The following is a 227,846-nucleotide window of genomic DNA, read 5'->3' on the forward strand; positions in this document are numbered from 1 at the left end:
ACGAACATCACCGCCACCGGCATGGTCATCGGCACGGCGTCCTACCTGTCGCCGGAGCAGGTGCGCGGCCAGCCGGTCGGCCCGGCGTCCGACGTCTACGCGCTCGGCCTCGTGCTGCTCGAGTGCATCACCGCGCGCCGCGAGTACCCGGGCAACGCCCTCGAGGCGGCCGTCGCCCGGCTGCACCGCGCGCCGGAGATCCCGCCCGAGCTGCCCGCGCCGCTGGGCAACCTGCTGGCCGCGATGACGTTCGACGAGCCGATGGAGCGCCCGACCACCGAGCAGGTCGTCGGCGAGCTCCGCGCGCTGGCCCGCGAGAGCGGCATGGACGCCGAGACCGTGCTCGCCCCGGCGCCCGTCACCGGCAGCGGCGCCATGCGCACGACGGCCATGGGCACCGGCACCGGCCCCACCGCCTACGCCCCGATGGCCGGTCCGGCCACCGGTGGCGCGACGCGCCGGATGGGGACGCCGCCCGGGGGCTACGGCCCGGCGGCCGCCTACGGCACTGCGGGCTACGGCGCCGCAGACCCGACGGCCCTCGTCGGTGGCCAGCCGGCGCCGGAGCAGCCGGCGCCTCGCCGCGGTCGCCGCGCCGCGGTCGTGGCCCTGCTCGCGCTGCTGCTCGCCGGCGGTGTGGGCGGCTACTTCCTGCTCTCGAACAATGAGGAGGCGGCGCCGCCCGTGATCCCGGCCGCGCCCCCGGTCTTCAGTTCGAGCAGCACGACCACCACGCAGGAGGAGACGACCACGCGCTCGCGGCGCACCACCACCGTGGCGCCGACCACCACCGTGGCGCCGCCGCCCGTGACCACACCGCCGCCGGTGCGGACGACCACCCCCACCACCACGGCCGGAGGCGGCGGTGGTGGAGGCGGCGGCGCAGGTGGCGGCGGTGGCGGCGGAGGCGGCACCGACGACGGCGAAACGGTCGTCCCACCGGTGCCGGAACCGGCCAACTGACCCTCGAGGCCGCCGAGGCCTCAGGCTCCGACGTCGCCGAACTCGCCGGCGAGCACCCCGCGGCGGAACGCCGTCCACTCGTCGTCGCGGAAGAGCAGCAGGGCGTCCGAGGACGTCTCGCGCACCAGGCGCCCGCCGTCGTCGGCCGTGACCTCCACCGCGCCGTTCGCGGACGGGGCGTCGTGCGCGACCTCGCGCAGGAACGCCGCCCACGCCGGCCCGTCGAGGTGCAGCACGGCACCCTCGCCGTGGGACTTGGTGTCGCGCAGGTAGGTGGCGCCATCGGCCTCGAGGATCTCGACGCAGCTCGCACCGTTGGAGCTGAAGCTGGAGGTCCGCCATCCGTGCGTCATGGCCATGTGTCTCCTTGCACCGGGGGAGCGGTACGGCGAACGTCGGCGCAGGGACCGTCCACCTGGCTCAGGAGTCCAGCGCCGTACGGCGGCTGCGGACCACCTCCCGGGAGGCATCCTCCGGCAGCGCCGCGTCGCGGAGTCTGACAGCGGCGGTGCGGTATCCGCCAATCCGGTCGGGATCCTGGACGTAGACGGCCCCGTCCTGGAACTCCACGTAACCGATCGATCGCGCAGCGTCGAAATCGAGCAGCGTGAACTCGCCGTCGAGCCCGTCGTGGACGGCGACCGCCAGCGGCATCACCCGGATGGTCACGTTGTCCTGCGTCGAGAGGGTGAGCAGGTGGTCGAGCTGCTCGGCCATCACCGCGGGGCCGCCGACGAGACGGTCGAGGATCGTCTCCTCGATCACCGCCTCGTAGTGCAACGGGCGCGCCGGGTCGTGCAGACGCTGCTGGCGCGCGAGGCGCAGGCCGACGACGCGCTCGACGTCGACGACCGGGACGCGCAGGGGATCGACGAGCAGGGCCGTGGCGTAGGCGCGGGTCTGGAGCAGCCCGTGGAGCAGCAACGGCTCGTATGCGAAGGACGCCGCCGCCAGGCCCTCGAGACCCACGAAGGTGCGCAGCCAGTCGGGCACCACGTCGGCGAACGGCGCCCACCACGTGCCGCGGTCGGCGGCCGAGGCGAGCGACGCGAGGCGTTCCACGTCGCCCGGCTCGGCGCCGTAGGACCGCAGGAGCATCCCGACCTCGTCGGGGCGTTGCTGGTTCTTGCCCTGCTCCAGATAGTTGATCTTCGCGTGGGTGCAGCCGAGCACCCGGGCCGCCGCCGACTGGGTGTGCCCGGCCTGTTCACGGGCGGCCCGGAGCTCGTGACCGATCAACCAGCGCAGCGCGCTGGGATCGATCCGGTCGGGTCCGGCCCCGCTGCGGTCGACCACGCCCTCCCCCCGGGCCCCGCGACGCCACTGATCAACGCCGTTCGTCGGGGGAGGGTAGCCAGTGGAGCCGACACCAACCGGTGAACTACTCTTTGCCCTACATGTAACCCCACGGACGCGTGACGCGGAGGCCCCGGTGTCCGACCGTCGTGTGGAGCCCGCGGTGGACGCGGCACGCGCCGTGTTCCCCGGCGGGGACGCCTGGATCCTGCCCGCCGAGCCCGCCTACGGGGTCCTGACCACCACCGCCACCGGGCACCGCGCGACGCTCACGCACTGCCGCTGCGGGCTGCCGGTCAGCGGCGAGGGCTGGGACGTCGCGGTCGACCCCGAGCCCCTCGACGTCGTGGCCGTGACGGTGCTCGGCCAGGTGCCCGGCGTCGCCCGGTGGGACCGCGGCGCCGACGGGCTCTGGCACCCCGGTCGCTCGCGCTACCAGTCGGCGGGACCATCGCTTCCCTGGCGCGCGCTCGGCGTGTGCGGGGCGTCCCGGCGCCACCGGGTCATCCCGGTGGCGAGCCGCATCCGGTACTAGCGACTAGCTGTGGCGCCGGAACAGCGGCGCCCGGCCTGCCGGCTGCTCGACCTCCCCCGTGTCGGGCGCCGGTGGGACGTCGAGGGTCACCGGCGCGTCGGTCGAGAGCGTGAACTTCTCGTCGTGGTGGCTGAGGTCGAGGTCGTCGCCGTGCTCGAGGGTGTAGGTCGTCTCGGCGCCCGCCACCGCGATGTGCACCGAACGCCCCCGCCACTGGATGCGGAACCGCAGCCCGGAGAGCGCCTCGGGCAGGCGGGGCGCGAAGGTCAGCCGCCCGTCGTGGGTGCGCATCCCGCCGAGGCCCAGCACGACCGCGGTCCAGGCGCTGCTCATGGCCGCGAGGTGCACGCCGTCGCGGACGTTGTGCTCGAGGTCGGCGAGGTCCATCTGCGCCGATTCGCACAGGTAGTCGTAGGCGAGGTCGAGGTGGCCGGTCTCGGCGGCCATCACGGCGAGCGTGCCCGGCGAGAGCGAGGAGTCCCGGACGGTGATCCGCTCGTAGTAGACGAAGTTGTCGTGCTTCTGCTGCGGGGTGAACGCGTCCGGGCACTGGACCATGGCGAGGACCAGGTCGGGCTGCTTGACGACCTGCTTGCGGTAGAGGTCGAAGTACGGGTAGTTGAGCAGCAGCGGGTAGGTGTCCTCGGGCGTGTTCTCGAAGTCCCACACCGCGTGGCGGGTGAAGCCCTCGCTCTGCTGGTGCACCCCGAGCGCCTCGTCGTAGGGGATCACCATCGCGCTCGCGGCGGAGCGCCAGCTCGCGACCTCCTCGGGGGAGACGTGCAGCCGCTCGGCCTCGCGGGGCCAACGCACGGCGGCGTCGGCGGCGCCCCGCAGGTTCTTCTGCGCCATGAGGTTCGTGTAGACGTTGTTGTCGGCCACCGCGGAGTACTCGTCGGGACCGGTGACGCCGTCGATGCGGAACGCGCTGTCGCTGTCGTGGTGGCCCAGCGAGCGCCACAGCCGCGCGGTGGCCACCAGCAGGTCGACGCCGACCTCGCGCTCGAACTCCTTGTCGTCGGTCGCCGCGACGTAGCGCATGGCGGCGTCGGCGATGTCGGCGTTGACGTGGAACGCGGCGGTGCCGGCGGGCCAGTAGCCCGAACACTCCTCGCCGTTGATCGTCCGCCAGGCGAACGCCGCGCCCTTGAGGCCCAGGTGCTCGGCGTGGGCGTACGCGATGTCGAGGGTGCTGTGGCGCCAGCGCAGCGCGTCGGCCGCCGCCCGCGGCTGGGTGTACATGAAGACCGGCAGCACGAAGGTCTCGCCGTCCCAGAAGCAGTGCCCGTCGTAGCCCTGCCCGGTGAGGCCCTTGGCGCCGATCGCCCGGTGCTCGGCCCGCGCACCGGCCTGGAGGACCTGGAAGAGGCAGAACCGCAGCGCCTGCTGCAGCCGCGGGTCGCCGTCGATCTCGAGGTCGGCCTTGTCCCAGAACGCGTCGAGGTAGTCGCGCTGCGCGGCGAGGAGCCCGTCCCAGCCGGTGTAGACCGACGCGTCCAGCGCGGCCTCGACCTGGTCGACGATCGCGGGCTGCGAGCGCTGGCTCGACCAGCCGTACGCCATGTACTTGACCACGCGGAGGGTCTGGCCGGGCTTGAGCCGGGTGATCACCGTGGTGCGCCCGACGTTGTTGGAGCACGAGCTCGTGACCTGGGCGTCGTCGGGCCCGAAGACCTGGTGCTCCATGGCCGCGCCGACCCGCAGCTCGGACCGCCGCGTCTGGTGGGTCATGCGCGCGCCGTGGCTGGAGTTCGAGTGGTGCTCGGGCACCAGGACGTCGTGCAGCGCGGCCGCGACGCGCGGGTCGCCCTCGATGACCGGCATCTGCTCGTTCGCGAAGAGCTCGGACTGGACGACGAGCAGCGCGTCCGAGCCGGCGTCCTCGGGCACGCCGACCTCGTAGGAGATCGCCGCCACCGAGCGCTGCGAGAACGACACGAGCCGCTGCGACGTCACCGTCACCCGCTGGCCGTTGGGGGAGACCCAGTCGACGTGGCGGGTCAGCGTGCCCGCCCGCATGTCGAGCGTGCGGCTGTGCGCGCGCACCTGGCCGTAGCGCACGTCGAGCGGCTCGTCGTCGACGAGCACCCGGATCAGCTTGCCGTTGGGGACGTTGACCAGCGTCTGGCCCTCGTCCGGGAACCCGAAGCCGCCCTCGGCGTGCGGCAGCGGGCGGGACTCGAAGAACGAGTTGAGGTAGGTGCCCGGCATGGCGTGCGGCTCCCCCTCGTCGAGGTTGCCGCGCATCCCGACGTGGCCGTTGGCCAGGGCGAACAGCGACTCGGTCTGGGGCAGCGCGTCGAGGTCGACGTGCGCTTCGTGGATCATCCAGGGGTCGACGCGGAACGCGTTCGTGATCACGGGGTCTCCTCGTCCACTCCGGATGCGCGCGGTCCGCGCCCCACCGCCCTCGAGGAGCCGTCGTCGATCTCCTGCTCGGCTGCGCGGGAGCGTAGCCGCCGCGTGTGACGGGGGCGGGAATACGGTGGTCCGCATGGCCGCACGCGTCCGGATCCCCCGCACGGAGCTCGACGTCCACCCCCTCTGCCTCGGCGGCAACGTGTTCGGGTGGACGGCGGACGCGCCGACCTCGTTCGCGGTGCTCGACGCCTACCGGGCGGCCGGCGGGGACTTCGTGGACACCGCCGACTCCTACACCTGGCGGGTCGAGGGCAACACCGGCGGCGACTCGGAGCGGGTGCTGGGCGACTGGATGGCCGAGCGCGGGGTGCGCGACGAGGTGGTCGTCGCCACCAAGGTCGGCTCGTGGCCGGAGCGTCCGGGGCTCTCGCCGGAGAACCTGCGCGCCGCCTGCGACGACTCGCTGCGCCGCCTGCGCACCGACCACATCGACCTGTACTACGCCCACCGCGACGACCCGGACACACCGGTCGAGGACACGCTCGGGGCGTTCGACGAGCTCGTCCGCGCGGGGAAGATCCGGTACGTCGGGCTGTCGAACTACTCCGCGGAGCGCCTCTCGACGGTGCTGACGCTCTCCGAGCGGCACGGGCTCGCGCGTCCCGTGGCGCTCCAGCCGCACTACAACCTCGTCGAACGTGCGAGCTACGAGGACGAGCTGGCCGAGCTCGTCTCGTCGGCGGACCTCGGCGTCATGCCGTACTTCGCGCTGGCCAAGGGCTTCCTCACGGGGAAGTACCGGCCCGGTGACGCCCCGCCCGACACCAGCGGCCCGATGGCCTCGGCGCGCGCCGGCGGGGCGATGGCCTACCTCGACGCGCGGGGCGAGCGGGTGCTCGGGGTGCTCGACGAGGTCGCCGGCGCCCACGCCGTCCCGCTGGCCGCCGTCGCGCTGGCGTGGCTGGCCGCGCAGCCGACGGTCACCGCGCCGATCGCGAGCGCCCGCACCGTCGAGCAGCTCGGAACGATCCTGCCGATGGCGGAACTGACGCTCGCCCCCGACGAGCTGGCGGCCCTCACCGAGGCGTCGGAGGACACTCGGCTGGCGGGGTGAGCGCCGCGTGAGGTGTCATGGGTGCTGTGAGCGCGCTCTCGTCGGTGCACCGCGCCCTGCAGGTGCTCGAGGTCGTCGCGGCCGCCGGCGACGGGATCAGCGCGAAGGCCGTCGCCCGGCGCCTCGAGTACAACCTCTCGACGACCTACCACCTGCTCGAGAGCCTCGTGACCGACGGCTACCTCGTGCGGCTGGAGGCCTCGCGCGGCTTCGGTCTCGGCCCCAAGCTCCCGGCGCTGCACGACCGTCTCGTCGCCCAGCTCCCCGTGCCGCGCGGGCTCGGCGCGATCCTCGGCGAGGTGCACAGCACCGCCCAGGCGGGCGCGCTGTACGCGGCGTTCCGCGACGGGGACGTGGTGGTCGTGGCCCACGACGACTGCGCCGACCACCCGGTGCCCGTGATCTCGGCCTGGCGGGGCGCGCTGCACGCCACGGCGATCGGCAAGCTGCTGCTCGCCGAGGCCGACGAGGTGGCCCGCCGCGCGATCCTCGACCGCGACGGCCTGCCCGCGCACGCCTACCGGACGATGACCGAACGGGACGCGCTCGAGCGCGAGCTCACCGGCGTGCGGCGCAACGACCTCGCCGTCGACCGGGGCGAGTTCCGCGAGCGGCTCGCCTGCATGGCGGCACCCGTGCGGATGTCCGAGGCCGGGGTCCCGACCCTCGTCGGGGCCGTCGCCGTGGCCGTGCCCGTCGTCCCGGCCGGGGGGCCGGGCAGCATCGCCGACCGTCGGAGCCGCCTCGAGCGCGCGATCCGCGAGGGGGCCCGGCGCCTCACCGTCGCCCTGCGGGATCCCGTTTCCACTGGATGGGACGACGGGGGTCCGGGGGCCGTCCGTCGCGGATAACCTGCCGCGCATGAGTGCCCGGACCACCGCCCCGTTCCGTGCCGACCACGTCGGGAGCCTCCTGCGCCCGCCGGCCCTGAAGCAGGCCCGCACCGCCCACGCGGAGGGCAGCCTCTCCGACGACGCCCTGCGCGCGGCCGAGGACGACGCGATCCGCGAGGCCGTCGCCCTGCAGGAGTCGGTGGGCCTGCAGGCCGCCACCGACGGCGAGCTCCGCCGCAGCTCGTGGCACATGGACTTCCTCTACCAGCTCGACGGCGTGTCCTCCTCGAAGGACTCGTCGGTCGAGGTGGCCTTCCGCAACGCCTCCGGCGACCTGACGTTCGCGGCCATGTCGCTGGTGATCGACCAGCGCATCGGGCTGTCGACGACGATCTTCGGCGACGCGTTCTCGATGCTGGCGTCGACCGTCTCCACGGCCGTGCCGAAGCTGACGATCCCGTCGCCGTCGATGCTGCACTACCGGCTCGGCGGCGCCCCGGTGCACGAGGGCTCGCCGTACTCCGACCCCGACGACTTCTGGAACGACCTCGCCTCCGCCTACCGCGACGAGGTCTCCCGGCTCTACGCCGCGGGTGTGCGGTACCTCCAGCTCGACGACACCTCGCTCGCGTACCTCAACGACCCCGCCCAGCGTGAGTCGATGGCCGCGCGCGGCGAGGACGCCGACCACATGCACCAGCGCTACGTGGACACGATCAACGAGGTGCTGCGCGACCGGCCGTCGGACCTGCGCGTCACCACGCACATGTGCCGCGGCAACTACCGCTCGTCCTGGGCCGCGGAGGGCGGTTACGACCACGTCGCCGAGGCCGTCTTCGGCGGGCTGCAGGTCGACGGCTTCTTCTGCGAGTACGACGACGCCCGCTCCGGCGACTTCTCGCCCCTGCGCTTCCTGCCCCGCGGCGACCAGCAGGTGGTCCTGGGCCTCGTCACCACCAAGACCGGCGAGCTCGAGGACCCCGACACCCTCAAGCGCCGCATCGAGGAGGCGACGAAGTACGTGCCGCTCGAGCAGCTCTGCCTGTCGCCCCAGTGCGGGTTCTCCTCCACGGTCGAGGGCAACGACCTGACCCCCGAGCAGCAGCGCGCCAAGCTCGACCTCGTCGTCTCCGTCGCCCGCGACGTCTGGGGCTGAGTCGCCCGGGTTCCCCGGGTTCGCGGTGTGCAGCGAACGCGCTGTTCGCTGCTTCTATGCGCACGAACTCCGCGTTCGCGCCGGCTGGTGGGCGACGGACTCCGCCAGTCGCCCGTCCCCACCCTCCGTTCGCGTCCACAGGGTCGGCAGCGCCGCTACCTCCGGCGCGCACGGCCGGGCGACGCTCGCGGCATGCCTCGTCGTGCCCGGATCGACCCTGTCGCCATCGCGTCCGTCGGCCTGTTCGGCGTCGCGGCGGTGGCCGACCTGACGGCACTCGGCATGCCCTCGTCCACGATCGCCCGGAGGGTCCAGGCCGGTCACGCACGTCGGGTCCTGCGCGGGGTGGTCAAGGACGGACCGGACGAGCCGACGAGGGACCAGCGCGCAGCGGCCGCACTGCTGTACGCGGGGCCCTCGTCGGTGCTCAGCGGTGGCGAGGCCCTCCGCCGGTACGGGTTGACCGATCCCTCGCCCCGAGGTCGCATGCTCGTGCTCGTCGACCGGGATCGTCAGCGCACGTCGTCGGCCTTCGTGGAGATCGAGCGGACCGAACGTCTCCCCGCTGCGGTCATGGTCGACGATCTCGCACTCGCCCCTCTCGACCGCGCCATCGTCGACACCGCCCGTCGACAGGACCGGCGTGACGCCGTGCGCGGCATCCTCGCGGAGCCCCTCCAGAAGGGGCGGACCACCGTGGCCCGCCTGGTCGCCGAGCTCGCGGCGGGATCGCAGCGAGGGAGCGCGCTGCCGCGTCAGGTCCTTCACGAGGAGATGGCGGACGGCGTCCGCTCGGTGGCGGAGGCCTGGGCACGCGAGCTCCACGCGGACAGCGGTCTCCCGCCGGTGCTCTGGAACGCGCGCCTGTACGACCCGTCCGGGACGTACATCGCCCAGGCGGACGCCTACTTCCCCGACGTCGGGCTCGCGTGGGAGATCGACTCCTACAAGCACCACTTCCTGCTCGCCGACTGGGACGCGACCCTGCGCCGGCGGGCGAGGATCCAGAGCTTCGGTGTCCTGGTCGCCCACACCCGGCCGCGGCGGTTGCTGACGGAGGGACCTGCGGTCATCGAGGAGCTCTGGGGCAGCTATCGCCTGGCCGCCGCGCGGCCGTGCCCCGATCTGCGAGTGGTCGTCGGTCCTTGAGCCCGCGGCCCACCCTGCGCCTGGATCCGCCTGAGCAACGAACGCGGAGTTTGCGCGCATAGAAGCAGCGAACAGCGCGTTCGCTGCGGGCGAGGTGGTCCGCCGCCGACCTCGCCCCCGAGCGAACGGGGACTTCGCGCGCATAGAAGCAGCGAACAGCGCGTTCGCTGCCAACGAAGGACACAGCACGGCGCGCCCGCCCTCCGAGGAGGACGGGCGCGCCGGGTGGTGCTCGAGTGGGTCAGACGCCGTAGCGCGCCGCGAGCTGGCCGCGGCAGATGCTCGTGTTGGCGTCGACGCCCACCTGGTAACTGCGCGCCTTACGCAGGTGCAGGGGCAGGGCCTCGATGCCGACTCGTGCGCCGGAGGGGTCCACGACCAGGGGGTCGCCGTCGTCGGACGGGATCCCCAGCTCGCGGCGACGCTTGCGCAGCCGCGACAGATCGTCGGAGGCGGGAGCGTCGCCGAGCGTCATGGCCGCGACGTCCTCCGGCGTCGCGCCCTCCCGCATGAGGGGCCGGACGACGAGGTCCGTGCCCGCCATGAGCGCGCGCTCGGTGAACGTGCGCCGGAGGTCGTCGAGCTCGGACACGGCCTCGCCGACCTCGGTGCCCGCCATCGAGGACACGAAGCCCGCGCGCGCGGCCACGCCGGAGTTGATCGCGTCGGAGGCGAAGTGGTCGGCGAGGACCACGTCGGCCCGGGCGACCCCGTCCGCCGCCGACACCGCGTCGTGGGCGTCGGCGACCATGAGGAACGCGAAGTTCGGGGCGCAGAAGTAGGTGGGCAGGCGCAGCGACACGTGCGCGACCCCGTCGTCGGACACCGAGCAGGCCCCGACGAAGTCCAGGGAGACGACGTCGGTGTCCAGTTCGGGGTCGCGCACGGTGCGCAGCGCCTCCCACACCCGCGCCGCCGTCCCCGTGGCGGCCGACGCCTCGGCCTCGTTGGAGTCGGAGGAGCGGGCGTCGGAGAGCACCGTCATGCCTGAGCCACCGCCCGGTCCTCCACCAGCTCGGCGTCGTCCGACGACGCCGGCGCACTGGTGTCCGAGGACAGCTGGAACTCGGCCGGCACGTCGATGTCGTAGAGCTTCGCCGCGTTCAGGCCGAGGATCTTCTTCTTGCCGTCGACACCCAGGCGCGGGTAGTCGTCGAAGTCGTGGCCCTCGGGGAAGTCCCAGTCCACGAGGCCCTCGACCTGCCACTGCGGGGTCCAGATGTTGTAGTCCGACCCGAAGGTCATCTTGTCCTCGCCGACCCAGAACAGCAGCTCGCCCATGACCTTGGCGAAGAACCGCGGGCGGGCGTGCATGAGGCCGCCGGTGACCACCGAGAGCCCGGCGTAGACGTTGGGCTCCTGCGTCGCCATGAAGCAGAAGTCCTCGATGCGCGGGAGACCCACGTGCTCGATGATGAAGTTGAGGCCCTGGAAGTCGGTGGCCGCGTGGTCGACGTCGGAGACGTCGAACGCGTCCTTGTCCAGCGGCCAGATCGTCGGGCCCTTGTGCACGTGGACGTTCTTGATGCCCAGCTCCTGGGCCCGCTCCAGGAAGCGGTAGCACTCCGGGTCGGAGAGCTTGAAGCCGCGCGAGTCACCGTTCCACTCCGCGGTGTAGAGCTTGATGCCCTTGGGGTGCCACTTCTCGACCTCGGCCTCGAACTCGCGCATGCCGGCGTCGCCGTCGCGCGGGTCGAACCGGCAGTTGACGATGAACTTGTCGGGGTGCTGCTCGACGAGGTGCCCGTTCTGGGCCGCGGTGTTGAAGCCGTCCTTGTACCACTCGCGGAGGTACGTCGACTGCAGGATCGCGACGTCGACGTGGCCCTCGTCGAACTCCTCGCGCATCAGCTGCTCTTCGGAGACCTTCTGGAACTCCTCGATCGACTGGTGGGTCTCGGCCGGTCCCAGCGACTGGTAGGCGTGGAAGCACTCGATCCAGCCCTTGGCGTACTGCTCGGCACCCTGGACCCAGTTCTCGGGCGAGGCGTCCCAGAAATGCATGTGGGAGTCGACGACGAAGTACTTCTCACCGTTCTTCTCGTACACGGCGACAGCCTCCTGATGCGGACGGACCAGTGGTCCGGACGCGAAACGTGGTGGTGGACACGGCGGCCCACATCACACGTGATGGTTCGGGTGCGGGCAAGACCACGGATTCCATCCACCGCCGAAACGGACATCGGCGACACCCCCGCGGCCCGCGTTAGGGTCGGGAGATGCGCATCGTCATCGCCGGCGGACACGGCAAGATCGCCCTGCGGCTCGAGCGGCAGGCGGCCGCCCGGGGGGACGCGACGACCGCACTGATCCGCGACCCGGGCCAGGCCGACGACGTCCGCGAGGCGGGCGCCGACCCCGTGGTCGCCGACCTCGAGGCCATCGGCTCCGGGGAGCTCGCGGGCCACCTGACCGGCGCGGACGCCGTCGTCTTCGCCGCGGGCGCCGGCCCGGGCAGCACCGCCGAGCGCAAGGAGACCGTCGACCGCGACGCCGCTCTGCTCCTCGCCGACGCCGCGGCCGCCGCGGGCGTCCGGCGCTACCTGCTGGTGTCGGCCATGGGGCTCGACGCGGTGCCCACCGAGGACGAGGACGACTCGATCTGGGGCTATTACCTGCGGGCGAAGAAGGCCGCCGAGGACGCGCTGCGCGCCCGGGACGACCTCGACCTCACCATCCTGCGGCCCGGCAAGCTCACCGACGACCCGGGCACCGGTCTGGTCCGGCTCGGGCCCGCGGGCACCCAGCCGCCGGTCGGCTACGGCGAGGTGACCCGCGACGACGTCGCCGCCGTCCTCCTCGCGCTCCTCGACACCCACGCCTCCGCCGGCACCGTGCTCGAGCTCATCGGCGGCACCGTCCCGCCGGCCCAGGCCGTCGCCGCGCTGGCCGGCGCGAACGCCCCGCGCTGACTACCCGATCAGCCCCTGCTCGCGCAGGAACGACCGCGCCACCTCGTCCGGGCTGCGCCCGCCGGCGGAGACGCGTTCGTTGAGCCCGCGCATCACCTGCTCGGTGAGCGTCGGCGCCACCATGCGCCCGAGCAGGGCCAGGCGGGGGGCGCGGGCCATCACGTCGCTGCGCACGGTCAGCGCCGCGTTGTAGGGCAGGAAGTACCCGCGGTCGTCGACGAGCGTCGAGAGCCGCAGCGGGTTGAGCCGCCCGTCGGTGGCGAACACCTCGCCGAACGTGCAGGGGTTCTGGGTGGCGACGGCGCCGTAGATCTGTTCGATCTGGCGGGTGTCGAGGGCCCGGTCGCCGAGCGTGATGTCGTAGGTCGCGAGGAGTCCCTGCAGGCCGTCCTCGCGGCCCGTGAACTCCTGGTCGACGCAGAGCGTGGCCTCGGGCGAGCCGCGGCGCACGAGGGCGGCGAAGTCGGAGATGGTGCGCACCCGCAGGCGTTGCGCGACGTCCGTGCGCACGCCGACCGCGTAGGTGTTGTTGAACGGGGTGGGGTCGAGCCAGGTGATCTGGTTGCCGGCGTCGGCGGCGCGCACGGCGTCGTAGAGGACCCGGGGGTCGGCGATCGTCGACTCCTGGGAGAGGTAGGTCCGCCAGGCCGTGCCCGTGTACTCCCAGTACATGTCGATCTGGCCGGTGATCAGGGCGGCCCGCACGTTGGACGAGCCCTTCGTGTCGCACTTGTCGACCACGGTCGCCCCGGTCGACTGGAGCAGGGCGATCGTCATCTTGCAGAGCACGATCTGCTCGGCGAACTCCTTGCCACCCACCGTCAGCGTCTGCCCCGTGAGGTCGAGCTCGCGGGCGAGGCTCCCGGGCGGGGTGAGCCGCTCGCTGCTCGAGCAACCGGCGAGCGCGAGCACCGCCACGAGTGTGGTGAGCAGGACCAGGGCGGGCCGCAGTCGGGGCACGGGCGTGGGGTCCGATCGCGAGGGTGGCCGGGGGAGGGGCGGACGACGACGGCCGGCCGGGGTCGGGGACCCGCGGCCGGCCGTCGCCGTCACACCGTCAGAAACTCACCAGGGGCTCACTGGCCGCCGATGAATCCCTGCTGCTGCAGCCAACGCGTGGCGACCTGCTGGGGGTCCTGCCCCTGCGAGGACACCTGGCCGTTGAGGTCGAGCATCACCGGGTCGGTCAGACGCGGGGTGATCGCGTCGAACACCCGCTGGACGCTCGGGTTCCGGTCGAAGACCTCCTTGCGGATGGTCGGCGACGCGTTGTACTTCGGGAAGTAGTTCTTGTCGTCCTGGAGCGTCACCAGGTTCAGGCCGGGGATGCGGCCGTCGGTGGTGAAGACCTCGCCGAAGTTGCACGGGTTGCCGTTGGCGGTGGCCTGGTAGATGGCCCCCGTGTCCAGGGTGTTCAGCCCGGGCGGACCGGACGGCGGGTTGGTGACGCCGTAGGTCCGGAACAGCCCGGCCAGACCGTCGTCGCGGCCGGCGAACTCGGCCTCGACGCAGGTGGTGGCGGCCGGGTTGCCGCTGTTGACGAAGTTGCCCCAGTCGGTGAGCGTGCGCAGGTTGTTCTGCTGCGCGAACGCCTGGGTCACCGCGAGGCCGTAGGTGTTGTTGAACGGCGACGGCGGCAGCCAGACGATCTGGTTCTGCGCGAGGTCGGCGTCACGGACGGCGACGTACTGCGCCTGCGACTCCGGGATCGGGCTCGCGTTCTTGAGGTGGGTGATCCAGCCGGTACCGGTGTACTCCCAGTACATGTCGATCTGGCCGCTGGTGAGGGCGGCGCGCGTCGACGCGGTACCGGTGATGTTGCAGCGGTCGTTGACCGTGGCGCCCACCGACTGCAGCGACGCGATCGTCATCTTGCAGAGCACGAGCTGCTCGTCGAACTCCTTGCCGCCGACCGTGTAGGTCTGGCCGGCGAGGTTGATGCCGCTGGCCGCGAGGCTGCCGCCCTGCGCCTGGGGCTGGCCCGAGCCCGAGAGGCCGCCGCAGCCGGCGGCCAGCAGGGCCGTGGCGGCGAGCGTGACAGCGCCCGCCCGCCATCCGGAACGACGACCGGTGTGGTCGCCGCGGAATGTCCACCGCACAGTGATCTCCTTATCCTCCGGGGTTGGCCGGGCCTCGCGTGCGGGGCGGACGGCCGAGAAAACTCTGGGGGTCGGCCGTCAGCCGGACCGGGTGACGACGATCCGCTCGACGACGCCGGCGAGCCAGTCGATGAGCAGGGCGACCGTCGCGATGATCGCGCCGGCCACGAGCAGGACGTTGATGCGGTTGAGCCGCAGCGCCTGCTGGACGAGCTCGCCGAGACCACCCGCGCCGATGTAGCTGGCCAGGGTCGCCGTCCCGACGTTGAGCACGAGCGCCACGCGCAGCCCGGCCACGATGACCGGGACCGCCAGCGGGACCTCGACGCGGAACAGGGTCTGCCGCGACGACATGCCCATGCCGCGGGCCGCCTCGATCAGCGACTGGTCGACCTGCTGCAGACCGATCACCGTGTTGCGGAGCACGGGCAGCAGGGCGGCGAGGGTCAGACCGATCACCGCGGTGGTGACGCCGAAGTTGAACGCGAACGCCATGAGCAGCAGGACGCCGAACGGCGGCAGGGCCTGGCCGAAACCGCCGATGGCGAGCACCGGGCCCTGGATACGGCGAGCGGCCCGCCGGCTGAGCAGGATGCCCAGGGGCACGGCGATGATCAGCACGAGGATCGTCGACAGCGCGGCGAGCCAGAGGTGCTGGCCGAGCAGCGAGGCGAGGTTGTCGGGCGCGAGCACGCGCTCCTCGATGGTGTCGAGGTCGCGGGTGCCGATGTAGAGCAGCAGGGCGAGCAGCAGGACGATGATGATCCCCGGGAGGATCACCAGGTCGTAGTGCTGCAGCCACAGGGCCGCGAAGCGCCCCTGCTTCTTCTCCTCCTCCAGGACGGCGACGTCGGACTGCGTGTCGACGGTCTCGGTGGTCGCGGTGCTCATGCGTCACCCTTCCGGGTCCGCAGGCCGCCGACGAGGTCGTTCCAGTGCAGGACGCCCGCGGCGCGGCCCTCCTCGTCGACCACGGCCACCAGCGAGGCGGAGCCGTCGAGCATGACGTCGACGGCGTCGTAGACCGTGCCGGACAGCGGCACCGTCACCAGCGGGGTCCCCGAGGCCTCGGCGCCCGGCAGGTGCCGCCAGGACACCGGCTTGCCGGAGCTGTCGACCTCGGCCACCGGGGTGCCGTTCTGGTTACCGACGGCGCGCTCGTCGGTCTCGATGGGGTGCAGCTCGAGGCGGGAGAGGTCGAGGAGGCTCAGCCGCCGGACCGCCGCGCCGCCGCCGACGAAGTCCGACACGAAGTCGTTGGCCGGGCGGGTCAGGATCGTCTCGGGCTCGTCGTACTGCTCGAGCTTGCCGGTGGCGAACACCGCGATCTTGTCGCCCAGCTTCACGGCCTCCTGGAGGTCGTGGGTGACGAAGGCGATCGTCTTGCCGACGGTGCGCTGGATCTCCAGGAACTCGTCCTGGAGGCGGTCACGCGTGATCGGGTCGATGGCGCCGAACGGCTCGTCCATGAGCATGACGGGCGGGTCGGCGGCGAGGGCCCGGGCGACGCCGACACGCTGCTGCTGGCCGCCGGAGAGCTGGCGCGGGTAACGGTCGCGGAACGTCGACGGCTCGAGCCCGACGAGGTGGAGCAGCTCGTCGGCCCGCGCCCGGATCCGCTGCTTGTCCCAGCCGAGCATCTTCGGGACCACGCCGATGTTGTCGGCGATGGAGAAATGCGGGAAGAGACCGCCCTGCTGGATGACGTAGCCGATCTCGCGACGCAGGAGGTCGCCGTTGACGTGGGTGACGTCCTTGCCGTTGAGCAGGATGCGGCCCGCGGTCGGCTCGATGAGCCGGTTGATCATCTTCAGCGTCGTCGTCTTGCCGCAGCCCGAGGGGCCGATGAGCATGACGATCTCGCCCTTGGGGATCCGCATGTCGAGCTGGCTCACCGCGGGCTGGGTGCTTCCCGGATAGATCTTCTCGACGCCCTCGAGGACGATCGTGTCGGTCGCCTCGGTGCCGGGCTCCGGGACGGACGTGGTCTGGTCTGCGGTGTCAGACACGGATCCCCCTGGGGATGGTCAGGCGCTGGACGATGGCGAAGAAGATCTCGAAGACGGCGGCGACGACGAGGCACAGCAGCGTGCCGGCGAGCACCTGGTAGAAGGCGTTCGACGCACCGATGCGGGAGATCCCGTTGAGGAGCAGGATGCCCAGGCCGGGGCCCTGGACGACCGCGCCGACGACGGCGATCGAGATCGAGATCAGCGTGGTGACGCGGATGCCGTTGAGGATGACCGGCCACGCCAGCGGCAGCTGGATCGTGAGCAGCCGCCGGATGCGGCCGTAACCGAGCCCGCGGGCCGACTCGAGCACGGCCCGGTCGACGGTGGTCAGGCCGGCCACGGTGTTCCGCAGGACGGTGTAGAGGGTGTAGATGATCAGCACGATGATCGCCGTGCTCACGCCGAGCCCGGTGATCGGCAGGAACAGTGCGAACAGTGCCAGCGAGGGCACCGTGAGCAGCGCCGCCGTGAAGACCAGCCCGCCCTCGCGCACGCCGGCCGCGAACCAGTCGACCGAGTAGCGGGGCGGGTCCGGCTCGCCGGTGGACACCGCCAGACCCAGCGCGACGCTGATCAGCGATCCGACGCCGACGGCGATGAGGACCACCAGGAAGTGGGCCTGGGTCAGGAAGATGATCTGCTGGGCGTTGCCCGCCAGGTAGTTCAGGAAGTTCACGACGCTCCTCTCTCGGGAGCAGGGGGAGTGGACAGGGGGGACACGCCGTCGGTGGCCGGAGTGGGCGGTGGACCGGCCCGGGCGCCGGCGAGGCCCCCGGCACCGGCACCGAGCGCTCGGGAGAGATCGGCCGCGGCGCGCAGGACGGCGGCGCGGACCTCGTCGAACACGGGGTCCACGCGGGACTCCGGGCCGCTGACGCCCAGCGCGGCGACCACCGCCCCGCCGCTGTCCCGCACCGGGGCGCCCACGGCCAGCAGGCCCCGGTCGGTCTCGTTGCGGGCGGTGGACCATCCGCGCCGGCGTTCGTCGACCACCCGCGACACGAGCTCGTCGAGCGAGCGCGGGGCCGCCGGACCGGCCGGCCCGAGGCCCTCGGGCACGATCACGCGGGCGATGGCGGCGGTGTCCAGGTCGAACAGCAGCGCACGACCTGTCGCGGTGCACGACAACGGTGCGGTGCGGCCCACCCAGCCCGAGGCCCGCAGTTCGCTGTCCGGCGCGGCCGTGCTGATCGTCATCACGCTGCCGCCGCTGCGGATGCCGACGTCGATGCGCTCACCGAGCAGCGCGGCCTCGCGGGCGACCGCCGCGTCGGCCTCGTCGCGCAGGCGGCGGTCGACGGCGGTGGCGCCGATGGCGAACAGCCGGGTGCCGATGCGGTAGCGCAGCGAGCCCGGCTCCCGGTCGACGAAGCCGGCGTCCGCCAGGACCTTGAGCAGGCGCGAGACCTGGGACTTGTCCCGGCCGAGCTGGCGTGCGATCTCGACGACGCCGAGCGAGGACGGCCCGCCGGGCGTCCCCAGCAGGTCGAGCACGTCGAGCGCGCGGTGGACGGGCCCGCCGGCCTCGTCGCGGTTGCGGCGCCCGTGCGGGGCGCCGGAGCCTGCGGTGGCGGCGAGGGAGGTCGCGGGCGACCGCGGGGCCGGGGCGTCGGGCCCGCCGGTACGCGCGCGTGGGCTCATCGACCGCCTTCCTCCCCTCCACGCCGACCTCGGGTGACGCCCCTCACTCGGGGCGTCTGCGGCAACGGGCGTTGTCCTTGCGACAACGGCTGCGGGGACAGTAGGCGCGTCAGGCGGAGGTTGTCACCCCGTACGTCCGACATTCGAGGGATGTTTCTCGACCGTCATGGACGCACTGGGTAGCCGCGGAGGCTCCGATGGGCCGTCCACAACCGGATTCGGCCAGCTCCAGGCCACGGTGAGGCGATCCCACCCACCTGAGGGGTGCCGAGGTCACGATGCGTGATGGCGGACGCGTATCGCGATCGTGATGTGCCGGGAACACCCGGTGGTAGCCCGATCGGGCCAGTTCCGGGGCGGTTCGGGGAGTAGCGGGGCCCTCAGGAGCGGCCGGTGCCGCCGGAAATCGCGGTGCGCGTCGGGGCGCCGACGCCCCAGAGCGCGAGCAGCCGGTTCTCGATGCGGTCGAGCTCGCCGCCCACCGCGATGTGCGCGCTGCGCCGCCGCGAGCCGGGCATCTGCTCGGCGGCACGCACCGCGGACTCCAGGTCGGTGAGGCGCTGCTGGGCGTCGTCGACGAAGGACCGGACCTCGGTGGCCCGGGCGTCATCGCCGTCGCCGTAGCGCGCGCGCAGGTCCCGGGCGGAGAGCGCGAGGTTGTGGATGCGGGCGTAGAGCGCCGCGCCGCGGCCGGTGAACTCCGCGAGCTCGTCGGGGGCGACGCCGAACTGGCGGGCGCGGTGGGCGTCCCAGCGGTCCCGGGCCATGCCCACCGCCTGGTAGACGATCGGCGCCACGACGGGCACGACGATGCGGGCGATGCCGATGTAGCGCTTGATCTTCGCGCCGGTCAGCGGGTCGGCGGCGGTGCCGGTGAGGTCGTCGTCATCGTCGTCCTCGGGCTCGTTCTTGCGACGCTTCTTCGCGGCCTTGAGCGCCTTCTTGTCGCCGAGGAGCGTGGCCTCCTGGGTCTCGGCGAGCAGCCGCTCCGCCCGGGCCGCCTTGCGCCGCTCCTTCTGCGCCGAGACCGCGAGGTCGGCGGCCTTCGGGCTCACGACGAAGACGTCGTCGCTGATCTCGAGCGCGTCGGCCTCCGTCGCGGGCCGTCCGCGGCGCAGCAGTCCCATGGACCCTCCCCGTCTCGTGCCCGCGGCGCGTCGGGCGCCCGGGCGAACGCCCGCACCCTAGTGGTCCGCCCACCCGGCGCGCCCGGCGTGGATCCCGCAGCGTGACGGGGTGTCAGGGGGGCGTGGGAAGCTCGGGACATGAGTACGACGACCGCGCGGGAGGCCGACGACGGGTGCCCGCCCGCCGCCGCGCCCCGCCCGGTCCTGCTCGACGCGGCCGCCACCACCCGCTGCCGCCGCCGGGTGCACCTCGAGCACGTCCCGGTGGAGGACCTTCCGGGCGGCCCCCGCCCAGCGGTGACGACGCCGATCCCGGGGTCGCGATGCGCCGTGCGGACGCGGCGGCCCACCGTGCCGAGCTCGCCGCCCGGTGGGCGGAGCTGCTCGGTCCGCACTGGACATCGGTCCCGCCGGCGTCCGGCTCGCGGGCGCGCGCGGAGGCCACCGAGGCGCTCCTCTCGGGTCCCGCCCCGGTGCCCGACTTCGTGGGCGGGGCGGAGCTGCCCGCCGCCGAGGGCCGCCGGGGCAACGTCGAGGTGCTGGTCCGGGCCGAGCCGGGCGACCCCTCCTCGGGCTGGTGGCCCCTGGTCGTCGTGCGGCACCGCGTCACCGATCCCGGGGCGGGGCCGTCACGTCCCCGCTCGGCAGGCCGCACCCGGCGGCCGCCGCTCCCGACGACACGCGCCGCATCCGCACCGTCACCCGCGACGTGCTGCGTCTCGCCCATCTGCACCGCATGTTGCGCGCGGCGGGGCTCGCACCCCCCGAGAACCCGGGCGAGCCGGTCTGGGGCGGGGTCGTCGGCCTCGACGCCGACGTCGTCGTGTGGATCGACCTGGCGGCGCCGTCGGGCTCCGGCGGTCGCAGCGCGCTCGAGACCTACGACGGGCGGCATGCCGACCGGCTGGCGGTCGCCGAGGCCGCGCGCCGGCGGGCGCCCGCGCTCGCCGAGCCCTCCCGCATCACCGAGTGCCGCCGCTGCCCGTGGTGGCCGACGTGCGAGGCCGAGCTGCGCGCGGTCGACGACGTCAGCCTCGTCGTCCGGGGCGACGCGGCGCTGCGGCTGCGCGGCCGGGGCGTCACCACCGTGCGCGAGCTCGCGGCGCTCGACCCCGCGGTGGGGCTGCCCGGCCCGCCCCCGGACGACCCCGAGGTGGGCGACGGCGCGCTCGACGGTGCCGAGCTGCGGGAGGCGGTCGCCCTCGCCCGCGCCTGGCGTCGCGGTGTCCCGCTGGTGCGCCGTGTCCGCCGGCCCACCGTCGCGCGCGGCGACGTCGAGGTGGACGTCGACATGGAGAGCCTCGGCGAGGACGGCGCCTACCTGTGGGGCGCGCTGCTCTCCGGCGCCGACATCGGCCTCGAGCCCGGCTACCGCGGCTTCGTCACCTGGGACCCGCTGCCCACCCGCGACGAGGGCCGCTCGTTCGGGGAGTTCTGGACATGGCTCACCGACGTCCGCACCCGGTGCGCGGAGCGCGGGCTGGTGCTGCGGGCCTACTGCTACAACGAGCAGGCGGAGAACCGCTGGCTGCGCGCCTCCGCGGAGCGTTTCGCCGGCATGGCCGGTGTGCCCCCCGCGGCCGAGATCGAGGAGTTCATCGCCTCCGACGCGTGGATCGACCTCTTCCCCGTGGTCAGCGACGCCTTCCTCTGCCCGCACGGCAAGGGCCTCAAGCGGGTCGCGCCGTCGGCGGGCTTCGCCTGGCACGACCCGGAGGCCGGCGGGGAGAACTCCATGCGCTGGTACCGCGACGCGGTCGCCCTCGACGGGGGCGAGCCCGACACCGCGCAGCGCGAGCGGCTGCTCGTCTACAACGCCGACGACGTGCGGGCCACGTGGACCCTGCGCACGTGGCTCACATCCGACCGCGTCCTCGAGGTCCCGTTCCTCGAGGACCTCTGAGCCGGCACTAGCGCGGCTGCATCCGCAGCGCGCCGTCGAACCGGATGACCTCGCCGTTGAGGTAGTCGTGCTCGACGATCATCGCGACGAGCTGCGCGTACTCGTCGGGGCGCCCGAGCCGCTGGGGGAACGGGATGCCGGCTGCGAGCTGCTCGCGGAACGACTCCTCGACGCCGGCGAGCATCGGGGTGTCGATGATGCCGGGGGCGATGGTCATGACGCGGATGCCGTACTGCGCGAGGTCGCGGGCCGCGGGCACGGTCATGCCGACGACGCCGCCCTTCGACGCCGAGTAGGCGATCTGGCCGACCTGTCCCTCGAAGGCGGCGACGGACGCGGTGTTGACGACGACGCCGCGCGCGCCGTCCGCGAGCGGCTCGGTCGCGGCGATGGCCTCGGACGCCAGGCGCATGACGTTGAACGTGCCGACCAGGTTGACCCCGATGACCTGCTGGAAGACCTTCAGGTCGTGCGGGCCCTTTTTGGACAGCACGCGCCCGGCGGTGCCGATGCCCGCGCAGTTGACCACCACGCGCAGCGGCAGCCCGGTGGACGTCGCCGCCTCGACGGCGCTCGCCACCTGGTCGGGGTCGGTCACGTCGGCGCCGACGTACTCGACGTTGTCCAGCTTCTCGGCGTCCTCGACCGCGGAGGGCAGGTCGATCCCGATCACCCGGGCGCCGCCCGCGGCGAGCTTGCGGACGGTGGCGCCCCCGAGGCCGGAGGCCCCACCGGTGACGATCGCGGCGACATCGGTCGTGTCCATGGCCGCGCAGGCTATCGCCGCCCCGACCGGGCCGCCGGTCATCCCTGACCGTTCGTGCCGTGACGTCTATCGCCGCGCGATGCCCAGCTGGAAGTCGTCCAGGTACCGCGCGGCGAACCCGGCCTCGGAGTAGGCGAGGTAGAAGTCCCACATCCGCACGAAGGTCTCGTCGAACCCGATCGTCCGGACCTCCGACTCCCGGGCCAGGAACGTCGCCCGCCAGCGGCGCAGCGTCTCGGCGTAGTCGAGGCCGATCGACCGGCGCTCGACGACCTCCATCGACGTGTGCCCCGCGAGCGTCGCGTCGATCGCCTCGAGGCTGGGGATCAGGCCGCCGGGGAAGATGTACTTGTGGATCCAGGTGTAGTTGTCCTTGGTCGCCTGGAGCCGGTGGTGCGGCATCGTGATCGACTGGAGCCCGAAGCGACCGCCGGGGGCGAGCAGCCGGTCGACGGTGGCGAAGTACTCGGGCCAGAAGCGCTCGCCGACGGCCTCGATCATCTCGATGCTGATCACGGAGTCGTACTCGCCGACGGCGTCGCGGTAGTCGCGGACGTCGATGGTGATGCGGTCGGAGACACCGGCCTGCTCGGCGCGGACGCGGGCGAGCCCCGCCTGCTCGACCGAGAGCGTCAGCGTCGTCACCCGTGCACCGCGCTGCGCGGCGCGGATCGCGGCCTCGCCCCAGCCGGTCCCGATCTCGAGGACGCGGCTGCCGGCGCGCACGCCCGCGAGGTCGAGGATCCCGTCGATCTTGCGGTGCTGGGCGTCGGTGAGGGACTCGGCCGGTCGGGCCGGGTCGAACCAGGCGGCGGAGTACATCATCGACTCGTCGAGGAAGAGCCTGAACAGGTCGTTCGACAGGTCGTAGTGCCGGTGCACGTTCTCGCGCGACACCGTCGCGTCGGCCGCGACCTCCTCGTGCGGCTGGCCGCGGTCGTAGACCCGGCGCAGGTTGCGCAGCGGACGCGGCACGAGCTGCTCGACGTGGTCGGTGAGGCAGCGCAGCACGCCGACGAGGTCGTCGGAGTCCCAGTCGCCGACCATCCAGCCCTCGCCGAAGCCGATGAGGCCCTGGCGGCCGAGGCGCGTGAAGAAGGCCTCCGGGCGGATGAGGCGGAGCTCGGGACCCTGCGGGTCGCCCTCGACCGACCCGTCCGGCCACACCAGGTGCAGCGGGAGGCGGACGACGGCCGCGCGCACCAGGGCGCGGGCCACCGTCATGCGCAGCCGGTTCTCGCCCGGGTCCTGCAGGCCCGGCCACACACCCTCGGCGGGCCGCGGGACGACGCGGCGGGGCTCGGTGGTGCGCGAGGTCGATGACACGTGGCTGTCCTCTCGTCCGCGGCCGTCTTCTCGACCGCCTGTGCATCCTTCGCGGTGCGAGCCGTGTGGCCGCACTCCACGCCACCTTCGTGATCGGGCGCCCGAGTGTTCGCCGCTTTTCGCGGAGATCACGTTCGAGGTCCTCGCCGACGATCACTCCGGAGGCCCGTCGGTGGGTTACCGTGCGGAGTCCCCGAGACCGGAGGGTGACCGCGCCGTCCGCCGAGAGCCCCGGAGGAAGGTGAGATGGGCGTCCCCGAGCAGCTCCGTCGGCTCGACGAGGACCTGGCCACCGGGCGGGTCGACGCCGAGTCCTACCGGCGGCGACGTGACGAGCTCCTCGCCGAACGGCTGCCCGCACCCCCGCCGCCCGCCCCCGCGGACGATCTCGACGACAGCGAGCTCGACGCCGCGGACCGCGAGCTGGGTCTCGAGGACGACGGCGCCGCCGACCGCACCCGGGCGGCCACGACGACGCCCGACGCCCGGCACGGCGTGCGCGGCGCCCCGCCGCCTCCCGCGCGTCCGAACGGGACGCGGCCGCCGACGGACCCCGGGTCCGGTGCCGCGTCGACGTCACAGCCCCCGGGGCCCCGGACACCTCCGGCCCGCACCCCTCCGCCCGGCACCCCGCCGCCCGGCACCCCGCCGTTCTCCCGGCGCCCTCCGACGACACCGGCCGGCCCCGGTGCGGCCCGCGGCCCCCGCGCCGCCTCGCCGGCCTCCCCGCCGCCCCCTCCGCCCCGGCTCCCGGGCGGGCCGACGGCTCGTGAGCCCCGCCGCGCCGCCCCGGCGAGCGCCTCCGGGAGCGGCATGCCGGCACCGCCCTCCGCCGCGGCCGAGTCGGTCGCCACCCCCGCGACGCCGCCGCCTGCCGTCACGCCCCCGCCGTCCGAGGCGACCGATCGGCCGACGACCGATCCCGACCGTCCGGAGGCCGGGGCGCGCCCCGCTCAGCCGGTGACCGGGTCGCTCGCGGACGCCCTCGCCCCGCCGACGCCCGGCCCCGCGGAGGACCACCCAGCCGAGACCCCGGCCGAGACCGTGTCCTCAGGACACGGTTCGGCAGGGGAGGTCTCCGGAGCGCGGGAGCCGGCCGCTCCCGCCGAGACCACCCCGGAGACCGTGTCCTCAGGACACGGTTCGCGAGGGGAGGCGTCAGGAGCGCGGGAACCGGCCGCACCCGTCGGGACCGTGTCCTCGGGACACGGTGCGTTGGCGGCCGCTCCCTCCGGACCGGAAGATGACGGGGGCACCGCCACGCCGTCCGTGGCGGACGTCCCCCGCGGCATCCCCGTCCCGGGTCCGTCCGCCGACGCCCCACCGCTGCCGGGCGCGCCACCGGCGGGGCCCGCGCTGCGCCCGCCGCCCCCGCCCGTCGACGCGGAGGAGCGCGATGCGGACGACGCCACGCGCACCGATGAGCGCCCGTTGCCGGCCGACCCGTTCCCGCCGCCGTTCCGCTGGTCGACCGAGGGGATCGACGACCGGGACACCTCGCCGGACACCACCCAGGTCGTCCGCGACGCGGCCGGACCCGCCGCCGACCGGACGCAGGTCGTCACGCGCGGGGCCCCGGAGCCGGAGGTCACCCAGGTGGTGCGCCGCTCGTCGGTGCCTCCGCGCGGTGTCCCGCGCCGTGCCGCGCCGCCCGCCCCCGAGCGCACCCAGTTCGTGCCGGGGTCGGTGCCGGCGCGGTCGGCCGGGGAGGGGTCGCCCGCCCCGAGGAGACGGCGCCGCCGTGGGCGGCGAGCGCGGCACGGTCCGAGGGCCTGCCTGGCCGCGAGCTGTTCGCCCGTGGGCCGGGCCCGCGTGCGGGCGCGATCCTGGGCACCGCGGCCGTGGTCCTGCTCGTGCTCGTCGTGCTGGTGGCGTCGATCGCGCTGGCCTGAGGGCCGATCACTAGGCTCGTGTGCGTGGCGACCATGGTGAGCTTCCACGCGCACCCCGACGACGAGTGCATCTCCTGCGGCGGCGTCATGCGGGCGGCCGCGGACGCGGGGCACCGGGTGGTGCTGGTGGTCGCCACCCGGGGCGAGCACGGCGAGATCGTGCCCGGCGTGCTGGCCGACGGCGAGACCCTCGCCGAGCGTCGGGTCCAGGAGACCCACGACGCCGCAGCGGTGCTGGGCATCGCCCGGGTGGAGTTCCTGGGCTACGTCGACTCCGGGATGGTCGACACGGACACCAACGGCGCGTCCGGGTCGTTCTGGTCCGCCGACGTCGAGGAGGCCGCCGAGCGGCTCGCGGCGATCCTGCGCGAGGAGGACGCCGAGGTCCTCACCTGCTACGACCGCATCGGCGGCTACGGCCACCCCGACCACATCCAGGTGCACCGGGTCGGTCGGCGCGCCGGGGAGCTCGCGGGCACGCCGCGGGTCTACGAGGCCACGTCCAACCGTGACGAGTTCCGCAAGATGATGGCGATGGCCCGGGAGGCCGGCGAGGACGCGCCCGAGCTGGACCCCGAGGCCTTCGGTTCGCCCGAGTCGGAGCTGACCACCCGCGTCGACGTCACCCCGTGGCTCGACGCCAAGCGAGCCGCGATGCGCGCCCACCGCAGCCAGATCGCCGACGACTCCTTCTTCCTCACGCTCGACGACGACCGGTTCGCGCTCGCGTTCGGCACCGAGTGGTTCATCCGCGCGGGTGGCGATCCCGCGCACCGCGAGGACTCGCTCTTCCCCGCATAGCGTCGCACCGGCCAGGGTGGGCGCCGTGGAACGAGGACGGCGGCTGCTGGCGGACCCCCAGCACACCAAGGGGACCGCGTTCAGCCCGGAGGAACGGCGGGAGCGTGGCCTGCTCGGGCTGCTCCCGGCCGGGGTGCAGACCCTCGAGGAACAGATCGGTCGGTGCTGGTCGGAGGTCCAGCGGCTCTCGAGCGACCTCGACCGCTACGTCTACCTGCGCTCGCTCCAGGACCGCAACGAGCGCCTCTTCTATGCGCTGCTCGCCGCGCACGTCCCGGAGACCCTCCCTCTCGTCTACACGCCGACGGTGGCGGAGGGCTGCCGGCGCTTCTCCGAGATCTGGCGGCGTCCCCGCGGCCTGTACCTGTCGTGGCCGGACCGCGAGCACCTGCGGGAGGCGCTGCGCAACCGGCCCCAGGAGGAGGTCGACGTCATCGTCGTCACCGACGGCCAGCGCATCCTCGGCATCGGCGACCAGGGCGTCGGCGGCATGGGCATCCCGATCGGCAAGCTCTCGCTCTACACGCTGATCGGCGGCATCGACCCCGCCCGCACCCTGCCGATCCTGCTCGACGTGGGCACCGACAACGCCGCGCTCCTCGAGGACCCCTTCTACCTCGGCTGGCGCCACCACCGCATCGACGAGGACGCCTACACCGAGTTCGTCGACCGCTTCGTCGAGGCCGTCCGTGCGGAGCTGCCCGACGTGCTGCTGCAGTGGGAGGACTTCGCCACGCCCCACGCCCTGCCGATCCTGCAGCGCTACCGGGACCGGCTGCTGACCTTCAACGACGACATCCAGGGCACCGCCGCCGTCGCGCTCGGTGCGCTGCGCGGAGCCACCGACGTCGCCGGGACGCGGCTGCGCGACCAGCAGGTGGTCATGCTCGGCGCCGGCTCGGCCGGTGTCGGGGTCATGGAGATGGTGGCCCAGGAGATGGTCGACGAGGGGCTCTCGGAGGCCGACGCCTACGCCCGCTGCTGGCTGGTCGACGTCCGCGGCCTGCTCACCGCCGACCGCGAGGACCTCTCCGAGGCCCAGCGCCGCTTCGCCGTCGATCCCGCCGTCGTCGCGGGGTGGGGGATCGACGGCCTGCCGCAGCTCGCCGACGTCGTCGAGCACGTCACCGTCGGGGTGCTGCTCGGCCTGTCCACCGCGGCCGGCGCGTTCACCGAGCAGATCGTGCGGACGATGGCGGGGAAGGTCGCGCGGCCGATCGTCTTCCCGCTGTCCAACCCGACGGCCAACGCCGAGGCCCGGCCCGCGGACCTCGACGCGTGGACCGACGGCCGTGCCCTCGTCGCGGCCGGCTCGCCGTTCGCGCCCCTGCGCCGCGGCGACCGCGAGGTGCCCGTCGCGCAGTGCAACAACGTCTACATCTTCCCGGCGATGGGCCTCGCCGTGACCGCCGCGCAGGCCACCCGGGTCACCGACGCGATGATGCGCGCCGCGGCCCGCGCGCTGGGCGCCGCCTCGCCCGCCCTGCGGGACGCGGACGCCCCGCTGCTCCCGCCGTGGGCCGACGTCCGCGCGGTGGCCGAGGACATCGCCGTGGCGGTCGCCGTGCAGGCGGTGGCCGACGGTGTCGCACCGGCGCGCAGCGAGGACGAGCTGCGCGCGGTCGTCCGCTCGACCCGCTGGACGCCCACGTACCAGCACCCGTAGCGCCCCGTGGTGATATGGGCGTCGACAGCTGGCGTACCGGACCCCGAGGAGATCTGACGTGGCGACCGGCCTCGACGAGACGGGCACCCGTCCGGTCCGTGACGTCCCGACCCTCGTCGACGGCGATCCGCCGCGGGTCGATCGTCGGCGGCAGTGGTCGGGGACGGCGCTCCTCGCGGCGGCCGGCGGGCTGCTCGGCGGGCTGCTGTTCCTCGTGGCCTACAAGGGCATGCCCGACGACTCCTACATCACGCTCGACTACGCCCGGAACGTCGTCGAGCACGGGCACTGGGGCCTCACGCCCTTCCGGGACGCGAACTCCGCCACCTCGCCCCTGAACGTCTGGCTGCTCGCCGGCGGCATCCTCGTCACGGGTCGCCCGGTGGTGGCCGCCGGCCTGGTGCTCGTGCTCACCACGGCGGCGATGGCGGTGTGGGCCGGTCAGCTGGCCGGGGATCTCGGCCTGCGGCGCGCCGTCGTCGGGGTCCTGACGGTCGGGCTCATCGTCTCGTCGCCGATCTTCGCCTCGGTTGTCGGGATGGAGTCGTTCCTGGTCGCGGCGCTGCTCGTGGCGGTGGTGCGCTACGCGACCGTGCGGCGGGTGGTCGCCACGGGGATCGTCACCGGCCTCGCGGTGCTCACGCGCCCGGATCTCGCCCTGCCGGCCGTCGTCCTCGTCGGGGTGCTCTTCGTGGCCGCCGCACCCCGCCAGCCGCGCAAGGCGGTGCTCGCGGTGGGCGTCGGAGCCCTGGTGACGTTGCCGTGGCACATCTGGTCGTGGTTCGTGCTCGGCAGCTTCGTGCCGGACAGCCTCATCATCAAGACCAGCGGTGCCTTCCCCGGCGGTGAGGTCTTCGGCAACGGGCCGCTCTTCATGGCCGAGCGCTGGCCGATCCCGATGCTCGTGGTCGGCCTCGTGGTCTGCGTGGGCGTCGTCGCCGTCGTGGCGTCGGCGGTCCGCTGGATCGCGGGCCGTGGCCGGCTCACCGACCGCGTCATCGTGGCGGCGGGGCTCGCCGGCGCGGTGCACTACGCCGCGTACGCGGCCATGGGCGTCTCGTCCTACATCTGGTACTACTGCCCGTCCCTGGCGCTGCTGACCCTCGCCGCGTCCCTCGGCGCCGCCGATCTCAGCCTGCGGCGCACCGGTGCCGTGGTCGCGGGGCTCGCCGTCGTCGCCGGCGTCAGCGTCGGTCACCAGACCGGCCTGGGCACGCCGTGGCCGAACCCGGCGGTGTTCGGGAACTGGGCCACCGCGTCCGACTACATCGAAGCCGGCACCCAGCTCGGCCGGGTGCTGCCCCCGGATCAGAGCGTTCTCGCGCCGGGCGAGATCGGCACCCTCGCCTTCGCCTGCCGGTGCGACATCGTCGACCAGTTCAGCGACCGTGCGCGGCTGATGTCTGTCGTCGACTCCCGGCTGGCCGCGAGCGGTCCCGTCGGGGGGTTCCTGCTGCGCCTGAACTTCCTGCACGCCGAGCGCACGCTGGTGGAGCCCCCCGACCGGATCCTGACCTACGAGACCGGTCCCGGTCCGGGCTGGCCCACCTACGTCCTCGGACGCGGCGCGGGGCACCTCGTCCTGGAGCCCTGAGGGCCCCGGGGGCTCAGCCCTCGAGGATGTAGCCGCGCCCCCGGACGGTGCGGATGCGCTCCGCGCCGAGCTTGCGGCGCAGGTAGCCGATGTACACCTCGACGATGTTCGAGGTCGGCGGGCCGCCCCACACGCGGGTCACGAGCTGCTCCTGCGACATCGCCTGACCCCGGGGATGCCGGATGAGGGCGTCGACCACGGCGTACTCGGTGCGCGAGAGGCTCACCGGCTTGCTCTCGACGAACACCTGCTCGAGCGCGGTGTCCACCATGACCTCGCCGCGGCGCAGGAACAGCTGGGCGGTGGGGCGGTCGTCGCCCAGCCGCAGACGCAGCCGCGCGAGCAGCTCCTCCATGGGGAAGGGCGTCACCAGGTAGTCGTCCTGCGTCGCGCGCAGGGTCGACACGGTGCGGTCCCGGGCCTCGGGGCTGGTCAGCGCGATGACGGGCGTGCGCGGGGCGTCGCGGTGGAGGTCGGCGAGCACCTCCACCGGCCGCAGCCCGGGCATCTCGATGTCGAGCACCACGGCGCGTGCCCCGCTGGCCCGCGCGGTCGCCCCGACGCTCCAGCTCTCACGAAGGAGTTGGGGTTCGAAGCCGTGCGACCGCAACGTCCCCACGAGGACGCTCGTTGTGCGATGGGAAGGGGCCACACACAGCACGCGGCCCCGCTCCGCGCCCGCATAACGATCAGGTCTCATCGCGGCCCAGCTTGACGCGGCGCGCGTCCGAGTTCAATCGGCGAGCGGCGAGCGGGAACGTGATGCTCACCAACGGCGCTCTCCTGAGAGCCAGGTGCGGCGAGCGGCGCACGAACTCGTCCGTTCGGCGGCATAGACCGTCCCTTCGTCGCGCTGAGCGGGCCTGCGGGCGGCGCTGAGTCACAGGTTTTCTCAGGTCCGCCCCGGCCCAGCGGTCGTGTCCCTACCGTGACCTCCCGTCGGAGCCCGGACGGCGACGCTCCCCCTCGCTGCCGCCGTCCGAGCTCCGCCGACACCAGGACACCCGTGTCCCCCGGCGTCGACCCCGGACGAGCTCCCCCGTCCCGGCGCCCCGGGCACCGTCAGGAGGTTCCCCGTGCCCCGACGCGGACGACATCGCACAACACTCCCCATGCGCATCCTCGCGATCGTGGCTGCGCTGCTGGTCACCGGCGGTGTGGTCACCGTCGCCGGCTCGGCCTTCGCCGACTCGGACTCCGGTGACTCCGGCATCCTCAGCGCCCTCTCGAGCGACGAGTCCGACTCGGGCTCCGGTGACTCCGAGGAGGGCTCGGGCGACGAGAACTCGGACGAAGGCTCCGGGACCGGTGACGGCCAGGAGTCCAACGCCCAGGACGACCAGAACGGCGGCGACAACGCCGGCGAGGACGGCCAGGGTGACGGCGGCGACGAACGCCGTGGCGACGAGAACAACGGGATGACCCAGGACGAGGGCGAGGTCGACGCCGACAACGAGGGCGCGGCCGTCGAGGCCGCCGAGGCCGCCGACCCGTTCCCGGGCCGCGACGAGGCCGCGGACGCCGACGACGGCGACTACGTCGACATCAACGACGTCGAGGCCAACGGCAACATCGGCGACGGTGGCGCCTTCTCCGGCGGGTCGTACTCCGTCGACTGCGGCGTGAGCGACCACAACAACTCCGACAACTACATGGCCGCGCCGGGCAAGCGGAACGGTGCCCAGCACGTCCACGACTACGTCGGCAACCAGAGCACGAACGCCGACTCGGACGACGATTCGCTCGAGCAGGCCGGGACGTCGTGCGTCAACGAGGACCAGTCGACCTTCTTCTGGCCGGTCCTGCGCGACACCAACGGCCAGAGCCCCGACGAGGGCGAGGACGGCGGCAGCCTCGACGGCAACCGCGGATCGATCCTCCAGCCCCGGTCCGCGCAGCTGACCTTCCGCGGTCACGGCGACGAGCAGGTCGAGCCGATGCCCACGCATCTCATGATGATCATGGGTAACGCGAAGCAGGGCGCGCAGAACGGCGAGAACGTCAACGCCAAGTACACGTGCTCCAACGCCCAGGACCGGGTCACCGAGCAGTACCCGATCTGCGGCGGGGGCGGGCGGCTGATGCGCCTGCTCGACTACCCGAGCTGCTGGGACGGCCAGAACCTCGAGTCGAAGAACTTCCGGGACCACATGGCGTTCCCGGACGACGAGGGCAACTGCTCCGACGGCTTCACGCCGATCCCGGCGCTGCGGATCACGCTGACCTACGACCAGCCCGAGGGTCGCACGTTCCAGGTCGACAGTTTCCCGAACGAGCAGCACGACCCGAAGACCGACCACTCCGACTTCGAGAACCTGGCCAGCCAGGACTCGAACGACGCGGGTGCGGCCTGCATCAACGAGGACCGGACCTGCGCGAACCTGCCGCAGTGACCGGGTAGCTCCGCACGACCCACGAGGGGCCGTCCACCGTGATCTGAACGATCACGGCGGGCGGCCCCTCGCGTTCGTGCGCCCGGCGACATACGGTCGGGGCAGGCGCCGACCGGCGCTCACGGGAGTCCGGGCCACCGGGCTGAGAGGGGACCAGGCCGCGAGACGAGCGGCAGCGGTCCCGACCGTTCGAACCTGATCCGGATCATGCCGGCGCAGGGAGGCTGCAGATGAGCACGTCGTCGTCCGTGTCCGGGCCCGCTCCCGGCGACACCGCCGCGGGCCAGGCCCCCGCCGAGGTCGCCCCCACCCTCGACGGGCCCGTGCCGAAGACCCTGGGCTTCCTCGACCAGGGCGCCTTCTGGGCCAACCTCGGGGTGAGCCTGCTCGGCTTCGCCGGAGTGCTCGCCGTCCTGGCGCCGGCGGGGGCGCCCCCGCTGACGGTCACCGCCGCGATCGTGGCGACGGTCGTCGGCACGGCGATCGGCAGCGCGATGGTCGGGCTCTCCGCGATGCCCGGTGCGGCCACCGGTGCGCCGGCGATGGTGCTGTTGCGCGGCCTGTTCGGCGGGGTGCTGTCGTGGATCCCGTCGGTGCTCAACGTCGTGCAGCTCATCGGCTGGGGCACGTTCGAGCTCGTCGTCATCGCCCAGGCCGGCACGCTCGCGCTCGGCGGGCCGACGTGGGCGTGGGTGCTGGGCGCGGGGGTCGTCACGACCGTGCTCACGTTGCGCCCGCTCGGGATGCTGCGCCTGCTCCGGCGGGTGGTGACGGTGCTCGTCGCGATCTCCGTCGCCTACCTCGCCTGGTGGCTGTTCACGCGGCCCGAGCTCGACCTCGCCTCCACCGGCGGCTCCTGGGCGGGGTTCTGGGCGGGCACCGACGCGGCGATCGCCGTCGCGGTGTCGTGGATCCCGGTGGCCTCGGACTTCTCCCGCCACTCGCGGCGCGTGTCGACGGCCTTCACGTCAGCGACCGTCGGCTACGGGGTCACCCAGATCGTGTGCTTCGTCGTTGGCCTGGCCGCGCTCGCGCTGGTCGGGGGCAACGGCGACGAGGTGTTCGCCCCGATGCTCGCCGCGCCCCTCGGGCTGGTCGCGCTGCTCGTGCTCACGGCCCGCGAGACCGACCAGTCGTTCGCGAACGTCTACTCGACCGCGGTCTCGGTGCAGAACCTCGCCCCGCGCGCCGACCGCCGGATTCTCTGCCTGGTGATCGGGACCATGATCACCGTGCTCGCCCTGGGCGTCACGATCGATGACTACGCGGTGTTCCTCGCCGTGATCGGCTCGGTCTTCGTGCCCCTGCTCGGGGTGGGTGTCGGCGATGCTCTCGTGCGCCGCGGCACCGCAGGGCCGGATGGTCGAGCTCCGCTGCGCTACGTCTCCGGCGACCTCTCCCGCTGGGCGCCGTCCCGCCCGCTGATGGTCGTGGCCTGGGTGATCGGGCTCGTGGTCTACCAGCTGATCAACCCGGGCGGCGCGCCCGTCTGGTCGGACGCCTGGACGCACCTGCGCGAGGCGATCGGGTTCGTGCCGCCGTCGTGGCTGTCCGCGTCGCTGTCGTCGTTCCTCGTCGCCGTCCTCGCGGCCGCGGTGCTGGCGCGTCTGGAGCAACGGCGCCGGACGTGACCTCCTGACGTGACATCCGCCCCGGTGACGGCGGCCGGGTCGGTCCTGTACGGCTGGAGAGCCGGACGACGACACCGACGCGCGGAGGGGGCCGAATGGCGGGTCACCTGCGCGGATGGGCGCGTGAGCTGCGCTCGCCGCTGACGCTGCTGCTGGTCGTCGCGTGCGTCGTCGGCGGGGTCTGGGCGGCCGTCGCGCTGACGCCCGACCAGGACGTGGAGGTGCTCGGGCAGCGGCTCAGCGTCGGGGCCCAGGCGCCGACGGCGACGGTGTCGGGCCCGCCGCGCATCGTCCAGATCGGCAACACCAGCCTCGACGTCCCCGACGTCGCGATCTACGGGCCGCTGCGCCCGCAGCTGACGATCGGCCCGGTGCAGCGCAACGCGACCGCGGGCGACGCCGTGGCCGCCCTCGCGCAGGGCCGCAGCCCGGCGGACGCGCTCTCGGCGATCGTCACCGGCTTCGAGCACTGGTACGGCTGGGCCACGCTGATCCTGGTCGCGGTCGTGCTCGGCATCTGCGGGCTCGTCGGCTCGCTGCGCGTGCTCGCGATGCTGCGGTTCACCGTGCGCCGCTCGGGCGCGGGCGCGCGGCCCGCCGTGGTCGCCCGGCGCCTGTCGCGGACGCTCACGCGCTCGACGGTGGTGGCGCTCGCCGCGGCCCTGGTCGTGTGGGGCGTCAGCGGCGTGCTCGCGGTGGTCGGGGCCCAGGGCCTGCGCGACGCCCGCTCGCTCACCGACCTCACCGGCGCCCACCACGTCACCCCGTCGCCGGTGGGGCCCACCGTGTCCGGGGTGCGGGGCGTCGTGATCGGGGACTCGCGGGTCGCCCGGCTCGGTGGACCGGTCGCCCCGGGCGCCTCCGCCGAGGACGTCGCGTGCGCCCGCAGCACCGACTCGCTCGCCCACCAGATCTCGACGGCGATCGGCGACGAGGTGCTCAACCTCGCCTGCTCGGGGGCGCGCATCTCCGCCGGCCTACGTGGTCCGCAGCAGGCGGGCGGCGTGGCGGTCCCGCCGCAGATCGGGCGGCTCAAGCAGGTCGAGGACCCGGCGTTCGTGGCCGTCGCCGTCGGCCCCAACGACCTGAACTGGACCGACCTCATCGGCTACTGCTATGCGGCGGCGGACTGCGCCGACAACTTCACCGCCGGCGAGTTCGGCTACCGTCTGGCGGCGTTCGACCGCGACTACGCCGACCTGCTCGCCGACCTCGCGACGCTGCCGTCGCACCCCCGCGTCGTCGTCATCACCTCCTACGACGTGCTGCGCCCCGACGCGCAGTGCGCCACCGCGCGCGGGCCGCTGCAGTACCCCGGACTCACCCCCGAGGAGATCCAGCTGCTGGCGGACCGGAACGCCGCGCTCAACCAGGTCCTGACCGCCGGCGCGCGCCGGTACGGGTTCGACGTCGTGACCCCGCCGCTGTCCCCGTTGTGCGTCCCGGACGGCGACGGCCTGGGCCCCGACCTGCAGTCGATCCAGGACCGGTACCCGTTCCACCCCACCGCCGTCGGCGAGCTGCGCCTGACGATCCCGGTGGTCGACCGCGTCGGCGTGCCCTCCCCGGTGCCGCCTCCCTGATCCCCTCCCGACCTCCCTGCGACCACCCGGCGCTCGGCTGCTTGGACCGGCCCCGAGGGGGCACTCCCTTCGCTACGTGAGCGAAGTTCCCGCCTATAGCCGGGAACTTCGCTCACGTGGACCGAAGGGAGCAACGCGCTCGTGAAGATGCGCACGCTGGGCCGGACCGGCATCAAGGTGAGCCCGTACTGCCTCGGCGCCATGATGTTCGGCGCCTGGGGCAACACCGACCACGACGACTCGATCAAGATCATTCACAGGGCGCTGGACGCCGGGATCAACTTCGTCGACACCGCCGACGTGTACGCACAGGGCGAGTCCGAGGAGATCGTCGGCAAGGCGCTGCAAGGCCGCCGCGACGACGTCGTCCTCGCGACCAAGGCGCACGCCCCGATGGGCGACGACCCGAACCACCGCGGCAACTCGCGACGGTGGCTCGTGCAGGAGGTCGAGAACTCGCTGCGCCGCCTGCAGATCGACCACCTGGACCTCTACCAGATCCACCGGCCCGACCCCGAGACCGACGTCGAGGAGACGCTCTCGGCGCTCACCGACCTCGTGCGCAGCGGCAAGGTCCGGGCGATCGGGTCGTCGACCTTCCCCGCCTCCGACATCGTCGAGGCCCAGTGGGTCGCCGAGCGGCGCGGCCTCCAGCGCTTCCGCACCGAGCAGCCCCCGTACTCGATCCTCAACCGGGGCATCGAGCGCGAGGTGCTCCCGGTCTGCCGCCGCTACGGCATGGGCACGCTCGTCTGGAGCCCGCTGGCGATGGGCATGCTCACCGGGAAGATCCGCAAAGGGCAGGAGGGCGGCACGCAGCGCTCGCAGCGCACCCCGGGCCGCTTCACCGACGAGCGCAAGCTCGACGCGGTCGAGCAGCTGATCCCGCTCGCGGAGGAGGCGGGCCTGTCGATGGTCCACATGGCGATGGCCTTCGCCGTGTCCCACCCGGCCGTCACCTCGGCGATCATCGGGCCGCGCACGATGGAGCAGCTCGACGACGTCCTCGCCGGCGCCGAGGTCACCCTCGACGACGAGGTGCTCGACCGCATCGACGAGATCGTCCCGCCCGGCGTGGACGCCAACCCCGGCGACGTCTCCTACGAGCCGCCGGCGATCGGCGAGGTGGCCCAGCGTCGCCGGCCACGCGAGGAGCGGTCGGCGGCGGGGAACTAATTCCCTTGAACGCCGAGACCGCTCGCCCGGTCACCGGGAACACTCAGAAGGATTCGGAACACTCGGAAGGGGTCTGCCGATGGGCACCGTCGCCATCGTGATCATCATCGTGGTGGTGCTGCTGGCCGTCGCCGGTGTCGCCGCCCTCGTCCTGGCGCGCAGGCGCAAGCAGCAGCAGCTCGTCGAGCAGTTCGGCCCCGAGTACGAGCGCCGGGTCGCCGAGACGGGCGACCGCAAGCAGGCCGAGCAGGAGCTGCAGCAGCGCAAGGAACGCCACGACCAGCACCAGCTCCGGCCGCTGCAGCCCGACGAGCGTGAGCGCCTGCAGGCGGACTGGCAGCAGGTCCAGCGCGGGTTCGTCGACAACCCCGGTGGTGCCGTCGAGCACGCGGACGCCCTGCTGGTGACGATCATGCGCCAGCGCGGCTACCCGGTGGAGGACGGCCAGCGCCGCACGGACGACCTCTCGGTCGCCCAGCCCCACCTCGTCGACGACTACCGGCGGGCCCAGGACGTCGTCACCTCCCACCGGCAGGGCACGGCGAGCACCGAGGACCTCCGCTACGCCTTCACGTCGTTCCGCACCCTCGTCGAGGCGATGCTGGACGACGACGGCGGCGCGGGACACGGCCAGCACGGCCAGCACGACCGGCACGACCAGCAGGGCCGGCACCAGCAGAACGGCACGACCGAGCGGATCCAGGGCTCGCCCCGGGGTGCCGGCGACCAGCAGATCGGGCACCCCGACGCCGGCACGGAACGCATCCACCAGCCGCCGCCCGCAGGAGCGCCCGGGCAGGGTGCGCCTCCCGGGGGAGCGCCCGCCCAGGGCGCGCCGCAGGGCGGTCCGGTCGGTCCGGGCCGGCCACCGTCGGCGCCTCCCGCGCCCGGCGGACCCGACGGACACCAGGAGCGCAGGGCATGAGCCACCCCGAACAGGGTCGAACCACCGAGCGTCCGGCAGGTCAGGAGCGCCCGGGCGGGTACGACGAGGACCCGCGGCAGAGCCGGCAGGCCGGTGACCCCTACGGCGATCCGTACGGCGACCCGGCCGGCGGTCAGCACGGCGCGGAGCACGGCGGTTTCGCCGAGCGTCACGGCGGCGCCCCCCAGGGCCAGCCCGGTGGGCAGCAGCCCGGCGGCCAGTACGGCGGTGACCAGTACGGCGGCCAGCAGTACGGCGGCCAGTACGGCGGTCAGCCCGGCCAGGACCAGTACGGCGGTCAGCAGCCCGGCCAGTACGGCGGTGACCAGTACGGGGGTGACCAGTACGGCGGTGACCAGTACGGCGGGCAGCAGGCCGGCGCGTACGGCGGCCAGCCCGGCGACCCGTACGGGCAGCAGGCCGGCCAGGCGGGCCAGGTTCCCGGCCAGCAGTACGGCCCGGGGCAGGCGGGGCCGGGCGACCAGGTCGGGCAGGCACCGGGCGGTGTCGGCCCGGGTGGTGTCGGCCCGGGTGGTGTCGGCCCGGGCGGCCCCGGTGCCGGTCAGCCGACGCCGGGTCAGCCCGGCCAGGGCGACCCGTACGGGGCCGGCGGTCAGCAGCACGGTGACCAGCACGGCGCGTACCCCGGACCGCCCGACCGCGGCGCCGGCGCCCCCGGCGAGCCGGCGGGCGCGCAGGGTGGTCACGGCGTCGGGAACGGTGCCGGCCACGGTGCGGGAGACGGCGCCGAGGGCGGCAACACGATCATCGACCCGCAGCGCGCGGGGCAGTGGCGCTCCCAGTGGGAGGACGTCCGGATGATGTTCGTCGACCGTCCGCAGGACGCGGTGGCCAGGGCGGACGGGCTGGTCGGGGAGGTGCTCGAGGAGCTCTCGCGCACGTTCACCGAGCAGCGCAGCGCCCTGGACCCGAACTCCCTCGGCGGCGAGCCGTCGACCGAGGAGATGCGCCGTGCCGTGCAGCGCTACCGGGAGTTCTTCGACCGGCTGCTGACCCTCTAGGTCGCCGCTACGGTGCGCCGATGGTCTCCACCCCGGACTTCGGACGCACCCTCGACCGCCTCAAGCCCGTCGTCGGTGCGGTGACGAAGGCGCACATCGCGCTCTATCGCCGCACCGGCGGCCGGCTCGGGCACTCGATCCCGGGCATGCCGACGATGCTCCTGCTCGACCACGTCGGGGCGCGCAGCGGCCGGCTCCGGACGACGCCGCTGCTCTACTTCGTCGACCCGGAGCACCCCGACGACCTGGTGGTCGTCGCGTCGTACGGCGGCCACCCGCGCCACCCCGCCTGGTTCCACAACCTTAGGGCGCACCCGGACACGACCGTCCAGGTGCGCGACGAGGTCCGGCCGGTGCACGCGCGGGTGGCCACCGACGCCGAGCGCGCGCGCCTCTGGCCCGCGGCGACCGCGACCTACTCGCCGTACACGGGCTACCAGCAGCGGGCCGACGAGGTCGGGCGGACGATCCCGTTCGTGATCCTGACGCGACGGAGTTAGCGCAACCGCACGTGGTCCGGGGTCAGGTCCTTGACCGACGACACCCCGAGCAGCGCCATCGTCCGGCGGATCTCGGCCGTGAGGATCGTCGCGAGGTGGTCGACGCCCTGCTCGCCGCCGGCCATGAGCGCGTAGAGGTACGCGCGGCCGACCAGGCAGCCCGAGGCTCCGAGCGCGACGGCGGCGACGATGTCGGCGCCCGACATGATCCCGGTGTCCAGCAGGACCTCGGCCTCCCCGCCGACCTCGGCCACCACCGACGGCAGCGTCTCGAGGGGGACGGGCGCGCGGTCGAGCTGCCGCCCGCCGTGGTTCGACACGATCACCGCGTCGGCGCCGGCGTCGACCACCCGCCGGGCGTCCTCGGCGGTCTGTACGCCCTTCACCACGAGCGGTCCGTTCCACGTGGATCGGAGCCAGGTGAGGTCGTCGAGGGTCAGCGCCGGGTCGAACATCGAGTCGATGAGCTCGGCGACCGTGCCCTCCCACGACGTCAGGGCCGCGAACTCGAGCGGGTCGGTGGTGAGGACGTTCGCCCACCAGTGCGGGTGGCGCGCCATGTCGAACAGGGTGCGCGCGGTGAGGGCCGGCGGGATGGTGAGCCCGTTGTAGGCGTCGCGCAGGCGGGCCCCGCCGACCGGGGTGTCCACGGTCAGCATGATCGCCTCGTTGCCGGCCTCCGCCGCCCGGCGCACGACCTCCTCGCTCGCGGCCCGGTCGCGCCAGAGGTAGAGCTGGAACCAGCGCCGGGTGTGCGGAGCGGCCGCGGCCAGGGCCGCCGGCGACGTCGTACCCATCGTCGAGAGGGTGTGCGGCACCCCGATGCGCCCGGCAACGCGCGCCACGGCCGGCTCGCCGGCGTGGTGCATCATCCGGGTGAACCCGGTGGGGGCGAAGGCGAAGGGCAGCGCCGACGGGCCGCCGAGCAGGGTCGTCGAGGTGTCGATGTGCGAGACGTCGCGCAGCACCGAGGGCCGGAACTCGAGCGCGGCGAACGCCTCCCGCGCCCGGTTCAGCGAGCGCTCGCCCTCGGCGGCGCCGTCGGTGTAGTCGAACACCGCCCGCGGCGTGCGGCGCCGGGCGATCTCCCGCAGGTCGCCGACGGTGTGCGCCCGCGCGAGGCGGCGGCGCGTCGGGTCGGGATCGGGCCGGGCCAGGCGCAGGAGGGGCCGCAGCTCCGACGGGCGGGGCAGCCGCCGCGGGGTGCGGACGCGGAGCGGTCGCTCCTCGGAGGTCGTCATCCGTCCTCGTTCCTCGTCGCGGCGATCGGGTCGTCCCCTACCGAACGACGCCGGGGGCGGCACGTCAAGCGCGCGGGGATGGTCCCCCCGTGGCGAGGGCCGGTGCGGTACAACCGACCCGGACTCCGCCGGGACCGGTGGAGGGTGTCGGGAGAGGACGAAGGTCGTGAGCTACCCGCAGCGCTCGTGGGACGACGGTGACGTCGAGGTCATCGGCAGCCGGCTGTGGGCCGGCGGGGTCGCCACGGCCGTGGTCGCCGCCGGGATCGCCATCGTGGGCGTGCTCATCCTCACGAACGTCTTCGACCTCGGCATCCAGACCGCGCAGCGCAGCGGCGCGCTGGTCGACAACGCGATCACGATCATCCCGGTCTGCGCGGCGATCGCGGCGCTCGCCGGCACGGCCCTGCTGCACCTGCTGCTGCTGACCACGCCCCGCCCGGCCACGTTCTTCTCGGCGATCGTGCTGCTGGTGCTCGTGGTCCTGCTGCTGCAGGTCTTCCTCGCCCGCGGCGGCGTCGTCGACCACATCGCCACCGCGATCCTCTATGCGGCGATCGGGCTGGCGATCATCTCGATGCTCTCGGGCGTCTCGCGCACGGCGGTGCGGCCCGTGAGCGCCGGCGGTTGGGGCGGACGGCAGTACGACGGCCGCTACGACCAGCGCTACGGCTCCTACGACCAGCAGCAGCAGCGTCCGGGCCCGTACGCGGGCGGGGACCAGCGCACGACCCGCTACGACCCGCGCGGCGGGCAGGGGGGCGGCGGCGCCGGCTGGTAGGCCGATCGGCCTCTCACCTGCCTCCGTTGCGCCCGGTAGCGGCGCCCGGACCTGCCGTGACGTTGATTCTATTGACGCCACTTCGCTTGACCCTCCGTGCGCGCCCTGACGACCCTGGAGGGGCGTGATGCTCTACGCGGGTGATCCCTCCTGCCCGCGTCCAGCTCCGTCGCCCCAGGTGGGGCGACTACGGGACGAGAGGTCGGCGATGTCACCCACGGCGGTCAACGGTTCGAGCACGAGCCGCGAGCACGAGGTCACCGGACGCACCCCGGTCACGCCACACGGCACGGCGCCCGGCCCGGGCCACCCCGTCGACCTCCAGGCCGCGCGGGCGGCCCTGCGGCTGGCCCTCCCCGAGCCCGGCAGCAAGTTCAGCCAGGACGACGAGTGGTGCGTCGTGGCCGAGCCGGACGGCTCGTGGGCCGAGTACCGGTTCCACGACTACGACCGCATCTTCGGCGTCCGCGGGCTGTACGAGAAGATCTTCTACGACGTGCTGGGCTGCGACTCGCCGCGCTTCATGGTGGGCCTGCTCAACGACGCCCTGGCGTCCTCCGACGTCCCGGCCGGGTCGCTGCGCGTGCTGGACCTCGGCGCGGGCAACGGGATCATGGCCGAGGAGCTCGCCGCCGTCGGCGTCGAGCACTCCGTCGGTGTCGACATCCTCCCCGAGGCCCGCGACGCGGCCGAGCGCGACCGTCCCGGCCTCTACGCCGGGTACCACGTCACCGACCTCACGGCGCTGCCCGCGTCGGAGCGCGAGGCCCTGGCCGCCCACGGGCTGAACACCCTCACGGTGGTGGCGGCCCTCGGCTTCGGCGACATCCCGCCGGCCGCGTTCCGCACCGCCTACGACCTCATCGCGCCGGACGGGTGGGTCGTCATGACGATCAAGGACGCGTTCCTGGAGGAGACCGACACCTCCGGCTTCGGCGGCATGATCGGCGAGTCGATCCGGTCGGGCGCCCTGGAGGTCGTCCGCCGGGAGCGTTTCCAGCACCGCCTGGCCACCGACAGCAGCCCGCTGCTCTACGAGGGGATCGTCGCGCGCAAGCGCGGACCGCTCGCGGGGTGAGGCCCGCAGGGTGGGGCTCCCGGCGTGAGCCTGGCCTCCGACCCGTCGGTAACCGTGTGATCCAGGTCCCAGACGGGCACACTTCTCCCTGGAGCGCGCCAGTACGGCGCGCTCCGGGAGTCGACGTGGAGGTCCCCCTCGCATGACCGTGGAGTCGCACCGCAATCGCCCGGCGACGGTGCCGGGTGCCACCATCGACGTGGCCACCACGCTGGAGTCGCTGCTGCCGGCCGATCTGCTGGCCGAGGCCGACCCCGCCCTGTGGGGACGCACCGTCGTGCAGGTGGCCCAGGGCCTGGCGACCCACCCGGCCGACGTCGGCCGGGTGGTGGCCGCGCACGCCGCCCTGACCGCCCGCATCGGCACGGCGGCCGTCGCCCGGGCGCTCGGCTCGACGGCCGACGGGCCGGTGCCGGTGGAGAAGGACGGCCGCTTCCGTGACACCACCTGGGAGGAGAACCCCGTCTACTGGGGGCTCCGCCAGGAATACCTCGCGCTGGTGGCGACGCTGCACGACCTCGTCGACGCCGCCGGGCTCGACGACTCCTCCCGCGAGCGGGCCGGCCTGCTCGCCGACGTGCTGGGCAGCGTCCTCTCGCCCACCAACCTGCTCCCCGGCAACCCGGCCGCCCTCAAGCGGGCGTTCGAGACCGGCGGCTCGAGCGTGCTGTCGGGCTTCCGCCAGATGCTCGACGACCTCGCGACCAACCAGGGCCGCCCCCAGCAGGTCGACCGGACGAACCTGCGGGTCGGCCAGGAGCTCGCCGCGACGCCGGGCAAGGTCGTCTACCGCAACCGGCTCATGGAGCTCATCCAGTTCGAGCCGCAGACCGACGAGGTCCACGAGATCCCGATCCTCGTGAGCCCGCCGTGGATCAACAAGTACTACGTCATGGATCTCGCGCCGGGTCGCAGCTTCCTCGAGTGGGCCGTCCAGCACGGCCACACGGTCTTCGTCATCAGCTACCGCGACCCCGACGAGTCCATGGCCGAGACGGGCCTCGACGACTACCTCGAGCTCGGCGACCTGGCCGCGATGGACGTCGTCCAGGAGATCACCGGGGCGGACAAGGTCAACCTCGTCGGGCTCTGCCTCGGCGGGCTGATGGCCACGATCGCCACCGCGATGCTCCACTCCCGGGGCCAGGGCGACCGCGTCAACTCGCTGACGCTGCAGAACACCCTGCTCGACTACTCCGACCCCGGACCCGTCGCGAGCTTCGTCGACCCGGAGATCGTCGAGCGGCTCGAGCGCAAGATGGCGAAGACCGGCTACCTGCCGGCCGACTCGATGGCCGGCACCTTCGACCTGCTGCGCGCCAACGACCTGATCTTCAACTACGTCGGGCCGAACTGGCTCGAGGGCAAGACGCCGCCGGCGTTCGACATCCTCGCCTGGAACAACGACTCCACGCGCATGCCCGCGAAGATGCACGCCTTCTACCTGCGGCACTTCTACCTGGAGAACGAGCTGGCACGCGGCGAGCTCGAGCTGCTCGGCGAGCACCTGTCGCTGAAGTCGGTCACGAACGACACGTTCATCGTCGGGGCCGTGAACGACCACATCGCGCCGTGGCGCACGTCGTTCACCTCGACCGGCCTGCTGGGCGGCGACGTCACGTTCACCCTGTCCAACGGCGGGCACATCGCCGGGGTCGTCAACCCGCCCGGGAAGAAGGCCAAGCACTGGATCGGCACGGTCGGCGGCGAGTCCGCGCCGGATGCCGACACCTGGCTGCAGCGGGCGAGCGAGGTCGCGGGCTCCTGGTGGGAGCCGTGGCGCGACTGGATCGGCGAGCGCGCCGGCGGCATGCGCACCCCGCCGCCCACCGGCTCGGACGCCCACCCGCCGCTGGGCGACGCGCCGGGCTCGTACGTCCTCGGCACCGCCTGATCCCGGTCGCCCGCGCGTTTCGCCCGGTCAAGGCTGGGTAACGCGAGGCCCCCCGCACCCGATCGTCGGTTGACGGACCTCGCCGAGGCCGCCACGGTGTTGCGTAGAGCGCATTTCACTCCTCGCTCTGCGCAACACGTCGCTCCGTCGCCGCCCTGAGGGTGTGGGGGACCATGAACCGTCACGCGTCCGTCGTCCTGCGTCGGAAGGTGGACGAGGCCGTGGGGCCGGGGTACGACCCCGTGTTCCTGCGTCTCGACCTCCTGCTCGCCGGCCGGGAGGCGCGGTGCCCGTGCACGTCCTGCTCCTCCCGGACGGCCGAGGCACGCGAGCGGCTCCTCGCGTCGCTCCCGCCGCTCTGAATCGCGGGAATCGCCGTCCCACGTGTGGCCGGTGCCACCGCGCCGGGACTCGCGACGGTGGGTGCTTGGTAAACTGAGCGCTGTCACCGACGACGCGGAGGAATCCACCATGGCCACCCCGACCGCCGACGAGGCCCGCGACCAGGCCCTCGACGTGATCGCCCAGGCCCAGGAGGCAGGGATCCGGTTCGCCGGCTCCGTCGCCGAGAGCTGGACCGCCGTACTGCGCGGCATCCCCGGCGTCGGCAGCGTCCTCGGCGCCGACACGTCCGGCACCCCGTCCGGCAACTCCTTCGGCAATTCGTTCGGCAACTCCTTCGGCGGGGCCCTCGGCTCCGCCGGCGTGCCGCACACCGCCGTGGAGGCCGTCGACCGCTTCTACGACACCGGCGTACAGCTCCTCGAGGCGCAGCGCTCCGCCGCGCACCATGTGCTCGGCGCCATGGGGCCCGCGCTGCGGCCGCTGACGCTCGTCACGCCGCCCGCCGCGCGCCGCTGACCGAGGTGTCGCACCCGGGCGGGCCCTGGGAGGACCACCGCCGCGCGCTCGGCGGGTTCATCCGGAGCCAGCGCAAGCTCGCCCGCCTCTCGTTGCGGCAGCTCTCGGCCCTCAGCAACATCTCGAACCCCTACCTCAGTCAGGTCGAGCGGGGGCTCCACGAACCGTCCGTGCGCGTGCTGCACTCGATCGCGGAGGCCCTCGACATCTCGGCCGAGACCCTGCTGCTGCAGGCGGGCCTGGTGCGTGAGCAGGCCGGTGGGCACCCCACGTCCGGCGACGACGGTGCGCCGTCGTCGACCGAGCGGGCGATCCGCGCCGATTCCCGGCTCTCGGACGCCCAGAAGGAGGCCCTGATCTCCGTGTACCGCAGCTACGTCACCGGCTCACCCGACGGGAGGTCGACATCGTGAGCGCCCTCCTGGTCTCGGACCCCGAGCCGTCCCCCCGTCCCGCGCCCGACGACCACCACGACCGCACCGTCCTCGGGCACCGCGTGCACGTCGCGCACCGCCCCGGGGCGCCCGGGCGCCTGCCGCTGGTGCTGGTCAACGGGATCGGCGCGAGCCTCGAGCTGTTCGACCCGCTCGTCGAGGCGCTGGACCCCGAGCGGCCCGTCGTGCGCTTCGACGTCCCGGGCATCGGCGGCTCGCCGCTGCCGTGGGTGCCCCTGCCGATGGCGGGGCTCGCCATGCTCGTGCGCGGTCTGCTCGACGACCTCGGCTACGGCAAGGCCGACATCCTCGGCCTGTCGTGGGGCGGCGGGATCGCCCAGCAGTTCGCGCTGCAGCACCCCGACCGCACCGCGCGGCTCGCGCTGGTGAGCACGGGGACGGGCGCGATGATGGTGCCCGCACGCCTCACCGTGCTGGCGAAGATGCTCACGCCCCGGCGCTACAACGACCAGTCCTACCGGCGCGAGGCCGGCGCGGAGATCTACCAGGGCGAGTCCCAGGCGGCCGTCGACGCGGTGTTCTCCCGCGTGCACCCGGTCATGTTCCGCGCGTACCTCTTCCAGCTCATGGCCCTCATGAGCTGGACGAGCCTGCCGGTGCTGCCGTTCATCGGGGCGCCGACGCTGGTGCTCGCGGGCCGTCGTGACCCGGTCATCCCCGTGGTCAACGCCCACGTCATGGGCGCGCTGATCCCCCGCGGCACCGTGCACCTCCACGAGGGCGGGCACCTCGGCCTGCTCACCCGGCCCGACGAGCTCGGGCGCGTGGTGGAGGAGTTCCTGGACGCCTAACCTCCGGGCCATGACGACGGTCGACTGGCGGACCTGGGTTCCCGGGCGGCTGGCGTACCCGGAGGTGCCGGTCGGCGCGCTGCTCGACGGCGCCGCCCGGCGCTACGGCGACCGCGTGGCGTTCCGGCACCACGACCGCACGCTGACCTTCACCGGGCTGTGGCGCGCGGCCAGCGGATTCGCCCACCACCTGCACGCCCGCGGGGTGGTGCCCGGCGACGTCGTCGGCGTGCACCTGCCCAACGTGCTCGCCTTCCCGGTCGCCTACTACGGGATCCTGCTGGCGGGGGCCACTTTCACGCCGGTCAGCCCGCAGCTGCCGCCCGACGGCGTGGCCGCCCAGCTCGCGGACGCGGGGGCGGTCGCCGTCGTCGGGCTGGCCGACGTGGGCGCGGGCGTCCCCCTGATCGCGACCGACGGGGTCGGGTTCGACGGCGTGAACGGGGCCGAGGCACCGCCCGTGGTCGACGTCGACCCCACCGTCGCCCGCGCCCACCTGGCCTACACCGGCGGCACGACCGGCAGCCCCAAGGGCGTCGTGCTCACGCACGCGAACGTGGTCACCAACGTCCTGCAGTACGCCTGCCACGGCAGCGGGTCGCGTCCGGTCCCCGGGGTCGGCGGCGAGGTGGGGCTCGAGCAGATCGGGCCGGCGGAGGAGTGGCCGATCCGCCTCGGTGAGGGCACCGGGATCGCCGTGGCCCCGTGGTTCCACGCGATGGGCACGATCGGCGGCATCGGCGTCGCCGTGGTGTCCGGGGCGACGAGCATCGTCCACGAGCGCTTCGACCCGGTCCGCTTCCTGGCCGACGTCGAGACCCACCGGGCGACGACGATCTCGGGTGCCCCGCCGCTCTTCCACGCCCTGCTCGCGCACCCGGAGGCGGCGCAGCGCGACCTCACGTCGGTGCGGACGGTGACGTCCGGGGCCGCGCCGATGCCGCTCGCGCTGGCCCGGCGGATCGCCGAGCGCATGCCCGAGGCGGTGATCGTCGAGGGCTACGGGATGACCGAGGCGACGATGGGTCTCACGATCGGCGCCACCGCGCGATCGGCGCACCGCCGGGTCGGCACGGTCGGCGTCCCGGTGCCGGACACCGAGATCCGTATCGGGTCGCCGGAGGCGCCGGCCGGAGTGGGCGAGGCCGGCGAGGTGTGGGCACGCGGCCCGCAGGTGATGGTCGGCTACCTCGACCGGCCGGAGGCCACCGCGGAGACGCTGGTCGACGGCTGGCTGCGGACCGGTGACATCGGCGTGGTCGGTGAGGACGGCCAGCTCGAGATCGTCGACCGGGCCAAGGACATGCTGCTCTACAAGGGCTACAACGTGTATCCCCGCGAGCTGGAGGAGCTGCTGGCGGCCCGCCCCGAGGTCGCGGCGGCGGCGGTCGTGGGACGGGCGGACGCGGCGGTCGGCGAGGAGCCCGTCGCCGTGATCGTCCCGGCGCCGGGCCACGACCCCACCGCGGAGCTGGGCGCGGCCCTCGCCGCGGCCCTGGACGAGCAGGTCGCGCCCTACAAGCGCCTGCGCGCGGTGCACGCCGTCGACGCGCTGCCCGTCTCGGCCGCCGGCAAGGTGCTCAAGCGGGACCTGCGGGACGCCCTGACCGGGGGATCCGCCCCGCTCGGCGGACCGATCTGGACGCGCACCACGGGCTAGAGTGGTGGCGTGGCCAAGATTCGCATCGTGCGCGCCGCCGACGGGCGGCAGTGGATGGTGCGCCAGAAGCTGGAGTGGACCGACCCCGCCACAGGGGAGGACTTCGAGCACGACATGCAGGGCGGCCAGCTCGCGGCCATCGGCATCGTCTCGATCATGGGTCTGCTCTGGGTCGCGCTCCTGGCCTGGTGGTTCACCGGCAGCCAGGGTGTCGTCGTCCCGATCTGGGTGTGGCTGATCCTGCTGATCGTGGCCGGGTTCTTCCCGGGCCGCTGGGTGCTGCGCCGGCCCCGCACGCTCGTCGCCGAGACGCCGGGCGGCGCCGACGGCTCCGCACCCGAACGTTGGGTGGGGTGGGTGCGCGGCACGGCCGCCGCGCGCGAGGAGATGACCGCGACCATCCGGAGCCTCGAGACCCGGGCGACGCCCGCCTACGCGGACAGTCCCCTGCAGCCGGTCAGTTGAGCTGACATGCCGGAGCTTCCCGAGGTCGAGGCCCTCGCCGAGCACCTGCGCACGCACGCGCTCGCCCGCCCCGTGGCGCGCACGGACCTCGCGAGCATGACCGTCCTCAAGACCTTCGACCCGCCGCTGTCGGCGCTCACCGGACGGCTGGTCACCGGGGCGGCACGGCACGGGAAGTTCCTGGACCTCGAGCTCGACGGGCTCCACCTCGTCGTGCACCTCTCGCGTGCCGGGTGGCTGCGCTGGCACGACCAGGCGTCGGCCACCCCGCCGAAGCCGGGCAAGGGGCCGCTGGAGTTCCGCGTGCACCTGGAGAAGGTCGGCGGGCCCGGCTTCGACCTCACCGAGGCGGGCACGCAGAAGCGCCTGGCCGTGTACATCGTCGAGGACCCGATGCAGGTCCCGGGCGTGGCCAAGCTCGGCCCGGACGCGCTCTCGCTCGACCGCGCGTCGTTCGGGGAGCTGCTCGCCGGGCGCTCCGAGCGGCTCAAGACCCTCATCGTCGACCAGCAGGTGCTCGCCGGGATCGGCAACGCCTACTCCGACGAGATCCTGCACGTCGCGAAGCTGTCGCCGTTCGCGTCGGCGGGCAAGCTCGACGCCGACGCGGTCGACCGGCTGCACGCCGCGATGGTCGGCGTGCTGTCCGAGGCGGTGGAGCGCGCCGTCGGTCAGGACGCCGCGCGTCTGAAGGGCGAGAAGCGCTCCGGGATGCGGGTGCACGCGCGCACCGGGCTGCCGTGCCCCGTGTGCGGCGACACCGTCCGCGAGGTCTCGTACGCCGAACGGTCCTTCCAGTACTGCCCCACATGCCAGACGCAGGGTCGCGCGTTGGCGGACCGCCGGCTGTCCCGTCTGGTCAAATAGCCCCGTGCCCGCCTGGCTGACCGATCCGCGCGTGGTCGCCGCCGTCGTGGTGGCGATCGCGCTGGTGGTCGCGGTGCTGGTCTACCGCCGCGTGAAGCGGCGCAACCAGTTCGCGTCGCCGCTGGAGCGCGCGACGTTCTCCACGCTGCACACCGTCTCGCTGGCCGCGCCCGCGCTGCGCGAGGGCCTGTCGGAGGGGTCGGCGCAGTTCGCCGTGCCCTACCTGCGCACGCTGCTCGACACCGAGGCGCTGTCGATGACGGGCTCGGACTGCGTGCCCCTGGCCTGGGACGGCGAGGCCGAGCACCACAGCCTGGACGTGCGCCAGTACGCCGAGAAGGTCATGCGCACGGGGCGCCAGCAGGTGGCCAGCCGCAAGGACATCGAGTGCGGCTCCCAGGACTGCCCGGTGCGCGGGATCGTCGTCGTGCCCCTCGAGGTCGACGGCAACGTCGCCGGCACGCTCGCCGCGGTCAGCGCGGACACCCCGGGGCCGGTGCTGCTGCGCGCCTCGGCGGAGGTCGCGCGCTACGTCTCCAGCCAGCTCGAGCTCGCCGACCTCGACGAGTCCCGCGCCCGCCTCAACCGCGCCGAGGTCCGGGCGCTGCGCGCGCAGATCTCGCCGCACTTCATCTACAACGCGCTCAACACGGTGGCCTCGTTCATCCGCACCGACCCCGAGCGCGCCCGTGAGCTGCTCATGGAGTTCGCGGACTTCACCCGCTACTCGTTCCGGCAGGCCGGCGAGTACACGACGCTGGCCGACGAGCTCAAGAACATCGACCGCTACCTGGCGCTCGAGCACGCCCGGTTCGGCAACCGGCTCACGGTCAAGGTGCAGGTCGCGCCCGAGGTGCTCTCGGTGGTCCTGCCGTTCCTGGCGCTGCAGCCGCTGGTCGAGAACGCGGTGCGCCACGGGCTCTCGGGCAAGCCGGGCGGCGGCACCGTCACGCTCACCGCCGAGGACTCCGGCGCCGAGTGCACGATCATCGTCGAGGACGACGGCGTCGGCATGGACCCGCAGGCGCTCAAGGAGGAGAACCGCGACGCGCACCTCTCCGGCGCCCACGTCGGCCTCGGCAACGTGGACGACCGCATGCGCTCGGCCTTCGGCCCCGACTACGGCCTGATCGTCGAGACCGAGCGCGGCGCGGGGACGAAGATCATCCTGCGCGTGCCGAAGTTCCGGGCCGGCGTCCGCGTGTAGCTCGGCGCCGGTGATCACGGGCCACCCGTTCGGCGCCGATAGTCTCGGGTCATGGAATTGCGGTTCGGCTCGGCCCTGTCCTCGGTCCTGCCCGGTCCCCTCGCGGCCGCCACCGGCACGCGCACGGTGAGCGTCGTACGCCTGCAGGGCGTGATCGCCGCGGCCAGCGGGCCGGTGCCGAGGTCGCTCATCAACATCAACGCGGTCGAGGACGCCCTCAAGCGGGCGTTCACCGCGGAGCGCGCCGAGGCCGTCGCCCTGGTGATCAACTCGCCGGGCGGTGCGGCCACGCAGTCCGCCCTGGTGGCCGACCGCATCCGCGGCCTCGCCGAGGAGCACCAGATGCCGGTGCTGGCGTTCTGCGAGGACGTCGCGGCGTCCGGCGGGTACTGGCTGGCCTGCGCCGCCGACGAGATCTACGCGCACCCGACCTCGCTGGTCGGCTCGATCGGCGTCGTGTCCGGCGGCTTCGGGCTGCAGGGGCTGATCGAGCGCTTCGGCATCGAGCGTCGCCTGCACACCGCAGGGCAGAACAAGGCACGCCTCGACCCGTTCCAGCCCGAGAAGGCCGAGGACGTCGAGTGGCTGCTCGGCATGCAGGGCGAGCTGCACGAGATGTTCATCGACTGGGTGCGCTCGCGGCGCGGTGCGGCACTGCAGGAGAACGGCGACCTGTTCACCGGCGAGGTGTGGACGGGGAAGCGCGCGCTGGAGCTCGGGCTGATCGACGAGCTCGGCACCGCCCGCGACGTCCTCGCCCGCCGATTCCCCGACGCCGAGCCCGTCACGGTCGAGCCCCGCAAGCCGCTCCTGGCGCGCCTCGGCCTGGGCGGCGTCCTCGGGCCCGCCGCGGCCCCGGCGACCGCGCTGGACCCGGTCGGCACGGCCCTCGAGTGGTTCGAGCACCGAGCCCTCTGGAGCCGGTTCGGGCTCTGATTCACTCCCCTCCGTCGTCCGGTCGGATCTAGGCTCCCGGGTCCGGACGTCGTGAGCTCACCGCTGCGGGAGGTGGTGGACCGTGCCGGTCCCCGACGTCCCGTGGGGTGGGCGTGACACCTCGGCGCTGAGCCACGAGCTCATCCACCGCTGGATCCACGACGGCGCCGACCCCACGGCCCTCGACTCCGCGCGCCGGCGCCACGCCGCCCGCGGCGAGGAGCTGCGGGCCGCGGCGCAGCGGCTCCAGCGGGCGCACGGCGAGCTGGGGGCCTCCTGGCGCGGGCGGGACGCCGACGCCGCCACGCAGCACGTGCGCACGCTGGTGGCCCGCATGAGCCGGCTCGGGGACGCCGTCACCGGGCAGGCCGGCAGCCTCCAGGGCGTGCGTGACGCCCTCGCGCGCGTCCAGTCGCTCGTCGGGCCGCCCCGTCCACCCGCGCTGCCGGTCCTCGGCGCCTCGCCGGCCACGCCGGGCCTGGCGGGCGCGCTGACGGGCGGAGGGCCGCCGGACGGGTTCGGGGCCTTCCAGGCTGCGCAGGCCGAGGAGCGGGCCGCTCAGGGCGCGTACCGCGCCTACCTGGAGCAGACCGGCCTCGCCGCCCGCGGCGCCCCGTCGGCCGTCGACGGGCTCGCGGGACGGCCGTCGACGGCCGCGCCCGGCATCCCGGCGCCCGCCCGCGGGCTCCCGGCCGGTCCCGAGGGGGCGGGGTCGGGGCGGCCCGGCGTCCTCGCGCGCGCTGCGGGGCCTGCCGGCCCGGCCGGCGGGGCTCCGCGGGTGGGGGGCGCAGGGGGCGCGGGGCCGGGTGGCGGTCCCGGGGGCGGGGTCGGCGCGCCCGCGGGGCGTGGCGGTGTCGTGCCGGGCGGTGGGGCGGGAGGCCCGGGTGCCGGTACGCGGCCGGGGCCGGTGGGTCGGCTCGTGTCGCGGCTGCTGGGAGGTCCGGAGCCGAGTGGTGCGGGTGCCGGCGGTGCTCCGGGCCGTGCCGCCGGACCGGCACGCCGCCCGGGCGCGCCGCCCGGGACGACGCGGGCCCGATGCCGGGTCCGGTCTCGGCCCCCGGCACCGTCCCCGCGACCGGCGCACGAGGCCCGGCGGGAGCCGCCGGCCCGACACCCGCCGACCGCCTCACCGGCGGCGTCGGGGGCGGCGTCGCAGGACGCGGCAGTGACCCGCGGGAGCGACGTGGCGGGCGCGGCCCCGTCGACCCCGCCTCGACCACCGAGACACCGGAGCAGACCCCGCCGTCCACCGACCGTCCCGACCGCGCCGGACCGCCCGCGGGCACGGGGGCGACGGTCGACCCCCGGCCGACCCCCGGCAGACCCCGGCACCCCGCCCGCCGGGGGTCACGGTCCCGGCCACACCCCCGCACCGGGCCCCGACGACGCCCCGGCGGTCCCCCCGGTCACCGGCACGGGCCCGGCCACCGGTCGGGCGCGCGGGTCCGGCGTCCGCCACCCCGAGTACCTCGTCGACGCCGACCCCTGGCGCGATCCCGCCGACGACCCCGACGACCGCCGCCTGGTCACGCCACCGGTGCTCGGGGAGCAGGACGACCGGTGAGCGGACTCGTCCTCGACCGCCACGAGCTGCTGTGGGTCCTCGAGCAGTGCGGGGCCGGGTGGCCCTACCCGCTGCGCCCGGCGTACTGGTCCGCGGAGACCGACGCCGAGGTCCGGCGCCACCGCGAGGCCACCGAGAACGCCCTGCGCGCCCGGGGCCTGCTCGAGCCGGGGCCCGCGCGCGTCCTGCTCGACGCGGGTACCGCCGTCGCGTGGTGGGTGCTCGCCGTCGACCTCGTGCGCCGCGACGCGACCGCGCCCCGGGCGGCAGTGGCGCTCACCGACGGGCGCACCGCGGCCCTGCTGGACTCGCCCGAGCACGCGCAGGCGCCGGTGCGCGTGACGCCGTGCCCGCCCGACGGGCTCGCCGAGGCGCTGTTCGGTCTGGTCCCGCCCGTACCGCCGGGCGCCGGACCGCCCGTGCCGGTGCCCGCGGGCACCGTGCCCGCCGACCTGCCGTCGACCGCGCGGGCGATGCGTGCCCGGGACGCCGCCGAGGACCTGCTCGCGCTCGTCACGGCCGTCACGCAGGTCGGGGTGGCCGATCGGCGTGACGGCACGCCCCGGCGCGTCTCCGAGCCGCTGTGCTGGCTCGACGGTCCCCGTGGCCGGCACGTCCTGCGCTCGTCACCGCCCGGGGCCGCCGCGCGTCCGCCGGTGCTCGTTCCGGCAACCGGCGGACAACTGCTCTCCGACGTCCGTACCGTGCTGGCCGACGCGGTCGTGCCGCGCCCGCCGGGAAGGAGCACCGCATGAGCGCACCCCAGCCGCCTCCCGGCGGCGACGGTGGCACCGGCGGAGGTGAGGCCGCGATGCGGCCGGACGAGGCACGGGCGTTCGCGGGGAAGGTCGACGCGCTCGAACAGGGCGTCACCGAGGCACAGGCCGCGCTCGACGGCCTCGGGGCCGAGTCGCTGGCCGTCGGTTCGGGGGAGGACAACGCGGCCATCGCCGCCTGGTACCGCGAGCTCGTGACGTCGGACACGGTGCCGGCGGCACGCACCCTCGCGGCCGAGCTCGACGCGCTACGACGCGCCGTGCGCGAGAGCGCCGCCGCGTGGGAGCACACGGATGCCGGAGCCGCGGCCACCTACCGCCCCGAGCCCGGGTCGACCTGAGCCCGTGAGGGCCCATGGACGCCCGTGCGCCCCCGTCGGATCGTTCGGGTGGCGCAGCGACGCACCCCCGAACGGGTGGTCCCGCTCGGCGACACACCGGAGGATCCCCCGCTCGCCCTGCACGAGGGGTGGGGCACGGAAGGGTGGCGAGCCGATCGGGTCCTATCGTGGACGTGCGAACCTCGGCTGGGCAGGATGGCGACGCAGTGAACACGAGTGAGAACGACGGCCTCGTAGTACTCGCCGTCGACGACGAAGAGCCGGCTCTCATGGAGCTGGCGTACCTGCTCGAGCAGGACCAGCGGGTCGGCACCGTCCTACGGGCGTCCGACGCGATCGCGGCCCTGCGCATCCTCACGGGCGGCGACCGTGTCGACCTGGGCGGGTTCGGGGGTGGCACGCCCCCGACCGGACTCCCGGCGCCGGCCAAGCAGTCGGACGTCGACGTCCTGTTCCTCGACATCCGCATGCCGGGCCTCGACGGTCTCGAGCTCGCGAACGTCCTGTCGCGGTACGTCATCCCGCCGTCGGTGGTCTTCGTGACGGCGCACGACGACCGTGCGGTCGAGGCCTTCGACGTCGGCGCGGTCGACTACCTGCTCAAGCCGCTGCGTCCCGAGCGCCTCTACGCCTCGCTGTCGCGGATCCTGTCCTCGCGCGGTACCACCGTGCCGGTCGAGCCCGCCGCCGACGAGGAGGGCGACGACGAGGTGATCCCCGTCGAGCTCGCCGGCACCACGAAGCTGGTGCAGCGCTCGACGGTGCGCTGGGTGGAGGCGCAGGGCGACTACGCGCGCCTGCACACCACCGAGGGCAGCCACCTCGTCCGCATCCCGCTGTCGGTGCTCGAGGAGCGCTGGTCGGACGCCGGCTTCGTGCGCATCCACCGCTCGTACCTCGTGGCGCTGCCGCTGATCACCGAGCTGCGGCTCGCAGGCTCCGGGTACGTCGTGCGCCTAGGCAGCGGCGGGGACGTCGCCGAGCTGCCCGTGAGCCGGCGCCACACGCGCGAGCTCAAGGACCGTCTCGTCCGCTCGACGAAACAGGCCTGGGGCCGACGGTGAGCTCCCCCGGCGGCTCGGCGCGGGCCTCGGGGCCCGATCCGGGCATCGCCGGGGCCGACAGCTCTGCGGGCACTTCTGTCGAGGGCTCTGCCGAGGGCCCGGTCGATGGCTCCCCCGCGCTTGCGGACGCCGCGCCGGGCACCTCGGGCGAGGCGCTGCGCTCGGTGCCCGACCCGCCGGCGCCGGGGACGGCCGCGCCGGAGGAACCGGCGCCCGAGGCAGGCCCAGCGTCGGACGCCGGCCCGCCCCCGGACGCCGACGGCGACTCCTGGACCGGCAACGGGCCCGACACCGGCACCGTCCGCCGGTCGCGGCCCTCCCGGTCGGGCCGGGCGGCCACGGGTGTGCCGACACCTCCCACCCCGATGGCCGCCGGTTCGACGACCGGCAGTTCGACGACCGGCAGTTCGACGACCGGCAGTTCGACAATCGCGGCTCCGATGACCGCCACCCCGGTGAGCGCCGCCGTCGGCGCGACCCCGGGCCCGGCCACCGGCGCGACCCCGGCGCCGGGCGCAGGGCCGACCCCGGTCGCGATGACCGACCCGCCGCGTCGTCCGGTCCCGCCGACGTTCTCGTCCCCGGGCCAGCCGCCGCCGGGCGTCGCGCGACGCCACGGCCGGCATGCGCGCCCCGAGGTCGGCGCGGTGCACACGCCGCCGTCGGGCTACCGCCCCCGGCACGCCGCGCCGGACGCGGAGACCGAGCAGTTCGCGGCCGTGCCCTACACCGGCCCGGGCGGCGTCGGGCCCGCCCTGCTGGCGCGTCCCTCGTCCGACGACGAGGCCGGCGACCCGCACGAGCCCGTGCCGATGGCCGCCCGCACCACGGCGGTGAACGCCTCGGCCACCACCGACAACACCCCGATCTCCGACGCCGACATGGCGCTGTGGACCGGCCCCGGCGTCGTCGTGCCCACGCTGTCGTCCGAGACCGACGGCGCGGGCGACCGCGTCCGGGTCGTGCTCGCCGAGCGGCGCGTGCCCACCCGCGCCGTGCGCACGGTGGCCGAGATCGAGCAGCAGACCGAGACCGGCGAGCTCCTGCTGCGCAACCTCCTGCGCGCGCAGCTCGCGCTCGGCCTGCGCCTGGGCCTCGTCGCGGTGTTCGTCCTGGGCGCCCTGCCCGTGCTCTTCCTCGTGCTCCCGCAGGTCGGGACGGTCGAGATCGCGGGCGTGACGCTGCCCTGGCTCGTCCTGGGCTTCCTGCCCTACCCGTTCATGCTCGCCCTGGCCTGGCTCTACATCCGCACCGCCGAGCGCAACGAGCTCGACTTCGCCGACAACGTGGAGGACTGACCGGCGTGGACACCGCCGGGTACGTCGCCGTGGCCGCCGTCGTCGTCGTCGTCATCGCCACCATCGTCATCGGGTCCCTGGGCGTGCGGGTCGCACGCACGACGGACGACTTCCTGGCCGCCTCGCGCACCGTCGGCACCCGGGCCAACGCCGCGGCGATCTCCGGGCAGTACCTCTCGGCGGCGTCGTTCCTCGGCGTCGCCGGCATCGTGCTCAAGGACGGTGTCGACGGGCTCTGGTACCCGATCGGCTTCACGGCGGGCTATCTCGCGCTGCTGTTCTTCGTCGCCGCCCCGCTGCGCCGCTCGGGCGCCTACACGGTGCCGGACTTCGCCGAGGTCCGGCTCGACTCCACGCTCCTGCGCACGGTCACCACCTGGTTCGTGGTGATCATCGGGTGGCTCTACCTGCTGCCCCAGCTGCAGGCGGCCGGCCTGGCGCTCACGGTGCTGACGACCGCTCCGGAGTGGGTGGGCGTGGTGGCCGTCGGCCTGGTGGTCACCGCCAGCGTCACCTTCGGCGGCATGCGGTCGATGACCTTCGTGCAGGCCTTCCAATACTGGCTCAAGCTCACGGCGCTCGCGGTGCCCGCGCTCGTGCTGCTCGCCGTGTTCGTGTTCGGGCCGGACCGCGACGGCACGCCCCCGCCGCCGGTGTTCACCGACGCCACGAGCGTCGACGTGAGCACCCCGGTCACCCTGCAGGTGGCCGTGCCGGTCGACATCGGCGTGCGCGGCGAGGTGGACGGCGCGACGATCAACGGGCCGGTGTCGTGGGCGCCGGGGCTGCACACGGTGGACGCCGGCACCACGCTGCGTTTCCCGGCCGGGGCCGCGGTGCCCGTGGTCACCGACGCCGACCCCGACGCCGGCGCGTGGTCCGCCCCGCTCACCGGGGGCAGCGAGGACGGGCACTCGCTGCTCGCGACGTACTCGCTGGTCCTGGCTCTGCTGCTGGGCACCATGGGCCTGCCCCACGTGCTCGTGCGCTTCTACACGAACCCGGACGGCCGGGCCGCGCGCCGGACCACGCTCATGGTGCTGGCGATGCTGGGCGGCTTCTACCTGCTGCCCGTGGTGCTCGGTGCGTTGTCGCGGCTGTACGTCCCACAGCTGCTGGTCACCGGCCAGACCGACGCGGCCGTGCTGCTCCTGCCGACGGCGGCGCTGCCGGGCTGGATCGGCATCGGGCTGGCCGCGCTCGTCGCCGCCGGCGCGTTCGCGGCGTTCCTGTCGACCTCCTCGGGGCTCCTGCTCTCGGTGGCCGGCGTCCTGTCGACCGACCTGCTGCCCCGCAAGCTCGGGGACTTCCGCATCGCCGCGCACGTCGGCGGCGTCGTGCCGATCGTCGCGGCCCTCGGTGCCACCCGTCTCGACTTCTCGCTGACGGTCTCCCTGGCCTTCGCGCTCGCCGCCTCGACGTTCTGCCCGCTGCTCGTGCTCGGCATCTGGTGGAAGGGCCTCACCGACCGCGGCGCGACCATGGGCATGCTCATCGGCGGCGGCCTCGCGGTCCTCTGCGTCGGCTCGACGCTCGCGGGTCTCGCCCCGGGCGGGTGGATCGGGGTGCTGCTCGCGCGACCCGCGCTCGTCACGGTGCCGCTCACGTTCCTCGTCATGGTCCTCGTGAGCCGTTCGTCCCCCCAGCGCGTGCCCGCGAACGTGGGCCGCACCCTCCTGCGCCTGCACGCCCCCGAGCGCCTCGGGCTCGGCGACGTCCGGCGTGGCGCGCGTCCTTCGGCCTGATCGGGCCCGTCCGTCCCGTAACGTCCCGGCGACGCTGCGTGAGTGGATGCCACGCGCCGTGACGTTCGGAACGATTCGGACGAACGGGAGGGATCGGAATGGCCCAGTGGATCCGCTCGTCGGGTGATATTGCCGTGAGTAGTCACACGAAAGGACTAATCGGGTTGATCTGTAGCGGATTAGGGTTCTGCCCGATCGTGACGACGGACGACCTCGGGGAGATCTCGTGAGTGCCACCGACGACACCCCGGGAGGGTCGAGCGCGCTCGACGCCACCCCGTCCGCCTACCAGGAGGTCCAGGCCTCACCGGAGTTCAAGTCCCTGCGTCGTCGCTGGCGCGGGTTCATCTTCACGATGAGCGCGGTCTTCCTCGGCTGGTTCCTCGTGTACGTGCTGCTGTCCGACTTCGCCCACGGCGTCGTCGACACCCGGATCGGCGGCACCAACTTCACCGTGGGTCTGGTCCTGGGCCTGCTGCAGTTCGTGTCCACGTTCGCGATCGCGACGATCTACGTGAACTTCGCCAACAAGAACCTTGACGACGACGCGGAGGCGCTGCGGCAGCGCGTGGAGGAGAAGCTGTGAGCACCCAGATCGGCAGCCCGGCGCTCAACATCGGGATCTTCACGCTCTTCGTCGTGGTGACCCTGGTGATCGTCTACCGGGTCAGCCGCACCTCGAGCACCGCCTCGGACTACTACGCCGCAGGCAGCTCGTTCACCGGGCCCCAGAACGGCATCGCGATCTCGGGTGACTACCTCTCGGCGGCGTCCTTCCTCGGCATCGCCGGTGCGATCGCCCTCAACGGCTACGACGGCTTCGTGTACTCGATCGGCTTCCTCGTCGCCTGGCTCACCGCGCTCCTGCTCGTCGCCGAGCTCCTCCGCAACGTCGGGCGCTTCACCATGGGCGACGTCCTGAGCTTCCGGATGCGCCAGCGCCCGGTGCGCGCCGCCGCGGCGGTGTCCACGCTCCTGGTGTCGTTCTTCTACCTGCTGGCCCAGATGGCAGGCGCCGGCGGCCTCATCTCGCTGCTGCTGGGCGTCAAGAACGTGCCGGGTACGCCGTTCGACGGGCAGTCGCTCGTCATCGCGATCGTCGGCATCCTCATGGTCGTCTACGTGCTCTACGGAGGCATGCGGGGCACCACCTGGGTGCAGATCATCAAGGCCACGCTGCTGGTGATCGGCGCCGCGGTCATGACGGTGTGGGTCCTCGGGCTCTACGGGTTCAACCTCTCGGCCCTGCTGGGCTCCGCCGTGGAGAACACCGGCAAGCAGCTCCTGGACGCCGGCAACCAGTACGGCAAGACGGTGACGACGAAGATCGACTTCCTGTCCCTCTCCCTCGCGCTGGTGCTCGGCACCGCGGGTCTCCCGCACATCCTGATGCGCTTCTACACGGTGCCGACGGCCAAGGAAGCGCGCCGCTCGGTGCAGTGGGCGATCTGGATCATCGGGATCTTCTACCTGTTCACGCTCGTGATCGGGTACGGCGCCGCCGCGCTGCTGCCGCGGGGCACGCTCACGTCGTCCAACGTCAACGACGCGGCCCCGCTGCTCGCCTTCCAGCTCGGCGGCACCCTGCTGCTCGGCATCGTCGCCGCGATCGCGTTCGCGACGATCCTCGCCGTGGTCGCCGGCCTGACGATCACCGCCGCGGCCTCGTTCGCGCACGACATCTACGCGAGCGTGATCAAGGAGGGGAAGCCCGACCCGGGCATGGAGGTCAAGGTCGCCCGCCGCACCGCCCTGGTCGTCGGCATCGTCGCCATCGTCGGCGGCATCCTGGCCAACGGTCAGAACGTCGCCTTCCTCGTGGCCCTGGCCTTCGCGGTGGCCGCCTCGGCGAACCTGCCGACGCTGCTGTACTCGCTGTTCTGGAAGAAGTTCAACACCACCGGCGCGCTGTGGAGCATCTACGGCGGCCTGGCGATCTGCATCCTGCTGATCGTCTTCTCGCCCGTGGTGTCGGGCGGCCCGACGTCGATCTTCGGCGAGGGCGTCGACTTCGCACTCTTCCCGCTCCAGAACCCGGGCATCGTGTCGATCCCGCTGTCGTTCCTGCTCGGCATCATCGGCACCTACGTCGGTGCGCGGGAGCCGGTCAACGAGGCCAAGTTCTCCGAGATGGAGGTCCGGTCGATGACCGGCGCGGGCGCGTCCCGCACCGCCGCCGACCACTGAGTCGACGGCTGGGTCGGCCACCCGGTCGGCCACTGGATCGCAGGCTCCGGAGCCCGTCACCCCACCCGGGGTGGCGGGCTTCGCTGCGACCACAGGGGGGTCGTGATGGGATGGACCGGTGAGCCACCCCGGACTCCCCTCGGTCGGCCCCGGCGAGATCCCGGCCGGGGCGACGCTGCTGGACGTCCGTGAGGACGACGAGTGGGCCGCCGGGCATGCGCCGGGCGCGGTGCACCTGCCGATGTCGCAGATCACGGGGCGTCTCGACGAGATCCCCGAGGGCCCGCTGGCCGTCGTGTGCAAGGTCGGCGGACGCTCGGCCCAGGTCACGATGTTCCTCGCCCAGCGCGGCCACGAGGCCGTCAACGTCACCGGCGGGATGCTGGCCTGGGAGGCCGAGGGCCGTCCGATGACCACCGAGGGGCCCGGACCGGCCCGGGTGGTCTGAGTGGGGAGGCGTCGGTGACCTGCCCGCGGTGTGGGCGGCCCCAGCCGCCGCCGGACTCCCCGGGCGCGCCCCGCACGGGCGCGACCCGCTACTGCGTGCACTGCGGCCGCGTCCTCGCCGGCGTCCGGTGGGTGGCGCTGCCCCCGGACGCGCTGCGGCCCCGTGAGCCCCGCGTGCCACGCCGTCCGTACGCGGGCCCGCCGCGCTACCCCGCCGTCCCGCGCTGGAGCCTCCGGACCTGGATGCCCGCGCCGGAACCGCGCGGTGACGAGGGCCCGCTCCCGGCCACGCCGCCCCGCGAGCCGGAGGCCGTCCTGCGGGGCACCGCCGGGCTCCTCGGGAACCTCGCCATGACGACCGCGGTGCTCGCCGGGATCGCCGCGCTCGCGGAGCTGTGGCGCTACGGCCTGCTCGTCGCCAGCCGTTCCGAGGCGCTCTCGTCGGCGCCGCTGGCGTTCTCCGACGCCCTGGTCACGCTCGTCGGGCTCCTGACGCCCGTGGCGGCCGTCGCGACCGGTGCGCTGTTCCTGCGCTGGTTGCTGCTCGCCCGCGGCATCGCCGCCACGATCTCCGGGACGCGCCCCGCCCGGCGGGACTGGGCGGTCGTGATCGGGAGCCTGCTGCCCGGTCCGAACCTCACGATCCCCGGGGCCGCGCTCACCGAGGTCGAGCACGCCGCCTCGGGTCGTCCCGCCGACGAGCAGCCCCGCCCGTCGCGACCCGTGCGGCAGTGGTGGCTCGCGTGGGCCGGGAGCGTCGTGCTGGGTGTCGCGGCCGTGCTGCGCGGGCTCGGGGACAGCACGCAGGCGCTGGCCGACGCGGTGCTGCTGCACGCGGTCGCCGACATCGCGGCCGCGGTGGTCGCGCTCGTGACGATCCGGGTCGTCACCGACCTGACCGAGCTGCTCGCCCCCGACCTGCGTCCGGCGGGGCGGGAGGCGGTGCTGGCGGTGGGTGCGGCGGTCTCAGCCGGCGCTGACGATCGCGTTGCCGCCGGCGGCGGGCGGAGCGGTGGGGTCGGTTCCGAGGTCGGGTGACATCTCGCGGGCGACGAAGTCCTCGACGTGGAAGAGGTTGTCGCCGGCGCGCCGCACGATGCGCAGGAGCGTGGTCATCGAGGCGACCTCCTCGACCTGCTCCTTGAGGTACCACTGCATGAACTGCTCGCCCAGGTAGTCGCCCTCGTCGCGGGCCGTGCGCGCGAGGGTGGCGATCTGGTCGGTGACCGTCTGCTCCTGGCGCAGCACGAGCTCCACGATCTCCTCGAGCGACGAGAAGTCGTTCCGCACGGCGTCGATGCCGGGGATGGTGATCGGCAGGTCGTTGTCCAGCAGGTACTGCACCATGCCCATCGCGTGGTTGCGCTCCTCGAGCGCCTGGGCGTAGAAGTGCGCGGCGAGCTGCGGGAGATCCTGGTCGTCGCAGTGCACGGCCACCGCCGTGTACTGCTGCGATGCGGTGAACTCGTTGCGGATCTGCGTCCGCAGCAGCTCGTGGAACTTCGACTGCGCGGCGGTCATGAAACCGAGTCTAGGTCAGAGCGCTCCGGGCCCGACCGCTCGTTCATGTCCGTACGCTGCGGCGACCGTGCTTGGAGCCGTGACGTCGCCCACCCGGGGCCTCGTTCCCGGCGACCCCGGCGGGCTCCCCGACGGCCTGCAGCGGGATCGCGCCGGACCACCCGAACTGCTCGGTGTGGATGCGCGGCGCCGGGATCCCGATCTGGTCGAGCGCCGCCAGGGAGCCCGCGAGCACCGAGGGCGAGCCGCAGACGAAGTAGTCGAGCACCTGGCGGGCGGCGGTGTCGGCGGGCAGCACCTCGGCGAGCAGGTCGGCGTCGATGCGGCGTCCGTCCGTGCGCGTGACCCGCAGGTCGAGGCGACGGGCGAGGGCGGTGAGCTCGTCGGCGAACAGCGGCTCGGTGCCCCGCTCGGCGAGCACGAGGCGGTGGGTGCGGGTGTCGCCGCGGTCGGCGAGCGTGCGCAGCATGCTCATCATCGGGGTGATGCCGACCCCGCCGGCGAGCAGCACGAGCCCGGCCGAGCCGGGGGCCGCCTCGGTCGAGAACGAGCCGTGCGGCCCGTCGAGCCACACCTTGCTGCCGGTGCGCAGCGTCGAGAGGAGCCCGGAGAAGTCGCCCTGGTCGCGGACGGTGAGCTCGATGCGTCCGGTCACCCGCGCGCTGGACGCGATCGTGAACGGGTGCTCCTCGGCGCCGACCACTCCGCGCTTGAGGCGCAGCCAGACGAACTGACCGGGCGCGAAGCGCAGCCCGCCGCGGCGCAGGTGCACCGGCGCGAGCACGAGCGTGCTCACCGTCTCGCTCTCGCGGCGCACGCCGTAGACGACATAGGCGCCCTGGCGCGAGAACAGCGGGCGCCACACCCAGCGGTGGGCGAGCACCCCGAGCAGCACCAGCACGAGCGCGGAGAGCACGACGCGCATCACGGGGTCGGCGACGAGGTTGCCCAGCCAGAAGACGTGCAGGCCGGCGAGGACGAGCGCGACGCCGGCGAGCAGGACGTGCAGCCGCGCCCAGATCTCGTAGCGCGCGCCGGGACGCCGACCGCGGACCGCGACGAAGCCGACCAGGAGCAGCCCGCCGACCGAGCTCCAGCCGGCCCGGGCCGCGGCGGTGCCCTGCAAGGGGTTGAGCAGGCTCGGGTGGTTGAGGATCGCGACGGTCATGTGGATGCCCACGAGGACGATCGCCAGGGTGCCCAGCCAGCGGTGCAGGCCCAGGACCTTTTCGACCCCGAACGCCCGGGTCAGCGAGCGCACCCGCGAGGGGACCACCACGACGACCACGAGCAGGGTCAGCGCGAGCAGGCCCAGGCCGACCGAGAGCACACCGAGCACCGAGCTGCCTCCGCCGCGGACCGCGACGAGACCGACCGGGATCACCACGAGGGCGGCGAGGACCGCCACCCACACGGCGCGTGTTGAGCGTTGCTGCACGGGGCGGACGGTAGGCACGGTGGATCAGCGGCCCCGGCGCGTCTGAGAGCCGGTCCGTCCGCGGCGCGACGACGGGCGCCCACGACGCGCCCAGGCACACCCTGTTCCCCTGATCGGGTGAATACCTGCTCCGTCTGCTGAGACCGGCTCTCAGCTTCGCCGGACGGCGCACCTGCGGTGCAAGCCCTGCGTCCACGCTGGCACTGAACGCCAGGATCGGCACATCGTCGATCCCGCGACACGCCGTTGCGGAGAGCCGAGCGGACGCACCTCCTGCAACCACGAAGCGCCCGATCGGACGTCACCGGGCAGGATGCGCGCGTGATCTCGCGTTCGCGTCTCCGCTTCCCGGCCGTGCTCGCCCTCGCCGCAGCCGGTGTCGCGCTCGTCCCGCCGGCCTGGCGGTCGCTGCGCCCCCGTCCGCGCCCCGGCTTCGACCGCGCAACCGCGGCCGCGGGTGTCTCCGCCCAGTTCGACCAGGACGCCACGTCGTACGACCGCCTCGTCGGCGCGAACCCCGGCTACCACGACCACCTGCGCCTGTCGGCCCGTCGCCTCGGCCTGCCCGACGGCGGCGCGGGCGCCGTCCTGCTCGACGTCGGATGCGGCACGGGGCTCTCGACGGCGGCGCTCGTCGAGACCTACCCGCAGGCCCGCGTCGTCGCGGTCGACGCGTCGGCCGAGATGCTCGCCCGTGCCCGCGAGAAGTCCTGGCCGGACACCGTGCGGTTCGTGCACGCGCGGGCCGAGGACCTGCACGCCGCGCTGGTGGCCGAGGGCCTCGAGGGTCCGTTCGACGGCCTGCTCGCCGCCTACCTCGTCCGCAACCTGCCCGACCGCGACGCCGGCGTCGGCGTGCTCGTGGACCACCTCGCGCCCGGCGCCCCGATCGCGGTGCACGAGTACTCGGTGGCCGACTCGGCCTACGCGCGCGGTGTCTGGAGCGCCGTGTGCTGGGCGGTGATCATCCCGCTCGGGTGGCGCGTCACCGGCGATGCCTCGCTCTACCGCTACCTCTGGCGCAGCGTCCTGGCCTTCGACGGCCTCGGGCGGCTCGAGCGGCGTCTGCGCGACGCCGGGCTGCGCGAGGTCCACACCCGCCCCGTCGACGGCTGGCAGCGCGGGATCGTGCACACGGTGCTGGGACGCCGCTGAGGCCAGATCCCCGCTCGTGGCTCACGGGGCGGTGGGCGGCGAGCTGGTGGATTTCCTGACGTTGGACGTCAGCATGGACCCCATGCTGGCACGGGCTCGGCGTGTCGGGGCGCGCCACGATGTGGCGATCCTGGCGTTCAGCGCCAGCGTGGACGCAGCGCTTGCACGCGGAGCGTGCACTCCCGGAGCGGGGAGCGTCAGGCGCGACGGCGGGCGGCGCGGACGGCGTAGGTGCGCTCGGCGTACTCGATGTCGTCGGTCCACAGGCGCTTGGCGGCCCACTCCATCACCGGGCGCACGAGGGTCTGGACGCGACGGGCGTGGACGAAGCCCGGGCGGGCGGAGTGGGCGATCGTCGCCTCGACCACCGCGGTGCGCGGCCGCCCGTCGGGGTGCGGGGCGAGCGGGGTCGCGTGGGTCTCGACGACGCTGCCCGCGCCCTCGCCCTCGGTGATGTGCATGACGATCGTCCGCGGCTCCGGGCACGTGAACCGGGCACGCACGGGCACGCCCCAGTTCTTCGAGATCCGGAACGCCACCTTGAGGTCGAAGTGGTCGTCCTCCTCGCTCGCCTCGCGCCCCGGCGCGCGCTCGACGCGCAGGTCGGCGAACGAGTGCGGGTGGAACCACGCGCCGTGCCAGGGGTCGAGCCGGTTCGCGAGGACGTCGGCGGGCTCGCAGGTGCCGACCATCGACGCCACGGCCACGAGGCTCTCGTCGACGTCCGGGCGCTCCGGCAGGATCGGGGCGTCGGTGGGCTCCTCGCCGCCCACCGCGTCGAGGCGCACCCAGGTCAGCGCGCCGTCGTCGAACGCGGGCAGCGTGCGCCAGCCCGCGCGTCCCGACGGCCCGAGGGCGAGGCCGTGCCAGCGGCAGATCAGTTCGCAGCCCGACTGCACGGCGGTGCTCATGTCCGCGCCGAGGTGCGGGCACGCGCCGGGGCCCGCGTGCACGGACCCGTCCGGCGAGCGCCAGAGCACCAGCTCCACCCCGGCCACCGTGGTCCCGAACGGGGTGCCGGTGCGGATGTCGCGGCTCGCGCCGACGACGTACCAGTTGCCCGACGGACGAGCCGTGGCGCGCGCGAGCGCCGCGTCGATGATGCCGACCTTCGCGTCGCGCCAGGTGGGCTCCATGGCCGCCCATTCCCGCTCCGACAGCCGTCGCAGCGGGTTCGCCGGCGTGCGCCGTTCCGCCTTCTTCAGCACGAACCGGACGCTAGGCCGGGCGTCGCCACAGTGCAGTGAGGGGACGCGGCCTGTGGCCGGACGCACGTCGTGCTGCGCCGAACGTGCACGGTGTCACTCCACGGGGGCACGTTCCCAGGGGCACGACAGACACCGCGGGCCACCACGCCCCGAGCCGAGCTCGAACCCGGCGATCGTCAGCACCTCGATCCCGGCGGCCTCGAGCCGCGCGTTCGTCGTGGTGTTGCGCTCGTAGGCGACGACGCGCCCGGGCGCCAGCGCGAGGGTGTTGTTGCCGTCGTCCCACTGCTCGCGCTCCGCGGCGACGGACTCGAGCCCGGTGTCGACGGCCCGCAGCTCGTCGATCCCCATGGCGCGCGCCGCGGCCGGCCGGAACGGCTCGGGGCCCCGGATGTCGAGGTGGTCCGGGCCCTCCGGGCGCACCGTCCACGCCTCGAGCCCGTCGAGCACGCCCGGGTAGATGACCATCGTGTCGGTGTCGACCATGGTCGCGACGGTGTCGAGGTGCATCGTCGCCCGGCGCTGCGCAATCGGGACCGCGAGGACGGTGTGGGCGAGGCCGTCGGCGAACATGGCCCGCGCGAACGACTCGGCGCCGGCGGGGCTCGTGCGCTCGCCCACCCCGACCGCCAGCACGCCGGGCGCGAGCAGCAGCACGTCGCCGCCCTCGACCGCGGACGGGTCGCGGGGCGCGGTCGGCGCCACGACGCCGAGCTCCGGGTGGTGGCGCTGGGCGAGCGCGACCAGCGAGGCCTCCCGGCGGCGCGCCGGCATCCCCATCGACGACGCCACGACGCGCGCGCCGACCCGGATCGACGAGTCGCGGGTGAACATGAGGTTGGGCAGCGGGTCGACGGCGAAGTCGTGCGGCGCCGCCATGGCGCGCACCAGTGAGCGTCCCGTCACACCCAGCTCGGCGAACGAGCGCCCGCCGATGAGGGCCGCGGCCAGCGCGACGTCGTCGAACCCGTGCAGCTCGGCGCGCACCGCCTCGCCGAGCTCGCGTCCGAGTGCCCGCTCGTCGACGGCGTCGGCGATCCCGGCCTCCCGCGCCGCCGGGTCCGCGAGCGCCTCGACGAGCACGTCCCCGAGCAGGAGGACCCGCACGCCGTGGGCGCGCAGCAGGTCGGCGAAGGCGTCGTGCTCGACCTGGGCGCGCTCCACCCAGGGGATGCCGTCGAAGAGCAGGCGGTCGGCGTTGCGCGGGGTCAGGCGCTCGAGCTCGGGGCCCGGGCGGTGCAGGACGACCGTGCGCAACGCACCGACCTCGGAGTCCACGTGCGGCGCATCCACGGTCGGCGACCCTAGGACGCCCGATCTACCCTGCGCGCCATGGGACTCCTCGAGGACAAGGTGGTCGTCGTCACCGGTGCCGGTCGCGGCATCGGGCGGGGCGAGGCGCTGGAGTGCGCGCGGCAGGGGGCGGCCGTCATCGTCGCCGAGTTCGACGCCGACGCCGGTGAGGAGGTCGTCGGCGAGATCACCGCCGCCGGGGGCCGCGCGGCCGCCGTGCCGGGCGACGTCTCCGACGCCGAGGTCGCCGACGCGCTCGTCGCCACGGCCGTCGAGCGGTTCGGCGCGCTGGACGCGGTGGTCAACAACGCGGGCATCCTGCGCGACCGGACGCTGGTCAAGATGTCGGACGCCGAGTGGGACGACGTCGTCCGCGTCCACCTGCGCGGCCACTTCGCCCCGACGCGCGCGGCCTGCCGCTACTGGCGGGAGAACGAGCGGCCCGGGCACCTGGTGCACACCGCGTCGACCTCGGGGATCCTCGGCAACTTCGGGCAGGCGAACTACGGCGCGGCGAAGGCCGGCATCGCGGCGTTCTCGACGATCGTCGCGATGGAGATGGCCCGCTACAACGTCACCTCGAACGCGATCGCGCCCTCGGCGCTGACCCGCATGACCGAGGCGCTGCTGCCCCCGGACGTGCGCGAGGACCGTCGGGCGAGCCTCGAGCGCGGCGAGTTCGACTTCTTCGACCCCGACAACGTCGGGCCGTTCGTCGCCTACCTCGCCTCCGACGCGTCGTCGCACATCAGCGGCAAGGTGTTCGGCGTCCAGGGCGACTCGATCGAGCTCTACCAACCGTTCACGTCGGTGGCCGAGGTCCGCGGCGACGGGCACCGCTGGGACGCCGAGAACATCCCGGGTCGCATGGACGAGCTGTTCGCCGAGGCGGGCATGGACCCGGCGCCGGAGAACATGATGGCGCGCTCCCGGCACAAGATCATCTCGTGAGCCAGTGCGTGCCGTTGCGGACACTCGACGTCTGCGACGCCACGCCGCTGACACTCACGCCGGCAGGAACGGCAGCGCGCCGGCCAGCAGCGCCGAGCCGACGAAGGCGACGACGTCGAGCAGGGCGTGGGCGCCGACGAGGGGCCACAGCCGGCCGGTGCGCTGCCAGTACCGCCCGAACACCAGGCCCATGAGCAGGTTGCCCAGCCCGCCGCCGAAGCCCTGGTACAGGTGGTACGACCCGCGCAGGGCGGCCGAGATCGCCAGCGCACGGTTCTCGCCGACGCCGAGGCGCCGCAGGCCGTGGAGCAGGTAGCCGACCACCAGGACCTCCTCGGCCCAGGCGTTGGCCACCGCCGAGATGATCAGCACGGGAACCCGCCACCAGTGGTCCTCCAGCAGCGAGGGGACGACGGTGGTGTTCAGGCCCAGCGAGCGCGCGGCCAGGTAGAGCGCGAGGCCGGGGATGCCGATCAGCGCGGCCAGGCCCACCGAGGCCAGCGCGTCGCGGCCGGGGCGCCGCCCGTCGAGCCCGACGTCGCGCGGTCCCGAGCCGCCGCGGACGAGCAGGTAGAGCCCGAGCGCTCCCCACGCGACGAGGGCCAGCGAGCCCGCGAGCTGCGCCGCGAGGTCGGCCCACGGGTTGCGGGCGAGGCTCTCGTCGATGGCCACCTGGCGCTGGTCCAGCGGCACCGGCGAGGACAGCGCGTCGAGCAGCGAGATCAGGCTCCGCACGCCGGACAGCCCGAGCGTCACCGCGAAGACCACGACGAGCTCGGTGCGCAGCAGGCGGCGCCCGGGCGGGTCGAGGACGACGACGCCGGCCGGGGGAGCGGGACGCAGCCACGCCCGCCACGTCTCCCGGCTGATCACGGGCCCAGGCTAGGCGGGGCGCCCGGACCGATCGACGGCCGCGGTGAGCCGGGTGAGGAGGTCGTGGGCGAAGGCCTTCTCGGCGTCGCCGAGCGTGCGGCACACCTCGTCGATCTCGCGGACCGCGGGCAGCCAGGCCGCGGAGGACGCGGCACGGGCGGCCTCGGTCACGGTGAGCACCACGCGCCGCCGGTCGGCGGTGTCCCGGACGCGTTCGACGTGACCGGCCCGTTCGAGGCGGTCGACGAGCACGGTGGCCGAGGCGGAGCTGATGCCGAGGCGACGCCCGAGATCGGCCGTGCCCATCGACCCGTGCTGGGTCAGCTCGCCGATCGCCGACATGTCCGTGGCGTTCATGTCCATCACCCGCGCCATCCGCCCGACGAGCTCGCGGGACGCGGCGATGAGGTCGCGCACCGCGAGCGTCGTGGCGTCCAGCTCGTCGAGGTCGGCCACGTCACTCCCCAAAGTAGTTAGACAATCTAGCGATCAGGATATCCGGGCTGCGTGAGCCGCCACGCACTGATCTCCGGCGCCAGCATCGCCGGGCCCGCCCTCGCCCATGAGCTCGACGCGCGGGGGTGGCGCACCACCGTCGTCGAACGCGCGCCCCGGCTGCGCGACGAGGGGCAGAACATCGACGTCCGGGGGGCCGGGCGGGAGGTCCTGCGCCGGATGGACCTCGAGGACGCGGCCCGCGAGGCCGGGACCGGCGAGCGGGGACTGCGGTTCGTCGACGACGACGGGGCGACGGTCGCCTCGTTCCCGGCGGGCGAGAACGACACCGCGGGCGGCACGGCCGAGATGGAGATCCTGCGCGGCGAGCTCTCCCGCCTCCTCCACGACCGCACCCGGGAGCGGACCGACTCCGCTTTGGCGAGCAGATCCGCGCGCTGACCGACCACGGCGATCGCGTCACGGCGCGTCTCGCGAGCGGCGAGGAGCTCGACGCCGACGTGGTCGTGGTGGCCGAGGGCACGCGGTCGCGCACCCGCGCCCTGGTGATGCCCGACGTCGAGCTCACCGAGCTCGGCCTGCAGATCGCCCACCTGACCATCCCGCGCACCGACGACGACGACCGCTGGTGGCGCTGGCACAGCGCCTCGGGGTCGCGCAGCACGAGCCTGCGTCCCGACAACCTCGGCACCACCCGCGCGATGCTCGCCTTCCTCACCGACGTCCGCGGCCTCGAGGCGCTCGACCGGGACGACCAGGTGGCGATCCTGCGCCGCACCTACGCCGACGTCGGCTGGCAGGCACCCCGGGTGCTGGACGCCCTCGACGGGGCGCCGCTGTACTTCGACGCCGTCGCCCAGGTGCGGCTGCCGCGCTGGAGCGCCGGCCGCACGGTGCTGCTCGGCGACGCCGCCTGGGCCACCGGCCCCTTCGGCCTGGGGACGAGCCTCGCGCTGGTCGGCGCGTACATCCTGGCCGGCGAGCTCTCCGGCGGGCAGGACACGGGCGTGGCCCTAGCCCGCTACGAGGAGCTGATGCGCCCGTTCGTCGACAAGGCCCAGGACGTCAAGCCGATCGCCCTGCGTGCGATGAACCCGCGTTCCCCGGCGGGGCTCTCGGTGCAACGGAGGGTGCTCGGCGCCGCCGGGGCGCTCTCCTCGGTGTTCGGCGGGCTGGTCGAGAAGCTCTCGGGTCCGCCGTCGGAGGCGATCGAGCTCCCCGACTACCGCGCTCGGCCCGACCGCGGCCTGACCGCGCCCCCGCGCCCACGTCGGTAACCTCGGGACCGTGCTGCGCCTGCTCGTCACGCCCCGGTGGATCGGGTGGACGCTGTTCGCGCTCGCGGCGGTCGTGGTCTGCGGCCTCATGGCGTGGTGGCAGGTGGTGCGCGCGGAGTCGCCCGGCGGGTCGCTGCTCAACGCCGGCTACGCGTTCCAGTGGCCGTTGTTCGGCCTGTTCTTCGCCGCCCTGTGGTGGCGGATGCTGCGCGCCGAGGCGAAGGCGCTGGCCGAGGTGCGCGCCGCGGACGAGCCCGCCGACCGCGCGCTCCGGCCCGTACGGGCCGTCGCCGCGGACTCCCGTTCGGGCCCCGCCCGGTCGGCGTGCGCGAGGGCGGCCTCGACGCCGGCGCCGACCCGGGCCCCGGACGCGCGCAGTACAACGCGATGCTGGCCGAGCTCGCGGCCCGCGGCAGGACCCCCGAGAAGGAGACCGATCCGTCGTGACCACCAGTGCGCCGCCCGCCCGGCCCACCCCCGACGTCGTCGCCGCGCTCAAGCGCTACCGGGTCGGGGCCTGGGTGGTCGGTGTGGGCCTGCTCGTGCTCGTCCTGGTCGGGATGCCCTTGAAGTACCTGGCCGGCGACGGCACCGTCGTCGCGATCGTCGGCCCGATCCACGGCTTCCTGTACATGGGCTACCTGCTGCTGACCGCGGACCTCGCCTACCGCGACCGCTGGCCGGTCGGCCGCGCGGTGCTCGTGGCGCTGGCGGGCACGATCCCGTTCGTCTCGTTCGTCGCCGAGCGGAAGATCACGCGCCCGCTGCGCGACGCGACGTAGGCCGCACGCCCGGCGCCTCGCCGGGGCACCCGATGAGGGCGCGGACGGCCTCGCCGAGCTGGCCGGGGCACGACAGCGGCGCGTCGAACGGCAGGCGCACGTCGTGGTCGTCGGTCCCGGACTCGATGCGCAGCCGCAGGCCGTGGCGGTCGACGCCGAGCGGGGCGATGCGGTTCCCGGGGCGCTGCAGGTGGATCGGGAGCCGCGGCACGAGCGCCGAGAGCGTGTTCGTGTGCGCGGCGGCGAGGTGGGCGAGCCAGGCGTCGCCGGTGGCGGCGACCGGGTCCGGGGCCGCCGCGGCCACCGCGGTCGGGGCGAGCGCCTCGGTGCCCTCCGCGTCGGAGAGCACGACCATCGTCGGCTCGAGGCGCAGCAGCGTCTCCCCGTGACCGACGTCGAGGAGCCGCTCGTCGGGCTGCTCGGCGGCGATCCGCAGCGCGGCCCGGCGGGCCACGCGCAGCGGCAGCACCCGCAGGCGGCCGGACACCCAGAGCAGGCCGCGGACGGGGCGGCGCACGGACACCGGGGCGACGTCGCTCAGCTCGAGCATCACCGGCAGCAGGGCGTCGCCCCGCTCGCGGGCGGCCAGCACGAGGGCGTGGTCGTCGGGGAACTGCAGGGTCGCGGCCCCGGTCGCGGGCACGTGGTGCAGCGTCGGGACGGCCCGCAGGTCGCCGTCGGACTGCTCGGGCTCCCCGATGACGGCCGCGTGCCGGGCACGCCCCGCCAGGGTGCGCGCCCGCTCGGCGGGCGTCGGGACGGGCGGCGCGGGCGGTCGGCTCCTGGCCATCGGGCTCCCTCGGTGTCGCGAACTGAGGGAAGCCTAACCAAACTTCGGCGTCGATCGCGAGACCGAGGTGCCCGAGTGGATCCCCGGGCCGGTGCCGGGGCCGTCCCGGGCCGCCCGCTACCGTGCGGACGTGTCCACCGTCCCCCAGGCCGGCGGGGCACCGGTCGACGGTGTTCCTCCGCTGCTCCGCGCGATCGTCGACAATGCGGCGCTCGTGGCCGAGGGCACGCGCCCGTCCATGGCGACGGTGGTCGACGAGCACCTCGCGGCGCGCGCCGCCGACGCCGGCGGGCTGCTCGGCTCGCTGGTGGTCCCGGTGTCCCGGCTCTCGGAGCTCGTCGCGGAGCTGGTGAAGCGCCGCCCCGCCGGGCCCGTCCCCGTCGCGCTCGCGGTCGACACCGGACTCGGCGGCGTCCCCAAGGCGCTCTCGCTGACCTCGTCGCGGGCGGCCCTGCTCGACCCCCGCACGGTCGAGATGCCCGCGCCCCACGACGTCGACACGGTGTGGCTCGAGCGCGTCACCGAGTTCGTGCCCGAGGACGTCGTGGCCGTGGTGGAGCCGCGCCGTCCCGACGCCGACGGCTCGTCGGACTGGCTGGACGGTGTGCGCCGCGTCGTCGACCACGGCTGCCGCCCCAAGCTGCGCTGCGGCGGCGGGCGCGCCGGGGCCTTCCCGGGCATCCCCGACGTGTCCGGCTTCGTGGCCCTGGCCGTCGGCGCGGGACGGTCGTTCACGGCGAGCATCGGCCTGCAGTCCGCGGTGCGGCACACCGACCTGGTCACGGGCTTCACCCACCACGGCTGGCTGAACCTGCTCGTGGCCACGCTGCGCGCCCTCACCCCGGGCCTCGACACCCCCGTCGAGCAACGCATCGGCGACGCGCTCGCGATCACCGACGGCGACGCCCTGGCCGCCGAGCTCGCCGAGGTCGGCCCGGACGCCGCGCTGCGCGTCCGCGCGCTGTTCTCGTCGTTCGGTTCGACGTCCGTCGCCGACCAGGGCCCCGAGCTCACCCGCCTCGGCCTGCTCTGACGCACGCCGGGCGGCTGCGTACGCTCGGTGGACGTGACCGGTCTGCGCGTGGCGTTCCTCGGCCCGCACGGCACGTTCTGCGAGCAGGCGCTGCGCACCCTGACGCCCGCCGACCTCGACGCCGCCCTGGGCGACGCCGAGCCCTCGGAGCACCCCCTGTCCAGCACCACCGCGGTGCTCGACGCGGTGCGGCGCGGTGACGCGGACGCGGCGTGCGTGCCCGTCGAGAACTCCGTCGAGGGTGGCGTGCCCGCGACGATGGACGGGCTGGTCGAGCAGCCGCCACTGGTGATCGTGCGGGAGATCCTGCTGCGCGTGGAGTTCGCGGTGCTGGTGCGCCCGGGTACCACGGCGGCCGACGTCACCAGCGTCGCGTCGCACCCGCACGGCGAGGCCCAGACCCGCCGCTGGATCGCCGAGCACCTGCCCGGTGCCGAGGTCCGCCTCACCGGCTCCACCGCGGCCGCCGCGGCGCAGGTGGCCGCGGGCGAGGTCGACGCCGCGGTGTGCGCGCCCGTGGCCGCGGCCCACCACGGGCTCGAGGCCCTCGCGACCGGGGTGCACGACAGCGGCGACGCCGTGACGCGGTTCGTGCTGGTCCGCCCGCCCGGGCCGCCCGGCCTGCCTGCCCCCACCGGGGACGACCGCACCTCGATCGCGGCGACCACCGTGAACCGTCCCGGCGCGCTGCTCGCCGTCCTCACCGAGATCGCGATGCGCGGGGTCGACCTCACCCGCATCGAGTCGCGGCCGCTGCAGGACCGCCGCGGCGACTACTGGTTCTTCCTCGACGGCAGCGGGCACGTCGCCGACCCCGCGATGGGCGAGGCGCTGGCGGCGCTGCGGCGCCGGTGCACCGACGTGCGGTTCCTCGGCTCCTACCCGCGCGCCCGGCTGGACGGGCCCCGCGGGGACGCGGTGGCCGGGCCGGGCGAGCAGGAGCCCGGGCAGACCCTCAAGGACCACACCGAGGCGGCGGCGTGGGTGGCGGCGCTGCGGGACGGGACGGGCGCGTGAGCGATCTGCGACTCGTCCTGGCGCGCCACGGCCAGACCCAGGCCAACATCGACCGGATCCTCGACACCGTCCTGCCCGGGCCGCCGCTGACCGAGCTCGGGCGCGCCCAGGCCCACGCCCTGGGCGGGGAGCTCGGCGACGGCGCCGAGGGCACCGTGACAGCGCTGTACCACTCGCCGGCGCAGCGGGCCCGCGAGACGGCCGAGATCGTCGCGGGCTACGTCGGTCTCACGCCGGTGGAGGTCGCCGGGGTGCACGAGGTGTTCGTCGGGGAGCTCGAGGGCCGCAACGACGAGCCCGCCATCACCGAGTTCCGCCGGGTCTACGACTGCTGGCAGTCCGGCGACCTCGACGTCGCGCACCCCGGCGGCGAGAGCGGGCGCGACCTGCTCGACCGCTACCTCCCCGCCGTCGCCGGCCTGCGTGACCGCCATCCCGACGGCGGCACGCTCGTGCTGATCAGCCACGGGGCGGCGCTGCGCCTGGTGGCCCAGGAGCTCGTCGAGCACGTCGGCACGCCGCGCGCGGAGGAGGAGCACGTGGCCAACTGCGGCCGCGTCGTCCTGCGGCCCCGCGGCAGCGGCTGGGAGCTCGTCGCCTGGAGCGCCGCGGTCCCCGGCGGCCTGCCCTCGAGCGACGACGTCACCGGCTGACGTGAGCGAAGTTCCCGGCTATAGCCGTGAACTTCGCTCACGGCCCTACCCCCACCCCAGGCGGTGCAGGGTCGCCTCGTCGATGCCGAAGTGGTGCGCGATCTCGTGCACCACGGTCACCGCGACCTCCTCGCGCAGCTCGTCCTCGTCGTCGCAGACGTCGCCGAGGGCGAGGCGGTAGAGCGTGATCCGGTCGGGCAGGACGCCGCCGTAGTCGCTGTAGCGCTCGGTGAGCGCGACGCCCTCGTAGACCCCGAGCAGGTCGGGCTCCTCGGGATGCCGGTCGTCGACGAGCACGACGACGTTGTCCATCGCCCGGGTCAACGGTGCCGGGAGCTCGTCGAGGGCGTCGGCGACGAGCTCCTCGAACCGTTCGGGGCCGACCTCCACCGGCGCGGGCGTCAGCCGCCGCCGAGGCCCGGGACGGGCAGGGACGGCACCGGCAGGCCGGGCTGCTGCTGCTGCCCGCCGGTCTCCTGCCCCGCCCCGCCGGCTGCGCCGCCGGTCGCGGTGCCGCCGCCCTCGGGGGCCGGCGTCGCGGAGCCCGGCACCGACGCCGGCGCGCCGGGACGCAGGCTCGGCACCGTCGCCGGGGCCTCTCCGCCGATCGTGACGCCGTCCGCGGCCTTGCCGGTGAGCGGCGCGAAGCCCGAGTTGTCGGTCAGCAGCGAGCCGAGGTTGCAGGTCACGCGCCGGGTGCCCGCGGTCCAGGACTCCTGCGCGAGGTTGGTCCAGTACACCGTGAGCTTCGAGTCGGTGAGCTTCTGCGCGGAGCCGACGTACTGCTCGGCGATCCGCTGGCAGGTCGGCTGCAGATAGTTGTCCTGGTCGTCCACCGACGGGAACGCGTCGCGGAACTGGGTGCCGAGGTCGACGATCCCGGCCACCTCGGCGGCGTGCGTCTCGCCGCAGGCGACGGGGTCGGAGACCTCCTTGCCGGCGAGCCCGAGGCAGGTGCCCGCGTCGAACACCACGGCCTGGTCGGCGTCGGCGATCCGGCCGGTGGACGGGAAGAGCGCGCCCGTGCGGCCCGGGGCCTGCAGCCCGCAGCGCACCGTGCGGTCGCCGCCGTCCCAGGCGGCCTGGGTCGGCTTGAGGGCGCCCGTCTTGTAGCGGCCCGCGGGGTCGAGGCGGCCCTGCAGGTACCGGGTGGCCTGCGGGGTGCACTGGTCGGTGACGAGCTGCTGCCAGGCGGGGTCGGCGGGGAACGGCGCCCCCGGCGGCTGGGTGGCGGTGACGGCGCCGACGCTCTCGAAAAGGTGCGGCTGCGCGCACTCGACCTCGCGGACGTCGCCGGCGTCGTCACGGCCCCAGGTCAGGCAGCGGCCGGGCTCCGTGGTCAGCGCGGGCCGCTCGTCGGCGTCCTCACCGCTCGCGCCGCCGGACGCGCTCGGCTGCTGGTCGGCGACCCCGAGCACCCCGGGCGCCTGCCCGGTGGCGGCGAGCGCGGCCGCGGCGATCAGCATGATCAGGGCCCCGGCCAGGACGCCGATGACACCGCGGCGCGCAGCGCGACGTCGGGGATCGGAGCCGTCGTCGGGTCCGAGGACGCGATCGATCAGGCGGCGGGGGGCGGCGTCGTCGCCGGAATCGGGGCGGTCCTCACCGGACGGCCCGGACTGGCGTTCCCGGAGCAGCATCGCCCTGACATCATGCCGCTCGCGGGCCGGGCAGGGCGGGCGACCCCCGGATCCGGCAGGATCGACGGTGACCGGCGCGCGCCGGGCGGCCCCGGAGCGGCGGCGCCCCGCGCGGCGGGAGCCGGCCGGGGAGTCCGACCGGGAGTGCGGAAGGGCGGGACATGACGGAGCGAGAGGGCGACGACACTCGCCCGTCGGACGGACGGACCGAGAAGTTCGACACCTCGGCGGCGCGGCCGACGGACAAGGTCGACACGTCGGCGGTCGCGGCGGGACGCCACCGCGGGGCGGACGACGCGACCGACGCGAACGGCACGGGCGACACGAGCCACCAGGACGCGGGCGACGACGCCGCGACCCCGCCCTCGGGCGTGCCCGCGGCCACGACGGCGTCGGGCAGCGGGGCGATGGCGGCGGTGGGCGCCGACTCGGGGCAGGAGGTCCAGGGCCGGTCCCGCGGCCGCGTGCGCTACCAGGACCCCGAGACCACCAAGCCCCGCGAGCCCACGGTCGCCGAGCAGCGCGCGCGCCGGGAGGCGCAGCGGCGCGAGCGCGCGCAGCGCGACGCCGCGGAGGCCGCCGAGGCGCGCAAGAAGAAGGTCCGCAAGCGGGTGCTGGTCGGGGGCGGTGTCGCGGTGGGCGTGGTCGCGCTCGTCGCGATCGTCTACGCGGCCAGCCAGCCCGACGAGGTCGAGGCCCAGTGCGTCGACCCGCAGGGCGTGGTCGTGCCCGACGACAACTGCGGCGGGAGCCAGCAGGGCGGCTACTACAACAGCAGCGGCGTCTTCGTCCCGATCTTCGTCGGCGGCTTCGGCAACCAGTACCACTACAACTACGGCAGCCGGTCCCCCGTGGGGTCGGTCGCGCAGGGCGGGACGACGGCGCCGCCGGCGGCCGGCACCAGCGTGCGCAGCGGCACCTCGGGCAGCTCGCTGGGGTCGACCTCGAGCAGCGGCACGGTCAGCCGTGGCGGCCTGGGCGTCGGCGGCAGCTCCAGCGGCACGAGCGGCTCGTCGGGCAGCTCGAGCAGCAGCGGGGGCAGCAGCTCCAGCGGCAGCTAGTGGTGGCGGTACGGCAGGATCAGGCTCGTGCAGCGCGCCACCGGTAGGCCCCGTCCCGACTGGCAGTCGAAGATCGAGGAGCAGGGGCTGGTGTTCGGCACCCCTGCGGCGGGGCTGAACGGAGCCCGGCCCTACTGGGACGAGTCGGTGCACTACGTCTTCGACATGGCCGAGGTCCTCTCGCTCGAGGCCGACGTCGAGCTCCTGCACTCGATGTGTCTCGAGGCCGTCGACCACGTCGTCACCACCGAGCGGTTCCGCGACTTCGCGCTGCCCGAGTGGTGCTGGGAGCAGGTCGCGGCGTCCTGGCGACGCGGCGACCCGCACCTCTACGGGCGCTTCGACCTGCGCTACGACGGCTCGGGGCCGGCGAAGCTGATGGAGTACAACGCCGACACCCCGACGACGCTGCTCGAGGCCTCGATCTGCCAGTGGTACTGGCTCAAGGACGTCCACCCCGACGACGACCAGTGGAACTCGCTGCACGAGAAGCTGGTCGAGCGCTGGGGCGAGATCGCCGCGAAGCTGCCCCGCAACGAGGCGCACTTCTGCTGGTCGCAGGCCGACCCCACGGGCGAGGACCACGTCACGGTCGCCTACCTGCAGGAGTGCGCGGCCGAGGCCGGCCTCGACACCATCGGCCTCGCGATCGAGCAGCTCGGGTGGGACTCCGCGCTCGACCGCTTCGTCGACCTCGAGGAGGCGCCGATCGCGACGGTGGACAAGCTCTACCCGTGGGAGTGGATCCTCGGCGACGACTTCGGCAAGCACGTCACCCGCAGCCTGCCCGAGACGACGTGGATCGAGCCGCTGTGGAAGACGCTGCTGTCGAACAAGGCGCTGCTCGCGGTGCTGTGGGAGATGTACCCCGGGCACCCGAACCTGCTCCCGGCCTCGCTGGGTGACCCGGGCCTGCTCACCGAGTACGTCCGCAAGCCGCTGCTCGGCCGCGAGGGCGCGAACATCGCGATCGTCGCCCCGGGCTACGAGACCGAGACCGGCGGCGTCTACGGCGAGGAGGGCTACGTCTACCAGCTCTTCGACCCGCTGCCCGAGTTCGACGGCTACCGCCCCGCCCTCGGCGCCTGGATCGTCGGCGACACCTCCGCGGGCCTGGGCATCCGGGAGACGACGGGGCTCGTGACGGACAACGGCGCGGCGTTCGTGCCGCACCGCATCCCGGACTGACGGCGTGCCCTAATCTGGCGCCCCGTTCGTCCGGATGGAGGCCACGACAGGTGCTCGCTCCCGATTTCTGGCCCACCGTGGGCGTCAACATCGGCCTGATCGCGGTCTACGCCGTGATCGGGGCGGTGCTGATGTACGTGGGCTACTTCGCCATCGACCTCACGACGCCCGGCGACCTGCGCGGGCTGGTCCGCGAGGGCCGGCCCAACGCCGTCGTCGTCTCGGCGGCGGGCATGGTCTCGATGGCGCTGATCGTCGTCGTGGCCATCTACATCTCCGGCGGCGGCTTCGTCGAGGGGATGCTCAACACGGCGATCTACGGCCTCGTCGGGATCGTCGCCCAGGTGCTGGCGGTGCGCGGGCTCGAGGCCGTGGCGCGTCTCGACGTCGACGGCTGCCTGCACGACGACCGCTTCACCCCGGACTCGGCCGTGATCGCGGCGATGCACCTGGCGCTGGGGCTCGTCGTCGCCGTCGCCATCATCTAGCGCCGCCGCGGGACACGCGCCCCACCCCGACCCCGTCACCGGCGCGGAACGACCTACCCTTTCCCCTGGTGCCTACTCCCCGGTTCGTCCCGCTGTCGACCGTGCGCCCCGAGGGCGGGCGGTGACGACGCTCGTGCGCGCCGGGAGCGCGACCTCGCCGCAGGGCGACGGGCCCGACCCGGTGCGGCGCCCGAGCGGGACCACCGTGCTCGTCTGGGCGCTGCTGACCCTGGTCCTGGGCATCGCGGTGCCCCTGGCCCCGGTGACCGTGCAGGACACGACCGTGACGTGGCCCGACCCGGCGGCCGCGGCGGGCGGCCCGGTCTCGACGCAGCTGGCGCTCAACCCGCCCCGGCCGCTGGGTTTCTCCGCGACCGTGCCGTGCGCCGCGCTGCGGGCGGGCGGCGACGTCCTGAGCACGCTGCCCGCCGACGCCGGCGGCGGCGGCCTCCTGCTCGCCTCGACCGGGACGCAGGCCGCCCTCACGGTCTCCGGCACGACGGTCGCGGCCGGCCCGGTGCCCGCGGGCGACTGCCGGCTCGTCGTCACCGCCGACGAGGCGGGCCTGCGGGTGACGCAGGACGGCGTGCCCCTGCCGCTGGCGTGCGGGGACTGCGCGGACGTCCTGCCGCCCCTGATGTCCCAGCTCACGACGAGCACCGACGGGACGCCGGCCGCCGCGGGCCTGTCCGCGACGGTGCGCACCGACGACCGCTACGCCTCGACCCCCGGCCCGCTGAAGATCGTGCTGCTGATCGCGCACCTCGCGGCCCTCGCGGTGCTGCTGGTCCTCGTGCACCGCCAGGGTCAGTGGCGGCGCGCGCGCGGCTGGCTCGGTCCGCGGTCCTGGCCGGGACGCCTGCGACGGCACCTCTCGTGGGCCGACGGCTTCCTGCTCGCCATCTCGGCGGGCTGGGTGCTCGTGGCGCCGATGAACTTCGACGACAGCTGGTACCCGCTGATGGCGCGGGACGCCGGCGAGGCGGGCTACATCGGCAACGCCGTCTACATGTTCAACGTCACCGAGAACCCCTTCGTCGCCTCGCAGTACGCGATGCAGGTCTGGGGTGCGATCGGTGGCTGGGGCCTGGTCTGGCAGCGCTGCCTGCCGCTGCTGTTCGGCCTCGCGACCTGGGCGCTGCTGCGGACGTTCTTCGTGCTGCTCGGGCGCCGCACCGAGGTCCGCTACGCCTACGTGCCCTGGGCACTGCTCCTCGCGCACCTGCTGTGGTGGCTGCCGTTCGGGCTGACCCTGCGGCCCGAGGCGCTGATCGTGCTGCTCTCGGTCATCGTGCTGCTGCTCGTGGAGCTCGCCCGCGACCGCGAAGCCCCGATCCTCTACGCCGGCGCGATGATGGCCGCGGCGATGGCCATCGCGTGCTCCCCGACCGGCGTCGTCGCGATCGCGCCCCTGCTCGTGGAGCTCCCGCGGGCCTGGCCGAAGATCGTCGCGACGCCCCGCCGCCAGCAGCTCACGATGCTCGCCGTGCTGGCCGCGGCGTCGTCGGTCGCGATCCCCGTGGCCTTCGCCGACGCCTCGCTCGGCGACGTGATCGAGGCGTCGGCGGTGCACGCGTACTACTACGACACCGTCCCCTGGTACGACGAGCTCGTCCACTACCAGACCCTGCTGGGCCCCGGGCGCACGCCGTGGGCGGCCCGCATGCCGATCCTGATCACCCTCGGGCTGACGCTCCTGGTCGCGGCGGGCAGCGGGCGGCGCGGGCCCGACGACGACGCCCTGCGCCGCGTGCTCCTGCACGCCGCGGCGACCACCGCCGTCGCCTTCGCCCTCGTCGCGGCCAGCCCGACCAAGTGGGTCCTGCACTTCCCGGCCATCGCCGCCTCGGGCACCGTGCTCATCGCGCTGGCGCTGCTGCGCGGCCCGATGCCGCGCCACGACCGCGCGCTGGCCACCACCGGGGGCGTCGCCGTCCTGGTGATCGCGACGTCGGTGAGCTACGCCGGGTGGAACCTGTGGCGGCCCTACACCGACCGCGGCCAGTTCTTCGGCGCGCACGCCGACCCGTATCCGACACCGCTGAGCCAGAACCTCCTCGCCCCGCACTTCGGGCCGGTGTTCCTGCGCAACCCGCTCGTCTGGGTCGCGGTCGCCCTGCTGGCCGCCGCGTGGGCGCACTGGTCGCTGCGGCGCTGGCCCGAGCGCCGGCTGCCGCGCCCGGAGCCGGACCGGGCCCTGCTCGCCGTCGCGTGCGCGAGCGTGGTCGTCGGGCTGATCGGGATCATGGTGCTCGCGCCGCTGCGCCAGTACCCGGGCTGGACCGTGGCGCTGGGCAACGCCAAGGACGTCGTGCGCCAGGGCTGCGGGCTCGAGGACAACGTCACGGTCCTGCGGCCCACGCCGGTGCCGCTCGGCGCCCCCGTGAACCCGGCGACGACCACCGGCAACTTCGTCGACGACACCGTCGCGCCCGTCCCGGATCCGGTGCCCGGCCTCGGACGGGTGTGGCACGACGTCACCGACGACTCCAGCGGTCGCGGCACCGTCGTCACCGGCTGGTACCCGGTGCCGGCCGGCTCGGACGCCACCGACGTCGTGGTCCCGATGCTCGAGGACGGTCCCCCCGACGAGCGGGTGTCGGTCGAGTTCGGCGACGGCCCGGCGGCGAACCCCCGGGTCCTGGGACGGACGGGGATCGACTACCTCCCGAACGCCGACGAGCGCACCTGGCAGCAGCGCCCGGCATCGCTCGTGGACGCGCCCGGCGATCCGACGTTCGTGCGGGTCGTCGTCGACTCGACGGGGCAGCGCGGGTCGGACCGCCTCGCCGTCGCCCAGCCCTTCCTCGCGCGCCCGTCGCCGATCGCGCCGGTGCTGGGCGACCGGCCCGTGCTCGTCGACCAGATGTCCGCGGTGATGTGGCCGTGCGTGAACCAGGTGGCGGTGCACGACGGCGTCGCCCCGCCGTCGGAGGTGCGCATCCACGCCGACGAGGACCTGACCTCGGCGTACTACGGGCTGCAGGACAGCCGCTTCCGCGGCGGCGTGTGGCGCTTCGACACCGTCGGGGCCACCTACGTCCGCCTCGCCACGGCCGTCCCGCCCGGCGCGCAGGCCGCCAAGCCGTGGGGCCGCGTCGACCTCGTCGTCCGCGACCTGCCCACCGGCCGGTACGGCGTCACCACGGCCGAGCGCACGAAGTCCGGCTGGGAGCGCGGCCCGACCCTCGCCCGTGAGGAGTACGTCGGCGTCGAGCCCCAGGGCGCCGTCGGCTAGCTCGCCACGGTCTCCCGGACGAGGGCGGCGGCGAAGCGGGCGAGGTCGTCGCCGGGCACCTGCTCGGCGAGCTCCCGCGGGTCGCGGGAGAGCCCCAGCTCCTCCGCGGCGTCGAGGGCCTTGGCGTCGAGGTGGGGCCGGAACTCGGGCCACACGGCCTGGACCTCGCGCGTGAAGATGTCGGCGCCCACGGGACCGAGACGGGGGACGGCGGTGAGGTGCCCGGCGAGCGTCGCGGCGTCCCCGGCGGCGGCCTCGCGCATCCGGCGCAGGTCGCCGCCCCACTCGTCGAGCACGAGCTGCGCGCCCTCGCCCAGCGCCGTCGAGGTCTGCTCGGTGCTGCGGTACCTCGCGCGGGCGAGGGCGTCGATCCGCTCCTGCCAGGTCGCGTCCCGCATCCGCTCGGGCGTGCCCAGGCCGGACTCGACGAGCTCGCGGCAGGCGCGGATGCCCAGCTGCGCCTGCATGCGGCGCGAGAGCAGGACGCTGAGCACGAGCAGGCGGTAGAGCGGCGCCGGCTTGTCCTCCAGCGTGATGCCGGCCTCGTCGGCGAAGGTCCGGCCGCCCTGGTCGAGGAGTGTCTCGATCGTCGTCATCGAGGCGGATACCCGCACGTGAGCGATCCGGGTCGCCAGGGCGACCCGAATCGCTCACGTGGCCGCAGGCCATAGTCTCGGGAGCGTGCAGAGCCCGCGCCTGGTCGCCAGCGACGTCGACGGGACGTTGCTCGGCGAGGGCGGGGAGCTCTCGGACCGCACGCGCGATGTCGTCGCCCGGATGGTCGCGGGCGGGGTGCCGCTGGTGCTGGCCACGGGCCGCCCGCCGCGCTGGGTGCCGCGGGTGTGCGACGCGCTGGGCGTGCGCCCCCTGACCGTGGCCGCCAACGGCGCGGTGCTCTACGACGCGGCGACCGACCGGGTGCTCGCGACGGAGACCCTCGACGTGGACGCGCTCGCCGAGGTCACCGAGGGCCTGCGCGCCGCGATCCCGGGGTGCGGCATCGCGGTGGAGCGGGTCGGCGACGGCGCCTTCGACCGCCGTGACCAGCAGTTCGTCTCGGACCCCGCGTACGTGCACGCCTACGCGCTGCCCGACCACCGGCAGGTGGCGCCGGACGAGCTGCTGGCCGAGCCCGTCATCAAGGTGCTCGCCCGCCACCCGACGCTCGACAGCGCGACCATGGCGACGCAGGCGCGCCGCGCCGTCGGGCACCTCGTCGACGTCACGTACTCCGCGGGCGGCGGGCTGCTCGAGTGCGCCGTGCGCGGGGTCACCAAGGCCACCGGGCTCGCACGTGCCGCGGCGCACCACGGGGTGGGTGCCGCGGACGTCGTCGCGTTCGGCGACATGCCCAACGACCTGGCCATGCTGGCGTGGGCGGGACACGGCGTCGCGGTGGCCAACGCGCACCCGGATGTGCTCTGCGTCGCGGACGAGGTCACCGCGAGCAACCTCGAGGACGGCGTCGCGTCTGTCCTCGAGAGGTGGTTCTGAGCGGAACCCGCATCGAACCGCTGCCCGGCGTGGCGCGATGGACCACTGCAGGGGCGATGTCAAGACCCGCGTAACATCCGCTCGGGTGTCAGGCGAACGCCGCCTCGCGAGCAGGAGGGACCACCACGTGCTCGATCGTGCCGAGGGGCCCGATGTGATCATCGGGCCCGCCCGGGGCGAGGTCGCGGTCCTCGAGACCGTGCAGCACCGCCTCGGCACCCCGCCGGTCGTGGGTGCCGCCCGGGCGCTCTCGTTCTTCGGGGAGCACGCCGCCGGGTGGATCGCCCTCGGTGCGCTCGGCGCCGCGCTGGACGCGCCGCGTCGCCGCCAGTGGGGCACCGCGGTCGTCGGTGTGGTCGCCGCGCACGGTGCCTCGATCGCCGTCAAGCGCGTCGTGCGCCGGCGCCGTCCCCACGATCCCCGGCTGGCCGTCCACGTCGGCACCCCGAGCCGGCTGAGCTTCCCCTCGTCGCACGCCTCGTCCACCACCGCGGCCGCCCTGCTCTACGCGGGGCTCGTCGGCGGCGGGGGAGCGGGCGCCGCGGCGCTCGTCGTGCCCGGCATGGCGCTCTCGCGCCTCGTCCTGGGCGTCCACTACCCGACCGACGTGCTGGCGGGCTCGGTGCTGGGGGCGGTGTGCGCGGCCGGCGCGCGCCGCGCCGTGCGCCGGGGCTCGGTCGGCCGCTGGAGGACCGCATGACCCCCGTGACGCCGTCGAGCGCCGCCCGCGAGCAGGAGGAGACCACCGAGGTGGTCGCCGACCCCGCCGGGACGAGCACCGAGACGAGCACCGAGACGAGCACCGAGACGACTGCCGAGTCGAGCACCGGGTCGAGCAACGGGACCACTCCGGCCCCGACCCGCCGCCCCCGTCCGGTGGCCGTGCCGCTGGGCCTGCTCAAGGCGATGCGCCCGCGGCAGTGGGTCAAGAACATCCTGGTGCTGGCCGCGCCGTTCGCCGCCGGGCGCTTGTTCGACCTCACCGTCCTGCCGGACGTCGCGCTGGCGTTCGTCGCGTTCTCGCTCGCGGCCTCCGGTGTCTACCTGATCAACGACACCAAGGACGTCGAGGCCGACCGCGCGCACCCCAAGAAGAAGTACCGCCCGATCGCGGCGGGCATCGTCCCGCCGGCGCTCGCGGTGGTCACGGGGATCGTGCTGTTCGCGGGCGCGCTGGGCGTCAGCCTGCTCGCCGATCCCGACCTGCTGCTGGTCACGGCCATCTACATCGTCGTGCAGCTGGCCTACTGCCTGTGGCTCAAGCACGAGCCGGTCATCGACATCTGCATCGTCTCGTCCGGCTTCCTCATGCGCGCCATCGCGGGTGGCGCGGCCGCGGGCCTGCCCCTGTCGCCCTGGTTCCTGCTCACCATGGCGTTCGGGTCGCTGTTCATGGCCTCGGGCAAGCGCTACGCCGAGATGCGTCTCGCCGAGCGCACCGGCGCGAAGATCCGCAAGTCGCTGGAGCGCTACTCCGCGTCCTACCTGCGCTTCGTGTGGTCGCTCTCGGCCACTGTCGTGATCATGGCCTACGGCCTGTGGGCGTTCGGCATCGGCGTCACCGCGACGCCCGGCCGGATGCCGACCTCGCCCTCGACCTGGGCGATCGTCTCGATCGTGCCGTTCGTCGTCGCGATCCTGCGCTACGCCGTCGACGTGGACGGCGGCAACGGCGGCGAGCCCGAGGAGATCGTCCTGGGCGACCGCGTGCTGCAGGTGCTCGGCCTCGTCTGGGTCGCGCTGATCGGTCTCGCCGTCTACTTCGCGCCGGGCATGGCGTGAGGGGCGCCGGAGCCCTCGCGGGATGAGCACCACGGCCCGCTCGACGCGCGAGCTCCTCGGCGGGCTCGTGCGCTACGGGCTGGTCGGACTGGCCAACGCGGCCACGTACTACGGCACCTACCTCCTCGCCCACCCGCGCGCGGGCTACCTCGTCGCGCACACCGTCGGGCTGGGCACGGCCATGGTGGTCTCGTTCTTCCTCAACTGCCGCTTCACGTTCCGCGTGCGCCCGACGTGGACGCGGTTCCTGCTCTACCCGGCGTCCCAGGTGGTCAACATCCTCGCCACCACCGTCGGCGTGGTCGGGCTCGTGCACCTCGGCGTCGACGAACGCCTCGCCCCGCTGGCCGCGGCGGCCCTGGCGCTGCCGGTGAGCTTCCTGGCCGCACGCTTCGTCATCACCAGGGCGGTGCTGGAGCCGCGCCCGTTCGCGGCGGTCACCCGGCCGTCCGCGCCGTCCCTCGGCGACGCCGTGACGCGCCCGATCCCCCTGGTGGAGCGGCGCTGAACGGACCGGCGCTGAACAGACCGGCGCTGAACAGACCGGCGCTGGCTCAGCGGCGCTCGACGGTCAGCGTCGTCCAGGCCCCGACGTGGATGCGGTCGCCCGACTGCAGCGCCACCGGGGTGTCCGGCGTCAGGGCCTCCTCCGCGTAGTTCAGCGTCGTCCCGTTGGTCGACCCGGCGTCGATCACCACCCACCGGTCGCGGGGCAGGGCGAGCAGCACCGCGTGCAGGTGCGAGACGCCCGGGTCGCGCGGCGGGCCGCTGAGGTCGATCTCGGGGAGGTCACCGGGCTGGCTGCCCGGGTGGCTGCCGGCGTGGCCGCCTGCGGGGTCGCCCGCGCGCCCGACGCGGACCTCGTCGGCGCGCAGCACGACCTCCCGCGGTTCGAGCCCGGACGGGAAGTCGTCGGCGAGGGGCGCGGTCGTCTCCGCGGTCTCCCGGGCGCGCACGAGGTCGTGGTAGTCGCGATCCGCCCAGATCGTCACCACCCAGGAGCCGCCCCCCGGTGCCTCGTCGCTCACCGGTCGACCACGCCCTCCCCGTCGAGCGGGATGGGCCCGGTGCGCTCGTCGGGGCCGCGGCCGTCGACGGCGACCGCGGGGCGTCCCGAGTCGGCGGGGGGAACGATCGGCACGATCGCGAGCGTGGTGTTGTCGTGGCCGCCGTCGTCGAGCGCGGCCGAGAGCAGGGCGAGCGCGGCCGCGAGGGCGGGGTGCTGCTCGCCGTCGTCGCCGGCGTCGGGTGTCGCGCCGCCCAGCGCGAGCGCCGCGAGGCGGGCCAGCACGTCCGGGTCGGGCAGGTGGTTCCACAGCCCGTCGCTGCAGAGCATCAGGACGCCCGGGACGCCGAGTCGCACCCGGCGGGCGTGCGCGGGCCCGCTCGGGGCGTCGCGCCCCAGCCAGCGGGTGAGGACGTGGGCGCGCCGGTCCCGCGCGGCGTCCTCGCGGGACATCAGCCCCGCGTTGGCGATCTCCTCGGCCCACGAGTCGTCGGTGCTCAGCAGGCGCGACGACCCGTCGCCGGCCAGCCAGTAGGCCCGGCTGTCCCCGATCCACGACACGACGGCGTCGCCACCGCGCACGACCGCCGCGACGTACGTGCAGGCCGGGCTGTCGCCGCCCCCGCGCCCGAGGTCGGCCGCCGCGGTGGCCGCCGCCGCCGACGCCGCGGTCGCCAGCGCGTCGAGCTCCCCGCTCAGGCCGGTGCCCGCGCGGCCGGCGGCGTCCTCGGCGGCCTCGGCGGCCTCGCCCGGGTCCTCCGACACGGTCGCGATCGGCCCGGTGTCCCCGGACGAGACGGCGTTCCCGGAGGAGACGGCCGGGAACCCGGACGGCGGCGTCGCGGGGGCCGCGGCGGTCTCCAGGGCCGCACCGACGGCGGCACCGACGGCCGCGAGGCTCGCCTCGTCGCCGCGACGGGCGGAGGCGACGCCGTCGCAGACCACCGCGACCCACGTCTCGACGCCGCCCTCGACGCGCCGGCCGAGCTCGACCGCGTCCTCGTTGCGACGACGCCGCAGGCCGCGGTCCGTGACGGCGGCGGCGTCGCCCAGGACCAGCTCGACGTGGTCGCGCACCACCGGGCGCGGCGATCCGCAGGTCGGGCAGGCGCCGTCCGCCGCGGGCGGCGACTCGTCCCCGCACCGCGGGCAGCGCGGCGGCGCGACCGCCGCGAGCTCGGAACGCAGATCGGTGCGCTCCACGAGCGGGCCCCCGGACTCCGCGTCCCGGGACCGGGCGGCGCGCCCCCCGGGCATCGGGGCGCGCCCGGCCTTCTCCATCACGGGATCGCTGCTCCTCGGACGTCACGGGGGTCACGGGTGTCGCGCTGCACGCCGTGGGGGGTCGGGCCATCTTCCCGGCCGGTCCCGGCGGTCACGCCGGCCCCCACCCTGTCCTCGCCCGGACGGGTGGCCGGATCGACCCGGCCGGCGGTGCCGTAGCGCGCCCGGACCCGTTGCGCCTCGGCGGCGAACGCCTCCACGCTGCGGTGGCGGTGGGCGGGATCGGGGTGGGTGGCGCGGGTCAGCAGGGCCACGAGGTCGGGGTCGTCGCGCAGGACCGGCACGCCGGCCGGGTCGGGCAGACGGTGCGCATGCCGTCGCTGATGATCGAAGTCGGCGAGCAGCACGGCGAGCGTGCGGCCCAGCGCGAAGACCTCGGAGGCCACCGACGGACCGGACCCGCCGGGGTGGATCTCGGGGGCGACGAACCCGGTGGTCGTCCAGACGTCGCTCCGGTGGTCCTCGACGCGCCGCACGCTGCCGAGGTCGAGCACGGTGATCCCGTCCGGCCCCGTGAGCAGGTTCGACGGGTTGAGGTCGGCGTGCAGCAGTCCGTGCGCGTGCAGCGCCGCCACCGCGGGCACCGCGCCCAGGACGGCGTCGAGCGCCTCGGCGGGCGGGCACGGGCGGTGCGCGGAGAGGGGCTCGCCGTCCACGTGGTCGAGCACGAGCAGGCGTACCGGGCCGTTGCGCCCTTCGGCCCGCACCTCGTCCCGCGCGCGCACCAGGCCGGGGATGTCGAGCCCGAGCAGCACCGCGGTCTCGCTCACCGCCAGCGCGCCCGCGGCCGGACCGTCGGGGCCCTCGAGGCGCCCGAGCACGACGAGGGCGCCGTCCCGGATCCGCGTGCCGGTGAACGACCAGCCCCGCGCGCCGCGGGCCAGCGGTGCCCGCACCCGGTAGCGGTCGACCGCGCCGGCGAGGTCGGTGCCGACCGCGAGGTCGGGGCGGACGTCGAACCGCGCGCCGCACCACGGGCACACGCCGCGCTCGGGGCCCGGGCGCCCGGCACGTCCCCGGCCCACCGGTCCGTCGCAGCGCGCGCAGAACCGCGCCTGCTCCGGGACCGGGGGACCGGTGGTCCCCGGGTCGGGTCGGTCCATCTCGTCTCCTGCGTCCGGATGGCGTGCGGGTGGCGCGTCGGTGGCGCGTGGGTGGTGACGAAGGTGACTCCGCCCCCTCGCCATGGTGTCACCGCCCCGCCGCACGCTGCGCTCCGCCGTCCGGCGTGGATCATCACGCTCCGGACGATCGGTCCCCCGTGGGCGTCTCCCCCTCCGCCCGTCGCCGCAGGTCCGAGGCGGCTCACCCATCCGGGTGTTTCCCGGCGTCCGCTCGGCTCTGACGCTTGTCAGTCGCGGTTTCGCGGGGTCGCGCCGGAGGAGGGTGCCCGGGCCGGACGGGCCGCCGCCTGCCATGCTGTCGCCGCACCGAAGCCGATCGGGGGGTTGGGTGCCGCGCCTCCGCGGAGGCCGGTGCGCGATCGTCCGTGCCACATTCCGGAGGTCGTGCCGTGAGCGCAACCGACGACACCGACCGTCCCGTCGGGTCCGACGAGCGGGCCGGGGACCGGTCCGCCCAGCACCGGCGTCCCGACGTCGACCACCACCCGGAGGCCGGCGCCAGTGTGCCCGGTGGAGGCCTCGGATCCCCCGCCGCCACGCCGGGTGCCCCGACGTTCGGTGCGGACGACGACGCCGTGACGGGCCCGACGCCGTCGTCCCCGTCGTCGCCGTCGTCCCCCGGTTCCTCGACCGGCTCCTCCGCCGGCGAGTCCGCGTCGTCCGTGGCCGATGCCGCCGCGGAGGCCGAGCGCGCGCTCGCCCAGGCCGCTCGCGACGCCGAGCAGGCCGTGCGCGACGCGCACACCGACGGCACCCAGGCCGTGCAGAAGGGCTACGCCGACGCGCAGCGCGCCAACGAGCGCGCCTACGAGGAAGCCGCGGCCAAGCACGACCGGATGAGCTGAGCCGGTCCTCGAGGTGCTCCGCACCCGGACGTGTCGCCGTCCGGGCGCGCGGGCCCCACGATGATCACCCGGTCCGGTTCCCGACGCTGCGCCGCACCCGCGGCGCCCGGCACGCCCGCGCACGAGGCAGGTGACACATGGCGGTCCAGCTCCGCATCACCGCGGACGGCGTCGTCGTGCGCTTCACCGGCTCGGACCGCGTCTGGGCGTGCTGTCGCGGGGTCTACCTGCCGCTGAGCCGCGTGCTGCTCGCGCGTCCGATGAAGCGCCGTGACGCGGTGTCGGCGAGCCCGCGCGTGCACCTGCCCGGCGTGAGCGTGCCGCGCGTGCTGCGGGCGGGGTCGTACGGCGTCGGCGAGCGCCGGCAGCTGTGGATGGTGCGCCGGGCCGACGAGCTCCTCGCGATCTACCTGCGCGGCGATCCGTACCACCGGATCGTCGTCGAGGTCCCGGACCCCGAGACCACCAGCAAGACGATCAACGAGGCGCTGCCCCCGCGTCGGCTGCCCGCCTGACGCTTCCAGAGCGTGTGGCTCAGAGCGTGTCGGCCACCAGCGGCGCGAGCAGCAGGTCCGGGTTGTTCTGCGCCACGGCCTGCAGGCGCCACTTGTGCGGGAAGAGCGCGAGGAGCTCCCCGTCGATCCGGCGCGTCAGCACCTCGATGCCGACGGCGCCCTTGAGGGTCTCGACGCCGGCGGCGTCCGTGCGCCGGGCGATCTGGTAGTCGAGACGGTCGAGCTTCACCGGCGCGCCGAACTCGTCGGCCAGCCGCGCCGAGACCACCTCGAACTGCAGCGGGCCGACCGCGGCCAGCACCGGGGCCTGGTCGCCGCGCAGGTCCGAGGACAGCACCTGGATGACGCCCTCGGAGTCGAGCTGCTCGATGCCCTTGCGGAACTGCTTGGTCTTCGACATGTCCGCCACCCGGCAGACGCTGAAGTGCTCGGGGGCGAAGCTCGGGATCGTCGGGAACGTGACCGGGTCCTCGGCCCAGAGCGTGTCGCCCGGGCGCAGCGCGGTGGCGTTGACCAGCCCCACGATGTCGCCCGGGAACGCCTCCTCGATGGTCGAGCGGTCGCGGCCGAACATCGCCTGCGCGTACTTGGTGGCGAACGGGCGCCCCGTGGCGTCGTGGGTGAGCACCATGCCGCGCTCGAAGCGACCCGAGCAGATGCGCACGAACGCCACCCGGTCGCGGTGCGACTTGTCCATCGACGCCTGCACCTTGAACACGAGGCCCGAGAACGGCGCGTCGACGGGCCGGAGCTCGCCCTTCTGGTCGGGGCGCGCGCCGGGCGGCGGGGCCAGCTCCACCAGCGCGTCGAGCAGGCGGGCGACGCCGATGTTCGACAGCGCGGATCCGAACATGACCGGCGTCGCGCTGCCGGAGTGGAACGCCTCGGCGTCGAACTCGGCGCCGATCTCGTCGAGCAGCTCGAGCTCCTCGGTGGCGCGCTCCCAGTCCGCGCCCTCCTCGGCCGCGGCGCGCTCGGCGTCGAGGACCTCGACGGTCGCCTTCGACGCGCCGTGCGCGGCGCGGGTGAAGCGGTGCATCGTGCCGTCGGCGCGCTCGACCAGCCCGTGCAGGTCCCCGGCGATCCCGACCGGCCACGTGATCGGCATGGGGCGCAGACCGATCGTCTGCTCCACCTCGTCGAGCAGCTCGAGCGGCTCGCGGCCCGGGCGGTCCCACTTGTTGACGAACGTCAGCACGGGCACGCCGCGGTCGCGGCAGACGTCGAAGAGCTTGAGGGTCTGCGGCTCGAGGCCCTTGGCGGCGTCGAGGAGCATCACCGCGGCGTCGACGGCGGCGAGCACGCGGTAGGTGTCCTCGGAGAAGTCGCCGTGGCCCGGGGTGTCCAGGAGGTTGATCACCTGGTCGCGGTAGGCGAACTGGAGCACCGCCGAGGTCACCGAGATGCCGCGCTCGCGCTCCATGTCCATCCAGTCGGACGTGACGCCGCGCCGGCCGCCCTTGCCGTGCACCGCCCCGGCCGCCGAGATCACCTCGGCGTGCAGGGCCAGCGCCTCGGTGAGAGTGGACTTTCCGGCGTCCGGGTGGCTGATCACCGCGAACGTGCGGCGTCGCTGCGCCTGCGTCCCGGGGTCCTCGGCACCCTCGACACCGGCTGCGGCGGTCACCGCGGTCATCGCACTCCTCCTCCGGGGCCGTCACGGCCCACCGTCGAGGGTACGACCGCGCTCAGGACGAGGGACGCAGCGCCCGCAGCGGCTCGGCGAGCTCGGTCGCGAAGTGGTCGAAGAACCCGTCGACGTCGGTGCCGGCGTTGATGAGCGCGAGGTGGTCGTACCCGGCGTCCACGAACGGCTGCGCGGCGGCGAGGTGCGTGGCGACCTCGGGCCCGCACCCGAACGCCCGGCGCATGTCCTCGGTGGTGACGTAGGCGGTCGCCGCGTCGAAGTTCACGGGATTCGGCAGCTCGGACTGCACCTTCCAGCCGGTGACCCCGAAGCGGAACAGCCGCCGCGCCGACTCGGCCCCCTCCTGCTCGGTGGGCGCGTACGCGATCGGCACCTCGGTGTAGCGCGGGCCCGTCCCGCCGGCGGCGGTGAACGCCTCGATGAGATCGGTGCGCGGCTCGGTGGTGAAGATCCCGTCGCCGAGCTCGGCGGCGAGCGTAGAGGCGCGGGCGCCGCCGGTGGCGACGACGATCGGGGGCAGCGTGTCGGGCAGGTCGAACACCCGCGCGTCCTCGAGCGTCAGGTGCTTGCCCTCGTAGGTCTGGTAGCCCCCCTGCCAGAGCAGGCGGATGATCTCCAGCGACTCCCGGAACATCTGGTGCCGCACGTGCACGGCGGGCCAGCCCTGCCCGACGACGTGCTCGTTGAGCCGCTCACCCGACCCGACGCCGAGGGTGAAGCGGCCGTCCGCGAGCAGCTGGGTCGTCGCCGCGGCCTGGGCGATGATCGCCGGGTGGTAGCGGATGAACGGGCAGGTCACGCCCGTCGCCAGCTCGATGCGCTCGGTCTTCGCCGCCATCGCGGCGAGCATCGACCACGCGAAGCCCGAGTGCTGCTGCTCGGAGACCCACGGGTGGTAGTGGTCGGAGATCTCGACGAAGTCGAAGCCTGCCTCCTCGGCGCGCACGCACTGGCGCACCATCTCGGTCGGCGAGTAGGCCTCGGCGATGAGCTTGTAGCCGATTCTCACGACGGACACCTCCGGACGACAGCGATGGCTCCGGCCGTGGTTCCCGGTCGCGCGTCCTCGTACCCGGAGGGCGATCTCCGCGGATCTGTCCGGTGGGCGTAACGCCCGACCGGGCACGGACGAACTACCCGGTGGCCCCGCGGGGTCGTCGGACCCCCGACCCGACGATCCCGCGGGCCTTCACCGCTTCTCCGGGGCGCGCCCTAGTTCGCGCCGGCGCCGTCCAGCGGCTTGTCCGGCTGGACCCGCGGCATGTTGCCGCCGCCCCCTCCGCCGCCGCCCGAGTCGGGCTCCACCCAGATCGTCACGGCCTCGCCGGCCGGCACCCGCGTGCCGGCCTCGGGCTGCTGGGCCGTCACCGTGCCCTCGACCGTGGGCGGGGTGTCCGGGTCGGGATCGATCGCGACGACCCGGGCGGCCATGGCCACCTCGTGTGCCTGCGCGGCCGGGAGCCCCACGAGCGCGGGCACGAGCACGAGCTCGGGTGTCCTCATGCTGGGAAGGTAGCCAGCGCAGGGTGGGCGGGCCAGCACGGTGGGTCCGGGTCGGAGGGCGCCGGCCGGGAACGGAGCCCTGCGTGGCTGCGACGAGCGGACGGGCATGATGGGCCGCTCGGCCCAGCCGGACCGACCCCGAGCAGGAGAACACATGACGCAGCAGCACGAAGCGGAGCGGTCGTGCCGCGCGGTCGTGCGGGGTCTCCTCGTCGTCGGTGCCGCGGCGCTGGCCCTGTCGGGGTGCGCCCGGGCCCCGGAGCCGGCGGTGCCGCCGATCCCGCTGAGCTCCTCGGCGCCCGTGGCCGCCCCCACCCCCGTCCGGACGGGGGCCCGGCCCGGCCTTCACCCCGTGCCGCGGCGACCTCGAGTGCGCGACCGTGCCGGTGCCGGTCGACTACGCGAACCCCACCGGGCCCACGACACCGATCGCCATCGCGCGCCGGCCCGCGGCGAACCCCGCCGCCAAGCTGGGCGTGCTCCTGGTCAACCCCGGGGGCCCGGGCGGCTCGGGCATCGAGCTCGTCCAGGCCGGGGTGCTCCCGCGCGAGGTGACCGACCGCTTCGACGTGATCGGCTTCGACCCGCGCGGCGTCGGCGACAGCACCGGGCTGCAGTGCCCGCTGGGCCCCGAGACGCCGTACCTGGCCGATCCGGACCCGGGCGACCCCGCGGACGAGGCGGCCACGAACGACGCGGTCGACCGCTACGACGCCGCCTGCGGCCAGCGCTACCGCGACCTCCTGCCCCACCTCGGGACGCGCAACGTCGCCCGCGACATGGATCGCATCCGCGAGGCCCTGGGCGAGGAGCGGATCAACTATCTGGGCTTCTCCTACGGGACGTCGATCGGGCAGACGTACGCGCAGCTCTTCCCGACACGGCTGCGGGCGATCGTGCTCGACGGCGTCGTCGACGTGACGAAGCCGGGGCTGGACTCGGCGCAGGCCGAGAGCTTCGAGAACTCCCTGCGCCAGTTCGACGCCGCGTGCCGGACCGATCCGACGTGCCCCGTGCGGGCCGACCCGATCGGCACCCTCGACCGGGTGCGTGCCCGCGTCACCGCCGCGCCGCTGCCCGTCGCCGGCACGAGCCCGCTCTCGGCGGGGCTGCTCGAGATCGGCGTCGTCTACCCGCTCTACAGCCAGGACAGCTGGCCCCAGCTCGCCCAGGCCCTCGCGGCGGCCGACCGGGGCGACGGCGCCCCCCTGCGCTCGCTGGCCACCGCCTACTTCCGCGGCAGCAACTCCGACACCTACAACGCCGTGACGTGCCTGGACAACGCCTGGCCGACCGAGGACCAGCAGGTGCTCGCGGCGGCCCGCGTCACCGAGTCCCGCGCGCCGCACTTCTCCGGCAACGTGCTCGTCAGCGGCCTGACCTGCTCCGACTGGCCCGCACCCCAGCAGCCACTGACCCCGCTGGAGAACTACGCGGGCCCGCCGATGCTGATCCTCGGGACGACGAACGACCCGGCCACGCCGTACCAGAACAGCGTCGCGCTCTCCCAGCGCGTGCCCGGCTCGGCGTTGCTGACCTACCGCGGCGAGGGCCACACCGTCTACACCAACGGCGTCCCGTGCGTCGACGACACCGTCAACCGCTACCTCCTCGAGGGCGTCCTACCCCCGCCGAACACGGTTTGTTAGTACGGCTGTGTCGGCGGCGGACCGTCGCTGACGTCCAGTGCCCGATCAGGGGAGCACGCCGATAGGGCCACGCACTCGATCGTCGGGCGGGCGGTCGCTGTGACGTAGGGTCAACCGCGGTGCGCCGGGAAGTCTGGTCGGCAGTCCCTGACGTCTGCCCGCCGGAGGAACCGTGGCTCGGTCGTCCCCCCTCTTCGCCCGCGGCTCCTGGCCGGAGACGGCGCGCATCGCGGACATCCTGCGCCGCGAGACCGTCGGCGGCGTCCTGCTCGTCGCGGCCGCGGCGCTCGCGCTGCTCTGGGCCAACTCGCCGTGGCGGGACGCGTACACGGCGCTGTCGCAGGTCCAGATCGGCCCGGCGTCACTCCATCTCGACCTGACCCTCGCCACCTGGGCCGCCGACGGCCTGCTGGCGATCTTCTTCTTCGTCGCGGGCCTCGAGCTCAAGCGCGAGTTCGTCGCCGGCGACCTCCGCGAGCCGTCGCGGGCGCTGCTGCCGGTGGCGGCCGCGGTCGGCGGCATGATCGCGCCCGCCCTGATCTACGCCGCGATCAACCTCGGCGGACCGGGGGCCGCGGGTTGGGCGATCCCGACCGCCACCGACATCGCGTTCGCGCTCTCGGTGCTCGCCCTCATCGGCTCCTGCCTGCCCGACGCGCTGCGCACCTTCCTGCTCACGCTCGCCGTGGTGGACGACCTGCTCGCCATCACGATCATCGCGCTCTTCTACACCGACCAGCTCGCGTTCGTGCCGCTGCTGCTGGCGCTGCTGCCGCTCGGGGCGTTCACGGTCCTCGTCCAGCGGCGGGTGCGGTCGTGGTGGCTGCTGCTCCCGCTCGCCGCCCTGACGTGGGTGCTCGTGCACGAGTCCGGCGTGCACGCGACCGTCGCCGGGGTGCTGCTGGGCTTCGCCGTGCCGGTGGTCCGGCGGCGGGAGGGCCCCGGACCCGGGCTCGCCGAGCACTTCGAGCACCGCTGGCGACCGCTCTCCGCCGGGGTGGCGGTGCCGATCTTCGCGTTCTTCGCGTCCGGGGTGACCGTCGTCGGCGGCGGGCTCGGCGCGGCGTTCACGGACGCGATCACCATCGGCATCATCGCCGGGCTGGTGGCCGGCAAGACCGTCGGCATCATGGGCGCGACGTGGCTCGTCCAGCGGCTGACGCGGGCGCGGCTGGCCGACGAGCTGGCCTGGAGCGACGTCCTCGGGCTCTCGCTGCTCGCCGGGATCGGGTTCACCGTCTCCCTCCTCATCGGGGAGCTGGCGTTCGGCACCGGCAGCGGCGCGGACGACCACGTGAAGATCGGCGTCCTGACGGCCTCGCTGGTCGCCGCCGTGCTCGCCACGGGCGTGCTGCGGTACCGCAACGGCGTGCACCGGCGGATCCACGAGCGCGAGCGGGTCGACACCGACCACGACGATGTGCCCGACGTCTACGAGGACGACACGCGCGAGCGCGACGCGTGACAGCCCCCTCGCCTGCCGTAGCCGACTGGGCCGACAGCGTGAGTTCCTGCCGCCGTGCGGCCCCAAGAGGCTCTGGACGCCCGTGTCGGCCTTGCCGGGGCACGGGTCGGGACGCACCCTCGCCGCATGACCGGACCGGCGGGCCGCGCCTCCCGCAACGCCACCCGCCGCCGCCGAGGCGCGGGGAGGGACCGCGCGGGCGGTGACCGCACGGGCGGGCCGACGCCCGTCGTCGTCGGCGTCGAGGACGCGGCGACCACGACCGACCCGGACACGGACGCGCTGACGCGGACGATCGCCATGGTCAACGACAAGGGCGGGGTCGGGAAGACCTCGCTCGTCGCCAACCTCGCCGGGCAGTTCGCCGCGGCCGGCTACCGGTGCCTGCTCGTCGACCTCAACCGCCAGGCGAACCTCGCCGACGACCTCGGGTTCCGCGACGGGCCGATCGACGACCACGGCGCGGGCCTGCTCATGAGCATCGTGGCGGGCTCGCCGCTGCGCCCGACCGAGGGCGTCCGCCCCGGCCTCGACGTCGTACCCGGTGGCGCCCGCCTCGTGGACCTCGTGCCGTTGATGGTCTCCCGGGTCCAGGAGCAGGGACGGGAGGCGTTCCGGGCCCTCGCGACCGTGCTCGCGCCGGTGGCCGGCGACTACGACCTCGTCTTCGTCGACTGCCCGCCCGAGACGACGATCCTCACCGACCTCGCGCTCACCGCCGCCCGGTGGGTGCTCATGCCGACGAAGTCGGACGGCGGCGGCCTGGTCGGCATGCGCCTGGTCGGGGAGCGCTTCGCGCTCGCCCGCGAGCAGAACCCCGACCTCGGCCTGCTCGGCGCCGTGCTCTTCGCCACCGGGTCGCGCTCGCGCGTCGTGCACGCCGAGCTCCGCGAGGCGATGGAGCGCGCCTTCGGCGGCCAGTCGCCGCTGTTCACCACCTCGATCCGCCACGCGGAGCGCACCGCGCAGGACGCCCGGCGCCTCGGCCGGCTCGCCCACGAGCTCGAGCAGGAGGTGGCCGCGCAGCCCGCGTGGTGGGCGGCCCTGCGGGAGGGGACCTCGAAGACCTCGTCCGGGCGCCGCCTGTCCCCGACCGCCGCGAGCGTGGCGGGTGACTACCGCGACCTCGGGGTCGAGCTCCTGACCCTCCTGCGCGCTGCCGAGGAGACCACGACCGCGGACCACCGCCCCGAGCAGGAGGCCACCTCGTGACCGCCGATTTCCGGATGACCAGCGACGACGAGCAGCCGCCCGACCTCAGCGACGCGTTCGGGCGGTCGGCGACGGCGAGCCTGCGCGGACTCCTGCCCCCGCGCCCCCGCCGGAGCTCCGAGCAGGATGAGGCCGAGGGCACCGGGACGGGGTCCCCCGAGATTCCGGCGCAGGAAGCGCGCCACGCCGCCGTCGTGCCCCTCACCGTGCGGACCCCCGTGCCCGACGAGGCCGGGGAGTCCGGATCCGAGTCCGAGACCGGGTCCGAGACCGAGGCCGACACGCCGAACGACGTCCCCCCGGCGCCCCCGCCCGCCGACGTCCCACCGGCCCCACCCGCCCCCCGCGGCGCACGCCGCTCGGCGCGCGCGTCGGGGAGCACCGCGGGCACCGCCAACCGGCGGTGGGGGTCGGTCCGGATGGCGTCGCAGGAGCACGTCGAGCTGTTGGTGCTGGTCACGTTGCGTCGCGGCCCGGCCAGCGGGCGGGAGCTCGCGGAGCGGCTCCGGGCGGACAGCGGAGGCGGCCTCGCGCCACCTCCTACCACGATTCAGAAAACCCTCCATCACCTCGCCCGGCACGGTCTCGTCGAGCTCGGGGCCGACACCGAACGGCGGCGCTACCGTCTGACCGAGCTGGGCATGCGGATCGTCCGTGCGCGCGTGCGGGCGTGGCGATCGCTGCGGCGTGCGGTGGACCGGGTGCTGGACGCCGCCGACGAGGGCTGACCTGCGTCTCCGTCGAGCGCGGAGCAACATGTCGACGCATCGGGCCGCACGGTGTTTGGGCTGTGCTGCCCAAGCGCGCAGAGCTGGCGGCCGAGACCGAACCCCCGTATGGTGCAGATCACTGCCGAGTGTCACCAAGGTGGCGGTCGACATGACCCTTCGTGATCGCACGGTCACGCACGCACCCAGCGCATCCGGTCGATCACATACCGACGTCTCGTTCATTCAGAAAGAGCGAACGGGCGCAGATGTTTGAAGCACGAGAACGACACCCGAATGCGCGATCACCCTTCGTGCTCTGGTGATCACGAATTGGGTCGAACGGCCCATCGCAGATTTGATCTTACCGGTCTAGCGCAATCCGGAAGCACGCGATGTAATGTCCGGCTCCGTAGGCGGCGGGCCGTGGTCCACCGCACAGGCGGACCAATCCATTCGGAGGTGCACGGTGCCCGGAACCGGCCTGAAATTGGCCCTCGCGGTCATCGGCGGCTATCTACTCGGTCGTACGAAGAAGATGAAGCTCGCCATCATGTTCGGCGCTGCGCTGGCCGGGAAGAAGATCTCCACCGATCCCGCCCAGCTGTTGGGGCAGGCCTCGAAACTGATCCAGGCGTCACCGGAGCTCCAAAAGCTCGACGGTGCTGTGCGGGGTCGGCTGCTCGAGGCCGGCAAGGACGCGGCGCTGGCCGTCGCGAGCTCGCGCATGGAGGCCCTCACCGACAACCTGGTCAACCGGGTCGAGAACCTCGGCAAGCCGGCCGCGGACGCGGCGGGTGCGGCGACGCAGGCCGCCGGCCAGACCGCGGGTGCCGCCGGTGACGCCGTCGGCCAGGCCGGTGGCGCTGTCGGCGACGTGGCCGGGACGGCCGGGTCGGCCGTCGGAGGCGCGGTCGGCGGTGCCGGCGGCGCGGTCGGCAAGGCCGCGCGCGGTGGACGTCGTCGCAAGGCGGCTGCCGCCGAGGAGCCGGTCGACGACGGCGTGGACGCCGCCGACGAGATCGAGGACGTCGAGGATTTCGACGACGTCGACGACACGGAGGAGTCCGAGTCGGACGAGGCCGTGGCCGAGACCGAGGAGGCCGACGAGCCCGAGGAGGCCCCCTCGCGGGCCCCGTCGCGCCGCCGGGCCTCGCGTCCGCCGTCGACATCGAAGAGCTCCGGCAGCAGCTCGTCGAGCAGCGGCTCGACCAGCAGCGACACAGGCCAGGAGCGTCGCAAGCGGTCGTCGTCGGGCTCGTCGTCGGACGACAGTGCGAACCGCACCAGCAACGGCTCGACGCGTCGGACGTCGTCGGGGTCGCGCAGCAAGGCCACCGCCGGCTCCGGCTCGCGCCGTGGATCGGGGAAGCGCGATGACTGAGTCCACGACCGATCCGCGGGCGGCCTCGAACGGCCAGGTCCCGCACGACGAGGACAGCGGGTCCGGCTCGTCGATCACCGACGTGCTGCCCGTCGACCGTCTCAAGCAGGCGGCGCAGACGCTGCTGAAGACGGCCACCGACAAGGCGGTCAACGCCGCTCTCGACCAGGTCGAGGGCCTGACCGGCAAGCTCACCGACGTCGCCGGGAACCCGGGCAACCTCGGTGCCGTGTTCGGCGGTGGGTCGGGCGATGACGACGACTCGTCGGGCGGCGGCATCGGCGGAGCGATCAAGAGCGGTCTCTCGACGGTGAAGGACAAGGCGCTGGGGGCGGTCGGTCTCGGCGGCGGAGACGACGACGAGGGCGACGAGGACGGCAGCGGCGGCGGTGGCGGAGGCAGCTCCGACAGCGGCCGCGGCAAGTTCAAGTTCATGAACATCTACGAGGTCCAGGACGTCGGGGTCCCGCTGCGCGTGGCTTACGACCAGTGGACCCAGATGGCCGACTTCCCGAGCTTCATGAAGAAGGTCGAGACGGTCAATCAGGAGTCCGACGAGAAGGTCGTCTGGACCGCAAAGGTGTTCTGGTCGCGTCGTTCCTGGGAGACGACTATCCGCGAACAGGTGCCGGATAGCCACATTCTGTGGGTGTCGTCGGGCGCCAAGGGCCACGCGGACGGGATCGTGACGTTCAGCGAACTGGCGCCGAACCTCACGCGCATCGTTCTGATCATGGAGTACTACCCGCAGGGCTTCTTCGAGAAGACCGGGAATCTGTGGCGGGCGGTCGGACGTCGTGCCCGGCTCGAGTTCAAGCACTTCTGCCGTCACGTCATGATGGACACGCTGATCAACCGCGAGGAACTCGAGGGCTGGCGCGGCGAGATCCGCGACAGCGAGGTCGTCAAGACCCACGAGGAAGCCCTCGAGGAGGAGCAGCGGGCGGCCGAGGAGGACGAGGAGCTCGAGGACTCCGAGGACACCGAGGACGGCGAGCTCGCCGACGAGGACCTCGACGAGGACGAGGACGTCGACGACGACCTCGTGGCCGAGGACGAGGACGCCGACGAGGACCTCGACGAGCTCGAGGACGAGGCGGACGAGGACGAGCTCGACGACGAACTCGACGACGAGGCCGAGGAGGACGTCGACGACGACCTCCCGGAGGACGCCGAGGACGAGGCCGAAGCCCCTGCCGAGGAAGCCCCCGCCGAGGAGGACGACCGCCCGCGTCGTCGCTCGCGGCGCCAGCGCACCCCGGCCTGATCGACGGCCGATCGACGCCCACGACGGGTCCCGGTCTCCGGGGCCCGTCGTGGGCGATCCGCACAGGGAGGAAGTGAGACAGCGTGACGATCAGCCAGCAATCGGGCGGCGGCGTCCAGAAGGCGCCCCAGGGCGGGCTCGCCGAGGTCCTCGACCTCATCCTCGACAAGGGCCTCGTGATCGACGCCTTCGTGAAGGTGTCGCTGGTCGGCATCGAGCTGATCACCATCGACGCCCGGATCGTCGTGGCGAGTGTCGACACCTATCTGAAGTTCGCCGAGGCCACCAACCGCCTCGACCTGCACCAGAAGGGTGGCAAGGACCTCGGGGAGTTCATGGGCGGCCTCACCGAGGGCGCCACCGAGGGCGGCGCGAAGGGCAAGACCAAGGGGGTGCTCGACGCCGGCAAGGAGAAGTGGGACGAGGTCCGCGGCGAGCGCCAGCAGAGCAAGCGCGAGAAGGCATGAGGGGGCCGAGGTGACCACGACGGAGGACTCCACCAAGTCCCGGAGCACGACCCGCGGGTCCTACATCTACGGCATCGTCCCGGCGGGGATGCGCATCCCCGACGGGCTCGAGCCGATCCCGCACGGTGACGAGGACGGCGAGCTGGGTCTCGTCACCGAGGGCGAGCTGGCGGCCGTCGTCAGCGACGTCTCGGCCGACCGCCCCCTGGGCACCCGGCGCGACCTGATGGCGCACGAGGCCGTCCTCAACGCGATCGCGCAGGAGGTGCCGGTCCTCCCCATGCGTTTCGGGGCGGTCGTCACCGACGACGACGCGGTCGCCGACGAGCTGCTGAAGCCGCACCAGGACTACTTCCTGCGCGCGCTCGACCAGCTCCGCGGCCACCTCGAGTTCCGGCTGCGCGGCGACTACAACCAGGACGTCATCCTCACCCGCATCGTCGAGTCCGATCCCCGCATCCAGCAGCTGCGGGAGAAGATCGCCGGGGTCGACGAGGACGCGAGCTACTACGACCGCATCCAGCTCGGCGAGTCGATCTCGAAGGCGATGGACCAGCTGCGGCAGGAGGACGCGCAGGCCACGGTCGACGCGCTCTCGAAGTTCGCGGTGGCCACCGAGGTCAAGGAGGCGGGCGGCGAGAACGGGGCCGTGCACCTGGCGTTCCTCGTGAAGACCGACGGGCGTGACGATTTCGAGCAGGCCGTCGACGACCTGGGCAACGCCTGGGCCGGGCGGGTCGAGCTGCGGCTCATCGGGCCCACGGCGGCCTTCGACTTCCTGCCCGAGTTCGAAGCGCCCCCCGAAGCCCAGGCCTGAGGGGCCGGCGCATCGTGGGTTTCTTCACCGAGCTCCTGCTCCTGCCCCTCGCCCCGGTCCGTGGGGTGGCCTGGGTCGGCGAGAAGATCGCCGACCAGGTCGACCACCAGATGAACGACCCCGGCGTCATCCGCGCGCAGATCGACGAGCTGGACGCCGCGTTCGACCGCGGTGAGATCAGCGAGGACGAACGGGACGAGCAGCAGACCGTCCTGCTGCAGCGCCTCGTAGGTGGGGGTGGCGCGTGACGCGGTCCGCCGACGTCACCGAGGACGACGACGCCCCGCGCGTCACCGATCAGGAACGACCCCGCCGCCGGCGTTCGTCGGCGTCCGGGGATTCCGGGGAGGACGCGCCGAAGCGACGCCGGTCGAACGGGGACGCGACCCCCTCGGAGTCCTCCGAGTCGGCCGGATCGGCCGAGGAGAAGCCGCGTCGCCGGCGCCGGACGTCCGAGACGTCGTCCGGCTCGGACGAGGAACGTCCTCGCAGGCGTCGTCGCCCGGAGGGCGAGGCGGAGGGCGAGCGGCCGCGACGTCGTCGGACGTCGGAGGCCTCGACCGGTGCCGACGAGGAGCGCCCGAAGCGCCGCCGCACGTCGGAGGCGTCGAGCGGCTCGGACGAGGAGCGCCCGAAGCGGCGCCGGACGTCGGAGGCGGCGGCCGGCTCGGACGAGGAGCGCCCGAAGCGCCGCCGGACGTCGAACGGCGGGAACGGCACCGCGGGCTCGGACGACGAGCGCCCGCGCCGTCGCCGCCGGACCGAGGAGAACGGCGAAGCGGCCCCCGACCAGGACCGACCCCGTCGTCGTCGCCGACCCGCTGCCGACGATGCGCCGGCGGACTCCGGTGGGGGCGAGGAGCGTCCGCGCCGACGGCGCCGTCCGGAAGGCGAGCAGGAGCGACCCCGCCGCCGCCGAGCGGAGGACACCTCCGACGACGCTCCTGACGACACCCCGGACGACGCTGCCGAGGACGCGGCCGAACCGGAGGAGATCGAGGAGCCGGAGGACCTGGACGACGCCGAGGACCTCGACGACGCCGAGGACCTCGACGAGCCCGACGACGTCGACGAGCCCGAGGACGTCGAGGAACCCGAGCCCGAACCGGAAGCCGAGCCCGAACCGGCGCCCAAGAAGCCCATCCCCGCTCGCAAGATCGCCCGCTTCGCGGCCGAGCAGGTGATGGAGATGAGCGGCAAGGAGAGCGAGTCGATCACTTCGGTGCGCCGCACGGACGAGGGCTACGTCGTGGGCCTGGAGGTGGTGGAGAGCCACCGCATCCCCGAGTCCACGGACATCCTGGCGATCTACGAGGCCGAGATGGACGAGGACGGCGAGCTGATCAGCTACAAACGGCTGAAGCGCTACACACGGGGTCGCGGCGACGACGAGTGACGGCCCGCCGCGACCCGGGGGGACACGAGAGGGAGTGACCATGAGCGACCCGGTGCGCTGGACCGGGCAGATGCCGTCCGCCCCGAACCAGGCCGGCGGCCGCCAGCCGGCGGCCCAGGGCGGCGGGGGCGACGGCACGAACCTCGCGGACATCCTCGAGCGGGTCCTCGACAAGGGCATCGTCATCGCCGGGGACGTCCAGATCAACCTGCTCGACATCGAGCTGCTGACGATCAAGCTCCGGCTCATCGTGGCGTCCGTCGACCGCGCCAAGGAGATGGGCATCGACTGGTGGGAGCGCGACCCCACCCTCTCCTCGGGACACAGCGAGCTCGAACAGGAGAACCGCCGCCTGCGGGAGCGCCTCGAGGCGCTGGAGGGCCGCAACGGGCAGGCGGCCCTCGAGGGTGACGACGAGCCCGACGACGTCGAGGACGGGGGCGACGACGCCGAGCTGGTGGACGCCGAGATCGTCGACGACACCGAGGAGCCCGAACCCGAACCCCAGCCCGCGCGGCGGCCGAAGCAGACGGCCCGACAGGGCGGCGGGGGGAAGGCCGCACCGCGCCGACGTCGGAAGGCGGAGGAATGAGCGACACGCTGACCTACGTCTACGCCGTCGCCCGCGACGTCGCCCCCGCCGCCGTGGCGGGGCTCGAGGGACTCGGGGGACGTCCCGTCCGAACGGTCGAGCACGGCGGCGTGACGGCCGTGGTGAGCGACGCCGACCGCGCGGAGTTCCAGGAGCGGGCGCTCGAGGAGCGCCTCGAGGACCTCGAGTGGCTGGCCGCGACCGCCCGGGCGCACCACCACGTCGTCGACACCCTCGGGCGCGACCACCTCGTGGCGCCGCTCGGGCTGGCGACGGTGTACTTCGACGACGAGCGGGTGCGGGCGGTGCTCGAGGAGAGCGCCGAGACCTTCTCCGCGGTGCTCGACCGTCTCGACGGACGCGCCGAGTGGGGACTCAAGGTCTACGCCCGCAAGGGCCGCCCGGACGCGGCCGGGCCGGAGGCCGAGAAGCCGCGGTCGGGCGCGGACTATCTCCGTCGGCGCCGCAAGGCCCTGCGCGAGGGCGACACGACGCTCGAGGACGCCCGCCAGGCCGCCGCCGAGGTGGACGCGGTCGCGTCGGCCCTCGCGGCCGCCACCCGGAGCCACCGCCTGCAGGACGCGCAGCTCTCCGGGCAGTCCGACCCGATGGTCCTCAACCAGGCCTACCTGCTGCCGGTCGAGCGGGCCGACGAGCTCCGCGCCGTCGTCGCCTCCTACCAGGACCACCCGAACATGCGGGTCGAGCTCACCGGGCCCTGGGTCCCCTACTCCTTCGCCGCCGCCGCCAGCTCGTCCTCGGAGGGATCGGCGCCGTGACGGGCCCGTCCTCGGGAGAGCTCGAGCCACGGGCGACGTCGCTGTTCGGGGACGAGGAGGTCGCGCTCGTCGACCTGCTCGACCGGCTGCTCGCCGGCGGCGTGGTGCTCGTCGGCGACCTGACGATCTCGCTCGCCGGGGTCGACCTCGTGCGCATCTCGCTCCGGGCCCTGGTCATGTCGATCGCGCCGGTGGAGCGGCAGGGCACGCTGGCGGAGCGGGCCGAGCGGGGCGACACGCCGCGGAACGGATCCGCCGCGCCGAGGGCCCTGACGGCCCGGGAGCTGGAGCCGGGCGATGAGTGAGCGGGCGAACCGCATCGAGATCGACAAGGACGAGGTCCGCCGGGACCTCATGAAGCTGGTGCTCACGATCGTCGAGCTGCTGCGCCAGCTCATGGAGCGGCAGGCGATCCGGCGCGTCGACCAGGGCGACCTCACCGAGCAGGAGGAGGAGGACCTCGGCACCTCGCTGATGCTGCTGGCGGAGGCGATGGACGAGCTCACCGAGCAGTTCGGGCTCACCGCGGACGACCTCAACCTGGATCTCGGACCGCTGGGCCCGCTCCTGCCGCGCGACCGCTGACCGCCCTGCCCGATCGTGCGGGCGCGATCGGACTCCGCCCGCACCAGGCGGGGTACTCGGGGCACATGACCAGCGCTCAACGTCCGAGCAGCACCCCCTCCAGCCCCACGCCGACGGCCACGTCGGTCGGGGGCGCCGGCGCCGTCGGTGACCCGACCGCCGTCGACGGCACCACCGAGGTGCTGCCCTCGGTGGTGCAGAAGGTGACGGCGTTCTCGGCGCGCGAGATCCCGGGTGTCGTCGCCCTGGGAGCCAGCTCCTCCCGCGCCGTCGGGGCCGTGCGCCAGACGCTCACGGGCAGCACCGAGAACACCGCGGGTGTGCGCGTCGAGCTCGAGAACCAGACGGCCCGCATCGGGCTGGACGTCGAGATCGAGTACGGCGTCGGGGCGCGCGAGCTCGTGCGCGCGCTGCGTCGCCACGTGCCGAAGGCCGTCGAGGAGATCGCCGGCGTCACCGTCGTCGAGCTCAACGTCGTCATCACCGACGTGCACCTGCCCGGAGGCGACGACCCCGACGCCGGCGTGGCGCCGCCGCCCCCGCCGCCCGCCGCGACGCTCTAGCGGCCCCCGCGCCGGGAGGGCGGGCCCGGCTCCGCCGGTGGTCGTGGCAGCATCGGGCGTCGACCGGCCCGGTGCGACGGGCGCGCGCGACGACCAGGGGAGGCCACCGGTGGCGACCGTGCTCGTGACCGGCGCGGCCGGGTTCATCGGCTCGAACGTCGTGCGGTACTGGCGCCGCGAGCACCCCGGGGACCGCGTGGTGGCGCTCGACGCGCTGACCTACGCCGGGGTGCGGGAGAACGTCGAGGGTCTCGACGGCGTCGAGTTCGTGCACGGCTCGATCGCGAACACCGAGCTCGTCGAGCACCTGCTCCGGGCCCACGGCGTGGACGTGGTGGTCAACCTCGCGGCGGAGTCGCACAACAGCCTGGCGATCCTGCGTCCCGGCGACTTCTTCGCCACCAACGTGATGGGCACCCAGGGTCTGCTCGAGGCGGTCCGCCGGGTCGGTGTGGGCCGGTTCCACCACATCTCCACCTGCGAGGTCTACGGCGACCTGCCCCTGGACGTCGACGAGTCGTTCAGCGAGGAGTCGCCGTACCGGCCGCGGACGCCCTACAACGCCGCGAAGGCCGGCGGCGACCACGTGGTGCGCGCCTACGGGCTGACCTACGACGTGCCGATCAGCATCACCAACTGCGCCAACAACTACGGGCCCTTCCAGTTCCCGGAGAAGGTCATCCCGCTATTCACCACGCGGGCGCTGGCCGGGGAGCCGCTGCCGCTCTACGCGTCGACGAAGAACCGCCGGGAGTGGCTGCACGTCGACGACCACGCCGCGGCGATCGACGCCGTGGTCCACCACGGTCGGGTGGGCGAGACCTACAACGTCGGCTCCGGGCACGAGGTCGACATCGAGGGCATCGCCGACGCGGTGCTGGACACGCTCGGGCTCGGATCGGGACTCAAGACGATCGTGCCCGACCGGCCCAGCCACGACCGCCGCTACCTGCTCGACTCCACCAAGCTGCGCTCGGAACTCGGGTGGGCGCCGCGGATCGGATGGGACGAGGGCATCGCGGCGACCGTCGACTGGTACCGGACCCACGAGGACTGGTGGCGCCCGCTGCTCGGCCGCGCGCCGGTGGTCGAGGGTGCCGGCGCGGACTGGGGCCGGGCGTGAAGGGGATCGTGCTCGCGGGCGGCTCGGGCTCGCGGCTGCACCCGGTGACCCGGGCGGTGTCCAAGCAGCTGCTGCCGGTCTACGACAAGCCGATGATCTACTACCCGATCTCGGTGCTGCTGCTGGCCGGGATCCGGGACATCCTCGTGATCTCCACACCGGTGGACCTGCCGGCGTTCCGGCGGCTGCTCGGCGACGGCAGCGAGCTCGGGGTGCGCTTCGACTACGCCGAGCAGGCCGCGCCGAACGGGCTCGCCGAGGCGTTCCTCATCGGCGCCGACCACGTCGGCGACGACACCGCCGCCCTGGTGCTGGGCGACAACATCTTCCACGGCCAGGGATTCGCGACCGTCCTGGCCGACCAGGTCGCGCGCCTCGAGGCGGAGAAGGGCTGCGTGCTGTTCGGCTATCCGGTGCGCGATCCCGGCCGTTACGGCGTCGGGGAGGCCGACGAGACCGGCCGGTTGCTCTCGATCGAGGAGAAGCCGGCCGAGCCCCGGTCGAACCGGGCGATCACCGGGCTGTACTTCTACGACAACGATGTCCTCGACATCGCCCGCACCCTGACCCCGTCGGCGCGCGGCGAACTGGAGATCACCGATGTCAACCAGGCCTACGTCGCCCGGGGCGACGCCCGCCTGATCGACCTCGGCCGCGGGTTCGCCTGGCTCGACACCGGCACCCACGAGTCGCTCATCGAGGCCAGCCTCTACGTCCAGGTCCTCGAGCACCGCCAGGGCGTGCGCTTCGCGTGCCTCGAGGAGATCGCGCTGGCCAAGGGCTGGATCACCCCCGACCAGGCCTTCACGCTCGGGGAGCGCCAGGCCAGCTCCGGCTACGGCGCCTACGTCATGGACGTCGCGCGCCGCGCCGGAGCCGACGCCCGCTAGTGCTTCTGCACCGGCTCGGTGCCGAGGAAGTCCTGGAAGTCCTTCGGGAGCTGGCTGGTGAAGTTCTGCCACTCGCCGTCGGTCAGGGCGGTCTCGAGGCCCTTGGCGATCGCACGGGCGTGCTGCCGGGCCTGCGCGACGGTGACGCCGTCGCCCTCCTGCTCGGCGATCCGCTGGTAGAAGGTGTCGACGTCGAAGCGCTCGCCGCCGCCCTCGTTCGGCAGCGCGTCGGCCAGGCCACCGGGGAGCTGGGAGGCCAGGTCCTTGGCCTCGCCGCCCTCGAGCCGCTGGCCGAGGACCGTCAGCGTGGCCTTCACGGCGCGCTCGGCGCTGTTGTTGTCCGGCAGGTCCAGGCTCTCCTTGACCGCGGACACGAACTCGTGCTCCTGCATCGTTCTCCTCTCGTGACGGTGATGTCACGAGGCGGGTGCCCAGCACCCTGCTCCGCCCACACGTCGCGGCGGAACGGCCTAGAAGAGGGCCCGGAAGAAGTCCACGATGGACTCGGCGAAGCCGGCGAGGATCGTCAGGATGCTGGTGACCGTCGCCGCCGCGGTCGCGGGCGAGTCGATGATCCAGAACAGCACGAGGGCCAATGCGAGCAGCCCCAACACCCGTTGCATGCTGCACACCGTAGTCACGAGAGCAACATCCGTCACTACCAGTGCGGCGGGCGGCAGTCACGTTCATTCGGACGGGACACGCCGATGCGCTGATCAGCGCAGGTCACGGACCTGGACGGCTCACGCGTCGTCGAGTCGGGCGGCGAGCCCACGGTTCAGCTCGGACACCTCGAGGGTGCGGGGCCCCTCGGAGAACGTCACCGACGCGATGACGCCGTAGTTGACCAGCACGACCTGGTTGTCGGCGAATGCGTAACGGTGCACCTCGCCCTCGTTGATGATCTCCGTGAACCGCGCGACGACCGAGCCGAGATCCTCCTCGAATTTCAGCGTCAGGGGAATCTGCGGCACCGACACGTAAACGGTCACGTTCGTCCTCCACCTCGATCCGTTCGGCCGCGATGAATTGCGCCGGACGCCACATCGAAAATGCTCCGAGTGCCACGCGTGAGGACCACGGCGGCCACCGATCCTAGATCGGGAGACCCCACCGTGGGTCCCGACGGGGAGGGCGTGTCATGGAGATCGATGGCGTCGAGGTCTTCGAGGAGCAGGAGGACTACGGCTATTCCTGGTCCTGGGACGACCCGCGCGGATTCCAGTCCGAGATTCTGTGGCAGCGGGAGGTCGGGCACCTGAGCCTCGGGACGCGACAGATTCCCGGCGGCTGGGTCCACAACAGGCTCGACCCGAATGCCTGGGGCAGCGCGCGGACGATCTACGAGGCCCGCCAGGTCGTCGAGGCCTACGTGACGAAGGCGGCGGCCAAGCCCGCCTGACACCGAGTTCGCACACCTCGCCCACCCGATGCAGCGTCTCCGCGCTGATCGGGTACCCGAGGGGCCACCGCCGCCGCCCCTCGGGAGTTCCGCATGCCCCACGGAGTCGCCCACCAGCTCATCGCGTCCCACCTCGTCGACGGGGAGATGACGCCCGGTGAAGAGATCGCCCTGCGCATCGACCAGACCCTGACGCAGGACGCGACGGGGACGCTGGTGATGCAGGAGCTGGAGTCGCTGGGTCTCGACCGCGCCCGCACCGAGGTGTCGGTGCAGTACGTCGACCACAACCTGCTCCAGGCCGACGAGAAGAACGCCGAGGACCACGCCTACCTGCGCTCGGCCAGCCGGCGCTTCGGGCTCTGGTACTCCCAGCCCGGCAACGGCGTCTCGCACCCGACGCACATGCAGCGATTCGGCGCCCCGGGCAAGACGATGATCGGCTCCGACTCGCACACCCCGGCGTGCGGGTCGCTCGGGATGCTCGCCATCGGCGTCGGCGGTCTCGAGGTGGCGCTGGCGATCACCGGGAAACCGCTGACCATCCGGATGCCCGAGATCTGGGGCATCGAGCTCACCGGCGAGCTGCCCCCGTGGTGCTCGGCGAAGGACGTCGTCCTCGAGATGCTCCGCCGCCACGGCACCAAGGGCGGCACCAACCGGATCCTCGAGTACCACGGGCCCGGGCTGGCGACGCTCACGGCGATGGACCGCCACGTCATCGCCAACATGGGGGCCGAGCTCGGGGCGACGACCACGGTGTTCCCGGCCGACGACGAGGTGCGGCGGTTCCTCGCGGGCGAGCAGCGCGAGGACGACTTCACCGAGCTGCTCGCCGAGGAGGGCACCGAGTACGACGTCACCGAGTCGATCGACCTCTCGGAGCTCGAGCCGCTCATCGCGCAGCCGTCGTCGCCGGCCAACGTCGTCCCCGTGCGCGAGGTGGCCGGGACGCCGGTCGGCCAGGTGGTCATCGGGTCCTCGGCGAACCCGGGGCTGCGGGACTTCGCCGTCGCCGCCCGCATGGTCGACGGCCGCCAGACCCACCACGGCGTGAGCTTCGACGTGAACCCCACGTCGCGGCCGATCCTCGTCGACCTCACCCGCTGGGGCGGGACGACCTCCCTGATCGCGGCGGGCGCCCGCATCCACCAGTCCGGCTGCATGGGCTGCATCGGGATGGGCCAGGCCCCCGCCCCCGGTACGAACTCCCTGCGGACCTTCCCCCGCAACTTCCCCGGACGCTCCGGCGCCGGCAAGGACGACCAGGTCTGGCTGTGCTCGCCGGAGACCGCGGCGGCCAGCGCGCTGCGCGGCGAGATCACCGACCCCCGCGAGCTCGCCGAGGAGCTCGGCCTCACCTGGGGCGACCTCGACCTCCCCGAGCCCACCGTCATCCCGGACATGCTCGAGGAGCCGCCGCCGGAGGAGCAGGCGAAGAACGAGGAGCTCGTCAAGGGCCCGAACATCTCCGGGCTGCCGGAGTTCGAGCCGTTCCCCGACTCCTTCGAGGTGCCGGTGCTCCTCGCGGTCGGCGACGACATCTCCACCGACGACATCTCCCCGGCCGGCGCGGAGGCCCTGCCCTACCGCTCGAACATCCCGAAGCTCGCGCAGTTCGCGTTCATCCGGATCGACCCCGACTACCCGGCGAACGCCGAGGAGATCAAGGACACGACCGGCCACGCGATCGTCGGCGGCGCCAACTACGGCCAGGGCTCGTCCCGCGAGCACGCCGCGATCTGCCCGCGCTACCTCGGCCTGCGCGTGGTGATCGCGGAGTCCTTCGCCCGCATCCACTGGCAGAACCTGGCCAACTTCGGGATCCTCGCGCTCGAGTTCCCCGAGGAGGGCGAGCGCCCGAAGATCGACCAGGGCGCGACCCTGTCGTTCGAGAACGTGCGCGAGCAGCTGCAGCAGGGGCACGAGGTGACCGGCCGGGTCGACGGGACCGAGTACACCTTCCGTCACCAGCTCTCGGACCGGCAGGTGTCCATGGTGCTCGCGGGCGGGCTGATCCGGCAGCTCGCGGAGCAGGAGGAGAGCTGATCAGGGCAGGCCGGAGACGGTCTCCCGCCGCCGGATGAGCTCGTAGCCGTCCGACGGGTAGGGCTGGCGGTACTCGAGGACCCACAGGTCGTCGACCTCGTCGCCGGCGTCGCGGAAGCGCGTGGTGAGCCGGCTGACCTCGGCCTCGCGGTGGGTGTGGCCCAGCAGGCCGCCCCGCTCGGGCTCGAACGTCCAGTCCGCCACCGCGTCCCGGGGCGTCTCGCCGTAGGCGATCGCGGCGGACGCGGGCTCCGTGATGCCCGCCTGCTGGCGTGGCTGGCGCACGCCGGGGAAGAGCGACTTCATCTGCCAGGCGACCCCGACGGGGCGGTCGGGCGGGAGGAACTCGGGCAGCGGGACCCAGCGCCGCACCGTGGGGCCGGAGAACGCGAGCCAGCCGCCGGTGGTGGTGCTGTCGTCGACCGCGACCAGCCGGATGACGTCCGCGCCCGGCGGCGGGGCGGCCTCGTCGACGAGGGGCACGGTGCGCCACTCGACGGAGCTGTCCGGGTCACCGATCAGCCGACCGCCCACCGGGACGAACCCGGTGGGGTCCGCCCGTCCGTATTCGGCGCGCAGCGAGACGCCGTCGCCGAGACGGCCGGACACGGAGACGGCCAGGCCGGCGTCCGGCGACGCGGGCGGCAGCCGGTACCAGTCGGTGGTGAAGGTGCCGCGGCGCGAGTCCGCGTTGGCGCCCGGCGCGGGGACCAGGAAGCTGCCGAACACCGGCACGTCCGACGCCGGTCCGGCGGGGGGCGGGCTGGTGGGGAGGTAGGCGCCGGGGACGAAGGGCTCGGTGCCGGTCGCCGCGGTCCCGGGGGGTGTGGCGGGCGGGAGGGCCCGGGCGCCCACGGGGTCCAGGACGTCGATCTGGTGGGCCATGCCGGAGCGGGTCGCGCCCGGGTCGTTCCAGGCGTCGACCTGGGGTGACCACGTGGACGACGTCAGGACCGCCGCGCGGGCGAAGTCGCCGACCATCCAGACGGTGAACGTGAGGAGGAAGACGACGGCCAGCACGGGCGTCGCCACGCCGAGCGCGAGCCGTCGCCATCCGGGCGCCCAGCGCGCGGCGGCGGCGGCCACGGCGACGGCGACCGCCGCGAGCGCGAGGGCCCACCAGAGCGGCTGGTCGAACTCGATGCCCCGCACCGAGGGGAAGTCGCCGTAGGCCGGCATCCCGAGGCCCCGGTCGTAGGGCCACATGTCCCGGCCGTGCCCGGCGAGGGCGAACACGAGGACCGCCGACAGTGCCGCGGCCGCCAGGGTCGCCTGCGGGACCGGCCGCTCCCGGTCGAGCCGCGCGAGGAGATGGGGGCCGTCGACGAGGACCAGGGCCAGGAACACCGCCCCGAGCCCGGCGAGGGCGCCGAAGTGGTGGGTCGGGGCGCTGGGGGTCGGCAGGAGCAGGACGAAGGCGAGGATCGCGGTCCACTCGGCGAACGGGAGCCGGAAGGGCACGCCGAGGTCGCGGGCCCGGGCCGCCACGACCAGCACGAGGAACCACACGAGCAGGAGCAGACAGAGCAGGACGGCGGCCCGGCGGGCGTACGACCCGAAGTGCGACTCGGTGGTCAGGAGCGCCCCGTAGCGGGTGATCTCCTGGTACCAGGTGCCGGCCCGCTGGATCGGCGCGAAGATCTCCTGGGAGCGGACGAAGTCGCGGTAGGCGCCGTCGCCGAAGCCGAGCAGGCTCCCCACCGCGGCGGGGGCGAGCACCACCACCCACCGGCCGGCCACCGCCCACCAGCCGCCGGGCCCCTGGCGGAACCAGCGCCACACGACCGGTGCCGCGGCCACCAGCGGCGCGAGCGCGACGAAGCCGGTCGGCGCGGCCATGAGGCCGGCGGAGCCGAGCCCCACCGCGAGCCCCACCAGCGCCGGCCGGCGCCGCTCGATCCCCTCGACGACGGCGACCAGCGTCGCCACGGCGAAGAAGGCGACGACGGGCTCCGGGCGGACACCCATGTCGTAGGGCAGCCACCAGGCCAGGAACGCCGCGGCGGCCGCGAGCCGTGCCGCCGCGTGGGCCCACCGTCCCTGACGCGTGCCCTCCCCGAGCAGGCGGGTGCGCGCGACGAACGACCGGACCAGGAACCACGTCCCCAGGCCGAGCACGAGGGCGGGGATGCGCAGCACCGTCGGCGCGGCCCCGGAGGTCTCCTGCCACCACGAGAGGGCGTAGTACGGCCAGGAGAAGGGCGTGAAGCCCTGGTTGTCGAGCTGGTAGTAGTTCGGCACGTACCCGGAGAACGGCACGTTCGCCGCCATCGCGCTGTAGTAGCCGTCGTCGTCGGTCAGCGGCGCGAGGAACAGCCAGGCGAGCAGCGTCGCCGGCACCAGGGCGTCCACCACCCGCGGGCGCAGGCGCCGCACGCGTCCCCCCACGCGGGAGAGCCACCGGGCGAGGGCCCCCGTCTCCGCGGGGCGCCGGTCGGTCCGGGGGCGCCGGACGGCCGTGACGGCCATCGCGACCGCGCCGACGACCAGCGCCGCGAGGATCGTCCCGATGAGCGCCCACTTGAGGGGCGCGGGGGAGTGGTCGAAGACGTCGTCGACCGTCATCCGCACCGAGAGGTCGTCGGGGGTGGCGTCCGGGAGGGCCGGCAGCGAGGTCCGCAGCGCGTCCACCTCGGGCAGGGCGGCGATCGGCGCGAGGTCCGGCTCCGACTCCGGCAGCACGTCCGGGTCGGGCTCGGGCATCCGGCTGGGGGTGGTCGACACGGTCACGCCGTCGACGACGACGTGCATGGCGGCGGCGTCGCCACCCACGACGACACGACAGTCGCCCGGGGGCAGCGGGCCCGCGAAGAGGTCCTCGCCGCCGCTCCGGACGGTCACCCCGCCGTCGCGCGCCCGGACGGTCAGCGCCTCCGCGTCGGCGTCCGGCGACGTCGGACCCATCGTCGACAGGACGACCCCGTCGGGCGTCGCCGCCGCGGCGCGGGCGGCCCGGCAGCTGAAGCGGGCCTCGATGTCGATGGGCTCGTAGGCGGTGAGCATGAGCATCGTCGGCGCCGGGTCCCGGGGATCGGCCGGCCAGCGGACCTCGGGGACGCTCATCGAGACGGGGGCGATCGGCAGCAGGACGGCGCCGATGAGGGCCACGAGACCCGCGACGGCGGCGACCACCGACGACCACGGGTGCGTCGGGCGTGGTCCCGGCCGGGCGACGACGTCGTCGACCTCGGCGGACACCTCGGGCGGGGCCTCCGTGCTCAACAGCCGCCGCTCCTCCTGGATCGTGCCCGGGACCGGCACGGTAACCCGGCGCCCGGCCGGGCGAATCGAGGGGTGGGCCCGGCGGGTGGCGCACGGGGAGGGCGGGGTCGCGGGATACGCTGCCGGGCATCACAGCACCGAGTGAGGAGTCGCTCGCCGTGGGCGACCAGACGCCCGGCCGGGTCGGCGCCCGGAGGCTGGTCGGTGCGGCCGGTCTCGGCGTCCTGGTCTCCGGCCTGATCGTCAACGTCTATCTCGCGGTCGTGGCCCGCGCGCTCCCGCCCGCCGAGTACGCGACGTTCGGGTCGTTCTGGGCGCTCGCCCTCGTCGTCGGCTTCGGGGCCTTCCTGCCCCTCGAGCAGGAGCTCGCGCGGCGCCTGCCGTTGCCCGGCGACCGCCAGGCGCTCCTGCGCGCCGCGAGCGGCGCCGCCGCGGTGCTCGCCGGGATCGCCCTCGTGGTGCTCGTCGGGGCGCTGCCGATCATCTGGCGGTCGCTGGACGGCGACGTGTCCGTCCTGCTCGCCCTCGGTGCGCTGTGCGTCGTCTCCGCGGGCCAGTTCCTCGTGCGCGGCACCCTGATCGGCACCGACCGCCTCGTGCGCCACGCGGCGGTCATGGTGCTCGACGCGGTCCTGCGGCTCGGGTTCGCCGTGGGTGTCTTCATCGTGGGCGGTGCCGACGCGGCGGCGTTCTGCTGGGCGCTCGTGGCCGCGATCGTCCTGGCCCACCTGCCGCAGCTGCCCGCGGCGTGGCGGCGGGCCGTGGCGTGGGAGCGACCGTTGTCCCCGGGCGCCCCCGCCGACCGGCCCTCGGTGCGCGGGCTGACCCGCGCCGCGATGCCGCTGCTGGTCGGCTCGGTGTGCGCGCAGCTGCTGCTCAACGGGCTGCCGGTGCTCGTGGTCGCCGAGGCCGGCGAGGCCAACGAGGCGGCGGCGGGCGTGTTCGTCGCCGCGTTCACCCTGGCCAAGGCGCCCTTGTCGATGGTCGTGCCTCTGCAGTCGGCCGTCGTCCCCACGCTGACCCGCCTGATCGCCGCGGACCGCCGGCGCGAGGTGGTCGTCCTGCTCGTGAAGGGCGTCGCCCTGCTCGGCGCCGTGGCGGCGATCGGCGTCCCGCTGGCCTTCTTCGTGGGCCCCTGGGTGGTCTCGCTCGTCTTCGGTGCCGACTACACGATCGGCGGCCTGGACCTCGCGATCATCCTCTGCGGGGTGCTCGCCCACATCGGGCTCGTCGTCGTCACCCAGGTCCACGTCGCCCGGGGTCGCCACCGCGACGTCGCGCTGAGCTGGACCGCGGGCCTCCTGGCCGCCGGCATCACGTTCTGGCTGGTCCCGGGCGTGATCCTCTCCGGAGAGGTCGCGTTCGGGGTCGGCAGCGCGGTGGGCGCGGTGGTCAGTGCCCTGATCCTGGCGGCCTCGCGCCGCCGTCCTGCCGAGGAGAGGAACGAGGCGTGAGCGCCGAGAGCACCGAGTACGACGAGCAGTACTACCAGGCCAACGGCCAGGCCGACGACCGTCCCGCGCTGCGCTGGTACACCCGTCTCGTGCGCCGCTACACCGCCGGCGGCCCCTACCTCGACTTCGGCTGCGGCACCGGGCACCTCGTGCGGCGGCTGTCCGCGCTCGGCCCGGCGGCGGGCTTCGAGATCTCCGAGTACTCGGCGCGCACCGCCCGCGCGAACGCGCCCGGTGCCACGGTCACCACCGACGTCGCCGAGCTCGCCGACGGCTCCTTCGGCGCGCTGACCGCGATCCACGTTCTCGAGCACCTCGACGACGAGGTGGCGTCGGAGACGCTCCGGACGTGGCGGCGCATCCTGCGGCCCGGCGGGTACGCCCTCGTGGTCATGCCCGACCCCGCCGGTCGCGGCCGGCGCCTGGCCGGCCAGGCGTGGATGGGCTTCGCCGACCCCACCCACATCAACCTCAAGCCGCACGCCCAGTGGCGGGAGTTCCTCACCGACCACGGTTTCGTGGTGGAGCGCGAGGGCACCGACGGGCTCTGGGACGTGCCCTACGGCCGGCTGCCGAAGCTGCTCGACGCGGCCCGCTACGCCGTGCCCGCGTTCGCCCAGTTCCTTTCCGGACGCCTCGTGCTCCCGGCGGGGTCCGGGGAGTCGTCGGTGTTCGTGATCCGCCGGCCCGCGGACGCCTGACCGGCCCGACCCGCCCGGCGGCTCAGCCGCCCGCGGGCGGCGGCCCCGCACCGGGCTCATCGGCCGCGGGCCCGGCGGCGGCGGCCTCCTGCTCGTCGAGGGGCACCGACATCGTGGTGTTCGGCGCCGGGCTCCACCCGGACACGACCTCGCGGCGCGGGTCGACGCGGTAGGACGGCGCGAGCGGCACCAGGGGGTCGAGCCGGTAGACCTGGCCCGACGCCCCGTCGGGTGCGGGCCGCAGCCGGGTGGTCAGCTCGGTGACCTCGGAGTCGCGCAGGCTCTGGGCGAACAGGCCGCCGCGGCCCGTCTGCCAGATGCCGTCGAAGCGGTAGGCCAGGGGACGGTCGCCCCACACGACGCCCAGCGTGGCCGGCTCGTTGATCCCGAGGGCCTGCACCGGCTTGCGCTGGCAGGGGAACAGGAACGAGTACTGCCAGCTCACGGCCGAGGCCTCGCCGGGCCTGCTGTAGTCCGCGAGCGTGGTCCAGCGCTGGACGGTCGGCGCGCTCACCGCGAGCCAGCCGCCCGGGGCGACCGACGTGTCCTCCGCGACGAGCCGGAGCACCGTGGCGCCCGTCGGCGGGCCGTTCGCGTCCTCGAGGAGCTGCGAGCGCCAGATCGTCGAGTCCACGGCGTCGCCCTCGGTGTCGACGTCCAGGGCCTGGCCCCCGACCGGGACCACGACGCCGCCGATCTCCCGGCCGTACTCGACCCGCAGGGTGTTGCCGTCGCCCGTGCGTCCGGACACCGAGGTGGTCATCGCCGCGCCGGGCCGGTCGGCCGGGATCGCGTACCAGGGCGTGGAGAAGCCGCCCACGGTGCCGTCCGAGCCCGCGGAGATCCCGGGCCCGGACGCGGGCGGCACGAAGCTGCCCCAGGCCTCGGCGCCGGTGGCCGGTGGCGGGCTCGACGGGAACCAGCCGCCCGGCACGAACACCGACGTCCCGCCGGGCGGCGGCGGGACGAGGAAGGGCACCGGGGCGAGCGGGCGGGCCGTGGCCGGGTCGAGGACCTCGATCTGGCGGGCCGCGGCGCAGTCGCTCGCGAGCGGGTCGCGCACCGCGTCGGCCCACGGCGAGTACCCGTCGGCGGTGCGGGCGGTGGCGAGCACGAAGCTGCCGACGAGGTACGTCGTGGACACCAGCAGCACCGCGGCGGCCGTGAGCGACACCGCGATCACCGGGACCACGGGCCGCCACGAGGGCGCCCGCCACCGGACCACGAGCAGGGTCGCGACCGCCAGGACCATCCCGCCGAGCAGCCACCACACGGGCTGGTCGAACGAGAAGAACGCGACGCGGGGCACCTGGAACGCGTCGGGCAGGCCGAGCATCCAGGAGTAGGGCCAGTTGTGGTCGCCGTGGCCTGCGAGGGCGGCGACGACCGCCACGAGCAGGCCGACGCCGACCATCACCGGCAGCGGCGGGCGCCACGGGGACCGGTCCGGGTCCCCCGGGCCGTCCGGTCCCTCCGGCGGCCGGGCGTCCCGCAGCAGCACGGGCGCGCCCACGACGACCAGCGCGATCACCGCGGGACCGACGGTGGCGAGCGTGCCGAAGTGGTGGGTCCACTTGCTGGGGGTCAGCCACAGGAGGGCGAAGCCCAGCAGCAGGGTCCACCCGGCCGCCGCGAACCGCGGGGGCACACGCAGACCGCGGCCGCGGGCGAGCGCCACGAGGACGAGCAGGCAGCCGAGGGCGAGCACGCCGAGCAGGACGGGGTACCGCTTGGCGTAGTTCCCCATCGGGCCGCCGTCGTCGAGCAGGAAGCTCCACCGGACGATCTCCGAGTACCAGGTCTCCTGCGCCTGCATCCCGAGGAAGATCTGCTGGGCGCGGACGAAGTCGCGCAGCGAGCCGTCGGCGAACGCGAGCACGCTGACGAGCGCCCCGGGCGAGGCGAGGGCGATCACCGTCGCGACCCGGCGAGGCAGCGAGCCCACCTCGGCGAGCCGCCGCCACACCGCGGGCAGCAGGGCGAGCAGGGGCGCGAGGGCGACGAAGCCGGTCGGCGCGGCCGTGGCGCCGAAGGACGCGACGCCGACGGCGAGCCCGGCGAGGAACCAGCGGTCGCGCTCGAGGGCGACCCGGAGGCACAAGAGGCTCGCGATCACGCTGGTCGCCACCACGGCCTCGGCGCGCACCCCGACGTCGTACGGCAGCCACCAGGCGACGAACGCGACCGCCACGACCGCGTGCAGGGCGATCGCCCGCCCGCGCCCCGTGCCGGCGGGCAGCGCGCGGGCCACGTACGCGCGCAGCAGGACCCAGCTCAGGAGCCCGAGCAGCAGGGACGGGACACGCTGCACCACCGGGCTCAGGCCGGCGACGCCCTGCCACCACGAGAGCACGTAGTAGATCCACGTGAACGGGGTGAAGCCCTGGTTGTAGAGCTGGTAGTAGTTCGCGACGTAGCCGGTGAACGGCACGTTCCCGGCCATGGCGGCGTAGTAGCCGTCGTCGTCGCTCATCGGGCCGATGAAGGTCCACAGCACCAGCAGTGTCGGCACGACCGCGTCGACCACCCGCGGGCGCGGCCCCCGCCACCCGAGGGGGCCCTCGAGGAGCCGCCCGAGCGGCCGCGTCAGGCGTTCGCGCCACGACCCCGTCCACGTCGTCCAGCCGGCGGGCTCCCAGCGCGCGGCGCGCACGGCGCGGTCGCGCTCGCGCAGCGCGGCGAGCACCACGCCGACGCACACCAGCAGCAGGGCGGTCACGAGGGTCTTGAGGAACGTCGGGGACGTCGAGAACTGGTCGTCGACGGTCAGCCGGACGCCGAGCCCCGTGCCGCCCGGCCGGGGCGGCACCGAGGTGACGAGGGCGTCGACGTCGGGGACGGCCTCGGGTCCCGCGCGGCCGACGGTCCGGCCGTCGAGCGTGACCGTCATGCCGGTGAGGTCGCCGGTGATCGCGACCGCGCAGGGGCCCGGCGGGAGCGGCCCCTCGACGAGCGGGATCCCGCGGGACACGACGCTGAGCCGGTCGTCGCGCACGGTGGCGAGCAACCCGACCTCGGCCGCCGGCGAGACCGGGGGAGCGTCGCGAGCAGGAGGCCGTCGCCGGGTTCGCCGAGCGCGCGGCCCGTCCCGGCGGACGCGGCCGCCCGGATCGTGTCGCAGCCGGCCCGGACGTCGAGCGCGAGGGGACGCTGGGTCGTCAGCTGCAGGGCGGTCGGCCGGGGGTCCGCGGGATCGAGCGGCCAGCTGACCTCGGGCTGGGAGACGCTCACCGGCAGCAGCGGCAGCAGCGCCGCGCACACGAGCGCGAGGATCCCGGCGACGGTGGCGACCGCGGGCCACGAGGGCCGGCGCGCACGCCACCCGCCCTGGATGTCCGTCCCGTCGTCAGCGGGTCCCTCGTCGGTGCGGCTCTCGTCGGCGGGGGACGAGGGCCGCGAGGTGGCGGTCACCGGGCGGGCTCCCGAGTCGGTCGGTGGATGACGCACGGTAGCAACGGCGGCGCATCGGGCGACCACCTGCCCGCGCGTATACCGATCGGGCCACGGGTCCCGTCCCGGCGCGCCCGTCGGCCGTGGCGCCGATCGCGGCCTCTACAGTGGCCGGGCGGGACGGGCCGCCAGGACGGCCCCCGGAGACGTCGGCGAGGAGGGTGATGGACGAGCATCCGCACCAGGACCTCTGCATCGTCCTGACCTATTACAGCCCCTACGTCTCCGGGCTCACCAACGTCGCGCGCGACCTCGCCGAGGGTCTCGCGGCGCGCGGATGGCGGGTGTGTGTCGTCGCCTCCAAGCACGACCCGGAGCTCGCGACGCACGAGATCGTCAACGGGGTCGAGGTGATCCGGGCGCCCGTGCTGGCGAAGGTCGGCAAGGGGACGATCGGGCTCAACCTGACCCGGCTCGCGCTGCGGGAGATGGCGCGGTCGACGGTGGTCAACCTGCACCTGCCCCTGGTCGAGGCGGGCCTGCTGGCACGGCTGTCGCCGGTGCCCGTGGTGTCGACCTACCACTGCGACGTCTCCCTGCCGACCGGTGACGGCCCGCTCGTGCGCCGTCTCGTCAACGCCGCCCAGCACCGGGCGATCGACTTCTCCAGCCGGGTGGCGCTGCGCCGCTCCGCGGCCGCGGTGGTGTCCAGCGAGGACTACGCGCGGCACAGCCGGATGTGGTCCGCGATCGACGGCCGGATGGTCGCGGTGCCCCCGCCGTGCCCGCCGCGGGGCGCCGGCCGCCCGACCTTCCGGCGCGGCGAGGGACTCCACGTCGGCTTCCTCGGGCGCATCGTCGAGGAGAAGGGCGTCGAGCACCTCGTCGACGCGTTCCTCGCCCTCGACGACCCCGACGCCCGGCTGCTCGTGGGCGGGGACTACCTCGACGTCGCGGGCGGCAGCGTCGCCGAGCGGGTCCGGCGCCACATCGGCGACGACCCGCGGATCGCGATGCTCGGGTTCATCCCCGAGGAGGAGCTCGACGACTTCTACGCCTCGCTCGACGTCTTCGCGCTCCCGTCGGTCAACGCCTTCGAGGCGTTCGGCATCGTCCAGGTGGTCGCGATGATGGCGGGCGTCCCCGCGCTGGTCAGTGACCTGCCGGGGGTGCGCACGGTCGTCGAGGAGACCGGGTTCGGGGAGGTCGTGGCCCCCCGCGACGTCCCGGGGCTGACCGCCGCGCTCGCCCGCCTGCGCGACGACCCGCCGGACGCCGAGCACGGCGCCGCCACCGCGTCCGCGCGCTACAGCGTCGAGGCCGTCCTCGACGCGTACGACGCCGTCTTCGCCAAGGCAGGCGGGCGCTGAGCCCGTCGGTCACGCCGACTCCGCCGGAGGAACCGTTGGGTATCGATCCGAGCACCGGGATCGAGGAGGTCTCGCGGACCTGGACGCGTCTCGGGCGCGAGGATCCGATGTGGGCCGTCCTCACCGACCGGGAGAAGGCCGGGGGTGGGTGGACGCCGGCCGAGTTCCTGGCCACCGGCGCCACCGAGATCGCGACGCTCCTGGGCCGTCTCGCCGAGCTCGCTGCCGACCCGGCCCGCGGCCGCGCCGTCGACTTCGGCTGCGGCGCGGGGCGGCTGTCGCACGGCCTCGCGACGGCCGGGTTCGCCGAGGTGATCGGGCTCGACATCTCGCCGACGATGCTCGAGAAGGCCCGCGAGATCGTCGACGCGCCGGCGTGCGACTTCCGCCTCGCGACCGGACCGGAGCTCGACGTCGTCGAGCCCGCATCGGCCGACCTCGTCTACACCTGCCGCGTCCTGCAGCACATGCCGACCGAGCTCGCGCACCGCTACGTCCGGGCGTTCTACCGGATCGTGCGGCCCGGCGGGTACGTCGTGTTCCAGATGCCCACCGCCCCGGCCCGCAACGCCGCGGGGCTCGCCCTGCGCGCGTTGCCGGCCCCGCTCGCCCGGCGGCTGCGGCGCGGCATGGAGATGCACGGCACGCCGGAGGCCGGGGTCCGCGCCCTGGTGGCCGAGTGCGGGGCGGAGATGCTGGCCGCCGACGAGGACACCAGCGCCGGTCCGCGCTGGGGCTCGCGCCTCTACGTCACCCGCGCCGCCCCGGCCTGAGCAGGACGTGAGGGGGCCACCGATCGTGTCATGATCGGTCGGTGAGCAGCGGGGGGAACCGCACCGTCGGTCCCGTCGCGGTCGTCGACGTCCTGCTCGCCCTCGTCCTCGTGGTGGGGGCCGCGGCCTGGTTCCTCTGGATCGCGGCCGGTCCCACCGCCCAGGGCGTGCTCACCGGCGAGGAGGCGTCCGTCGCCCACCGCGACGCGCTGGCGCTCGCCCTGCACTGGCAACCCTCGGTCTGGAGCACCAACGCGGGCGCCCAGCTCTTCTACGCGCTCACGGGGCACGTCACCGGTCAGCTCGGGGACTACACGCTCTTCTCCCCGCGCACGGCCAAGGCGCTCGCCTCGGCCCTGCTCGCCCCCCTGGCGTACGTCGTCGCGCGCCGACGGCTGGGATGCGGGCCGACCGCGGCCACCCTCGGTGCCGTCCTCGTCGTCCTGGTGCCCGGGGTGACCTCGCTGGCCTGGGTGGCCATCGAGACCCCGCTCGACGCGGTGGCCGGGATGGCGGCCCTGTACGTCGCCACGTCACGGCGGTGGTGGTGGCCGCTGGGCGGCGTGCTCGCGGGGGCGTCGGTGTCGCTGTACACCGCCGGCCTGGCGTGGGCGTTCGCGGTCGCGGTCGCCCTGCTCGCCCGCGTCCGGCGAACCACGGACGCGCTGCTCGCCGTCCTGGGGATCGCGGCGGGCGTCGGTGTCGTGGCCCTCCCGCTCGCCTGGTGGCGCAACGGCGGGGTCGTGGTCACCGGGGGCGGGCGCGACGGGATCGAGCTCGACGCCGTCGGCGCACGGTTGGCGGAGATCGGGTCCTACGCGGTGCGCTCCGGCTCGTCCTACTACTACGCGACGGGTATCCCGGTCCTCGGCGGCGTCGTGCCGGCCGCGGTGCTCGCCGTGGGCGCCCTGGTGGCGGCGATCGGCCGCTTCCGCGCGGTGTGGCCGTGGCTGCTCGTCGCCGCAGGCTCCGTCGGGCTCTACGCGATCTCGAGCGGCGTGCCCGGCGCGCGGCGGATCGTCGCCCTCGCGGTCGTCGCCGGGCTGCTGGGCGGCGTCGCGGTCGACGTGCTCGCCCGCCGGCGGCCGGTGTGGACGACGCTGCTCGCCGCCGCGGTGGTGGCCGCGGTGGCGGCCCCGATGGCGGTCGGCCTGGTCGCCTGGCGCGAGGACCTCGCCCGGGGCGAGCGGGTCATGACCGCCGACTGGCCGCTGCCCGTGGCCCCGGGCGCGACCGCGACGTCGACGCTCGCGGACCTGGACGCCGCCCTGCGCGACGGGCACCTCACCGTCGCCCAGGTCGGCGACGGCTGGGGCGGGACGCGGACGCTCGCCCTGCTCTACCTCCTCGACGCCCGCCACGGCCGACCGCCGCCGTTCGGCGCCGACCAGCTCCTCGCCTACTACGCGACGACGCCGGACTGCCGGGCCCTCGACGGGCCGGTGTGCGCCCCGCCGCGGTGAGCCTCAGCCGCCCGCGAACAGCCGTCGCCAGTTGTCGGCGTCGGTCAGCCGGGGTGCGGCGGCGCGCCAGGCCTCCACGGCACCGCGCCCTCGCGGGCGAGCCGCCAGAGGACGCGGGTGCCCTCGAGGCCCAGCGACCGCAGGGCCTCCGGGTCGCGCTGACGCACCCGCACGCCGCCCTGGCCTGCGTCGGTCACCGCCACCCGGTCGAACAGGCCGATGTGCCACCAGTGCGCCTCGCCGGCGCCGACGAGCCCACCGTGGCGCGGGGTGCGGCCGAGCAGCTGCTGGGTGATCCGCTTCGCCATCACGAGCCGATCGCGCGTGGGCTCCGGGCCGGACCGGGCGATCTCCATCTCGGTCGGGCCGAGCCCCGGCGCGTCGGTGACGGGGTGGGCGACCGTCTCCCCGTGCCCCGCCCGCCGCGCGCGGATGCGCCCGACCGCGGCGACACCGCCGTCATCGAGCACGCGCGGGCCCGCGAGGAAGTCCTCCACCGCCGCGATGAGCGTCGTGGCCAGGCCGTAGTTCATCGAGACCAGGTAGCGGCCCAGCAGGTCGGCCAGCACCCCGGTGACGTGGCGGACCGGGAACGGCGAGTGCAGGGCCGCGGTGATCATGGCGTTGCGCAGGTTGAAGTACCGGTGCCAGTCGTCCCAGTCCTTCCACGGGAAGTCCGCGTGCCACACACCCGCGCCCGGCAGCGTCACGGTCGGGACGCCGTGGGCGCGCGCCCGGTAGCAGTACTCCACGTCGTCCCACTGGAAGAACAGCGGCAGCGGGTAGCCGGCGCGGCGCACCAGCTCGGACGGGATGAGGCAGGACCACCAGCCCGTGTAGCCCGCGTCGACCCGGCGGTCCTGCACGTTCTTGGTGCCGTCGGGGAAGTGGGCGGTGACGTCCGACTCGCCGACCGCGCCCGGGCTGACGTGCCCGTTGGTGAGATCGGTGAGCACGGCGTACTCCGCGCCGGCGAGCACCTGGGTCGGGTGCAGCAGGTTGAGCATCTGCGCGCCGACGATCGTCGGGTCGGCGACGCAGCGGCCGAACGTCGCGAGCCGCACGACCACCTCGGGCTCGCAGCGGATGTCGTCGTCCATGAACAGCACGTCGACGTCCGGACGGCCCCCGTGCTCCACCACCTCGTAGAGCCCGCGGGTGAAGCCGCCCGAGCCGCCGAGGTTCGGCTGGGGCAGGTAGCGGAAGTGGTCGCCGAGGCGCGCGGCCACGTCGGCGAACCCCTCGCGGGTGTCGATGCGGTCGGTGCCCTGGTCCACGACGACGACCTCGTCGAGGAGGGCCAGCACGTCGTGCTCGGCGGTGAGCGCCTGCAGGGTGGCGATGCAGTCGTCGGCGCGGTTGTGGGTGCACACGACGACCGAGGCGCCGCGGTCGGTCGCGGGGGCCGCGACGGTCCAGCGGGCGTCGTGGAGCACCAGCTCGTCGTCGTCGGTGACGATCTCGATCCACAGCCCGCCGCCGTCGAGGAAACGGTCGAGCGGCGCCGCGAGGCACACGTCCTCGGTGGCGGTGTCGTGCACGGCGAGCGTGCGCGGGACCCCGTTGGTGTCCGAGGCCCGCAGCATCAGGCGGCCGGCGCCGCGGGTGCGTCCCTCGAACCGCACCTCGGTGGCCGTCGTCCAGCGCTGCCAGTAGCTCGCCGGGAAGCGGCCGTAGTAGGTGTTGGTGCCCACGTGGCTGTACTCGCCCACGCGGAGGTGCCGGCGTCGCCGCTCGGCGCGCCCGCCCAGGACCTCGACGTAGAGCTCGTCCGGGACCTCGGGGGTGGGCCCGGCGAACAGTCCGCGGCCCACCACCAGGCGTCCTCCCTCACCCGCCGGACCGGCGTCGCGAGGGGTCGAGAGCGTGGCGGCGTCGGTCATGCGGGCGGGCTCCCAGGGGGTCGGGCGGTGCGCCGGGGGACGGGTGGGCCACCTCCAGGGTAGGAGGCGCCGGTCACGGCCCGATCAGGGATGCGACGCGCCGCCCCACCGTCGGCGCCAGCGACGCCGTGAAGGTGGCGGTCAGGTGGTTGTCGTCGAGGTAGACGGTGACGCGGCCGATCTCCGGCGGGCACACGGTGGGCAGGCAGAGGCTGTCGGCCAGGTCGAGCACCGAGACCGTCGACGGGATCCCGGCCGGCACGGGCGGCGTCGAGGGGTAGACCTCGTTGCGGGGGACGTCGCACTCGGGCGCGTGGCGGCCGTAGTTGTCGACGCAGCTCGGCGGCGCGTAGTCGAAGCGCGGGTTGTCCCGCACGGCCATCACGGGGACGCCGGCGTCGGCGAGCCGGTCCCACGCCTCGACCATGCCGGGCGGCGTGGACTCGGTGCGTCCCGGCCGGACGTTGTGCGTGGCCTGCGCGACCACCAGCGCGGGGCGCGCCTCGGCGAGCGCCGACAGGGCCTGCTGGTTCCACGTGATGCAGTCGGCCTCGCCGATGTTCGACTCCGAGGTCGTCGACAGCGGGCAGCCGGGCCGGATCAGGGTGTCGACCCGCCAGCCCCGCTCCCGGGCGATCGGGGCGACCGCGGGCAGGAACTGCTGCATGTGGGAGTCGCCGACGACGACGATCGTGCGCGCGTTGGGGTCCGGGGCGGGCACGTACGTGCAGCGCTCGAGCGCGGGCGCGGCGGGCACGGCGGTGCAGTCGTTCTCGTATTCCGCCCAGTCCTCGTAGGCCGACACCGCCGGCGGGATCACGTCGGCGTCGGGGGAGCCCCGGTCGACGAAGCCGGCCTGGAGCGCCATCGCGCCCGGGTGATCGGTGTCGCCGACCACGCCCGACGGGGTGGTCCGGGCGGCGGTGACGGCGTGCCAGGCGAGGACGAGGACCAGCACCGGCACCAGGGCGACCACGGCCAGCCGGTGGTCGACGAGTCGGCCGCCCGCCCGGCGCGCCCGCCGCAGCAGCGGGTCCTCGACGATGTGGCGGGTCGCGGCGGCCAGTGCCAGCGAGGTGAGCACGACGGCGAGCCCGAGGACCGGGCCGGGCTCCTCGCGGTGGTCGGCGGCCTGGGCGAGCAGGAGCACCGGCCAGTGCCAGAGGTAGAGCGGGAAGCTGATGCTGCCCAGGTACTGCATCGGGCGCGAGGACAGCCACCGCGCGCTGCCGAAGCGGTGCGCCGTGTCGCCCGCGACGATCACGGCGACCGCGCACAGCACCGGCCACAGCGCGAGGTAGCCGGGGAAGCCGCCCTCGACGTCGAGCACCGTGCCGCACAGGGCGAGCCCGAGGAGGCCGGCCCAGCCGAGGGCGACGCCGGCCCAGTCCGGCAGGCGCAGCCGGTGCAGGTTCAGCGCGAGCAGCCCGCCGAGCGTGAACTCCCAGATGCGGGCGAGCGCGTCGAAGTACGCGTAGGTCTGGTCGTGGGCGGTGCTCAGGATCGACCAGGCGAGCGAGAGCGCCGTGATCGCGAGGAGCAGCCCGGCGACGGCGGGGCGGGCGGCGACGCCGGCCCGACGGGCGACCAGGGTGGCCACGACGATCACGACGGGGAAGACGATCGCGAACTGGCCCTGGATCGAGAGCGACCAGAAGTGCTGCACGATGCTCGCGGTGTTGTGCGAGGCGTAGTAGTCGACGGAGTCGGCGGCCAGGCGCCAGTTCTCGACGAAGAACGCCGAGGCCACGATCTCGCGGATCGCCTGGGGCCACCGCGACTCGGGCAGGAAGACCAGGCTCGCGATCATCGTGCCGACCAGGACCACGGCCGCCGGGGGGACCAGGCGGCGCAGGGTGCGGCCCCACTGCGTCACCAGGTCGATGCCGCCGCGCTCGGCGGCCCGCACGAGCTGGCCCGCGGCGAGGAAGCCGGTCAGGGCGAAGAACACGTCCACGCCGCCGGAGACCCGGCCGATCCACACGTGGTAGATCACGACGAGCAGAGACGCGATCGCCCGCAGGCCCTCGATCTCCGGCCGGAACCGGGAGCCGTCACTGGGCTGGCGCACCCGGCCGGCGGCCGTGGGGATCACCGCGGTGGGGCGGTCGGCGGCGCGGGCCCCGGCCGAGGGATCGACCTGGCTCCCGCCCCGGACTCGCTCGTCGGCCGTGGAGGTCATCGCCTGGGACTGTGCCCTTCCCGCTCGTCGCCGCACACTCCGGGGTCTACGAGGAGCAACGAATCGGCGACAGACGGTGCACTTCGAACGCCGAGCGGCGTCCTCGGTGCCTCCCTACGGATCAGCGTTCGTGGCCTCTGGACAGCTCAGTACCCCGCGGGAGCTGAGTCGGCACCTGCGACGGCACCCCTGTGACCACGACGACCACCTGTTCACTGTCGTGGGTGAACGCCTCGTAGGTGAAGGTCAGCCCGGCGCGCTCGGCGTACTCCGTCCAGGCGCGGTGCTCGCCGTCCTCCCACCCGGGGTGGTTGAGGTACTCGTCGAACACCACGACCGACCCGGGGCGCAGGCGCGGGCCGACGTGCTCGAGCACCGTCGCCGTCGAGGAGTAGAGGTCGGCGTCGAGGTGCAGCAGGTCGACGTGCCCGGCGTGGCCGTCGAGGAACGGGGGCAGCGTGTCGGCGAACCAGCCCACCACCAGCTCGGCGCCGGGGACCTCGGGGGGCTCGACGTCGTCGAACGTGCCCGCGGTGAAGCCGGCGCGCCAGTCCTCGGGGAGTCCCTGGAACGAGTCGAAGCCGTGCACCCGCCCGTCGCCGCGGGCCTGCGCGATCGCCCGCAGCGTGGTGCCCGTGTAGACCCCGAACTCCAGCGCCATGCCCCCGCGCGGCGCGAGGGCCAGCGCGTGCCGGAGGGTCGCGGAGGGGTGCGGGAACGTCCGCGCGCCGGGCATGGCGTCACGGACGAAGCGGGCGCTCGACGCGACCGCGTCCCGCTCGCCGGCGGCCAGCATGTCCCGCCGCTCGCGGACCTCGCGGGCGTGCAGCTCGGTGCGCAGGGCGGCGACCTCCTCGCGGACCGCGTCGCGCACCGCGGCGAGCTCGGCCGCGTGCTCGCGGGCACGGGCGTCGAGGGCGTCCAGCCGCGGCGTCACCCGCTCCTCGACCGCCGCCGCGGCCCCGTGCTCGGCAGCGCGGATCAGGCGGAGGTGCAGGGCATGGCGCAGGCGGGACAGCGGACCGGACGGCGGGGACACGCCGCCCATGCAAGCGGAGTCGCCCGACCGCCGTCGACCCTCGGGCGGGCGCCGGTCGACCCGGTCCGCCGGACGGACCGCTACGGGGTGGCGGCGGCCTGTTCGGCGGTCGCGGGAGACGACGCGCGGCGGTGCCCGCGGGTCGCCGGCCGCCGGGTCGCGGCCACGAGGAGCAGCGTGTGGCCGAGGGCCAGCATCACCATCGTCGCGACGCCGTAGGGGTAGTAGATGTGGCTGGTGAGGAACGACCAGGCGCCGACGACGGCGAACAGCGCGCCGACGGCCGCCAGCAGGCGCCAGGCCCCCGGGGCCCGCACGAGCGCGACGACGGCGGCGAGCACGGTCGCCGCGAGATAGGCGTAGACGCCGGGCGCCGTCACGACGTCGGCGATCTCGAACAGCGACGCGACCCAGGGGCCGGGGCCGAGGCGCATCGTCTCGTGGCCCCCGCCGACGCCGGCCAGGACGTCGAGCGCGGTGTAGAAGCCGGCGTAGACGAACCCGAGGACGACGGTGAGGCCCTCGAGCACCCACCCGACGGGCCCGGCGGGACGGGACGCCCGCACCACCGCCCACGGGCCGAGCGCCAGCAGCGGGAAGAGCACGATCCCGATGAGGTGCAGGTCGCGCCACCACGGCGCCGACTCGGGGGTCAGCATCGCGGGGTGCGAGGACCCCAGGACGGCGAGGGCCAGGGCCGGGAGGGCGGTGGCCGCGATCGCCAGGGGAACACGCATCCGCGACATCCTCGCAAACGCGGCATCGTCGGCCGGTGAGCCGAGCGTCCGGGCACCACCTGTCACATGGCCGACAGCATGATCGAGAATCTCTGGACCGATCGGGTGGCGACGCGAAGATCCTGTCGCTTTGCGTGCCCGCCCGGTGATGGACTGACGTAGTGACGTGGGCTGATCGGACGCGGAGGTGACCCTCCTGGCGGGTGCGCTCGCGGTGCTGGCCGCGTTGCTCTTCGCGATCGCCTCCGTGGCCCAGCGCGGCGCGGCGGCCGACGTCCCCGACGAGGAGGCGCGCGGCGGCCGGCTGATCGCCCGCCTGGTCCGCTCGCCCCGCTGGTGGGCGGGCACGGTCGGCGATACCGGGGGCTTCGCCGTCCAGGCCGCGGCGCTCGGCGTCGGGTCGTTGTTGCTGGTCCAGCCCCTGCTCGTGACCACCGTGCTCTTCGCGCTGCCCCTCGAGGCGCGCCTGACCGGCCGGCGGATCGGGCGCCCCGAGATCCGCTGGGCCGTCGTGCTCGTCGCCGCGCTGGCGCTGTTCGTCGTGATCGGCGAGCCCACCGCGGGTGTCGACCAGGCCCCGCTCGGCGTCTGGCTCCCGTCGCTCGTGGTGCTGCTCGTGCTCCTGGTGCTGTGCGTGCTCCTGGCGGGACGCCAGCGCGGTCCCCGGCGCGCGGCCCTGCTCGCGGTGGCCACGGGCCTCGCCTACGGCCTGGTGGCCGCGCTGACGAAGTCCGTGGTCGACCTGCTGGGCGAGGGGCCGCTCGCCCTGATCACCTCGTGGGAGACCTGGGTGCTCCTCGCCGCGGTCCTCGGCGGGACGCTCCTGCAGCAGACGGCCTTCGGGGCCGGCCCGCTCGCGGCGTCGCTGCCGGCGGTGACCGTCGGCGAGCCGATCGTCGCCGCGGTGCTCGGGGTGGTCGTGCTCGCCGAGCAGGTGCGCGCCGACGGCCTCGAGTGGGGCCTCATCGGTCTGCTCGTCGTCCTGATGATCGTGGCCACGGCGGCGCTGTCGCGCTCGTCGGCGGCGGCCCTGCCCGAACCGGAAACCGTGGGAGCACCGACGTGAGTCCCGACGTGAACCTCGACCTGGGTCTCGACCTCGAATCCCGGGCCGCCGCCGCCTGGATGCTCGGCTCGTTCGTCGTCGTGTTCCTCGGGACGCGGCTGGTCGTGCGGCTGATCCGTGCCGGGAAGGGCCCGTTCCGCAACCAGGCGATCGGCGGCGTCCATCTCCACCACCTGGTGTGGGGCATCTTCCTCATGCTGATCGCGGGGGTCGGCGAGTTCACCTACCAGCCCGACGGCCCCTGGCTCTACGTGCTCGCGGCCGCCTTCGGGGCGGGCGCGGCGCTGACGCTCGACGAGTTCGCGCTCTGGCTGCACCTCTCCGACGTCTACTGGGAGCGGGAGGGCCGCGTCTCGGTCGACGCCGTGCTGGTCGTCGGCGCGCTGATGGCGCTGCTCGTGGTCGGGGTCAACCCGTTCGACTCCGACACCGGAGACGGGGTCCTGGCCGTGGTGAGCACGATCGTCGTCGGCGGTCTCCTCGCGATCGTGGCGCTGTTCAAGGGACGCCCGCTGCTCGGCCTGCTGGGCCTGCTCGTGCCCGTGCTCGCCCTGTTCGCGGCGGTGCGCCTGGCCCGGCCCACCTCGCCGTGGGCGCGCTGGCGCTACCCCGAGGGCTCGAGCAAGGCCGTGCGCAGTCGCCGGCGGTTCCCCGAGCGGGACAGCCGGCGCTGGGACGCGGTCGTGGAGGCGATCGCCGGGCGCCCGAACGAACCCGAGCACGACCCGGACCACGACGCCCCGCCGGCGGACCCGCCGCGGGAGCAGGAGGGGGCGCGCTGACATGGACGCCCACACGGACGCCCACGACGAGGCCCCCGCCGACGCGCCGGACACCGGCCCCGACGACGCGAACGACTCCCACGGCCACGAGGCGCGCCTCGGCCAGCAGGACATCCGCACGGCGAAGCTCGCCGCCCGCCGCGCGGCGGGGGAGACCGAGCCCTACCGCTGGCCGGTCGACCACTCGCTGGCCGACCTCCGCGCCGCCCACGGCGACCTCGCCCCCGACACGCTCACCGGCGAGGAGGTCCACGTCGCCGGCCGGCTCGCGGGCCTGCGCCGTCAGGGCGGGCTGAGCTTCGGGACGCTGCGCGACCGCAGCGGCACCATCCAGCTCTTCGTCGACACCGCGGTCGTCGGGCACGACGCGCACGTCGCGATCGACGACCTCGACCGCGGCGACTGGGTCGGCGTGCGCGGCACGGTGATGACCACCAAGCGCGGCGAGCTCTCGATCCGCGTCGAGGATTGCGCCCTGCTGGCGAAGGCGCTGCGGCCCCCGGCCGGCGGGCACCACGGCCTCGCCGACGTCGAGACGCGCTATCGCCAGCGCTACGCCGACCTCGAGGTCAACGAGCGCACCCGCGAGATCTTCCGCATCCGCCACGCGGCGGTCCACGCGATCCGCCACCACCTCGCGGAGAAGGGCTTCACCGAGGTCGAGGGCCCTGTCCTGCAGAGCATCCAGGGCGGCGCGTCGGCCCGGCCGTTCGTCACCCACCACAACGCGCTCGACCTCGACATGTACCTGCGGATCGCCCTCGAGCTCCACCTCAAGCGGCTGATCGTCGGCGGCATGGAGCGCGTGTTCGAGCTCGGGCGGGTGTTCCGCAACGAGGGCGTCGACACCCGGCACAACCCCGAGTTCACGATGCTCGAGGCCTACCAGGCCTTCGCCGACTACCACGACATGATGGACCTGACCGAGGGCATGGTCGTGGCCGCCGCCCACGCCGCCCTGGGTGACGACCTCACGGTGCGCTACCAGGGCCAGGCGATCGACCTCCGGCCGCCGTGGCCCCGGCAGCGCTTCGCCGACATGATCGCCGAGAAGACCGGCGAGGTGATGCACCCGGACATGCCGATCGCCGACGCCCGGGCCGCCCTCGACCGCCTCGGGATCGCGTGGGAGCAGGGCTGGGGCCCGGGCCGGCTGATGAAGGAGGTCTACGACGAGCGCGTCCAGCACGACGTCGTCGGCCCCGTGTTCTGCATCGACTACCCGCGCGAGGTCTCCCCGCTGGCCCGCGCGCACCGCGACGACCCGGCCTACAGCGAGCGTTTCGAGCTGATCGTCGCCGGCTTCGAGCTGTGCAACGCCTACTCCGAGCAGAACGACCCGGTCGTGCAGATGGCGGCCTTCGAGGAGGAGGCGCAGGCCAAGCGCGACGGCGACCCCGAGGCCGGCGACATCGACCTCGACTACGTCCGCGCCCTCGAGTACGGCATGCCGCCCACCGGCGGGCTGGGCATCGGCATCGACCGGCTCGTGATGCTGCTGGCGAGCGTCGACTCGATCCGCGAGGTCATCCTCTTCCCGACGCTGCGGCCCGAGTTCGCCCCGCCGCCCGGCGGCGGCCCGGGCGGTGCCCACCGGCCGGTCCTGCCGCCCACCCCGATGCCCGCCGCCGCCCTCGCGGCGGCGACACCGCCGGCCCCGGTGGCGGTCGCGTCGGCCGGCGCCACGACGGCGACGGGGGCGGCCGCCGACGAGGGCCCCCCGAGCCGGCCCTGGGTGGTCACCGCGATCGCCGGCCTGACGGCGCTCGCGGGCCTGGTGCACCTGCTGGTGCACATGCCGATCGTCCACGAGCGGCTGGGCGACCGGATCAACGTCGATCTCGTCCCGCCGTGGTTCGCGGTCACCGGGCACGTGCTCTCGGCGGCGATCGGCCTGCTCCTGCTGCTGCTCGCCGACCAGCTGGCCAAGCGCAAGCAGGCGGCGTGGCGGGTGGCGGTGGGGCTCTCCGCGCTCGCGGTGGTGGCGCACATCCTCAAGGGCCCGCACCAGGTGGGGCTCGGCATCAGCGTCGCCCTGCTCGTCCTGCTGATCGTCGCCCGCAGGAACTTCCGCGCGCCGGCCGACCCGCCGTCCCTGCTGCGCCTGGTGCGCTTCGTCCCGATCTACCTGGCCGCGGTGCTGGCGTTCGGCTTCGTCTCGCTGGGGCTGCAGAGCGGGCGGATGACGCCCGACCTCACCTTGCTGGGCGGCCTCGAGACGATCTTCGGCGGGCTCGTCGGGATCGACGGGCCCTACACGTTCGACCGGCGGCTGTTCGCCGAGACGTTCCCGGCCGCGCTGCTCGCGCTCGGGGTGGTCGGGCTCGTCGTCTTCCTGATCCTGCTGTTTCGGCCGCTCACGGCCCGCGACCCGCACACCCGGGACGACTGGAGCCGCGCGCGGCTGCTGGTGCAGACCTACGGGTGGGACACGCTCGCCGCCTTCGCCCTGCGCGACGACAAGAGCTTCTTCTTCGGCTCCGACGGGCGCGCGATGATCGCGTACACGTACCTGGGCGGCTACGCGCTCGCCGCCGGCGACCCGATCGGCGACGAGGCGTCGCTGCCGGCGGTCGTCGACGAGTTCCTGGCGATGTGCGCCCAGCGCGCGTGGACCCCGGCGTTCCTCGCGGCGCGCGAGGAGGACACGGCCGAGGGCGGCCTGCTCGCCTCGCGGGGCTTCCGGTCGTTCTACCTGGGCGACGAGGCGATCATCGACTGCCCGTCGTTCACCCTCGAGGGCCGCGAGCGCAAGAGCGTGCGCGCGGCCGTCCGGCGGGTGGAGCGCACGTACCGGTTCCAGATGATCGCCGAATCGGCGGCGTCGCCGAAGCTCGTCGCGGCGCTCAACGCGATCTCGGAGAAGTGGCGCGGCAAGGACCCCGAGCGCGGCTTCACGATGTCGCTGTCGCAGGACATCACCGGGTCCGACGCCAACCGTGACTTCCTGCTGTGCGTCGCCCTCGACGCCGACGGTGTGCCCGGCGGCTTCCTGCGGCTCGTGCCGGCCTACGGCGGACCGGCCACCGGCACGACGTTCGGCTACACGCTCGACCTCATGCGCCACGACCCGGGCGCCCCGAACGGGATGACGGAGTTCCTCATCGCGAAGAGCGCCGCGGCGCTCGACGAGCGCGGCGTGACGCGCCTGTCGATGAACTTCGCGATGTGGGGGCGGCTGTTCGCCGACGACGTGCCGTTCACCGCGACCCAGAAGCTGGCCCGGCGCGCGGTGGGCGTGCTCAACCCGTTCTTCCAGGTCCGCTCGCTGCACGACTTCAACGAGAAGTTCGGGCCGCAGTGGCTGCCGCGGGTGCTCGCCTACCGCAGCCCCGCCGACCTGCCCCGGGTCGGCCTGCTCTACGCGGGCGCCGAGGGCTTCCTCGCCGTCCCGGGGCTCGGCCCGCTGTTCGTCCCGGCCGCCGTGGGCGGGGCGCCGTCGCCGTCGAGCACCGCCGCGGACCCCTCGGCGCCCCCGGGCGCGGCGGCGGCATGAAGCGTAGCGGAACGGCCGCGGGGAGAGCGGCCGCGTGAGCGTCATCGAGGCGCACCCGCGCCGGACGAAGGGCGGCGGGTTCGGTGACGTCGTGCTGATCGTCCTGCTCGCCGGCATGGCGCTGGCCGTCGTGGTCACGGTCGTCGTCATCGCCTCGGGCGGGAACCGGTCGCCCCAGGGCCCGCGCGGGGCCGGCGCGCTGGACGCTCTCCAGGGCGACATCACCGCGGCGGGGCTGGTCGTGTGCTCGCGCACCGACCTGGCCGACCCGCGGGCCACCGACGCCGTCGCCGCGCGCACGCTCGTCGTGGCCGCCCCGTGCCGCGGGGGGCAGACGGCGACGGTCCAGGCCGACGCCTTCGCCGACGACGCCGACCGCGACGCCGCGGCGCGCAGCTACGAGGGCCCCGAGCGCACGCGGACGTCGACGACCGTGCGCACCTACGGCGACCTCGTCGTGGTCGTCGGTGGTGGGGCGGACGACGTGGTGGCCGACCGGATCGACGCGATGCTGCTCGCGAAGGGCGCCCGGTGAACGCCAAGCTCGGGATCCTGGCCCTCGCCATGATCAACATCGCGGCGATCGTCAGCATCCGCAACCTGCCGGTGATGGCCGAGTACGGCTGGTCGATGCTGGCGCTGTTCGCGCTGTCGATCGTGGTCTTCCTCGTGCCGATCGCGATGGTCGCCGCCGAGCTCGGCACGGGCTGGCCGCGCGACGGCGGCGTCTACGCCTGGGTGAAGGAGGCGTTCGGCGAGCGCGCCGGCTTCCTGGCCGTCTGGTGCGACTACGCCGAGAACGTCGCCTGGTTCCCCACCGTGCTCTCGTTCATGGCCGCGAGCCTCGCCTACGCGATCGACCCGTCGCTGGCGAACGACAAGCTCTTCCTCGTCGTCGTCATGCTCGCGTTCTTCTGGGCGACGACGATCGTGAGCCTGCGGGGGGTCGGCACCTCGTCGTGGATCGGCTCGGTGGGCACGCTCGCCGGGTCCATCATCCCGGCGGTGGGGCTCGTCCTCCTCGCCGTGGCGTACCTCGCCCAGGGGAACCCGAGCGAGATCCCGTTCTCGGCCGGCGCGCTGGTGCCCGACGTCCAGCTCAACAACCTGGCGTTCCTCGGCGGGATCATCCTGCTGTTCACGGGCATGGAGATGGCGGGCTTCCACGCCCGCGACACCCGCGACCCCGGGCGCACCGTCCCGCGCGCGATCGCCCTGTGCGTCGGGGTGGTCGTCGTGTTCTCGGTGGTCGGCTCGCTCTTCCTCGCGATGGTCGTGCCCGCGAGCGAGATCAGCCTGGTGTCCGGGACGATGGAGCTCTTCTCCCGGGTGCTCGACCGCCTCGGCGTCGGGTGGGCCGTCGCGCCACTCGCGCTGGTGGTGGCGTTCGGCGGGATCGCCCACCTCGCGCCGTGGATCCTCGGGCCCGCGAACGGGGTCGCGGCGGTGGCCCGGCAGGGCTCGGTCCCCGCGCGGCTCGGGCGGCTCAACGCGAACGGCGTGCCGGTGACCCTCCTGCTGCTGCAGGGTGCGGCCGGCACCGTCTTCACCCTGCTGTTCCTGCTGGTCCCCAGCGTCAGCACGTCGTACTGGATGCTCTCGGCGGTGACGGCGCAGATCGTGATCATCATGTACGGGCTGATGTTCGCGGCGGTCGTGCGCCTGCGGCACCTCCAGCCCGACACACCCCGGCCCTACCGCATCCCGGGTGGGCTGCCCGGCGTGTACGCGGTCGGCGGGATCGGGCTCGTGGGGTGCCTGGTGGCCTTCGTGCTCGGGTTCGTGCCGCCGGGCCAGCTCGCCACCGGCAGCACCGTCACCTACGTGCTCCTGCTCGCGTCCGCGGTGGTCGTGCTGTCGGCGCCGCCGTTCGTCTTCGCGGCGCTGGCACGACGGCGGGCGCGCCGTGACGGCAGCGACAGCGAGGCCGGTGACGAGACGGCGGTGGCGGCCGGGTGAGCGTCAACGGCATCGCCGAGATCGACATCACGACGGACTCGTTCCTCGGTATCGGGGCGACCGTGGCCCTCGTCGTCGTGCTCGGTCTGGTGTTCGCGCTGCGCACCCGTGTCGGGCGCTTCAGCAGGCTCGGGCGGACGATCGTCGTGCTGGTGACCACGGCGCTCGTGCTGCTCGGCGCCGGCGCCGGGATCAACGCGCACTTCGACTACTTCCGCACCTTCGGCGACGTCATGGGGCTGCCCCCGTCCGACGAGGTGGAGCTCGCCGTCCTGCTGGCCCGCAAGGACAAGCCCGACCGGGGCGTCGTGACCACCACGGCGCTGCCGGGCAAGCGCTCGGGATTCGTCGGGCGCCCCGGGACGATCTACGTGCCCCCGGCGTGGTTCGCCCGCCCGCGTCCGGAGCTCCCGGTGGTCGTGCTGCTGCACGGGACCCCGGGCACCCCGCAGGACTGGCTGGACGGTGGCCAGGCCGCGGCCACCGCCGACGCCTACGCGGACGCGCACGACGGGGTGGCGCCGATCCTCGTCATGCCCGATGTGAACGGCTCGATCGACGGCGACAGCGAGTGCGTCGACGGCCCCGGCGGGAAGGTCGAGACCTACCTGACCGTCGACGTCCCGGCGTTCGTGGAGCAGGTGTTCCACACGGCGCCCCCGGGCCGGGGGTGGGCCGTCGCCGGCCTGTCCGAGGGCGGGTCCTGCTCGCTGATGCTCGCGCTGCGCCACCCCGACCTGTTCGCGACGTTCGGCGACTACGCCGGCCTCGCCGGACCGCGGGCGGGCGACACCAACGCCGACACCGACTCCGCGGTGGCCCAGCTGTTCGGCGGCTCGCCGCAGGCCTTCGCCGCCCACGAGCCCGCCGACCTGCTCGCCGCGCGCCGTTTCCCGCAGCTCGGCGGCTGGTTCGAGGTCGGCGACGCCGACCCGGAGCCCGCCGCCGCCGCGGACACGCTCGTCCCGGCCGCCCGCCGGGCGGGGATCAGCACCTGCGAGGTCGTGGTGCCCGGTGGCGGCCACACCTTCGCGGTGTTCTCGCAGGCGTTCTCCGACTCCCTGCCGTGGATGGCCGGGCGGATCGGGGCGGGGCCCCCGGTGGCCTGCCCGCCCGCGCAGGATGACGGCGGGTGATCGGTGCCCGGGTCAGCGGCGGACCGTCGCAGACACCGGGTGTCCGTCACACCACGCACTCGCTCGGCGCGCGCAACGCCGCGTGTCCGCCTCCCAGATCACGCGACGAGCAGGCCCCACCTCGCCGCGCACCGGGCCGCGGCCGCCCGGTTCCGCGCGCCCGTCTTGGCCAGCACGTGCTCGACGTGGGTGGCGACGGTGCGGGCCCCGATCCCCAGCCGCACGCCGATCTCGGGGTTGGAGAGGCCGTGGCCGACCCCGTCGAGCACCTGCAGCTCCCGCACGGTGAGCCCCGCGGGCGGTCCGACCTCACGGTGGAGCACCAGCACGCCCACCCCGGTGGTGTGCAGCTCGACGTCGACGACCTCCCCGGTCGCCGCGACGAGCAGCACCCGACCCGGCACCGGGGCTCCCGCGAGCACCGAGGCCGCGAGATGGGCGAGCGGGGAGGGCGGGCGCACCAGGTCGGGCCGCGCCCCCGCGGAGAGGACGACGACCCGCCCCTCCCGCTCGACGACCACCCCGTCCGCGCCGCCGTCGCCGAGCGCGCCGGTGCGCGCGGGCGGCACCGGGACGGGGTCGAGGCCGGCGGCGAGGTCCGCGCCGAGCAGCTCGAGCAGGGCCACGGTGTCGTCGTCGGGGTGCCTGCCGTCGAGTGAGCTCGCGTTGAGCATCCCGACGTAGCGGCCGTCGGCGGCGAACAGGCACTGGGTGACCCCGTCCCGGAAGCCGTGCGGGTCGATGATCCGCTCGAAGATCTCACCGCGGCGCCGCGCGGGCGCGAGGTCGCGCACCCGCACCGGGTGCCCGCCCGCGCGCACCACCGCGAACAGGCGGTCGGTGTGCATCCGCCCGTCGATCAGCGCGGTGGCCCCGGCGGGGTAGGACGACGCGAGGGTCCGGTGCGCGCCCACCGTCGGGTCCCACACCGAGACCGCCACGCAGTCGGCGGGCACGACGTCGTGGAGCCCGTCGAGCACGGTGCGGGCGGCGCCGGGGGTACGACTGCCGTGCCGCCGGAGGAACGACCGCAGTTCGCGGGCGGCCCCCACGGCGGTCATGGCAAGCGACGCTACTGGCGCGGTGTCGGCCCGACCAGCGCCCTTTCGCCGGGGCGGATCCGTCATCCGACCGATGTGCCGGCCGTTCTCCGGACCTAGCCTCCGCGCGACCGTCACCCGGGAGGACCCATGGAAGCCCACGAGTACGCCGACCTCGACGCCACCGCGCTGGCCGCGCTCGTGCGCGACGGCCAGGTCTCCGCCGAGGAGGTCCAGAAGGCCGCGACGGCGGCGCTCGACGCGGTCGACCCGCAGCTGAACGCGCTGGTCGGCGAGCGCTTCGCCGCGCCGCTCGAGTACGCCGCGGACGGGCCCTTCGCCGGTGTCCCCTTCGTGATCAAGGACCTGATCCTGCACGCGACCGGGGTGGCGCAGACCGCCGGCAGCCGCATGCTCGGGGCGGGCGTGCCCATGCCGGCCGACACCCACCTCATGGCGCGCTTCCGCCGGGCCGGTCTCGCGACCCTCGGGGTGACCGCGACACCGGAGCTCGGGTTCAACGCGACGACCGAGCCGGTCGCCACCGGCCCGGTGCGCAACCCGTGGGACACCAGCCGGAGCCCCGGCGGGTCGTCCGGTGGCTCGGCGGCGCTCGTCGCCGCCCGGGCCGTGCCGGTCGCCCACGCCAGCGACGGGGGCGGCTCGATCCGCATCCCGTCGGCCGCCTGCGGGCTGGTCGGGCTCAAGCCCAGCCAGGGACGCACGTCGCCCGGGCCGGACTACGCGGACCCCCTGCTGGGGATGGGCATCGAGTTCGTGGTGACCCGCACGGTGCGCGACTGCGCCGGCCTGCTCGACGCGGTGCACGGCGCCGAGCCCGGCGACCGCTACCTGCTGCCCGACCCCGGCCGGCCCTACCTCGACGAGGTCGGGGCGGGGGGCCGCCGGCTGCGGGTGGCCGTGCAGACCACGCCGTTCTCGGGGTCCGGCGCGGTCGATCCCCGCTGCGTCGAGGCCACCGAGGCGGCGGCGCGGACGCTGGAGGGCCTCGGCCACGCCGTCGACGTCGCCGGCCCCTCGCTGGACGCCGAGGCGTTCGACGCCGCCAACCTCGTCGCCTGGACGAGCTTCCTCGCCGACGGTGTCGACGGCCTCGCCGCCGTCCTCGGCGTCACCCCGGGGCCGGACGTCCTCGAAGCGGCGACGCTGGCGTGCGCCGAGTACGGGCGCGGGCTGCGGGCGTCGGACCTGTACGCCGCGGACCGCGTCTTCAACGCGACCCGGCGGGCCGTCGCGGAGTTCCACCAGGGCTACGACGTCGTCCTCACGCCGACGATGAACGTGCCGAACACGCCCCTCGGGTATCTCGACCAGAACGACGCCTCCCGGGACGCCCGCGGGTGGTACGACCACATCTTCTCGACGGCGGGCTTCACCGCGCTGTCCAACGTCACCGGCAACCCGGCGATCTCGCTGCCGCTCGGGCGCACCGAGGAGGGCTGGCCGGTCGGCGTGCAGGTGCTGGCGCCCTACGGCGACGAGTCGACGCTGCTCGCGCTGGCCGCCGACCTGGAGCGCGCGGTGCCCTGGGTCGGACACCGCCCGCCGACGCCCTAGCCGACCGGGAGGCCCTCGATCGCCTTCTGCAGCGTCTCCTGCGCGTCGTCGCCCAGCTTGCCGAGGGCGGGGACGAGCAGGGGGGTCGCGAGCTTCGCGGCACCGTGGAAGGTGAACGTCGCGCGGTAGGTCACCGTGGTGCCCGGACCGTCGTCGGCGAGGTACATGTCGTCCTCGCTGGTGACGGTCTTGTTCCGGCCCACGATGCGCAGGTGGCCGGGCTCGTCGACCTCGAGCGTGTAGGTCAGCGAGGTCTCGCGCCCGCGGAACTCCGAGACGTTGTGCCACTGCTTCCCGACGCCCACCGGGGTGTCGTCGACGGGCGTGCAGGAGATCGTCCCGGCGTCCCACTCCTCGGCGTTCGCGAAGTCCCGCAGGTAGGCCTGGACGGTCCCGGGCGGGGCGGGGGAGTGCGCGGTGCGCTCGACGGTGGGCATGGCGGCGGATACCCCGGCCGGGTCGGACGCACCCGCCCGCTACCGTCGAGTGCTGTGAGTGTGGATCCGGACCTCGTCGTCGTCGGCTCGGGCTTCTTCGGGCTGACCGTGGCCGAACGGGCCGCCACCGAGCTGGGCAAGCGGGTGCTGGTGATCGAGCGCCGTTCCCACCTCGGTGGCAACGCCTACTCGGAGCCGGACCCGGAGACCGGGATCGAGGTGCACCGCTACGGCGCCCACCTCTTCCACACGTCGAACACGCGCGTGTGGGAGTACGTCAACCGGTTCACCGACTTCACCGGCTACCAGCACCGCGTCTTCACGATCTACCAGGGCCGCGTCTACCCGATGCCGGTCAACCTGGCGACGATCTGCGAGTACGCGGGCCGCGCGATGAGCCCCGACGAGGCCCGCGCCTGGGTCGCCGAGCACGCTGCGGAGATCGACGTCGAGGACGCCGAGAACTTCGAGGAGAAGGGCGTCGCGCTGGTCGGCCGCCCGCTCTACGAGGCGTTCTTCGCCGGTTACACCGCCAAGCAGTGGCAGACCGACCCGAAGGAACTGCCGGCGTCGATCGTGAGCCGGCTGCCGGTGCGCTACACCTTCGACAACCGGTACTTCTCGGACACCTACGAGGGCCTGCCCGTCGACGGCTACACGGCCTGGCTCGAGCGGATGGCCGACCACCCGCTCATCGAGGTGCGCCTCGACACCGACTGGTTCGACATGCGGGACTCGCTGCCGGCCGATGTGCCGACCGTCTACACCGGCCCGCTCGACCGCTACTTCGACTTCAGCGAGGGCGAGCTCGGCTGGCGGACCCTGGACTTCGAGCCCGAGGTCCTCACGACCACCGGCGACTTCCAGGGCACGCCGGTCATGAACTACGCCGACCGCGACGTCGCGTACACGCGCATCCACGAGTTCCGGCACTTCCACCCGGAGCGCAAGCACTACCCGACCGACAAGACGATCATCATGAAGGAGTACAGCCGCTTCGCCGAGTCCGGCGACGAGCCGTACTACCCGATCAACACCGCCGAGGACCGCGCCAAGCTCGAGCGCTACCGGGAGCTCGCCCGCAAGGAGGCGACGAACCGCCGCGTGCTGTTCGGCGGCCGTCTCGGGACGTACAAGTACCTCGACATGCACATGGCGATCGGGTCGGCGCTGACACTGTTCGAGAACCGCATCGCCCCGTGGTTCACCGAGGGCGAGTCCTTCGACGGGGCGGACCTCGCCGAGGCCTGATCTCGTCACCCGTTCGGCCGCTTCGGCCGGTCGTCCGTATGCGTACGGTCACCGAATCCGTAAATCCTTGCGCCGACGGAGGCTCCTGGTGCCCGCTCCCCTGACCGGCCCGACGCGTCGGAGGTCCGCCGCCGGCGTCCTCGCGGCGCTGTCCTGCGCCGCCCTGCTCACTCTGTCCGCCTGCGACACCAGCAGCGAGTCGGGCGGGGGCTCGGGCTCCGGGCACGAGGGCGGGCATCCCACGCAGCACAGCGGCACCCATCCCACGTCCCAGCACCACACGACGACGGCGCCGACCCAGCCGTCGGAGTACAACCCGCGGAACTGCCCGTCCGGCCTGGTCTGCTGACCTGGGCGGACCGATCGACCCGATCGTGTGGGGCGACGGCCCGTCCGACCCGCCGGGGGGCTCCCGGACCCGGCGCCCCCTCGCCGCTACCGTCGTCGGTGTGACGAGCACGGTGGACAAGGGACGGCGCGGCGGCGCCACCGGGACGGTGGAGATGTCGGTGCGTCCCGCGGGCACGGCACTGCTGCAGCGCGTCATCCTGCCGCGCCCGGCCGAGCCCACCTCGGTCCGCGCGCTCTACCTGGACGAGGGCACCGCGACGTCGGTGAAGACCACCGCGCCCACCGCCCACCGTCCCGGGACCTACGACGAGACCGCCGACGAGTACGTGATGCACGTGCGCCGCAGCGGTCAGCGCGTCGCCGAGGTCGTGTCCCGCACGGGCGTGCGCCTGCCCGAGCGCAGCGAGGTCTCGTTCGCGGCGTACTTCAACGCCTTCCCCGCCGCGTACTGGCGGCGCTGGTCGATCCTCGACGAGATCACCCTGCGGCTGCGCCTGCGCGGCCGCGGGCGGGTCGACGTCTACCGCTCGACGGCACGCGGCGTGGCCGTGCACGTCACCGGGGAGGTCGTCGGCACCGGGGGCTCCGAGGGTGACGACACCGAGCACGAGGTCGTCGTCCCCGTCTCGCTCGCGCCGTTCGGCGACGGCGGCTGGGTGTGGTTCGACCTCACCAGCGAGGGCTCGTCCCTCGAGCTCGTCGCGGGCGGCTGGTACGCCGAGCGCGAGGCGCCCGGACGGGCCGCGATCGCGGTGGGCATGCCGACCTTCAACCGGCCGTCGGACTGCGTGGCGACGCTGCAGACCCTCGGCGACGACCCGCTGGTCCGCGACTCGCTCACCGCGGTGATCATCCCCGACCAGGGCACGTCCAAGGTGCGCGACCAGCCCGGGTTTGACGAGGCGGCCGCGGCGCTGGGCGACAAGCTGCGGATCATCGACCAGCCCAACCTCGGCGGCTCCGGCGGCTACGCGCGGATCATGTACGAGGCGCTGGAGAACACCGACGCCGAGCAGATCCTGTTCATGGACGACGACATCGTCCTCGAGCCGGACTCGGTGCTGCGCGCGCTGGCGTTCTCGCGGTTCGCCCGCGAGGACATGCTCGTCGGCGGTCAGATGCTCTCCCTGCAGGCGCGCTCGCACCTGCACGCGATGGGCGAGGTCGTCGACCGCGGCACGTTCTTCTGGCAGCTCGCCCCGCACACCACCGACGACCACGACTTCGCCGTCGACTCGCTGCGCGAGACGCTGTGGATGCACCGGCGCACCGACGTCGACTACAACGCCTGGTGGATGTGCCTGATCCCGCGCTCGGTGGCCGAGCGGATCGGGCTGCCGCTGCCGCTGTTCATCAAGTGGGACGACTGCGAGTACGGCCTGCGGGCCGGCAGCCACGGCATCCCGACGGCGACCGTGCCCGGCGTCGGGATCTGGCACCTCTCGTTCGTGGAGAAGGACGACAGCTCCGACTGGCAGGCGTACTTCCACGTCCGCAACCGCCTCGTCGTCGGCGCACTGCACGGCCCGGACAACCCGCGCGCGATGCTCGCGGACTCGCTCAAGCGCACGCTGCGCCACCTGTTCCTGCTCGAGTACTCGACGATCGCCCTGCACCACATGGCGATGCGCGACTTCCTGTCCGGGCCGAAGTCCCTGTTCGGCGCGCTGCCGACCGCCCTCGGCGCCGTGCGGGCCACCCGCGCGGAGTTCCCGGACGGCACGGTGCACCGCGGTGCCGACGAGGTGCCCCGCTCGCCGATGGGTGCCCGCGAGTCGCAGCTGTGGCCGAAGCCGCCGGTGGGCAAGGTCGCGCAGGTCGCCGCCCTCGCCCGCGGGCTCGCCCACCAGCTGCGCCCCGTCGACCGCGACGCCCTCGAGCGCCCCCAGCGCGAGGTCCCCGCCGAGCACAGTCAGTGGTTCATGCTCTCCCGCCTCGACGGGGCCGCCGTGACGACGTCCGACGGCTCGGGCGTGACCTTCCGCAAGCGCGACCGGGAGATGTTCTGGTCGATGCTGCGCGAGTCGGTGGCCCTGCACGCCGAGATCGCCAAGGCCTGGCCGTCCGCCCGGGCCCGCTACCAGGAGGCGATGGGCGAGCTGGTGAGCCGCAAGGCCTGGCGCGAGCAGGTCTTCGACCGTTTCCGCTGAGTCCGTTCTGTGAGTGCAAGCCCTGCGTCCACGCTTGCACCCAGTGCCAGGAAATCCGCATCCTCGTGCGCACTGGTCAGGAGAGGCGGACCGAAGCCGTCCGCCCGGCTGCCTAACGTCGTCCTCGCCAGGGACGACGAGGAGAGCAGGCCCCCGATGACCACCACCGCCGCGCAGGAGACCACCGTGACCAGCACCGCTTCCGACGAGCGCGCCGACCTCCTCGCCGAGCTGGCCCAGGCGCGCCACTGGTTGGTCTTCCCCACCCGCGACCTCACCGACGAGCAGGCCGCGTCCCGGCCGACACAGTCGCAGCTCACCCTCGGCGGGCTGATCAAGCACGTCGCGAAGGTCGAGGAGGGCTGGATGCGCTTCGCGGTCGAGGGCGCCTCGGCCGAGGAGGGCTTCGAGCTGCCCGAGGGGATGACGATCGACGACTTCGAGGGCTGGATCGCGAGCCTCGACGAGAAGCCCGCCTGGCTGGTCGAGCGCGAGAACGAGTTCAAGCTCCTGCCCGACGAGACCCTGGCCGGTGTCGTCGCCCACTACCAGGAGGTCGCGGCCCGCACCGAGGCGACGCTCGCGACGCTGCCCGACCTCAACGTCCGTCACGAGCTGCCGAAGGCGCCCTGGCACGAGCCGGGATCGTCGTGGTCGGTGCGCCGGGTGGTGCTCCACATCATCGCCGAGACGACGCAGCACGCCGGCCACGCCGACATGCTCCGCGAGCACATCGACGGCGCGACATCCATGTGAGCTACCCCTCGGTAGTGCTCGGTCACCGACCCGGTGCGATCATGCCGGGCGTGACCGAGCAGGCCGGTGCGCAGCGCACCCAGGGCGGGACCGACACCGACGACCAGGAGAGCGCGGCCGGGGGCGAGAGCACCGGGACGGCGAGCAGCACGGCCGACCAGGGTGCGAGTCCGACGGCGTCGTCCGACTCCGGGTCGTCCTCCGACGAGGGCTCGAGCTCGACCGGGTCCTCGGAGTCGAAGGGCTCCGACGACACCCGGCAGTCCCAGGACTCCGAGCAGAGCCAGGACTCCGAGCAGAGCCAGGACTCCGAGCAGAGCCAGCAGCAGTCCCAGCAGCAGGACCAGGACTCCGGGCAGCAGGCCCAGGAGTCCGGGCAGGACCAGCAGAAGTCCGAGCAGCAGGACCAGCAGCAGTCCCGGGACTCCGAGCAGACCGACGGCGCCGAGGCCCCGCACGGCCGCGAGGAGCGCGCCCCGCGGAACGTCGGCGAGACGATCTGGAAGACGACGAACGTCCTCGCGACCGTCGTGCGGGTGATCGGCTACGTCCTCGCCGCCGTGCTCCTCGCGTCGATCGTGCTGACGATCGTCGGGGTCAACGTCGCCAACGGCGTCGCGCGGTTCATCGGCGGTGTCGCCGACACCGCGGTGCTCGGCTTCCGCGACCTCTTCGTGCTCGCGGACCCGATCTTCGCCTACGTCGTGAACTACGGCCTGGCGGCGATCTTCTGGATCCTCGTCGCGGAGTTCGGCGCCCGCCTGGTGCGGTGGATCGGGGCGCGCCTGAGCTGACGGCGCATCACGTGCGGACGGCCTCCTCGCCGGCCGCCGCGCTGCCGGCGACCGCCCGGACGGGGATCAGGGTCGCGAGCCCGAGCAGGAGCACGATCCCGATCCCGAGGATCCCCCAGCGCTGCGCCCCGAACAGCGTGATGAACAGGGCGAACAGCGCCGGCGCCAGGAAGCTCACGGCGCGTCCCGTCGTGGCGTACAGGCCGAACAGCTCGCCCTCGCGCCCCGGCGGGACGAGGCGCACGAGGTAGCTCCGCGAGCACGCCTGTGCCGGCCCGACGAACAGCGACAGGAACGTCCCGCCGATCCAGAAGGCGGTGGGCCCGGACGCGAACAGCATGCCGCCGGCCGTCACGACCAGGGCCGCCAGGCATACCATGATGACGATCTTCGGTCCGACACGGTCGTCCAGCCATCCGCCGACGATCGCGCCGACCGCCGACACCACGTTGGCCACGATCGCGAAGATGATGACGTCGCCCGGGGTCAGCCCGAAGGTGCCCGACGCGAGCACGCCGCCGAAGGTGAAGACCGCGGTGAGGCCGTCGCGGTAGATCGCGCTGGAGACGAGGAAGCCCAGCAGGTTGCGGTCGTCGCGGTACAGGCGCGCCAGACGGCGGAACAACAGCCGGTACGACGCTGCCCAGCCGACCGCGGCCTCGGTGTCCCCGGGCGGCGCGGGGAACGGGAAGTGCATCCGCAGCACCGGGATGGTCGCCAGCGCGAACCAGATCGCGGCGAGGACGACCACCACCCGCACGGCCGTCCCCTCGCCCTCGAAGGCGATCACAGGCGAGTCGGAGAGGAACAGGACGAAGCAGAGCAGCAGGAGCACGATGCCGCCCACGTAGCCCGCGGCCCAGCCGATACCGGAGACCCGACCGGTGCGTCCCGGGGGCGCGAGGCGGTAGATCATCGCGTTGTACTCGACCTGTGCGAGCTCGTAGGCGAACGTGCCGATGCCGAGCATCAGCAGCCCCCACCACAGGTACGAGGGCTCCGGCGCGACGAACGCCATGAGCGCCGTGCACACCACGATCACCGCGGTGAGCCACCCGAGCCTGCGCTGCCGTCCGGTCTCGGCCCCCGCCGCGTCGCTGCGCTGGCCGTACACCGGGGCCACGAGCGCGACGAGGATGCCGGACACCGTGATCGCGGTGGCGAGCGCCGCCGAGCCGCCCGCCTCGTCGGCGGCGACCGAGCTCGTCAGGTAGACGGTGAAGACGAACGTGGTGACGACGTGGTTGAAGGCGGCGGAGCCCCAGTCCCAGGTGGCCCAGGCCGCGAGGGGGCGCCCGATGCGGACGGTCGACGCGGACGGCGTGGTCGAGGACGACACGGGCGAACGGTAGCGACAAGGGACCCGTCTGCGCTTGCTCCGGATGGGCGGGTGAGCGGTCCGAATGGGCGTGGGCAACCGCGACACCTGCCACCCACCGCGGTCGACGAGCCGTTCGGCGTTCGCTCGAACAGAGCAACCCCGCACCCTTCGTGATCTTCGCGGGGACCGGCGTGCACTCCGTCGTGGATCACCGGTCCAGGATGATCACCCCCCGTCCGTGACGAGTACGGAAGCCTGCATGCCGATCACCTCGTCAGGGTCCGGACGATCACGAGCGGGTGACCGACTCGCGAGATCCTCCGTGCCCGAACTGCTCGGACGTCAACCACTAATGTCCGCCGCGCGGCATTCCGGTGCCGCCGGTGAAGGCTTCCCGTCGCCGCCCTGGCACGGGAAGGACCATTCGAAAGGACATCACTGTGGGGATTCTCCGTAAGTCCGTGCTGGCGACCACGCTCATCGGTGCGGGACTGGCCAGCACGACCGGCGCCGCTTTCGCGCACGAGGGCGGCCAGGAGGGATTCGCGAACGTCGACGATGTTCAGACGATCGTCCCGACGAACGTGTGCAACAACGACGTCCCGGTCAACGTGCTCGGCGTCCAGGTCCCCGTCCAGGACGTGGCCGGCACCATCCCGGTCCTCAGCCCGGCCGAGCACGGCAGCGAGCAGGCCGCCGGTGTCGCGAAGAGCTGCGACAACGACGTCGCCGCCGACAACGACTGAGCAGGACTCCCTCGCTCCTGGCAACACCCCGCGGCTCGGTGACGGGAGAGCAGGCCCGACCTGCCTTCCCACGGTCGGCCGCTCTGCTCCCCCACGATCCCGCCGAGCGGGGTCGACGACCTCACCCGAGGAGAACCCTGCTGTGAAGCTACTGCGTCGCTCCCTGACCGCCACCGCTCTGATCGGCACCGGCCTGGCCTGCACCACCGGTGCCGCCTTCGCCGGTGAGGAGCACCACGACCACGCCACCGAGCAGCACGGCGTGGTCAACATCAGCGATGTCCAGACGATCGTGCCGACCAACGTCTGCGGCAACAACGTCCCGGTCAACGTCCTCGGGGTGCAGGTCCCGGTCCAGGACGTCGCCGGCACCGTCCCGATCCTCAGCTCGGTGGAGAAGGGCAGCGAGCAGGAGGCGGGCATCAGCAAGAGCTGCGCCAACGCCGTGGACGCCGAGAACTAGATCTCCACACGTGCCCGTCGACCCCGTATCGACGGTGCACCCCGCGGAACGAGCGCTCCCTCGGGCCGGTCGATCCGGCCTCCCGGTCCCGAGGGGGCGCTCGGTCCGTGTGATCGCACGGACCCACTCGGGGACGGGACAGGTCCCCTCTCCGGACGAGTGGTCCGGGCCGAGGACCCGGTGCGAGACCGCCCGTCGGGGGAGGGTCTCGCGCCGGGTTCTCCGCGGCTCGACCGGTGCCCCTATCCTTCGGCACGGAATAGCGATCCGTACGCCGGAGGAGAGACGTGCTCAAGGGATTCAAGGATTTCCTGCTCCGCGGGAACGTGGTCGATCTCGCGGTGGCGGTCGTCGTGGGCGCCGCATTCACCGCCGTGGTGACAGCGTTCACCAGCGCTTTCCTCAAGCCCCTGATCCAGGTGTTCTCCGGTGGGGGTGAGTTCGCCGGTTCCTTCGTGGTCTCGGGCGTCGTGTTCGACTACGCGAGCTTCATCAACGCGCTCATCACGTTCGTCCTCACGGCTGCCGTCATCTATTTCCTCGTGGTCATGCCGCTGAAGGTGGTCGAGGAGCGGCGGCGTCGCGGCGAGGAGGAGGGCCCGGCCGACCCCTCCGACGTCGAGCTGCTCATCGAGATCCGTGACCTGCTCAAGGCCCAGGCCCGCCCGGTCCCGGGTGACGGCCGCGATGGCAGGGACGGCCGTGACGACGCGGGTGGCGCCGGCGGGCGCATCCCCCAGCAGGACCGCTGAGCCCGAGCCGTGCTGAGTCCGGCCCTGCTCAGGCCGCGAGGTCCCCGGCGGCCGTGAACGCCACCGGGTCGATCTCGAAGTGCACCGTCGACCAGGGGTCGGGACGCGCGTCGTGCACCAGCACCGCGCCGGGGAAGTTCGACCAGAACGCCAGCGCCCCCGGGATCGACGCGTTGGTGTGCAGGCAGACCGGGTCGTAGCCCGCGCCGAGCGCCCACCGCGCGGCCCCGGTCGCGAGCATCCGGCCCACGCCCAGGCGGCGGTGCCCGGGGTCGACCCAGACCCGGCAGATCTGGCCGACGCACCGGCCCTCGTAGCGGCGCGCGAGCCACGTCGGCGTGAACTGCGGCTTCGGGCCCCCGGCGCGCACGGACGCGGTGCCGGCGACGACGGGCCCGTCGGGTCCCTCGGCGTGGCAGACCAGCAGGTGCGTCCCCCGCGCTCCGAGGTACGTGCCGGCGAGGTCGTCGATGTCGGCGTGCAGGCGCGGGTCGTAACCGCCGAGCTCGCGCTCGAGCATGCCGCGCATGTGCCGCGCCACCGCGGGGAGATCCTCGGGACGCGCGGCGCGGACGACGGGCGGCGCGATCGCCAAGGTCATGGCGACACTGTTGCACAACACTGGCAACCGCGAAACACACGGAGCCGCCAGTTCCTACGACCGGACAGGTTCTGGCAGCCCGGTCCTCCTGGCCCGCCCGGTACGAGAACGAGCGGTGGTCGGGGTAGGGCTGCGGGTAGGGCTGGCGCGGGCCGAGGGCCCCGGTGATCTCGGGGCCGGTGGCACCTCCGCCAGGTACGGAGGGTCCCCGCGCAACGGGTCCGACCCGGTCGCCGCTCGGGCCTCGACGACACACCCTCGACCCGGTGTCACCACCGCACGGCCGTGACTGCTCCGTTCGAGCCACGGTGACGCTGAGCGACCGCGATGACCGCCTGTGATCCCCGGTCGAATGGCGCGCCACCCCGATCCACCGATCGGAGTATCAGGTAGCGGCCACTCGGAGCCGTTAACCAGGTCGAGGGTCGGCGGACGCCGATCCCGCCGGTGGACGTCGGGGAGGCGCGATGCGGACGGTGGTGGGGCAGGACCACGACATCCCGGCGCCGCGGGGCGGAACGTCGCCCCGCCCGACGGCCCCGGTGGGTCGGCCGGCCACCGTCGAGATCCCGGCGCTGACCGGACTGCGCGCGGTCGCCGCGGTGTGGGTGCTCGTCCACCACCTGAGCTTCCTGCCCGTCACCGGCTATGCCGCGTGGTTCGGGCCGGTCGCCCCGCTGCTCGCGGCGGGTCCGCTCGGGGTGGACCTGTTCTTCGCCCTCTCGGGCTTTCTCCTCGCCCGCTCCTACCTCGACCGCTGGCGTGGTGCGCCGGGGCCGCGGCAGGCGCTGGGCTTCGTCTGGGCGCGACTCGCCCGGGTGTGGCCGCTCTACGCGGTCGTGGTGGTCCTGGTCGGGCTGTGGTGCGCGGCGCGCGCCGTCCTGGGGAGCGACGGCGTCGTCACGTGGCAGGGCGCCCAGCCCGGCCTGGACCCCCTGAGCTGGCTCCGTCAGCTCACGATGACGCAGATGTGGGACTCGCCGGGCATCGACGGCGTGTCCTTCGTCCTGCCGGCGTGGTCGATCAGCGCGGAGTGGGCCGCCTACCTGGCGTTCCCGCTCCTGGCCGCCGCCGCCTGGTTCGTGCGGGGCTGGCCGCGCCCGGTGCTCGCGGTGCTGGCCGTGCTCGCGGCGATGCCGACGGCCGTCTTCGCCGTGCAGGGCGCGCTGCACGGGGCGTTCGAGGGCTTCTGGGCGGTGCGCCTCGTCGCCGGCTTCACCGCGGGCGTGCTGACCTGGCTGGTGGTGCGCCGGGTGCCGCGCACTCAGAGGGTCTCGCGCTGGGCGCACCGCGTGCTGGTGGTCGCGTTCGCCGAGATCGCCCTGGTCGTCTACTGGGCCGCCACCGCGCCGGCGACCGCCGCCGTCAGCGCCGACGCCCGCGTCTTCCTCGCCGTGCCGATGCTGCCGGTGCTGCTCGGCGCGCTGGCGCTCACCGACGGACCGGTCGCCCGCGTCCTGGGCACTCCGCGTCTGCGGCACGGCGGGCGCATCTCCTACGCCCTGTACCTCGTGCACTTCCCGCTGATCGAGATGGCGCTCGTCGCCATGACGCGCATCCCCGCGCTCGCCCCGGACACGGCGGCGGCCGCCCTGCTGGTGCCCCACCTCGCGGTGGTGTCGGTGCTGCTCGCGCACCTCGCCTACCGGTGGGTGGAGGAGCCCGCGCAGGCGTGGATGCGGGACAAGGACCCGTCGCGGCGCCGGGGTAGCGCGCGCCGCGACGTCGCGGAGGTCCGTCGACCGGAGGCCACCCCGCACTCCGGTGGACGGACGGTCGGGCGGCGTGGGGGCAGCCACGCCGTCCGGCCGGCAGCGGTCACCGCGGTCACCGCCATCGCGGACCCGACGACCACGTCCCTGCGCGCGGCCTGAGCCCGCGCTCCTCGCTCGGCGGTCGCGCGGGTCCCGCGGGTGCCGCCTCGGTGAGGACGAGGCCCTCCCGGGTGCGGACGCGATCCCATCGCGACCCGGACTACACGGGCAGGCGGCGGAAGATCGGGCGCGGGATGTGGCGCAGGACGGTCATGACCGCGCGCAGCGGGGCGGGCGCCCAGACCTGCTCCTTGCCCGACGACACCGCCGAGACGATGACGTCGGCGACCTTCTCCGGGGTGGTCGAGAGCGGCGCGGGCGACAGGCCCTCGGTCATCTTCGTGTGCACGAAGCCGGGGCGGACGACCGTGACGCCGATGCCGTCGCCGCGCAGGGCCTCGGTGAGCCCGGTGTAGAAGGCGTCGAGCCCGGCCTTCGTCGAGCCGTAGACGAAGTTGGAGCGGCGGGCGCGCTCGCCGGCCACCGAGGACAGTGCGACGACGTGGCCGTGGCCCTGGCGGCGGAACTCGGCGGCCAGCGCCACACCGACGGACACGGCGGCGACGTAGTTGACCTCGGCGAGCTCGACGGCGACGTCGATGTCCTGCCAGGCCTTCTCCTGGTCGCCGAGCAGCCCGAACGCCACGATCGCGACGTCGATGTCGCCGCCGGCGAAGGCCTTGCGGACGGCCTCGGTGTGCACGGCCGCGTCGCGGGCGTCGAACTCGACGGTCTCGACCGTCGCGCCGGCGCGCGTGAGACGGGCAGCGGCGTCGGCGAGCCGCGGCGACTGGCGCCCGGCCAGCACCACGCGCACCGGGCCGCCCTCGAGGTACTTCTCGGCCGTGGCGAGGCCGATCTCCGAGGTGCCGCCGAGCAGCAGCAGCGACGAGGGGTGGCCGACAGCGTCGATCATGGTTCTCCTCAGGAGGTGAGGCGGAGGCGGCGCGACATGTCCGAGGCGAACACCCCGTCGGGGTCGGCGGCGTCGCGGACCTTGCGCCACTCCTCCAGCCGCGGGTACATGGCGGCGAAGGTGTCGGGATCGGTGCGCGAGTCCTTGGCGGTGTAGAGACGACCGCCCATGGCCAGCACGCGCTCGTCGAGGGAGCGGCAGAAGGCGCCGAGCCCGTCGACGATCGGGAAGTCGACGCAGATGTTCCACCCCGGCATGGGGAAGGACAGCGGCGCGCGGTTGCCCTCGCCGAACTTCTTGAAGACGTTGAGGAACGAGACGTGGCCGGACTCGGCGATGTCCCGCACGATCGCCCGGAACTCGGCCTCGGCGTCCAGCGGGACGATGAACTGGTACTGCAGGAAGCCCTTGGACCCGTACGCCCGGTTCCAGTCCCCGAACAGGTCGAGGGGGTGGTAGAAGGCCGTGAGGTTCTGGATCTGGCCCCGCTTGTTCTTCGTCTTGCGGTAGTACAGCTCGCCGATCGCCGAGAACGTCAGCTTGTTGGCCAGGCCGTTCGGGAAGACGTCGGGCAGGTTCGCGAGCGTCGGTGCGTCGAACTTGAGGGGGTCGCTGCGGAGCTTCGCGGGCAGCTCGTCGAGCCGCGCGAGCGAGCCCCGTCCGAGGGCCGCGCGCCCCAGCTTCGACCCCGTGGAGATCGAGTCGAACCACGCCGACGAGTAGTCGTAGGCCTCGTCCGAGCCGTCGGAGAAGCGCTCGATCGTCTCGTCGAGGTCCGCGGTGCGCTCGGTGTCGGCGACGAAGTAGGCGGTCTCGGTCTTGGTCATCCGGACCGTCGCGCGCAGGATCACGCCGGTCAGGCCGATGCCGCCGACGGTGGCCCAGAACAGCTCGGACTCCACGCCGTCCGGCTCGAGGCGGCGGACCTCGCCGGTGCCCGTAAGCAGGTCCATCGACACGACGTGCTGACCGAAGCTGCCCGCCGAGTGGTGGTTCTTGCCGTGGATGTCGTTGGCGATCGCCCCGCCGATGGTGACCTGGCGGGTGCCCGGCAGCACCGGCACCCAGAGCCCGAAGGGCAGGGCGACGCGCATGAGGCGATCGAGCGAGACGCCGGCGTCGAGGTCGACCAGCCCCGTCTCCGCGTCGACGGAGTGGATCCGGTCGCGGGCGGTCATGTCGAGGACGAGGCCGCCGGCGTTCTGCGCGGTGTCGCCGTAGGAACGCCCGAGGCCGCGGGCGATGACCCCTCGCTGCCCGGCTCCGGCGATCGCCTCCGCCAGTGCCTCGGTGGAGGCGATCTCGTCGCCGGAGAGCACGGTGGCCCGACTCGGGGCGGTGCGCGCCCACCCGGCGAGCGTCTTCACGGAGCGAGGCATCCCGCGCGAGTCTAGGGGGTGTCCAGGACGGGGATTCCCGCGCGTCCCGTCCGGGTCCAGCCGGCGACGGTCTCCTCGCCCACCTGCGGCGACAGGGCCCCGAGGGGCAGGCGCGGCACCCAGCGCGCGAGGCCGACGGCGTCGCGGGTCGGGTCGCCGTCGAGGTACACCGGCAGGCGGATCTCCTCGACCAGCAGGCGCGGGGTGAGGAACGGGCCGCCGGTGGTCGGAGCGACCTCGATCTCGCCGGTGTCGGCGAGGCCGGGCGGGGTCACGCGCCACGGTGGGATGCCCGCCGTCCCCCCGGTGAGCGGCGGCGGGGTGAGGCACCCGAAGGCGAAGGCGACGGGCCAGTCGACGAGCGCGGTGCTGCCCGGCGGGACGACGTCGTCGAACGGCACCGTGCGCGGCACGCGGGGCAGGCTGACGGCGACCGGGAGGTCCGGCGTGCGTCCGACGGGCGTCGCGGTCCGGGCGTCCTCGGCGTCCCGCGCCGCACTCGTCGCCCGCACGCGGACCAGCGTCGTGCCCTCGGGGGCGAGCGCCCGGAGGTCCCGCGGGCGACGCCGCTCATCGGGCCGCCCGGGGTCTCGGTGATCGGGACCTCGCCCGGCGACGCCGCGAACTCGAGCTCCACCGAGCCCGCCGACACCGACCCGCTCGCGGTGACGACCACCGGCGCGCGCCGCTCGCGCGCCTCGGGCGGCAGCACGAACCAGTCCGATCGCAGCTGCGCCGGGCCCTCGTCCGGCGACGTCACCGGCGCCGCCCACCCCGGCAGCTCCGTGCCCCCGATCGCGAGCGGCACCGCGGCCGGCGTCTGCGGGCCGGTGGGCACGAACCGCGCACCCGGTGCAAGCCCTGCGTCCTCGCTTGCACTGGGTGCCAGGAAATCCGCTTCGTCGATCGAGCGCGGACCGGGGACCAGCACGCCCGCCCGGGGATCGGTCTCCACGGCGAGGTCCGAGGCCAGCCCGCAGGGGTCGCCGCGCAGGGCCGCGACGGAGTCCGAGCCGTAGCTGAACGTCCCGCGCCGGTCGGCGGTGACCTTGAGGAACGAGCCGCCCTCCAGCGCGATCACCGCGACCACGAGGACGAGCGCCACCGTCCCCGGCGCCAGCACCCCGGCCAGCCGGCGGGGCGCCCGCCCGCGCACGGCCACGAGCACGCCGAGCACCAGCGCGCCGACGATCGTCACCGGCAGCGCGACGTCGCCCAGCGCCACGCGGGCGATCTGCGGCGGGATGTCGTTCCAGAACACGCCCCACGCCGAGGCCCAGGCCCACTGGTTGTAGCCGATGAGCACGAGCGTCGTCACGAGCCCGAGCCCGCCCAGCACGACGACGAGGGCGGGCCCGCGCAGCCGCGCGACCGACGCCACGAGCCGCGGCGACCAGAGCACCACGAACAGCGTGAGCACCGCCGTGCCGACGCCCGCGAGCTCGCCGAAGTGCAGCGTCCACTTCGTCGGGCTGACGATCAGGGTCACCGGCCCGAGCGCCGTGACGGCGAGCAGCCGCCGTGCCGGGCCGACCGCGACCCCGGCGCGCACCCGGGCCGCGAGCAGCGCCCACGCGACGGCGGCCAGCGCGAGCAGGGTCAGCAGCACCGCGAGCCGCGCCCCGATCCCGCCCTGCACGTTGCCCGGCTCGAGGAGCGACGAGTAGCGCGACAGCTCCTGCCACCACGGCTGGCCGCCCCCGACGAGCTGGCGCACCCGCGTGGCCTCGAGCAGCCCCGCGAGCGACTGGTCGGCGGCCATCGGCAGCACGGCGACGGCGAGCCCGGCGACGACGACGAGCGTGCGGGTCCATCCTCCCGCGCGCCGAGGCCCGCCCGGGCCAGCGCGGGCAGCGCCACGAGCAGCGGTGCCAGGCCCAGCAACGCACCCGGCGTCAGCGCCACGGTGAACCCGGCGACCACCCCGGCCCCGAGCAGCGGCAGGAGCGCCCGCGTGGCGACGGCCCGCTCCACGCACACCCACACGGCCAGCACGCCCAGCGCGAGCCACGGCTCGGGACGCAGCGAGAGCCCGAACGGCAGCCACCACACGGCGAACGCCGCCGCGGCGACCCACGTCGCCCCCGGCCGGCGCAGGGCCGGACCGAGGCGCGGCAGGGCGTGGCGACGCAGCAGGACCCAGATCAGCAGGCCGAGCACGGTCGCGGGGACGCGCAGCCACAGCACCGACGGCGCGCCGGGCGCCAGCTCCGCCCAGGCCCGCGTGAGCTCGTAGAACCAGCTGAACGGCGCCTCGGGCGCGTTGAGCCAGCGGTAGACGTTGCCGGTGAAGCCGCTGGAGTCGCGCGCCCGCAGGATGCCCGCGATGTAGCCGTCGTCGACCGTCGCGGGACCCACCACCGCCCACCCGGCGAGCCCGAGGGCCACCACCGCGTCGACTGGCCGCAGCCGCGGCCGGCGGGGACGGGCGAACGACCGCCCGTCACGTCGCCACGCGCCGGCGACCATCCCGGCGAGCCCCACCAGCACCCCCAGCCCGAGCAGGTACTTCAGCACGCCCGGGGTGGTCTGGAAGCGCGTGTCGGTGCGCAGCGACAGGGACAGGCCGTCGGTGCCCGGCGCCCCGGTGACCACCGCGGCCACGACGGGACGGACGTCGCCCTCGCGCTGCGCGACGACCCGTCCGTCGAGGAGGACGGTGGTGGCCGACGGCGTCGACGCGACGGTCAGCGTGCACGGGCCGCGCGGCAGGGCCACGGCGGCGAGGGCCTCGCCGTTGCTCGTCACCAGCACGCCGCCCGGCACCGGACGGACGGTCAGCCCGCCGACGGGCGTGGACGGCGTGCCCGGTGGGGTCGTGGCCAGCGTCGTCGCCCCGGGCGGCGTGGCCGCGAGCGCGTCGCAGCTCACCGAGGCGTCCAGCGCCACCGGCTGGTAGGGCATGAGCGGCAGGGCGACCGCGGTCTGCGCCGGCGCCTGCGGCCACGTGAACGTCACGACGGGCTGCGTCACCGGCGCGAGCGGGAACGCGATCGCGCACAGCACTGTGAGCACAGCCGAGGCCAGGAGGAGCCCGGGACCCTGCCTGACGAGCCGGGGCGGGGACATCTCAGCCGAGGTACTCACGTCCCGAGTACTCCTCGGACGCCAGCGTCGCGAACCGCTCGAGGCCGCCGCGGGAGACCTGGTCGACGCGGAGGTCGTAGCCGTCGGTCGGGTGGTCGTAGACGATCCGCTCGACGGTGCCCCACGGCAGCGCGGGCACCCCGCCGTCGGGGACCGCGGAGAACGGGCGCACGGTCGCCCACGTCCGCTCCGACTGCACCATCGTCCCGCCCCACGACTCGTAGGTCGGGTTGGTGAGGATGAACTCGGGGGTGTTCTCGGCGGCGTTCAGACGCAGGGTCGGGGTCGGGGCGATGCCGTCCTGCACCGAGACCTGGTCGACGCAGGGCCAGAGCACCACCGAGAGCTGGTCGGCGAACGCCCCGCCGGCGACCACGTCCGGGTCCGGCCGGGCGGCGGCGTCCACGAGATTGCCGACCGGCTGCATGCGGGCCAGGTGCGGCGACGCGACCGCGAGCGCGCTCTCCGGCCCGGCGACGCGGTCCTCGACCACCACCCGCGCCGCGTTCGGCCGGCTGCCCGGGAGCTGCACCGGGATCTCCTGCCACTGGCGGGCGGTGAACCCGCCGACCGGCGTCGCCACCACGGACTCGGCCTCGACCGGCGCGCTCGGGTCGCCCGAGCCGAACTGGACGACGACCCGCTGGCGGTCGGGGTCGTTGCCCGCGACGGGGACGACGAGATGGGTGGGCGCCTCGGGGTCGATCGGGTCGGTGGCGGGCAGCGGGAACCAGCCGGTGGTCAGCGTGCCGAGGCCGGTGACCCCGGGCGGCGGGGTGGTGGGGTCGGCGCCGGGCACGAGCTCGACCTGGTCGTGCCACACCGGCCCGGGGTTGGGCGCCGGGACCGGCGACGGGTCGTCCGCGGCGAGGGCGAAGTCCCCGGTGCGGGCGTCCGGGGTGGTGGGTGCTCCGACGTCCTCGCGGGTCCGGGCCATCACCGTGGCCGCCTCGCCCAGGCCGCACCCGCGTCCCGTCAGCGCCTGCATCTGGCTGCCGGCGACGCTCCATCCCGCGCCCTGCCACACGGGCGCGAGCACCATCACCGCGATCAGCAGCCCGACCAGGACCGCCGTGGCGGTGACGAGCACCGCGCGCTCGGGGGTCACACCGTACGTGCGCTTCTTCGCGCGGCGCCGCCACCACAGCCAGCCGGAGGCGACCGCCGCGACGAGCAGCCACCACCAGACGTCGCGCAGGTAGAACTGGCCCCAGTGCGGGGCGAACTGCTCGAGGTCGAGCATCGAGATCTCGGTGTCGAGGTGGTCGCCGAAGGGCTGGCCGCGGTCGCTGTAGGGCTTCCAGGTGTTCGGCCCGGCGAACCCGAGCACGGTCGCCCCGCTGATGAGCAGCACGGACGCCCCGGTCACGAGCGCGCCGGCGCGGCGGGGCAGGGGCGAGTGCAGCAGCGTCAGCGCGAGCAGCACGGTGGCCGGTGCCGCGACCGCCCCGAAGTGGTTGACCCACTTCGTCGGGCCGAGCGCCAGCAGGCCCAGCGCGACGGCGGTGGTCACGGCGGCGGCGAGGGTGGCGTCGCGCAGGCGCCCGCCGGCCGGGCCGCGTCCGCTGCCGATCGACACGACGACCAGGAGCACCACCGTGAGCAGCACCGGCAGCCGGCGTCCCCACGTCCCGGTCTCGATCATCGTCCGGTAGTGGGCCCACTCCTCGTACCAGGGGAAGGTCAGGTAGTACCAGCTGTGGACGTCGGTGGCCTCGATGACGTCGCCCAGGGTGGCGTCGCCGAAGCCGATCGGGATCGCGATGGTGCCGGCGGCGATCACTGCTCCCGCGGCGCCGAGCCGCGAGCGCCAGCCGCGGGCCACGAGCCAGCGCCACAACCACGGCAGCGCGACGACCACGGGCGCGGCGGCCACCAGCCCGGACGGCGAGACGCTCACCGCGAGCGCGGCGAGGGCCGTCGCCGGGATCAGGGGACCGACGGCCTGGCGCCGGCGCGCGAGCTCGGCGAGCACGAGCACGCCCGCGGACAGCGGGACGATGACGACCTCCGGCCGCAGCGCCATCCCGTACGGCAGCCACCAGGCGAGGTGCGCGAGCAGCAGCGCCCAGGCGACTCCGGGCAGACGTCCGGAGCGGCCGAGCAGGGTGACCAGCAGGGTCCGCAGCAGCCACCACGTCACGAGCCCCAGCAGCAGCGGCAGCAGGCGCATCCACAGCAGACCCCAGCCCGGCAGCCCGATCGCCACGCCGAGGTGGCCCCAGAGCGCCATGAGGTACTGCGACAGCACGAACGGGTTCTCCGTCGTGTTGAACATGTAGATCTGGTTGCCGATGTAGCCCGTCGGCGTCGCGGCCCGGGCCATCGCCGTGTACCAGGAGTCGTCGTTCTGCAGCGGCCCGAGCACCACCCAGGCCGCGGAGACGAGCAGGACGACGGCGTCCGCCGGGTGGAACCGTGGTCGTTCCAGGCCGGGCCCGCGGCCGCGCCACCGCCGTACCGCCATCCACAGCGTCGCCGCCAGCGCGAGCGCGTGGAGCACGAGCAGGACGAGCTTGAGGGTGCTCGGGAACGAGGAGTAGCGGTCGTCGGTGTGCACGGTCGCGGCGAGGCCCGGCGTCCCGGGTGCTTCCGTGGCGAGCTCGGCGACCTGCGGCACGAGCGCGCCGGGCCGGTCGACGAGCAGCTGCCCGTCGCGCTCCACCCGCGTGCCTGCCTGGTCGGCGACGATCCGATAGGTGCAGTCGCCCAGCGGGAGCAGCTCGTCGAGCACCGTGGCGCCCGAGCTCGTGATGACGACGCGGCCGCCGCTCGTACCGGCCGTCAGCCCCCGTCCGGGCGTGCCGGCGGACTCCGGCTGGGTGCGCAGCGCGTCCCCGCCGGGGCGCAGCGCCGCGCACGGCACGTCGGCGGTCATGCTCAGCGGGCGGTAGGGCGTCAGCGGCAGGCTCGTCGACGCCGCCGGGGTGCCGGCCTTCGGCCAGGTGACGACGGGGTCGTCCGCGATCACCGGGGCCAGCGGGATCGCGAGCCCGAGCACGACGGTGAGCGCCGCGAGGGCCGCGAGCCACCAGCCGGCCGCGCGCGAGCCGCCACGACGCCCGGGACCGGACTCGTCGCCGGGGGCGTCGGGAGCCGGGCCCGGCCGGCTCTCCTGCGCTGCCACCACGGCCATGGGTTGCGACGATATCGACGCGCTCCCGCTGCACCCCGACGAGGTCGCGCTCCCGGGTCGATCGGCGGGTACCCGCCGCCACGACCGAGGGCGGCGCCTACGGGAAGGACGGCACGCACCCGGAACTGCGCGAGCGCCTCGAGGCGGAGATCAAGTCGGACAGGGGAGCGCCACGACGGCGGCCACGAGCACCACCTCGACGAGATGACGGCCGTCGAGGAGGCGCTCCCTCGACCCGTCCACCGCGCATCAGGCCCTCGAGCACGAGCGCGGGCACCGCGACCGCCCGGCCGTCGAGAAGCAGCTGCAGGAGCAGGCCGACAACGGCTGACCCGGCGGGCCCGCTCCGTGGTGTCCGGCGCTGCCTCGTACCCTCGAACCATGACCGCGGCCGAGACCGGCGAGCGCCCGGCCCCTCTGGGGCTCAAGGCGCAGCTCGTGCGATTCGTGCTGATCGGCGCCGTTGCCGCCGGCGTCGACCTCGGCGTCTACGCGGGGCTCCTCGCCCTCGGCGTCTGGGCGCCGCTGGCCAAGGCGGTGTCGTTCATCCTCGGCACCACGACGGCCTACCTGCTCAACCGCCGTTTCACCTTCGCCTCGTCCTCCGGCGGCGCGGGGAAGTTCCTCGGGTTCGTGGTGCTCTACGGCTCGACCTTCGCGGTCAACGTCGGCGTCGCCAGCCTCGTCCTCTACGTCATGGGCGCGCCCTCGGTCGACCCGGGCGTCCTCGCCGGCTTCCTGTCCTGGTTCATCGCCCAGGCGTGCGCGACGACGATCAACTTCATCGTCATGCGCACCGTGATCTTCCGCGACTGAGGTCCTCCCGGTCGCAGCGAACGCGCTGTTCGCTGCTTCTAGGCGTACGAACTCCCCGTTCGCGGTCGACCGGCGCCGCTCGAGCGAGGCCGTCCCGTGAGGGGCACCCTTCGCATGATCGGGAGGGGTCGATGTCTGCCGAACGTGCCCCTCGCCGACGAACCGGTGACGCGAACGGGGACTTCGCGCGCATAGAAGCAGCGAACCGCGCGTTCGCTGCGGAAGCCCGGGCCCCGCTCAGCGCTCCGGCGACGGCGTCCCCGGCGGCGGGTCGCCGATGGGGCCGGGGGTGAAGGTCCCCGAGATCGTCCGTTCGCCACGGGTGACGACGGGCGCGGCGGCGTTCGGGGTGTACGGGTCGAGGCGCTCGACGATGCCCCAGTCGCGCTGGGGCTGGCCCTCGAGGTAGGTCGGCAGCTCGGTGCGGCGTTCGAGGATCTCGATCCACCCCAGCGGCCCGCCCGCGTTGGACGACGACCAGTTGACGCCACCCGGACGCAACTGGCTCGCGTCGGCGATGAGGCGGTAGCCGGCGACCTCGGCGATGCCGTCGCGCACCTCGAACGGCCGCAGGCACGGGCTCGCGAACTGCACGGGCCACTCCAGGTAGCCCGGGTTCTCCGGCCCGAGGATCTGGGTCAGCGGCACGAGCTGGGGCCCGCGCATCGGCGCGATCGCGAGCCACCCGTCGGGACCGAGCGCCCGGTCCTGCGCGATCAGCCGCACCTCGTCGGCCTGGGCCCCGGGGCCGCCGGCGAGGTTGAGCCGGATCTCGCGCCACCCCGGCTCGCCGAAGCGGCCGTCGTCGACCGGCTGCTGGCCGAGGACGCGCACGCGCCCGTCGGGCAGGCGGTCGGCGAACTGGATCGTCAGGAAGTTGCCGCCGTTGAGCCGCCCGGCGACGGACAGGACGAGCGGGGTGGTGCCCGCGCGGAGCTCGTCGTCGAGCGAGTACCAGTCGGTGCGCAGGACGCCGGTACCCGTGCCGGCTGCGTCGTAGGAGCCGATCGCCTGGTCGGCGAGGCCGTTGCGCAGCGAGTACTCGTAGCCCGAGACGCCGGTGCCGCCGCCGACCGGCGGGGTCGCGCCGGCGGCGGTGAACCCGCTGTTGCCGGGCTGGGGGTCGACGAGCTGCGCGTCCGGAGCGGACGCCGGCACGGTGTTCGCGGGCAGCGGTGCCGGGGTCGTCTGGCCGGGCGTGGCCGCCCCGGGCGCCGTGGACGTCGTCGGCGGCGTCGTGGTCGTCGTCCCGCCGCCGTCGGTGCCGCCCGCGCCCTCGCCGGCCGAGGAGCCCGAGCCGGCTCCCTCGGTGGGCGCGGGCGTCGGGGTCGGCGTGGCCGGGGCGACGGTCGGCAGCACGCCCGGGGCGGCGGTGATCCCGGTCGGCGCGGGCGCGGTCGGCAGGACACCGGCGGCCGTCGAGCCCTCGACGCGGACCCGGTCGGCGAGGCCGCAGCTGTCGCCGAAGGGGTGGTCGAGCACGTCGCCGCCGAGCGAGAAGCTGCCGGCCTGCGCCTCGATCCCGTCGGTCATCGAGATCATCTCGAACACGAGGAGCCCGGCGCACACCAGCGCGATCGGCGCCGAGCCGATGCGCAGGGCCCGGGCGCGCCGCTCGACGCTCGACCCGCCGCGGGTCGCCCGCAGCTTGTCGAAGGCGTCCTTCGGCGGGGCCAGCACCGCGCCGACGGCGGCCGAGGCGGCCGAGGGCTTGGCGTCCTCGTCCTCCGGGGGACGCGGCACGCCGCGCACGTGCTCGATCCCGGCGGCGGCCAGCAGGATCACCGACACCGCGAGGCACAGTGAGTAGACCGGCCACGGCTCGACGAGGCCGTAGCCGAACGGCCAGCCGTCCCAGAAGGGCGGGCCACCGTTGAACGGCACGCCCCAGTTGTTCGTGTACCACCAGGTGTTCGGGCCGGTGAACGCCAGCGCCAGGATCGCGAACAGGGCAGCGAGGAAGAGCAGGCGGTTGCGGCGCGAACGCAGCACGTCCGACGACGTCGCCAGCGCCGTCAGCGCGGCGATCCCGGCGCCGAGCGCGGCGAAGGCGCCGAAGTGGTGGGTCCACTTCGTCGGGGTCAGCGCGAGCACGGCGAACGCGATCACCGACGAGCCGATGAGCCGCTGGGACGGCCCGAGCGCGGCGCCGGCGATCTTGTCGCGGCGCAGCAGCACCACCATGCAGACGACGATCCCGAGGATCAGCAGCAGCACGGGGAACCGGCGTGCGAGCGAGCCGTCGGCCGCCGTCCCGAACAGCGACTGGTAGCGCACGACCTCCTGGAACCACGTCCAGTTCGGCCCGAGCAGCGTGCGCAGGCGCGTCGCCTCCCAGACCGCGGCCCAGGTCTGGTCGGAGTAGATCGGGACGAGCACGAGCAGCCCCGCCGCCGAGATCGGTGCGAGCACCGGCAGCCAGCCGCCGAAGCGGACCCGCTCGATCACCAGGCGCCACAGCGGGCGGGCCGCGGCGAGGAACGGCGCGACGGCGATGAGCCCCGTCGGCGTCGCCGCCACCGCGAACGCCGCGGCGAGCAGCCCGAGCGCCACCGGCGCCAGGCGGCGGGTCGCGACGCCGCGCTCGACGGCGCAGAAGGCGAGCAGGGCGGCGATCACCACGACCGGCTCGGGGCGCAGCCCGTTGTTGTAGGGCAGCCAGAAGGCGAGGAACACGCCCGCGGCCGCCCACGCCGCGGCCTTCGACCGCCGGACCTGCTGGCCGAGACGCGGCAGCATCTCGCGGCTGATGAGGATCCAGGACGCGATCCCCATGATCAGCGACGGCAGCCGCATCCACAGGATCGAGTCGCCGAGGCGGATCCACAGCGCGTAGAGCTCGTAGAACCAGCCGAACGGCGCCTCGGGGACGTTGAACCAGCGGTAGTAGTTGCCGATGTAGCCCGCCGACTCCCGCGCCCGGGCGATGCCCAGGATGTAGCCGTCGTCGGAGGTCTGACTGCCGATCACCGCCCACACCGCGAGCACGACGGTGACGACGGCGTCGCGGCTCGTCGGCCACCACCAGCGCTTGGGCGCCAGGCGCGGCGCGCGCCGTCCCGCGCGCACGTCGAGGGCGTGCAGGGCCCAGACGCCGCCGCCCGCGGCCAGCACCGCCAGGAGCCCGGCGAGGATCTTCAGCGTCGTCGGGCTGGTTTCGAAACGGGTGTCCGGGGTGATCGACACCGCGACGCCCGCGACGTCGTCACGGTCCTGGTCGAGGTCGGAGTAGATACCGACGACCTGGGGCCGGGCGTCGAACGGCAGCCGGATCTCCTGCCCGATGCCGAGATCGACGAGCGTGGAGCCGGCGTCCGAGACGATCCGCACCGTGCAGTCGCCGGGCGGGACCGCGGCGGTGGCCATCTGCTGCCCGCGGTCGTTCAGGACGAGCTGGCCGTTCTCGACGGTGAGGCGCATGCCCACCGAGGGGCCGTCGGGCGAGAGCGGCGGGTAGGTCGAGAGGACGTTCGCCGCGGGGCCGGTGCGGCCGTCGAGGTCCTGGATCGCCCGGCAGGGGACCGTGACGCTCATCGTCTCGGGCCGGTAGGCCACCAGTGGGGCGTCGACCGGTCGGGTGCCGGTGGTCGCGCTCGGCCACGAGATCGTGGCGGTCTCCTGCACGACGGGCAAGAACGGGAAGAGCAGCGCCAGCACCGTGCCGAACAGGCCGAGGCCGACCGCCGTGAACCGGAGCCATCGCGGACCCCGGGTCGGACGATTCCCGTCCGGGGTCTCGGAGTCGCCGCTGCCCGGGCGCGCCGGGCTGACGGCCTGTTCCGAGGTCAGCACGCGGCGAGGTTAGTCCGGGCGCCGGTGGGCACCGTGAGGTGGACCATGCTGTGGCTCATCGATCGGGTGACCTCTGGGGCGAGAGGGACGTCAGCGACGCAGGAAGCGCTCGCGGCGTCCGAGACGGACCAGGGACAGCCACTCGCGCAGCGCGGCGGGATCCCGGCGGGAGACCAGGAAGTACCAGGCGAAGCGCAGGTGCTCGATCGCCCCGAACCGGCGGAGACCCGGCTGGGCGAGCAGATAGCCACGGTTGCGGTACGTGTAGTAGCGCTTCGTGGCGTCGCCCGGATCCTGGGCGTGCAGGCGTCCGCCGAGCATCGGCTTGAACTCGGCGGAGCCGTCGGGGTGGACGTAGGCGGTGGTGAGGCAGATGCCGTAGGGGAGCCCGGAACGGGCCAGCCGGCGGTGGACCTCGACCTCGTCCCCCCGGACGAACAGGCGCAGGTCCGGCACCCCGATGACGTCGAGGGTGCTCGCGCGGAAGAGCGCCCCGTTGAACAGGTGCGCGATGCCGGGCAGCAGCTCGTCGTCCCCGTACGCGGCGAGCTCGCTGCGTCGCCGCATCCAGTGCAGGCCCTGGCGCAGCGGGAACGCCAGGCGGTCGGGGTCGTCGATGTCGGCGATCACCGGGGAGACCTCGGCCAGCCCGCGCCTGCGGGCGACGTCGAGCAGGGTCGCCAGCACGTGCTCGTCGACGGGCCTGCCGTCGTCGTCGGCCAGCCAGAGCCAGTCGGTGCCCCGCGCCAGCGCGGTGAGCATGCCGAGCGCGTAGCCGCCGGCGCCCCCGAGGTTGTGGTGCGACGGCAGGTAGGTGACGGGCAGGCCGCAGTTCTCGACGACCTCGCGGGTCGCCTCGTCGGGCCCGTTGTCGACGACGATCAGGTGGTCGGGCGGGCGGGTCTGCTTCGCGACCACTGCGAGCCCGTCGACGAGCAGATCGGCGCGGTGCCGGGTGACGACGACGGCCGTCACGGTCTCCCCGTCGATGTGACCGTCGATCTGACCCTCGGGGCTCATCCGCCGGTCACGCTCGCCCGCTCGAGGCGCTCGATCGTCTCCTGGCTGAGGTTCTCGAACACGTCGCGGCCCTTGTAGTGGCTGACGACGTCGCGCAGCGAGCCCTGCTCGCGGATGACCCCGCCGTCCATCCAGATCGCGGTGTCGCAGAGCTCGACGAGGAACTCGTCGGAGTGCGAGGCGAAGACGAGCATCCCGGAGCGTCCGACGAGGTCGCGCAGGCGATCGCGGGCCTTCTCGAGGAACGCCGCGTCGACCGCGCCGATGCCCTCGTCGAGGATGAGGATCTCCGGGTCGATCGAGGTGACGACGCCGAGCGCGAGCCGCACCCGCATGCCCGTCGAGTAGGTGCGCAGCGGCATGTTCAGGTAGTCGCCGAGCTCGGTGAACTCGGCGATCTCGTCGACCCGGCGCCCCATCTCGCGGCGGCTCATCCCGAGGAAGAGCCCGCGGATGAGGATGTTCTCGTAGCCGGAGATCTCCGGGTCCATGCCGACCGCGAGGTCGAAGACCGGCGCCACCCGCCCGTGGATGCTCGCCCGCCCGCGCGTGGGCTCGTAGATGCCGGCGAGCAGGCGCAGCAGCGTCGACTTGCCGGCGCCGTTGTGCCCGACGAGCCCGACGCGGGCGCCCTCGCCGAGCGTCAGGTCGATGTCGCGCAGGGCCTCCACCACGGGGACCTTCTGGTCGCTGATCCGCCCGCCGGCGCGGCCGAGGACGGACTTCTTGAGCGACCTGTTCTTGGCGTCGAAGATCGGGAACTCGACGCTGGCCCCGCGGACCTCGATGCTGACCATCAGCTGCTCACACCCAGTAGGCGACGCGGGAGCGGTAGTTGCGCAGGGCGACCAGCGCGAGCGACCACCCGATGACGGTGATCCCGCCGGCCACCGCCCAGTGCGTCCAGCTCTGCACCTGCCCCACGAGCGGGGCCCGGAAGATCTCGATGAAGTGGTAGAAGGGGTTCAGCTTCGCCAGGAACTCGATGATCGCCTTCGGGCTGCCGGGCGTACCGCCGGTCAGCAGGTCGGTCGTCCAGATGATCGGCGTCATGGTGAAGAACAGCTGCATGAAGCTGCCGACCACCGGCGGGATGTCCCGGAAGCGCGCGGAGATGATCCCGAACAGCAGCGTCACCCAGAGGCCGTTGACGACGATCAGCACGAAGGCCGGGATCGCCATCAGCGCCCACCAGCTCAGGCCGGGGTGGACGATGGCGGACGGGTTGTTGTTGACCATGGTGTACGGCTGGTCGAGCTGACGGAAGAAGATCGCCAGCACGATGACGTAGACGACGACGTTGTGCGCGAAGAAGAGGATCTGGCGCCACACCGTGCGGAAGACGTAGATCATCAGCGGCGCCGGCAGGAACCGGATGAGGCCCTCGTTGGCGATGAAGGTCTCGGTGCCCTCCAGCACACAGGCGCTGATGAAGTACCAGATCATGAAGCCGACGGTCACGTACGGCATGAACGTGCCGATCGGCTGGCCGAACAGCTGCGAGTACAGCCCGCCCAGCGCCGCGGCGGTGACCGCCATGCTGATGGTGATCCACAGCGGCCCGATCACCGAGCGGCGGTAGCGCTGCTTGATGTCCTGCCAGCCGAGGTGACCCCAGAGCTCGCGCTGGTCCACGGCCTTGCGGATGTCCCCGAACGCGCGCCCCCAGCTGCGCGGGGACGGAGCGTGCTCGAGGGGCGCCGGGTCGTCGGCGTCCTGGCGCGCGAGTGCGGGGACGGCCACGACCGGTGAGCGTACCTGCGCGGGGGGTGCGGCTCCGCGTCCCGGCGGGGGCGTGGCGATCTCCCGACTCAGAGGTACTGGCCCGTGGTGCCCACGCCCGCCGCCGCGCCCGACGACCCGGCCGGCAGGCCCTTGCGCATCTGCTCGAGCTGCACCCGGGCGGCCATCTGCTGGGCGACCAGGGCGGTCTGGATCCCGTGGAACAGCCCCTCGAGCCAGCCGACGAGCTGCGCCTGGGCGACGCGCAGCTCCCCCGCCGAGGGCGGCTCGTCGGCGGCGAACGGCTCGACGAGGCGGGCGAGCTCCTCGCGCAGCTCGGGCGAGAGCGCCGTCTCGAGCTCGCGCAGCGACGAGGCGTGGATCTCGCGCAGGCGCCCGCGGCTGGCGTCGTCGAGGTCGGTCCCGCGGACCTCCTCAAGCAGCTGCTTGATCATCATGCCGATGCGCATGACCTTCGCGGGCTCCTCGACGGCCCCGGAGAGGTCCTCGCTGTTCTCGGCGTCCTGGGCGGAGTCCTCCACGAGCTCGCCGTCGGCTTCCTCACCGCCGGGCATCCGCACGGTGCCGACCGGCTGGCCGTCGGGTCCGACGACCATGACCTGGTCGCCCGCACTGGGTCCGGAGGGTGCCTCGCTCATGCTCCCCATCCTCCACCCGTCGGCGCGCAGCGCCCGTCCGGCGCCCCTGACCGTCTCCTGAGCCGACCACCGTCGCCGCCCGCAAGACTGCTCCGTACCCTCCGAAAGCATGACGTTCGACGTCGCCAGGGTCCGCGGGCTGGTGCCCGCGCTCGGTGACGGATGGGCGCACCTCGACGGCCCGACGGGCATGCAGGTCCCCGAACAGGTGGCGACGGCCGTGTCGTCGGCCCTGCGCGCCCCTGTCTCGCGCCCCGGCGGGGTGTTCCCGGCGTCCCTGCGCGGCGGCGCCATCGTCGAGGCCGCCCGGCGTGCGGTGGGCGACCTCGTGGGCGCCGACCCCAAGGGCGTCGTCCTCGGCCCCGGTCCCGCCGCGCTGCTCGAACGCCTCGCCGACGCCCTCGGGTCCGAGTGGAGCCTGGGCGACGAGGTGGTGGTCTCGCGGCTCGACGACCTCGCGAACGTCGCCCCGTGGGAGCGCGCGGCGCAGCGCGCCGGCGGCCGCGTGCTCACCGCCGAGATCGACGTCGAGACCTGCGAGCTGCCGAGCTGGCAGTACGACGAGCTGTTGGGCGAGCGCACACGGGTCGTCGCCGTCACCGCCGCGTGCCCGGCGATCGGCACCCGCACCGAGGTCGCGGCCATCGCGCGCAAGGTGCACGCCCTGCCCGCGCGGAGCGCCGGGGTCGAGCCGCTGCTGGTGGTCGACGCCACCGCGGCGGCGCCCTACCTGCCGCTCGACCTGGACACCATGGGCGCCGACGTCATGGTGCTCTCGGCCGCGGCGTGGGCGGGCCGCCGGTGGGCGCGCTGGTGTTCCGCACGCCCGACCTCCTCGACCGCCTGCCCGCCGCGTCCCTCGACGCCTCGGCCCGCGGCCCCGAGCGCCTCGAGGTCGGCGACGCCCCCTGGGCCCTGCTCGCCGGGCTCGTCGCGTCGATCGACTACCTCGCCGAGCTGGACGACAACGCCGACGGCCCGCGCCGCGACAAGGTGCTCACCTCGATGAGCTCGGTCCGCAGCCACCAGGACGACCTCACCGCGTACCTCGTCTCCGAGCTGCGCTTCCTGCCCGGCGTGATGGTCATCGGCGAGCCCCCGCGCCGGATCCCCGTCGTCGCCTTCACCGTCGCCGGGCGCACCGCGCGCGAGGTCGCCGAGCGGGTCGCCGAGCACGGCGTCTGCGTCGTCACCGACACCGGCGACTCCGGAGCGCTCGAGGTGCTCGGAGGCGCCGAGGTCGGCGGTGTCGTGCGCGTCGGGCTCGCGCACTACAGCACCCGCGCCGAGATCGATACGCTCGTGAGCGCGCTCGCGCGGCTCTGAGGCTCGTCCGGCGTTCGCTCGGAGATCACCAGGTCGAAACGGACCCGTATCCGCCCGCAGAGCGTCCCTTTCGGCCCGGTGATCTCCGCGACGACCTCGTCAGCCGCCCAGCACCCCGTCCTCGTCGCGCACGACCAGGATCAGCTTCCCGACGACCCCGCCCTCGTCGAGGGCCGCGTGGGCCCGCGAGGCCTCGGCGACCGGCAGGTACTCGTGCACGACGGGGCGCACCGCGCCCTGCTCGACGAGCGGCCACAGGCTCTCCCGCACCGCGGAGACGATCGCGCCCTTGCCGTCGGGGCCCTCGACGGAGCGGCCGCGGAGGTTGGTGGCGCCGACGCTGAGGCGCTTGGTGAGCAGCGTCGCGAGGTTGATCTCGGTCTTCGGGCCGCCCATCAGCCCGATGATGACGAGACGGCCGCCGGTGGCGAGCGAGGCCAGGTTCGCCTTGAGCCCCGAGGCGCCCATGTTGTCGAGGATGACGTCGACGCCGCGGTCGTCGGTGGCGCTCGCGACCTCGGTGGGCAGGTCGTCGTGGTAGTCGATCGCGAGGTCGGCGCCCAGGTCGAGGCAGGTCTGGAGTCGCTCGGGCGAGCCGGCCGTGGCGAGCACGTGCGCGCCGAGCGCCTTGCCGACCTGGATGGCGTGGGTGCCGATGCCCCCGGTCCCGCCGTGCACGAGCAGCGTCTCGCCCTCGCTCAGGTGGCCGGTCATCGCGAGGTTCGACCACACCGTGCAGGCCACCTCGGGGAGCCCGCCGGCCTGGGTCAGCGAGACCCCGCTCGGGACGGGCAGCAGCTGGGGCACGGGGACGGCGACCTTCTCGGCGTATCCGCCGCCCGCGAGCAGCGCGCACACCTCGTCGCCCACCGCCCAGCCCTCGACGTCGGGACCCAGCGCGGCGATGCGTCCCGAGCACTCGAGGCCCGGGACCTCCGACGCCCCGGGCGGCGGCGGGTACATCCCCTGGCGCTGCATGACGTCGGCGCGGTTGACCGCGGTCGCCACGACGTCGACGACGACCTCGTTCGGCCCGGGCTCGGGATCAGGGTGTTCGGTCCACTCGAGGACCTCGGGGCCGCCGGGCTCACGGATGCTGATCGCGTACACGACACGCGACGCTAGCGGGCCGCGACCGCAGTATCCTGGGCGGATGGCGGAGCAGGAACCGCGCTGGCTCGACCCCGTCGAGTGGCACGCGTGGCGCAACTACATCGCGGGGCAGGCGCTGCTCGCGGGGCGCCTCAACCGCGAGCTGTCCGACGCCCACGGCATCTCGCTGGCCGACTACGAGATCCTCGTGCGACTTTCCGAGCAGCAGGACCACCGGATGCGGATGAGCCTGCTCGCCGACGAGGTCGTGGCATCGAAGTCCCGCCTCTCCCACCAGGTGTCCCGCCTCGAGGCCGACGACCTCGTGCGCCGCGAGCTCTGCCCCTCCGACGGCCGGGGCGTGTTCGCCGTCCTCACCGCGCACGGCTACGACGTCCTCCAGCGCGCCGCGCCCGATCACCTCGAGGGCGTGCGGGCCCACTTCGTCGACCTGCTCGACGACCACGAGCGCCGCGTCGTCGGCGACGTGTTCGAGCGAGTGGTGACCAAGCTGCGCGCCGACAGCTGATCGCCCTACCCTGACCCGCGGAAGCGTGGCAGAGCGGCCGATTGCATCCGCCTTGAAAGCGGACGTCCCTAACCGGACCGGGGGTTCGAATCCCCCCGCTTCCGCAGGTGAGAGTCGGTGCGGACGATCTTCGGAGGTCGTCCATGATCCAGTGACAGCGGTCGATGACAGCAACGGGTCACTCCTCGGGCTGCTCGTCGGTGGGTGTGCCGAGCTGGTCGTCGAGCCGGCCGAGGGCCTCGCGCTGGCTGTCGAGGCTGACGTGGCCGTAGACGTTCATGGTCATTTCGATGGCCGAGTGACCGACGATCTCCATGACGATCCGGGGGTTCACCCCGAGCGAGAGCAGCAGGGTCACGCAGGTGTGGCGCATGTCGTGGAGGCGGACCCGGCGGAAGCCGTGCTTAGAGCACAGCTCCACGAACAGCCGGGAGACGTAGGACGGCTCCAGCGGGGTCCCGACGCCGGTGGTGAACACGTACTCGGTGTCCTGCCAGCGCAGCCGGCCGGCGTTGGCCCGTTCCTTGGCCTGCCGGTCGCCGTGGACCCGCAGCACGTGGACGCAGATCGGCGGCAGCGGCACCGTGCGCGTCGAGCGTCGCGTCTTGGTCGGTAGCTCGCGCAGCTCACCCTCCACGCGCTGGAGGCCACGCGTGATCTTGAGGGTGCCCGCGTCGAGGTCGACGTCCGACCAGTGCAGCCCGATCGCCTCCGACCGGCGCAGCCCCAGCACAATCAGCACGACCCACAGGGCGTAGAGCCGGTGATCGGCGACCGCAGCCAGGAAGCGGCGCGCCTCGTCGGGACTGAATGGCGGCGGTGTCGTGCCCGTGGCCGGAGTCGCGATCTTCACGCCGCGAGCGACGTTACGGGTGACCAGCTCCTCGCGGAACGCGTGCTGGAGTGCCGCGCGCAGCGTCGAGTGAATCCACTGCACGGTGCGCGGGGTGACGCCGGCCTTCCGGAGCTTCTCGACCATCAGCCGGACGTCGCGAACCGACAACGCCGTGAGCTGCTTCGAGCCGATCAACGGCACGAGGTGAAGCCGGACGTTGGCCTCGTAGCTCGCCCACGTGTGCGGCCGGATGTGCTGCCTCGCGTGCTCGAGCCACTCGCCGAGGAAGATGGCGACGGTCAGCCGGGTCGGACCGGCGGGAACGCCCTGGTCGTTGGCCTCCTGGAGCTTGGCGATCTTCCGCAGGACGTCCTTCTCGTCCTTGCCGTAGACGTAGCGGCGCTCGATCTTGCCGGTATGGGTGCGCACGTAGGCGGCGCCCGACCAACGTCCGTCCTGGCGCTGCCAGACGCTTCCGTCGCCGTTGCTGTTGCGGGTCACGCGGCGGCCCCCTCGATCAGCCGGCGGGCGTACTCCCGCACGGCCTCGGCGTGGACGCGGCGCAGCCGGCCGATCTTGACCGACACGAGGTCGCCGTTGCGGATGAGGTCGTAGACCTTGGCCCGACCGACGTGCAGGGCCTCGGCGACCTCCTCGGGAGTGAGGAACACCCGTTCCATGGCTCAGCTCCTTGCCTTCATGGTCGTGCGGAGGGGTCGGGCCTGCCGGGCGCGCTGGAGGAGCCCGGCGACGGCGAGAGCGGTAGGGGAGTCGAGACAGGCGACGGCGGTGAGGGCGCGGCGCTCGTCGCGGCCGAGGTCGAGCCCGACCAGCGGGCGGACCAGGGCGTCGACGTTGACGCCGAAAGCGCGGACGTCCTCGCGGCCGGTCACGGCCGCTGCCCGTCGTTCGGGACGTCGGCGGCGCGGTCGGTGGCGGCGCCGAGCTGGTGGGCGAATTCGCCAGCGCTGCTCGATACCGCTGGTCCGAGGGTCGGGAAGGCGGCGAAGAGCAGCACGAGGGTCACGACCCCGGAGACCAGGGCGGGTGCGGCCTTGCGGCTCTTCACCAGCAAGGTGGTGACGAGCCCGGCGATGATGACGACGGCGACGAGGTTCACGAGGCGGCCCGCCGTCCGAAGCGCTGGATGCGGTCGACGTACTCGCCGTACTCGCCGAGGTAGGGCACGCGGATGCGCTCGCAATCGCGGCCAAGCCCCGACAGGTAGGCGATGCCGGGGGCGGCGTTGGCGTGCTCCTGGCCCAGCGCGCGGGCCTCGGTGCCGTGCAGCATCTCCAGCGAGTCCGCCGGCACGCGGAAGGACAGGCGCAGCGCGAACTGGTCGCGGGCGTACCCGCCGCCCACGGCGGTGGCCTCGAAACGCTGGGCCAGCATCAGCACCCGGAACGCGGCCTTGCGGCCCTCAGAAAGCAGCCGCAGCACGGCCGAACGGATGCGGTCGCCGACCGGGACGCCCTCACCGCGCTTGGGCTTCGGGAGCGCGTCGGCCGCCCGCAGCAGGCCGGGGAACTCCTCGAGCACGACGAGCACCGTCGGGGTCTTCGGGCTCGGCTCGACCCTGTCGCGGCGGGGCGGGATGGCCTCCAGCCGGCGGTCCATCTCGGCCACGAGGTCCTCGAGCAGCAGCGCGTGGGCGATGAGGTCGGCGGTGCCGACGACCTGGTGCGGGCGGTGCACGGTGCCGTCCCAGGCGCGGCCGAGCAGGAGCCCGGTGATGTCCGAGCCGGTCACGAGGACGTCGGGGGCGGCGGCGACCTGGGAGAGCAGCCCGTAGAACAGCGCCGACTTACCTGACCCGTTCTGGCCCTGCGCTCCGAGGTGGCCGGCGTCGGTGAAAGCGTGGCCGAGGGTGATGCCGTCCTCGGTGCGCCCAAGGATCACCGGCTCCGACCCAGACGCGACCGCGAGCGAGGGCAGGCCGAAGCCGTCGCGCAGCGGGTCGTGGTTGAGCACGGTGACCCGCACCCACCGACCGGCCAGCGGCTCGACGCGTAGCCCGTGTCCGCCGAGGGAGTGGGCGAGGCGTGGCCCGTTCTCGCGGCTGGTGAAGTCGCCGGGTTCCTGGCCGGCCATCAGCTCCACCGACAGGCTCATGGGTGGGCCGGCGTGGACGGCGCCGACGCGTGGGGTGCGCACTGTGACCCCGGCGGCGACGGAGACGTACTGGCACAGCCGCAGGGCGGTGCAGGCTTCGCGGAACTCGGCGGTGACGGCTTGGGCGAGGCGGTGGTGCGCCGCCCAGGCGTCGCGTGCAGCGCGGCGGGCGCGCCAACGGTTGATGAACCCGGGCGGGCGGCGGTGCCCGGCGGCGGGCGGGCGGGTGCGGTCAAGGGCCTTGGTGGTCATGACCGGCTGCTCCGGTGGGTGCGGGCCCGCTGGCGACGGGCGCGGGAGGGGGAGGCGGCGACCTGGACCTGGGTGACCTCCCAGACCGAGGAACCACACACGGGGCAGCGCTCCTGGGAGAGCTGCACGACCCCGTCGCCGGAGTCGTCACCGATGGGGGCCGGGGTCCACTGCTCGACGCAGCTCTGCGCGCGGCAGGTCAGGACCAGCTCGTCGAGCAGCGCGGCGGTTCGCACCTGCACCCGCGAGCGAGGAGGGCGGGCAGGGGCGGCCATCAGGCCGCCGCCGTCTCGTCGCCGCCGGTCTTGCGGGCCGGGCGGACCCCGACGCTGGCGGCGGGCCGGATAGCGGTGGCGGAGAAGGAGACCTCGATGCCCTTGGCGCCGTTGCGCGCCGGTCGCACGCGCGCGCTCAGCTCCTCGAGGTCGACCTCGGTGTAGGGCTCGAGCTCGGGCGCCTCGTGGCTGACCACGCGCACGCCGTGCAGCTCGAGGCGGCCGTCGCGACCGGTCGGGAGCATGACGTCGTGGATGCGGACCGGGGCGCCGCTGGCCTCGTCGAGCAGCGGGAGGCCGGTACTGCGCCGGCCGTTGGGGCCGTCCTCCCAGCGCTCGAGGGTCTGGCTGTAGCCGGTGGCGACCGCCTTCATGCGGCTGGTGTTGATGGGTGCGTTCAGCTCGTACATCGGTGGTGCTCCTCGGATGGTCAGGCCGCGTCGGGCGGCCGGTGGGTGCGGGTCTCTGCGCCGCGGGCGAGGCGGCGCCGCTCGGAGGCGGTCAGGCCGCCCCAGATGCCGTGGTCCTGGCGGGTCTCGACCGCGTAGGACAGGCACTGGCTCCAGACAGGGCAGCGGGCGCAGACGGTCTTGGCGCGGGCGACCTGGGCGGCGATAGCGCGGCGGGTCCGGTCCTCGGTGACGGGGAAGAACAGGTCCGGGTCGGCGTCTCGGCACGCCGCTCGGTCGGTCCAGGGCTCCATGATGGCCTCATTGACTAGACAATGCAGACAATGAGCAGCCTGGGCGAGGCGTGAGGAGTACGTCAAGTAGACGGAGCAGATTGCCTAGACAATGTTCGGTAACGGGGTCAGACTGGCCGCATGACCAGCAGGGGCGCCGGGCCGATCTATCAGCGGATCGCCGAGGACCTGCGTGCTCGCATCCAGAGCGGCGAGCTGGGCGCCGGCGCGAAGCTGCCCACCGAGCAGTCGCTGTGCACGGACTATGGCGTCACTCGGCCCACCGTGCGCCAGGCGATGCAGGTCCTGGTCAACGAGGGCCTGGTCGTCTCCGAGCGCCCACGGGGACATTTTGTGCGCCAGATCGAGCGGCTGACCTACCGCCCGCAGAAGGAGTGGCGCGACCGACCCGCGCACCCTGAGCTGGACCAGTTCATGGACGAGCAGGTCGAGCTTGGCCGCAAGCCCTCACAGACCATCGCCGTCGAGCTGGCCGCACCGCCGGCTGACGTCGCCGCGCGCCTCGGGCTCACCGAGGGCGACACGGTGGTCATCCGCAAGCGAGTCCGCTACCTCGACGGCACCCCGTTCAACACCAACGACTCCTACTTCCCGCTCGAGCTGGTGCAGGGCAGCGAGATCATGCACCCCGCAGACATCGGCCGCGGAGCCAACGTCGTGCTCGCCGAGCTCGGCGCCGAGCAGACACACGCGGTCGACGAGATCGAAGTCCGCATGCCCACCCCCGACGAGGCCAGCCGCCTCGAGATCGGGCTCGGCGTCCCGGTCGCGATGCACCGCGTCACCGGCTACACCGACGACGGCCGGCCCGTGCGTGTCGTGCGGAACGTGCTTCCCGGCGACCGCCACCTCATCGCCTTTGAACGCACCCGCCCCGCCAAGATTGATAAGGGCAGCGAGCAGTGATCGTCCGCAGTGCCGGCCCCGACGACCTCCACGCCGTCCTCAACCTCTTCCGCGAAGCGACCGCGTGGCTCGCCAGCAAGAACGTGGACCAGTGGCAGTGGGAGCCGCGCGTGGAGCAGGTCCGGGGCGACATCGAGGACGGCAACGTCTTCGTTGGCGAGGACGAGGACGGCCGCATCATCGCTACCGTCACCGTCGACACCTTTGCCGATGCGGACTTCTGGGGACCCGAGGACGACCCGGACAGCGCCCTCTACGTCCATCGCATGATCGTCGCCCGGGACCACGCCGGCCTTGGCATCGGCGACGAGCTTACGAGTTGGGTCGAGCAATTCGCCGGTGCACTCGGCTACGACCACGTCCGCCTCGACTGCTATCGCTCCAATACCGGACTCCACCACTACTACAAGACTCACGGATGGACCCACGTCCGCACGGTCGACGCGCCATGGCGACCCTCGGGTTCGCTCTTTCAGCGTTCAACTGTTCGGGAGGGCGTCGAGCCCAACGAAGTCTCCTAGTGAAGTGACCGAAGAGCGTTTCGATCACGGGATTTGTCGGGCCTGGAGGGCGTGCCGGCCTTCGAGGAAGTTGGCGACTCTCTCCCAGTCGCTGTTAAGCTGACTCCCGGAGCCGACCAGTAGTCGAAGGATGCCTTCCGGTGGGTCGGTTTCTCGTCGTACTAGCCGTATCACTTGGAAGTCGTTCAATATTCGCGAAACGAACGCTAGCCCGCTGGCATCCGGACCTCCGGATAGCAACCGCTTCCGAAGAATCGGCATCACGTGTCTAGCTACGTTGTCGAGATCGTTCTGTCTATTCTCTGAGGGCGGCACCACGAGCATTGTCATCCGCGCGGGTGCGACTAAGGGGAAGAGGGCGGGTCGCTCTCTGCGCAGGCGGTCAAAGCCGGATATCAACTCATCCCTAAAGCTCTCCCGCGACATATGGCTAGCTGGTAGGGCGGGGAGCGCAAGGGCAAGGCTGTCGACGAGGTGAGACCAAGCTTGCTCGGCCCACTCCGAACCTTCGTCTGCGGTGACCGCTCTGGTATTCTCGGGCCACGACACGCCGAATATTCGGAACGGCGCCCACGACAATTGCCTCATGAGCTGTGAATCGGAGTCTGTCAGTAAGGCGATCTGTAGAGAGTACTTGTAGAAATCGCCGAACCAGCGGCGCCATGCTTCGGAAAAGTACTCGATCTCAAGCGGCTCTAGAGGGTCTGGGTACTCTGCTTCGGGGTGAAGGTCCTCGTCGTCCCAGTCTGACGAGTCCTCCATCAACTTGGCCGCAAGTCGAAGATCCGCCGCCACGTCTCTTAACGGCTTGACTGCGATGTAAGTGCCGGGAGTTCCTCGAGCTTGACCGAGGGACGCATGGAGGAATCGAATCTGATCGTCATCTTTTAGCAAGGCCGGAGCAGGGCCTCGAGAAGAATCGTTCTTTGGTCTCCAGAGGGAATCGAGAACGAACTTCACGAGATTTTCCACAGCGGGCGGTCTCCTGCGCTCGGAGCGAAAGTTCACGCTGACAGCTACAGGGCCAGTGAGCGTCCGCCGGCCTGCCGCTCGAAGCTCGGTTGCAACGAGCGTTCGCAATCGAGATTGCTGGTCCGCAGATTCGCGCTCCCCTTTTCGTCGAGGCTCACCGTCTAGTGACAACCTGAGAGTTCGAGTCTCACGCTGCCGCCACTTGATCCATCGACCCTCAGGCGATGACCAGAACTGACTCAAAGTCCCCCCGACCTCGCCATAACCGTTCATCAAGGTTGGCCTCGCGCCGAGGGCATCCTAAGGGAAGGCGGCGCGCTGCCCGTCGCGCCGCCCTGAGGCGCTAGCAACGGCTCTACGAAGCCGAAGCCACGGGCATCTCAGTCCGCATCCTTGTCCAAGGACGCCTCGGCCCCGGCCTCGAATACCTCGTCCTCGCTACCCATCTCGATAAACTGCCGAACCGAAATTTGCTCGACTGGTCGGCCTTTTCCTGGGTCGACGGTGAGGGTCTCGAGGTGGAGGTCGTAGACGTTTCTCATTCGTCGGAAGTCAAAGACTCCAGGCGATATGGGCGTACGCTTCTTAGTTACTAGACCATAGTCCTCGAGCTCGATGAGACCCGCCGTCCTGCTGTCTTGAGAGATGGCGAAACGATCGGCCGCCTGCTTGGGTGAGTGCCACAGCCTTGTCGTTGAACGCTTGTAACGCGATTCCGACATCAGGATGAGCAGCATAGCGACCCCGGGACCTGACAGCACCGAGGCCCATCCTTTAGTCCAGAAGGTCGCAGGTAGGCCGATATACAGACTGTCTCGCGTGACAGCTTCCTGGTGCTCCTTCAGTAGTGCAATATACTTATGAGGAGCCATGTACGATTGATTGTTCCGTCGCTCATCATTGAGGTATATGGTTGTCGGCTGCCCTGGACGCGACTCCGAGCGAATGAAGCCCTCCTTGGTTAGCCAAGTGAAAGCCGAATTTATCCGCCTTGCCCCGTTGGTTTCTGGCTCGGGCAGATCGAGCAAGGCCGCCCAACCCCGGGCTGGATACTCGGTTTCGTGGGGTGGGCGACTTGAGAACCAGAGCAAGCTCAAGAGGAGCTTCAGTCGTACCTCGCCACCTTGACCTCCTCGGAGCAGCACTGCGAGTGGAGGATCAGGGTCGCTTGGCGCCATGCGCTCGATGAAGCCGATGCGGATGGGCGCAGCCCGGTCGTGCACGCGGACCGCGACGTCGCGTGCGTGCTCAAGTGCCCCGGGCGAGGGTGGCGGTCGCCGCGTGCGGGTCACGAGGCTGTACCCCGTGACCTTGACCCCCAGGCCCGGTCTCTCGCGGACTGGTTCGTCATCGCCTGGACATCCCCGCTCTGCTCGTAGTACCCGCCCAGGATGGGCGGGTACGTACTGTCTACAGGACAGGGTACGTCCGATCGATCGGTCACGGTACAGCGGCCGACTTATTCGTGCTCTCACCGCTACAACGTCGGGGTTTCTATATGCAGGAGCCACCGGTTCCGGCTACTGTCCCCTCTGTCGCCGGCGCTCGGGGGGTCACAACCACGGCGCCGACGACAGCGGACGGGACGGACGTGGCGCCGCAGCCAGCGGCGATCGTCCAAGGGCACGGTTGCCAGCCGTGAGCCAAGCATCCCACGCGCGGCCCGGAGAGGGCGAGTGGACGACGACAACCAGTCGTCGGTCAGGATCAGGGCGGCAGCCAGTCGCCCAACTCGCTCTCCCCGGGACCTCGCCTGGCTAGCGAGCGGGAGTAGGCAAGACCTCGATCATCGAGCCACCGGCAGGCGGCGGGAAGGCCACGTCTCTCAGCTACCTCGAGTAGGTCGACCTCGCGGCCCTGTGTGCTAAGTAGGAACCACGTATCCGAGGAGAGCCCGAGTCGACCCTCTGCGTCCTGGTCTTCATCCGCGATCTCTTCGTCTGTGGCTTCATCCCCCAGTCCAGCGAGGGCCCGGAGGTCGCGTTGGCCGCGTGACCAGGTGAGTTGGCGTCGGCCGTCGGAGGCTTCCTCCCACTCCCACCAGCGAGCCATCACAGTTGCTTCGTAGGTGTCGACCGCGTCGGCGAGGAGCTGCATGGGGGCGCGCCCGCCGTGGCTGCGCCCGCTCTTGCCGGCAGCGCCGGTGACCTCGTGGGCCATCTTGGTGAAGTAGTCGGCCAGGTCCCCCTCGCCGAGCTGGGCCTTGCGCAGGTCCCAGCCGTGCTCGTCGGAGGCGTTGAAGCCCCTGCGCTCAAGCGCCCGGCGCCACCGGCCGAACACGCGCGCGCCAACCCCGGCCGCGACGAGCTCGGCGGAGACGTCGTCGGCGAAGCACAGCAGCGCGTGGACGTGGACGTGCCAGCCGTTGGCGCCATCGGTGACCTCCACGACCCGCGCCCACCCCAGCAGCCCACCAAACAGGGCGGAGTCCTTCACCCAAGTCGAACCGGACGTGACCGCGGCCCAGGCGTAGCCGAGGACGCCCCAGCAGCCCTCGCGGGCCTTGATCCCGGCGAGTTCGATCTCCTCGGCTTCGGCGGCGCGCTCGTCGACGTCCCACCCGTTGGCCTCGGCCACCTCTCGATCGCCGCGGCGTTCCTCGAGCAGGTCCCGCCGCCGTCGGTCGGTAGTGGACAGGCCGAGGCGGTCGCCGCGGGCATGGCGCATCGTGAGGGTGAGCATGAACGCCGACCCGCTCCGCTCGTGAACCGCGCGCATCACCGCAGCGAGGTCGTCGGCGCGGCGGGTGGCGACCTTGGCCGCGCACACTGGGCAGGTCCACACCGAGCCGCAGTGCTTGAGCCCGCCATAGGCCGCGGAGCGGGTGCCGTCCTTGTTCGTGATCACTCCGAGCGTCGGGCCGCTGTCGGGTCCGCCGATCTTGTGGCCGCACTGCTGGACCCGCTTCAGCGACGAGATCGGGCGCAGCTGACGGCGGCGGGCCCAGCGGTCCCGGCGACGAGCCTGGGAACGCTCTTGGCGCTGGCGCTCGACGGACTCGGCGCCCTTGCCCGCACCACCGGCACGCCCAGGACCGCTGCGGTCGGGGGTGTGGTCCTCGCGGCGTCGGCGTCCGGGTCGAAGAGCTGTTACCCCTTTACCGAGAGCCGCCCCGCTCACCGGGCACCACCAGCGGTCAGGGCCGGCGCTGGCGCGCCGGTCGTGGCCGGCCCTTCCGGGCCGGCCACGCTCTCACTCCTGACTTCGTCCCGTGCCGCGCGGCCGGCCCCCGGGCCAGCCACCACGGCGACGACAGCGACGACCTGGACCACGGAGGTGGCCGAGAGGAGGACGAGTCTCGGCCTCCGGCGGCCAGGCGCTCCGCCCTGGACCAGGGCACCGACCTCAGGAGAGCCCACGACAGCGACGAGCCCGGTTGAGTGGTGGTCGGAGCGGGGCCTCACCCTCGACGACGCGCCCGAGGGCTGCCAGACCGCCCGCACAGCCGCAAGCGCCAGCCAGCAGCGTGAGCGCCGGCGAGGGTCGTCAGGGGCGCTTGCACCAGCACGAGCGGCCCGGCAGGGCAGAGCCCGCGCCGCCGAGGGAGAGACCCCACTTCGGGGACGTCCCTCTGCTTGACCTCGCGATAGCAATAGCACGATATTCGTCCTTCCCATGAGAGACGAGGACCGGAAGACCGGTCCTGCGTGTAACGAGCTCTCACATATGAGCGATGAGTCACGAGCCGAGAGGGTCAACTTGGCGCAATAATCATTTCGTGGCCGCGACGACTTACGGCAAGCTAGTCCCTTCGGGAGGAGATTCGAATGTGGTCGTGGCGGGGGGTCGCCGCTCCGGTGCTTTCTGGCGTCCTATTGGCATCCGTAGTCCTAAGTGACTTGCTAGTCCCTGCAATGGCTCGATTCTGGTCGGACCACGCCATGGTGACGAACATTGCTTCATCGGCCATCTTCGTTCTCCTCGGAGCAACCATCCTCGATCAGTGGTTAAAGCGGGAAGATCTAAGAAGGCTAAGAGTGATCGAGTCGACGGCTTACGACGCCGTGGCGCGCCCGCTTCTGGCGCACTGGCGGGCTCTATGGATGCTCATGAACGGCGGCCGACAGCTAGGCGAGTATGACTTCGAGTGGCCAGAGTCTGAGATTCGAGATGTCCAACGGATACTCTCCAAGTTTCAGCTCAGCGAAGTTCATCACAGTGCTGTCGTTCGCGGTTTCGTTGAGAATCCAGACGACGTCGATCGCTTGTGTGTTCTGGTGACCGATGAAGAGTGGCGGGCCTTGGTTTACAAAGTAGTTCGCCGCACCGTCCACGGCTCGCGCAGAGTCACTGCTCGTTGGGCGCAGCTCTTCGTGACCTCGAGGCAGAGTTCAGAGGTTCTCCAGGAGTTGACCGCCTGTCTAAATGATCTCCAAGAATTGCGAATCTATATGCTCCGTTGGGTCTACGATGGCGAGACGGTCGACCCGGTTGGCGTGGAAAGATTCATTGAATTGTGGCGCAAGGCTTACGTCAACTCCATCGTTACGAGCACTCAGCTCGAGAGTCGTGGCGGAACGCCGGAGATGGCGAACTGGCAGATGAGCGGCAGACTACTTCAGGACGATGACCGGAGATTGTTGAGTAGTGTTGCGGTGCGCCGCGTTCTAGGGCGTCGGGTCAGTCGTCTATACACGGCCGATTGCTTGCCGCAAGTCGGTGGGGTGGAGGACAAGCTCTGTCCAGCCGCAAAGGGGTCGTCGTAAGCCCTCGCATGGCGCAGTAGCCTCTTGCCTGTCGGTAGGTGTACCCGCATGATCAATGCAGCACCTAGGCAGCACGAGGTTCGGTAGCAGCCAGCACGCCGCAGTCCGCGCAAGCACAAGAGCCCAAGTCAGCCCAGACGTGAGGGCTGTGCTCAACGCCCCGCTGAACAAGCGGAGACTCATTCACACCGACGAGGTCGGAAGCCCCCTCGCATGTGCGTTCGACGCAAACTCCAAGACGCCGCTGGCAGCGTGAGCCAGCATGGGGACTATCCGCACTTGGCACGTGTTCCGCCGCGAGGGACGTGGACTCAGTCTCTACAGCGTGGCCCGCGGCTGGTCCTGAGCCGGCCTCTCGTGCCGCAGAGAGCGGCACCGTGCGGAGCCATCCGCGAGCGATGGTGCGCTGACCACGGAACCACGACGGAACAGTTGCGCGATCATGCAGCCTGCAGCAAAGCGTCTCTGCTGGTCGTAGCGCCGCAGACCGTGATCGTCTGAGGTCCTGCGCAAGGACCTCGGCCCCACACTCGCACACGCGTTCGATGGACAGTCGATGCCTCGCCGGGCAGCCTCGCGCGCTATGCGGACGATCAGGACGTGGCTCACCCTCCGTCGTGAGGGGCGCGGACTCAGCTTGTGGGCCGTCGCTCGGGGCTGGTCCTGAGTTGATCTGACAGCGACTGGTGACAGCAGCACCGCTGTCACCGGGGGTGTTCGAGGGGGTCCGCGCGGGAGAACTTCCGCAGGCCAGAGGCCAAGTCGGACGTTGCCTAGGCGCCTTGAAAGCGGACGTCACGAGAGTGACCGGGGGTTCGAATCCCCCCGCTTCCGCCAGCGGCTCGCGGGTCTCGGCGTTCTCGGCGGACACCGACCGGTCGCCGAAGCCTCGGTCGTAGGGCACGACGCCTCCGGAGGGACCTGGAGGCGGGGTCTGCTCACTCAATCCGTCTTGACTTATATAAGCGACGACTCAACGATAAACCTCGTGGACATCCGCCGCGAGATCGACGCGACCCACCGCCGGCTCGGGATGCGCGAGCGGGAGACCGGCACCGCGCGCCTCGTCGCCCTCTCCCGCACGTACCCGACCGACGTCGAGGACCTCTGGGCGGCGTGCACCGACCCCGCGCGGCTCGCGCGGTGGTTCCTGCCCGTCCACGGCGACCTGCGCGTCGGCGGGCGCTACCAGCTCGAGGGCCAGGCCGGCGGGACGATCACCGCCTGCGAGGCCCCGCACGCGCTCGACGCGACCTGGGAGTACGGCGGCGACGTCAGCTGGATCGAGCTCCGGCTGCGCCCCGACGGGGACGGCGCCCGGCTCGACCTCACCCACGTCTTCCATCCCGACGACGAGCACTGGCCCCGCTACGGCCCGGCCGCCACCGGCATCGGATGGGACCTGGGGCTGGTCGGCCTCGCCTGGCACCTCGACGACGGCGGGACCCCGCACGGCGAGTCCGAGGAGTGGGCCGCCTCGCCCGAGGGCGTCGCGTTCCTGACGGCTGTCGGCGAGGCCTGGGTGCCGGCGACCATCGATGCCGGCCTCGACCCCGACGACGCGAAGGCCCGCACGGAGCGCACCATCGCCTTCTTCACCGGGGCGGAGTAGCTCCGCCGATCTCCTCGGCCAGCGCGACGATGATGCCGCTCGGTCCGCGCAGGTAGCAGAGCAGGAACACGTCCTCGTACGGCGCGATCTCGCCGACGAGCTCGCCCCCGTGGGCCTTCAGTCGCGTGACGGTGTCGTGGAGGTCGTCGACGGCGAACATGAGCCGACGCAGGCCCTGGGTGTTCGCCGGGGCGCCCGGCTCGGCGGTCGTGGCCACGGGCCGGTGGAACTGCGTGAGCTCCAGCCGGCTGTGCCCGTCGGGGGTCGCCACGAAGGCGACCTCCACGTGGACGTCCTCGAGCCCGACCACCTGGTCCACCCACGCGCCCTCGACCGACTCCGCTCCGCCCACCCGCTCCATGCCCAGCTCGACGAAGAAGGCGACGGCGGCCTCGAGGTCGTCGACGACGACGCCGACGTGGTCCATCCGCTTGATCGACATGCTCGCTCCCCGCGGGTCCCGCGGCCCGTCGTGGCCGCTCGTACCCCGGGGACGGAGCCGGCCGCCGGTTCTCGACAGCCCGGCTCAGCCGGCCAGCGAGATCGCCAGCCGGGCGAACCCCTCGTCGAGGTCGACCTGCGGGGCGTAGCCCAGGTCGCGACGGGCGGCGGAGATGTCGAACCAGTGCTCGGTGGCGAGCTGGCGGGCGAGGAAGCGGGTCATGGGCGGCTCGCCGGGGTCGCCGATCCAGCGCCGGGCGGACGCCAGGCCGAGCCCCCGCCACACCGTCTCCACCGCCGCGCCGGCGGCCACCGCCACGGGGCGCGGCACCGTGACCCGCACCGGCCCCATCCCGCCGGCGGCGAGGATGCCGTCGACGAGCTCGCGGACCGGGCGCGGGTCGCCGGAGGTCACGAAGTAGGGCCGCCCCGCACAGGCCGCGCCGGTCGCCGCGAGCGCGTCGGCCGCGTCGAGGTGGGCGCGCGCCGCGTCGTCGATGTAGGTCGTGTCGATCACCGCGGACCCGTCCCCGACCAGCGCGAGGCGCCCCGCCCGCGCCCGGGCGAGGATGCGCGGCACGAGCTGGGTGTCACCGGGACCCCAGACGAGGTGCGGTCGCAGGGCCGTCGTGGCCAGCGCGGGGCCGTTCGCGGCGAGGACCAGGCGCTCGGCCTCGGCCTTCGTGCGCGGGTACGCCGAGTCGAAGTGCGTGGCGTACGGGAGGGACTCGTGGCCGCCGGCGATGTCGCCGCCGGTGTGGACGACGCTCGGCGTACTGGTGAACACGAACCGCCCGACCCCCGCCTCGCGGCAGGCGGCGAGCAGCACGCGGGTGCCCTCGACGTTGCTGCGGTGGAAGTCGGCGTCGGTGCCCCAGATGCCGGCCTTCGCGGCGACGTGGAACACGACGTCCTGACCGGTGACGGCCTCGCGCGCGGCCCCGAGGTCGGCGAGGTCGCCGCGCAGCACCCGGACACCCCGGTCGGCGAGCGCGGGGTACGCGCCCCGCGCGAGGCTCGTGACCTCGTCGCCGCGCGCCAGCAGCGCGTCGACGACCGCACCGCCGAGGAACCCGCCCCCGCCGGTGACCAGCGCCTTCACGACAGCTCCCCGGCAGCCCAGCGCCCGAGAGCCTCCCGGTCGATCTTGGAGTTGTGCCGCGGATCGACGGGCAGCGCGGGGTGGGGCAGGACGGTGCGCACGGCGCGGGTCCGCGCGTCGGAGGCGGCGACGGCGAGCAGGCGCTCCCGCACGTCATCGGTCAGGCGGGCGCCGTCGGCCAGCTCGACCACGAAGACGGGCTCGCGGACGGGCCCCGAGCCGACGCCGACCAGCGCGCTGCGACGCACCGCGGGGTCGTGGTTGAGGACCTCCTCGCACGGCACGCTGTAGAGGGGGCCGTCGGCGGTCGGCACCACGTGGGTGACCCGCCCGGCGAACCACAGCCGCCCCGCGTCGTCGAGCGACGCGAGGTCGCCCATCCGGTGCGCGAGCCGCCCGTCCCAGTCGAGCTTGGCCGCCGCGGTCGCCTCCGGGCGCTCGGCGTAGGCGCGGCTCACGACCGGTCCGCGGACGACGACCTCGCCGACCTCCCCGTCGGGCACCCGCATCTCCGGCGTCAGCGCGGCGACCGGCCCGTCGGTGACGCGCATCAGCGCGACGTCGACGCCGGGCACGGGGCGGCCGACGCAGATCCCGTCGTCGGGCAGGTCGAGGAGCTCGTCGCTGCCGATCGTCGCGACGGGCAGGGCCTCGGTCGCGCCGTACGGCGTGTGCACCTGGGCGCCCGGGGCGAGCAGGGCGAGCACGCGGCGCTGGACGTCGCGCGGCACCGGTGCGCCCGCCGAGATGACGGTGCGCAGCGTCGGCAGCAGCGTGCCGTCCGGGGCGCCGCGCCCGAGGCGGTCGAGGACGGCCGGCGACCCGAACATCACCGTCGCGCCGGTGCGTTCCACGGCACGGACGAGGCGGCCGGGGACGACGCGGGCGGGGCGCGTCGGGTCCATGCGGGGGACGACGGTCGTCATTCCGAGCGCGGGTCCGAACAGGGCGAACGGCGGGAACGTCGCGAGGCTGACGTCGCCGGGCCCGAGGCCGTAGAGCCCGCCGACGAGGCCGGCCTGGGCGAGCAGGCCCTCGTCGCGGTGCTCGACGCCCTTGGGCGCGCCGGTGCTGCCGCTGGTGAACAGGATCGCGGCCGGGTCGCCCGCGGGGCGCTCGGCGACGAGCGGCATCCGCGGGGCCCGGGCTCCGGTCCGCTCGAGGCGTCGCAGCGCGATCGTGCCCGGGATCGGCGTCGGGCCGGTGCTGATCGCGATTCGCGCGTCCGGGCACCACCCCAGGGCCCGCCGGGCCAGGTGGCCGCGCGGGACGGCGATGAACGCCTCCGGCGCCGCCTCGTTGAGGCAGCTCCGCACGCGGCGCAGCCCGATGCCCGGGTCGACGACGACGGGCACCGCGCGCACCCGCATCAGCGCGTAGGCGATGACGAAGAAGTCGGCGGTCGGGGGCACGAGCAGGGCGGTGCGCGTGCCCGGACCGATGCCGGCGGCGCGCAGACCGGCGGCGACGTCGTCGACCCGGCGGGCGAGCTCGGCGAACGTCACCCGCTGCGTGGCGCGCTCGCCGAGCCGGGACTCGAGGACCCCGAGGCCCGGCCGGGGCAGGACGAGGGCCGCGGCGTCGGGACGGGAGCGCGCGTGCTCGTCGAGCAGCGCGTCGAGGGTGGCGGCGTCGACGACCGTCATGCGGGCTCCGCCGACGGCACCGCGAGGAAGGCGCCGACCCGTTCGACGATCGGGCCGGGGACGTCCTCGAGGACGTAGTGGCCGGCGTCGGGGTAGCGGTGCACCTCGGCGTGGGGGAGGCGCTGCTCGAGGCGGGCGAGGATGTCGCCGTCGAACACCGGGTCCTTCATCCCCCAGTGCACCTGCACGGGCAGCGTGTCGAGCAGGGCGAGGCGCTCGTCGAGCCGCTCGAGCACCGGGTGCGCCGGGTCGTCGGGGCCCAGCGGGATGTCCTGCACGAAGGCGTGCACGGCGACGCGGTCCTCCGGGCGGGCGTAGGGCGCGAGCAGCCCGCGACGCGCCTCGCGCGGGAGCCACTTCTGTCCCGTGCCCATGACGAGCGCGCCCAGCGAGAACGCGTTGAGGCGCCGCACGAGCACGTCGCTCACCACCGGCAGGCGGGCGGCGCGCAGCATCCACGGCAGGCCGTGGTCGTCGGGCAGCGGGAACGCGCCGGTGTTGAGGACGACGATCCGGTCGACGGCGCCGGGGTGGTCGGCGGCCCAGGACAGCCCGATCGGGCCGCCCCAGTCGTGCACCACCAGCGAGATCGGGCGGCTCAGCCCGAGGGCGTCGACGAACGCCGTGAGGTCCTCGACGCGGCGGGCGAGCGTGTGCGGGTAGCCGTCGAGCGCGGGCTTGTCCGAGCGGCCCATCCCGATGTGGTCGGGGGCGATCACCCGGCGCCCGCGTCCGGGGAGGCTGCGCAGCAGCGAGCGGTAGTAGAACGACCAGGTCGGGTTGCCGTGCACGAGCAGCACCGGCGGCGCGTCCGGGTCGCCCTCGTCGACGTAGGACATCACGTGCCCGTTGACCTCGACGGTCTTCGGGGCGAAGGGGTAGCCGTCGAGCTCGACGGTCGCGGCGGCGGTCACCAGGCCACCTCCGCCGCGGCGGCGTTGATGCCGCTGCCGACGCCCATGAGCATGACCCGCGAGCCCTCGGTGACGGTGCCGTCCTCGACGGCCTTGCTCAGCACCGTCGGGACGCCGGCCGGGCCGATGTTGCCGAAGCGGGGGAAGAGCGACGGGAAGCGCTCGATCGGCAGGCCCATCTGGTCGGCCACCGCGCGGGTGTGGACCTTGCTGACCTGGTGCAGGCAGTACGTGTCGTAGCCCTCGGCGTCCCAGTCGAAGGCCGCGACGGCCTCCTTCCACGTGCGCCCGCCGAGCTCCATGCCGGCCATCAGGAGGCCCTTGGTGTCGGTGCGCATCTCGTCGGCCTGCCCGATGCACAGGCCGGAGTTGCCGTGCGTCGACGCGCGGCCGAGGCCGCCGAGGTAGCGGTGCCCGCCCGGTCCGTCGGCGCGCGAGAGCACCATCCCGACGGCGCCCGAGCCGACGGTCAGCGTGGCGAACTGCTCGTGGAACATCGCCCGCGAGGCGTCCGGGCCGGAGAGCCGCGCGACCGTCGAGTCCATCGCGAATCGGCTGGTCTCGCCGGCGACGACGAGGCCGTGGTCGATCTCGCCGGCCTCGATCATCGTCGACACCACGTTCATGCCGTCGAGGAATCCGAGGCACGCGTTGCCGAGATCGAAGTTCACGGCCTCCGGCGACAGTTCCATGCGGCCGTGCACGATGCTCGCCGTCGAGGGCTCGAGGTGGTCGCGGCTCACCGACGTGTTGATCAGCGCGCCGATGTCCTCGCGGGCGACCCCGCTGCGGGCGAGGGCCTCCTCGCCGGCCTGCGCGGCGACCTCGCTGGGCATCGTCCCCTCGTCCCAGACGCGGCGCTCGTGGATGCCCGCGAGCTTCTCCAGCAGGCCGTTGCTGATCTTGAGGCGCCCGAACGCCTCCGCGAGCCGCTCCTCGAGGTCGGCGGAGGTGACGACGTGGGGGGCATCCACGTGCGCCAGGCCCCGGATGGCGACATGGGTGTACCTCTTGGTCGCTCGCATGTCGTCAGAATGCGTGAGATCGGGATTCTCCGTCGGATTGCGTACGGATTCCTGAATGCGCTACTTTCGGTCACACGAACCCGGGTAACAGGAACGCGCTGTCCGGTGCTGAGCCGAACGGATCAGTTCGGCGTCGCGACTGTCCGAGGAACGTGCCGATATCCGGGATCGGCGCAAAATACACGGGTTCCGCGATTCTCGGTGGCCGTCCACCTGCGACATTCGCCGCAGTCGCCGAACGGTCGGTTGTGCCCTACCGGTCAGTTCACTCGCCGTCGCGGCGATCGCGGAGGTCCTCGAGGATCGCGTCCTCGCGCTCCTTCGGGGGGCGGGCACGGTCCTCGCCGGGCCGCTCGGGGAGAGGCGCGAGGCTCCGCCGGAGCTCGGGCTCCAGGGCGTCCTCGACGGCGTCCGCGAGCCGACCGGGTGGATCGTCGTCGCGCTCCTGTGCGGACATGCGTGGCCCTCCCGGCGCCGGCAGCAGACGGGGGTGCCCGGTCGTCCCCACGGCGAAGCAGGCCGACGATCTAGCCTTCGGAGCCCTGCCGCCGCCGTGCCGCCGCCGACCTGGGAGCGCCCCCGTGCCCACCGTCGTCCACGTCTCGCCGCACCCCGACGACGAGAGCCTCGGCGCGCCCTGCACCCTGCTCTCCCTCCGGGACCTCGGCTGGCACGTCGTCAACGTCGCGGCGGGCCTCGGACGTGCCGCGGACCACGAGCGGCGACGCGCCGAGCTGCTGGCCGCGCTGCGCGTCGCCGGGTTCACCCACGAGGAGTCGCCGTCGCTGCCGGGGCTCTCCCGCGGCGACGACCTCGCCCGCGCCCGACGGGTCCTGACCCGCGAGCTCGCCGGGATCGTCGAGCGGCACGACGCCGAGCTCGTGATCGGCCCGCACCCCCGCGACGGCCACCACGGCCACGAGACGGTCGCGCGGGCGATCCGTCAGCTGGTGTGGACCTCGCGGCGCCCGCTGACCTGGTGGATGTGGCCGCTCTGGGCCGATCTCCCGCGTCCCACGCTGATGGTCCCGTGCGGCGAGGGCCACCTGCGCACCAGCGCCCGGATGCTCGACCAGCACGCGGGCGAGAACGACCGCAACGACTACCGGGCGCTGCAGACGTCGATGCGCGTCACCAACGCCGTCCGGGGCGTCGAGACGGTGTTCGGGTTCGGCAGCGCGCGGGGCGACGCGGCGTCGGTGACCTCCGCCGAGCTGCTCACGGAGATCACCGCGCACCGCCACCGCTGGTTCGTCGGCCGGCCGCGGACGCTCGACCGGCCCGGCGAGTGGGCGCCGCTCGACGACCTGTCGATCCTGAGCTCCACCCGGCTGCGGCCGCTCTACCGCCCGTGGTGGCTCGACGTGTCCGCGCGCGTCCCCCCGGGCGGCGTCAGACGTCCGCCCCGACCCGGTCGACCCGGCGGGCGGCGAGGACGAGGAACGTGGTGAGGCCGCCGGCGAGCACCACGCCCATCAGCAGCACCGAGACCCCGACGCCGACGACCCCGGCGAGGGCGCCGCAGCCGAGCAGGAGCACGGCCAGCGTCGCGACCAGGGGCCAGTTCCGGGTCTCGCGCGACCACACGAGGGTCCGCAGGGCCGAGAGCGCGATCAGCACGACCGCCACCGGGATCGCGACGGAGAGCGCCGCGGCCACCCCGCTGATGTGCGCAACGTGCTCCTGGGCGTCGACGGCGACCTCGAGCCCGGCGCCGAGCGCGGCGATGGCCCCGAAGACGAAGTAGTGGGCGTATCCCCAGGTCAGGGCGACACGGAGGCTGCCGAAGCCCTGCTCGTCCCCGCCGAGGAAGTAGATCCACCACAGGCCGAAGACGAGCAGCAGGCCGCCGACGGCCAGGGCGAGCAGGCCGACCTCGAACCCGGTGGCGAACGCGCCGCCGAGCGCGTTGGTGACCCCCAGGATGACCTCGCCCAGCACGATCAGCGTCAGGAGCCCGTAGCGCTCGGCGATGTGCTCGGCGTGCCAGGTCGTCGGCCGGCCGCGCGACTCGGCGTAGATCGGGACCGCCAGCTCGGCGACGAGCAGGATGGCGAAACCGACGTAGACCCAGGGCGCCGGGACGAACACGAGGCCGATCCAGAGCAGCTGCACGATCGCGATGCCGGCGGCGTAGGTGCGGCACGTCACGCTCCGCTCGGGATCCTCGCGGGCCGCGCGCAGCCACTGGAGGACCATCGGCACCCGCATGATCACGTAGCCGACGACGACGAGGGTGATGTCGAAGTCGCGGAAGACGGCGGGTATGCCGACGGCCAGGACGAGCACGCCGGCCATCTGGACGATGGTCAGCACGCGGTAGAGCACGTCGTCGCAGTCGTAGGCCGAGGCGAACCACGTGAAGTTCATCCACGCCCACCAGATGGCGAAGAAGACCACGAAGTAGCCGAGGATCCCCTGCACCGCGTGGTTCTCGGCGATCGCGTGGTGCATCTCGGCGGCGGCGCGGGCGATGGCCACGACGAAGGCGAGATCGAAGAGCAGCTCGAGGGGCGTCGCCGACCGGTGCGACTGCTCGGGGTCGCGCGCGCCCATGAGGCGGTGCCAGGGCCGGCGCGCGACCGGCGACGTCGTCTCGCTCATCTCTCCCCTACGTCGTGAGTGGCAGCGTCGTGGATCAGCCCGGTCAGCGTGGCCGACACCTCACGCGGAGGCAACGCGCGCGCTCAGCCCGACGGCGCCACCACGACGTCGCCGGGTCCGACCCGGTCGGGCACGGGGCGCTCGGCCCCCGCGTACACCTCTGCGACCAGCCGGGCGAGGCGTCGGCCCGCCTTCGAGTAGAACCGCGTCTGGGTCCAGCGGCCGAAGACCCCGAAGCCGAGGGCGATCACCGGGTTCCGGATGCGGGCCCGGCTGGAGACGCCGGTGATGACGAACTCCACGCGCCCGGTGTCGAGGTTCTTGACCACCTCGTAGATCAGTCGGCCGCGCTCGAGGTGGTGCTCGAGCGTCCGGTAGCTCCAGCCCCACGAGCGTTCGCGGGTGCCATCGGCCCGGTCGCGGACCTCGTCGACCTCGACGTCGACGCGCACACCCATCGGGAAGCGCAGGACGACGAACCGGCCCTCCAGCAGCATGTCCCGGCCGACGAGCGGCGCGTCGGCGTGGAAGTACGCGTGCATGATCCTCGGGTCGGCGAACTCGTAGTCGTGCACGAGCCGGCACGCGATCTCGAACGGTCCGCCCGGTACGGGCTCGCCGGGCTCCTCGTCGCCGAGGAGGTGGCGTTCCCGATCGTGGTGCCAGCCGCGGCCGTCCGTCTCCGCCGGGTCGTAGTTGATGTCGTAGGCCGCGATCTCCCGCAGGCCTCGGGCGGGGTCGGGGTGGGGACTGAGTCTCACGGGCCGGTCCTCATGCAGTGGTCCTCACGGGTGGTCCTCACAGGGCGGGTCCTCACGACGGCGCATGCTGTCAGCGCCGGACGGCTACCCGCTCGGGGTGCCCCGACGCCTCGTGACCCGCCGCCCGCCGATCGGACGCCTCCGGCGCGTCTGGGGGGCGGCGGCCATGGCCGTCCGCCACCTGCGGACCCTGCCGGTCACCGAGCGGCACCGGGCCGAGGGTGACGCCACCGATCTGCCCGCACCGTGGCCCCTGGCCCTGGTCGATCGCCGGACGAAGACCGTCGCCGACGGCCACGGCCCGCTGTACCACCGGACGTTCACGGTGCGCGCCGTCGACGCGACGCACGGGGCCGCCGAGCTGATCGAGACGCTGTCGCAGGACCTCGACCGCGGGGTCCCGCCGCACGTCGTCACCTTCGCCCGCGAGCGCGGGGAGCCCGGCACGATGCGCGTCGGCGACGAGTACCGGGTGTACATGCCGGCGCCGTGGGACGGCCCGGTGCGCGTGCTGTCGCGCAACGCCTACGGCTTCCGCCTCGGGACCCTCGACGGGCACCTCGAGGCCGGCGTCATCGAGTTCCGGGCCTCCGACGACGGGGCGGGGGTCGTGACGTTCACGATCGAGGCCTGGGCGCGGGCGGGGGACCGGGCGGCGGAGCTCGTCTACCGGCGCCTCGCGGTCGGCCGTGAGGTCCAGGCCGGGCTCTGGCTGCAGTTCTGCCTCGGTGCCGTGCGTCTCACCGGGGGCCGCCGCGACGGGCCGGTGTGCGACGTCACGCGCCGTGTCCCCGCCTCCGAGCTGCGGGCCTGACGAACCTCAGGTCCGCCGTGGGGTCGTCTCAGCTCCTCCTCAGGGGGCGTTCCTAGCGTCCGGCCACGATGAGCCGATCCCGCCAGCTGAGCTGGGACGTGCTGCGCGTCGCCGCCGTGGCGAGTGTGGTCGTCCAGCACGCCACGTACACCGTCAGCGACGTGCTGCCGTGGGTGACGCCCACGCCGTTCACCTGGAGCATCCAGGCGGGCGCCAACACGCTGATGGTCGTCTCGGCGTACTTCGTCTGCGTCACGCTCGCGACGCGCCCGCCCGCGCGCTGGTGGGCCGACCGGCTCGCCCGTCTCCTGCCCGCGTACGCCGTCGCCGTGGTCGTCACCTACCTCGCGACCCTGTACGCGGCGCAGTACGGCTACTGGCGCCCCAGCGGTCGCGACCTCATCGGCAACCTCCTGCTGCTGCAGGGCTGGGACTCGCGCGTCACCTACATCGACCACTCGTACTGGACGCTGCCCGCCCAGCTGACGATGTTCACCCTCGCCGCGGTGGCGGCCGCGTGGCTCGGGCGCGACGTCTGGCGCCGCCGGTGGACGCTGCCGGCCGTCGCCTGGACCGTGATCGTCCTGCCCGTCGTGGTGATGCGCACGGCCCCGCCGGACGGCCTCGTCACCTCGGCGTTCGAGGGCTTGGTGATGTACCGCTGGCAGGTCTTCGGGATCGGGCTGGCCGTGTGGCTCTGGTCGCGCGGGCGCCTGAGCGCGCCGCACCTCGCCGCCCTCGTCGTCACCGGGCTCGCCGCCGAGTACGTCCACACGCCGGACCTGCCGTCGGTGCTGGTGCTCGCGGTCGCCGTCGCGGGGATCACCGCGGCGGCCGCCGGCCGCGACTGGAGCGTGCTGCGGGTCGGCGCGCTCCCGCGCGTCGTCACCTGGCTCGCCGGGCTGTCCTACGGCATCTACCTGGTGAACCAGCAGATCGGCTACTTCGTCGCCTGGGGCCTCGAGGCACGCTTCGGCGTCCACGGCTGGCCGCGGCTGGTGCTCGTGGTGGCCGTCGCCGTGGTGCTCGGCTGGGCGCTCACCGTGCTCGTCGAGCGCCCGGTGCACCGCTGGCTGGTGCGGCGGCCCCCTCAGCGCGGGAACGAGCCGGCGGCCGCGAGGAACAGGTCGACCTCCTCGGACGTCCCGGCGCTGACCCGCACGCCGTCGCCCGCGAACGCGCGGACGACCACCTTGTTCTCCAGCGCGTGCTCGGAGAACGCGGTGGCCCGGTCACCCAGCGGGAGCCAGACGAAGTTGGCCTGCGACGGCGGCACCTCGTACCCGAGGGTGCGCAGCTCCGAGGTCATCCGCCCGACCTCCGCGACCGCGCCCGCGCAGTCGGTGAGCAGCTCGTCGAGGCTCTCCAGCGCCGCCAGGGCGGCGGCCTGCGCCGGCGCGGACACGGCGAACGGCACCGAGACCCCGCGCAGCGTGGCGGCGAGCTCGGGCGGCGCGACGGCGTAGCCCACCCGCAGGCCGGCGAGCCGGTGGGCCTTCGAGAACGTCCGCAGCACGCAGATGTTGTCGAACTCCTCGGCGAGCGCCAGCCCGTCCGGGACGCGCGCGTCGCTGACGAACTCGCGGTAGGCCTCGTCGAGCACCACCAGGACGTCGGACGGCACGCGTGCGAGGAACGCCCGCAGCGCGTCCTCGTCGACCGCGGTGCCCGTCGGGTTGTTGGGGTTGCAGACGAACACCAGCCGCGTCCGGTCGGTGATCGCGTCGGCCATGGCGTCGAGGTCGTGGACGTGGCCCGGGGTCAGCGGGACGCGGACGGCCCGCGCGTGGCCCGTCAGGGCGACGATCGGGTAGGCCTCGAACGAGCGCCAGGCGAACACGACCTCGTCGCCGGGCGCGCACACCGACTGCACGAGCTGCCCGCACAGGGCGACCGACCCGCAGCCGACCGCGATGCGGGCGGGGTCGATGCCGTGGTGCTCGGCCAGGCGGGCGGTGAGGGTCGTCACGGCGATGTCGGGGTAGCGGTTGCCGGCCTCCGCGGCCCGCGCGATCGCGTCGAGCACGGCGGGCAGCGGCGGCAGCGGCATCTCGTTGCTCGCGAGCTTCACCGCGCCGGGCACGGTGCGTCCCGCCACGTAGGCGGGGAGGGCGGCGAGGTCGTCACGGAGTCGCACGGGCACGACGACCACGGTAGACGGCGTCGCCAGGGCCCTTCGTGATCGACGAGGTCCGCGGGACGGGACTCGCGGGACGTGGAAGGCTGAGGGGATGACGGGGACGCGCACGGAGACCATCCCCCTGGTCGACGAGACGCAGCTGAGGTTGACGATCGGTGAGCCCGAGGGCGCCGTCCGGGGCGGGGTCGTCGTGCTGCACGAGTCGCGTGGTGTCACCTCGCGGACGCAGGCGATCGTCGAGGCCCTCGCCGGGGAGGGGTGGCTGGCGGTCGCGCCGCACCTCTACCACCGCGACGATCCCGGGATCGACGAGCAGACCGGCGAGGACGAGGCCGTCGACCGCGCCGCGGCGGCGATCTCGGGGGAGTCGGTGCTCGCGGACTCCGACGCAGCCTTCGGGGTGCTCGCCGATCGGGGCGTCTCCTCCGACCGGATGGCGGTCCTCGGCTTCGACCTCGGCGCCACCGCCGCCCTCGTCGTCGCCGCGCAGCGCTCGCTCGGCGCGGTGATCACGGTCTCGGCGGCCGGCGTCGCGTCCCCGCTCGCCGAGGGTCTGCCCCGGCTGCTGGACGTGGTCGGCGAGCTGACCTGCCCCTGGCTCGGGCTCTACGGCGAGCGGGGCGACCCCGTCGACCCCGCCGACGTCGACCGTCTCCGCGAGGCCGCCCACGCCTCCGGCCGCGTCGTCGACGTCGTCGTCTACCCCTCGCGCGAGCACCGCTTCGACGCCGACGAGCAGGCCGCGGTCCAGCCCGATCCCCTGGACGAGGGGAACTCGGAGGAGGCGACCAAGATGGAGGCGCGCAGCCGGGTACTGAACTGGCTGGACGCGCATTTGCGCTGACGTCCTCGTGAGCGATCATCCGTGCCGGGGCACGGAGAGGTGCTCACACGACCGGAGGTCCCATTGGCGTCGGGGGTGCAGGTGGATCGCCCCACCGCGGCGGCCGCCGAGGGGCGCTTCGCCCGCTGGCGGGGGCGGCGCACCGCGCGCGTCGTCACCTGGGCGGCGCGCGTCGCCGGTCTCCTGACGATCCTGTCGCTGCTCACGCCCCTGCTGCGCCGGCGCCTGCAACCGGCGACCTGGTTCGGGCTGCCGCCCGAGGTCCCGCTGGTCGGCTCCGTCGTCGTCGCGACCCTCGGCGTCGGGCTGATGATGCTGGCCACGGGCCTGCGGCGCCGCAAGCGCCGGGCGTGGCAGCTCGCCGTGGTGGCGTGCGTCCTGCTCGTCGTCTCGCACGTCGTCGGCCGGCACGCGCTCGTCCCGACGGTCGTCGTCCTCGTGCTGCTCGCCGGGCTGCTGCTCACCCGTCGCGAGTTCACGGCCCTGCCCGATCCCGTGGGGCCGCTGGCCGCGGTGCGGGTCGTCGTCCAGATGCTCCTCGGCGGCTTCGCGGTCGTCGCGCTGTTGCTGCTGGTGCGGCCGTCGCTGCTCGAGGGCCGGCCGTCGACGGGGGAGATCCTGGCGCAGTCGGCGCTCTCGCTCGTCGGGGTCAGCGGGCCCGTGCAGTTCCGGGTCACCTGGTTCGACGACCTCACCGCCGTCCTCGGCCTGACGTTCGGCATCGCCGCGCTCGTGCTCGGTGGCTACTTCCTGCTGCGCTCCGCCGAGCCCCGTCGCACGCTCACCGATGACGACGCCGGGCGCATCCGGGCGCTGCTCGCCGGCCACGGCCGCGCCGACTCGCTGGGCTACTTCGCCCTGCGGCCCGACAAGGCTGTCGTGTTCTCGCCGTCGGGCAAGGCGGCGGTGCCCCACCGGGTCGTGGCCGGGGTGGCGCTGGCCTCGGGCGACCCGCTCGGGGACGTCGAGGCCTGGCCAGGCGCGATCACCGAGTTCCTCGCCAGCTGCCGGCGCTACGGCTGGGTGCCCGCGGTGCTGGGCTGCTCCGAGGCCGGTGCGCGGGTGTGGGCGCGCGAGGGCGGGCTCGACGCCCTGGAGCTCGGGGACGAGGCCGTCGTCGACGTCGCCACGTTCTCCTTGCAGGGCCGCTCGATGCGCACGGTGCGCCAGGCCGTCTCGCGCGTCCGCCGCGCGGGCTACGACACCACCGTGCGACGCCTGTCCGACATCCCCGCCGACGAGCTCGAGCACCTGCGCGAGCTCGTCGCCCGCTGGCGCGGCAGCCCGGCCGAGCGGGGCTTCTCGATGGCGCTCTCACGCACCGCCGACGCCGCGGCCGACCCGGACGCCGTGCTGGTCGTCGCCACCGCCGAGGGGGAGACGCGTGGGCTCCTCCAGTTCGTGCCCTGGGGTTCCGACGGCCTGTCGCTCGACGTCATGGTCCGCGACCCCGCGGTGCCCGACAACGGCCTCAACGAGCTGCTCATCGCCGACCTCCTGGGCGCCTGCCGGGGTCTCGAGGTCGACCGGGTCTCGCTGAACTTCGCGGTGTTCCGCTCGGCGCTCGAGCGCGGCGAGAAGATCGGTGCCGGGCCCGTCGCGCGCCTGTGGGCCCGCCTGCTGCGCACCGCGTCGCGCTGGTGGCAGATCGAGACGCTCTACCGCTTCAACGCCCGGTTCGGGCCCGTCTGGGTGCCGCGCTACCTGGTCTTCGACGCCGTGCGCGACCTGCCCCGCATCGCCGTCGCCGCGTTCGAGGCCGAGGGCTACGGCGGCCGCCCGCCGGCGCTGCTGCGGCTGCTGCGGCGCTGACTCCCTGTCGCAGCGAACGCGCTGTTCGCTGCTTCTATGCGCGCGAACTCCCCGTTCGCTCGCCGGAACGGACGAGACGGCCTCGAGCGGGCGGGGTGAGCGCTGGGGCCGGCAGAGCACGATGCCGCCCTGGATCGACGCGACGAGCCCGACGGCCAGGTCGCGAGGGACCCGATCGGGCAGGCGCATCGGCCCGCGCGCGTGGCGTGAGGGCCGGCCGTCGAATGAAGCGAACGGCACTCTCGCTCCATCCGACGAAGCGAAAGTGCCGTTCGTGTCGTCCCGGGGCTGCGGCTCAGGGCCGCACGAGCACCTTGAGGGCCTCGCGGTCGTTCATCGCGCGGTAGCCCTCGGGCGTCTCGTCGAGCGAGATCGTCCGGTTGAAGACCTTGCCCGGCTCGACCGTGCCGTCGAGGACGTCGGGCAGCAGCTCGCGCATGTTGGCCTGCGTCGGGGCGATGCCGCCCGCGACGGTGATGTTGGCCATGAACTTGCGGGCGGCGTTCGGGATCGTGCCGCTCTGCGGGACCCCGACGATCCCGACGTGGCCGCCCGGCTTCGTCACGTTCAGCGCGGTCGAGAGCGACTGGTCGTAGCCGACGGCCTCGATCGTCGAGTGGGCGCCGTCGGTGCCGAGCAGGTCGCGCACGTTCTGCTCGCCCTCCTCGCCGCGCTCGGCCACGACGTCGGTGGCGCCGAACTCGCGGCCGAGGTCGGTGCGGTCCTTGTGGTGGCCCATCAGGACGATCCGCTCGGCGCCCAGGCGCTTCGCGGCCAGCACGCCCAGCAGGCCGACCGCGCCGTCCCCGACCACGACGACGTCCTTGCCCGGCCCCACCTGCGCCGACACGGCGGCGTGGTGCCCGGTGCCGAACACGTCGGACAGCGTCAGCAGGCTCGGCATCAGCTCCGAGTCCTGCGGGACGTCGAGCGTCATGAGCACGTTGTCCGCGAACGGCACGCGCGCCGCTTCGCCCTGGCCGCCGTCGGTGTCGGCGCCCCAGGCGTTGCCGTTCGGGCAGGCGCTGGTGAGCCCCGCCCGGCAGTACTCACACGTGCCGTCGGCGTAGAAGAACGGGGCGACCACCAGGTCGCCCTTCTGGACGCGGCCCACGTCGGAGCCGGTCTCCTCGACCACGCCGATGAACTCGTGGCCGATTCGGTCGCCCTGCTCGGTCTGCTCGCGGCTCTTGTACGGCCAGAGGTCGCTGCCGCAGATGCACGAGTGCGTGATGCGCACGATCGCGTCGCTCGCGTTCTGGAGCAACGGGTCGGGGACGTCCTCGACCCGGATGTCGCCCGCTCCGTAGATCAACGTCGCCTTCACTGCGGTCCTTCCTCAGGGTGCGTTCGGTTGCGGGCTACCCATCTCCCGAGCGCGTGCATGCGAGACCGCGCACACGTCGATCGGGCCGGGGGGTGGCGGCCGAGCGGGTGGACGGCGGTGTGTACTGTTTCCCGACGGAGGCCCCAGGGGGACCTCGGGAGGCTTCGCCTAGTCTGGTCTATGGCGCCGCACTGCTAATGCGGTTGGGAGTTCGGCTCCCTCCCGGGTTCAAATCCCGGAGCCTCCGCGGCCGCGGTCCGGCAAGGGTCGAGGCTTCACAAGTACACACTGCGCCCGTAGCTCAACGGATAGAGCATCTGACTACGGATCAGAAGGTTAGGGGTTCGAATCCCTTCGGGCGCGCGCCGGTCGAGGCAGTTCAGAGGGGTCGCAGCAACGCTGCGGCCCCTTTGTTTTGCCCTGTGACGGCGACGGCTGACAGCAATGCCGCTCCACGCGCCACGTCCACGCCCACCGACATCCGCGAGTTCGGGCACGAGCTGGACCCGTCGCCGCTGAGCCTCCCTCTCTGATACTTTCAGGTCCTTAATCAGGACTTCGGAGGTGCCCATGGGACGCCCGGCCGTGTGGATCGACGTCACCGCGAGCGACGCCGGGAGGTCCCGCGCCTTCTACGCGGAGCTCTTCGGCTGGCGGCTCGACGTCGTCGAGGAGATCGACTACGGCCTGGTCGAGCCAGGCGCTGACGGTCTGGCCGGCGGCATCGGGCAGGCCGGCGAGGGCCACCGGCACCCCGTCGGCGCCGTCGCCTACATCCCGGTCGACGACGTCGACGAGGCGCTGTCCCGGGCGTCGGCGCTCGGGGCGACCACGGCCGTCGAGCCCTGGACCCTGCCCGGCATGGGCACGATGGCCGTCGTCCTCGATCCCGACGGCCGGCGAATCGGGCTGTGGGGGCCGTAGGGGTGGCGGTCGACCTCTTCGCCGGGCTCTTCGTGAGCGACTTCGAAGCCTCCCGACCCTGGTACGAGCGCCTGTTCGGCCGCGAGCCGGCGTTCCTCGCCTCGGACACGGAGGCCGTCTGGGCACTCGCCGAGCACCGGTGGCTCTACATCAAGCAGGACCCGGAGCGCGCGGGCCACGGCGAGCAGACGATCTTCTACGACGATCTCGGCACCGTGGTGGCGGGCGCCGGCGACCGAGGCGTCGAGCCCGCGCGGCACGAGGACTACCCGGGTGGCGTGCGCAAGATCGTCTTCCGCGACCCGGACGGCAACGAGATCGGGTTCGGCGGCGGGATCGGCTGAGGCTCAGCCCGCGCGGGGGACGGGCGCCGCGCGCACGACGTGGAGGCGCGCGGCCGCGCTCTCGGCGAGCAGGGAGTTGCGACGCCGGACGATGGCCGTCGCGAGGTCGCTGGCCTTCTCGCTGAGGCCGTCGGGGTCCTCCTCGACGGGCGAGTTCGCGGTGCAGTGCTCGACGACCTCGACGATCGTCATGAGAGCCCGGGCGAGTTCGTCGAGGGTCTCGCTGCACCGGTCGAAGCGGTCGCCGTCCGGCGGCTGGGTGCGCTCGTGCTCGAGCAGGTCCGCGAGCGCCTCTGACGCCTGCCTGGCGAGCTGAGCCGCCGCCTCGTCCTTCTCCACGTCCGCTCTCATCATCCGTCGGGGACGACATGAGGATGTCCGCTGGGAGACCGGCCCAACCTCCGTCGGCCGACCGACGGACGGTGACATCGGGCTCGTCCGATCAGTGTGGGAGGACCCGGCCGGCGGGGGGACACCGACCGGGTCCGTTGCCGATCACGGGGGGCATGACCGGCGGCGATCATCCTTGCATGTGCAAGTACATCCGCAAAGAGCGGGTCCGGACGATCCACGGGGTCCCGGAGGGCGTGCCACCATGGTCGCCGTCTGCGACGAGACGAGGGGGTGACGGGTGCGTATCCGACTCGCCGACGGTCCCTGTCAGGGCGACCACGATCTGACGATCGCCGAGGGCGCGAGCCTTCCCGAGGAGTTCCTGGTGCTGGTGGAGCAGGGTCCGCGCCAGAAGGTCAGCGAGATCCACGGCGGCTCGATCCCCGGGATCAACACCTTCGCGGTGCACCGCCTGGCCCGGCGCGAGGGCGACGGCACGCCGGTCTATTCGTTCGCCGGGCGACGCGAGTCGCGGGGCTACTAGAGAGCCCTACTAGAGAGACACGGCCCCGGACACACGAAAGCCCCGGGGACGGGGTCCCCGGGGCTCGTGTGGACGTGTGGCGGGATCAGGACTTGAAGGCGTCCTTGATCTTCTCGCCGGCCTGCTTGACGTCGCCCTTGGTCTGGTCCTTCTTGCCCTCGGCGCGCAGCTCCTCGTCACCCTGAGCGGTGCCGGCGGCCTCCTTGACCTTGCCCTTGAGCTTGTCGGTCTTGTTGTCGATCTTGTCGTCAGCACCCATGGACCCGGTGTACCCCGCCCGAGGGGGTGGTCAACCGCCCTCGGGGGTCAGCAGGACCCACAGTGGTCCGGGTGCGAACGGCACGGGGGCGCCGCCGGCGTCGAGGACGCGGGTCGGATCGGTCGGGGTCGGGCGCGACCACCGCGCGGGGAAGGCGCGGCCGTCGCGCAGCACTTCCGCCTCGCCCTCGCCGGTGGTGACGGCGTAGGGCGAGACCGCGCCGGCGGCGTCGCGGATGGCCGACGGCCGCGTCGTCACCTTCTGGACGAGCACGGTGGCGGCCCCGACCGGGTCGCCGCCGCCGGTCGGGACGACCTGGTCGCCGCCGGGCTCGACCACCCAGCGGCCGCGGACGGCGTTCCAGGTCAGGCCCACGATGGCCGACCCGAACGTCACCTCGCGGTGCCGGACGACCTCGCCTCCGGCGGGGGTCGCGCCGAACCGGAAGCCCACGTCCCGGGGTGGGGAGACGTCGACGGCCGCGGCGAGCAGGGCGCCGGGGTCGGCGTACAGGTTCACCGGCGCGCGGCGGTCGGGGTCACGGCGGAACGCCGGGGCCGCGGTCGCGGGCGTCACCGCGACGAGCGGGGCGCCGGCGAGCGTCCCGGCCAGCTCGGGGGCCGAGCCGGAGAACGCCAGCGCCGGGCGGCCATAGGCGCCGAGCACCGTGACGTCCGACTCACGCGCGCTGCGCACCGGACCGACCGTGGCCGGCAGGCGCGACGAGAACACCGCGAGCAGCCGGGTCGTGCCGCCCTCGACGGGCTCGACATAGACGACGTCGGCGTCCTCGACACCGGTCCACGGGCGGCCGGCGGGGGAGTTGTCCACCTTCACCGCGAGCACGGGAGCGCCCGACGACGCGGGCATCCCCGTCAACGGGGACACCTGCCGGCTCGCACCCGCGCAGCCGGCGGCCAGGGCGAGCACCGCTAGGACGAGCACCCCTAGGACGAGCACCGGGCCCCGCGGCACCGCCCACCTCCGTCCCGACTGACGTCTCATCTGGGCCGAGCGCTCCCGGACGGGTGCTCGCAGCGACCTATCATTCCGGTGTGACGTCCGCGAGCCCGGAGCCGGTGGATCCCGCGGGCCTGCGCGTCTCGGACACCGAGCGCGAGCAGGTCCAGCAGTTCCTGTCGCGGGCCATGGTGGCCGGGCAGATCACCCCGGCCGAGTACAGCGACCGCTCCGCCGCCGCGCTCGCCGCACGGGTGCGGGGCGACCTCGTCGGCCTGCTCGACGACCTGCCGGGGGCCTCGCTGCACGTCGAGCGCTCGGTCGACGTCCTCGACCTGCGCGCGGGGGTCGGCGGGGCGATCTCGCGGCGCGGGTACTGGCGGGTGCCGCCCGTGGTGCGCGTCCACAGCTGGGTCGGCGGGGTGACGCTGGACTTCACGGGCGCCGAGTGCACCGCGCCGGTGATCGCCGTCGAGCTGGCGACGGGGCTGTGCTCCCCGGTGCTCGTGCTGCCCGAGGGTGCCACGGCCGACGTCGACGACCTGAGGATCTCCGCGGGCAAGGTCCGCGACGACACGACCCACCGGCGCGAGCGGGGCACGCCGCACCTCGCGATCCGGGGACGGCACAGTCTCGGCGACGTCGTCCTGCGCCACCCCCGCAAGCCTCGGTGGCGGCCGGGACGGAAGAAGACCACCGTGACGCGTGAGGGTGACGGCGCGCCGGGTCGCCGCACCCGGAGCTGAACCGGTACCCCGGTAACCTCAAGGCACGGCGTCAGGAGGACGGACCGACCGCGGGAACGCGGACGGCGGGAGGGGAGGTCGGCGTGGGGCTGGCCGAGCTGGGCCCGGCGGTGCCCGTCCTCGTGGTGGTCGTCGCGGGCGTGCTGACCGCCCTGGCGATGGCCCCGTTGCACCGGCGCGCGGCCGCGCAGCGGCGCAGCGCGATGCTGGTCGACCGGGTGGTCACCGACCGCGTCGCGCGCCTGTCGGGGCCGAGCGCCGGCGCGCGCGCCGCCACCTGCACCGGGCCGCCGACCTGCCGGTGCCGCGCGCGATCGGCCTCACGGCGCTGACGGCCCTGGTGACGGCCGTGATCGGCGTGCTGACGGTCTCCCTCGTCGCCGACGAGCTCGCCGCCGGGCGCCGCCTCGCGATCCGCGGGCTCATCGCCCGTCTCGACGACGCGGGCCTGCCGGCCCCCACCACGAGCGGCCCGACCATCACGGTCGCCGGCCTCGTCGTCGTCGGCCTGCTCTCCCTCACGGTGGCCGGCCTCTACGTCGGCGGCCTGGACCTCGAGCGCCGACGCGCCATGCCCGTGACGCGGCCGTGGCCCGCCAGCCGCGGGAAGGCGACGCTGGCGCTCGGCCTGCTGCTCGGCCTCGTCCTCGTCCTGGCCGTCGGCGCCGCGGCGGTCCCGGGCGTCGGGTTGGGCGCGGCGCTCTTCCTGCTCGCCCACCAGGTCACCGCCCGCGCGGGGCGTCCCCGCGCCTGCCGCGAGGCGCCCGTCGTCCCCGAGGCCCTGCGGGCCGCGCGGCTCCCCGGTGCGCGAGCGGCGTCTGCTGCGCGCCCGTCGGAACGCGCCCGACGTGAGCCGCGCGCAGATCGCCCCGCCGGCGCCGTCCGGCCCGGCCCGGTCGGTGCCGCCGCCCCCGTCGCGGCCCCTCCCGCCCCCGCCGGTCGTCGGCCCGTCGACCCGCCTGGTCGACCTCGCCGCGCCCGAGCAGCCCCTGTCCCCGCACGATCCGCGCTCGGTCGGCGAGTACACGCTCACGGGGCGTCTCGGCTCCGGCGGGATGGGCACCGTCTACCTCGGCCACCGGGCGGGCACGCACGGCGTCGTCGCCATCAAGGTGCTGGCGCCGCACCTGCTCGACGACGTCGACGCCCGCACCCGCTTCCTGCGCGAGGGCCAGACCCTGCAGAAGGTCACCGGCGACTACACCGCGCGCGTCCACGGCGTCGGCTTCGACGGCTCGATGCCCTACATCGTCATGGAGCGCCTCGACGGGCCGTCGCTGCACGCCTTCGTCGCGGCGTCCGGGGCGGTCACCGACGGCGAGATGCTCACGCGCACCGCGATCGCGCTCGCCCGCGCGCTGGCGGCCCTGCACGCGGACGGCATCACCCACCGCGACCTCAAGCCCGGCAACGTCCTGCTGACCTCGGCCGGGCCGAAGGTCGTCGACTTCGGCATCGCCCGGGTCGTGGGCCAGACCCACCACACGCCGGCCGGGAACATGGTCGGCACGCCGGGCTACATGGCGCCCGAGCAGGTCACCGGCAACGGCGCCCTTCCCGCCACCGACGTGTGGGCCTGGGCCTGCTGCGTGGTGTTCGCCGCCCGCGGCGACCACCTCTTCGACGGCGACAACATCCTCGACATCGCGCGGCGCATCCTCGACGGCCCCGGGGCCGAGGCGTTCGGCGCCGTGCACCGGCTCTCGCCGCGGCTCGTCCCGGTGCTGCGTCGTGCCACGGCCCAGGATGCGTCCGACCGGCCCCGCGACGGCGCCGCGCTGCTGCGCCTGCTCGACCGCAGCGGCGCCACCTCCGCGGTGGGCCACGCCGGCTGGGACCGTCTCGTCGGCGGAGGCGTCCGGTGAGCGACGACAACGAACGATCACCACGCAGGCGCGCTGCTACGGTGCGCTCGCTCCGCCCGGCGCGCCGTCCGGGCACCCCTCGTGAGGACGGTGAGTGGTCGGTGGCCTCGTGGGACGACTTGGTGACCTGGGTGCGCCTGCGGTACGAGGTCATGGCGCAGAACACGAGCAGCCTCACGTTCCGGCTCCCCACCACCGAGGACCGCACGCAGCTGGTCTACGTGCACCACCGGGGCGAGGTCGACGGGCACGACTGGCTGCAGATCGAGTCGCCGATCGCCCGCCTCGACGAGATCGACACGCGCCGCCTGCTCGAGCTCGCCGAGGAGGCGGTCGTCGGTGGTGCCGTGGCGGTCGGCGGAGTCGCCGTGTTCCGGCACGCCACCCCGCTCGAGGATCTCTCGTTCGCCGAGTTCGACGCCCCGTTCCGCCTGGTCACGCACATCGCCGACCAGCTCGAGCACGCCCTCACCGGCACCGACAAGTACTAGGCCGCGGGAGGCCGTCGTGGACGTCGTCGAGTTCCGGCCCGAACGGTCGCAGTACGCCTGGACCTTCGGCGGCGCCGCCCCGATCCGCGAGATCGAGCCCGGCACGGTGCTGCGGCTGTGGTGCGACGACGCGTTCGGCGGCGCCATCCGCACCGTCTCCGACGTCGCGAGCGCCACGCTCGACCCGCGGTTCCTCAACCCGCAGACCGGCCCCTTCGCGGTGCGGGGCGCCGAGCCCGGCGACACGCTCGTGCTGCACCTGGTCGACCTCACCCCGGCGCGCGACTGGGGCGCCTCGACGCTCGTCCCCTTCTTCGGCGGGCTGACCGGCACCGACCGCACCGCCCTGCTCGCCGATCCGCTGCCCGAGCGCACCTGGATCTACGAGCTCGACCGCGCCCGCGGCACCGTCACGTTCGTCGCGCACCAGGGCGAGTTCTCCCTCGACCTGCCGATCGATCCGATGCTCGGCACCGTCGGCGTGGCGCCCGCCAACCGTGAGGTCCGCTCCTCGCTCACCCCGGACGCCTTCGGCGGCAACATGGACACGCCGGAGATGCGGGCCGGCGCCACCTGCTACCTGCCGGTGAACGAGCCGGGCGCGATCTTCTCGGTGGGCGACGGCCACTACCGCCAGGGCGAGGGCGAGTCCTGCGGCACCGCGGTCGAGGGCGCCATGGACGTCACGCTCATCGTCGACCTGGTCAAGGCCTCGGCGGCGCGCGCCCCGCTGTGGCCGCGGATCGAGAACGACGGCGAGATCCTCGTCGTCGGCTCGTCACGGCCGCTCGAGGACGCCTGGCGGATCAGCCAGGTCGAGATGATCGGCTGGCTCGGCGACCTGCTCGGTCTCGACCGTCTCGACGCCTACCAGCTGCTCACCCAGGTGTCGCTGACGCCGCTGGCCAACGTCGTCGACACCAACTACAGCGCCGTGACGAAGGTGTCCAAGACGCTCGTGCCCGGCCTGCGCCCGCTCGACGGGCTGCACGCGGACCTGCGCACCCGCGCCACCTCCCTGACGTAGAGGAACTCCATGGATCTCCAGCTCAACGGCCGGATCGCGCTCGTCACCGGCGGCAGCCGGGGCATCGGGCGGGCGGTGGTCGAGGCGCTCGCCGCCGAGGGCGCCACGGTCGCGTTCTGCGCGCGGTCGGCGGAGGGCGTGCGTGCCGCGGAGGAGGAGCTGCGCGGCGCGGGGTACGACGTGCACGGCGCGGAGGTCGACGTCGCGGACGGCGACGCGCTCGCCGCCTGGGTGCGGGAGTCCGCCGCGCAGCGCGGCGGGATCGACGCCGTCGTCGCCAACGTCTCGGCGCTGGCGATCCCCTCCACGGAGGAGAACTGGGCGGCGAGCTTCACCACCGACATGCTCGGCACCGTGCGCCTCGTGGAGGCGGCCCTGCCCTCGCTCGAGGCGAGCGACGCGGGCGCGATCGTCACGATCTCCAGCGTCTCGGGCCGCGAGATCGACTTCGCCGCCGGCCCGTACGGGACGTTCAAGGGCGCGATCGTCCACTACACCCAGGGCCTCGCGTACCAGCTCGCCGGCCGCGTCCGGGCCAACACGGTCTCCCCGGGCAACGTCTACTTCGCGGGTGGGGTCTGGGAGTCGATCGAGCAGAACGACCCTGACCTCTACGGGCGCGCCCTCGGGCTCAACCCGACCGGGCGGATGGCGACGCCGCAGGAGGTCGCGCGGGCGGTGACGTTCCTGGCGAGCCCGGCGGCCACGTTCATCAGCGGCACCAACCTCGTCGTCGACGGGGCGCTGACGCGCGGGGTGCAGCTGTAGGTCCGCGAGCCCGGTCTCAGCGCGAGGCCGGGGCGGGCACCAACGCGTCGAACAGCGAGCGGACGCCGTCGACCGCGGCGTGGACGGCGCGGGTGACGGTCCGTCCCCAGCTGCGGAGCAGCGCGGGCAGGCCGGCGGCGGGCGCGACCGGCGCAGGCACGAGCGCGGTGGACGGGATCGGGAGCGGCGCCGTCACGGGCATCCGCTCGATCGACGGGGCGACGCGCGGGGCCGGGACGAAGGGCAGGAAGGGGTAGCCGCCGTCCTCCGCCGTCTCGCGGCCCCCGTCGCGGGGAGCCGGGACGCGGGGGTCCTGGTCGGGTTCCATGCCGTGAGTCCTCTCGCCGATCACCGTCGTCCCGCTCATCGGTCCGCGGCGCGCCGCCGTTAGCACTCGGTGACCGGGGTCGCCACTCAGCGCGCTCGGCCGAGACCAGCGGATCCGGTGCACGACGGAGTGACATCAGACCACCACTCACCGCATCGTGCGCTCCGGTCACGGACGGCTCCCCGGAGAGAGCGCGACGTCGTCGTCACCGACGCGTTGCCTTCGTGCGGGCCCGTACGTCTGCGTGCGGGCCGAAGTGGTCCGGTCGACACCCCGGCCGGGCCTCTGACCAGGGCTTATCGGACGCGAGTGGTACGGGGAGGTGGTGGCTCGGTGGCGGGGACGCACTCTCGTCCGTCGGGACGGCGCCATGCCGTCGATCCCGACGAGGCCGCTGACGAGGGCGACCGCAGCACGCCCGGCGCCACCGGCGGACGCCGCGCACGCCGCGAGGACCGCGAGCGGCTCGACCGCGAGCGCGACAGCGATTACGGCGACTACGTGCGCGAACGCCTCCGTTCGGAGCCCGCGCCGTCCTCGCCGCCCGTCGGTTTCCCGTCGGCACTGTCGACGGGATCGTTCCGGCCCGGCCGCGCGACGACCGGCATCACACCGGCCGCGGCCGCGACCTCCCGCCCGTCCGCGCCCGCCACCGGCGCCCCGCGCGCAGCGACGGCCACCGCGGCCCGTCCGACCGCCGCGCCGACGGGCACCCGGCCCGCCGCCCCGGCCGGTCCCGCGCCGACGGGACGTCCGGCCCCACCCGCGCCGGTCCCGCCCGCACCGGTCCCGCCCGCACCGGTCCCGCCCGCACCGATCCCGACCGTGCCGCCGCCCCCGGCCCGCGCGGCCGCCTCGGCGCCGGCAGCCCCGACGCCCGCCGGACCGCCGCCGAAGCCAGCCGGTCCGCCGCCCGGTCCGCCGGTCCGCCCCGGCTCCGCCCGACCCGGTCCCGGGCGCCCCACCCCGCCGCCCGGTCCGGCGCAGCCCGCCGGTGCGCGCGGCCGTCCCGCCGCGCCGGCGTCCCGTCCTCCCCGGGCCCCCGACGGCCGGCCCGGTGCCGCGCCCGGTGGCCGTGCCCCCGCCGGTCCGCCGCCGGCCGGTCCGACCCGCGGTCCCGTCCGCGGCGGCCCCGCCCCGTCGGGCCGCCCCGTCCCGCCACCCGGCCGCCCGCCCGGCGCCGGCGCCCCGCCGCCGGCCAACGGCACCGCGCCGCCCGCGACGCCCGCGACGCCCGCGACGCCCCCGGCGACCGGCACCACCGCGGCGACACCGTCGGCACCCGCGACGAGCAGCACCACCGCCGCTACCGCCGCCGCCCCCACCCGCAACCGTCCCGGTGGCACCGCGGCGATGCCCGCGGTCGACGCCCTGTCGCCCCGCGGCCCGGGGTCCGGCCCCCTGCCGCGCGGGCGGGGCGGTCGTCGCGACGACGAGCCCGGGCCGGTCGACGACCACCTCGAGGACCTCCCCGAGACCCCGGACGACGACGAGCCCGACGACGAGCGCGATGAAGCCGCCGCCGCCGGCACCACCCGGGCGGCGCGCCCGACTCGGACCGGCGCCGGGCACACGACCCGTCGCGCCACCACCCGCTCGCGCACCGCGGGCCGCGCGGCCGACCGCTCGGGCGCCCGCACCACCGCGAACCGGAGTACCGGACGCAGCGCCCGGGCCGCCGAGGCCGACGCCCCGCGCGTCCCCCGCGGTCGCATCGCGCTGGCGATCGTCGCAGTCCTGTCCGTCGTCGCCGCTCGGGTGGTCCGCCTGCCCCACGGCGACAAGGTCGTGGCGTTCGGCCGCCGAGTGCGGTCCCGGGTCGTCCTCTACCTCGACGGACCGCACCCCGAGACGCTCGCGCCCGCCGCCCTGCGGTGGCGCCGCATCCGTCGCAGCGCCTACGCGGGCGTCGCCGCGATGATCGCCGCCCCGGTGTTCTCGCTGCTCGTCGGCTGGGTGTTCATCCCGGTGCCCAACGCCGACGACGCGGTGGAGAGCCAGCTCAACACGGTCTCGTTCTCCGACGGCACCGTCCTCGCGCGGATCGCCCCGGGCGAGCAGGGCAACCGCCAGAAGGTCGGCCTCGAGCAGGTGCCGCCCTCGGTGCGCTTCGCGGTGCTCTCCGCCGAGGACCGCACCTTCTACTCGAACAGCGGCTTCGACGTCACCGGCTTCGGCCGCGCCGTCTGGAAGAACCTCACCGGTGGCTCCGGCGGCGGGTCGACGATCACCCAGCAGTACGTCAAGAACGCGATGGTGGGCGACGAGTACTCGCTGATGCGCAAGTACAAGGAGCTCATCATCTCCTTGAAGATCTCCCAGGAGCGCTCGAAGGACGAGATCCTGGGCGACTACCTGAACAGCATCTACTTCGGTCGCGGTGCGTACGGCATCCAGGCGGCGTCCCAGGCGTACTTCGGCCGGCCGGTGGAGACGCTGACCCCGGCGGACGGTGCGCTGCTCGCCGGCGTCATCCAGGCGCCGTCGAAGTGGGACCCCGCGCAGAACCCCGCGGACGCGCTGCGCCGCTGGAACTACGTCATGGACGGCATGGTCGCCCAGGGCTGGCTGCCGGCCCCGGAGCGCGCCGCCGCGCAGTTCCCCGTCACGGTGCCGCCCCGCCGCGTCACCGGCGGCGTCCCCGACGACGACCGCGGCCACATCTACAGCGCGGTGCGCGACGAGCTGCGCGCCCTCGGGATCGACCAGGACGCGCTCGTCACCGAGGGCCTGCAGATCCAGACGACGATCCAGCCGGAGGCGCAGCGCGAGGCCGTCGAGGCCGTCCGGACGAAGATGGACGACCAGCCCGCGAACCTGCGCAGTGCCACGGTGTCGATCGACCCGCGCACCGGCGGCATCCTCGCCTACTACGGCGGCGCCAACGGCTCGGGTCTGGACTACGCCCGGGTCGAGAAGCAGGCCGGCTCCACGTTCAAGCCGTTCGTGCTGCTCGCCGCGCTGCAGCAGGACCCGCCGATCGGCATCTCGACGGAGTTCGACGGGCGCTCGATCCCCGGGCAGACGGTGCGCAACGTCGACGGCGCCGACTGCGCGAACTGCAGCCTCAAGCGCGCCATGACGCTGTCGAACAACGTCGTGTTCACCGCGCTGGGCAACCGGGTCGGCCCGCAGGCCGTGGCCGCGGCCGCACGCCAGGCCGGGATCAGCCAGCCGATGAACGACCCGAACTCCGGCATCTCGCTGGGCAACCAGGAGACGACCGCGGTCGACCTGGCCTCGGCCTACGCGACGTTCTCCAACGAGGGCATGTACCACCGGCCGCACCTCGTCCAGCGCGTCACGACGGCCAGCGGCGAGGTCCTCTACGACCAGTCGACGACCCCCGGCGAGCAGCGCATCGACCCGCGCGTGGCGCGCAACGTCACCGAGGCGATGCGCGACGTGCCGGACTACGACGGCGTGGGCCTCCAGGGCGGTCGCCAGGCGGCGGCCAAGACCGGCACGGTCCAGTCGCACGTCGAGAGCCAGAACAACGACGCGTGGATGGCGGGCTACACCCCGCAGGCCTCGACGGTCGTGTGGGTGGGCACGGACGACAACACCCCGATCCGCACCGCCGACGGGCGCCCGGTCTACGGCCACGGGCTGCCCAGCGAGATCTGGAAGACGTTCATGGACGACGCGCTGGAGGACACCCCGCGCCAGACGTTCGGGACGTTCACGCCCATCGCGGGCACCGACCCGGGCGACACCGCGGACCGCGGGGAGGGCCCGGCGGAGTCCGCGCCGTCGAGCACCTCGTCGCCGAGCTCCACGTCGGCGCCGACGTCGACCACCGCCCCGGCCCCCGACACCGGCGCGGCCCAGCCGGCCGACGAGGTCCCGCCCGCCGGCGGCGATCCCGCGGCGGCGGAGGACCCGGCGGCCGCGGGCGGTGCCCCGGCCGAGGGCGAGGGCGAGGGCGGCGCCGACCCGCCGGTGAACTAGCGGGGCTCAGGCGAGCGTGAAGTCGGCCTCGTCGAAGCCCGGGCTGACGACGCAGGTCACGAGCACCTCGGCGTCGGCCCCGGGCTCCGGCGCGGCCCGCTGCCACATCCCGCCGGGCACGAGGGCGTGCGGGGCCTGACCGTCCTCGACCCGGGCGCCCAGGACGACCGCGTCGGCCTCGACGGGGTGCTCGCCGTCGCCGCCGAGCCACAGCGACAGCGCCGGACCGCGGTGCCAGCACCACAGCTCGTCGGAGCGCACGCGGTGCCAGCGCGACTCCTCGCCCGGCGCGAGCACGTAGTGGATCGCCGTGGCGCTCACGCGGGGGCCGGGGTAGCCCGCGGGCTGCAGCGTGGGGCCGGTGGCCCAGGTCCGGCGGAACCAGCCGCCCTCGGGGTGCGGCGCGAGGTCGAGCGCGCGGGCCAGAGGAGGCGGTGCGGTCACGCCGTCATGTCCAGCGCGGCGATCACCTTCGACGGGTGCAGGCGCACCACGAGCTCGCCCGGGACGCCGTTGCGCCGTCCGAACTCCTCGGCGCGGTCGGCGCCCATGTAGCGCGCGCCCAGGTCGGTGGCCGTGCGCCGCAGCTCGTCGAGGTCCTCGGAGAACGTCACCGAGCCCTGGACCTGCACGAACGCGTACGGCGGCTCCTGGAGGTCGACGCAGAGCACCGCGCGGGGGTCGCGGGCGAGCGCGCGCCCCTTGGCGGTGTCCTTGCCGGTGGTGAAGACGATCGTGCCGTCCTCGACGAGGAACCAGATCGGCGTGACGAGGGGTCGGCCGTCCTTCGCGGTCCAGCCGATCTTGCCGGTGCGGGTGCCCTCGGCGAGGAAGGCGTGGATCGCGGGGTCGGTGAGGTCGGCCATGGCCGTCAGCCTAGGTGGGGTCCGAGGTCGCGTCCGTGGTCTCGTCCGGTGGCGTCGCGAGCCCGGCGACCAGGGTGTCGAGGCCGGCGCAGGGCCCGAGGAGCAGGTGCACGCCGTCCGGACCCTCGAGCCGCCGGAACCCCGGCGGGGGCGTCCAGCCCTCCGGCGGGTCCTCGACGAGCTCGACGACGCAGCGCGCGTCGGGCTCGTGGGCCCGGTCCCCACGATCGTCCGCCGGGGTGCCGACGAGGTCCGCGGCGGCGACGAGGCCGAGCAGGCGGGAACCGTCCGCGGCGAGCACCGGGAGCGTCGCCGACCCGGTGCGCTCGAGGACGTCGAGGGCGCCGCCGAGGTCGTGGCCGGCGTCGAGGACCTCCGACCAGCGCACCGGCCCGAGCGACTCCTCGGCGCCGCCGAGGGCCGGCGGTCCGGCGGGATCGGCCTCCGGTGGGCCGAGGCTGTCGCCGACGGTCCGGCGGGCCCACCGCGGCGTGCCCGGTGCCCGCAGCCGGATGCCACGCCGGGCGAGCTTCTCGGTGTAGACGGTCTCGGTGGCGAGCAGCCGGCTGACGACCGTCGCGACCGCCACGGCGATCATCAACGGCAGCACCAGCGCCCACTCGGCGGTGATCTCGGCGACGATCACGACGGCCGTGACCGGGGCCCGGGTCGACCCGGCGAGCACGGCGGCCGTCCCGACGAGCGCGACGGCGCCCGCGGTCCCGACGCCGAGGGCGTCGGTCCCGGCCCCGAGCACCGAGCCGGTCATCGCGCCGAGGAACAGTGCCGGCGCGAACACGCCGCCGGAGCCCCCGATCGCGAGGGTCAGGCTGGTCGCGACCAGCTTGCCGACGAGCAGGACGAGGAGGAACGCGACGGCGTAGCCGCCGGTCACCGCCTGCTCGAGCACCGGGTAGCCCACCCCGTACATCTGCGGCAGGGCCACCAGCAGCAGGCCGAGGACGACGCCGCCGACCGCCGGACGCAGCCACTCGGGCCCACGCCAGATCCGGTCGACGACGTCCTCGGCGCCGTAGAGCACGCGGGTGAACGCCACGCCGACCAGGCCGCCGACGAGGCCGACCACCACGAACGCGGGCAGCTCCCACACGGAACCGACCGTGTAGCGGGGCAGGGCGAGGAACGTGTCGGCGCCCTCGGCGACGCGGGCGACGGTGTTGGCCACCACCGAGGACGTGGCGACGACGACGAAGGACACGAGGGACACGTCGAGCAGCAGGATCTCGAGGGCGAAGAAGACGCCCGCCACCGGCGCGTTGAACGTCGCGCTGATCCCGCCCGCGGCACCGCACGCGACGAGCAGACGCAGGCGCCGGGTCGGCATCCGGAGCCACTGTCCGACGCCGGACCCGAGTGCCGACCCGATCTGCACGATCGGGCCCTCCCGGCCCACCGAGCCGCCCGACCCGATGCACACCGCCGAGGCCAGGGCCTTGACGACGGCGACCCGCGGGCGGATGCGCCCGCCGTGCTCGGCGACCGCGAGCATCACCTCGGGGACCCCGTGCCCGCGGGCCTCGCGGGCGTAGCGGTACACCAGCGGGCCGTACACGAGACCGCCGAGCACGGGGACGACGACCAGGAACCACGACCCCGCTCCGGGCAGCCAGGGCAGCGGCGCGCCGGGGGTCGCGGCGTAGTCGTCGGTCCCGGTCAGCAGGCGGGTGACCGCCACGATCAGCTCGCGGAAGAGCACCGCGCCCAGGCCGGCTCCGAGACCGACCGCGAGGGTGGCGGCGGCGAGCACGGCGGGCTCGCGCCGGCGGGGCGTCGCCGTGATCACCGCTGGGACCCTCCGGGTGTCGCGGGCAGGAATCCGCCCACGCTGGCACGGCGCTCGCGTCGGCGCCGGGGAGATCCGGTGCTCGCTGCCCGGTACGTCAGCTGGTGTCGGTTCCGTCCCCCTGTGAACGCGCCCACTCCTCGGGGGTGTTCACGCCGTGGGCCGCCCGGAGCCCGGGGTCGCGGGCGGCGAGCGCGGGATCGGTGAGCAGGGTCGCGGCGTCCAGCTCGCGGACCTGGCTGACGGCGAACAGCGCGCCCGGGCGGAGCTCGCCCTGTGCGAGGAGGTCCGTGGCGCGGGCGCCGAGGGCGGTGGCGTAGGCGGCGAGCAGCGGCTGGCGGTGCCCCTCGAGCACGGGCAGGGCGACCTCCACCGGCGGCACCCGGTACGCCAGCACCGCCCGGACGAACGCCGCGTGCAGGTGGGGGAGGTCGACGGCCGCGACGAAGGCGGTCTCCGCGCCGTCCGCCGCGGCGGCGGACAGGCCGGTGGCGAGGCCCTGCAGGGGGCCGCGACCCGGCACCGGGTCGTGCACCACCCGGCACCGCCCGCGCCAGCTCCCGTCCGGGAGCGCCCGGTCGGTGTCGGCCGCGCCGACCACCAGCATCGGGCCGTCCACGGCGGCGGCGAGGGCGTCCAGGACGTGGCCGAGCAGGGTCGTGGCGCCGTGGGGCAGGGATGCCTTGTCGGTGCCCATCCGCCGGGACCGGCCGCCCGCGAGCACGACGCCGGCGCTCATCGTTCCCCGCCCTGCGGTGATGTATGCAACCGGTTCGCCGCCCCGGACCGGGGGAAGCCCTGACCAGGCACATCAACGTGCCGATGGAGGTGTGCATCATGATCGGGAGCACCGAGAAGCGGCGTCCGAGCGAGCCGGAGGACGCCCACCGCGGGTGGGTCGCCCCCACTCCGGCCGACGCCGTCGAGGCCGCCGCCGACCGTGCCATGGCCGCCGCAGAGCGTGCGGTCGCCACGGGCACGGCCACGGACGACCAGCGGGCGGACGTGCGCCGCATGGCCGACGCCCGCACCCACGAGCAGCGCCGCGCGGCCTTCCGCGACCACGGCTGACCTCACGGCAGGACCAGCAGGGTCAGCGGCAACGTCACCAGCGAGAGCACCGTCGTCAGCACCACCGCAGCGGTGCTCTCGCGGTACCAGGTCCGGTACTGCGCGGTGAGGACGAACACCGTCGCGGCGTCGGGCAGCGCACACATGACGACGAGCACGGCGGCCCACGGCGCCGGTACGCCGAGCAGCGCCACCGCGCCGAGGGCCAGCGCGGGCATCACCACGAGCTTGACGAGCACCGCGGCGGCGATCGGGATCCACTGGTCCGTCGCGCCCCGCAGCGACCGGACGGCGCCGCGCAGCAGGATGCCCAGCGCGAACAGGCCGCCCGGCGCGGCCAGGTCGCCGAGCAGCCCGATCGTGCTCGCCACGGGCGTCGGCAGCGGGACGCCCAGGGCGGCCACGGCGACACCGGCGGCGATGCCGATGACGACGGGGTTGCCCAGCACCCGGCGGGCGAGCAGCACCGGCAGGGGCGTGGCGGCCTCCTCACCCCGTCCGCGGCCGTGCAGCGTCGCCGCCACGAGGAAGATGGAGATGGCGAGGGCCGTGTGCAGCGTCGAGGTCAGCGACGCGGCGAAGGCCGTCGCCGGGCCGAGTACCGAGACGGTCAAGGGGATGCCGAGGTAGCCGACGTTGCCCCAGCCGGCGACCAGCCCGACCGCGTTGGCCTCGCTCGCGGGGCGTCCCGCCACCCGCGCCACCACCGCCCCCAGTGCGTAGGCGACGACCACCACCGCGATCGAGGCGACGAGCGCCGACCACGGGACGCCGGCGGACAGGTCGGCGTCCGCCACCGAGATGAAGATCAGGGCGGGCAGCGCGATCCAGTAGACGAGGTCGTTGAGCACCGTCGCGGTGCGCTCGCCGAAGCGCTCGAAGCGTCCGGCGACCGCCCCGACGGCGATCACCGCGAACACGGGCAGGACGCGGCCGAGCAGCTCAAGCACGTCGCATCACCGCGCGAGCGTACGGGCGCGCTCAGCTCACCGGGCCGGTCGTGGCGCGCGCCACCACGGCGTCCATCGCCCGTTCGAGCACGGTGAACAGGGGCACGCCGTCGATCTCGACCGACGGGTACGAGCGGTGCGCGCCGGAGGCCCAGCCGTCGCGGAAGACGGTGACGTCGAGGGTCTCGGTGGCGCAGATCGGGTCGCCGGGGGCGCACACCTCGTAGACCCGCCCGTCGTAGACGTCGAGCTCGCGGGTGGGGCGCGGCCCGAGGATCCCGCGGCCCGGGGTGTCGAGGAGGTTCGGCGCGCGCGGGTCGCGTCGCGGGCTGCCGAGCATGACCGCGCCGGCGATGCGGTCGGGGGACAGCGCGATCGTCCCGTTGGTCGCCCGGTGCACGACGTCGGAGACCACGTCGGCGCCCTGGCTGAAGCCGACGAGGGTGATCGTCGTGTCGGGGCAGCGGGCCGCGAGGCCGCCGGCGTCGCGGGCGAGGCGCTCGGCCCCGCGGCCCTCGCTGAACGGGTAGAGCACCGGCCGGTCGAGCGACGCCGGGTACGGGACGTAGCGCACCGACAGGTCGTCGCCCCAGCGCCGCGCGAGCGGATCGGTGAGGCCGGCGAGCAGCCCGACCGAGCGCGCCGGGTCGGCGGCCTCGGACGTCTCGTTGGTGCCGGCGACGGCGAAGAGGGCCACCGCGGGGCACGCCGGCGCCGCCGTGGCCAGGGGTGCCGTGAGCAACCCGGCGCCGAGCAGGAGCACGAGGCCGAGCAGCAGTCGTCGCCCCGCCGCGCCCGCCACATCGGACATCCTCGCCGATGGGGGACACCGCCGGGGAGCGGTCGAGGATGTGGATTTCCTGGCGTTGGGTGTCAGCGTGGACGCAGGGCTTGCACGCGCCGTGCACTCCCCGTGCACGCACCGAGCGTGACCGGCCGTACTGACAAGTCGTCCCGGTTCTGCCAGCGTTCCCCTCCAAGGAGTCCCCCGGCGGCGGTGCCGGAGCCGGGGTGGCGTGGACTGCAGGAGGACTCGAGTGAGCATTCCGTCGGACCTCGACATCGCGCAGGCGGCGACGCTGAAGCCCTTGGACGACGTGGCCCGGCAGATGGACCTGCCTCTCGAGATGCTCGAGATGCACGGCCACGACGTCGCGAAGATCGAGCTGGACGCCATCGAGGCGATGGCCGACCGCCCGCGCGCGAAGTACGTCGTCGTGACCGCGATCACCCCGACGCCACTGGGCGAGGGCAAGACGACCACGACGGTCGGCCTCGGCCAGGCGTTCTCCCACATCGGCAAGCGCGGGGTCGTCGCGATCCGCCAGCCGTCGATGGGGCCGACGTTCGGCATCAAGGGCGGCGCCGCGGGCGGGGGCTACTCGCAGGTCGTGCCGATGGAGAAGTTCAACCTCCACCTCACCGGCGACTTCCACGCGGTCACCAGCGCCCACAACATGCTCTCCGCGGTGCTCGACAACCACCTCTACCAGGGCAACGCGGCGGGCCTGGACCCGTACCGCGTCACCTGGCGCCGCGTGCTCGACGTCAACGACCGCGCGCTGCGCAACGTCGTCACCGGCCTCGGCGGGCGCATGGACGGCGTGCCGCGCGAGTCCGGCTTCGACATCACCTCGGCATCCGAGGTCATGGCGGTGCTCGCGCTGTCGAACGACCTCGCCGACCTGCGTGCCCGGCTGGGCCGCATCGTCGTGGGCTACACCCCGGACGGGGACGCGGTGACCGCCGAGGACATCCACGCCGCCGGCTCGATGGCGGCGCTCATGCGCGACGCGCTCAAGCCCAACCTCATGCAGACGCTCGAGAACACGCCGGTCCTCGTGCACGCCGGCCCGTTCGGCAACATCGCGACCGGCAACTCCTCGATCGTCGCCGACCGCATCGGCATCCACGGCGGCGACTTCCTCGTCACCGAGGCCGGCTTCGGCGCCGACATGGGCGCCGAGCGCTTCTTCAACATCAAGTGCCGCACCTCGGGCATGACCCCGGACGCCGCGGTGGTCGTGGCCACGGTGCGGGCGCTCAAGGTGCACTCGGGCAACCACAAGGTGGTCGCCGGCAAGGATCTGCCGCCCGCCCTGCTCGAGGAGAACCCCGAGGAGGTGCACGCCGGCGCGGCCAACCTGCGCAAGCAGATCGAGAACATGCGCCTGCACGGCGTCTCGCCGGTGGTGTGCATCAACGCGTTCCCCACCGACCACGACTCCGAGCACGCCGCCATCCGCGAGATCGCCGAGTCGATGGGCGCGCGGGCCGCGGTCTCGACCCACTTCGTCGACGGCGGGCGCGGCGCCGCCGAGCTCGCGGAGGCCGTCGCCGAGGCCGCGAACGAGGAGAGCCACTTCCAGTTGCTCTACCCCGACGACGCGTCGCTGCGCGAGAAGATCGAGACCATCGCGACGAAGGTCTACGGCGCCGACGGCGTCGACTACGCCCCGGCCGCGAACACCTCGATCGACCTCTACGAGCGCAACGGCTTCGGCGGGCTGCCGATCTGCGTCGCCAAGACCCACTTGTCGATCTCGTCGGACCCGAAGCTGCTTGGTGCGCCGACGGGCTGGCGGATGCCGGTGCGCGAGGTCCGCGCCTCGGTCGGTGCCGGGTTCATCTACCCGATCTGCGGCGACATGCGGACCATGCCGGGCCTGGGCAAGAACCCGGCCGCGCACCACATCGACGTCAAGCCCGACGGGACGATCGTGGGGCTGTTCTGAGCCCCACCGTGAGCGATGTTCACGGCTATAGCCGGGAAAATCGCTCACAGAGGGTGCACCCGTGAGCCGGCCGATCGGTGACCTGGGGGTCGCGCGGTTCGGCGAGGTCCTCGCCGCCGCCGGGCCCGGCCCGGCGGCGGGGTCGACGGCCGCCGTGACCGCCTCGTTCGCCGCGGGACTGGCCACCAAGGTCGCGAAGGCCGCCGCCGACCGGGAGGCCGTGGGAGAGCTCGACGCCCTGCGCGCGAAGGCCCTGCGCCTCGCCGACGACGACGTCGAGGCCTTCGCGGGCTTCCTCGAGGCCCGTCGCAAGCCCGGCGGCGGCCCCGCCGCGACCGAGGCGATCGTCCAGGTGCCCTCCGACGTCGTCGCCCTCGCCGTACGCGTCGCCGAGCTGGCGGCGCTCCTGGCCGAGAGCGGGCCCGACCACCTCACCGGCGACGCGGTGACCGCCGCGTTCCTCGCCGCCGCGGCCGCGGAGAGCGCGGCGGCTCTGGTCGGGGCGAACATCGCGGACAGCGACATGACGGTGGGGGAAGAGCTCGCCGACCCCCGCCTCGAGCACGTCGAGGAACGTGCCGGGCACGCCCGGGCGCTGGCCGAGCGTCTGGTGTGAGGTCCACCGGGCCCTGGGTGGTCGAGGTGACCCGCGGCGAGCTGGTCGAGTCCGAGCACCGGGTCGCGCTGGTGGTGCTCGAGCCCGACGGGACGACGGCGCTGCGGGCCGGGGCCGTGGACGTCCCGATGCTGCCGCGCTCGGCGCTCAAGCCTGCCCAGGCGGTGGCGGTCCTGGAGGCCCTGGCCGGGACCACCGCCGATCTCGACGAGCGCGAGCTGGCGCTGGCCGCCGGCTCGCACTCCGGCGAGCCCGAGCACCTGGCCCTGGCCTCCGGGCTGCTCGCGCGCCACGGGCTCGAGGCCGACGACCTGGGCTGCCCGTCGGCGCGCCCGCTCGGGGTGGGCGCCGACCACGCGTGGGGCGAGCGGGAGCCCGAGCGACTCGCGATGAACTGCTCGGGCAAGCACGCGGCGATGCTCGCTGCCTGCGTGGCGCGGGGGTGGCCGATCGAGGGGTATCTCGACCCCGAGCACCCGCTGCAGCGCGGGGTGCGGGCGACCCTCGAGCGCCTCGCCGGCCCCGTCCACGCCGTCACCGTCGACGGCTGCGGGGCGCCCGCGTTCGCCACCGACCTCGTCGCCGTGGCGCGCCTCGGGCTGGCGCTCGACGCCGCACCGGCCGACACGCCCGAGGGCCGCGTCGCCGCCGCGATGCGCGCCCATCCCGGGCTCGTCGCCGGCCCCGACCGCCTCGACACCGTCCTCATGACCGTGCTGCCCGGCGCGCTGTCGAAGGTCGGGGCCGAGGGCGTCCTGCTCGCCGTCCTGCCCGACGGCGCGTCGCTCGCGCTCGCCGTCGTCGACGGCGCGGGCCGGGCGGTGGGCCCGGTGCTCCTCGAGGTCTTGCGCCGCCGTGGCCTCGAGAACCCCGACCGCACGGCCGAACTGAGCAGCCTCGCCGCGCCACTCGTCCGAGGAGGGGGTCACCCGATCGGCGTTCACCGTGTGCGATCGTGAGAGCACTCATCGGGGTGAGGAGAGCGTGAAATGGGATCGTGCCTGGTCTTCGCCGGAGCGACGCCCGCGCGGGAACGCCTGGTCGGCCATCTCTCCTCGGTGTTCGACGACCTCCCCTGCGTCGACAACGTCTCCGACCTCGTCGTCGGCCTCGGTCACCTCGTCGACGGCCACGGGCCCGACGTCGTGCTCGTCGGGGCCGACGACGGCAGCGCCTGGATGGAGGCCGTCCGCCAGGTGCGTCGCCACGCGCCGGAGACGCCGGTCCTCGTCGTCGGCGAGGCTCCGTCGGCCGAGCTCGACCCCCTGCCCGAGCGCCCGGCACCGGACCCGGGTGCCGCCACGGCCGAGGACGAGCGGGCCGCCTGGGCCCTGCGCCTGGGCGCCCGCGGGTTCCTGCGCGCCGGCGACCTCGCCGACCCCTCCGCCCTGCCCGGCGCCCGCCCCGCCACCACCGACCTCTCCGACCGCGAGATGGACGTGCTGCTCGGGATGACCGAGGGCCTGTCCAACGCCGAGATCGCCGCCGAGCTCGTGCTCGCCGAGGACACGGTGAAGACCCACGCCCGCCGCCTGTTCCGCAAGCTCGGCGCGGGCGACCGCGCCGACGCCGTCGCCCGCGGCTTCCGCCAGGGCCTGCTGCGCTGAGCTGTTCGGCGGAGCACCCGGGTCAGCGGCGGCCCTATCGGCGTGCTCAGGTGGATGCAGACGATTCAGTGTCCGTAACGCCACGCACTCGAACCCCGCTGCGGCGTTGACGCGCTCGTGACCTGCGTGGTCGTCTGAGCCGTCGACGGACGCGGAGGAAGCCGGTGTGATTCCGGCGCGGTCCCGCCACTGTCACCGGGGAGCGGACCCCACGAGAGGCCACGGCCGGCACCTGCCGGCGGGAAGGCCGGGGCGAGCAGCGATCCGGGAGCCAGGAGACTCCGGCCGTCGCGAGGCAAGGCTTCAGGCAGACATCGGGCGAGGACCCCGAGGAAGGCCGGCGACGATGCACGCACCCGTGACCCCGCACGCGCGATCCCACCCACCGGTGACACGCACCCGAGGACGTGAGGAACGGCTGCTGCTCGACCTGCGCCGCGTGCTCGCCGGCGCGGGCCACCTCCCGCTCGACCTGCTCGGCGACGGCCCGGTCCGCGACCGCGCCGAGGCCGCCGCCCGCGTCGACGCCCTCGCGCGCGAGCTGGTCGCCCGGATGCGCGACGCCGACTGGGACGAGGGCGCCGCGCCGTCGGCCGTGACGTCGGTGCTCGCCGCGTCGGTGCCCGAGGCCGAGACGGTGCTCCTGCGGGCCGCGCGCGCCCGCCGGTGACGCGGACGCGGGAGGCGGACCCGACCCAGTACGACCTCCACCACCACGGCGACGCCGAGGTCGGGCCGGGTCTCGTCGACCTCGCGGTCAACGTCCGCGCCGGCACCCCGCCGACGTGGCTGCGCGAGCGCCTCACCGCGAGCCTCGGGAACCTCGCCGCCTACCCGGACCCGACGGCGGCGACCGCGGCGATCGCGGCGCGCCACGGGCGACCGGAGAGCGAGGTCGTGCCGACCGCCGGCGGCGCGGAGGGGTTCGTGCTGCTCGCGCGGGCCCTGCGCCCGCGCCACGCCGTCGTCGTGCACCCCCAGTTCACCGAGCCGGAGGCCGCGCTGCGGGCGGCGGGCCACGACGTCGACCGGGTGGTGCTGAGCCGAGGAGATCCGCACGGCGACCTCACCCTCGACCCCGACGCGGTCCCGGCGAGCGCGGACCTCGTCGTCGTCGGCAACCCCACCAACCCCAGCTCGGTGCGCCACCCCGCCGCGGTCCTCGCGACGCTGGCGCGGCCCGGCCGGACGCTGGTGGTCGACGAGGCCTTCATCGACACCGCGCCCGGCGAACCGGACAGCCTCGCCGGGCGCCGCGACCTCCCCGGCCTGGTGGTGCTGCGCAGCCTGACCAAGACCTGGGGCCTCGCCGGCCTCCGCGTCGGCTACGCCCTCGCGCCCGCGGAGCTCGCCCGGGACCTGCGCACCGCCGCCCCGCGGTGGTCGGTGTCGACGCCGGCGCTGGTGGCGCTCGAGGCCTGCAGCACCGAGGGCGCCCGCGCGGAGGCCGACCACGCCGCCCGCATCGTCACCGCCGACCGCGACCACCTCGTCGCCGCACTGGGGAAACTCCCCGGCCTCGACGTCCGCGGCACCCCCGCGGCGAGCTTCGTCCTCGTCCGCACGCCGGGGCGCACCGACGTCCGCGAACGGCTCCGCGAGCGCGGCCTCGCCGTCCGCCGCGGCGACACGTTCCCCGGTCTCGATCCCGAGCACGTGCGCATCGCGGTGCGCTCGCGGGACATCACCGACCACCTCGTCGCCACGCTCCGGGAGATCCTGTGAGCGCCCTCGAACCCGGCGACCGCGACGCCCTGCATCGCGTCCTGCGCGCCCGCCGTGACGTGCGCACCGGCTTCGTCGACACCCCGGTGGACGACGAGCGCCTGCACCGCGTGCTCGCGGGCGCCCACGCCGCGCCCAGCGTCGGGTTCTCCCAACCCTGGGACTTCCTCGTCCTGCGCTCGCCCGCACTGCGCGACGAGCTCGCGACGCTCGCGGCGCAGCAGCGCCGGGAGTTCGCCGCGTCCCTGCCCGCCGCCCGGGCCCGGCAGTTCGCCGGCCTGCGCGTCGAGGCGATCCGCGAGGCCCCGCTGGGCGTCGTCGTCACGTGCGACCCGACCCGCGGCGGGCGCCACGTCCTCGGGCGCCACACCCAGCCCCGCATGGCCGCGCACTCCGTGGCCGGCGCGGTCCAGAACCTGTGGCTCGCCGCGCGCGCCGAGGATCTCGGCGTCGGCTGGGTGAGCTTCTTCGACGAGCGGGTGCTGGCCCGGACGCTGCACGAGCGCGTCGGGATGCCCCTGCACCTCGAGGTCGTCGCCTACCTCTGCGTCGGGCACGTCGAGGGCTTCGCCGACCAGCCCGAGCTCGCCACCGCCGGATGGGCCCGACGCCGACCCCTGGCGTGGGCCGTGCACACCGACACCTGGGGGAACCACGCGATGGATCCGCTGGACGAGACGCTCGCGGCGCTCGCCGACCTCGACACCACCGAGGGCGAGGCCGCGGCGCGCGAGCACCTGACGCGCATGACCGTCCCGCCCGGCGCGCTCGGCGAGGTCGGCGAGCTCGGCGTGCGCCTGGCCGGGCTCGCCGGGAGCTGCCCGCCGCCGCTCCCGGAACCGGCCGTCGTCGCGATCTTCGCGGGTGACCACGGGGTGCACGCCCGCGGGGTGACGCCGTGGCCGCAGGAGGTCACCGCGCAGATGGTCACGAACTTCCTCGCCGGCGGCGCCGCGGTGAACGCGTTCGCCGCGACGGTGGGCGCCGAGGTGCAGGTGGTCGACGTCGGGGTCGCCGCCGACCTCGACGCCGCGCCCGGCCTGCTGCCGCGCAAGGTCCGCCACGGCACCCGGGACATGACCGCGGGCCCCGCGATGACCCGCGACGAGGCCCGCGCCGCGATGCGGGCCGGCGTTGAGACCGCCCGCGACCTGGTCACGGCGGGCAGCCGGCTGCTGGTCACCGGCGACATGGGCATCGCCAACACCACCGCCTCGGCCGCGCTCGTGGCCGCGTTCACCGGCGCCTCCGCCGAGCAGGCCACCGGACGCGGCACCGGTATCGACGACGTCACCCACGCCCGCAAGACCGAGGTCGTCGCCGAGGCCCTGACCCTTCACCGCCCGGACCCCACCGATCCGCTGGGCGTGCTCGCCGCGGTCGGGGGACTGGAGCACGCGGGGATCGCCGGGTTCCTGCTGGGCGCGGCGGCGCTGCGCACGCCCGTCGTCCTCGACGGCGTGGTGTCCGGCGCGGCGGCGCTCGTGGCGGCCGCGCTGGCCCCGACTGCGTCACACGCCTGGATCGCGGGGCACCGCTCGGTCGAACCGGCCCATACCCTGGCCCTCGAGCACCTGGGCCTGGCGCCCGCGCTGGACCTGGCACTGCGGGTCGGCGAGGGCACCGGGGCGCTGCTCGCGGTGCCGGTGGTGACCGCCGCGGCCCGCGCGCTCGCCGACGTCGCGACGTTCGACGCGGCCGGGGTGACGGAGAAGGACCCGACCGAGAGAGGCGACGCACCGTGAGCCCGACCGAGCCGCCCGCCCGCGTGTACCCGGTCGGCCTGCACCTGCAGGACCGGCGGGTCGTCGTGGTCGGCGGCGGGTCCGTCGCCCAGCGCCGGGTGGCCGGGCTGCACGAGGTCGGCGCGGACACCCTCGTCGTGAGCCCGACCCTCACCACCGCCCTCGAGGCCCTCGCGGACTCCGGCGAGATCACCTGGCACGCCCGGCCCTACGCCCACGGCGACCTCGCCGACGCCTGGTACGCGGTCGCGGCCACCGACGACGCCGAGGTCAACGCCGAGGTCGCCGCCGAGGCCGAGCTGCTGCGCGTGTTCTGCGTGCGCGCCGACATCGCCGACGCTGGCACGGCCGTCACGCCCGCGGTGGGCCGCTACGACGACATCACCGTGGCCGTGCACGGCGGCGGCGACCCGCGACGCGCCACGGGGGTGCGCGACGGGGCCGTCGAGGCCCTGCGCAGCGGCACGCTCGCCGACCGCCGCCACCGCGTCGTGCGCCCCGGCGTCACCCTCGTCGGGGGCGGGCCGGGCGACCCGGGTCTCATCACCGTCCGCGGGCGCCAGGCGCTGGCGTCGGCCGACGTCGTCGTCACCGACCGGCTCGCGCCGCAGCCGCTGCTCGACGAGCTGCCGCCCGACGTCACCGTCATCGACGCCTCGAAGCTGCCGCGCGGTCGCTACATGAGCCAGGACACGATCAACCAGGTGCTCGTCGAGGAGGCCCTGGCCGGTCGGCGGGTCGTGCGGCTCAAGGGCGGCGACCCGTTCGTCTTCGGCCGCGGCGTCGAGGAGATCCAGGCCTGCGTCGCCGCCGGTGTCGAGGTCGAGGTCGTCCCCGGCATCACCAGCGCGATCGCGGTACCGGCGCTCGCCGGCGTACCCGTGACCCACCGCGGCGTCACGCACGAGTTCACGGTCGTCTCGGGCCACCTTCCGCCCGGGCACGCGCAGTCGCTGGTGAACTGGGAGGCGCTCGGACGCCTGCGCGGCACGATCGTGCTGCTCATGGCCGTCGAGAACATCGGCGCCATCACCGAGGCACTCGTCGCCGCGGGCCGCGACCCCGAGACCCCGGCGCTGGCGGTCCAGGAGGGCGGCCTGCCCGGCGAGGTCACCACCCGGGCGACGCTCGCGAAGCTCCCCGGCGCCATCACGGACGCCGGCCTGCGCCCGCCCGCCGTCATCGTGATCGGCGCGGTCGCGGACCTCGGCTAGGTCCTCGGCCCACGAGCCAGGTCCACCACCAGCGCCCGGTGGTCCGACACCGGCGTCGCCACGGCCCGTGCGTCGGCGACCGGCAGGGGCGTCGACGCCAGGACGTGGTCGAACTGGATGCGGGGCTCCTCGGTGGGGAACGTGGGCGCGCGCGCCAGCGGGTGCCACGACCCCAGGACGGCGCCCGCGACCGGGCCCGGCACGTTGAGATCCCCGAGGATCACGACCGGCCCGGGGAGGCCCTGCAGCGCCCGTGCCAGCCGCCGGAGCTGCACGACGTTGTAGCCCGGCGTGAACGCGAGATGGGTGGCGACGACGGTGCCCACCGGCGCCGGCGGCGCGAGGACGGCGGCGAGCCCCAGCCGCGGCTCGTCGCGCACCAGGGCGGGGCGCCGGGCGTCGACCAGCAGCGGCAGCGTCAGCCACGAGGTCCCCAGCGGGATCCGGTGCCACGCGGCGACGGGGTGCCGGCTCACCAGCCCGATCCCGTAGGTCGGCTCGGCACCCGGGACCTCGTCCGGGCCCGCCTCCCGCCACGACCCGCCCGGGGTGCCGACCAGGGCGGGCAGGAAGCGGCTGTCCCGCGCGCCGACGGCCTCGCCGACCAGGGCGGTCTGGTCGACGAGCGCCGAGCGCGGCTGGGTGTGGTCGACCTCCTGGATCGCCAGCACGTCGGCGTCCAGCGCCTTCACCGCGTCCCGCAGACGGCCCGGGCAGACCACGCCGTCGTGCGGTGAGCGCCCGTGCAGCAGGTTGAACGTCGCCAGCCTCATCGCGGCGTTCTCAGGCCTCCGGCGTGAGCAGGACGACGGGGATCTCGC

At 73.9% G+C, this 227,846-nt stretch carries 216 protein-coding genes, 3 tRNA genes, 5 pseudogenes and 2 riboswitches (2 of these 226 cut by a window edge); of the genes and pseudogenes, 133 read left to right on the forward strand and 91 right to left on the reverse strand.

Annotation, left to right across the window (positions count from 1 at the left end):
• Nucleotides 1–963, forward strand: the 3' portion of a protein-coding gene (locus tag ACQPYN_RS00570; protein ID WP_433031998.1) for a serine/threonine-protein kinase. 492 nt of this gene lie to the left of the window's left edge; 963 of the gene's 1,455 nt are visible here — the last part of the coding sequence; the start codon falls outside the window, past its left edge; the stop codon is at nt 961–963.
• A 20-nt stretch (nt 964–983) separates the two neighbouring features.
• On the opposite strand, the gene ACQPYN_RS00575 is transcribed toward ACQPYN_RS00570, so the two are convergent.
• Both ACQPYN_RS00575 and ACQPYN_RS00580 read right to left on the reverse strand, forming a co-directional pair.
• Complete coding sequence (locus ACQPYN_RS00575) at nt 984–1,322, reverse strand: DUF397 domain-containing protein (RefSeq protein ID WP_433032001.1); 339 nt, start codon at nt 1,320–1,322, stop codon at nt 984–986.
• Between the two features lie 61 nt (nt 1,323–1,383).
• Complete coding sequence (locus ACQPYN_RS00580; RefSeq protein ID WP_433032004.1) at nt 1,384–2,259, reverse strand: helix-turn-helix domain-containing protein; 876 nt, start codon at nt 2,257–2,259, stop codon at nt 1,384–1,386.
• A gap of 163 nt (nt 2,260–2,422) precedes the next feature.
• Here ACQPYN_RS00580 and ACQPYN_RS00585 point away from each other — a divergent pair, with 163 nt between their 5' ends.
• Entirely contained in the window at nt 2,423–2,794 is a 372-nt protein-coding gene (locus tag ACQPYN_RS00585; RefSeq protein WP_433032007.1) for a hypothetical protein, read from the forward strand.
• 3 nt (nt 2,795–2,797) lie between these two features.
• Here ACQPYN_RS00585 and ACQPYN_RS00590 read toward each other — a convergent pair whose 3' ends face one another.
• Nucleotides 2,798–5,155 carry a glycoside hydrolase family 65 protein gene (locus ACQPYN_RS00590; RefSeq protein WP_433032010.1) on the reverse strand — a complete coding sequence of 786 codons (2,358 nt, stop codon included), beginning with the start codon at nt 5,153–5,155 and terminating at the stop codon, nt 2,798–2,800.
• A gap of 133 nt (nt 5,156–5,288) precedes the next feature.
• Here ACQPYN_RS00590 and ACQPYN_RS00595 point away from each other — a divergent pair, with 133 nt between their 5' ends.
• The 4 genes from ACQPYN_RS00595 (at nt 5,289) to ACQPYN_RS00610 (ending at nt 9,407) form a co-directional block, all read left to right on the forward strand.
• Nucleotides 5,289–6,269 (forward strand): aldo/keto reductase, encoded by a 981-nt coding sequence (locus tag ACQPYN_RS00595; protein ID WP_433032013.1) that lies wholly within the window; start codon nt 5,289–5,291, stop codon nt 6,267–6,269.
• Between the two features lie 17 nt (nt 6,270–6,286).
• Nucleotides 6,287–7,120, forward strand: a complete 834-nt coding sequence (locus ACQPYN_RS00600) for an IclR family transcriptional regulator (protein WP_433032016.1) — start codon at nt 6,287–6,289, stop codon at nt 7,118–7,120.
• Nucleotides 7,121–7,130: 10 nt separating this feature from the next.
• Complete coding sequence (locus tag ACQPYN_RS00605; RefSeq protein ID WP_433032018.1) at nt 7,131–8,258, forward strand: 5-methyltetrahydropteroyltriglutamate--homocysteine S-methyltransferase; 1,128 nt, start codon at nt 7,131–7,133, stop codon at nt 8,256–8,258.
• 192 nt (nt 8,259–8,450) lie between these two features.
• Nucleotides 8,451–9,407, forward strand: a complete 957-nt coding sequence (locus ACQPYN_RS00610; RefSeq protein ID WP_433032021.1) for a hypothetical protein — start codon at nt 8,451–8,453, stop codon at nt 9,405–9,407.
• 241 nt (nt 9,408–9,648) lie between these two features.
• Here the strand turns inward: ACQPYN_RS00610 and ACQPYN_RS00615 are convergent, their stop codons facing one another.
• Nucleotides 9,649–10,392 carry a metal-sulfur cluster assembly factor gene (locus ACQPYN_RS00615; protein WP_433032024.1) on the reverse strand — a complete coding sequence of 248 codons (744 nt, stop codon included), beginning with the start codon at nt 10,390–10,392 and terminating at the stop codon, nt 9,649–9,651.
• Nucleotides 10,389–11,456 carry an amidohydrolase family protein gene (locus ACQPYN_RS00620; RefSeq protein WP_433032027.1) on the reverse strand — a complete coding sequence of 356 codons (1,068 nt, stop codon included), beginning with the start codon at nt 11,454–11,456 and terminating at the stop codon, nt 10,389–10,391. Before ACQPYN_RS00620 ends, ACQPYN_RS00615 begins: the two co-directional genes overlap by 4 nt.
• 170 nt (nt 11,457–11,626) lie before the next feature.
• Here ACQPYN_RS00620 and ACQPYN_RS00625 point away from each other — a divergent pair, with 170 nt between their 5' ends.
• Nucleotides 11,627–12,319, forward strand: coding sequence for an NAD(P)H-binding protein (locus ACQPYN_RS00625; RefSeq protein ID WP_433032030.1), 693 nt, complete (start codon nt 11,627–11,629; stop codon nt 12,317–12,319).
• On the opposite strand, the gene ACQPYN_RS00630 is transcribed toward ACQPYN_RS00625, so the two are convergent.
• The 7 genes from ACQPYN_RS00630 to ACQPYN_RS00660 all read right to left on the reverse strand — a co-directional run bounded on the left by ACQPYN_RS00630 (nt 12,320) and on the right by ACQPYN_RS00660 (nt 19,198).
• A complete protein-coding gene (locus ACQPYN_RS00630) occupies nt 12,320–13,279 on the reverse strand; it encodes a glycine betaine ABC transporter substrate-binding protein (protein ID WP_433032033.1) in 960 nt (319 codons plus the stop codon).
• Between the two features lie 116 nt (nt 13,280–13,395).
• Nucleotides 13,396–14,418, reverse strand: a complete 1,023-nt coding sequence (locus tag ACQPYN_RS00635; RefSeq protein ID WP_433032036.1) for a glycine betaine ABC transporter substrate-binding protein — start codon at nt 14,416–14,418, stop codon at nt 13,396–13,398.
• 78 nt (nt 14,419–14,496) lie between these two features.
• Nucleotides 14,497–15,309: an ABC transporter permease gene (locus ACQPYN_RS00640; RefSeq protein ID WP_433032039.1), complete on the reverse strand. Its 813-nt coding sequence runs from the start codon at nt 15,307–15,309 to the stop codon at nt 14,497–14,499.
• Nucleotides 15,306–16,364 carry an ABC transporter ATP-binding protein gene (locus tag ACQPYN_RS00645; RefSeq protein ID WP_433039157.1) on the reverse strand — a complete coding sequence of 353 codons (1,059 nt, stop codon included), beginning with the start codon at nt 16,362–16,364 and terminating at the stop codon, nt 15,306–15,308. Before ACQPYN_RS00645 ends, ACQPYN_RS00640 begins: the two co-directional genes overlap by 4 nt.
• 55 nt (nt 16,365–16,419) lie before the next feature.
• Nucleotides 16,420–17,106 (reverse strand): ABC transporter permease, encoded by a 687-nt coding sequence (locus tag ACQPYN_RS00650; RefSeq protein ID WP_433032042.1) that lies wholly within the window; start codon nt 17,104–17,106, stop codon nt 16,420–16,422.
• On the reverse strand, nt 17,103–18,071 hold the full coding sequence (locus ACQPYN_RS00655; RefSeq protein WP_433032045.1) for an IclR family transcriptional regulator: 969 nt from the start codon (nt 18,069–18,071) through the stop codon (nt 17,103–17,105). The genes ACQPYN_RS00650 and ACQPYN_RS00655 overlap by 4 nt, the downstream gene beginning before the upstream one ends.
• Nucleotides 18,072–18,451: 380 nt before the next feature.
• Entirely contained in the window at nt 18,452–19,198 is a 747-nt protein-coding gene (locus tag ACQPYN_RS00660) for a DUF6474 family protein (protein WP_433032048.1), read from the reverse strand.
• 243 nt (nt 19,199–19,441) lie between these two features.
• On the opposite strand from ACQPYN_RS00660, the pseudogene ACQPYN_RS00665 reads away from it, so the two are divergent.
• A pseudogene (locus tag ACQPYN_RS00665) lies at nt 19,442–21,101 on the forward strand (TM0106 family RecB-like putative nuclease).
• Between the two features lie 7 nt (nt 21,102–21,108).
• Here ACQPYN_RS00665 and ACQPYN_RS00670 read toward each other — a convergent pair.
• From ACQPYN_RS00670 to ACQPYN_RS00680, 3 genes are all read right to left on the reverse strand, one after another.
• The gene (locus ACQPYN_RS00670) at nt 21,109–21,867 is read right to left on the reverse strand and encodes an SDR family NAD(P)-dependent oxidoreductase (protein WP_433032051.1); all 759 of its coding nucleotides are present in this window, start codon (nt 21,865–21,867) and stop codon (nt 21,109–21,111) included.
• Between the two features lie 66 nt (nt 21,868–21,933).
• Nucleotides 21,934–23,193, reverse strand: coding sequence for a class I SAM-dependent methyltransferase (locus ACQPYN_RS00675; RefSeq protein WP_433032054.1), 1,260 nt, complete (start codon nt 23,191–23,193; stop codon nt 21,934–21,936).
• 177 nt (nt 23,194–23,370) lie between these two features.
• Nucleotides 23,371–23,685 (reverse strand): hypothetical protein, encoded by a 315-nt coding sequence (locus tag ACQPYN_RS00680; protein WP_433032057.1) that lies wholly within the window; start codon nt 23,683–23,685, stop codon nt 23,371–23,373.
• 1,424 nt (nt 23,686–25,109) lie between these two features.
• Here ACQPYN_RS00680 and ACQPYN_RS00685 point away from each other — a divergent pair.
• The 3 genes from ACQPYN_RS00685 to ACQPYN_RS00695 are packed head-to-tail and all read left to right on the forward strand — an operon-like array spanning nt 25,110 to nt 29,146.
• Nucleotides 25,110–25,886, forward strand: a complete 777-nt coding sequence (locus ACQPYN_RS00685) for a PIG-L family deacetylase (RefSeq protein WP_433032060.1) — start codon at nt 25,110–25,112, stop codon at nt 25,884–25,886.
• Nucleotides 25,887–25,911: 25 nt separating this feature from the next.
• Nucleotides 25,912–27,552, forward strand: coding sequence for an NAD-dependent malic enzyme (locus tag ACQPYN_RS00690; RefSeq protein ID WP_433032063.1), 1,641 nt, complete (start codon nt 25,912–25,914; stop codon nt 27,550–27,552).
• Between the two features lie 58 nt (nt 27,553–27,610).
• Nucleotides 27,611–29,146, forward strand: a complete 1,536-nt coding sequence (locus ACQPYN_RS00695; RefSeq protein WP_433032066.1) for an ArnT family glycosyltransferase — start codon at nt 27,611–27,613, stop codon at nt 29,144–29,146.
• 13 nt (nt 29,147–29,159) lie between these two features.
• Here ACQPYN_RS00695 and ACQPYN_RS00700 read toward each other — a convergent pair whose 3' ends face one another.
• Nucleotides 29,160–29,846 carry a response regulator transcription factor gene (locus ACQPYN_RS00700; RefSeq protein WP_274187338.1) on the reverse strand — a complete coding sequence of 229 codons (687 nt, stop codon included), beginning with the start codon at nt 29,844–29,846 and terminating at the stop codon, nt 29,160–29,162.
• A 412-nt stretch (nt 29,847–30,258) separates the two neighbouring features.
• Here ACQPYN_RS00700 and ACQPYN_RS00705 point away from each other — a divergent pair, with 412 nt between their 5' ends.
• The 7 genes from ACQPYN_RS00705 (at nt 30,259) to ACQPYN_RS00735 (ending at nt 38,376) form a co-directional block, all read left to right on the forward strand.
• Nucleotides 30,259–31,539: a DUF1996 domain-containing protein gene (locus tag ACQPYN_RS00705; RefSeq protein WP_433032070.1), complete on the forward strand. Its 1,281-nt coding sequence runs from the start codon at nt 30,259–30,261 to the stop codon at nt 31,537–31,539.
• 111 nt (nt 31,540–31,650) lie between these two features.
• Nucleotides 31,651–31,778: riboswitch (TPP riboswitch) on the forward strand.
• Nucleotides 31,770–33,170 carry a purine-cytosine permease family protein gene (locus ACQPYN_RS00710; protein WP_433032073.1) on the forward strand — a complete coding sequence of 467 codons (1,401 nt, stop codon included), beginning with the start codon at nt 31,770–31,772 and terminating at the stop codon, nt 33,168–33,170. Its footprint overlaps the riboswitch before it by 9 nt.
• A 95-nt stretch (nt 33,171–33,265) precedes the next feature.
• Entirely contained in the window at nt 33,266–34,753 is a 1,488-nt protein-coding gene (locus tag ACQPYN_RS00715) for a GDSL-type esterase/lipase family protein (protein WP_433032076.1), read from the forward strand.
• Between the two features lie 141 nt (nt 34,754–34,894).
• Nucleotides 34,895–35,929, forward strand: a complete 1,035-nt coding sequence (locus ACQPYN_RS00720; RefSeq protein ID WP_433032079.1) for an aldo/keto reductase — start codon at nt 34,895–34,897, stop codon at nt 35,927–35,929.
• A gap of 79 nt (nt 35,930–36,008) precedes the next feature.
• The gene (locus ACQPYN_RS00725) at nt 36,009–36,854 is read left to right on the forward strand and encodes a hypothetical protein (RefSeq protein ID WP_433032082.1); all 846 of its coding nucleotides are present in this window, start codon (nt 36,009–36,011) and stop codon (nt 36,852–36,854) included.
• Nucleotides 36,851–37,876, forward strand: coding sequence for a hypothetical protein (locus tag ACQPYN_RS00730; RefSeq protein WP_433032085.1), 1,026 nt, complete (start codon nt 36,851–36,853; stop codon nt 37,874–37,876). The genes ACQPYN_RS00725 and ACQPYN_RS00730 overlap by 4 nt, the downstream gene beginning before the upstream one ends.
• A gap of 20 nt (nt 37,877–37,896) precedes the next feature.
• The gene (locus ACQPYN_RS00735) at nt 37,897–38,376 is read left to right on the forward strand and encodes a nitroreductase family deazaflavin-dependent oxidoreductase (RefSeq protein WP_433032088.1); all 480 of its coding nucleotides are present in this window, start codon (nt 37,897–37,899) and stop codon (nt 38,374–38,376) included.
• On the opposite strand, the gene ACQPYN_RS00740 is transcribed toward ACQPYN_RS00735, so the two are convergent.
• A complete protein-coding gene (locus ACQPYN_RS00740) occupies nt 38,373–39,617 on the reverse strand; it encodes an alpha-hydroxy acid oxidase (RefSeq protein ID WP_433032091.1) in 1,245 nt (414 codons plus the stop codon). The two genes, ACQPYN_RS00735 and ACQPYN_RS00740, sit on opposite strands and share 4 nt — an antisense overlap.
• Before the next feature lie 166 nt (nt 39,618–39,783).
• Here ACQPYN_RS00740 and ACQPYN_RS00745 point away from each other — a divergent pair, with 166 nt between their 5' ends.
• The 22 genes from ACQPYN_RS00745 (at nt 39,784) to ACQPYN_RS00850 (ending at nt 61,072) form a co-directional block, all read left to right on the forward strand.
• Nucleotides 39,784–40,398 carry a hypothetical protein gene (locus ACQPYN_RS00745; protein WP_433032093.1) on the forward strand — a complete coding sequence of 205 codons (615 nt, stop codon included), beginning with the start codon at nt 39,784–39,786 and terminating at the stop codon, nt 40,396–40,398.
• Nucleotides 40,399–40,606: 208 nt separating this feature from the next.
• Complete coding sequence (locus ACQPYN_RS00750; RefSeq protein WP_433032096.1) at nt 40,607–41,476, forward strand: class I SAM-dependent DNA methyltransferase; 870 nt, start codon at nt 40,607–40,609, stop codon at nt 41,474–41,476.
• A 142-nt stretch (nt 41,477–41,618) separates the two neighbouring features.
• The gene (locus tag ACQPYN_RS00755; RefSeq protein WP_433032099.1) at nt 41,619–43,370 is read left to right on the forward strand and encodes a PHA/PHB synthase family protein; all 1,752 of its coding nucleotides are present in this window, start codon (nt 41,619–41,621) and stop codon (nt 43,368–43,370) included.
• Between the two features lie 173 nt (nt 43,371–43,543).
• Complete coding sequence (locus ACQPYN_RS00760; protein ID WP_433032102.1) at nt 43,544–43,732, forward strand: hypothetical protein; 189 nt, start codon at nt 43,544–43,546, stop codon at nt 43,730–43,732.
• A gap of 109 nt (nt 43,733–43,841) precedes the next feature.
• The gene (locus ACQPYN_RS00765) at nt 43,842–44,231 is read left to right on the forward strand and encodes a hypothetical protein (protein ID WP_433032105.1); all 390 of its coding nucleotides are present in this window, start codon (nt 43,842–43,844) and stop codon (nt 44,229–44,231) included.
• 5 nt (nt 44,232–44,236) lie between these two features.
• Nucleotides 44,237–44,644 (forward strand): helix-turn-helix domain-containing protein, encoded by a 408-nt coding sequence (locus tag ACQPYN_RS00770; RefSeq protein ID WP_274187324.1) that lies wholly within the window; start codon nt 44,237–44,239, stop codon nt 44,642–44,644.
• Entirely contained in the window at nt 44,641–45,477 is an 837-nt protein-coding gene (locus ACQPYN_RS00775; protein ID WP_433032109.1) for an alpha/beta fold hydrolase, read from the forward strand. The genes ACQPYN_RS00770 and ACQPYN_RS00775 overlap by 4 nt, the downstream gene beginning before the upstream one ends.
• A 10-nt stretch (nt 45,478–45,487) precedes the next feature.
• Nucleotides 45,488–47,137, forward strand: a complete 1,650-nt coding sequence (locus tag ACQPYN_RS00780) for a class I adenylate-forming enzyme family protein (RefSeq protein ID WP_433032112.1) — start codon at nt 45,488–45,490, stop codon at nt 47,135–47,137.
• A gap of 9 nt (nt 47,138–47,146) precedes the next feature.
• Nucleotides 47,147–47,602 carry a hypothetical protein gene (locus tag ACQPYN_RS00785; RefSeq protein WP_433032115.1) on the forward strand — a complete coding sequence of 152 codons (456 nt, stop codon included), beginning with the start codon at nt 47,147–47,149 and terminating at the stop codon, nt 47,600–47,602.
• Nucleotides 47,603–47,608: 6 nt separating this feature from the next.
• On the forward strand, nt 47,609–48,469 hold the full coding sequence (locus tag ACQPYN_RS00790) for an Fpg/Nei family DNA glycosylase (protein WP_433032118.1): 861 nt from the start codon (nt 47,609–47,611) through the stop codon (nt 48,467–48,469).
• Nucleotides 48,470–48,473: 4 nt separating this feature from the next.
• On the forward strand, nt 48,474–49,676 hold the full coding sequence (locus tag ACQPYN_RS00795) for a histidine kinase (protein ID WP_274196884.1): 1,203 nt from the start codon (nt 48,474–48,476) through the stop codon (nt 49,674–49,676).
• 51 nt (nt 49,677–49,727) lie between these two features.
• A complete protein-coding gene (locus tag ACQPYN_RS00800; RefSeq protein ID WP_433032122.1) occupies nt 49,728–50,612 on the forward strand; it encodes a S49 family peptidase in 885 nt (294 codons plus the stop codon).
• A gap of 82 nt (nt 50,613–50,694) precedes the next feature.
• The gene (locus tag ACQPYN_RS00805; RefSeq protein ID WP_433032125.1) at nt 50,695–52,176 is read left to right on the forward strand and encodes a hypothetical protein; all 1,482 of its coding nucleotides are present in this window, start codon (nt 50,695–50,697) and stop codon (nt 52,174–52,176) included.
• Nucleotides 52,173–52,931 (forward strand): ESX secretion-associated protein EspG, encoded by a 759-nt coding sequence (locus ACQPYN_RS00810; protein ID WP_433032128.1) that lies wholly within the window; start codon nt 52,173–52,175, stop codon nt 52,929–52,931. Before ACQPYN_RS00805 ends, ACQPYN_RS00810 begins: the two co-directional genes overlap by 4 nt.
• Entirely contained in the window at nt 52,928–53,293 is a 366-nt protein-coding gene (locus ACQPYN_RS00815) for a hypothetical protein (RefSeq protein ID WP_433032131.1), read from the forward strand. Before ACQPYN_RS00810 ends, ACQPYN_RS00815 begins: the two co-directional genes overlap by 4 nt.
• Before the next feature lie 206 nt (nt 53,294–53,499).
• Nucleotides 53,500–54,357, forward strand: coding sequence for a LytR/AlgR family response regulator transcription factor (locus tag ACQPYN_RS00820; protein WP_274187314.1), 858 nt, complete (start codon nt 53,500–53,502; stop codon nt 54,355–54,357).
• 440 nt (nt 54,358–54,797) lie between these two features.
• On the forward strand, nt 54,798–55,655 hold the full coding sequence (locus ACQPYN_RS00825) for a hypothetical protein (RefSeq protein WP_433032136.1): 858 nt from the start codon (nt 54,798–54,800) through the stop codon (nt 55,653–55,655).
• Nucleotides 55,656–55,660: 5 nt separating this feature from the next.
• Complete coding sequence (locus tag ACQPYN_RS00830; RefSeq protein WP_433032139.1) at nt 55,661–57,400, forward strand: cation acetate symporter; 1,740 nt, start codon at nt 55,661–55,663, stop codon at nt 57,398–57,400.
• Nucleotides 57,401–57,626: 226 nt separating this feature from the next.
• Nucleotides 57,627–57,986, forward strand: a complete 360-nt coding sequence (locus ACQPYN_RS00835; protein WP_433032142.1) for a DUF485 domain-containing protein — start codon at nt 57,627–57,629, stop codon at nt 57,984–57,986.
• Complete coding sequence (locus ACQPYN_RS00840; RefSeq protein WP_433032145.1) at nt 57,983–59,587, forward strand: solute symporter family protein; 1,605 nt, start codon at nt 57,983–57,985, stop codon at nt 59,585–59,587. Before ACQPYN_RS00835 ends, ACQPYN_RS00840 begins: the two co-directional genes overlap by 4 nt.
• 118 nt (nt 59,588–59,705) lie before the next feature.
• Entirely contained in the window at nt 59,706–60,035 is a 330-nt protein-coding gene (locus ACQPYN_RS00845; RefSeq protein WP_433032148.1) for a rhodanese-like domain-containing protein, read from the forward strand.
• Nucleotides 60,036–60,049: 14 nt separating this feature from the next.
• Nucleotides 60,050–61,072 carry a DUF4328 domain-containing protein gene (locus tag ACQPYN_RS00850; RefSeq protein ID WP_433032151.1) on the forward strand — a complete coding sequence of 341 codons (1,023 nt, stop codon included), beginning with the start codon at nt 60,050–60,052 and terminating at the stop codon, nt 61,070–61,072.
• On the opposite strand, the gene ACQPYN_RS00855 is transcribed toward ACQPYN_RS00850, so the two are convergent.
• Entirely contained in the window at nt 61,001–61,555 is a 555-nt protein-coding gene (locus ACQPYN_RS00855; protein WP_274196895.1) for a ferritin, read from the reverse strand. The two genes, ACQPYN_RS00850 and ACQPYN_RS00855, sit on opposite strands and share 72 nt — an antisense overlap.
• Before the next feature lie 43 nt (nt 61,556–61,598).
• Nucleotides 61,599–62,993: a ferredoxin reductase family protein gene (locus ACQPYN_RS00860; protein ID WP_433032156.1), complete on the reverse strand. Its 1,395-nt coding sequence runs from the start codon at nt 62,991–62,993 to the stop codon at nt 61,599–61,601.
• A 408-nt stretch (nt 62,994–63,401) separates the two neighbouring features.
• Between ACQPYN_RS00860 and ACQPYN_RS00865 the strand changes: the two genes are divergently transcribed.
• Nucleotides 63,402–64,148 (forward strand): class I SAM-dependent methyltransferase, encoded by a 747-nt coding sequence (locus ACQPYN_RS00865; protein ID WP_433038645.1) that lies wholly within the window; start codon nt 63,402–63,404, stop codon nt 64,146–64,148.
• 197 nt (nt 64,149–64,345) lie between these two features.
• Here the strand turns inward: ACQPYN_RS00865 and ACQPYN_RS00870 are convergent, their stop codons facing one another.
• Nucleotides 64,346–65,284, reverse strand: a complete 939-nt coding sequence (locus ACQPYN_RS00870; RefSeq protein ID WP_433038648.1) for a DUF5914 domain-containing protein — start codon at nt 65,282–65,284, stop codon at nt 64,346–64,348.
• A gap of 165 nt (nt 65,285–65,449) precedes the next feature.
• Entirely contained in the window at nt 65,450–66,649 is a 1,200-nt protein-coding gene (locus ACQPYN_RS00875) for an arginine deiminase (RefSeq protein WP_433032159.1), read from the reverse strand.
• 39 nt (nt 66,650–66,688) lie between these two features.
• Between ACQPYN_RS00875 and ACQPYN_RS00880 the strand changes: the two genes are divergently transcribed.
• Nucleotides 66,689–67,600: an SDR family NAD(P)-dependent oxidoreductase gene (locus tag ACQPYN_RS00880; protein ID WP_433032162.1), complete on the forward strand. Its 912-nt coding sequence runs from the start codon at nt 66,689–66,691 to the stop codon at nt 67,598–67,600.
• A gap of 54 nt (nt 67,601–67,654) precedes the next feature.
• On the opposite strand, the gene ACQPYN_RS00885 is transcribed toward ACQPYN_RS00880, so the two are convergent.
• Nucleotides 67,655–68,473: a CPBP family intramembrane glutamic endopeptidase gene (locus ACQPYN_RS00885; protein ID WP_433032165.1), complete on the reverse strand. Its 819-nt coding sequence runs from the start codon at nt 68,471–68,473 to the stop codon at nt 67,655–67,657.
• Between the two features lie 9 nt (nt 68,474–68,482).
• The gene (locus tag ACQPYN_RS00890) at nt 68,483–68,929 is read right to left on the reverse strand and encodes a MarR family winged helix-turn-helix transcriptional regulator (protein ID WP_433032168.1); all 447 of its coding nucleotides are present in this window, start codon (nt 68,927–68,929) and stop codon (nt 68,483–68,485) included.
• Between the two features lie 51 nt (nt 68,930–68,980).
• Here ACQPYN_RS00890 and ACQPYN_RS00895 point away from each other — a divergent pair, with 51 nt between their 5' ends.
• The 4 genes from ACQPYN_RS00895 (at nt 68,981) to ACQPYN_RS00910 (ending at nt 70,988) form a co-directional block, all read left to right on the forward strand.
• Nucleotides 68,981–69,370 carry a hypothetical protein gene (locus tag ACQPYN_RS00895; protein WP_433039174.1) on the forward strand — a complete coding sequence of 130 codons (390 nt, stop codon included), beginning with the start codon at nt 68,981–68,983 and terminating at the stop codon, nt 69,368–69,370.
• On the forward strand, nt 69,367–70,206 hold the full coding sequence (locus ACQPYN_RS00900; RefSeq protein WP_433038650.1) for an FAD-dependent monooxygenase: 840 nt from the start codon (nt 69,367–69,369) through the stop codon (nt 70,204–70,206). Before ACQPYN_RS00895 ends, ACQPYN_RS00900 begins: the two co-directional genes overlap by 4 nt.
• 324 nt (nt 70,207–70,530) lie before the next feature.
• Nucleotides 70,531–70,653: a hypothetical protein gene (locus ACQPYN_RS00905; protein ID WP_433032171.1), complete on the forward strand. Its 123-nt coding sequence runs from the start codon at nt 70,531–70,533 to the stop codon at nt 70,651–70,653.
• On the forward strand, nt 70,650–70,988 hold the full coding sequence (locus ACQPYN_RS00910) for a DUF3817 domain-containing protein (protein ID WP_274196904.1): 339 nt from the start codon (nt 70,650–70,652) through the stop codon (nt 70,986–70,988). The genes ACQPYN_RS00905 and ACQPYN_RS00910 overlap by 4 nt, the downstream gene beginning before the upstream one ends.
• Here the strand turns inward: ACQPYN_RS00910 and ACQPYN_RS00915 are convergent.
• On the reverse strand, nt 70,960–71,778 hold the full coding sequence (locus ACQPYN_RS00915; RefSeq protein WP_433032174.1) for a DUF2470 domain-containing protein: 819 nt from the start codon (nt 71,776–71,778) through the stop codon (nt 70,960–70,962). The genes ACQPYN_RS00910 and ACQPYN_RS00915 overlap by 29 nt on opposite strands.
• A gap of 130 nt (nt 71,779–71,908) precedes the next feature.
• Here ACQPYN_RS00915 and ACQPYN_RS00920 point away from each other — a divergent pair, with 130 nt between their 5' ends.
• The 3 genes from ACQPYN_RS00920 to ACQPYN_RS00930 are packed head-to-tail and all read left to right on the forward strand — an operon-like array spanning nt 71,909 to nt 74,481.
• On the forward strand, nt 71,909–72,811 hold the full coding sequence (locus ACQPYN_RS00920; RefSeq protein WP_433032177.1) for a hypothetical protein: 903 nt from the start codon (nt 71,909–71,911) through the stop codon (nt 72,809–72,811).
• A 42-nt stretch (nt 72,812–72,853) separates the two neighbouring features.
• A complete protein-coding gene (gene pheA, locus ACQPYN_RS00925) occupies nt 72,854–73,828 on the forward strand; it encodes a prephenate dehydratase (protein ID WP_433038652.1) in 975 nt (324 codons plus the stop codon).
• A complete protein-coding gene (locus ACQPYN_RS00930) occupies nt 73,825–74,481 on the forward strand; it encodes a histidine phosphatase family protein (RefSeq protein ID WP_433032180.1) in 657 nt (218 codons plus the stop codon). The genes pheA and ACQPYN_RS00930 overlap by 4 nt, the downstream gene beginning before the upstream one ends.
• Nucleotides 74,482–74,526: 45 nt before the next feature.
• Here the strand turns inward: ACQPYN_RS00930 and ACQPYN_RS00935 are convergent, their stop codons facing one another.
• Nucleotides 74,527–74,871 (reverse strand): metallopeptidase family protein, encoded by a 345-nt coding sequence (locus ACQPYN_RS00935; protein ID WP_433032183.1) that lies wholly within the window; start codon nt 74,869–74,871, stop codon nt 74,527–74,529.
• 11 nt (nt 74,872–74,882) lie between these two features.
• Nucleotides 74,883–76,121 carry a septum formation family protein gene (locus tag ACQPYN_RS00940; protein ID WP_433032186.1) on the reverse strand — a complete coding sequence of 413 codons (1,239 nt, stop codon included), beginning with the start codon at nt 76,119–76,121 and terminating at the stop codon, nt 74,883–74,885.
• 161 nt (nt 76,122–76,282) lie between these two features.
• Between ACQPYN_RS00940 and ACQPYN_RS00945 the strand changes: the two genes are divergently transcribed.
• From ACQPYN_RS00945 to ACQPYN_RS00960, 4 genes are all read left to right on the forward strand, one after another.
• Entirely contained in the window at nt 76,283–77,182 is a 900-nt protein-coding gene (locus ACQPYN_RS00945; protein ID WP_433032189.1) for a hypothetical protein, read from the forward strand.
• 27 nt (nt 77,183–77,209) lie between these two features.
• On the forward strand, nt 77,210–78,370 hold the full coding sequence (locus ACQPYN_RS00950; RefSeq protein WP_433032192.1) for a glutathionylspermidine synthase family protein: 1,161 nt from the start codon (nt 77,210–77,212) through the stop codon (nt 78,368–78,370).
• Nucleotides 78,371–78,420: 50 nt separating this feature from the next.
• Nucleotides 78,421–78,858 (forward strand): DUF350 domain-containing protein, encoded by a 438-nt coding sequence (locus ACQPYN_RS00955; protein WP_433032195.1) that lies wholly within the window; start codon nt 78,421–78,423, stop codon nt 78,856–78,858.
• 121 nt (nt 78,859–78,979) lie between these two features.
• Complete coding sequence (locus tag ACQPYN_RS00960) at nt 78,980–82,096, forward strand: arabinosyltransferase domain-containing protein (protein ID WP_433032198.1); 3,117 nt, start codon at nt 78,980–78,982, stop codon at nt 82,094–82,096.
• Here ACQPYN_RS00960 and ACQPYN_RS00965 read toward each other — a convergent pair.
• Nucleotides 82,093–82,692: an endonuclease gene (locus tag ACQPYN_RS00965; RefSeq protein WP_433032201.1), complete on the reverse strand. Its 600-nt coding sequence runs from the start codon at nt 82,690–82,692 to the stop codon at nt 82,093–82,095. The two genes, ACQPYN_RS00960 and ACQPYN_RS00965, sit on opposite strands and share 4 nt — an antisense overlap.
• Before the next feature lie 85 nt (nt 82,693–82,777).
• Here ACQPYN_RS00965 and ACQPYN_RS00970 point away from each other — a divergent pair, with 85 nt between their 5' ends.
• From ACQPYN_RS00970 to ACQPYN_RS00985, 4 genes are all read left to right on the forward strand, one after another.
• A complete protein-coding gene (locus tag ACQPYN_RS00970) occupies nt 82,778–83,590 on the forward strand; it encodes an HAD family hydrolase (RefSeq protein ID WP_433032204.1) in 813 nt (270 codons plus the stop codon).
• A 127-nt stretch (nt 83,591–83,717) separates the two neighbouring features.
• On the forward strand, nt 83,718–84,290 hold the full coding sequence (locus ACQPYN_RS00975) for a phosphatase PAP2 family protein (protein ID WP_433032207.1): 573 nt from the start codon (nt 83,718–83,720) through the stop codon (nt 84,288–84,290).
• Complete coding sequence (locus ACQPYN_RS00980; RefSeq protein WP_433032210.1) at nt 84,287–85,372, forward strand: decaprenyl-phosphate phosphoribosyltransferase; 1,086 nt, start codon at nt 84,287–84,289, stop codon at nt 85,370–85,372. The genes ACQPYN_RS00975 and ACQPYN_RS00980 overlap by 4 nt, the downstream gene beginning before the upstream one ends.
• Before the next feature lie 22 nt (nt 85,373–85,394).
• Entirely contained in the window at nt 85,395–85,880 is a 486-nt protein-coding gene (locus tag ACQPYN_RS00985; protein WP_433032213.1) for a GtrA family protein, read from the forward strand.
• A 46-nt stretch (nt 85,881–85,926) separates the two neighbouring features.
• Here ACQPYN_RS00985 and ACQPYN_RS00990 read toward each other — a convergent pair whose 3' ends face one another.
• From ACQPYN_RS00990 to ACQPYN_RS01000, 3 genes are read right to left on the reverse strand one after another with little or no spacing between them, the layout of a single operon-like run.
• Nucleotides 85,927–86,400 carry an FHA domain-containing protein gene (locus tag ACQPYN_RS00990; RefSeq protein WP_433032216.1) on the reverse strand — a complete coding sequence of 158 codons (474 nt, stop codon included), beginning with the start codon at nt 86,398–86,400 and terminating at the stop codon, nt 85,927–85,929.
• On the reverse strand, nt 86,397–87,659 hold the full coding sequence (locus ACQPYN_RS00995; RefSeq protein WP_433038654.1) for a PP2C family protein-serine/threonine phosphatase: 1,263 nt from the start codon (nt 87,657–87,659) through the stop codon (nt 86,397–86,399). The genes ACQPYN_RS00990 and ACQPYN_RS00995 overlap by 4 nt, the downstream gene beginning before the upstream one ends.
• Nucleotides 87,659–88,765 carry a protein kinase domain-containing protein gene (locus tag ACQPYN_RS01000; protein ID WP_433032219.1) on the reverse strand — a complete coding sequence of 369 codons (1,107 nt, stop codon included), beginning with the start codon at nt 88,763–88,765 and terminating at the stop codon, nt 87,659–87,661. Before ACQPYN_RS01000 ends, ACQPYN_RS00995 begins: the two co-directional genes overlap by 1 nt.
• A gap of 410 nt (nt 88,766–89,175) precedes the next feature.
• Between ACQPYN_RS01000 and ACQPYN_RS01005 the strand changes: the two genes are divergently transcribed.
• Nucleotides 89,176–89,631, forward strand: coding sequence for a hypothetical protein (locus ACQPYN_RS01005; protein ID WP_433032222.1), 456 nt, complete (start codon nt 89,176–89,178; stop codon nt 89,629–89,631).
• A gap of 137 nt (nt 89,632–89,768) precedes the next feature.
• A complete protein-coding gene (locus ACQPYN_RS01010) occupies nt 89,769–90,146 on the forward strand; it encodes a hypothetical protein (protein WP_274196922.1) in 378 nt (125 codons plus the stop codon).
• A 19-nt stretch (nt 90,147–90,165) separates the two neighbouring features.
• Here the strand turns inward: ACQPYN_RS01010 and ACQPYN_RS01015 are convergent, their stop codons facing one another.
• The 3 genes from ACQPYN_RS01015 to ACQPYN_RS01025 form a co-directional block, all read right to left on the reverse strand.
• Nucleotides 90,166–91,782 (reverse strand): peptide chain release factor 3, encoded by a 1,617-nt coding sequence (locus tag ACQPYN_RS01015; protein WP_433032225.1) that lies wholly within the window; start codon nt 91,780–91,782, stop codon nt 90,166–90,168.
• Nucleotides 91,783–91,834: 52 nt separating this feature from the next.
• Nucleotides 91,835–92,803: a TIGR03557 family F420-dependent LLM class oxidoreductase gene (locus ACQPYN_RS01020; RefSeq protein ID WP_433032228.1), complete on the reverse strand. Its 969-nt coding sequence runs from the start codon at nt 92,801–92,803 to the stop codon at nt 91,835–91,837.
• Between the two features lie 203 nt (nt 92,804–93,006).
• Nucleotides 93,007–93,297 carry a PASTA domain-containing protein gene (locus tag ACQPYN_RS01025; RefSeq protein WP_274196925.1) on the reverse strand — a complete coding sequence of 97 codons (291 nt, stop codon included), beginning with the start codon at nt 93,295–93,297 and terminating at the stop codon, nt 93,007–93,009.
• 380 nt (nt 93,298–93,677) lie between these two features.
• Between ACQPYN_RS01025 and ACQPYN_RS01030 the strand changes: the two genes are divergently transcribed.
• The 17 genes from ACQPYN_RS01030 to rfbA all read left to right on the forward strand — a co-directional run bounded on the left by ACQPYN_RS01030 (nt 93,678) and on the right by rfbA (nt 108,193).
• Nucleotides 93,678–94,946 (forward strand): alpha/beta hydrolase, encoded by a 1,269-nt coding sequence (locus ACQPYN_RS01030; protein WP_433032233.1) that lies wholly within the window; start codon nt 93,678–93,680, stop codon nt 94,944–94,946.
• Nucleotides 94,947–95,118: 172 nt separating this feature from the next.
• Nucleotides 95,119–96,411, forward strand: coding sequence for a Na+/H+ antiporter NhaA (gene nhaA / locus ACQPYN_RS01035; protein WP_433032236.1), 1,293 nt, complete (start codon nt 95,119–95,121; stop codon nt 96,409–96,411).
• Nucleotides 96,412–96,537: 126 nt separating this feature from the next.
• The gene (locus ACQPYN_RS01040; protein WP_433032239.1) at nt 96,538–97,623 is read left to right on the forward strand and encodes a ParA family protein; all 1,086 of its coding nucleotides are present in this window, start codon (nt 96,538–96,540) and stop codon (nt 97,621–97,623) included.
• Nucleotides 97,620–98,351: a PadR family transcriptional regulator gene (locus tag ACQPYN_RS01045; protein ID WP_433032242.1), complete on the forward strand. Its 732-nt coding sequence runs from the start codon at nt 97,620–97,622 to the stop codon at nt 98,349–98,351. Before ACQPYN_RS01040 ends, ACQPYN_RS01045 begins: the two co-directional genes overlap by 4 nt.
• Before the next feature lie 448 nt (nt 98,352–98,799).
• Entirely contained in the window at nt 98,800–99,714 is a 915-nt protein-coding gene (locus ACQPYN_RS01050) for a hypothetical protein (protein WP_433032245.1), read from the forward strand.
• Nucleotides 99,707–100,981 carry an SRPBCC family protein gene (locus ACQPYN_RS01055; protein WP_433032248.1) on the forward strand — a complete coding sequence of 425 codons (1,275 nt, stop codon included), beginning with the start codon at nt 99,707–99,709 and terminating at the stop codon, nt 100,979–100,981. The genes ACQPYN_RS01050 and ACQPYN_RS01055 overlap by 8 nt, the downstream gene beginning before the upstream one ends.
• Before the next feature lie 83 nt (nt 100,982–101,064).
• Complete coding sequence (gene gvpJ, locus ACQPYN_RS01060; protein ID WP_274187273.1) at nt 101,065–101,448, forward strand: gas vesicle protein GvpJ; 384 nt, start codon at nt 101,065–101,067, stop codon at nt 101,446–101,448.
• Nucleotides 101,449–101,458: 10 nt separating this feature from the next.
• Complete coding sequence (locus ACQPYN_RS01065) at nt 101,459–102,265, forward strand: GvpL/GvpF family gas vesicle protein (protein WP_433032252.1); 807 nt, start codon at nt 101,459–101,461, stop codon at nt 102,263–102,265.
• A gap of 14 nt (nt 102,266–102,279) precedes the next feature.
• Nucleotides 102,280–102,513 carry a gas vesicle protein GvpG gene (locus ACQPYN_RS01070; protein WP_433032255.1) on the forward strand — a complete coding sequence of 78 codons (234 nt, stop codon included), beginning with the start codon at nt 102,280–102,282 and terminating at the stop codon, nt 102,511–102,513.
• Nucleotides 102,510–103,661, forward strand: coding sequence for a gas vesicle protein GvpO (gvpO, locus tag ACQPYN_RS01075; protein ID WP_433032258.1), 1,152 nt, complete (start codon nt 102,510–102,512; stop codon nt 103,659–103,661). Before ACQPYN_RS01070 ends, gvpO begins: the two co-directional genes overlap by 4 nt.
• Before the next feature lie 40 nt (nt 103,662–103,701).
• Nucleotides 103,702–104,253 (forward strand): gas vesicle protein, encoded by a 552-nt coding sequence (locus ACQPYN_RS01080; protein ID WP_433032261.1) that lies wholly within the window; start codon nt 103,702–103,704, stop codon nt 104,251–104,253.
• Nucleotides 104,250–105,032: a GvpL/GvpF family gas vesicle protein gene (locus ACQPYN_RS01085; RefSeq protein ID WP_433032264.1), complete on the forward strand. Its 783-nt coding sequence runs from the start codon at nt 104,250–104,252 to the stop codon at nt 105,030–105,032. The genes ACQPYN_RS01080 and ACQPYN_RS01085 overlap by 4 nt, the downstream gene beginning before the upstream one ends.
• The gene (locus ACQPYN_RS01090; RefSeq protein ID WP_433032267.1) at nt 105,029–105,337 is read left to right on the forward strand and encodes a gas vesicle protein; all 309 of its coding nucleotides are present in this window, start codon (nt 105,029–105,031) and stop codon (nt 105,335–105,337) included. Before ACQPYN_RS01085 ends, ACQPYN_RS01090 begins: the two co-directional genes overlap by 4 nt.
• Entirely contained in the window at nt 105,330–105,617 is a 288-nt protein-coding gene (locus ACQPYN_RS01095) for a gas vesicle protein K (RefSeq protein WP_274196936.1), read from the forward strand. The genes ACQPYN_RS01090 and ACQPYN_RS01095 overlap by 8 nt, the downstream gene beginning before the upstream one ends.
• Before the next feature lie 65 nt (nt 105,618–105,682).
• Nucleotides 105,683–106,180 carry an Asp23/Gls24 family envelope stress response protein gene (locus ACQPYN_RS01100; protein WP_433032271.1) on the forward strand — a complete coding sequence of 166 codons (498 nt, stop codon included), beginning with the start codon at nt 105,683–105,685 and terminating at the stop codon, nt 106,178–106,180.
• A 109-nt stretch (nt 106,181–106,289) separates the two neighbouring features.
• Nucleotides 106,290–107,303, forward strand: a complete 1,014-nt coding sequence (gene rfbB, locus ACQPYN_RS01105; protein WP_433032274.1) for a dTDP-glucose 4,6-dehydratase — start codon at nt 106,290–106,292, stop codon at nt 107,301–107,303.
• Nucleotides 107,300–108,193 (forward strand): glucose-1-phosphate thymidylyltransferase RfbA, encoded by an 894-nt coding sequence (rfbA, locus tag ACQPYN_RS01110; protein WP_433032277.1) that lies wholly within the window; start codon nt 107,300–107,302, stop codon nt 108,191–108,193. Before rfbB ends, rfbA begins: the two co-directional genes overlap by 4 nt.
• On the opposite strand, the gene ACQPYN_RS01115 is transcribed toward rfbA, so the two are convergent.
• The 3 genes from ACQPYN_RS01115 to ACQPYN_RS01125 form a co-directional block, all read right to left on the reverse strand.
• The gene (locus tag ACQPYN_RS01115) at nt 108,190–108,585 is read right to left on the reverse strand and encodes a DUF2267 domain-containing protein (protein ID WP_433032280.1); all 396 of its coding nucleotides are present in this window, start codon (nt 108,583–108,585) and stop codon (nt 108,190–108,192) included. The two genes, rfbA and ACQPYN_RS01115, sit on opposite strands and share 4 nt — an antisense overlap.
• 78 nt (nt 108,586–108,663) lie before the next feature.
• Entirely contained in the window at nt 108,664–108,816 is a 153-nt protein-coding gene (locus ACQPYN_RS01120) for a hypothetical protein (RefSeq protein WP_274187262.1), read from the reverse strand.
• 120 nt (nt 108,817–108,936) lie between these two features.
• On the reverse strand, nt 108,937–109,185 hold the full coding sequence (locus ACQPYN_RS01125; RefSeq protein ID WP_433032284.1) for a hypothetical protein: 249 nt from the start codon (nt 109,183–109,185) through the stop codon (nt 108,937–108,939).
• A gap of 149 nt (nt 109,186–109,334) precedes the next feature.
• Here ACQPYN_RS01125 and ACQPYN_RS01130 point away from each other — a divergent pair, with 149 nt between their 5' ends.
• Nucleotides 109,335–109,595 carry a hypothetical protein gene (locus ACQPYN_RS01130; protein WP_433032287.1) on the forward strand — a complete coding sequence of 87 codons (261 nt, stop codon included), beginning with the start codon at nt 109,335–109,337 and terminating at the stop codon, nt 109,593–109,595.
• A gap of 93 nt (nt 109,596–109,688) precedes the next feature.
• A complete protein-coding gene (locus ACQPYN_RS01135) occupies nt 109,689–111,644 on the forward strand; it encodes an aconitate hydratase (RefSeq protein WP_433032290.1) in 1,956 nt (651 codons plus the stop codon).
• Here ACQPYN_RS01135 and ACQPYN_RS01140 read toward each other — a convergent pair whose 3' ends face one another.
• Complete coding sequence (locus ACQPYN_RS01140; RefSeq protein ID WP_433032293.1) at nt 111,645–114,866, reverse strand: arabinosyltransferase domain-containing protein; 3,222 nt, start codon at nt 114,864–114,866, stop codon at nt 111,645–111,647.
• 158 nt (nt 114,867–115,024) lie between these two features.
• On the opposite strand from ACQPYN_RS01140, the gene ACQPYN_RS01145 reads away from it, so the two are divergent.
• Both ACQPYN_RS01145 and ACQPYN_RS01150 read left to right on the forward strand, forming a co-directional pair.
• On the forward strand, nt 115,025–116,320 hold the full coding sequence (locus tag ACQPYN_RS01145; protein ID WP_433032296.1) for a lipopolysaccharide biosynthesis protein: 1,296 nt from the start codon (nt 115,025–115,027) through the stop codon (nt 116,318–116,320).
• A complete protein-coding gene (locus ACQPYN_RS01150; protein WP_433032299.1) occupies nt 116,317–117,021 on the forward strand; it encodes a class I SAM-dependent methyltransferase in 705 nt (234 codons plus the stop codon). The genes ACQPYN_RS01145 and ACQPYN_RS01150 overlap by 4 nt, the downstream gene beginning before the upstream one ends.
• A gap of 22 nt (nt 117,022–117,043) precedes the next feature.
• Here ACQPYN_RS01150 and ACQPYN_RS01155 read toward each other — a convergent pair whose 3' ends face one another.
• Nucleotides 117,044–120,028, reverse strand: a complete 2,985-nt coding sequence (locus tag ACQPYN_RS01155; RefSeq protein WP_433032302.1) for an arabinosyltransferase domain-containing protein — start codon at nt 120,026–120,028, stop codon at nt 117,044–117,046.
• Between the two features lie 607 nt (nt 120,029–120,635).
• Here ACQPYN_RS01155 and ACQPYN_RS01160 point away from each other — a divergent pair.
• Genes ACQPYN_RS01160 through ACQPYN_RS01170 form a run of 3 tightly spaced genes read left to right on the forward strand, consistent with a single transcriptional unit; the run spans nt 120,636 to nt 124,017 of the window.
• The gene (locus ACQPYN_RS01160; protein ID WP_433032305.1) at nt 120,636–121,781 is read left to right on the forward strand and encodes a glycosyltransferase family 4 protein; all 1,146 of its coding nucleotides are present in this window, start codon (nt 120,636–120,638) and stop codon (nt 121,779–121,781) included.
• A 35-nt stretch (nt 121,782–121,816) separates the two neighbouring features.
• Entirely contained in the window at nt 121,817–122,554 is a 738-nt protein-coding gene (locus ACQPYN_RS01165) for a class I SAM-dependent methyltransferase (RefSeq protein ID WP_433032308.1), read from the forward strand.
• Nucleotides 122,555–122,595: 41 nt separating this feature from the next.
• Nucleotides 122,596–124,017 (forward strand): hypothetical protein, encoded by a 1,422-nt coding sequence (locus tag ACQPYN_RS01170; protein WP_433032311.1) that lies wholly within the window; start codon nt 122,596–122,598, stop codon nt 124,015–124,017.
• A 44-nt stretch (nt 124,018–124,061) separates the two neighbouring features.
• Here the strand turns inward: ACQPYN_RS01170 and ACQPYN_RS01175 are convergent, their stop codons facing one another.
• The 4 genes from ACQPYN_RS01175 to ACQPYN_RS01190 all read right to left on the reverse strand — a co-directional run bounded on the left by ACQPYN_RS01175 (nt 124,062) and on the right by ACQPYN_RS01190 (nt 129,858).
• Nucleotides 124,062–125,900, reverse strand: coding sequence for a glycosyltransferase (locus ACQPYN_RS01175; protein ID WP_433032314.1), 1,839 nt, complete (start codon nt 125,898–125,900; stop codon nt 124,062–124,064).
• A 73-nt stretch (nt 125,901–125,973) separates the two neighbouring features.
• Nucleotides 125,974–128,082 (reverse strand): acyltransferase family protein, encoded by a 2,109-nt coding sequence (locus tag ACQPYN_RS01180; RefSeq protein WP_433032317.1) that lies wholly within the window; start codon nt 128,080–128,082, stop codon nt 125,974–125,976.
• 121 nt (nt 128,083–128,203) lie between these two features.
• Nucleotides 128,204–129,121, reverse strand: a complete 918-nt coding sequence (locus ACQPYN_RS01185) for a class I SAM-dependent methyltransferase (RefSeq protein ID WP_433032320.1) — start codon at nt 129,119–129,121, stop codon at nt 128,204–128,206.
• Nucleotides 129,122–129,201: 80 nt separating this feature from the next.
• Nucleotides 129,202–129,858, reverse strand: coding sequence for a hypothetical protein (locus ACQPYN_RS01190; RefSeq protein ID WP_433032322.1), 657 nt, complete (start codon nt 129,856–129,858; stop codon nt 129,202–129,204).
• Between the two features lie 187 nt (nt 129,859–130,045).
• On the opposite strand from ACQPYN_RS01190, the gene ACQPYN_RS01195 reads away from it, so the two are divergent.
• Genes ACQPYN_RS01195 through ACQPYN_RS01220 form a run of 6 tightly spaced genes read left to right on the forward strand, consistent with a single transcriptional unit; the run spans nt 130,046 to nt 138,297 of the window.
• The gene (locus ACQPYN_RS01195; protein WP_433032325.1) at nt 130,046–130,924 is read left to right on the forward strand and encodes a DMT family transporter; all 879 of its coding nucleotides are present in this window, start codon (nt 130,046–130,048) and stop codon (nt 130,922–130,924) included.
• Nucleotides 130,921–131,706, forward strand: a complete 786-nt coding sequence (locus tag ACQPYN_RS01200) for a hypothetical protein (RefSeq protein WP_433032327.1) — start codon at nt 130,921–130,923, stop codon at nt 131,704–131,706. Before ACQPYN_RS01195 ends, ACQPYN_RS01200 begins: the two co-directional genes overlap by 4 nt.
• Before the next feature lies 1 nt (nt 131,707).
• Entirely contained in the window at nt 131,708–135,202 is a 3,495-nt protein-coding gene (gene lysS / locus ACQPYN_RS01205; protein WP_433032330.1) for a lysine--tRNA ligase, read from the forward strand.
• 34 nt (nt 135,203–135,236) lie between these two features.
• The gene (locus tag ACQPYN_RS01210; protein ID WP_433032333.1) at nt 135,237–135,737 is read left to right on the forward strand and encodes a hypothetical protein; all 501 of its coding nucleotides are present in this window, start codon (nt 135,237–135,239) and stop codon (nt 135,735–135,737) included.
• Nucleotides 135,734–137,161 carry an APC family permease gene (locus ACQPYN_RS01215; RefSeq protein WP_433032336.1) on the forward strand — a complete coding sequence of 476 codons (1,428 nt, stop codon included), beginning with the start codon at nt 135,734–135,736 and terminating at the stop codon, nt 137,159–137,161. The genes ACQPYN_RS01210 and ACQPYN_RS01215 overlap by 4 nt, the downstream gene beginning before the upstream one ends.
• Complete coding sequence (locus ACQPYN_RS01220) at nt 137,158–138,297, forward strand: alpha/beta hydrolase (RefSeq protein WP_433032339.1); 1,140 nt, start codon at nt 137,158–137,160, stop codon at nt 138,295–138,297. The genes ACQPYN_RS01215 and ACQPYN_RS01220 overlap by 4 nt, the downstream gene beginning before the upstream one ends.
• A 98-nt stretch (nt 138,298–138,395) precedes the next feature.
• On the opposite strand, the gene ACQPYN_RS01225 is transcribed toward ACQPYN_RS01220, so the two are convergent.
• Entirely contained in the window at nt 138,396–139,358 is a 963-nt protein-coding gene (locus ACQPYN_RS01225) for a helix-turn-helix transcriptional regulator (RefSeq protein ID WP_433032342.1), read from the reverse strand.
• 129 nt (nt 139,359–139,487) lie between these two features.
• On the opposite strand from ACQPYN_RS01225, the gene ACQPYN_RS01230 reads away from it, so the two are divergent.
• Complete coding sequence (locus tag ACQPYN_RS01230) at nt 139,488–140,915, forward strand: amidase (protein WP_433032345.1); 1,428 nt, start codon at nt 139,488–139,490, stop codon at nt 140,913–140,915.
• Here the strand turns inward: ACQPYN_RS01230 and ACQPYN_RS01235 are convergent.
• On the reverse strand, nt 140,912–141,352 hold the full coding sequence (locus ACQPYN_RS01235) for an SRPBCC family protein (RefSeq protein ID WP_433032348.1): 441 nt from the start codon (nt 141,350–141,352) through the stop codon (nt 140,912–140,914). The two genes, ACQPYN_RS01230 and ACQPYN_RS01235, sit on opposite strands and share 4 nt — an antisense overlap.
• Before the next feature lie 54 nt (nt 141,353–141,406).
• Here ACQPYN_RS01235 and glf point away from each other — a divergent pair, with 54 nt between their 5' ends.
• From glf to ACQPYN_RS01260, 5 genes are all read left to right on the forward strand, one after another.
• Complete coding sequence (glf, locus tag ACQPYN_RS01240) at nt 141,407–142,603, forward strand: UDP-galactopyranose mutase (RefSeq protein ID WP_433032351.1); 1,197 nt, start codon at nt 141,407–141,409, stop codon at nt 142,601–142,603.
• 88 nt (nt 142,604–142,691) lie between these two features.
• Nucleotides 142,692–142,952 (forward strand): hypothetical protein, encoded by a 261-nt coding sequence (locus ACQPYN_RS01245; protein WP_433032354.1) that lies wholly within the window; start codon nt 142,692–142,694, stop codon nt 142,950–142,952.
• 100 nt (nt 142,953–143,052) lie between these two features.
• The gene (locus ACQPYN_RS01250) at nt 143,053–145,104 is read left to right on the forward strand and encodes a glycosyltransferase (protein WP_433032357.1); all 2,052 of its coding nucleotides are present in this window, start codon (nt 143,053–143,055) and stop codon (nt 145,102–145,104) included.
• A 156-nt stretch (nt 145,105–145,260) separates the two neighbouring features.
• Entirely contained in the window at nt 145,261–145,860 is a 600-nt protein-coding gene (locus tag ACQPYN_RS01255; protein WP_433032361.1) for a DinB family protein, read from the forward strand.
• A 50-nt stretch (nt 145,861–145,910) separates the two neighbouring features.
• Complete coding sequence (locus ACQPYN_RS01260) at nt 145,911–146,654, forward strand: hypothetical protein (RefSeq protein WP_433032364.1); 744 nt, start codon at nt 145,911–145,913, stop codon at nt 146,652–146,654.
• Between the two features lie 7 nt (nt 146,655–146,661).
• On the opposite strand, the gene ACQPYN_RS01265 is transcribed toward ACQPYN_RS01260, so the two are convergent.
• Nucleotides 146,662–147,993, reverse strand: coding sequence for an MFS transporter (locus tag ACQPYN_RS01265; RefSeq protein ID WP_433032366.1), 1,332 nt, complete (start codon nt 147,991–147,993; stop codon nt 146,662–146,664).
• A gap of 422 nt (nt 147,994–148,415) precedes the next feature.
• Here ACQPYN_RS01265 and ACQPYN_RS01270 point away from each other — a divergent pair, with 422 nt between their 5' ends.
• The 3 genes from ACQPYN_RS01270 to mscL all read left to right on the forward strand — a co-directional run bounded on the left by ACQPYN_RS01270 (nt 148,416) and on the right by mscL (nt 149,936).
• Complete coding sequence (locus tag ACQPYN_RS01270) at nt 148,416–148,721, forward strand: hypothetical protein (RefSeq protein ID WP_433032369.1); 306 nt, start codon at nt 148,416–148,418, stop codon at nt 148,719–148,721.
• A 142-nt stretch (nt 148,722–148,863) separates the two neighbouring features.
• On the forward strand, nt 148,864–149,184 hold the full coding sequence (locus tag ACQPYN_RS01275; protein ID WP_433032372.1) for a hypothetical protein: 321 nt from the start codon (nt 148,864–148,866) through the stop codon (nt 149,182–149,184).
• Between the two features lie 287 nt (nt 149,185–149,471).
• Nucleotides 149,472–149,936: a large conductance mechanosensitive channel protein MscL gene (gene mscL, locus ACQPYN_RS01280; protein ID WP_433032375.1), complete on the forward strand. Its 465-nt coding sequence runs from the start codon at nt 149,472–149,474 to the stop codon at nt 149,934–149,936.
• A gap of 28 nt (nt 149,937–149,964) precedes the next feature.
• Here mscL and ACQPYN_RS01285 read toward each other — a convergent pair whose 3' ends face one another.
• Nucleotides 149,965–150,537 carry a GNAT family N-acetyltransferase gene (locus ACQPYN_RS01285; protein WP_433032377.1) on the reverse strand — a complete coding sequence of 191 codons (573 nt, stop codon included), beginning with the start codon at nt 150,535–150,537 and terminating at the stop codon, nt 149,965–149,967.
• A gap of 467 nt (nt 150,538–151,004) precedes the next feature.
• On the opposite strand from ACQPYN_RS01285, the gene ACQPYN_RS01290 reads away from it, so the two are divergent.
• A complete protein-coding gene (locus ACQPYN_RS01290; RefSeq protein WP_433032380.1) occupies nt 151,005–152,411 on the forward strand; it encodes an acyltransferase family protein in 1,407 nt (468 codons plus the stop codon).
• Nucleotides 152,412–152,511: 100 nt separating this feature from the next.
• Here ACQPYN_RS01290 and ACQPYN_RS01295 read toward each other — a convergent pair whose 3' ends face one another.
• The 6 genes and pseudogenes from ACQPYN_RS01295 to ACQPYN_RS01320 all read right to left on the reverse strand — a co-directional run bounded on the left by ACQPYN_RS01295 (nt 152,512) and on the right by ACQPYN_RS01320 (nt 160,869).
• Nucleotides 152,512–153,267 carry a decaprenylphospho-beta-D-erythro-pentofuranosid-2-ulose 2-reductase gene (locus tag ACQPYN_RS01295; protein WP_433032383.1) on the reverse strand — a complete coding sequence of 252 codons (756 nt, stop codon included), beginning with the start codon at nt 153,265–153,267 and terminating at the stop codon, nt 152,512–152,514.
• An 8-nt stretch (nt 153,268–153,275) separates the two neighbouring features.
• On the reverse strand, nt 153,276–154,646 hold the full coding sequence (locus tag ACQPYN_RS01300) for an FAD-binding protein (RefSeq protein WP_433032386.1): 1,371 nt from the start codon (nt 154,644–154,646) through the stop codon (nt 153,276–153,278).
• 11 nt (nt 154,647–154,657) lie between these two features.
• Nucleotides 154,658–155,419, reverse strand: coding sequence for an arabinosyltransferase C-terminal domain-containing protein (locus ACQPYN_RS01305; protein WP_433038657.1), 762 nt, complete (start codon nt 155,417–155,419; stop codon nt 154,658–154,660).
• A 125-nt stretch (nt 155,420–155,544) separates the two neighbouring features.
• Nucleotides 155,545–156,408, reverse strand: a pseudogene (locus tag ACQPYN_RS01310) (arabinosyltransferase domain-containing protein); the annotation flags it as partial.
• Between the two features lie 83 nt (nt 156,409–156,491).
• A pseudogene (locus ACQPYN_RS01315) lies at nt 156,492–157,715 on the reverse strand (arabinosyltransferase domain-containing protein); the annotation flags it as partial.
• A 1-nt stretch (nt 157,716) separates the two neighbouring features.
• Nucleotides 157,717–160,869, reverse strand: a complete 3,153-nt coding sequence (locus ACQPYN_RS01320) for an arabinosyltransferase domain-containing protein (protein WP_433032389.1) — start codon at nt 160,867–160,869, stop codon at nt 157,717–157,719.
• A gap of 381 nt (nt 160,870–161,250) precedes the next feature.
• Between ACQPYN_RS01320 and ACQPYN_RS01325 the strand changes: the two genes are divergently transcribed.
• The gene (locus ACQPYN_RS01325) at nt 161,251–161,685 is read left to right on the forward strand and encodes a GtrA family protein (protein ID WP_433032392.1); all 435 of its coding nucleotides are present in this window, start codon (nt 161,251–161,253) and stop codon (nt 161,683–161,685) included.
• A 237-nt stretch (nt 161,686–161,922) separates the two neighbouring features.
• Here ACQPYN_RS01325 and ACQPYN_RS01330 read toward each other — a convergent pair whose 3' ends face one another.
• The 5 genes from ACQPYN_RS01330 to ACQPYN_RS01350 form a co-directional block, all read right to left on the reverse strand.
• Nucleotides 161,923–165,477, reverse strand: a complete 3,555-nt coding sequence (locus ACQPYN_RS01330; protein ID WP_433032395.1) for an arabinosyltransferase domain-containing protein — start codon at nt 165,475–165,477, stop codon at nt 161,923–161,925.
• 90 nt (nt 165,478–165,567) lie between these two features.
• On the reverse strand, nt 165,568–166,497 hold the full coding sequence (gene glfT1, locus ACQPYN_RS01335; protein ID WP_433032398.1) for a galactofuranosyltransferase GlfT1: 930 nt from the start codon (nt 166,495–166,497) through the stop codon (nt 165,568–165,570).
• On the reverse strand, nt 166,494–167,294 hold the full coding sequence (gene wzt, locus ACQPYN_RS01340) for a galactan export ABC transporter ATP-binding subunit Wzt/RfbE (RefSeq protein WP_433032401.1): 801 nt from the start codon (nt 167,292–167,294) through the stop codon (nt 166,494–166,496). Before wzt ends, glfT1 begins: the two co-directional genes overlap by 4 nt.
• Before the next feature lie 7 nt (nt 167,295–167,301).
• The gene (gene wzm / locus ACQPYN_RS01345; protein ID WP_433032404.1) at nt 167,302–168,240 is read right to left on the reverse strand and encodes a galactan export ABC transporter permease subunit Wzm/RfbD; all 939 of its coding nucleotides are present in this window, start codon (nt 168,238–168,240) and stop codon (nt 167,302–167,304) included.
• 68 nt (nt 168,241–168,308) lie between these two features.
• Entirely contained in the window at nt 168,309–168,887 is a 579-nt protein-coding gene (locus ACQPYN_RS01350) for a bacterial proteasome activator family protein (RefSeq protein WP_433032407.1), read from the reverse strand.
• Between the two features lie 100 nt (nt 168,888–168,987).
• Here ACQPYN_RS01350 and ACQPYN_RS01355 point away from each other — a divergent pair.
• A pseudogene (locus ACQPYN_RS01355) lies at nt 168,988–170,204 on the forward strand (cysteine desulfurase-like protein).
• A 99-nt stretch (nt 170,205–170,303) separates the two neighbouring features.
• On the opposite strand, the gene ACQPYN_RS01360 reads toward ACQPYN_RS01355, so the two are convergent.
• The gene (locus tag ACQPYN_RS01360; RefSeq protein WP_433032410.1) at nt 170,304–171,314 is read right to left on the reverse strand and encodes an NAD(P)H-quinone oxidoreductase; all 1,011 of its coding nucleotides are present in this window, start codon (nt 171,312–171,314) and stop codon (nt 170,304–170,306) included.
• Between the two features lie 43 nt (nt 171,315–171,357).
• Between ACQPYN_RS01360 and ACQPYN_RS01365 the strand changes: the two genes are divergently transcribed.
• Nucleotides 171,358–171,825 (forward strand): MarR family winged helix-turn-helix transcriptional regulator, encoded by a 468-nt coding sequence (locus tag ACQPYN_RS01365; RefSeq protein ID WP_274197378.1) that lies wholly within the window; start codon nt 171,358–171,360, stop codon nt 171,823–171,825.
• Between the two features lie 19 nt (nt 171,826–171,844).
• Nucleotides 171,845–171,929, forward strand: a tRNA-Ser gene (locus ACQPYN_RS01370).
• Nucleotides 171,930–172,003: 74 nt separating this feature from the next.
• Here ACQPYN_RS01370 and ACQPYN_RS01375 read toward each other — a convergent pair.
• From ACQPYN_RS01375 to ACQPYN_RS01410, 8 genes are read right to left on the reverse strand one after another with little or no spacing between them, the layout of a single operon-like run.
• On the reverse strand, nt 172,004–173,161 hold the full coding sequence (locus ACQPYN_RS01375) for a tyrosine-type recombinase/integrase (protein ID WP_433032414.1): 1,158 nt from the start codon (nt 173,159–173,161) through the stop codon (nt 172,004–172,006).
• Nucleotides 173,158–173,340: a helix-turn-helix domain-containing protein gene (locus ACQPYN_RS01380; protein WP_433032417.1), complete on the reverse strand. Its 183-nt coding sequence runs from the start codon at nt 173,338–173,340 to the stop codon at nt 173,158–173,160. The genes ACQPYN_RS01375 and ACQPYN_RS01380 overlap by 4 nt, the downstream gene beginning before the upstream one ends.
• A gap of 3 nt (nt 173,341–173,343) precedes the next feature.
• Nucleotides 173,344–173,553 (reverse strand): hypothetical protein, encoded by a 210-nt coding sequence (locus ACQPYN_RS01385; protein ID WP_433032420.1) that lies wholly within the window; start codon nt 173,551–173,553, stop codon nt 173,344–173,346.
• The gene (locus tag ACQPYN_RS01390; protein WP_433032423.1) at nt 173,550–173,780 is read right to left on the reverse strand and encodes a hypothetical protein; all 231 of its coding nucleotides are present in this window, start codon (nt 173,778–173,780) and stop codon (nt 173,550–173,552) included. The genes ACQPYN_RS01385 and ACQPYN_RS01390 overlap by 4 nt, the downstream gene beginning before the upstream one ends.
• Nucleotides 173,777–175,027, reverse strand: coding sequence for a hypothetical protein (locus tag ACQPYN_RS01395; protein ID WP_433032426.1), 1,251 nt, complete (start codon nt 175,025–175,027; stop codon nt 173,777–173,779). Before ACQPYN_RS01395 ends, ACQPYN_RS01390 begins: the two co-directional genes overlap by 4 nt.
• Complete coding sequence (locus tag ACQPYN_RS01400; protein WP_433032429.1) at nt 175,024–175,269, reverse strand: hypothetical protein; 246 nt, start codon at nt 175,267–175,269, stop codon at nt 175,024–175,026. Before ACQPYN_RS01400 ends, ACQPYN_RS01395 begins: the two co-directional genes overlap by 4 nt.
• A gap of 32 nt (nt 175,270–175,301) precedes the next feature.
• Nucleotides 175,302–175,712, reverse strand: coding sequence for a hypothetical protein (locus ACQPYN_RS01405; protein ID WP_433032432.1), 411 nt, complete (start codon nt 175,710–175,712; stop codon nt 175,302–175,304).
• Between the two features lie 20 nt (nt 175,713–175,732).
• Nucleotides 175,733–176,005 carry a WhiB family transcriptional regulator gene (locus ACQPYN_RS01410; RefSeq protein WP_433032435.1) on the reverse strand — a complete coding sequence of 91 codons (273 nt, stop codon included), beginning with the start codon at nt 176,003–176,005 and terminating at the stop codon, nt 175,733–175,735.
• Nucleotides 176,006–176,125: 120 nt separating this feature from the next.
• Between ACQPYN_RS01410 and ACQPYN_RS01415 the strand changes: the two genes are divergently transcribed.
• Together ACQPYN_RS01415 and ACQPYN_RS01420 are read left to right on the forward strand one after the other, a co-directional pair.
• Nucleotides 176,126–176,911, forward strand: coding sequence for a GntR family transcriptional regulator (locus tag ACQPYN_RS01415; protein ID WP_433032438.1), 786 nt, complete (start codon nt 176,126–176,128; stop codon nt 176,909–176,911).
• A complete protein-coding gene (locus ACQPYN_RS01420) occupies nt 176,908–177,432 on the forward strand; it encodes a GNAT family N-acetyltransferase (RefSeq protein ID WP_433032441.1) in 525 nt (174 codons plus the stop codon). The genes ACQPYN_RS01415 and ACQPYN_RS01420 overlap by 4 nt, the downstream gene beginning before the upstream one ends.
• A gap of 24 nt (nt 177,433–177,456) precedes the next feature.
• Here the strand turns inward: ACQPYN_RS01420 and ACQPYN_RS01425 are convergent, their stop codons facing one another.
• The 3 genes from ACQPYN_RS01425 to ACQPYN_RS01435 form a co-directional block, all read right to left on the reverse strand.
• Nucleotides 177,457–178,392 (reverse strand): hypothetical protein, encoded by a 936-nt coding sequence (locus ACQPYN_RS01425; RefSeq protein ID WP_433032444.1) that lies wholly within the window; start codon nt 178,390–178,392, stop codon nt 177,457–177,459.
• A gap of 392 nt (nt 178,393–178,784) precedes the next feature.
• On the reverse strand, nt 178,785–179,141 hold the full coding sequence (locus ACQPYN_RS01430; protein ID WP_433032447.1) for a hypothetical protein: 357 nt from the start codon (nt 179,139–179,141) through the stop codon (nt 178,785–178,787).
• A 970-nt stretch (nt 179,142–180,111) separates the two neighbouring features.
• Entirely contained in the window at nt 180,112–181,251 is a 1,140-nt protein-coding gene (locus tag ACQPYN_RS01435; RefSeq protein WP_433032450.1) for a hypothetical protein, read from the reverse strand.
• Between the two features lie 1,034 nt (nt 181,252–182,285).
• Between ACQPYN_RS01435 and ACQPYN_RS01440 the strand changes: the two genes are divergently transcribed.
• The gene (locus ACQPYN_RS01440; RefSeq protein WP_433032453.1) at nt 182,286–183,110 is read left to right on the forward strand and encodes a hypothetical protein; all 825 of its coding nucleotides are present in this window, start codon (nt 182,286–182,288) and stop codon (nt 183,108–183,110) included.
• Between the two features lie 988 nt (nt 183,111–184,098).
• A complete protein-coding gene (locus tag ACQPYN_RS01445; RefSeq protein ID WP_433032456.1) occupies nt 184,099–184,722 on the forward strand; it encodes an SRPBCC family protein in 624 nt (207 codons plus the stop codon).
• Here the strand turns inward: ACQPYN_RS01445 and ACQPYN_RS01450 are convergent.
• The 6 genes from ACQPYN_RS01450 to ACQPYN_RS01475 all read right to left on the reverse strand — a co-directional run bounded on the left by ACQPYN_RS01450 (nt 184,706) and on the right by ACQPYN_RS01475 (nt 190,307).
• A complete protein-coding gene (locus ACQPYN_RS01450; RefSeq protein ID WP_433032459.1) occupies nt 184,706–185,164 on the reverse strand; it encodes a VOC family protein in 459 nt (152 codons plus the stop codon). The genes ACQPYN_RS01445 and ACQPYN_RS01450 overlap by 17 nt on opposite strands.
• Before the next feature lie 84 nt (nt 185,165–185,248).
• The gene (locus ACQPYN_RS01455) at nt 185,249–186,265 is read right to left on the reverse strand and encodes an NAD-dependent epimerase/dehydratase family protein (protein WP_433032462.1); all 1,017 of its coding nucleotides are present in this window, start codon (nt 186,263–186,265) and stop codon (nt 185,249–185,251) included.
• Nucleotides 186,262–187,911, reverse strand: a complete 1,650-nt coding sequence (locus tag ACQPYN_RS01460) for a fatty acid CoA ligase family protein (protein WP_433032465.1) — start codon at nt 187,909–187,911, stop codon at nt 186,262–186,264. Before ACQPYN_RS01460 ends, ACQPYN_RS01455 begins: the two co-directional genes overlap by 4 nt.
• On the reverse strand, nt 187,908–188,825 hold the full coding sequence (locus ACQPYN_RS01465; protein ID WP_433032467.1) for an alpha/beta fold hydrolase: 918 nt from the start codon (nt 188,823–188,825) through the stop codon (nt 187,908–187,910). Before ACQPYN_RS01465 ends, ACQPYN_RS01460 begins: the two co-directional genes overlap by 4 nt.
• Nucleotides 188,822–189,799: a 3-oxoacyl-ACP synthase III gene (locus ACQPYN_RS01470; RefSeq protein ID WP_433032470.1), complete on the reverse strand. Its 978-nt coding sequence runs from the start codon at nt 189,797–189,799 to the stop codon at nt 188,822–188,824. Before ACQPYN_RS01470 ends, ACQPYN_RS01465 begins: the two co-directional genes overlap by 4 nt.
• Before the next feature lie 316 nt (nt 189,800–190,115).
• Nucleotides 190,116–190,307: a hypothetical protein gene (locus ACQPYN_RS01475; RefSeq protein WP_433032472.1), complete on the reverse strand. Its 192-nt coding sequence runs from the start codon at nt 190,305–190,307 to the stop codon at nt 190,116–190,118.
• A gap of 124 nt (nt 190,308–190,431) precedes the next feature.
• Here ACQPYN_RS01475 and ACQPYN_RS01480 point away from each other — a divergent pair, with 124 nt between their 5' ends.
• Nucleotides 190,432–191,301 carry a PIG-L deacetylase family protein gene (locus ACQPYN_RS01480; RefSeq protein ID WP_433032475.1) on the forward strand — a complete coding sequence of 290 codons (870 nt, stop codon included), beginning with the start codon at nt 190,432–190,434 and terminating at the stop codon, nt 191,299–191,301.
• Here the strand turns inward: ACQPYN_RS01480 and ACQPYN_RS01485 are convergent.
• Nucleotides 191,243–192,454, reverse strand: a complete 1,212-nt coding sequence (locus tag ACQPYN_RS01485) for a low temperature requirement protein A (RefSeq protein WP_433032478.1) — start codon at nt 192,452–192,454, stop codon at nt 191,243–191,245. The two genes, ACQPYN_RS01480 and ACQPYN_RS01485, sit on opposite strands and share 59 nt — an antisense overlap.
• An 83-nt stretch (nt 192,455–192,537) precedes the next feature.
• The gene (locus ACQPYN_RS01490) at nt 192,538–193,215 is read right to left on the reverse strand and encodes a DUF1990 family protein (RefSeq protein WP_433032481.1); all 678 of its coding nucleotides are present in this window, start codon (nt 193,213–193,215) and stop codon (nt 192,538–192,540) included.
• Between the two features lie 64 nt (nt 193,216–193,279).
• On the opposite strand from ACQPYN_RS01490, the gene ACQPYN_RS01495 reads away from it, so the two are divergent.
• Together ACQPYN_RS01495 and ACQPYN_RS01500 are read left to right on the forward strand one after the other, a co-directional pair.
• The gene (locus ACQPYN_RS01495; protein ID WP_433032484.1) at nt 193,280–194,029 is read left to right on the forward strand and encodes a DUF1990 family protein; all 750 of its coding nucleotides are present in this window, start codon (nt 193,280–193,282) and stop codon (nt 194,027–194,029) included.
• Nucleotides 194,030–194,097: 68 nt separating this feature from the next.
• A pseudogene (locus ACQPYN_RS01500) lies at nt 194,098–195,060 on the forward strand (acyltransferase family protein); the annotation flags it as partial.
• Nucleotides 195,061–195,119: 59 nt separating this feature from the next.
• Here ACQPYN_RS01500 and hisC read toward each other — a convergent pair.
• Nucleotides 195,120–196,172 (reverse strand): histidinol-phosphate transaminase, encoded by a 1,053-nt coding sequence (hisC, locus tag ACQPYN_RS01505; protein ID WP_433032486.1) that lies wholly within the window; start codon nt 196,170–196,172, stop codon nt 195,120–195,122.
• 88 nt (nt 196,173–196,260) lie between these two features.
• Here hisC and ACQPYN_RS01510 point away from each other — a divergent pair, with 88 nt between their 5' ends.
• Nucleotides 196,261–197,013 (forward strand): dienelactone hydrolase family protein, encoded by a 753-nt coding sequence (locus ACQPYN_RS01510; RefSeq protein ID WP_433032488.1) that lies wholly within the window; start codon nt 196,261–196,263, stop codon nt 197,011–197,013.
• Between the two features lie 81 nt (nt 197,014–197,094).
• Entirely contained in the window at nt 197,095–198,825 is a 1,731-nt protein-coding gene (locus tag ACQPYN_RS01515) for a phosphatidylglycerol lysyltransferase domain-containing protein (protein ID WP_433032490.1), read from the forward strand.
• Between the two features lie 295 nt (nt 198,826–199,120).
• Here the strand turns inward: ACQPYN_RS01515 and ACQPYN_RS01520 are convergent, their stop codons facing one another.
• Nucleotides 199,121–200,152: a zinc-binding dehydrogenase gene (locus ACQPYN_RS01520; RefSeq protein ID WP_433032493.1), complete on the reverse strand. Its 1,032-nt coding sequence runs from the start codon at nt 200,150–200,152 to the stop codon at nt 199,121–199,123.
• A 157-nt stretch (nt 200,153–200,309) separates the two neighbouring features.
• Here ACQPYN_RS01520 and ACQPYN_RS01525 point away from each other — a divergent pair.
• The 4 genes from ACQPYN_RS01525 to ACQPYN_RS01540 all read left to right on the forward strand — a co-directional run bounded on the left by ACQPYN_RS01525 (nt 200,310) and on the right by ACQPYN_RS01540 (nt 201,420).
• Nucleotides 200,310–200,399 (forward strand) — tRNA-Ser (locus tag ACQPYN_RS01525).
• 43 nt (nt 200,400–200,442) lie between these two features.
• Nucleotides 200,443–200,515: transfer RNA gene (locus ACQPYN_RS01530), tRNA-Arg, on the forward strand.
• Nucleotides 200,516–200,722: 207 nt separating this feature from the next.
• Nucleotides 200,723–201,076: a VOC family protein gene (locus tag ACQPYN_RS01535; protein ID WP_433032496.1), complete on the forward strand. Its 354-nt coding sequence runs from the start codon at nt 200,723–200,725 to the stop codon at nt 201,074–201,076.
• 2 nt (nt 201,077–201,078) lie between these two features.
• Nucleotides 201,079–201,420 carry a VOC family protein gene (locus tag ACQPYN_RS01540; RefSeq protein WP_433032499.1) on the forward strand — a complete coding sequence of 114 codons (342 nt, stop codon included), beginning with the start codon at nt 201,079–201,081 and terminating at the stop codon, nt 201,418–201,420.
• A gap of 3 nt (nt 201,421–201,423) precedes the next feature.
• Here ACQPYN_RS01540 and ACQPYN_RS01545 read toward each other — a convergent pair whose 3' ends face one another.
• Entirely contained in the window at nt 201,424–201,759 is a 336-nt protein-coding gene (locus tag ACQPYN_RS01545; RefSeq protein ID WP_433032502.1) for a hypothetical protein, read from the reverse strand.
• Between the two features lie 292 nt (nt 201,760–202,051).
• On the opposite strand from ACQPYN_RS01545, the gene ACQPYN_RS01550 reads away from it, so the two are divergent.
• Entirely contained in the window at nt 202,052–202,297 is a 246-nt protein-coding gene (locus ACQPYN_RS01550; RefSeq protein ID WP_274197339.1) for a hypothetical protein, read from the forward strand.
• Between the two features lie 85 nt (nt 202,298–202,382).
• Here ACQPYN_RS01550 and ACQPYN_RS01555 read toward each other — a convergent pair whose 3' ends face one another.
• Together ACQPYN_RS01555 and ACQPYN_RS01560 are read right to left on the reverse strand one after the other, a co-directional pair.
• A complete protein-coding gene (locus ACQPYN_RS01555; RefSeq protein WP_433032505.1) occupies nt 202,383–202,556 on the reverse strand; it encodes a CsbD family protein in 174 nt (57 codons plus the stop codon).
• A gap of 30 nt (nt 202,557–202,586) precedes the next feature.
• Complete coding sequence (locus ACQPYN_RS01560) at nt 202,587–203,531, reverse strand: DUF3048 domain-containing protein (protein ID WP_433032508.1); 945 nt, start codon at nt 203,529–203,531, stop codon at nt 202,587–202,589.
• A gap of 80 nt (nt 203,532–203,611) precedes the next feature.
• Here ACQPYN_RS01560 and ACQPYN_RS01565 point away from each other — a divergent pair, with 80 nt between their 5' ends.
• The 6 genes from ACQPYN_RS01565 (at nt 203,612) to ACQPYN_RS01590 (ending at nt 208,413) form a co-directional block, all read left to right on the forward strand.
• On the forward strand, nt 203,612–204,262 hold the full coding sequence (locus tag ACQPYN_RS01565) for a DUF1707 SHOCT-like domain-containing protein (protein WP_433032511.1): 651 nt from the start codon (nt 203,612–203,614) through the stop codon (nt 204,260–204,262).
• A gap of 83 nt (nt 204,263–204,345) precedes the next feature.
• Nucleotides 204,346–204,594 (forward strand): hypothetical protein, encoded by a 249-nt coding sequence (locus ACQPYN_RS01570; protein ID WP_433032514.1) that lies wholly within the window; start codon nt 204,346–204,348, stop codon nt 204,592–204,594.
• A 516-nt stretch (nt 204,595–205,110) separates the two neighbouring features.
• Nucleotides 205,111–206,127 carry a serine/threonine-protein kinase gene (locus ACQPYN_RS01575; RefSeq protein ID WP_433032517.1) on the forward strand — a complete coding sequence of 339 codons (1,017 nt, stop codon included), beginning with the start codon at nt 205,111–205,113 and terminating at the stop codon, nt 206,125–206,127.
• 122 nt (nt 206,128–206,249) lie between these two features.
• Entirely contained in the window at nt 206,250–206,618 is a 369-nt protein-coding gene (locus ACQPYN_RS01580) for a hypothetical protein (RefSeq protein WP_274187184.1), read from the forward strand.
• A 16-nt stretch (nt 206,619–206,634) separates the two neighbouring features.
• On the forward strand, nt 206,635–207,645 hold the full coding sequence (locus tag ACQPYN_RS01585; RefSeq protein ID WP_433032521.1) for an acetamidase/formamidase family protein: 1,011 nt from the start codon (nt 206,635–206,637) through the stop codon (nt 207,643–207,645).
• Between the two features lie 9 nt (nt 207,646–207,654).
• On the forward strand, nt 207,655–208,413 hold the full coding sequence (locus ACQPYN_RS01590; protein ID WP_433032524.1) for an SDR family NAD(P)-dependent oxidoreductase: 759 nt from the start codon (nt 207,655–207,657) through the stop codon (nt 208,411–208,413).
• A gap of 16 nt (nt 208,414–208,429) precedes the next feature.
• On the opposite strand, the gene ACQPYN_RS01595 is transcribed toward ACQPYN_RS01590, so the two are convergent.
• Complete coding sequence (locus tag ACQPYN_RS01595) at nt 208,430–208,741, reverse strand: hypothetical protein (protein WP_433032527.1); 312 nt, start codon at nt 208,739–208,741, stop codon at nt 208,430–208,432.
• 333 nt (nt 208,742–209,074) lie between these two features.
• Between ACQPYN_RS01595 and ACQPYN_RS01600 the strand changes: the two genes are divergently transcribed.
• The gene (locus tag ACQPYN_RS01600) at nt 209,075–212,692 is read left to right on the forward strand and encodes a transglycosylase domain-containing protein (RefSeq protein ID WP_433032530.1); all 3,618 of its coding nucleotides are present in this window, start codon (nt 209,075–209,077) and stop codon (nt 212,690–212,692) included.
• Nucleotides 212,693–212,698: 6 nt separating this feature from the next.
• Here ACQPYN_RS01600 and ACQPYN_RS01605 read toward each other — a convergent pair whose 3' ends face one another.
• The 4 genes from ACQPYN_RS01605 to ACQPYN_RS01620 form a co-directional block, all read right to left on the reverse strand.
• Entirely contained in the window at nt 212,699–213,136 is a 438-nt protein-coding gene (locus ACQPYN_RS01605; protein WP_433032533.1) for a cupin domain-containing protein, read from the reverse strand.
• A complete protein-coding gene (locus ACQPYN_RS01610; protein WP_433032536.1) occupies nt 213,133–213,558 on the reverse strand; it encodes a PPOX class F420-dependent oxidoreductase in 426 nt (141 codons plus the stop codon). Before ACQPYN_RS01610 ends, ACQPYN_RS01605 begins: the two co-directional genes overlap by 4 nt.
• Before the next feature lie 10 nt (nt 213,559–213,568).
• Complete coding sequence (locus ACQPYN_RS01615; protein WP_433032539.1) at nt 213,569–215,362, reverse strand: chloride channel protein; 1,794 nt, start codon at nt 215,360–215,362, stop codon at nt 213,569–213,571.
• A gap of 97 nt (nt 215,363–215,459) precedes the next feature.
• Nucleotides 215,460–216,101 (reverse strand): molybdenum cofactor guanylyltransferase, encoded by a 642-nt coding sequence (locus ACQPYN_RS01620; protein ID WP_433032542.1) that lies wholly within the window; start codon nt 216,099–216,101, stop codon nt 215,460–215,462.
• A gap of 98 nt (nt 216,102–216,199) precedes the next feature.
• On the opposite strand from ACQPYN_RS01620, the gene ACQPYN_RS01625 reads away from it, so the two are divergent.
• Nucleotides 216,200–216,433: a hypothetical protein gene (locus ACQPYN_RS01625; RefSeq protein ID WP_433032545.1), complete on the forward strand. Its 234-nt coding sequence runs from the start codon at nt 216,200–216,202 to the stop codon at nt 216,431–216,433.
• A gap of 2 nt (nt 216,434–216,435) precedes the next feature.
• Here ACQPYN_RS01625 and ACQPYN_RS01630 read toward each other — a convergent pair whose 3' ends face one another.
• Nucleotides 216,436–217,383, reverse strand: a complete 948-nt coding sequence (locus ACQPYN_RS01630) for an AEC family transporter (RefSeq protein WP_433032548.1) — start codon at nt 217,381–217,383, stop codon at nt 216,436–216,438.
• Between the two features lie 31 nt (nt 217,384–217,414).
• Nucleotides 217,415–218,194 (reverse strand): cutinase family protein, encoded by a 780-nt coding sequence (locus ACQPYN_RS01635; protein ID WP_433032551.1) that lies wholly within the window; start codon nt 218,192–218,194, stop codon nt 217,415–217,417.
• Between the two features lie 226 nt (nt 218,195–218,420).
• Here ACQPYN_RS01635 and ACQPYN_RS01640 point away from each other — a divergent pair, with 226 nt between their 5' ends.
• The 8 genes from ACQPYN_RS01640 to cobA all read left to right on the forward strand — a co-directional run bounded on the left by ACQPYN_RS01640 (nt 218,421) and on the right by cobA (nt 227,025).
• Nucleotides 218,421–220,118, forward strand: coding sequence for a formate--tetrahydrofolate ligase (locus tag ACQPYN_RS01640; protein WP_433032554.1), 1,698 nt, complete (start codon nt 218,421–218,423; stop codon nt 220,116–220,118).
• A 61-nt stretch (nt 220,119–220,179) separates the two neighbouring features.
• Complete coding sequence (locus tag ACQPYN_RS01645) at nt 220,180–220,734, forward strand: cyclodeaminase/cyclohydrolase family protein (RefSeq protein WP_433032557.1); 555 nt, start codon at nt 220,180–220,182, stop codon at nt 220,732–220,734.
• Nucleotides 220,735–220,751: 17 nt separating this feature from the next.
• A complete protein-coding gene (locus ACQPYN_RS01650; RefSeq protein ID WP_433032560.1) occupies nt 220,752–221,693 on the forward strand; it encodes an asparaginase in 942 nt (313 codons plus the stop codon).
• A 30-nt stretch (nt 221,694–221,723) separates the two neighbouring features.
• The gene (locus ACQPYN_RS01655) at nt 221,724–222,341 is read left to right on the forward strand and encodes a response regulator transcription factor (RefSeq protein WP_433032563.1); all 618 of its coding nucleotides are present in this window, start codon (nt 221,724–221,726) and stop codon (nt 222,339–222,341) included.
• Between the two features lie 155 nt (nt 222,342–222,496).
• Nucleotides 222,497–222,622: riboswitch (cobalamin riboswitch) on the forward strand.
• 107 nt (nt 222,623–222,729) lie between these two features.
• Complete coding sequence (locus ACQPYN_RS01660; RefSeq protein WP_433032566.1) at nt 222,730–223,011, forward strand: hypothetical protein; 282 nt, start codon at nt 222,730–222,732, stop codon at nt 223,009–223,011.
• Entirely contained in the window at nt 223,008–224,066 is a 1,059-nt protein-coding gene (gene cobC, locus ACQPYN_RS01665) for an Rv2231c family pyridoxal phosphate-dependent protein CobC (protein ID WP_433032569.1), read from the forward strand. Before ACQPYN_RS01660 ends, cobC begins: the two co-directional genes overlap by 4 nt.
• On the forward strand, nt 224,063–225,811 hold the full coding sequence (gene cobT / locus ACQPYN_RS01670) for a nicotinate-nucleotide--dimethylbenzimidazole phosphoribosyltransferase (RefSeq protein WP_433032572.1): 1,749 nt from the start codon (nt 224,063–224,065) through the stop codon (nt 225,809–225,811). The genes cobC and cobT overlap by 4 nt, the downstream gene beginning before the upstream one ends.
• Nucleotides 225,808–227,025: a uroporphyrinogen-III C-methyltransferase gene (gene cobA / locus ACQPYN_RS01675; RefSeq protein ID WP_433032575.1), complete on the forward strand. Its 1,218-nt coding sequence runs from the start codon at nt 225,808–225,810 to the stop codon at nt 227,023–227,025. Before cobT ends, cobA begins: the two co-directional genes overlap by 4 nt.
• Here the strand turns inward: cobA and ACQPYN_RS01680 are convergent.
• Both ACQPYN_RS01680 and ACQPYN_RS01685 read right to left on the reverse strand, forming a co-directional pair.
• On the reverse strand, nt 227,022–227,798 hold the full coding sequence (locus ACQPYN_RS01680) for an endonuclease/exonuclease/phosphatase family protein (protein WP_433032578.1): 777 nt from the start codon (nt 227,796–227,798) through the stop codon (nt 227,022–227,024). The two genes, cobA and ACQPYN_RS01680, sit on opposite strands and share 4 nt — an antisense overlap.
• A 10-nt stretch (nt 227,799–227,808) precedes the next feature.
• Nucleotides 227,809–227,846, reverse strand: the 3' portion of a protein-coding gene (locus ACQPYN_RS01685) for a nitroreductase family deazaflavin-dependent oxidoreductase (protein ID WP_433032581.1). It continues 409 nt past the right edge of the window; only the last 38 of its 447 coding nucleotides appear in the window; its start codon lies off the right edge, out of view — the gene reads right to left on this strand; its stop codon occupies nt 227,809–227,811.

Origin of the sequence: Actinomycetospora sp. CA-053990, from assembly GCF_050948445.1 — a bacterium.
Lineage (GTDB): Bacteria > Actinomycetota > Actinomycetes > Mycobacteriales > Pseudonocardiaceae > Actinomycetospora > Actinomycetospora callitridis.

Coding starts and splice junctions, on each gene's coding strand:
- ACQPYN_RS00575 (WP_433032001.1), bottom strand. CDS start 1,322: ATGGCCATGACGCACGGATGGCGGACCTCCAGCTTCAGCTCCAACGGT.
- ACQPYN_RS00595 (WP_433032013.1), top strand. CDS start 5,289: ATGGCCGCACGCGTCCGGATCCCCCGCACGGAGCTCGACGTCCACCCC.
- ACQPYN_RS00600 (WP_433032016.1), top strand. CDS start 6,287: ATGGGTGCTGTGAGCGCGCTCTCGTCGGTGCACCGCGCCCTGCAGGTG.
- ACQPYN_RS00605 (WP_433032018.1), top strand. CDS start 7,131: ATGAGTGCCCGGACCACCGCCCCGTTCCGTGCCGACCACGTCGGGAGC.
- ACQPYN_RS00610 (WP_433032021.1), top strand. CDS start 8,451: ATGCCTCGTCGTGCCCGGATCGACCCTGTCGCCATCGCGTCCGTCGGC.
- ACQPYN_RS00615 (WP_433032024.1), bottom strand. CDS start 10,392: ATGACGGTGCTCTCCGACGCCCGCTCCTCCGACTCCAACGAGGCCGAG.
- ACQPYN_RS00625 (WP_433032030.1), top strand. CDS start 11,627: ATGCGCATCGTCATCGCCGGCGGACACGGCAAGATCGCCCTGCGGCTC.
- ACQPYN_RS00640 (WP_433032039.1), bottom strand. CDS start 15,309: ATGAGCACCGCGACCACCGAGACCGTCGACACGCAGTCCGACGTCGCC.
- ACQPYN_RS00655 (WP_433032045.1), bottom strand. CDS start 18,071: ATGAGCCCACGCGCGCGTACCGGCGGGCCCGACGCCCCGGCCCCGCGG.
- ACQPYN_RS00660 (WP_433032048.1), bottom strand. CDS start 19,198: ATGGGACTGCTGCGCCGCGGACGGCCCGCGACGGAGGCCGACGCGCTC.
- ACQPYN_RS00670 (WP_433032051.1), bottom strand. CDS start 21,867: ATGGACACGACCGATGTCGCCGCGATCGTCACCGGTGGGGCCTCCGGC.
- ACQPYN_RS00700 (WP_274187338.1), bottom strand. CDS start 29,846: ATGAGACCTGATCGTTATGCGGGCGCGGAGCGGGGCCGCGTGCTGTGT.
- ACQPYN_RS00705 (WP_433032070.1), top strand. CDS start 30,259: ATGCGCATCCTCGCGATCGTGGCTGCGCTGCTGGTCACCGGCGGTGTG.
- ACQPYN_RS00710 (WP_433032073.1), top strand. CDS start 31,770: ATGAGCACGTCGTCGTCCGTGTCCGGGCCCGCTCCCGGCGACACCGCC.
- ACQPYN_RS00715 (WP_433032076.1), top strand. CDS start 33,266: ATGGCGGGTCACCTGCGCGGATGGGCGCGTGAGCTGCGCTCGCCGCTG.
- ACQPYN_RS00725 (WP_433032082.1), top strand. CDS start 36,009: ATGGGCACCGTCGCCATCGTGATCATCATCGTGGTGGTGCTGCTGGCC.
- ACQPYN_RS00730 (WP_433032085.1), top strand. CDS start 36,851: ATGAGCCACCCCGAACAGGGTCGAACCACCGAGCGTCCGGCAGGTCAG.
- ACQPYN_RS00735 (WP_433032088.1), top strand. CDS start 37,897: ATGGTCTCCACCCCGGACTTCGGACGCACCCTCGACCGCCTCAAGCCC.
- ACQPYN_RS00740 (WP_433032091.1), bottom strand. CDS start 39,617: ATGACGACCTCCGAGGAGCGACCGCTCCGCGTCCGCACCCCGCGGCGG.
- ACQPYN_RS00750 (WP_433032096.1), top strand. CDS start 40,607: ATGTCACCCACGGCGGTCAACGGTTCGAGCACGAGCCGCGAGCACGAG.
- ACQPYN_RS00755 (WP_433032099.1), top strand. CDS start 41,619: ATGACCGTGGAGTCGCACCGCAATCGCCCGGCGACGGTGCCGGGTGCC.
- ACQPYN_RS00760 (WP_433032102.1), top strand. CDS start 43,544: ATGAACCGTCACGCGTCCGTCGTCCTGCGTCGGAAGGTGGACGAGGCC.
- ACQPYN_RS00765 (WP_433032105.1), top strand. CDS start 43,842: ATGGCCACCCCGACCGCCGACGAGGCCCGCGACCAGGCCCTCGACGTG.
- ACQPYN_RS00780 (WP_433032112.1), top strand. CDS start 45,488: ATGACGACGGTCGACTGGCGGACCTGGGTTCCCGGGCGGCTGGCGTAC.
- ACQPYN_RS00790 (WP_433032118.1), top strand. CDS start 47,609: ATGCCGGAGCTTCCCGAGGTCGAGGCCCTCGCCGAGCACCTGCGCACG.
- ACQPYN_RS00800 (WP_433032122.1), top strand. CDS start 49,728: ATGGAATTGCGGTTCGGCTCGGCCCTGTCCTCGGTCCTGCCCGGTCCC.
- ACQPYN_RS00815 (WP_433032131.1), top strand. CDS start 52,928: ATGAGCGCACCCCAGCCGCCTCCCGGCGGCGACGGTGGCACCGGCGGA.
- ACQPYN_RS00825 (WP_433032136.1), top strand. CDS start 54,798: ATGACCGCCACCCCGGTGAGCGCCGCCGTCGGCGCGACCCCGGGCCCG.
- ACQPYN_RS00855 (WP_274196895.1), bottom strand. CDS start 61,555: ATGACCGCCGCGCAGTCGAAGTTCCACGAGCTGCTGCGGACGCAGATC.
- ACQPYN_RS00870 (WP_433038648.1), bottom strand. CDS start 65,284: ATGGAGCCCACCTGGCGCGACGCGAAGGTCGGCATCATCGACGCGGCG.
- ACQPYN_RS00880 (WP_433032162.1), top strand. CDS start 66,689: ATGGGACTCCTCGAGGACAAGGTGGTCGTCGTCACCGGTGCCGGTCGC.
- ACQPYN_RS00915 (WP_433032174.1), bottom strand. CDS start 71,778: ATGGCCAGGAGCCGACCGCCCGCGCCGCCCGTCCCGACGCCCGCCGAG.
- ACQPYN_RS00940 (WP_433032186.1), bottom strand. CDS start 76,121: ATGCTGCTCCGGGAACGCCAGTCCGGGCCGTCCGGTGAGGACCGCCCC.
- ACQPYN_RS00945 (WP_433032189.1), top strand. CDS start 76,283: ATGACGGAGCGAGAGGGCGACGACACTCGCCCGTCGGACGGACGGACC.
- ACQPYN_RS00965 (WP_433032201.1), bottom strand. CDS start 82,692: ATGACGACGATCGAGACACTCCTCGACCAGGGCGGCCGGACCTTCGCC.
- ACQPYN_RS00980 (WP_433032210.1), top strand. CDS start 84,287: ATGACCCCCGTGACGCCGTCGAGCGCCGCCCGCGAGCAGGAGGAGACC.
- ACQPYN_RS00985 (WP_433032213.1), top strand. CDS start 85,395: ATGAGCACCACGGCCCGCTCGACGCGCGAGCTCCTCGGCGGGCTCGTG.
- ACQPYN_RS00995 (WP_433038654.1), bottom strand. CDS start 87,659: ATGGAGAAGGCCGGGCGCGCCCCGATGCCCGGGGGGCGCGCCGCCCGG.
- ACQPYN_RS01000 (WP_433032219.1), bottom strand. CDS start 88,765: ATGGACCGACCCGACCCGGGGACCACCGGTCCCCCGGTCCCGGAGCAG.
- ACQPYN_RS01010 (WP_274196922.1), top strand. CDS start 89,769: ATGGCGGTCCAGCTCCGCATCACCGCGGACGGCGTCGTCGTGCGCTTC.
- ACQPYN_RS01015 (WP_433032225.1), bottom strand. CDS start 91,782: ATGACCGCGGTGACCGCCGCAGCCGGTGTCGAGGGTGCCGAGGACCCC.
- ACQPYN_RS01025 (WP_274196925.1), bottom strand. CDS start 93,297: ATGAGGACACCCGAGCTCGTGCTCGTGCCCGCGCTCGTGGGGCTCCCG.
- ACQPYN_RS01040 (WP_433032239.1), top strand. CDS start 96,538: ATGACCGGACCGGCGGGCCGCGCCTCCCGCAACGCCACCCGCCGCCGC.
- ACQPYN_RS01055 (WP_433032248.1), top strand. CDS start 99,707: ATGACTGAGTCCACGACCGATCCGCGGGCGGCCTCGAACGGCCAGGTC.
- ACQPYN_RS01080 (WP_433032261.1), top strand. CDS start 103,702: ATGAGCGACCCGGTGCGCTGGACCGGGCAGATGCCGTCCGCCCCGAAC.
- ACQPYN_RS01085 (WP_433032264.1), top strand. CDS start 104,250: ATGAGCGACACGCTGACCTACGTCTACGCCGTCGCCCGCGACGTCGCC.
- ACQPYN_RS01095 (WP_274196936.1), top strand. CDS start 105,330: ATGAGTGAGCGGGCGAACCGCATCGAGATCGACAAGGACGAGGTCCGC.
- ACQPYN_RS01100 (WP_433032271.1), top strand. CDS start 105,683: ATGACCAGCGCTCAACGTCCGAGCAGCACCCCCTCCAGCCCCACGCCG.
- ACQPYN_RS01115 (WP_433032280.1), bottom strand. CDS start 108,585: ATGCAGGAGCACGAGTTCGTGTCCGCGGTCAAGGAGAGCCTGGACCTG.
- ACQPYN_RS01120 (WP_274187262.1), bottom strand. CDS start 108,816: ATGCAACGGGTGTTGGGGCTGCTCGCATTGGCCCTCGTGCTGTTCTGG.
- ACQPYN_RS01130 (WP_433032287.1), top strand. CDS start 109,335: ATGGAGATCGATGGCGTCGAGGTCTTCGAGGAGCAGGAGGACTACGGC.
- ACQPYN_RS01135 (WP_433032290.1), top strand. CDS start 109,689: ATGCCCCACGGAGTCGCCCACCAGCTCATCGCGTCCCACCTCGTCGAC.
- ACQPYN_RS01160 (WP_433032305.1), top strand. CDS start 120,636: ATGGACGAGCATCCGCACCAGGACCTCTGCATCGTCCTGACCTATTAC.
- ACQPYN_RS01175 (WP_433032314.1), bottom strand. CDS start 125,900: ATGACCGACGCCGCCACGCTCTCGACCCCTCGCGACGCCGGTCCGGCG.
- ACQPYN_RS01180 (WP_433032317.1), bottom strand. CDS start 128,082: ATGACCTCCACGGCCGACGAGCGAGTCCGGGGCGGGAGCCAGGTCGAT.
- ACQPYN_RS01190 (WP_433032322.1), bottom strand. CDS start 129,858: ATGCGTGTTCCCCTGGCGATCGCGGCCACCGCCCTCCCGGCCCTGGCC.
- lysS (WP_433032330.1), top strand. CDS start 131,708: ATGGACGCCCACACGGACGCCCACGACGAGGCCCCCGCCGACGCGCCG.
- ACQPYN_RS01225 (WP_433032342.1), bottom strand. CDS start 139,358: ATGACCGCCGTGGGGGCCGCCCGCGAACTGCGGTCGTTCCTCCGGCGG.
- ACQPYN_RS01230 (WP_433032345.1), top strand. CDS start 139,488: ATGGAAGCCCACGAGTACGCCGACCTCGACGCCACCGCGCTGGCCGCG.
- ACQPYN_RS01235 (WP_433032348.1), bottom strand. CDS start 141,352: ATGCCCACCGTCGAGCGCACCGCGCACTCCCCCGCCCCGCCCGGGACC.
- ACQPYN_RS01255 (WP_433032361.1), top strand. CDS start 145,261: ATGACCACCACCGCCGCGCAGGAGACCACCGTGACCAGCACCGCTTCC.
- ACQPYN_RS01285 (WP_433032377.1), bottom strand. CDS start 150,537: ATGACCTTGGCGATCGCGCCGCCCGTCGTCCGCGCCGCGCGTCCCGAG.
- ACQPYN_RS01290 (WP_433032380.1), top strand. CDS start 151,005: ATGCGGACGGTGGTGGGGCAGGACCACGACATCCCGGCGCCGCGGGGC.
- ACQPYN_RS01295 (WP_433032383.1), bottom strand. CDS start 153,267: ATGATCGACGCTGTCGGCCACCCCTCGTCGCTGCTGCTGCTCGGCGGC.
- ACQPYN_RS01300 (WP_433032386.1), bottom strand. CDS start 154,646: ATGCCTCGCTCCGTGAAGACGCTCGCCGGGTGGGCGCGCACCGCCCCG.
- ACQPYN_RS01320 (WP_433032389.1), bottom strand. CDS start 160,869: ATGGCCGTGGTGGCAGCGCAGGAGAGCCGGCCGGGCCCGGCTCCCGAC.
- ACQPYN_RS01325 (WP_433032392.1), top strand. CDS start 161,251: ATGACCGCGGCCGAGACCGGCGAGCGCCCGGCCCCTCTGGGGCTCAAG.
- glfT1 (WP_433032398.1), bottom strand. CDS start 166,497: ATGAGCCCCGAGGGTCAGATCGACGGTCACATCGACGGGGAGACCGTG.
- wzt (WP_433032401.1), bottom strand. CDS start 167,294: ATGGTCAGCATCGAGGTCCGCGGGGCCAGCGTCGAGTTCCCGATCTTC.
- ACQPYN_RS01350 (WP_433032407.1), bottom strand. CDS start 168,887: ATGGGGAGCATGAGCGAGGCACCCTCCGGACCCAGTGCGGGCGACCAG.
- ACQPYN_RS01365 (WP_274197378.1), top strand. CDS start 171,358: ATGGCGGAGCAGGAACCGCGCTGGCTCGACCCCGTCGAGTGGCACGCG.
- ACQPYN_RS01380 (WP_433032417.1), bottom strand. CDS start 173,340: ATGGAACGGGTGTTCCTCACTCCCGAGGAGGTCGCCGAGGCCCTGCAC.
- ACQPYN_RS01395 (WP_433032426.1), bottom strand. CDS start 175,027: ATGACCACCAAGGCCCTTGACCGCACCCGCCCGCCCGCCGCCGGGCAC.
- ACQPYN_RS01405 (WP_433032432.1), bottom strand. CDS start 175,712: ATGTACGAGCTGAACGCACCCATCAACACCAGCCGCATGAAGGCGGTC.
- ACQPYN_RS01410 (WP_433032435.1), bottom strand. CDS start 176,005: ATGGAGCCCTGGACCGACCGAGCGGCGTGCCGAGACGCCGACCCGGAC.
- ACQPYN_RS01415 (WP_433032438.1), top strand. CDS start 176,126: ATGACCAGCAGGGGCGCCGGGCCGATCTATCAGCGGATCGCCGAGGAC.
- ACQPYN_RS01430 (WP_433032447.1), bottom strand. CDS start 179,141: ATGCTGCTCATCCTGATGTCGGAATCGCGTTACAAGCGTTCAACGACA.
- ACQPYN_RS01440 (WP_433032453.1), top strand. CDS start 182,286: ATGGTGACGAACATTGCTTCATCGGCCATCTTCGTTCTCCTCGGAGCA.
- ACQPYN_RS01450 (WP_433032459.1), bottom strand. CDS start 185,164: ATGTCGATCAAGCGGATGGACCACGTCGGCGTCGTCGTCGACGACCTC.
- ACQPYN_RS01460 (WP_433032465.1), bottom strand. CDS start 187,911: ATGACGGTCGTCGACGCCGCCACCCTCGACGCGCTGCTCGACGAGCAC.
- ACQPYN_RS01475 (WP_433032472.1), bottom strand. CDS start 190,307: ATGTCCGCACAGGAGCGCGACGACGATCCACCCGGTCGGCTCGCGGAC.
- ACQPYN_RS01485 (WP_433032478.1), bottom strand. CDS start 192,454: ATGAGCGAGACGACGTCGCCGGTCGCGCGCCGGCCCTGGCACCGCCTC.
- ACQPYN_RS01495 (WP_433032484.1), top strand. CDS start 193,280: ATGCTGTCAGCGCCGGACGGCTACCCGCTCGGGGTGCCCCGACGCCTC.
- ACQPYN_RS01510 (WP_433032488.1), top strand. CDS start 196,261: ATGACGGGGACGCGCACGGAGACCATCCCCCTGGTCGACGAGACGCAG.
- ACQPYN_RS01535 (WP_433032496.1), top strand. CDS start 200,723: ATGGGACGCCCGGCCGTGTGGATCGACGTCACCGCGAGCGACGCCGGG.
- ACQPYN_RS01555 (WP_433032505.1), bottom strand. CDS start 202,556: ATGGGTGCTGACGACAAGATCGACAACAAGACCGACAAGCTCAAGGGC.
- ACQPYN_RS01590 (WP_433032524.1), top strand. CDS start 207,655: ATGGATCTCCAGCTCAACGGCCGGATCGCGCTCGTCACCGGCGGCAGC.
- ACQPYN_RS01595 (WP_433032527.1), bottom strand. CDS start 208,741: ATGGAACCCGACCAGGACCCCCGCGTCCCGGCTCCCCGCGACGGGGGC.
- ACQPYN_RS01610 (WP_433032536.1), bottom strand. CDS start 213,558: ATGGCCGACCTCACCGACCCCGCGATCCACGCCTTCCTCGCCGAGGGC.
- ACQPYN_RS01620 (WP_433032542.1), bottom strand. CDS start 216,101: ATGAGCGCCGGCGTCGTGCTCGCGGGCGGCCGGTCCCGGCGGATGGGC.
- ACQPYN_RS01625 (WP_433032545.1), top strand. CDS start 216,200: ATGATCGGGAGCACCGAGAAGCGGCGTCCGAGCGAGCCGGAGGACGCC.
- ACQPYN_RS01635 (WP_433032551.1), bottom strand. CDS start 218,194: ATGTCCGATGTGGCGGGCGCGGCGGGGCGACGACTGCTGCTCGGCCTC.
- ACQPYN_RS01655 (WP_433032563.1), top strand. CDS start 221,724: ATGGGATCGTGCCTGGTCTTCGCCGGAGCGACGCCCGCGCGGGAACGC.
- ACQPYN_RS01680 (WP_433032578.1), bottom strand. CDS start 227,798: ATGAGGCTGGCGACGTTCAACCTGCTGCACGGGCGCTCACCGCACGAC.